This is a genomic window from Actinomycetota bacterium (genome assembly GCA_040881665.1).
Taxonomy (GTDB): Bacteria; Actinomycetota; UBA4738; order UBA4738; family HRBIN12; genus JBBDWR01.
This window is the reverse complement of the sequence record JBBECT010000007.1, coordinates 1-230686: the sequence shown is the minus strand read 5'-3', so window position 1 is coordinate 230686 and position 230686 is coordinate 1. Positions and strand designations below refer to the sequence as shown.

At 68.2% G+C, this 230686-nt stretch carries 212 protein-coding genes, 3 tRNA genes, 1 other RNA gene and 5 pseudogenes (1 of these 221 cut by a window edge); 143 read left to right on the top strand and 78 right to left on the bottom strand.

All coding sequences use genetic code 11. The annotated features are described in order from the left end of the window. The 11 genes from WEF05_11310 to WEF05_11260 all read left to right on the top strand — a co-directional run. Positions 1-545: the 3' end of a glycosyltransferase family 1 protein gene (locus tag WEF05_11310; GenBank protein ID MEX1102467.1), read on the top strand. The gene continues 613 nt to the left of window position 1, outside the view; 545 of the gene's 1158 nt are visible here — the last part of the coding sequence; its start codon lies off the left edge, out of view; the stop codon is at positions 543-545. Positions 546-549: 4 nt separating this feature from the next. Beyond that, a complete protein-coding gene (locus WEF05_11305; GenBank protein ID MEX1102466.1) occupies positions 550-1533 on the top strand; it encodes a dTDP-glucose 4,6-dehydratase in 984 nt (327 codons plus the stop codon). Continuing rightward, the gene (locus WEF05_11300; protein ID MEX1102465.1) at positions 1530-2405 is read left to right on the top strand and encodes an NAD(P)-dependent oxidoreductase; all 876 of its coding nucleotides are present in this window, start codon (positions 1530-1532) and stop codon (positions 2403-2405) included. Before WEF05_11305 ends, WEF05_11300 begins: the two co-directional genes overlap by 4 nt. A gap of 19 nt (positions 2406-2424) precedes the next feature. Beyond that, positions 2425-2814, top strand: a complete 390-nt coding sequence (locus WEF05_11295; protein ID MEX1102464.1) for a hypothetical protein — start codon at positions 2425-2427, stop codon at positions 2812-2814. Next, positions 2814-3863: a glycosyltransferase family 4 protein gene (locus tag WEF05_11290; protein MEX1102463.1), complete on the top strand. Its 1050-nt coding sequence runs from the start codon at positions 2814-2816 to the stop codon at positions 3861-3863. Before WEF05_11295 ends, WEF05_11290 begins: the two co-directional genes overlap by 1 nt. Next, positions 3863-5218 (top strand): glycosyltransferase, encoded by a 1356-nt coding sequence (locus tag WEF05_11285; protein ID MEX1102462.1) that lies wholly within the window; start codon positions 3863-3865, stop codon positions 5216-5218. Before WEF05_11290 ends, WEF05_11285 begins: the two co-directional genes overlap by 1 nt. A 178-nt stretch (positions 5219-5396) precedes the next feature. Then, a complete protein-coding gene (locus WEF05_11280) occupies positions 5397-6242 on the top strand; it encodes an ABC transporter permease (GenBank protein ID MEX1102461.1) in 846 nt (281 codons plus the stop codon). Between the two features lie 4 nt (positions 6243-6246). Continuing rightward, on the top strand, positions 6247-7425 hold the full coding sequence (locus WEF05_11275; GenBank protein MEX1102460.1) for an ABC transporter ATP-binding protein: 1179 nt from the start codon (positions 6247-6249) through the stop codon (positions 7423-7425). 3 nt (positions 7426-7428) lie between these two features. Beyond that, positions 7429-7887, top strand: a complete 459-nt coding sequence (locus WEF05_11270; protein ID MEX1102459.1) for a hypothetical protein — start codon at positions 7429-7431, stop codon at positions 7885-7887. A 12-nt stretch (positions 7888-7899) separates the two neighbouring features. Next, positions 7900-8808, top strand: a complete 909-nt coding sequence (locus WEF05_11265; GenBank protein MEX1102458.1) for a glycosyltransferase family 2 protein — start codon at positions 7900-7902, stop codon at positions 8806-8808. Continuing rightward, positions 8805-9833 carry an NDP-sugar synthase gene (locus WEF05_11260; protein ID MEX1102457.1) on the top strand — a complete coding sequence of 343 codons (1029 nt, stop codon included), beginning with the start codon at positions 8805-8807 and terminating at the stop codon, positions 9831-9833. Before WEF05_11265 ends, WEF05_11260 begins: the two co-directional genes overlap by 4 nt. 10 nt (positions 9834-9843) lie before the next feature. On the opposite strand, the gene WEF05_11255 is transcribed toward WEF05_11260, so the two are convergent. From WEF05_11255 to cofD, 3 genes are all read right to left on the bottom strand, one after another. Continuing rightward, positions 9844-10602, bottom strand: coding sequence for a DUF3105 domain-containing protein (locus WEF05_11255; GenBank protein MEX1102456.1), 759 nt, complete (start codon positions 10600-10602; stop codon positions 9844-9846). 145 nt (positions 10603-10747) lie between these two features. Then, positions 10748-12040, bottom strand: a complete 1293-nt coding sequence (locus WEF05_11250) for a coenzyme F420-0:L-glutamate ligase (protein MEX1102455.1) — start codon at positions 12038-12040, stop codon at positions 10748-10750. Continuing rightward, positions 12037-13044, bottom strand: a complete 1008-nt coding sequence (gene cofD / locus WEF05_11245; protein MEX1102454.1) for a 2-phospho-L-lactate transferase — start codon at positions 13042-13044, stop codon at positions 12037-12039. The genes WEF05_11250 and cofD overlap by 4 nt, the downstream gene beginning before the upstream one ends. Positions 13045-13071: 27 nt before the next feature. Between cofD and WEF05_11240 the strand changes: the two genes are divergently transcribed. From WEF05_11240 to WEF05_11160, 17 genes and pseudogenes are all read left to right on the top strand, one after another. Beyond that, positions 13072-15570 (top strand): bifunctional FO biosynthesis protein CofGH, encoded by a 2499-nt coding sequence (locus tag WEF05_11240; GenBank protein ID MEX1102453.1) that lies wholly within the window; start codon positions 13072-13074, stop codon positions 15568-15570. 224 nt (positions 15571-15794) lie between these two features. Then, positions 15795-16010, top strand: a pseudogene (locus WEF05_11235) (WhiB family transcriptional regulator). 61 nt (positions 16011-16071) lie between these two features. Continuing rightward, positions 16072-16506: a hypothetical protein gene (locus WEF05_11230; GenBank protein MEX1102452.1), complete on the top strand. Its 435-nt coding sequence runs from the start codon at positions 16072-16074 to the stop codon at positions 16504-16506. Positions 16507-16630: 124 nt separating this feature from the next. Next, positions 16631-19741: a glycosyltransferase family 2 protein gene (locus WEF05_11225; GenBank protein MEX1102451.1), complete on the top strand. Its 3111-nt coding sequence runs from the start codon at positions 16631-16633 to the stop codon at positions 19739-19741. Beyond that, on the top strand, positions 19738-21180 hold the full coding sequence (locus WEF05_11220; protein ID MEX1102450.1) for a DUF5719 family protein: 1443 nt from the start codon (positions 19738-19740) through the stop codon (positions 21178-21180). Before WEF05_11225 ends, WEF05_11220 begins: the two co-directional genes overlap by 4 nt. A gap of 124 nt (positions 21181-21304) precedes the next feature. Then, entirely contained in the window at positions 21305-22369 is a 1065-nt protein-coding gene (locus tag WEF05_11215; GenBank protein ID MEX1102449.1) for a L,D-transpeptidase family protein, read from the top strand. A gap of 88 nt (positions 22370-22457) precedes the next feature. Continuing rightward, the gene (locus WEF05_11210; protein MEX1102448.1) at positions 22458-22754 is read left to right on the top strand and encodes a DUF3499 family protein; all 297 of its coding nucleotides are present in this window, start codon (positions 22458-22460) and stop codon (positions 22752-22754) included. A gap of 177 nt (positions 22755-22931) precedes the next feature. Next, positions 22932-23132, top strand: a complete 201-nt coding sequence (locus WEF05_11205; protein MEX1102447.1) for a hypothetical protein — start codon at positions 22932-22934, stop codon at positions 23130-23132. A gap of 132 nt (positions 23133-23264) precedes the next feature. Further along, entirely contained in the window at positions 23265-24605 is a 1341-nt protein-coding gene (gene manB / locus WEF05_11200; GenBank protein MEX1102446.1) for a phosphomannomutase/phosphoglucomutase, read from the top strand. A gap of 72 nt (positions 24606-24677) precedes the next feature. Continuing rightward, positions 24678-24863: a Trm112 family protein gene (locus tag WEF05_11195; GenBank protein MEX1102445.1), complete on the top strand. Its 186-nt coding sequence runs from the start codon at positions 24678-24680 to the stop codon at positions 24861-24863. After that, positions 24860-25954 carry a bifunctional phosphoglucose/phosphomannose isomerase gene (locus tag WEF05_11190; GenBank protein ID MEX1102444.1) on the top strand — a complete coding sequence of 365 codons (1095 nt, stop codon included), beginning with the start codon at positions 24860-24862 and terminating at the stop codon, positions 25952-25954. Before WEF05_11195 ends, WEF05_11190 begins: the two co-directional genes overlap by 4 nt. Positions 25955-25961: 7 nt before the next feature. Then, complete coding sequence (locus WEF05_11185) at positions 25962-26810, top strand: purine-nucleoside phosphorylase (protein MEX1102443.1); 849 nt, start codon at positions 25962-25964, stop codon at positions 26808-26810. 71 nt (positions 26811-26881) lie between these two features. Next, the gene (gene ahcY / locus WEF05_11180; GenBank protein ID MEX1102442.1) at positions 26882-28138 is read left to right on the top strand and encodes an adenosylhomocysteinase; all 1257 of its coding nucleotides are present in this window, start codon (positions 26882-26884) and stop codon (positions 28136-28138) included. Between the two features lie 121 nt (positions 28139-28259). Beyond that, positions 28260-28892, top strand: coding sequence for a hypothetical protein (locus tag WEF05_11175; protein MEX1102441.1), 633 nt, complete (start codon positions 28260-28262; stop codon positions 28890-28892). Positions 28893-29000: 108 nt separating this feature from the next. Beyond that, positions 29001-29768 (top strand): ComF family protein, encoded by a 768-nt coding sequence (locus tag WEF05_11170; protein MEX1102440.1) that lies wholly within the window; start codon positions 29001-29003, stop codon positions 29766-29768. 200 nt (positions 29769-29968) lie between these two features. Further along, the gene (gene raiA, locus WEF05_11165) at positions 29969-30328 is read left to right on the top strand and encodes a ribosome-associated translation inhibitor RaiA (protein ID MEX1102439.1); all 360 of its coding nucleotides are present in this window, start codon (positions 29969-29971) and stop codon (positions 30326-30328) included. Between the two features lie 87 nt (positions 30329-30415). Further along, a complete protein-coding gene (locus tag WEF05_11160) occupies positions 30416-31060 on the top strand; it encodes a response regulator transcription factor (protein MEX1102438.1) in 645 nt (214 codons plus the stop codon). On the opposite strand, the gene WEF05_11155 is transcribed toward WEF05_11160, so the two are convergent. Further along, positions 31053-31676 carry a GNAT family N-acetyltransferase gene (locus tag WEF05_11155; protein MEX1102437.1) on the bottom strand — a complete coding sequence of 208 codons (624 nt, stop codon included), beginning with the start codon at positions 31674-31676 and terminating at the stop codon, positions 31053-31055. The genes WEF05_11160 and WEF05_11155 overlap by 8 nt on opposite strands. Before the next feature lie 60 nt (positions 31677-31736). On the opposite strand from WEF05_11155, the gene WEF05_11150 reads away from it, so the two are divergent. The 5 genes from WEF05_11150 (at position 31737) to WEF05_11130 (ending at position 39849) form a co-directional block, all read left to right on the top strand. Then, positions 31737-32987 (top strand): MFS transporter, encoded by a 1251-nt coding sequence (locus WEF05_11150; GenBank protein ID MEX1102436.1) that lies wholly within the window; start codon positions 31737-31739, stop codon positions 32985-32987. Positions 32988-33150: 163 nt separating this feature from the next. Next, complete coding sequence (locus WEF05_11145) at positions 33151-33783, top strand: hypothetical protein (protein ID MEX1102435.1); 633 nt, start codon at positions 33151-33153, stop codon at positions 33781-33783. Positions 33784-33883: 100 nt separating this feature from the next. Beyond that, a complete protein-coding gene (gene secA, locus WEF05_11140; GenBank protein ID MEX1102434.1) occupies positions 33884-36583 on the top strand; it encodes a preprotein translocase subunit SecA in 2700 nt (899 codons plus the stop codon). Between the two features lie 43 nt (positions 36584-36626). Further along, positions 36627-37740, top strand: a protein-coding gene (gene prfB, locus WEF05_11135; GenBank protein ID MEX1102433.1) for a peptide chain release factor 2 whose coding sequence is annotated in 2 segments (ribosomal slippage) — positions 36627-36692 and positions 36694-37740 — 1113 coding nt in all. Because the reading frame shifts where the segments join, the coding sequence is not laid out codon by codon here. Positions 37741-37791: 51 nt separating this feature from the next. After that, positions 37792-39849: a spermidine synthase gene (locus WEF05_11130; GenBank protein ID MEX1102432.1), complete on the top strand. Its 2058-nt coding sequence runs from the start codon at positions 37792-37794 to the stop codon at positions 39847-39849. Here WEF05_11130 and WEF05_11125 read toward each other — a convergent pair. Beyond that, positions 39846-42281: a YfhO family protein gene (locus WEF05_11125; GenBank protein MEX1102431.1), complete on the bottom strand. Its 2436-nt coding sequence runs from the start codon at positions 42279-42281 to the stop codon at positions 39846-39848. The two genes, WEF05_11130 and WEF05_11125, sit on opposite strands and share 4 nt — an antisense overlap. Positions 42282-42438: 157 nt before the next feature. On the opposite strand from WEF05_11125, the gene ftsE reads away from it, so the two are divergent. The 4 genes from ftsE (at position 42439) to ssrA (ending at position 45010) form a co-directional block, all read left to right on the top strand. After that, a complete protein-coding gene (gene ftsE / locus WEF05_11120) occupies positions 42439-43116 on the top strand; it encodes a cell division ATP-binding protein FtsE (GenBank protein ID MEX1102430.1) in 678 nt (225 codons plus the stop codon). Beyond that, on the top strand, positions 43117-43992 hold the full coding sequence (gene ftsX / locus WEF05_11115; protein MEX1102429.1) for a permease-like cell division protein FtsX: 876 nt from the start codon (positions 43117-43119) through the stop codon (positions 43990-43992). 11 nt (positions 43993-44003) lie between these two features. After that, positions 44004-44480, top strand: coding sequence for an SsrA-binding protein SmpB (smpB, locus tag WEF05_11110; protein ID MEX1102428.1), 477 nt, complete (start codon positions 44004-44006; stop codon positions 44478-44480). Positions 44481-44662: 182 nt separating this feature from the next. Further along, positions 44663-45010, top strand: a transfer-messenger RNA (tmRNA) gene (gene ssrA / locus WEF05_11105). Between the two features lie 6 nt (positions 45011-45016). Here the strand turns inward: ssrA and WEF05_11100 are convergent. Next, a complete protein-coding gene (locus WEF05_11100) occupies positions 45017-45643 on the bottom strand; it encodes a GrpB family protein (protein ID MEX1102427.1) in 627 nt (208 codons plus the stop codon). A gap of 102 nt (positions 45644-45745) precedes the next feature. On the opposite strand from WEF05_11100, the gene WEF05_11095 reads away from it, so the two are divergent. Both WEF05_11095 and WEF05_11090 read left to right on the top strand, forming a co-directional pair. Continuing rightward, the gene (locus tag WEF05_11095; GenBank protein ID MEX1102426.1) at positions 45746-46381 is read left to right on the top strand and encodes a flavodoxin family protein; all 636 of its coding nucleotides are present in this window, start codon (positions 45746-45748) and stop codon (positions 46379-46381) included. A 27-nt stretch (positions 46382-46408) separates the two neighbouring features. Beyond that, complete coding sequence (locus WEF05_11090; protein ID MEX1102425.1) at positions 46409-46939, top strand: hypothetical protein; 531 nt, start codon at positions 46409-46411, stop codon at positions 46937-46939. Here WEF05_11090 and WEF05_11085 read toward each other — a convergent pair. Both WEF05_11085 and WEF05_11080 read right to left on the bottom strand, forming a co-directional pair. Further along, on the bottom strand, positions 46929-48845 hold the full coding sequence (locus WEF05_11085) for an alkaline phosphatase family protein (protein ID MEX1102424.1): 1917 nt from the start codon (positions 48843-48845) through the stop codon (positions 46929-46931). The two genes, WEF05_11090 and WEF05_11085, sit on opposite strands and share 11 nt — an antisense overlap. 160 nt (positions 48846-49005) lie before the next feature. Continuing rightward, positions 49006-50196: an aminomethyltransferase family protein gene (locus tag WEF05_11080; GenBank protein ID MEX1102423.1), complete on the bottom strand. Its 1191-nt coding sequence runs from the start codon at positions 50194-50196 to the stop codon at positions 49006-49008. Between the two features lie 220 nt (positions 50197-50416). Between WEF05_11080 and WEF05_11075 the strand changes: the two genes are divergently transcribed. Beyond that, entirely contained in the window at positions 50417-52033 is a 1617-nt protein-coding gene (locus tag WEF05_11075) for an NAD(P)/FAD-dependent oxidoreductase (GenBank protein MEX1102422.1), read from the top strand. Further along, positions 52033-53631 carry an NAD(P)/FAD-dependent oxidoreductase gene (locus tag WEF05_11070; GenBank protein MEX1102421.1) on the top strand — a complete coding sequence of 533 codons (1599 nt, stop codon included), beginning with the start codon at positions 52033-52035 and terminating at the stop codon, positions 53629-53631. The genes WEF05_11075 and WEF05_11070 overlap by 1 nt, the downstream gene beginning before the upstream one ends. 7 nt (positions 53632-53638) lie before the next feature. On the opposite strand, the gene WEF05_11065 is transcribed toward WEF05_11070, so the two are convergent. Further along, positions 53639-54583, bottom strand: coding sequence for an endonuclease/exonuclease/phosphatase family protein (locus WEF05_11065; protein ID MEX1102420.1), 945 nt, complete (start codon positions 54581-54583; stop codon positions 53639-53641). An 18-nt stretch (positions 54584-54601) separates the two neighbouring features. On the opposite strand from WEF05_11065, the gene WEF05_11060 reads away from it, so the two are divergent. The 10 genes from WEF05_11060 to WEF05_11015 all read left to right on the top strand — a co-directional run bounded on the left by WEF05_11060 (position 54602) and on the right by WEF05_11015 (position 65618). Beyond that, entirely contained in the window at positions 54602-54832 is a 231-nt protein-coding gene (locus WEF05_11060) for a DUF2277 domain-containing protein (protein MEX1102419.1), read from the top strand. A 51-nt stretch (positions 54833-54883) separates the two neighbouring features. Further along, on the top strand, positions 54884-56290 hold the full coding sequence (locus WEF05_11055) for an aminotransferase class I/II-fold pyridoxal phosphate-dependent enzyme (protein MEX1102418.1): 1407 nt from the start codon (positions 54884-54886) through the stop codon (positions 56288-56290). 77 nt (positions 56291-56367) lie between these two features. Continuing rightward, on the top strand, positions 56368-57477 hold the full coding sequence (locus WEF05_11050; protein ID MEX1102417.1) for an ABC transporter ATP-binding protein: 1110 nt from the start codon (positions 56368-56370) through the stop codon (positions 57475-57477). After that, positions 57474-58172 carry an ABC transporter permease gene (locus tag WEF05_11045; protein MEX1102416.1) on the top strand — a complete coding sequence of 233 codons (699 nt, stop codon included), beginning with the start codon at positions 57474-57476 and terminating at the stop codon, positions 58170-58172. Before WEF05_11050 ends, WEF05_11045 begins: the two co-directional genes overlap by 4 nt. Beyond that, positions 58169-58906, top strand: a complete 738-nt coding sequence (locus WEF05_11040) for an ABC transporter permease (GenBank protein ID MEX1102415.1) — start codon at positions 58169-58171, stop codon at positions 58904-58906. Before WEF05_11045 ends, WEF05_11040 begins: the two co-directional genes overlap by 4 nt. Positions 58907-59014: 108 nt before the next feature. Then, positions 59015-59950 (top strand): ABC transporter substrate-binding protein, encoded by a 936-nt coding sequence (locus tag WEF05_11035; GenBank protein MEX1102414.1) that lies wholly within the window; start codon positions 59015-59017, stop codon positions 59948-59950. A 147-nt stretch (positions 59951-60097) separates the two neighbouring features. Further along, positions 60098-61120: an agmatinase gene (speB, locus tag WEF05_11030; protein MEX1102413.1), complete on the top strand. Its 1023-nt coding sequence runs from the start codon at positions 60098-60100 to the stop codon at positions 61118-61120. Positions 61121-61176: 56 nt separating this feature from the next. Next, positions 61177-62136, top strand: a complete 960-nt coding sequence (locus WEF05_11025) for a MoxR family ATPase (GenBank protein MEX1102412.1) — start codon at positions 61177-61179, stop codon at positions 62134-62136. Between the two features lie 3 nt (positions 62137-62139). After that, complete coding sequence (locus WEF05_11020; protein ID MEX1102411.1) at positions 62140-63366, top strand: DUF58 domain-containing protein; 1227 nt, start codon at positions 62140-62142, stop codon at positions 63364-63366. Continuing rightward, complete coding sequence (locus WEF05_11015; GenBank protein MEX1102410.1) at positions 63363-65618, top strand: DUF3488 and transglutaminase-like domain-containing protein; 2256 nt, start codon at positions 63363-63365, stop codon at positions 65616-65618. The genes WEF05_11020 and WEF05_11015 overlap by 4 nt, the downstream gene beginning before the upstream one ends. Here the strand turns inward: WEF05_11015 and WEF05_11010 are convergent. Then, the gene (locus WEF05_11010; GenBank protein MEX1102409.1) at positions 65560-66357 is read right to left on the bottom strand and encodes an SDR family NAD(P)-dependent oxidoreductase; all 798 of its coding nucleotides are present in this window, start codon (positions 66355-66357) and stop codon (positions 65560-65562) included. The two genes, WEF05_11015 and WEF05_11010, sit on opposite strands and share 59 nt — an antisense overlap. Positions 66358-66432: 75 nt before the next feature. On the opposite strand from WEF05_11010, the gene WEF05_11005 reads away from it, so the two are divergent. The 4 genes from WEF05_11005 (at position 66433) to WEF05_10990 (ending at position 72575) form a co-directional block, all read left to right on the top strand. Then, on the top strand, positions 66433-67266 hold the full coding sequence (locus tag WEF05_11005) for a DNA-formamidopyrimidine glycosylase family protein (GenBank protein MEX1102408.1): 834 nt from the start codon (positions 66433-66435) through the stop codon (positions 67264-67266). Positions 67267-67328: 62 nt separating this feature from the next. After that, entirely contained in the window at positions 67329-67796 is a 468-nt protein-coding gene (locus WEF05_11000; GenBank protein MEX1102407.1) for a DUF2269 family protein, read from the top strand. Positions 67797-67881: 85 nt separating this feature from the next. Next, entirely contained in the window at positions 67882-71280 is a 3399-nt protein-coding gene (locus WEF05_10995; GenBank protein ID MEX1102406.1) for an adenylate/guanylate cyclase domain-containing protein, read from the top strand. Between the two features lie 212 nt (positions 71281-71492). Then, on the top strand, positions 71493-72575 hold the full coding sequence (locus WEF05_10990) for a hypothetical protein (protein ID MEX1102405.1): 1083 nt from the start codon (positions 71493-71495) through the stop codon (positions 72573-72575). Positions 72576-72772: 197 nt separating this feature from the next. Here WEF05_10990 and WEF05_10985 read toward each other — a convergent pair whose 3' ends face one another. Together WEF05_10985 and WEF05_10980 are read right to left on the bottom strand one after the other, a co-directional pair. Further along, positions 72773-73675: a PhnD/SsuA/transferrin family substrate-binding protein gene (locus WEF05_10985; protein MEX1102404.1), complete on the bottom strand. Its 903-nt coding sequence runs from the start codon at positions 73673-73675 to the stop codon at positions 72773-72775. Positions 73676-73738: 63 nt separating this feature from the next. After that, positions 73739-74470 carry a hypothetical protein gene (locus tag WEF05_10980; protein ID MEX1102403.1) on the bottom strand — a complete coding sequence of 244 codons (732 nt, stop codon included), beginning with the start codon at positions 74468-74470 and terminating at the stop codon, positions 73739-73741. 181 nt (positions 74471-74651) lie between these two features. Between WEF05_10980 and lon the strand changes: the two genes are divergently transcribed. The 5 genes from lon to WEF05_10955 all read left to right on the top strand — a co-directional run bounded on the left by lon (position 74652) and on the right by WEF05_10955 (position 80743). After that, positions 74652-77030 carry an endopeptidase La gene (lon, locus tag WEF05_10975; protein MEX1102402.1) on the top strand — a complete coding sequence of 793 codons (2379 nt, stop codon included), beginning with the start codon at positions 74652-74654 and terminating at the stop codon, positions 77028-77030. Positions 77031-77078: 48 nt separating this feature from the next. Beyond that, a complete protein-coding gene (locus tag WEF05_10970) occupies positions 77079-77324 on the top strand; it encodes a hypothetical protein (protein ID MEX1102401.1) in 246 nt (81 codons plus the stop codon). 4 nt (positions 77325-77328) lie between these two features. Continuing rightward, entirely contained in the window at positions 77329-77925 is a 597-nt protein-coding gene (locus WEF05_10965) for an NAD(P)H-binding protein (GenBank protein MEX1102400.1), read from the top strand. 55 nt (positions 77926-77980) lie between these two features. Then, the gene (locus WEF05_10960) at positions 77981-79213 is read left to right on the top strand and encodes an MFS transporter (protein MEX1102399.1); all 1233 of its coding nucleotides are present in this window, start codon (positions 77981-77983) and stop codon (positions 79211-79213) included. 90 nt (positions 79214-79303) lie between these two features. After that, entirely contained in the window at positions 79304-80743 is a 1440-nt protein-coding gene (locus WEF05_10955; protein MEX1102398.1) for a multicopper oxidase family protein, read from the top strand. Positions 80744-80748: 5 nt separating this feature from the next. Here the strand turns inward: WEF05_10955 and WEF05_10950 are convergent, their stop codons facing one another. Continuing rightward, positions 80749-82107 carry an aspartate aminotransferase family protein gene (locus WEF05_10950; GenBank protein ID MEX1102397.1) on the bottom strand — a complete coding sequence of 453 codons (1359 nt, stop codon included), beginning with the start codon at positions 82105-82107 and terminating at the stop codon, positions 80749-80751. A gap of 67 nt (positions 82108-82174) precedes the next feature. Between WEF05_10950 and WEF05_10945 the strand changes: the two genes are divergently transcribed. Together WEF05_10945 and WEF05_10940 are read left to right on the top strand one after the other, a co-directional pair. After that, a complete protein-coding gene (locus WEF05_10945; GenBank protein ID MEX1102396.1) occupies positions 82175-83038 on the top strand; it encodes a class I SAM-dependent methyltransferase in 864 nt (287 codons plus the stop codon). 143 nt (positions 83039-83181) lie between these two features. Next, positions 83182-83649, top strand: coding sequence for a CHRD domain-containing protein (locus WEF05_10940; GenBank protein ID MEX1102395.1), 468 nt, complete (start codon positions 83182-83184; stop codon positions 83647-83649). Positions 83650-83679: 30 nt separating this feature from the next. Here WEF05_10940 and WEF05_10935 read toward each other — a convergent pair whose 3' ends face one another. Both WEF05_10935 and WEF05_10930 read right to left on the bottom strand, forming a co-directional pair. After that, complete coding sequence (locus WEF05_10935) at positions 83680-84393, bottom strand: SDR family oxidoreductase (GenBank protein MEX1102394.1); 714 nt, start codon at positions 84391-84393, stop codon at positions 83680-83682. Next, positions 84393-86045, bottom strand: a complete 1653-nt coding sequence (locus WEF05_10930) for a DUF885 domain-containing protein (GenBank protein MEX1102393.1) — start codon at positions 86043-86045, stop codon at positions 84393-84395. The genes WEF05_10935 and WEF05_10930 overlap by 1 nt, the downstream gene beginning before the upstream one ends. An 84-nt stretch (positions 86046-86129) precedes the next feature. Between WEF05_10930 and WEF05_10925 the strand changes: the two genes are divergently transcribed. Further along, positions 86130-87512, top strand: a complete 1383-nt coding sequence (locus WEF05_10925) for a hypothetical protein (GenBank protein MEX1102392.1) — start codon at positions 86130-86132, stop codon at positions 87510-87512. Positions 87513-87605: 93 nt separating this feature from the next. Beyond that, the gene (gene fabI, locus WEF05_10920; GenBank protein MEX1102391.1) at positions 87606-88394 is read left to right on the top strand and encodes an enoyl-ACP reductase FabI; all 789 of its coding nucleotides are present in this window, start codon (positions 87606-87608) and stop codon (positions 88392-88394) included. Here fabI and WEF05_10915 read toward each other — a convergent pair. Next, entirely contained in the window at positions 88391-89236 is an 846-nt protein-coding gene (locus tag WEF05_10915; protein ID MEX1102390.1) for a PfkB family carbohydrate kinase, read from the bottom strand. The two genes, fabI and WEF05_10915, sit on opposite strands and share 4 nt — an antisense overlap. 87 nt (positions 89237-89323) lie before the next feature. Here WEF05_10915 and WEF05_10910 point away from each other — a divergent pair, with 87 nt between their 5' ends. From WEF05_10910 to WEF05_10890, 5 genes are all read left to right on the top strand, one after another. Further along, complete coding sequence (locus tag WEF05_10910; GenBank protein ID MEX1102389.1) at positions 89324-90823, top strand: amidohydrolase family protein; 1500 nt, start codon at positions 89324-89326, stop codon at positions 90821-90823. Positions 90824-90838: 15 nt separating this feature from the next. Then, entirely contained in the window at positions 90839-91891 is a 1053-nt protein-coding gene (gene selD, locus WEF05_10905; GenBank protein MEX1102388.1) for a selenide, water dikinase SelD, read from the top strand. A 112-nt stretch (positions 91892-92003) separates the two neighbouring features. Further along, on the top strand, positions 92004-92399 hold the full coding sequence (locus tag WEF05_10900; protein ID MEX1102387.1) for a M67 family metallopeptidase: 396 nt from the start codon (positions 92004-92006) through the stop codon (positions 92397-92399). Continuing rightward, positions 92396-93217: a molybdopterin-synthase adenylyltransferase MoeB gene (gene moeB / locus WEF05_10895; GenBank protein MEX1102386.1), complete on the top strand. Its 822-nt coding sequence runs from the start codon at positions 92396-92398 to the stop codon at positions 93215-93217. Before WEF05_10900 ends, moeB begins: the two co-directional genes overlap by 4 nt. Positions 93218-93250: 33 nt before the next feature. Beyond that, positions 93251-93532, top strand: coding sequence for a ubiquitin-like small modifier protein 1 (locus WEF05_10890; protein MEX1102385.1), 282 nt, complete (start codon positions 93251-93253; stop codon positions 93530-93532). Positions 93533-93565: 33 nt separating this feature from the next. Here WEF05_10890 and WEF05_10885 read toward each other — a convergent pair whose 3' ends face one another. After that, a complete protein-coding gene (locus WEF05_10885) occupies positions 93566-93874 on the bottom strand; it encodes an SHOCT domain-containing protein (GenBank protein MEX1102384.1) in 309 nt (102 codons plus the stop codon). Between WEF05_10885 and WEF05_10880 the strand changes: the two genes are divergently transcribed. Both WEF05_10880 and WEF05_10875 read left to right on the top strand, forming a co-directional pair. After that, entirely contained in the window at positions 93867-94211 is a 345-nt protein-coding gene (locus WEF05_10880) for a hypothetical protein (protein ID MEX1102383.1), read from the top strand. The two genes, WEF05_10885 and WEF05_10880, sit on opposite strands and share 8 nt — an antisense overlap. A 21-nt stretch (positions 94212-94232) precedes the next feature. After that, the gene (locus tag WEF05_10875) at positions 94233-94451 is read left to right on the top strand and encodes an SHOCT domain-containing protein (protein MEX1102382.1); all 219 of its coding nucleotides are present in this window, start codon (positions 94233-94235) and stop codon (positions 94449-94451) included. Positions 94452-94521: 70 nt separating this feature from the next. Here WEF05_10875 and WEF05_10870 read toward each other — a convergent pair whose 3' ends face one another. Further along, positions 94522-95970 carry an MFS transporter gene (locus tag WEF05_10870; protein ID MEX1102381.1) on the bottom strand — a complete coding sequence of 483 codons (1449 nt, stop codon included), beginning with the start codon at positions 95968-95970 and terminating at the stop codon, positions 94522-94524. A gap of 75 nt (positions 95971-96045) precedes the next feature. Between WEF05_10870 and WEF05_10865 the strand changes: the two genes are divergently transcribed. The 11 genes from WEF05_10865 to WEF05_10815 all read left to right on the top strand — a co-directional run bounded on the left by WEF05_10865 (position 96046) and on the right by WEF05_10815 (position 105781). Further along, on the top strand, positions 96046-96903 hold the full coding sequence (locus tag WEF05_10865) for a nucleotidyltransferase domain-containing protein (protein ID MEX1102380.1): 858 nt from the start codon (positions 96046-96048) through the stop codon (positions 96901-96903). Further along, positions 96896-97237 carry a HepT-like ribonuclease domain-containing protein gene (locus tag WEF05_10860; protein ID MEX1102379.1) on the top strand — a complete coding sequence of 114 codons (342 nt, stop codon included), beginning with the start codon at positions 96896-96898 and terminating at the stop codon, positions 97235-97237. Before WEF05_10865 ends, WEF05_10860 begins: the two co-directional genes overlap by 8 nt. 27 nt (positions 97238-97264) lie before the next feature. Further along, positions 97265-98200 (top strand): cysteine synthase family protein, encoded by a 936-nt coding sequence (locus WEF05_10855; GenBank protein ID MEX1102378.1) that lies wholly within the window; start codon positions 97265-97267, stop codon positions 98198-98200. 23 nt (positions 98201-98223) lie between these two features. Next, complete coding sequence (gene murI / locus WEF05_10850) at positions 98224-99048, top strand: glutamate racemase (protein ID MEX1102377.1); 825 nt, start codon at positions 98224-98226, stop codon at positions 99046-99048. Between the two features lie 25 nt (positions 99049-99073). Beyond that, a complete protein-coding gene (locus WEF05_10845; protein MEX1102376.1) occupies positions 99074-99826 on the top strand; it encodes an MBL fold metallo-hydrolase in 753 nt (250 codons plus the stop codon). Then, positions 99823-100548 carry a ribonuclease PH gene (rph, locus tag WEF05_10840; GenBank protein ID MEX1102375.1) on the top strand — a complete coding sequence of 242 codons (726 nt, stop codon included), beginning with the start codon at positions 99823-99825 and terminating at the stop codon, positions 100546-100548. The genes WEF05_10845 and rph overlap by 4 nt, the downstream gene beginning before the upstream one ends. A gap of 4 nt (positions 100549-100552) precedes the next feature. Next, positions 100553-101161: an RdgB/HAM1 family non-canonical purine NTP pyrophosphatase gene (gene rdgB / locus WEF05_10835; GenBank protein ID MEX1102374.1), complete on the top strand. Its 609-nt coding sequence runs from the start codon at positions 100553-100555 to the stop codon at positions 101159-101161. A gap of 66 nt (positions 101162-101227) precedes the next feature. Next, complete coding sequence (locus tag WEF05_10830) at positions 101228-102769, top strand: PAS domain-containing protein (GenBank protein ID MEX1102373.1); 1542 nt, start codon at positions 101228-101230, stop codon at positions 102767-102769. Further along, positions 102766-103989 carry an ATP-binding protein gene (locus WEF05_10825; GenBank protein ID MEX1102372.1) on the top strand — a complete coding sequence of 408 codons (1224 nt, stop codon included), beginning with the start codon at positions 102766-102768 and terminating at the stop codon, positions 103987-103989. Before WEF05_10830 ends, WEF05_10825 begins: the two co-directional genes overlap by 4 nt. Before the next feature lie 10 nt (positions 103990-103999). Beyond that, on the top strand, positions 104000-104371 hold the full coding sequence (locus WEF05_10820; protein ID MEX1102371.1) for a cupin domain-containing protein: 372 nt from the start codon (positions 104000-104002) through the stop codon (positions 104369-104371). Positions 104372-104374: 3 nt separating this feature from the next. Further along, a complete protein-coding gene (locus tag WEF05_10815; GenBank protein ID MEX1102370.1) occupies positions 104375-105781 on the top strand; it encodes an FAD-dependent oxidoreductase in 1407 nt (468 codons plus the stop codon). Here the strand turns inward: WEF05_10815 and WEF05_10810 are convergent. Then, entirely contained in the window at positions 105778-106755 is a 978-nt protein-coding gene (locus WEF05_10810) for an acyl-ACP desaturase (GenBank protein MEX1102369.1), read from the bottom strand. The genes WEF05_10815 and WEF05_10810 overlap by 4 nt on opposite strands. 268 nt (positions 106756-107023) lie before the next feature. Between WEF05_10810 and WEF05_10805 the strand changes: the two are divergent. The 4 genes and pseudogenes from WEF05_10805 to WEF05_10790 all read left to right on the top strand — a co-directional run bounded on the left by WEF05_10805 (position 107024) and on the right by WEF05_10790 (position 108970). Next, positions 107024-107416, top strand: a pseudogene (locus WEF05_10805) (GH25 family lysozyme). A gap of 88 nt (positions 107417-107504) precedes the next feature. Next, positions 107505-107924 (top strand): hypothetical protein, encoded by a 420-nt coding sequence (locus WEF05_10800; protein ID MEX1102368.1) that lies wholly within the window; start codon positions 107505-107507, stop codon positions 107922-107924. Between the two features lie 6 nt (positions 107925-107930). Next, complete coding sequence (locus WEF05_10795; GenBank protein MEX1102367.1) at positions 107931-108353, top strand: DCC1-like thiol-disulfide oxidoreductase family protein; 423 nt, start codon at positions 107931-107933, stop codon at positions 108351-108353. Then, positions 108350-108970, top strand: coding sequence for a TetR/AcrR family transcriptional regulator (locus WEF05_10790; GenBank protein ID MEX1102366.1), 621 nt, complete (start codon positions 108350-108352; stop codon positions 108968-108970). The genes WEF05_10795 and WEF05_10790 overlap by 4 nt, the downstream gene beginning before the upstream one ends. 15 nt (positions 108971-108985) lie before the next feature. Here the strand turns inward: WEF05_10790 and WEF05_10785 are convergent, their stop codons facing one another. Next, complete coding sequence (locus WEF05_10785) at positions 108986-109390, bottom strand: nuclear transport factor 2 family protein (GenBank protein MEX1102365.1); 405 nt, start codon at positions 109388-109390, stop codon at positions 108986-108988. Positions 109391-109534: 144 nt separating this feature from the next. Further along, positions 109535-110638, bottom strand: a complete 1104-nt coding sequence (locus WEF05_10780) for a hypothetical protein (protein MEX1102364.1) — start codon at positions 110636-110638, stop codon at positions 109535-109537. A 130-nt stretch (positions 110639-110768) separates the two neighbouring features. On the opposite strand from WEF05_10780, the gene WEF05_10775 reads away from it, so the two are divergent. Next, complete coding sequence (locus WEF05_10775) at positions 110769-111971, top strand: DUF222 domain-containing protein (GenBank protein ID MEX1102363.1); 1203 nt, start codon at positions 110769-110771, stop codon at positions 111969-111971. Here the strand turns inward: WEF05_10775 and WEF05_10770 are convergent. From WEF05_10770 to WEF05_10750, 5 genes are read right to left on the bottom strand one after another with little or no spacing between them, the layout of a single operon-like run. Continuing rightward, positions 111886-112611, bottom strand: a complete 726-nt coding sequence (locus WEF05_10770) for a hypothetical protein (GenBank protein MEX1102362.1) — start codon at positions 112609-112611, stop codon at positions 111886-111888. The two genes, WEF05_10775 and WEF05_10770, sit on opposite strands and share 86 nt — an antisense overlap. After that, positions 112611-113405 (bottom strand): hypothetical protein, encoded by a 795-nt coding sequence (locus WEF05_10765; GenBank protein MEX1102361.1) that lies wholly within the window; start codon positions 113403-113405, stop codon positions 112611-112613. The genes WEF05_10770 and WEF05_10765 overlap by 1 nt, the downstream gene beginning before the upstream one ends. Then, positions 113405-114271, bottom strand: coding sequence for an ABC transporter ATP-binding protein (locus WEF05_10760; GenBank protein MEX1102360.1), 867 nt, complete (start codon positions 114269-114271; stop codon positions 113405-113407). The genes WEF05_10765 and WEF05_10760 overlap by 1 nt, the downstream gene beginning before the upstream one ends. Continuing rightward, positions 114268-115101, bottom strand: coding sequence for a zf-HC2 domain-containing protein (locus WEF05_10755; protein ID MEX1102359.1), 834 nt, complete (start codon positions 115099-115101; stop codon positions 114268-114270). Before WEF05_10755 ends, WEF05_10760 begins: the two co-directional genes overlap by 4 nt. After that, positions 115098-115625, bottom strand: coding sequence for an RNA polymerase sigma factor (locus WEF05_10750; protein ID MEX1102358.1), 528 nt, complete (start codon positions 115623-115625; stop codon positions 115098-115100). The genes WEF05_10755 and WEF05_10750 overlap by 4 nt, the downstream gene beginning before the upstream one ends. 73 nt (positions 115626-115698) lie before the next feature. Between WEF05_10750 and WEF05_10745 the strand changes: the two genes are divergently transcribed. Continuing rightward, complete coding sequence (locus WEF05_10745; GenBank protein ID MEX1102357.1) at positions 115699-117033, top strand: adenylate/guanylate cyclase domain-containing protein; 1335 nt, start codon at positions 115699-115701, stop codon at positions 117031-117033. Between the two features lie 48 nt (positions 117034-117081). Beyond that, on the top strand, positions 117082-117420 hold the full coding sequence (locus tag WEF05_10740) for a hypothetical protein (GenBank protein MEX1102356.1): 339 nt from the start codon (positions 117082-117084) through the stop codon (positions 117418-117420). Here the strand turns inward: WEF05_10740 and WEF05_10735 are convergent. Continuing rightward, positions 117408-117614: a DUF2188 domain-containing protein gene (locus tag WEF05_10735; GenBank protein MEX1102355.1), complete on the bottom strand. Its 207-nt coding sequence runs from the start codon at positions 117612-117614 to the stop codon at positions 117408-117410. The two genes, WEF05_10740 and WEF05_10735, sit on opposite strands and share 13 nt — an antisense overlap. Before the next feature lie 187 nt (positions 117615-117801). Between WEF05_10735 and WEF05_10730 the strand changes: the two genes are divergently transcribed. The 5 genes from WEF05_10730 (at position 117802) to WEF05_10710 (ending at position 121683) form a co-directional block, all read left to right on the top strand. Continuing rightward, positions 117802-118569 carry an alpha/beta hydrolase gene (locus tag WEF05_10730; GenBank protein ID MEX1102354.1) on the top strand — a complete coding sequence of 256 codons (768 nt, stop codon included), beginning with the start codon at positions 117802-117804 and terminating at the stop codon, positions 118567-118569. Positions 118570-118608: 39 nt separating this feature from the next. Further along, positions 118609-119715, top strand: coding sequence for an NAD(P)-binding domain-containing protein (locus WEF05_10725; protein MEX1102353.1), 1107 nt, complete (start codon positions 118609-118611; stop codon positions 119713-119715). Positions 119716-119809: 94 nt separating this feature from the next. After that, on the top strand, positions 119810-120136 hold the full coding sequence (locus WEF05_10720; GenBank protein MEX1102352.1) for a GYD domain-containing protein: 327 nt from the start codon (positions 119810-119812) through the stop codon (positions 120134-120136). Positions 120137-120382: 246 nt separating this feature from the next. Then, positions 120383-120910 carry a hypothetical protein gene (locus tag WEF05_10715; GenBank protein ID MEX1102351.1) on the top strand — a complete coding sequence of 176 codons (528 nt, stop codon included), beginning with the start codon at positions 120383-120385 and terminating at the stop codon, positions 120908-120910. Positions 120911-121239: 329 nt separating this feature from the next. After that, positions 121240-121683, top strand: a complete 444-nt coding sequence (locus WEF05_10710) for a hemerythrin domain-containing protein (protein ID MEX1102350.1) — start codon at positions 121240-121242, stop codon at positions 121681-121683. Between the two features lie 90 nt (positions 121684-121773). On the opposite strand, the gene WEF05_10705 is transcribed toward WEF05_10710, so the two are convergent. Further along, positions 121774-126132, bottom strand: coding sequence for a calcium-binding protein (locus WEF05_10705; GenBank protein ID MEX1102349.1), 4359 nt, complete (start codon positions 126130-126132; stop codon positions 121774-121776). Positions 126133-126343: 211 nt separating this feature from the next. Further along, complete coding sequence (locus tag WEF05_10700) at positions 126344-126886, bottom strand: hypothetical protein (GenBank protein ID MEX1102348.1); 543 nt, start codon at positions 126884-126886, stop codon at positions 126344-126346. Here WEF05_10700 and WEF05_10695 point away from each other — a divergent pair. Beyond that, positions 126873-127004, top strand: a complete 132-nt coding sequence (locus tag WEF05_10695) for a hypothetical protein (protein ID MEX1102347.1) — start codon at positions 126873-126875, stop codon at positions 127002-127004. The two genes, WEF05_10700 and WEF05_10695, sit on opposite strands and share 14 nt — an antisense overlap. A gap of 165 nt (positions 127005-127169) precedes the next feature. Here WEF05_10695 and WEF05_10690 read toward each other — a convergent pair. After that, positions 127170-127254, bottom strand: a tRNA-Leu gene (locus WEF05_10690). 30 nt (positions 127255-127284) lie between these two features. Further along, positions 127285-128658: an FAD-binding oxidoreductase gene (locus WEF05_10685; protein MEX1102346.1), complete on the bottom strand. Its 1374-nt coding sequence runs from the start codon at positions 128656-128658 to the stop codon at positions 127285-127287. 422 nt (positions 128659-129080) lie between these two features. On the opposite strand from WEF05_10685, the gene WEF05_10680 reads away from it, so the two are divergent. The 3 genes from WEF05_10680 to WEF05_10670 all read left to right on the top strand — a co-directional run bounded on the left by WEF05_10680 (position 129081) and on the right by WEF05_10670 (position 132679). Beyond that, positions 129081-129890 (top strand): alpha/beta hydrolase, encoded by an 810-nt coding sequence (locus WEF05_10680; protein ID MEX1102345.1) that lies wholly within the window; start codon positions 129081-129083, stop codon positions 129888-129890. A gap of 80 nt (positions 129891-129970) precedes the next feature. Beyond that, on the top strand, positions 129971-131359 hold the full coding sequence (locus WEF05_10675; protein ID MEX1102344.1) for an NAD(P)/FAD-dependent oxidoreductase: 1389 nt from the start codon (positions 129971-129973) through the stop codon (positions 131357-131359). 75 nt (positions 131360-131434) lie between these two features. Next, on the top strand, positions 131435-132679 hold the full coding sequence (locus tag WEF05_10670) for a delta-60 repeat domain-containing protein (GenBank protein MEX1102343.1): 1245 nt from the start codon (positions 131435-131437) through the stop codon (positions 132677-132679). A gap of 19 nt (positions 132680-132698) precedes the next feature. Here WEF05_10670 and WEF05_10665 read toward each other — a convergent pair whose 3' ends face one another. After that, positions 132699-134510 carry a DUF2207 domain-containing protein gene (locus WEF05_10665; protein ID MEX1102342.1) on the bottom strand — a complete coding sequence of 604 codons (1812 nt, stop codon included), beginning with the start codon at positions 134508-134510 and terminating at the stop codon, positions 132699-132701. 44 nt (positions 134511-134554) lie between these two features. Next, positions 134555-135184, bottom strand: coding sequence for a hypothetical protein (locus tag WEF05_10660; protein MEX1102341.1), 630 nt, complete (start codon positions 135182-135184; stop codon positions 134555-134557). Between the two features lie 28 nt (positions 135185-135212). Here WEF05_10660 and WEF05_10655 point away from each other — a divergent pair, with 28 nt between their 5' ends. After that, positions 135213-136169, top strand: coding sequence for a L,D-transpeptidase family protein (locus WEF05_10655; GenBank protein ID MEX1102340.1), 957 nt, complete (start codon positions 135213-135215; stop codon positions 136167-136169). Positions 136170-136175: 6 nt separating this feature from the next. Here WEF05_10655 and WEF05_10650 read toward each other — a convergent pair whose 3' ends face one another. The 4 genes from WEF05_10650 to WEF05_10635 all read right to left on the bottom strand — a co-directional run bounded on the left by WEF05_10650 (position 136176) and on the right by WEF05_10635 (position 139821). Beyond that, on the bottom strand, positions 136176-136955 hold the full coding sequence (locus WEF05_10650; protein ID MEX1102339.1) for a trypsin-like serine protease: 780 nt from the start codon (positions 136953-136955) through the stop codon (positions 136176-136178). A gap of 150 nt (positions 136956-137105) precedes the next feature. Further along, positions 137106-137729 carry a hypothetical protein gene (locus WEF05_10645; protein MEX1102338.1) on the bottom strand — a complete coding sequence of 208 codons (624 nt, stop codon included), beginning with the start codon at positions 137727-137729 and terminating at the stop codon, positions 137106-137108. 129 nt (positions 137730-137858) lie between these two features. Continuing rightward, a complete protein-coding gene (locus tag WEF05_10640; GenBank protein ID MEX1102337.1) occupies positions 137859-138539 on the bottom strand; it encodes a response regulator transcription factor in 681 nt (226 codons plus the stop codon). A gap of 130 nt (positions 138540-138669) precedes the next feature. Next, complete coding sequence (locus WEF05_10635; protein MEX1102336.1) at positions 138670-139821, bottom strand: GAF domain-containing sensor histidine kinase; 1152 nt, start codon at positions 139819-139821, stop codon at positions 138670-138672. A gap of 104 nt (positions 139822-139925) precedes the next feature. Here WEF05_10635 and WEF05_10630 point away from each other — a divergent pair, with 104 nt between their 5' ends. Next, the gene (locus tag WEF05_10630) at positions 139926-140417 is read left to right on the top strand and encodes a flavodoxin domain-containing protein (protein ID MEX1102335.1); all 492 of its coding nucleotides are present in this window, start codon (positions 139926-139928) and stop codon (positions 140415-140417) included. A 17-nt stretch (positions 140418-140434) separates the two neighbouring features. Here WEF05_10630 and WEF05_10625 read toward each other — a convergent pair whose 3' ends face one another. The 4 genes from WEF05_10625 to WEF05_10610 form a co-directional block, all read right to left on the bottom strand. Beyond that, entirely contained in the window at positions 140435-140911 is a 477-nt protein-coding gene (locus WEF05_10625; GenBank protein MEX1102334.1) for a VOC family protein, read from the bottom strand. A 40-nt stretch (positions 140912-140951) separates the two neighbouring features. Continuing rightward, positions 140952-141434, bottom strand: coding sequence for an SRPBCC family protein (locus tag WEF05_10620; GenBank protein MEX1102333.1), 483 nt, complete (start codon positions 141432-141434; stop codon positions 140952-140954). After that, positions 141431-141832: a metalloregulator ArsR/SmtB family transcription factor gene (locus WEF05_10615; protein ID MEX1102332.1), complete on the bottom strand. Its 402-nt coding sequence runs from the start codon at positions 141830-141832 to the stop codon at positions 141431-141433. Before WEF05_10615 ends, WEF05_10620 begins: the two co-directional genes overlap by 4 nt. A gap of 123 nt (positions 141833-141955) precedes the next feature. After that, positions 141956-142960 carry a sigma-70 family RNA polymerase sigma factor gene (locus WEF05_10610; protein MEX1102331.1) on the bottom strand — a complete coding sequence of 335 codons (1005 nt, stop codon included), beginning with the start codon at positions 142958-142960 and terminating at the stop codon, positions 141956-141958. 177 nt (positions 142961-143137) lie between these two features. On the opposite strand from WEF05_10610, the gene WEF05_10605 reads away from it, so the two are divergent. Together WEF05_10605 and WEF05_10600 are read left to right on the top strand one after the other, a co-directional pair. Further along, complete coding sequence (locus WEF05_10605) at positions 143138-143932, top strand: SDR family oxidoreductase (protein ID MEX1102330.1); 795 nt, start codon at positions 143138-143140, stop codon at positions 143930-143932. Between the two features lie 303 nt (positions 143933-144235). Continuing rightward, complete coding sequence (locus tag WEF05_10600) at positions 144236-144850, top strand: dihydrofolate reductase family protein (protein ID MEX1102329.1); 615 nt, start codon at positions 144236-144238, stop codon at positions 144848-144850. A 28-nt stretch (positions 144851-144878) separates the two neighbouring features. Here WEF05_10600 and WEF05_10595 read toward each other — a convergent pair. Further along, positions 144879-145112, bottom strand: a pseudogene (locus WEF05_10595) (IS3 family transposase). A 247-nt stretch (positions 145113-145359) separates the two neighbouring features. Between WEF05_10595 and WEF05_10590 the strand changes: the two are divergent. Beyond that, the gene (locus tag WEF05_10590) at positions 145360-145866 is read left to right on the top strand and encodes an SRPBCC domain-containing protein (protein ID MEX1102328.1); all 507 of its coding nucleotides are present in this window, start codon (positions 145360-145362) and stop codon (positions 145864-145866) included. Positions 145867-146143: 277 nt separating this feature from the next. Then, positions 146144-146806 (top strand): hypothetical protein, encoded by a 663-nt coding sequence (locus WEF05_10585; GenBank protein MEX1102327.1) that lies wholly within the window; start codon positions 146144-146146, stop codon positions 146804-146806. Here WEF05_10585 and WEF05_10580 read toward each other — a convergent pair whose 3' ends face one another. The 3 genes from WEF05_10580 to WEF05_10570 are packed head-to-tail and all read right to left on the bottom strand — an operon-like array spanning position 146807 to position 148647. Continuing rightward, positions 146807-147226 carry a hypothetical protein gene (locus WEF05_10580; GenBank protein ID MEX1102326.1) on the bottom strand — a complete coding sequence of 140 codons (420 nt, stop codon included), beginning with the start codon at positions 147224-147226 and terminating at the stop codon, positions 146807-146809. It abuts the gene before it with no gap. Between the two features lie 47 nt (positions 147227-147273). Continuing rightward, positions 147274-147945, bottom strand: coding sequence for a hypothetical protein (locus WEF05_10575; GenBank protein MEX1102325.1), 672 nt, complete (start codon positions 147943-147945; stop codon positions 147274-147276). Continuing rightward, the gene (locus tag WEF05_10570) at positions 147946-148647 is read right to left on the bottom strand and encodes a Panacea domain-containing protein (GenBank protein MEX1102324.1); all 702 of its coding nucleotides are present in this window, start codon (positions 148645-148647) and stop codon (positions 147946-147948) included. 274 nt (positions 148648-148921) lie between these two features. Between WEF05_10570 and WEF05_10565 the strand changes: the two genes are divergently transcribed. Beyond that, positions 148922-150100, top strand: coding sequence for a PQQ-binding-like beta-propeller repeat protein (locus WEF05_10565; protein MEX1102323.1), 1179 nt, complete (start codon positions 148922-148924; stop codon positions 150098-150100). A gap of 311 nt (positions 150101-150411) precedes the next feature. On the opposite strand, the gene WEF05_10560 is transcribed toward WEF05_10565, so the two are convergent. Then, positions 150412-150624: a hypothetical protein gene (locus WEF05_10560; GenBank protein ID MEX1102322.1), complete on the bottom strand. Its 213-nt coding sequence runs from the start codon at positions 150622-150624 to the stop codon at positions 150412-150414. Positions 150625-151111: 487 nt separating this feature from the next. Here WEF05_10560 and WEF05_10555 point away from each other — a divergent pair, with 487 nt between their 5' ends. Further along, positions 151112-151798, top strand: coding sequence for a DUF6308 family protein (locus WEF05_10555; GenBank protein ID MEX1102321.1), 687 nt, complete (start codon positions 151112-151114; stop codon positions 151796-151798). Positions 151799-152147: 349 nt separating this feature from the next. On the opposite strand, the gene WEF05_10550 is transcribed toward WEF05_10555, so the two are convergent. Further along, complete coding sequence (locus tag WEF05_10550; GenBank protein ID MEX1102320.1) at positions 152148-152822, bottom strand: hypothetical protein; 675 nt, start codon at positions 152820-152822, stop codon at positions 152148-152150. 1157 nt (positions 152823-153979) lie between these two features. Here WEF05_10550 and WEF05_10545 point away from each other — a divergent pair. The 4 genes from WEF05_10545 (at position 153980) to WEF05_10530 (ending at position 159738) form a co-directional block, all read left to right on the top strand. After that, a complete protein-coding gene (locus WEF05_10545; GenBank protein ID MEX1102319.1) occupies positions 153980-154528 on the top strand; it encodes a DUF433 domain-containing protein in 549 nt (182 codons plus the stop codon). A 70-nt stretch (positions 154529-154598) separates the two neighbouring features. Further along, positions 154599-155024, top strand: a complete 426-nt coding sequence (locus WEF05_10540) for a hypothetical protein (protein ID MEX1102318.1) — start codon at positions 154599-154601, stop codon at positions 155022-155024. A 329-nt stretch (positions 155025-155353) separates the two neighbouring features. Further along, complete coding sequence (locus WEF05_10535) at positions 155354-157150, top strand: DNA methyltransferase (protein MEX1102317.1); 1797 nt, start codon at positions 155354-155356, stop codon at positions 157148-157150. A gap of 125 nt (positions 157151-157275) precedes the next feature. After that, entirely contained in the window at positions 157276-159738 is a 2463-nt protein-coding gene (locus tag WEF05_10530) for a DEAD/DEAH box helicase family protein (protein ID MEX1102316.1), read from the top strand. Between the two features lie 57 nt (positions 159739-159795). On the opposite strand, the gene WEF05_10525 is transcribed toward WEF05_10530, so the two are convergent. The 3 genes from WEF05_10525 to WEF05_10515 all read right to left on the bottom strand — a co-directional run bounded on the left by WEF05_10525 (position 159796) and on the right by WEF05_10515 (position 164360). Beyond that, the gene (locus tag WEF05_10525; GenBank protein ID MEX1102315.1) at positions 159796-161421 is read right to left on the bottom strand and encodes a hypothetical protein; all 1626 of its coding nucleotides are present in this window, start codon (positions 161419-161421) and stop codon (positions 159796-159798) included. Beyond that, positions 161414-162178 carry a hypothetical protein gene (locus tag WEF05_10520; GenBank protein ID MEX1102314.1) on the bottom strand — a complete coding sequence of 255 codons (765 nt, stop codon included), beginning with the start codon at positions 162176-162178 and terminating at the stop codon, positions 161414-161416. The genes WEF05_10525 and WEF05_10520 overlap by 8 nt, the downstream gene beginning before the upstream one ends. Positions 162179-162500: 322 nt before the next feature. After that, positions 162501-164360: a phage/plasmid primase, P4 family gene (locus WEF05_10515; protein MEX1102313.1), complete on the bottom strand. Its 1860-nt coding sequence runs from the start codon at positions 164358-164360 to the stop codon at positions 162501-162503. A 1066-nt stretch (positions 164361-165426) separates the two neighbouring features. Between WEF05_10515 and WEF05_10510 the strand changes: the two genes are divergently transcribed. Continuing rightward, positions 165427-166080, top strand: a complete 654-nt coding sequence (locus WEF05_10510; protein ID MEX1102312.1) for a hypothetical protein — start codon at positions 165427-165429, stop codon at positions 166078-166080. Next, positions 166080-167330 (top strand): tyrosine-type recombinase/integrase, encoded by a 1251-nt coding sequence (locus WEF05_10505; GenBank protein MEX1102311.1) that lies wholly within the window; start codon positions 166080-166082, stop codon positions 167328-167330. The genes WEF05_10510 and WEF05_10505 overlap by 1 nt, the downstream gene beginning before the upstream one ends. A gap of 24 nt (positions 167331-167354) precedes the next feature. Here the strand turns inward: WEF05_10505 and WEF05_10500 are convergent, their stop codons facing one another. The 5 genes from WEF05_10500 to WEF05_10480 all read right to left on the bottom strand — a co-directional run bounded on the left by WEF05_10500 (position 167355) and on the right by WEF05_10480 (position 171229). Beyond that, entirely contained in the window at positions 167355-168305 is a 951-nt protein-coding gene (locus WEF05_10500; protein MEX1102310.1) for a hypothetical protein, read from the bottom strand. After that, positions 168289-169404 (bottom strand): Shedu anti-phage system protein SduA domain-containing protein, encoded by a 1116-nt coding sequence (locus WEF05_10495; protein ID MEX1102309.1) that lies wholly within the window; start codon positions 169402-169404, stop codon positions 168289-168291. The genes WEF05_10500 and WEF05_10495 overlap by 17 nt, the downstream gene beginning before the upstream one ends. 962 nt (positions 169405-170366) lie before the next feature. Then, positions 170367-170440, bottom strand: a tRNA-Lys gene (locus tag WEF05_10490). Positions 170441-170490: 50 nt separating this feature from the next. After that, positions 170491-171120, bottom strand: a complete 630-nt coding sequence (locus WEF05_10485; protein ID MEX1102308.1) for a dienelactone hydrolase family protein — start codon at positions 171118-171120, stop codon at positions 170491-170493. Positions 171121-171151: 31 nt separating this feature from the next. Next, a tRNA-His gene (locus WEF05_10480) sits at positions 171152-171229 on the bottom strand. 188 nt (positions 171230-171417) lie between these two features. On the opposite strand from WEF05_10480, the gene WEF05_10475 reads away from it, so the two are divergent. Together WEF05_10475 and WEF05_10470 are read left to right on the top strand one after the other, a co-directional pair. After that, a complete protein-coding gene (locus tag WEF05_10475) occupies positions 171418-172794 on the top strand; it encodes an aspartate aminotransferase family protein (GenBank protein MEX1102307.1) in 1377 nt (458 codons plus the stop codon). 99 nt (positions 172795-172893) lie between these two features. After that, a complete protein-coding gene (locus WEF05_10470) occupies positions 172894-174267 on the top strand; it encodes an aspartate aminotransferase family protein (protein ID MEX1102306.1) in 1374 nt (457 codons plus the stop codon). A gap of 1 nt (position 174268) precedes the next feature. On the opposite strand, the gene WEF05_10465 is transcribed toward WEF05_10470, so the two are convergent. After that, the gene (locus tag WEF05_10465) at positions 174269-175714 is read right to left on the bottom strand and encodes a PAS domain-containing protein (protein MEX1102305.1); all 1446 of its coding nucleotides are present in this window, start codon (positions 175712-175714) and stop codon (positions 174269-174271) included. Between the two features lie 232 nt (positions 175715-175946). Here WEF05_10465 and WEF05_10460 point away from each other — a divergent pair, with 232 nt between their 5' ends. Together WEF05_10460 and WEF05_10455 are read left to right on the top strand one after the other, a co-directional pair. Next, positions 175947-176948 (top strand): homocysteine S-methyltransferase family protein, encoded by a 1002-nt coding sequence (locus WEF05_10460; protein MEX1102304.1) that lies wholly within the window; start codon positions 175947-175949, stop codon positions 176946-176948. 7 nt (positions 176949-176955) lie between these two features. Then, the gene (locus WEF05_10455; GenBank protein MEX1102303.1) at positions 176956-178557 is read left to right on the top strand and encodes an NAD(P)/FAD-dependent oxidoreductase; all 1602 of its coding nucleotides are present in this window, start codon (positions 176956-176958) and stop codon (positions 178555-178557) included. 8 nt (positions 178558-178565) lie between these two features. On the opposite strand, the gene WEF05_10450 is transcribed toward WEF05_10455, so the two are convergent. From WEF05_10450 to WEF05_10435, 4 genes are read right to left on the bottom strand one after another with little or no spacing between them, the layout of a single operon-like run. Next, positions 178566-179348, bottom strand: coding sequence for a class I SAM-dependent methyltransferase (locus WEF05_10450; GenBank protein MEX1102302.1), 783 nt, complete (start codon positions 179346-179348; stop codon positions 178566-178568). Continuing rightward, positions 179348-180484, bottom strand: coding sequence for a citrate/2-methylcitrate synthase (locus tag WEF05_10445; protein ID MEX1102301.1), 1137 nt, complete (start codon positions 180482-180484; stop codon positions 179348-179350). The genes WEF05_10450 and WEF05_10445 overlap by 1 nt, the downstream gene beginning before the upstream one ends. Next, positions 180481-181413 (bottom strand): methylisocitrate lyase, encoded by a 933-nt coding sequence (gene prpB, locus WEF05_10440; protein MEX1102300.1) that lies wholly within the window; start codon positions 181411-181413, stop codon positions 180481-180483. The genes WEF05_10445 and prpB overlap by 4 nt, the downstream gene beginning before the upstream one ends. Then, positions 181410-182795, bottom strand: a complete 1386-nt coding sequence (locus WEF05_10435; GenBank protein MEX1102299.1) for an MmgE/PrpD family protein — start codon at positions 182793-182795, stop codon at positions 181410-181412. The genes prpB and WEF05_10435 overlap by 4 nt, the downstream gene beginning before the upstream one ends. 74 nt (positions 182796-182869) lie before the next feature. Here WEF05_10435 and purE point away from each other — a divergent pair, with 74 nt between their 5' ends. From purE to WEF05_10400, 7 genes and pseudogenes are all read left to right on the top strand, one after another. Continuing rightward, positions 182870-183364, top strand: coding sequence for a 5-(carboxyamino)imidazole ribonucleotide mutase (purE, locus tag WEF05_10430; GenBank protein ID MEX1102298.1), 495 nt, complete (start codon positions 182870-182872; stop codon positions 183362-183364). A 2-nt stretch (positions 183365-183366) separates the two neighbouring features. Next, entirely contained in the window at positions 183367-184473 is a 1107-nt protein-coding gene (locus WEF05_10425) for a 5-(carboxyamino)imidazole ribonucleotide synthase (GenBank protein MEX1102297.1), read from the top strand. A gap of 11 nt (positions 184474-184484) precedes the next feature. Further along, a complete protein-coding gene (locus WEF05_10420) occupies positions 184485-184751 on the top strand; it encodes a hypothetical protein (GenBank protein MEX1102296.1) in 267 nt (88 codons plus the stop codon). Positions 184752-184760: 9 nt separating this feature from the next. Beyond that, positions 184761-185312: a Trp biosynthesis-associated membrane protein gene (locus WEF05_10415; protein MEX1102295.1), complete on the top strand. Its 552-nt coding sequence runs from the start codon at positions 184761-184763 to the stop codon at positions 185310-185312. A 48-nt stretch (positions 185313-185360) separates the two neighbouring features. Next, a complete protein-coding gene (locus WEF05_10410; protein ID MEX1102294.1) occupies positions 185361-186146 on the top strand; it encodes an ATP-binding cassette domain-containing protein in 786 nt (261 codons plus the stop codon). Positions 186147-186224: 78 nt separating this feature from the next. Further along, positions 186225-187196: an agmatinase gene (speB, locus tag WEF05_10405; GenBank protein MEX1102293.1), complete on the top strand. Its 972-nt coding sequence runs from the start codon at positions 186225-186227 to the stop codon at positions 187194-187196. Then, positions 187193-187374 (top strand): annotated as a pseudogene (locus WEF05_10400) (ferredoxin--NADP(+) reductase). Before speB (WEF05_10405) ends, WEF05_10400 begins: the two are co-directional and overlap by 4 nt. A 98-nt stretch (positions 187375-187472) precedes the next feature. On the opposite strand, the gene WEF05_10395 reads toward WEF05_10400, so the two are convergent. Together WEF05_10395 and WEF05_10390 are read right to left on the bottom strand one after the other, a co-directional pair. Further along, positions 187473-188378: a DMT family transporter gene (locus WEF05_10395; GenBank protein ID MEX1102292.1), complete on the bottom strand. Its 906-nt coding sequence runs from the start codon at positions 188376-188378 to the stop codon at positions 187473-187475. Between the two features lie 106 nt (positions 188379-188484). Beyond that, complete coding sequence (locus tag WEF05_10390; protein ID MEX1102291.1) at positions 188485-189705, bottom strand: Xaa-Pro peptidase family protein; 1221 nt, start codon at positions 189703-189705, stop codon at positions 188485-188487. Between the two features lie 194 nt (positions 189706-189899). On the opposite strand from WEF05_10390, the gene WEF05_10385 reads away from it, so the two are divergent. Together WEF05_10385 and WEF05_10380 are read left to right on the top strand one after the other, a co-directional pair. Next, positions 189900-190595, top strand: coding sequence for a GntR family transcriptional regulator (locus WEF05_10385; protein MEX1102290.1), 696 nt, complete (start codon positions 189900-189902; stop codon positions 190593-190595). Positions 190596-190682: 87 nt separating this feature from the next. Continuing rightward, on the top strand, positions 190683-191675 hold the full coding sequence (locus WEF05_10380; GenBank protein MEX1102289.1) for a Gfo/Idh/MocA family oxidoreductase: 993 nt from the start codon (positions 190683-190685) through the stop codon (positions 191673-191675). A 14-nt stretch (positions 191676-191689) separates the two neighbouring features. Here WEF05_10380 and WEF05_10375 read toward each other — a convergent pair whose 3' ends face one another. Further along, positions 191690-192529: a DMT family transporter gene (locus WEF05_10375; GenBank protein MEX1102288.1), complete on the bottom strand. Its 840-nt coding sequence runs from the start codon at positions 192527-192529 to the stop codon at positions 191690-191692. Positions 192530-192665: 136 nt separating this feature from the next. Here WEF05_10375 and WEF05_10370 point away from each other — a divergent pair, with 136 nt between their 5' ends. The 7 genes from WEF05_10370 to WEF05_10340 all read left to right on the top strand — a co-directional run bounded on the left by WEF05_10370 (position 192666) and on the right by WEF05_10340 (position 199115). Further along, the gene (locus tag WEF05_10370) at positions 192666-193745 is read left to right on the top strand and encodes a hypothetical protein (protein MEX1102287.1); all 1080 of its coding nucleotides are present in this window, start codon (positions 192666-192668) and stop codon (positions 193743-193745) included. A gap of 81 nt (positions 193746-193826) precedes the next feature. Next, positions 193827-194672: an ABC transporter permease gene (locus WEF05_10365; GenBank protein MEX1102286.1), complete on the top strand. Its 846-nt coding sequence runs from the start codon at positions 193827-193829 to the stop codon at positions 194670-194672. Continuing rightward, positions 194669-195529, top strand: coding sequence for an ABC transporter permease subunit (locus WEF05_10360; GenBank protein MEX1102285.1), 861 nt, complete (start codon positions 194669-194671; stop codon positions 195527-195529). The genes WEF05_10365 and WEF05_10360 overlap by 4 nt, the downstream gene beginning before the upstream one ends. Before the next feature lie 35 nt (positions 195530-195564). Next, positions 195565-196323, top strand: a complete 759-nt coding sequence (locus WEF05_10355; protein MEX1102284.1) for an ABC transporter ATP-binding protein — start codon at positions 195565-195567, stop codon at positions 196321-196323. Between the two features lie 59 nt (positions 196324-196382). Beyond that, positions 196383-197075, top strand: coding sequence for a hypothetical protein (locus tag WEF05_10350; protein ID MEX1102283.1), 693 nt, complete (start codon positions 196383-196385; stop codon positions 197073-197075). A gap of 37 nt (positions 197076-197112) precedes the next feature. Further along, the gene (locus WEF05_10345) at positions 197113-198081 is read left to right on the top strand and encodes an amidohydrolase family protein (protein ID MEX1102282.1); all 969 of its coding nucleotides are present in this window, start codon (positions 197113-197115) and stop codon (positions 198079-198081) included. A gap of 5 nt (positions 198082-198086) precedes the next feature. Continuing rightward, a complete protein-coding gene (locus tag WEF05_10340; GenBank protein ID MEX1102281.1) occupies positions 198087-199115 on the top strand; it encodes a D-glycerate dehydrogenase in 1029 nt (342 codons plus the stop codon). On the opposite strand, the gene WEF05_10335 is transcribed toward WEF05_10340, so the two are convergent. Next, positions 199116-200096 carry an amidohydrolase family protein gene (locus WEF05_10335; GenBank protein MEX1102280.1) on the bottom strand — a complete coding sequence of 327 codons (981 nt, stop codon included), beginning with the start codon at positions 200094-200096 and terminating at the stop codon, positions 199116-199118. It abuts the gene before it with no gap. A gap of 106 nt (positions 200097-200202) precedes the next feature. On the opposite strand from WEF05_10335, the gene WEF05_10330 reads away from it, so the two are divergent. From WEF05_10330 to WEF05_10310, 5 genes are read left to right on the top strand one after another with little or no spacing between them, the layout of a single operon-like run. After that, complete coding sequence (locus tag WEF05_10330; protein ID MEX1102279.1) at positions 200203-201420, top strand: pyruvate carboxyltransferase; 1218 nt, start codon at positions 200203-200205, stop codon at positions 201418-201420. 53 nt (positions 201421-201473) lie between these two features. Further along, on the top strand, positions 201474-202712 hold the full coding sequence (locus tag WEF05_10325; GenBank protein MEX1102278.1) for a Xaa-Pro peptidase family protein: 1239 nt from the start codon (positions 201474-201476) through the stop codon (positions 202710-202712). A gap of 4 nt (positions 202713-202716) precedes the next feature. Beyond that, positions 202717-204405 (top strand): PEP-utilizing enzyme, encoded by a 1689-nt coding sequence (locus tag WEF05_10320; GenBank protein ID MEX1102277.1) that lies wholly within the window; start codon positions 202717-202719, stop codon positions 204403-204405. After that, positions 204402-205397, top strand: coding sequence for an amidohydrolase family protein (locus WEF05_10315; GenBank protein MEX1102276.1), 996 nt, complete (start codon positions 204402-204404; stop codon positions 205395-205397). The genes WEF05_10320 and WEF05_10315 overlap by 4 nt, the downstream gene beginning before the upstream one ends. A 37-nt stretch (positions 205398-205434) precedes the next feature. Beyond that, positions 205435-206415, top strand: a complete 981-nt coding sequence (locus WEF05_10310) for a C-terminal binding protein (protein MEX1102275.1) — start codon at positions 205435-205437, stop codon at positions 206413-206415. Here WEF05_10310 and WEF05_10305 read toward each other — a convergent pair. The 4 genes from WEF05_10305 to WEF05_10290 form a co-directional block, all read right to left on the bottom strand. Next, on the bottom strand, positions 206412-207440 hold the full coding sequence (locus WEF05_10305) for a zinc-binding dehydrogenase (protein ID MEX1102274.1): 1029 nt from the start codon (positions 207438-207440) through the stop codon (positions 206412-206414). The two genes, WEF05_10310 and WEF05_10305, sit on opposite strands and share 4 nt — an antisense overlap. Before the next feature lie 27 nt (positions 207441-207467). Next, entirely contained in the window at positions 207468-208391 is a 924-nt protein-coding gene (locus WEF05_10300; GenBank protein MEX1102273.1) for an alcohol dehydrogenase catalytic domain-containing protein, read from the bottom strand. A gap of 118 nt (positions 208392-208509) precedes the next feature. Further along, positions 208510-209676 carry an aminotransferase class I/II-fold pyridoxal phosphate-dependent enzyme gene (locus WEF05_10295; GenBank protein MEX1102272.1) on the bottom strand — a complete coding sequence of 389 codons (1167 nt, stop codon included), beginning with the start codon at positions 209674-209676 and terminating at the stop codon, positions 208510-208512. Positions 209677-209733: 57 nt separating this feature from the next. Next, positions 209734-211083: an MFS transporter gene (locus tag WEF05_10290; protein ID MEX1102271.1), complete on the bottom strand. Its 1350-nt coding sequence runs from the start codon at positions 211081-211083 to the stop codon at positions 209734-209736. 173 nt (positions 211084-211256) lie between these two features. Between WEF05_10290 and WEF05_10285 the strand changes: the two genes are divergently transcribed. Beyond that, positions 211257-212870 (top strand): hypothetical protein, encoded by a 1614-nt coding sequence (locus WEF05_10285; protein MEX1102270.1) that lies wholly within the window; start codon positions 211257-211259, stop codon positions 212868-212870. Positions 212871-213763: 893 nt separating this feature from the next. Here WEF05_10285 and WEF05_10280 read toward each other — a convergent pair. After that, positions 213764-214039, bottom strand: coding sequence for a hypothetical protein (locus tag WEF05_10280; GenBank protein ID MEX1102269.1), 276 nt, complete (start codon positions 214037-214039; stop codon positions 213764-213766). Positions 214040-214285: 246 nt separating this feature from the next. On the opposite strand from WEF05_10280, the gene WEF05_10275 reads away from it, so the two are divergent. Beyond that, on the top strand, positions 214286-214537 hold the full coding sequence (locus WEF05_10275) for a hypothetical protein (protein ID MEX1102268.1): 252 nt from the start codon (positions 214286-214288) through the stop codon (positions 214535-214537). A 75-nt stretch (positions 214538-214612) separates the two neighbouring features. On the opposite strand, the gene WEF05_10270 is transcribed toward WEF05_10275, so the two are convergent. Both WEF05_10270 and WEF05_10265 read right to left on the bottom strand, forming a co-directional pair. Further along, on the bottom strand, positions 214613-215356 hold the full coding sequence (locus tag WEF05_10270) for a hypothetical protein (GenBank protein MEX1102267.1): 744 nt from the start codon (positions 215354-215356) through the stop codon (positions 214613-214615). A gap of 11 nt (positions 215357-215367) precedes the next feature. Further along, complete coding sequence (locus WEF05_10265; GenBank protein MEX1102266.1) at positions 215368-215502, bottom strand: GPGG-motif small membrane protein; 135 nt, start codon at positions 215500-215502, stop codon at positions 215368-215370. Between the two features lie 451 nt (positions 215503-215953). Here WEF05_10265 and WEF05_10260 point away from each other — a divergent pair. From WEF05_10260 to WEF05_10250, 3 genes and pseudogenes are all read left to right on the top strand, one after another. Further along, positions 215954-216226 (top strand): annotated as a pseudogene (locus WEF05_10260) (leucine zipper domain-containing protein). Between the two features lie 275 nt (positions 216227-216501). Beyond that, positions 216502-217002 carry an integrase core domain-containing protein gene (locus WEF05_10255; protein MEX1102265.1) on the top strand — a complete coding sequence of 167 codons (501 nt, stop codon included), beginning with the start codon at positions 216502-216504 and terminating at the stop codon, positions 217000-217002. Positions 217003-217098: 96 nt separating this feature from the next. Then, entirely contained in the window at positions 217099-217788 is a 690-nt protein-coding gene (locus tag WEF05_10250) for a hypothetical protein (GenBank protein MEX1102264.1), read from the top strand. Here the strand turns inward: WEF05_10250 and WEF05_10245 are convergent. Then, complete coding sequence (locus WEF05_10245; protein ID MEX1102263.1) at positions 217781-221602, bottom strand: glycosyltransferase; 3822 nt, start codon at positions 221600-221602, stop codon at positions 217781-217783. The two genes, WEF05_10250 and WEF05_10245, sit on opposite strands and share 8 nt — an antisense overlap. 367 nt (positions 221603-221969) lie before the next feature. Between WEF05_10245 and WEF05_10240 the strand changes: the two genes are divergently transcribed. Beyond that, positions 221970-222899: a sensor histidine kinase gene (locus WEF05_10240; GenBank protein MEX1102262.1), complete on the top strand. Its 930-nt coding sequence runs from the start codon at positions 221970-221972 to the stop codon at positions 222897-222899. Positions 222900-223261: 362 nt separating this feature from the next. Here WEF05_10240 and WEF05_10235 read toward each other — a convergent pair whose 3' ends face one another. The 6 genes from WEF05_10235 to WEF05_10210 all read right to left on the bottom strand — a co-directional run bounded on the left by WEF05_10235 (position 223262) and on the right by WEF05_10210 (position 230065). Further along, entirely contained in the window at positions 223262-223741 is a 480-nt protein-coding gene (locus WEF05_10235) for an STAS domain-containing protein (GenBank protein ID MEX1102261.1), read from the bottom strand. Between the two features lie 997 nt (positions 223742-224738). Beyond that, positions 224739-225017 (bottom strand): hypothetical protein, encoded by a 279-nt coding sequence (locus WEF05_10230; GenBank protein ID MEX1102260.1) that lies wholly within the window; start codon positions 225015-225017, stop codon positions 224739-224741. A gap of 865 nt (positions 225018-225882) precedes the next feature. Further along, positions 225883-226347: an adenylate/guanylate cyclase domain-containing protein gene (locus tag WEF05_10225; protein ID MEX1102259.1), complete on the bottom strand. Its 465-nt coding sequence runs from the start codon at positions 226345-226347 to the stop codon at positions 225883-225885. A gap of 211 nt (positions 226348-226558) precedes the next feature. Next, on the bottom strand, positions 226559-227212 hold the full coding sequence (locus WEF05_10220; protein MEX1102258.1) for an alpha/beta fold hydrolase: 654 nt from the start codon (positions 227210-227212) through the stop codon (positions 226559-226561). Then, entirely contained in the window at positions 227212-228558 is a 1347-nt protein-coding gene (locus WEF05_10215) for an adenylate/guanylate cyclase domain-containing protein (protein ID MEX1102257.1), read from the bottom strand. Before WEF05_10215 ends, WEF05_10220 begins: the two co-directional genes overlap by 1 nt. A gap of 349 nt (positions 228559-228907) precedes the next feature. Further along, the gene (locus tag WEF05_10210) at positions 228908-230065 is read right to left on the bottom strand and encodes a PP2C family protein-serine/threonine phosphatase (protein ID MEX1102256.1); all 1158 of its coding nucleotides are present in this window, start codon (positions 230063-230065) and stop codon (positions 228908-228910) included. Between the last annotated feature and the right edge of the window lie 621 nt (positions 230066-230686).

Below are 230686 nucleotides of genomic sequence, written 5' to 3'. Positions count from 1 at the left end.
TCTTCGTCGGCGGTATCGAGCCGCGCAAGAACCTCACGACCCTGGTGCGTTCGTTCGCCGGGCTCGGGGAGGGTCCCTCCCTGGTGATCGCGGGCGGGCCGGTGCGGTGGTTCCCGAAGGCGGCGGCCGACCTCGAGGCCGAGATCGCCGCGCTGCCTCCGGCCGTGCGCGAGAGGATCGTGCGCACGGGCTACGTGAGCGACGCGGACCGTCTCGCCCTGCTCACCGGCGCGACCGTCTTCGCCTACCCGTCGCGGTACGAAGGGTTCGGGATGCCGGTGCTCGAGGCGATGGCGTGCGGCATCCCGGTGCTCACCTCCGAGGTTTCCTCCTTGCCGGAGGTCGCAGGCGATGCGGCCTTGCTCGTCGATCCCGACGACGTCGAAGGTCTGGCGGCGGCGATGCGCCAGTTGCTCGACGACGCCGACCTCGCCGAGCGGCTTTCGGCCTCGGGGCTCGTTCGAGCTGCGGAGTTCACATGGATGCGCACGGCCAAGCAGACGGCGGAGACGTTCCGGCGGGCGGCCCGGACGGCGGGGGTCTGAGGCGATGAGCGAACGGGCCGAACACGTGCTCGTCACCGGCGGGGCCGGCTTCATCGGCTCGCACCTCGTCGATGCGCTGCTCGATCGTCCGGCGGTCCGGGTCACCGTGCTCGACGCTCTGACCTACGCCGGTTCGCGCGCGAACCTGTCCGCGCACGAAGGTGACGAGCGGTTCGTGTTCGTCGAAGGTGACGTGGCCGACACCGGCGTTGCCGACCGACTCGTCGCCGGTGTCGATCGTGTGCTGCATGCGGCCGCGGAGAGTCACGTCGATCGCAGCATCACCGGCCCCGCCGCGTTCGTGCGGACCAATGTGACCGGAACGCAGGTGCTCCTCGACGCGTGTCGGGCGCACGGACGGCCCCTGCTCATGGTCTCGACCGACGAGGTCTACGGGGCGAACGCCGACGACGACAGCCTGTTCGCCGAGGACGCGCCCCTGCGGCCGCGGAGCCCCTACGCGGCGAGCAAGGCCGCGGCCGATCTGCTGTGCGCCGCGTACCACGTCACCTACGGGATGCCGGTGACCGTCGTGCGGGGGACGAACGCGTTCGGGCCGCGTCAGAACCCCGAGAAGGCGATCCCGACCTACGTCACGGCGGCGCTCGATGGGCGGCCGCTTCCGGTCTACGACCGGGGCCGGCAGCGTCGCGAGTGGCTGTTCGTCACCGACTGGGCGGCTGGGTGCCTGGCCGCGATGGATCGGGGCGAGCCCGGCGCGGTCTACAACATCGGGGCGGGCCACGAGTTGTCGAACCTGGATCTCGCGCGAGCGGTGTGCGCCGGGACGGGTGCCGATCCGGCGTCGATCGGGTTCGTGGACGATCGTCCGGGACACGATTTCCGCTATGGGGTCCGTTCGGATCTGCTCCGAGCCCTCGGATGGTCGCCGCGGGTCGCGTTCGACGAGGGCTTGGCGCGCACCGTGGAGTGGTACCGGGAACACCGGTCGTGGGCGGACGAGATGCGGGTCGCGGCGACCCGATGAGGCTGCTCGTCACCGGCGCGGGCGGTGGACTCGGGCGGGCGTTCCTCGATCAGGTTCCCGCTCACCACCGGGCCCACGCCGCGACCCGGGACCAGCTCGATGTCGGCGATCACGTCGCCGTGCGCGCCGCCGTCGCCGAGGTCGCTCCCGACCTGATCCTCAATCTCGCCGCGTTCACGAAGGTCGACGCGTGCGAGTCCGACCCCGACCGCGCGTTCCGCGACAACGCCCTGGGCCCCCAGGCGCTGGCGCAGGCTGCACGCGACGTGGGTGCCGTGCTGCTGCACGTGTCGACCGACTACGTCTTCGACGGAACGAAGGGCGCCCCCTACGACGAGGTCGACACGCCCGCGCCGGCCTCGGTCTACGCGCGGAGCAAGCTGGCCGGGGAACGGTTCGTGCGCCAGGGCCTCGCCGAACACTTCATCGTGCGAACCGGGTTCGTATTCGGCGGTGGGGACGACTTCCTCACGGGTCGGCTCCGCGCGTTGCGGGCGGGGGAGGCCGCGGGCGGTCTCGCCGACAGGATCGGCAGCCCGACCTCGGTGCACGAACTCGCGGCGCGCCTCCTCCCGCTGGTGCTGACCGGACGGTTCGGGACCTATCACCTCGGCGGTCCCGAGCCGACGACGTGGTTCGACGTGCTGTCTCGCGCGGTCGCGATCGGGGAGTTGCCGGGCGAGGTCGTCGCGCAGACCGCGGAGGAGCTCGCGTTGCCCGCTCCGCGGCCGCGGGATTCCTCGCTCATGAGCGTGTTCGTCGGCGCGCTCGGGATCGAGCCGATGCGGCCGCTCGACGATGCGCTCGCGGACCTGCTCGGACGGCTGCAGACACCTCCCCCGAGCCGGAACACCGGGAGCGACCTGCGGTGATGCTACGCTCCTGACGCCGATGCGCAGCGACGACCCGCCCCCCACCGATGCGACCGAGGACGCCCGTGCGGCGCTGCTCCGCGAGCTCTACTGGGCCGAAGAGGCCACCCCGCTCGGACGCCTCGAGACCCAGCAGGTGCGCGACGGCCTGCACGATTTCGCCGCGCTGATGCGCGCGGACGAGCGGGAGGTGATCCCGCGCGGCGAACCGAACCTCGCCTCGATCTCGAGGTGGCGGCGCCAACTCAAGCTCCGCGTGTTCCGCTTCCTGCGCCCGGTCACGTGGCGCTACGACCGGCTGCTCGCCGATCACGCGGAGCTCACGACCCAGCTCGCCGAGCGTCTGCAGGCCGCAGAGGCCGAGATCGCACGCCTGCGCGCGGAACGCGATCAGCGGGAGCGGACCTGATGCGCGTCGCCGTTGTGCATCCTCAGACCGCCTTCGTTCGCGGGGGAGCCGAGACGCACACCGAGGCCCTCGTCCGGGCGCTGATCGAAGCCGGACACGAGGCGGAACAGGTCACGGTCGCGGGCAAGTGGTATCCGGCGAGCGAGCTCGCCCATCACATGGCCGTGTGGCGATCGCTGGACCTGTCCGAGTCCAACGGGCTGAAGGTCGATGCGGTGATCGCGCTGAAGTTTCCCGCCTACCTCGTGAAGCACGAGCGCAAGATCGCGTGGTTGATCCACCAGCACCGATCCGCCTACGAGCTCTGGGACCATCCCGAGTTCGCCGACCTGTCTCGGCAGGCGGAGGGTGCGAAGGTACGCGACATGATCCAGCACGCCGATCGGATCGCGCTGGGTGAGGCCAAGCGCGTCTTCACGAACGCGCAGAACACCGCTGACCGGCTGTGGAACTCGCTCCGGATGGGATCCGAGGCGCTCTACCACCCGTCGCCGATCGCCGAGGTGCTCCTCGCGATGACGCCGGGGGGCTACGGGGACTACCTGCTGTTCCCGAGCCGATTCGAGCCTCTCAAGCGCCAGTCGCTCGTGATCGAGGCGATGCGTCACTCCACGAGCGGCGTCAAGCTCGTCCTCGTCGGCCGCGGTCCGGACGAGCAGGCGCTGCGGGCCCAGGCGGACGAGCTCGGCGTCGCCGATCGCGTGCGGTTCGAGGTCGGACCACCGGACGAGCGGCTGCATGAGCTGTTCGCCGGAGCGCTGGGCGTGTACTTCGGTCCGTTCGACGAGGACTACGGCTACGTGACGATCGAGGGCTTTGCCGCGGAGCGCCCCGTGATCACGCTCACCGATGCCGGCGGCCCGCTCGAGTTCGTCACGGACGGCGAGACCGGGATCGTCGCCGAGCCCGATCCGAAGGCGATAGGTGCGGCGATCGACCGGCTCGCCAACGACCGGGACCTCGCTCCGCGGCTCGGAGCCGCCGGGAACGCCTTGATCCGCGAGAAGGTCCCGACCTGGCCGGAGGTCGTCACCCGGCTCCTGGACTGATGGTGCGGCGAGCCCGGGCGGCCGCGGCTCGTGTGCGGAGGCGGTACCGGCAGCGGCGCGTGTGGGACGCCCAGATGCACCCGAAGCTCGGATTCCTGTCACCTCTGCCGCCGGCTCCCACGGGGATCGCCACCTACTCAGCCGCCGTGCTCGACGGTCTGCGACGGATCGGCTTCACCGATCGGCACGACCTGCAGGTCCCGTGGCCGTTGGAACCCAAGCACGAGGGGATCGTTCCCTGGTACCGACTCGGGATCTATCAGCTCGGCAACAACGTCGAGTTCCATCGCGATATCTACCGGTTCGCCTGTCAGGCACCGGGTCTGGTCGTCCTCCACGACCTCGCACTCGATGACTTCGTCCGCGGGATGGTCGTCGCCGGCGACCCGCTCGGCTTCGTCGCCGAGCGTGAGGCGGCGTTGTTGCGCTCACGCCTGACCTCGCCCGACGTGCTCCGCAACGAATCGCTTCGCGATCCGTGGTGCGGTCACGTGGTGCGGCGGGCACGGGGCGTGATCGTCCACTCAGCGTTCTGCGAGCGGTACCTGCGCGAACTCGGTTGTCGCACGCCGGTGTTCGTCGTTCCGCACCCGGTCGTCGAGTCCGACCGCGACATGGTGCGCGCCGAGTCTCGCGGGAAGGTTCTGCGGGCACCGCTCGAGGCCGCGGGCGCACGCGTCGTGATCGGCGCGCTCGGGGATCTGAACGAGGCGAAGCGGATCGGCGAGGTCGTGGCGGCGGTCGCGACCCTCGGACCGGAGGTCCACCTGGCGCTCGTGGGCAGACGCATCACCGGGTTCGACGTCGATGCGCTCGTCGAGCGCAGCGGTATCGCGGAGCGGATCGAGGTGCACTCGGATGTGAGCGACGACGACTTCCGTGGGTGGCTCAAGGCCAGTGACGTGGTGGTCGATCTGCGCCACCCGCACCGCGGTGAGGTCAGCGGAACGCTCGCGCGGGCGATGCAGGCGGGCCGCCCGACCGTGGTCAGCGGGACCGGAACCTACCTCGATGTGCCCGACCGGTTCGTCGTCCGCGTCGCGCCCGGGGTTCCCGACGTGGACGAGCTGGCCTCGGTCCTCGGCTCCCTCGCGGCCGACGACGAGCGGCGCGTCCGGATGGGCGGCGCCGCGGCAGCTCACATGCGCGCCCTCGCCGAGGGGGACGTCACCGCCCGCGGGTACGCGTCGGCGATCGAGGCGACGCTGGACCTCGTGGGAGATCCCGTCCGTACCTCGATGGCCCGGTGGGCCGGAGCCTTGGCCGACGTGGGTGTCGACGACGAGCTGGTCGTGCGGGAGGGCTACGGCCTCTCCTACGCCGAAGCCTTCGAGGAATTCACGCGAACGCCATGACGCCGGTCGACCGGGCGCCCGACCCCGGTTGCTAGACTCGCCCCCACGCCCGCTCACCAGCGGGTTCCCCCTGGACACACGCACCGGCGGGGGTCACCGGCGGAGGAGGGCACCTGCCATCGGCAGCGCGGATCTGGTCGAACGGACCTCGGAATCGCCCCACCTGCGGCTCGGCCGCGTGCGGGAGCTTGCGGGCTACCGCGAGATCCTCCTGAACCTGATCCGCAAGGAACTCAAGGTCAAGTACACGGCGTCGGTCCTCGGTGCCGTCTGGTCGTTGCTGAACCCCGTCGTGTTCCTCGCGGTGTTCTCGTTCGTCGCCGTGATGCTCGGCACCACGATGCCGAACTTCCCCGTGTACCTGCTCTCGGGTCTGCTCGCGTGGAACGTCCTGTCGAACTCGCTGTCGACCGGCTCGACCTCGGTGATCGACAACGCGAACCTCGTGAAGAAGGTCTACTTCCCTCGAGAGATCCTTCCCCTGTCCGCGATCGGGGTCGCCCTCGTCGACTACGTGCTGCAGACGGTCGTGCTGGTGCTGTTCATGCTCGTGTCGGGGACCGGCTTCTCGTGGCCCGAGATCACGCTGCTGCCGTTGGCGATCGTCACGTTGGTGGTGTTCACCACCGCGATCACCTTCTGGGCCTCCGCGTTGAACGTGCGGTATCGCGACGTCCAGCACCTGATCGGGATCGGACTGCTCGTGTGGTTCTGGCTCACGCCGATCGTGTATTCGAGCGGGTTCGTCCAGGAGAAGCTGCAGGGCTCCGAGGTGCTCGGGGGCCGGGCCTTCGGCGCCTATCTGCTCAACCCGCTGGCCACGGTGATCCAGGGCTTCCAGCGGGCGCTCTACGGCGACCCCGCGCCGGTCGTCGACGGAGTGGCGCAGCAGGTGCTGTTCGACTGGAGCGTCGGTGAGGTCGCGCTCGGGCTGGGGATCGTCCTCGCGGCCTCGCTCGCCCTGCTGTGGGCGACCTGGCGGCTGTTCTTCCGGATGTCGGGCGACTTCGCCGAGGAGCTGTGATCCGGTGACCGCGCCCGCGATCCAGGTCGAAGACGTCAGCAAGCGCTTCCGTCTCTACAAGGAGAAGCCGTCCTCGCTGAAGGCGCGCGTGTTGTCGTCCCACTCCCGAGCCGAGGAGTTCTGGGCGTTGCGCGACGTATCGTTCGAGATCCACGAGGGGGAGTCCCTCGGCCTGATCGGTCACAACGGGTCGGGCAAGACGACGCTGTTGAAGGTGATCGCCGGGATCCTGCGGCCCTCGTCGGGGATCGTGCGCCAGCGTGGCCGGCTCGCCGCCCTGCTCGAGCTCGGAGCCGGCTTCCACCCGGAGCTGACCGGCAAGGACAACGTCTACCTGAACGCCTCGTTCCTCGGACTCACCCGCAAGGACACCGATCGCGTGTATCGCGACATCGTGGAATTCGCCGAGCTGCCGGACTTCATGGAGACGCAGGTGAAGTTCTACTCCTCGGGGATGCTCGTGCGGCTCGGGTTCGCGGTCGCGGTCCACGTCGACCCCGAGGTGCTGCTGATCGACGAGGTCCTCGCGGTCGGGGACGAGGCGTTCCAGCAGCGGTGTCTCGATCGGGTCCGTCGATTCCAGCAGGACGGCCGCACGATCATCCTCGTCACCCACGCGCTCGACACGGTGCGCGCGATCTGTGATCGAGCGGTCATGCTCGATCACGGCAACGTGCACGCGATCGGCACGCCCGACGAGGTCGTCCATGAGATGCGATACGTGCTGCTCTCGCGTGATCCGAACTTCATCCCCGAACACGGATCGCGCGAGGTCGAGGTGTCCTCGGTCGCGCTGGTCCGGCAGGACGGCACCACCGAGGGTGCGTTCGCTCCGGAGGAGGACCTGCTCGTCGAGGTCGAGATCCGGGCGAACGGGGCGGTGGACGACGTCGACGCGTCGATCGCGATCCACGACGGAACGAACCTGATGCGGGCGATCGGTCGCACCTCCGAGGCCGGTATCGATCTCGGCCGGATCGACGGCAAACGACGGCTCCGCTTCCGCGTGCCCGACCTGCCGTTCGAGGCGGGTCGGTACTGGGTCACGGTCGGACTCGAGTCAGCGGCGACGAGACAGGCGTATCACGTGCAGACGCAGCGGTACTGGTTCGAGGTGGTCGAGCCGCAGCAGCGGCGTGAGGAGATGTCCGCACGGGTCGAGATCGAGGCCGAGGAACTGTAGCCCGTGGCGCGCACCAACCATCACGACACCGAGCTTCCGCGCGTCGTCACGACGCCGGAGGCGAACGAGCCGAAAGAGGGGAACCGCCTGATGTTGATCGCGATGATCCTACTCTCCGTCACCCTCGCGGCGGTGGCGCAGCTGACGCTCAAGCATGGGATGGACCAGGTGACCGAGGCGACCGGCGCGTTGAGGTTCGACGCCGGACACGCCAAGCAGGTCGTCACGACCCCCGCGGTCTGGATCGGGCTGTTCCTGTTCGGGATCTCCGCGGTGGTCTGGCTCGCCGTCCTGTCCCGCGCGTCGCTCTCGTTCGCCTACCCGTTCGCCGCGCTCACCTACGTTCTGATCCTCCTGTTCGACCGGTTCGTGCTCGCGCAGGACGTGGCGGCGTTGCGATGGGCCGGCGTGGCCGCGATCGCGCTCGGCATCTTCCTGGTCGCCCAGACCCCGCACGAGTGAGGGAGTTTTCCGATGACGATCGCGTCCGAACGAACGACTCTGAGCAACGAAGGGTCGACCGCGCCCGCCGACGTCGCCGTCGCGATCGTCAACTACAACGCGGGGGACTACCTGCTCGCGTGCATCGAGAGCCTGCTCGCGAACGCGGGCGGAGCCCGGCTGGACGTGCTCGTGATCGACAACGCATCCCAAGACGGGAGCGCCCGCCGCGCGGCGGATGCTTTCCCGCAGGTTCGACTCGTAGAGAACCCGGACAACCGGGGGCTGTCGGTCGCGTGGAACCAGGGGATCCGGGAGACCGACGCGCCCTGGATCTTCCTCCCGAATCCCGACATCGAGCTGTGGGAGGGGTCGGTCGCGGCGCTCGTGGCGGCGGGTGAGGAGGACGAGGACGTCGCCGTCGTCGGTCCGCTCGTGCGGGACCCGGACGGCACGGTGTACGCGAGCGGGCGGAAGATCCCGACCGTGACCGAGGCGGTCGGCCACGCGTTCCTCGGTCCGTTCCTCCCGGACAACCGATTCTCGCGCGCCTACCGGATGGTGGCGTGGGACCGGGGCGGCTCGCGCGAGGTCGACTGGGTCTCCGGCAGCTGCATGCTCGTGCGCCGCTCCGCACTCGAGGAGGTCGGTCTCTTCGACGAATCGTTCTTCCTCTACGCCGAGGAACTCGATCTCACGACACGGCTTCGGCGAGCAGGATGGAAGGTGGTGTTCACCCCCACGGTCGAGGTGCTCCACGTCGGCGCCGTATCGATCGGGCGATCGAGACAGACCCACCTGATGCACTCCGACAGCATCTATCGCTACTACGCGAAGCACCGGGCGGCGGGGTGGCGACGCGCGACGCTGCCGATCGCCTGGGCCGCGCTCCGAGCTCGCGCCGAACTCGTCGCCCTGCGCGATCGGCTGGTGGATCGATGAAGGCGGTCGTTCTCGTCGGGGGAGAGGGGACCCGTTTGCGGCCGCTCACCGAGACGATCCCTAAGCCACTGATCAACATCGTGGACCGGCCCCAGCTCGACCACGTGCTCGATCTGCTTGCCCGGCACGGGGTCGACGAGGTCGTCCTGTCGAGCCCGTACCTGGAGCAGACCTTCCATCCCTTCATCGCCGCGCGCGGTGATCTGCCGCCCTCGGTCCGGTGGATCACCGAGGAGGCGCCCCTGGGCACCGGTGGTGCGATCGTGAACGCGCTCGAGCACCTCGGCGACGAGCCGTTCCTCGCGCTGAACGGCGACATCCTCACCGATCTCGATCTGACGGCGATGCGTGCGTTCCACCGCGAGCGAGGCGCGACCGCCACGATAGGGCTGACCCACGTGGACGACGCCCGGCCCTTCGGGCTCGTGCCGATCGCCGACGACGGGCGGGTGATCGAGTTCCGGGAGAAGCCCCTCGAGCGGGTTCCCGGTGACGTGAACGCGGGCACCTACCTGCTGGATCCCTCCTCGCTCACGGCGTGGCCGGCGGGGGAGAACGTCTCGATCGAGCGCGAGATCTTCCCCGCCCTGATCGCCGACGGGCGTCCGCTCTACGGCTACCTATCCGAGGCGTACTGGCTCGATCTCGGGACCCCGGAGAAGTACCTGCAGGCCCACGCGGACATCCTCGAGGGCGAGGTCGAGGGACTGTCCTACCCCGCGCCGTGGATCGCCGACACCGCCGACGTCGACCTGCGGTCCCATCTCGGTCGCTGGGTCGCCGTCGGCGCGCACGCGTCGATCGCGGCCGAGGCCGCCGTCGACGACTCGGTGCTGCTGCCAGGCGCGATCGTCGAGGCACGGGCGCACGTGACCGGGACGATCCTCGGGCCCGGGGCGCGCGTCGGCGAGGGAGCGATCGTGACCGACGGCGTGCTCGCCGAAGGAGCCGAGGTTCCCGACGACATGGAGATCGAGGGCGCGCGCATCCCGCCCGGACAGATAGCCGCCGAGGACGAGGACTGAGCGCTCGCGATCAGATCGCGGCGCCCGGCTCCGGGGCCTCACCCTGGTAGTCGTCGTTGCTCGCGATCGCGCGATAGTCGTCGACGAAGGCGTACGACGCGGCGAGGCTCAGGTCCGCACACTCCTGGGTGAAGTGCCACGCGGTGACCGCCATCTCGCCCCCGGCCGGAAGGCGTCCCGCCTCCCCCTGTTCGGAGTAGTCGTAGGGGGCGACGATCACGAACTCCTCATCCGCGTAGAAGTCCTTGATCTTCTGCAGTTCCGGACCGCTGGCGGCCGGGTCGTACCAGATCACGACCGCGCCGTGCTCTTGCGAGTGGAGCACCTGGTCGATCGGGGGCGAGCTGTCGTACACGCCGGCACCCTGGGTGACCGGGGCGTGCGGCCCCGAGGTGGGAGGGACCGAGGCGTAGGTCGACAGGGGAGGCATCTCCGGTGGCCCGCTTGGGGTTCCGATGTGCGCGCCATCCGGCCAAGGTCCCTGATACTCGCCCACGTTCTCGGCAGGGGTGCACCCCGCCTGCTCGATCGCCGCGTCGGACTGGGCGAGCAACTCCTCCGAGGAGGGCAGATCCACGGAGTCCGGCTGGAGCAGGACGGCGAGTCCCACGGCGATCGCCAGGGCGGCGGCGACGAGTCCGATGCCGAGCACGCGCATCCGGCTGCGTCGCGCCTCTTTGCGCTGGAGCTCTTCGCGCTCGATCCGCGCCTGCTCCTTGCGCTCGGCCTTGGTCGGCTTGCGCCCCTCCGGGCCCTTCGCGTCGCTCACGTGCCGCCCTTCCTGTCCGTCGTTCGTCGTCACCGCCGGTCGTTTCCCACGAGGCATCGCCGCTCGCGGTTCGGCCAAGGATAGCGGGCGCGAAGCGGGAGGCACCCCCTGGGCCGGTCGCAGCCCGCGTCGTCCCCGACGCGACTCAACGGTGCTGCAGGAACTCCTCCGCCGTGAGATCGGGTCGTGGAGGCGGCATCGCGTCCGGGAACGGACCTGCCGCCACGGTGCCCAGGGGCAGCCACTCCTCGTCGAGGTCGAGTGCGGCGCGCGCCTCCTCCCGGCAGAAGATCGAGGAGGAGATCCACGACGACGCCACCCCTTGTGCGTGCAGCGCGAGCACCAGGTTCTCGATCGCCGCCCCGCCGGCGAGCAGGAACATGTCGCGCTCGGCGCCCGCCCGCTCGTCGTCGGCGTAGTCGTGTGCGCCGCGCAGGCGGATCGCGGGCACGATCAGGACGGGGGCCGCCCCGAGCACCGCGTCGCTCGCGCCGATCCGGCGCTCGATCGTGGCGGGTGGGGTTCGGTCTCGGGCGAGGTCGGTCCTCCACGCCTCGGCCATCGCCGCGAGGTACCGGTGCTTGGCCGCCTCCGACCACAGCGCCACGAACAACCACGGTTTCGTGTGATGGGGCGCGGGAGCCGTACAGGCCGCACGGACCGCCTCCTCGATCGCCGACCGGGCGGGCGCACCCGTCCCGAACGCGCGGATCGTCCGGCGACCACCGATCGAGGTGAGGGGCGACGCGCGGAACAGGTCTTCGTCCGCGGGCCGGACGAGGTCGGCGGCGGCCCCCGCCGGCGCGTCCGACGGCTCGAGGCCACGGACGAGGGCCGCCGGGATCCCGGCCGCCTTCGGCATGACCAGCCCGCTCGCGGCCGCCACCTCGTCAGCGTGTGCGACGACGGTCGCGTCGAGCGTGCGGCCGTGCCGGTCGTCGGACCCGCGGAGATCGATCACGGCGGGGATCCCGGAGCAGCCGATCGCGACGTTCACGACGCCCGTTCGCCAGGGACGCCCGAACGTGTCGGTGATCACCACCCCGAGCGGCCCTCCGAACCGCTCCTCGAGCGTCGCGCGCAGCCGTTGCGCCGACCTGTCCGGGTCCTGCGGCAACAGGGAGAGGAACCCCGGTGGGACGTTCGAGGCGTCGACGCCCGCGTTCGCGCAGACGAACCCGTGGTGGGTCCGCGCGATCAGCAGATCGTCGCGCCTCGCGACCAGGGCCGCGGTTTCGCGTTCCACCCACCCTCGAACGCCCTCGGGTCCCGCGGGCACGACGCGTCCCTCCGCCTTGGAGACGACCTTCTGGGTGACGGCCACGACGTCGCCCACCCTCGGCGCCAGTGGCTCGAGCGCTCCGCCGAGGATCGTGGCCAGATCGTCGCCCTCCTCGATCTCGCCGATCCCCTCGACCGGCAGGATCTCGACCGTCATCCCTGCTCCCGGGCGAGCGAGAGCGCGATGCGCGCGAGCGCCCCGGCGCGGGCGTCGTCGACCATGATCGTGTCGGTGGCCGCCGTGCGCAGACCGAGCTCATGCTCGATCCGTCCGGCGAGCCCGCGGTCGCGCTCGTCGAGGATCCAGCTCCCGAGCAGGCCCTCGTAGGCCTGGGCCGCACCGAGGGCGGAAACCTCGAGCCCGGCGACCGGCATCAGCCGATCGGCCATGCCCGCGAGCGGGGCGCCCGCCACGATCGGGGAGATCCCGACGACGACCTCCCGTCGTGCGGCCAGAGCCTTCCGGTAGCCGGGCACGGCGAGGATCGGAGCGATCGACGCGACCGGGTTCGAGGGGCACACGACGATGGCCTCGGCGCGTTCGAGCGCCTCGATCGCGGCGGGCTGCGCGACCGCGCGCGCCGCTCCCGTGTAGCGGACCTGCTTCACGGGGTCCGCTGCCCGGCGCCGGACCCAGTACTCCTGGAAGTGCAGGTCCCGCGCGCCGCCATCCGCCTCCGGGTCCAGGACGTCGATCCGCGTCGTGACCTCGTCGTCGGTCATCGGCAGCACCCGCGGGACGACGCCGAACGCCGTCGCGATCATGTCGGTCGCCTCGCTCAGCGTCGCGCCCCCGCGGAGCAGCTCGGTGCGTCGCAGGTGGGTACCGAGGTCGCGATCACCGAGCGCGAACCATGCGTCGACACCGGCGTCGCGCATCGCCTCGATCGCGTGGAAGGTCTCGTCGGCCCGGCCCCATCCCCGATCGCGGTCCATCAGTCCCGCGAGCCAGTAGCAGACCGAGTCCAGGTCGGGACACACGCGCAGCCCGTGGATCCGGAGATCGTCACCGGTGTTGACCACGACGGTGATGCGCAACCCGTCGGCGCGCGCGACGCGGTCGAGTCCGCGGAGGAACTTCCCGGCGCCGACCCCGCCGGCGAGCGCGACGATCTCCGGCGAGCGGGAGGTCGGGGGAGGGGCCGGCTCGGGCGAGGACATACACGCAAGGGTAGTAGGCTCGCCGCGATGTCCGGAGGGAACGAACACCAGCTGCGCCGGGCACTCGCCCGCGCCGAGGCCGGCCGTTCGCTGTCCCCGCCCGAGGTGCAAGCCCTGATCGAGGCGCGAGGGGCGGGACTCGAGCGGCTCCTGCAGCTAGCGTCCCGGCTCCGCGAGCTGGGGCACGGAACGACGGTCACCTACTCCCGCAAGGTATTCGTGCCGCTCACGATGCTCTGCCGGGACCGATGCCACTACTGCACCTTCGCCAAGCCTCCGGCCCGGATCGACGCGCCGTTCCTGACGCCGGAGGAGGTCGTGGCGATCGCGGAAGCGGGCAGGACGGCGGGATGCAAGGAGGCGCTGTTCACCCTCGGCGACCGGCCCGAGGATCGGTACCCCGAGGCGCGCGACTGGCTCGCCGAGCGCGGGTACGCGTCGACACTGGACTACGTTCGGGCCGTCGCGATCCGGGTGATCGAGGCGACAGGGCTTCTCCCGCACCTGAACCCCGGTGTGATGGCCTACGAGGAGCTCGCCCGTCTCAAGCACGTCAGCGCATCGATGGGACTGATGCTGGAGACCTCCTCGGACCGCTTGTCGCAGGAGGGCGGTCCTCACCACCGCTCGCCCGACAAGGTGCCGGCCGTCCGGTTGCGAACGATCGAGGACGCCGGGCGGCTTGCGATCCCCTTCACGACGGGCATCCTCGTCGGGATCGGCGAGACGGCCTCCGAGCGGGCGGCCTCGCTGCTTGCGATCCGCGAGCTCCATCGCCGATACGGCCACCTGCAAGAGGTGATCGTCCAGAACTTCCGGGCGAAGCCCGCCACCGCGATGCATGCCGCGGCCGAGCCGGGCGACGAGGAGTTCCTGGCCGTCGTGGCCGCCGCCCGGGTGGTCTTCGGGCCCCGGATGCACGTGCAGGCACCGCCGAACCTGTCCGACGGCGAGCAGCAGGGGCGGCTCCTCGACGCCGGGATCGACGACTGGGGCGGGGTCTCTCCCCTCACACCCGACCACGTCAACCCCGAGCGTCCGTGGCCGGCGACCGATACCCTCGCGGCGACCACCGCCGAACGGGGTCTGGAGCTGCGGGAGCGACTCACGATCTACCCGGGGTTCGCGGCACGGCCCGATCCCTTCCTCGCAGGCACGATGCGTGGTCCGGTCACCGCTCTCCTGGCGGAGGACGGACTCGCCCGGGAGGGACAGGCGCCGGCGCCGATCCCGTGGCAGGACCCCCAGATCCAGTGGAAGCCCCGCACGATCGATCTCACCTTCTCCAAGGGACCCGGTGCCGGCCTCCGGGAGGACGCCGAGGTGGTCTACGGGGACATGGAGGCCGACGGATCGGAACGGCTGGCGCTCACCCGTGCCTGGGAGGGGTCGGCGCCCGCTCCCGAACGGCTTGACCGCCAGATCAAGGAAGCGCTCCGTGCCGCCGAGTCGGGATCCGAGCTGAGCGACGATCAGGCGCTCGCGCTGTTCCGGAGCGAGGGTCCCGCCCTCGACGCGCTCGCAGATGTGGCCGATGAGCTGCGGAAACAGGCTGTCGGGGACGAGATCACCTACGTGGTCAACCGGAACATCAACTTCACCAACGTCTGCTACGTGGGGTGTCGCTTCTGTGCATTCGCCCAGCGGGAGAACGATCCCGAGTCCTACACCCTGACCCTGGACGAGGTCGCCGGCCGTGCACAGGAAGCATGGGAATCCGGCGCGACTGAGGTCTGCATGCAAGGCGGGATCCACCCGGATCTGCCGGCGACGTTCTATTTCGACCTCCTCGACGCGGTGACGTCACGCGTGCCCGACATCCACGTGCACGCGTTCTCGCCGATGGAGATCTTGAACGGTGCGACGAAACTCGGCGTGTCCTTCGAGGAGTTCCTGACCGAGTGTCGATCACGCGGATTGGGGTCGATCCCCGGAACGGCGGCGGAGATCCTCGACGACGACGTGCGATGGGTGCTCACGAAAGGGAAGCTTCCGGCCGACACGTGGGAGGAGATCGTGCGGACCGCGCATCGTGTCGGCCTGCGGTCCTCGTCCACGATCATGTACGGACATGTCGACGCACCGCCGCATTGGGTCGCACACATCCGAAGACTCGCGCGGATCCAGGACGACACGGGCGGATTCACCGAGTTCGTCCCACTCCCGTTCGTTCACCAGAACGCTCCGATCTACCTTGCGGGGAAGGCGAAACCGGGCTCCACGTTCGACGAGGATCGTCGGTTGCACGCGATCGCGCGCGTCCTGCTCGCGGGTCGGATCGACAACGTGCAGGTGTCGTGGGTCAAGCTCGGCATCGACGCGTGCTGCGCGCTATTGCGAGGGGGCGCGAACGACTTCGGTGGCACGTTGATGGAGGAGACGATCAGCCGCATGGCGGGGGCGGAGTGGGGGATCGAGATGGAGGTGCGCGCCTTCCACGACGCGATCCGTTCGATCGGCCGATCTCCCGTCGAACGGACCACGACGTACGGCCGTGTGCACCGATCTGACGCGTCGATCGCGTGAGTCCGTCAAGCTAGCTGACAGATACGGTCAACCACATTTACTGTGCGTTCCTGACGCATTTTTCGCCCGGAAGCCCTTGCAACGGCCGGAACCGCTGTCCACGATGCTTTGGGGAGCGCAGATCGTGGATGGAAAAAAGTCGTCTCAGCACTTGTCAGGAAGGTGGGAATTCGCTCAGAATCACACGCGTGTGATTCTGGGGGGAGAGAGAAGTGCATCACTACATCCCATGGCAAGAGCGCGCACGGTGTCGCGATTACGACCCCGAGGTCTTCTTCCCCGAGAAGGGAGGCTCATCGAGGGAGGCCAAGCGGATCTGTGCTGAGTGCCCCGTTCGGATCGAATGCCTGAACTACGCGTTGCGCCGAGATGAGCGGTACGGCGTCTGGGGCGGGATGAGCGAACGGGAGCGACGGCGCCTGAAGCGGATGGCGTCGTAGAGGCGCCACCGACTCGAGGCGCCGCAGGAGATCGACCGGGAAGAACGGAAGGGGGAACGGGATGGCTGCCAAGAAGCGCACAGCCAGGAAGCCGGCTCGTAGGAAGTCGACTGCGAAACGGAAGACCGCTGCGAAGCGCAAGCCCGCCCGGAAGTCCACCGCGAAGCGGAGGTCCACCGCGAAGCGGAAGACTGCCGCACGGAAGCCGGCGCGTCGCAAGAAGTCGACCGCCAAGCGGAAGACCGCTGCGAAGCGCAAGCCTGGGCGTCGCAAGAAGTCGACCGCCAAGCGCAAGTCGAGCGCCAAGCGGAAGACCGCTGCGAAGCGCAAGCCGGCACGTCGCAAGAAGTCGACCGCCAAGCGGAAGACCGCTGCGAAGCGCAAGCCTGGGCGTCGCAAGAAGTCGACCGCCAAGCGCAAGACGGCCGGGCGCAAGCCGGCGCGGAAGAAGGCGACGCGGCGCAAGAGCTCCGCACGCCGCACGAAGCGCCGCTGATCGGCATCGTCATGCGATCTCGAAGGGGGGCCACCGGCCCCCCTTCGGCGCGTTCGGCGTCCGGTCGCGTGCTAGGCTCCGCGCCGTTCCTCGCGCGGCCCCCCTCGAGCGAACCTGACCCCGCATGATCCGCGCAGACGCCGACCGTGCACCCGCCGATCGCCCCGTCGACGGCCAGGTGCGCACCCCCACCGTTCTCGCGGTGCTGGTGGCGGGCGACGGCGCGCCCTGGCTCCGCGAGTGCCTCCAGGGACTTTCCGGCCAGTCCTATCCCCGGCTGGGTGTCGTCGCGGTCGACAACGGATCGACCGACGGGTCCCGCGAGCTGCTCGAGCGGGCGCTCGGCCCGGGTCGCGTCCTGGAGCTCGGTCGGGACGCGGGGCTCGCCGCCTCGGTCGACCGGGCCCTCGAGCTGCCGGTCGCCTCGGAGTCGGACTACCTGCTCGTGCTCCACGACGACACCGTCCTCGAGCCGGACACCGTCGCCGGGCTCGTCGAGACCGCCGGATCGGTCGAGCGGGCCGGCGTGGTCGGTCCCAAGGTCGTGGACTGGGACGATCCACGGATCCTGCGAGAGGTCGGCCGGTCCACCGATCGGTTCGGTCATCCGACCCAGCCGCTCCAGGACGGCGAGATCGATCACGGGCAGTACGACCGCGTGATCGAAGTCCTCTTCGTCTCCTCGTGCGCGATGCTCGTCTCGCGCGAGGTGTGGCAGACGGTCGGCGCGCTGGACGAGCGTCTGACCTCCCACCATGAGGACCTGGATCTGTGCTGGCGTGCCCGGCTCGCCGGGTTCAAGGTCGTGATGACGCCACTGGCTCGGGTTCGGCACGCTTCGGCCACCTCGCGTGGTGCTCGCGAGGATATCGGTAAGCACCGATCCGAGCGCTACTACGCCGAGCGGGCATCGCTCACGGCCATGTTGAAGAACTACTCGATCGGCTCGCTCCTGGTGCTCCTGCCGTTCTTCGCTCTGATCGGGCTGGGTCGCACCCTCCTGCTCACGGTGACGCGTCGATTCGAGGACGCGTGGGAGCTGCTCTCAGGCTGGGGCTGGAACGTCGTCCACCTGCCGGGAACGCTCGCACGCCGCCGCCGTACCCAGCGCGTGCGCACGGTCCCCGATCGCGAGATCCGTCGCTTCATGGAGTCGGCCACGTTCCGGATCCCGCGCTGGGTGGACGAGGCGAACAAGATCCTGGCCGAACAGCAGCAGATCGACGAGGGCGAGGAGAGCTTCCGGGTCCGAGAGCATGCGGCATCGCTGATCCGGCGCCACCCGGCGCTCGTGGGTGTGGCCGTCGCGGCAGTCGTGGTGTTCCTGGCGGGCGGACGGATCCTGGGGGCGGACGATCTGGGAGGCGGAGCCCTGGCCGCGTTCCCCGCGTCCGCGGGGGGCTTCTTCGCAGAGCTCGTTTCGGGGGTCCGCACGACCGGATTGGGCGGGACGGACGCAGCGAGTCCGTCCCTCGCGGCGCTCGGGTCCGCCTCGTGGCTCACCTTCGGCGATCCCTCTCTCGCCCAGCGGCTGCTGCTGGTCCTCCTCCCCGTGCTCGCCGCCGCCACCGCGTACCGGGCGTTGGTGCGCCTGACGGGAGAGCGCACATCGGCCACGCTCGCCGCCGGCTGCTACGGGGTGTGCGCCGCGACGATGTGGGCCCTGTCCGAGGGTCGGATCGATCTGCTCGTGATGCTGGCTGTCGTGCCCGTCCTGATCGAACGGATCGCCGCCGCCTTCGCGGCCGAACCACCCCAGCGCTGGCAGCGGATCGCCGCCGGCCTCGGGATCGCGCTCGCGATCGGCGTGGCGTTCCAACCGGCCGTGCTGCTCCCCTTCGCGGTCGTCCTGGCGGTCGTCGCGATCACCGCCGGAACGACGATCGCCCGCGGTCTGAGGACCTCGCTCGCCGGTATCGTGATCGGTGCGGCGCTCGTGTTCCCGATCGTCCCGACCCTCCTGAGTGCACCGGATGCGTCCTTCTCCTCCCTGGTCGGTACGACCGACTTCGCAGCGATCATCCGGGTCGTGATCGGACCGGCTCCCGGGGACTGGGCGATCGCGTGGTTCCTTCCCGTCGCGGCGATCTGTTCGCTCGTCGTCGTCGCCCGAGAGCACCGGGCCACCGCGAATCGGGTCGCGATCATCGCGGTCGCCGGCATCCTCCTTTCATGGCTGTCGGCCGCGGGGTGGCTGCCCACGCCGCTCGCGAACGCTCCCGCGTACACGATCCTGGTTGCGGCATGCGAGGCCATGCTGATCGGGTTCGGGGGAGCATCCCTGGTCTCGGGCGGCATCGGCCGCGAGACCTTCGGACCGCGGCAGGTCCTGTCCGCCGTGCTCACCTTCGTCTTGACCCTCGGACTGACCCTGCAGGTGGTGGCCGCGTCGGTCGGCGACTGGCGGATCCGCGACGACGGCCTGCCTCCCGCGTGGTCGGTCGTCTCCGAGCAACGCGGCAGCGCGGAGTTCCGAGTCCTGTGGCTCGGGGGTGCCGGCGGCGGTCAGTTCCTCGCGCCCGGCGGCGAACCGATCGGCGTCGTCGAGGCGGGTCCGGCGTCGGTGCGTTACGGGCTGACCGGGCGTCGCGGCATCGTCGCCCTCGACACCGGGCGGGCGGATCGGGGGCCGGGCTACGACGAGCTCGAGAGCTCCCTCGTCGAACTCGTGTCGGGGGAGAACCGGCACACGGGCGCCCTGCTGGCTCCCTACGGGATCCGTTTCGTCGTTGCCGCCGAGGGCGACCTGCCGGCCGAGACGCTGGTCCGCCTCGAGTCCCAGCTCGACCTGGACAAGGTCACCGAGGGCGAGCTCACCGTGTATCGGAACGCCCGGACGTTCCCCGAGGCCTCGGTCGTGCCGGCCGATGATCGCTTCCTCGAGGCCGCGCGGAGCGCGGACCCGCGGGACGTCGCTGCGCTCCCCGGGCCGCGGGGGTCCGAGCAACTGCACGCGGCTCCCGGCGGCTGGCAGGGACCGGCGCCGCAGCAGCAGCCCGCATATGCCTTCGTCGGCGAGCAGTTCGCGACGGGATGGCGGCTTTCGGACGGTCCGGATGAGGTTGAGGCGGAGCGCGCGTTCGCGTGGGCGTTCGGGTTCGAGGTTCCGGAGGGCGCGGATCGCGTGAGCATCCGGTACACGGACCAATGGGTCCGAACCCTCCAGATACTCCTGCTGGCGGTGCTGTGGCTCGCGGCCCTCTGGGTGACGAGGAAGCCGGTGTCGTCGAGATGAGCGACCCCGTGACGCCCGGACGCCGTGCTCGCACGCGGGAACAGCTCCGCCCGCGTGGCCAGACCCTCGTTGCGCTCGTCCTGGTCGGGATCCTCGTCGCCGGTGCGCTGCTGACCCAAGGCGTCCTCGGAGAACGCGACCGGGGAACCGGCGCCGTAGGTATCGTCGCGTCGGGCGCGTGGTACTGCCCGCATGGTGGCGGCAAGGACTGGGAGGCGGTGATCTCGGTTGCGAATCCGGGGTCCGAACCCGTCGAGGTCCGCGCGCGGCGACTGGGTCCCGAACGCGGGCCGGGGAGTGAGCGCGTCAGGGTGCCGCCGGGAGGCTCCGTCGAGCTCGTCGCGCCGGCGACCGACCGGGGGAGCGCCACGGTGGTCGAGTACTTCGGCGGCCATGTCGCGGCCGGTTGGGTCGCGCGCACCGGGGGTGACGATGTGGGGATCAGCGCGGAACCCTGTCTGTCCGAGGCAGGTCCCGTCTGGACCCTCGGGGACGGCACCGCCGAAGCGAAGGAGGAGCAGACCTTCGTGGTGGTGATGAATCCGTTCTCGGGAGACGCCGTGTTCACACTCGAGGTGCTCCGCGCGTCAGATCCGCCCGGCAACGTCTCGGAGTGGGACGACTACGTCCTGCCGGCGGGCCGCAGCGTCGCGTTCGAGCTGGACGAGTTCGCGGAGGGCGACCGGGTGCTCGGGGCGACGATCACGTCATCGCTCGGGCGGGTCGCGGCGTCGACCCTCGGGATCTCGAAGGATCGCGGGGTTCGCGGGGTTATCGGCTGGCAGGGCCCGACGCCGAGTGGTGCGTACCTGCCGGGAGCGGGACAGGACGGCGACTCCGTCGTCACGGTCATCGCGCCGGAGGACCGCTCGACCGCGTACGCGGCATCGATGCTCGGCTCCCACGGATCGCAGGTCTTCGCCAAGGGGAAGGAGCAGCTGCAACGCGGCGAGACGGCCCAGCGGCTCGACATCGCTGCTCCGGACCCCTCGACGATCTGGCTGCGCGGCGGTCGCGATCGTCCGGGCGTCTTCGCGACGCGGCGCACCTCCGGCCGAACCCAGGATCTCGGCGCGACGGCCGGAGCGCCGGCTCCCGGCGCCCAATGGATCGTGTTCCCCTCGGTGGGGGAGGCTCCTCAGCAGCCGGTGCTCGTCGTCACGAACCCGGGTGCCGACGCCGCCGAGGTCACGCTCACGACCCTGCCGCGCGAGGGCGATCGGGTAACCAGACAGCTGCAGGTGCGGCCGGGACGGACCGTTGAGGCGCCCACGGCCCTCTTCGGGCCCTCACCCCGAGCACCGGTGCTCGTCCGGGTCTCCGACGGCGCGGTCGTCACGGCGACGGCGTCCTATTCGCAGGGCAAGGACGGTGTCGCGGCCTACGCCGTGTCGGCCGGGGCCCCGATCGATCCGGCGTGGGTGGCCGACCCGCCGTGAGCACACCGAGCGGTGATCGAGGAACCACGAGATGGGCACCAGGAACCATGGGCGAGAGTGAAGATCGCCCGGTATCCTGGTCCGGTCGCCCCGCCCCGACCCCCTTCGTCCGAAAGGCCGCATCGTGAGCAAGGGCAAGCACGCCCGTTCCTCCGCTCGTCACCGCCGGCTGCTCGTCGTGCTCGCGGTGATCGGTGTCGCGGGGCTCGTTGCGGGCGGGACCGCGTTCGCAGCCGTCCGCTACGACAACAGCAACGCGAGCCGCCTGATGCCGGGTGTGACGGTTGCGGGCATCGATGTGGGCGAGATGACCCGCTCCGAGGCTGTCAAGGCCGTCAAGCGCGAGGCCAGGCGAACCCTCGAGGGTGAACTGACGGTCGAGGCCGGCGGTGAGTCATGGGTCGTCACGGCGTCGGATCTGGGGCTCAAGGCCAACATCTCCGGCGCGGTGGATCGTGCGATGCGCGCGAACAGCTCGATGGGACTGTTCTCACGGGTCTACCATCGGGTGACGGACGAACCCGTCGAGCGTGAGGTCGACCTCGGGTTCCGTTCGCGCAGGCAATCGATCGAGGTGTTCGTCGACGAGGTCGTCGGCGAGGTCACCGAGGACGCGACCGACGCGGCGGTCACGATGGAGGGCGACGACGTCGTCTTCCAGAAGGCGGTCGCGGGCCGGACAGTCGATGCCAAGCAGGCCGTCGCACAGGTGCGGCGTGCCCTGCTCGATCGAGAGCGCGGCGTTCGCCTGCCGGTCGAGAAGGTGGCACCCGAGGTCACCGAGGACAACCTCGGCTACACGCTCCTGGTGAGCAAGGCGCAGAACAAGCTGTTCGCCTACAAGGGTTTCGACGTGGTGAAGACCTACGGTGTCGCCACCGGCACGGCGGAGTTCCCCACTCCCTCCGGGGCGTTCGAGGTCATCAACAAGGTCGCGAACCCGACGTGGGTCAATCCCGCGCCGGACGGCTGGGGTTCCGGCTTGCCCGCCTCGATCGGTCCGGGACCGGGCAATCCGCTCGGCACGCGCGCGCTCTACCTCAACGCGCCGGGGATCCGGATCCACGGGACCTACTCGGAGAGTTCGATCGGCACCGCGGCGTCCCACGGGTGCATCCGGATGCGGATCGCCGAGTCCGAGCAGCTCTACGAGATCATCCCGATCGGCACGCCGGTCTACGTCTACTGATCTCCTGCCCGGCCCGTCGCATCCCGGCGGATCCCGACTTCTCTCGCACATGCTTGGAAATCACATGCCTGTGATCTAGCCTTCCCGCATGCGTACCTGCGCGAAGATGCGTTGCGAAGCGGGCGCGATCGCGACCGTCGCCCTGCGCTACGGGGAACGGGAGGTGCTGGTCGCCGACCTGACCCCCCAGCCCGATCGGAACCTCCTCGATCTGTGCGAGGAGCACATCCGCACGCTCAAGCCCCCGCTGGGCTGGCGGATCCGCGACGACCGGAACGTCCTAATCCTTCCCGACGTGGCCGCGTCCGAGGCCGGATCCGACCCCGAGCCCGCGGCTCCCTCCCCCGACGTCGGAACCGCGCCTTCCGCCGTCGAGAGCGCCTGACCAGCGGAGACGGCCCACCGGGGGAGACGCCAGGAGCGCCACGGCCGATGACTCGGTCCCCCGACCGGGGCCGCGCGCCATGGGTGCGGCCCATCGGAGAGGGGGCCCGCGGGGCCCCCGAGAAATGGGGCTGCTGAGCTATGGCCGTCGACGCCACGGCACGGAAGGATTGCCCGCATGGAAGAAGCGATCGCCCCCGAGCGGCTCTGCCCCCAGTGTGAACAGGGCGAGCTGATCACGATCGAGATGGCGGTCGGCGACCGGGACCTGTCGTTCACCACCTGCCACTTCTGCGAAGCGAAGTGGTGGCACAAGGACGGGGAGGATGCATCTCTCCAACAGGTGATCGGCACCGTGGTCGGAACCCGCTCAGCCTGAGCTCACGGTTCCCGCTCACCACCCTCGCGTCGTCGCCCTCTCGATCGTTCGTCGGCCCGCGCGTTGCGCGCGGGTCGTTCGTCGTCCCGACCCGATCCGGTCGGTCTGCGCCCGTCGAGTAGGATGCGGCGCGTGCCGGATCTGACCAGCATCTTCAAGGCCTACGACGTCCGCGGCGTCGTCCCCGACGAGCTCGATGAGGACGTCGCTCGCCGGATCGGTGCGGCCTTCGCAGCGTGGAGCGAAGCGCCGCGGATCGCGATCGGCCGCGACTGCCGGATCTCCTCCGCGTCGCTCGGTGCGGCGCTCGCGGAGGGCGCGACCTCCCGCGGAGCCGATGTCGTCGATCTCGGCCTCGCCTCGACGGACCTCCTCTACTTCGCCTCGGGAGCACTCGATGTCCCGGGGCTGATGCTCACCGCCAGCCACAACCCGCCCCGGTACAACGGCATCAAGTTCTGCCTCGCCGGCGCGAAGCCGGTCTCGGCGGACACCGGGCTGGAGCAGGTCCGTGCCCTCGCCGAGCGCGACCCCCAGCCCGCATCGGTCCCTGCGCCCGGATCGGTACAGGAGATGGACATGCTCGGCCGGTACGTGGATCACGTGGTGTCGTTCATCGATCCGGCCGCGATCCGCCCACTGCGCATCGTGGCCGACACGGCCAACGGGATGGGTGGGCTCGTCGTACCCGCCGTCCTCGAGCGGATCCCGGTCGAGCTCGTGCACCTGTTCCCCGAACTCGACGGGACGTTCCCGAACCACCCCGCCGATCCGATCAACCCCGAGAACCAGAAGGATCTGAAGGCGGCGGTGCTCGAGCACGGTGCCGATATCGGGTTGGCGTTCGACGGCGACGCGGATCGCGTGTTCCTGATCGACGAGGCGGCCGGGGACGTGTCGGGCTCGCTGGTCACCGCGCTCGTGGCCGGAGCGATGCTGGAGCAGGAACCCGGAGCGGAGGTCGTCTACAACCTGATCTGCAGCTGGACCGTGCCGGAGGTGATCCGCGAGCACGGGGGGAAGCCGGTCCGTACGCGCGTGGGCCATTCCTACATCAAGGCGGTGATGGCCGAGACGGGAGCGATCTTCGGGGGCGAGCATTCCGGTCACTACTACTTCCGCGACAACTACCGGGCCGATTCGGGGCTGATCGCCGCGGTGGTCGTACTCGCGCGGCTGTCGGCGACCGAGGCCCCGCTCTCCGAACTCCTGCTGCCGCTCCGCCGCTACCACGACTCGGGCGAGATCAACTCCGAGGTGACCGATCAGCAGGGCAAGATCACCGAGATCGCCACGAGATTGTCGGACGGGCGGCAGGACCGACTCGACGGCCTGACGGTAGAGTTCGAGGACTGGTGGTGCAACGTGCGGCCGTCGAACACCGAACCGCTACTGCGGTTGAACGTCGAAGCGAGGACGGAGCCACTTCTCGAGCAGAAGACGGCCGAGGTCCTCGGCGTGATCCGCGGCTGACGTCGCGACCGTTTGCGAGAGACCGCTCGCCGGTCCCCGATCGCGTTTGACCGCGGCGGAAAGGAGCAATCGATGGCGCTCGACCCCAAGCTGATGGAGATCCTCGCCTGCCCCAACTGCCACGGCGAGGTGGAGGAACGCGACGCCGAGCAGGTGATCGTCTGCCTGTCGTGCGGGTACCGATACCCGATCCGCGATCAGATCCCGGTGATGCTGATCGACGAGGCCGAAAAGCCGCCCGAGGGTCGCAAGAAGTGACGGCTCCGGTCCCCGCCCCCGGGGAGCCGGTCGGCGACCTCGACGATCTCGAGGCGCTCCGCGCCGCGGATCCCTCGGGCATGCTCGACCGCGTCACGCAACTGCCCGCCGACGCGCGCGCCGGGTACGCGGCCGGCCGGGCCGTCGAGGGGTTGCCGATGATCGACGACGTGTCGTCGATCGTGGTCTGCGGCATGGGGGGATCCGCCGTGGCGGGCGATCTGGTGCGATCGGTCTTCCGTGACCGGCTCACGGTTCCGTTCGAGGTCGTGCGGGGCCCGCAGCTCCCCGCCTACGTCGGACACCACAGCCTCGTGGTGTGTTCCTCGTACTCGGGGAACACCGCGGAGACGCTGTCGTGCTTCTCCGAGGCCCAGGAACGGGGGGCGCGGGTCCTCGCGATCACCAGCGGAGGACGGCTCGGAGCGGCTGCGGGCAACCTCGGCGTGGCGACCACGGCCCTGCCTCCCGGCTACCAACCTCGCGCGGCGCTCGGCCAGCTGGCGTTCGGCCTGCTCGGGATGCTCGAGGAGGCCGGGTGGCTCCCGTCGACGCTCGAGGCGGACGTGGAGGAGACCGCGCGGGTGCTCGAGGGCCTGGCCGCGCGTCTCGGCCCGACCGCCACCGGGGAGACGAACCTCGCGAAGGACCTCGCCCGGCGGATCGGCCGGCGGACGCCGGTGATCTGGGGAGCGGAGGACATCGGGTCGGTCGCCGCGATGCGGTGGAAGACCCAGATGAACGAGAACGGCAAGACCCCCGCGTTCTCTTCGGCGTTGCCCGAACTGGACCACAACGAGGTCGTCGGGTGGACGGCGGGGACGGGTGACGGGTTCTTCCTGATCGGGTTGCGCGTCGCGGACGAACATCCCGAGGTCGCGCCGCGGTTCCCCTTGTCGATCGACATCGCCGAAGGTGCGGGCCTGGTCACCGAGGAGATCGTTGCGACCGGCGCGACGGCGCTCTCGCAGCTGTGTTCGTTGATCCTCACGGGCGACTTCGCGAGCGTGTACCTCGGCATCCTTCGGGGGTTCGATCCGACCCCGGTCGAGGTGATCGATCGGCTCAAGGCCTCCCTCACGGGCGCGTGAGCGGCCCGTGACGACCCGCGAGGCGCTGCCGGGACCCGGTGACCGGCTCGCGGAGCAGGCCGCAGCCGCGCTCCGCGAGCGGGTCGGACTCGGCGCCGCGTTCTCTCCCCGGGTGGCGATCGTGACGGGGTCCGGACTCGCGTCGGTGCTCGCGAGGGTCGAGCCTGCCGCGGAGGTCGCGTACGCGGACCTGCCCGGGTTCCCCGAGCCGACCGTTCCCGGCCACGACGGGCGGGTCGTCGCCGGCTCCTTCGCGGGGGTCGAGGTCGTCGCGTTCGTCGGTCGGTTCCACCTTTACGAAGGGCATCCTCCGGCGGTGCCGGCGCTGTTGCCGCGTGTCGCCCACGCGCTCGGAGCCGATGTGCTCGTCTTGACGGCGGCGGTGGGCGCCGTGTCCGAGGGGCTCGCGCCCGGGTCGGTGGTCGTGCTGCGCGATCACCTCAACTTCCTCGGTGTCGATCCCCTCGCAGGATGGCGCTCGCCCGAGGGAGGCCCGGCGTTCGTCGAGCTCGCGGGCGTCTACGACCCCGAGCTCGGAGCCTCCGCCCTCGAACATGCGACCTCGCGGGCGGTCGCCGTCAGCTACGGCGTCTACGCTGCCGTCCATGGCCCGAGCTACGAGACGCCCGCGGAGGGCATGTTCCTTCGGGGTGCGGGAGCCGACGTCGTGGGGATGTCGGTGGTCCCGGAGTCGGTTCCGGCGCATGCCTTGGGGATGCGGGTCCTCGGACTCGCGTGCGTGACGAACGCGGCCGGGACAGCCGTGGACCACGCGGATGTGGTACGGGTGTCGGAGGCAACCGGGCACACGATCGCCGAGATCCTCGCCGACGTGCTCCCGCAGCTCGGGGGGTGAGCACCACGACCGTGCCGTAGGTCGTGCGCCGATCCTTCGGCCGCCATGGCCGAGACGACGAAGGGAGCATCATGGACCGAGACATCGCAGACGCCGGGCTCGCCGGTGAGGGACGCCAGCGCATCGAGTGGGCCGCCGGTGAGATGCCGGTCCTCGGACTGATCCGGGAACGCTTCGAGAAGGAGAAGCCTCTCGAGGGCATCCGGATCGCCGCATGCCTGCACGTGACGAGCGAGACCGCCAACCTGATGGAAGCGCTCGCGGCCGGAGGCGCCGACGTCTCCTTGTGCGCGTCGAACCCGCTGTCGACCCAGGACGACGTCGCGGCGGCCCTCGCCGAGCAGGGCGGCATCGCGACCTACGCGGTCAAGGGAGAGGACACGCCGACCTTCTTCCGGCACATCGACGCCGTGCTCGACCGCCGGCCGCAGATCACGATGGACGATGGTGCAGACATGGTGAGCGTTCTGCACAAGCAGCGCGCCGATCAGCTCTCAGAGATCTTGGGTGGCACCGAGGAGACCACGACGGGGGTGATCCGGCTCCGCGCGATGGCCGAGGACGGCGCGTTGAAGTACCCGATCGTCAGCGTCAACGACGCGGATACCAAGCACCTGTTCGACAATCGGTTCGGGACCGGCCAATCGACGATCGACGCGATCATGCGCGCGACGAACCGCTTGCTGGCCGGGAAAACGATCGTCGTGTGCGGCTACGGCATGTGCGGCCGCGGGGTCGCATCCCGCGCGCGCGGGATGGGCGCCAAAGTCGTCGTCACGGAGGTCGAACCCGTCATCGCCCTCGAGGCCGCGATGGAGGGCTACCAGGTGATGCCGCTGCGCGAGGCCGCGCGGATCGGCGACATCTTCGTGACCGTCACCGGTGACACGAGCGTGATCCGCCGAGAGCACGTCGAGCTGATGCGCGATGGTGCGATCCTGGCGAACTCCGGTCACTTCGATGTCGAGATCGACAAGGCGGCGTTGGAGGACCTCGCCACAGCGACCCGGCGGGTCCGCGGCTCGGTCGACGAATACGTGATGGCCGACGGCCGGCGTGTGTACCTGCTCGGGGAGGGCAGGCTCGTGAACCTGTCCGCGGCCGAGGGGCACCCGGCCGCGGTGATGGACATGTCGTTCGCCAACCAGGCCCTGTCGGCCGAATGGGTCGTGCGCAACGCGGAGGGATTGGCCCCTGCGGTCCACCCGGTACCGAAGGAGATCGACCGGGAGGTCGCTCGCCTCAAGCTGCACGCGATGGGCATCGAGATCGACGTGCTCACCGACGAGCAGGAGCGCTATCTCCATAGCTGGGAGCAGGGAACCTGAGCCGGAGGCGCGGCGAGGCGCTGGTCGGTTCGCTCCGAGCGATCTCGTCGGTGCAGTTTCGGCGACCGGGCTATGCTCCGGGCGTGCGAACGGGACGGAGCATCGGACGGGGACGGGACTGATGGATCCCCTGTCTGCCATCTCGATCCGCTCGCACTTCGACCGGTTCCCGGCCACCATCAAGGGGGCGTTCGTGCTCGGCGGGGTCGACGGTGACCCTCACCAGGTCTCGATCGCCGAGGCGCGGCTCGCGCCCGTCGGCGGCCGTGGAAGCTCGATCGACCTCGCGCCCGCGATCGTCGATGTCGCTCCCGGGCTCGATGTATTCGTTCCGTTCGAGTTCCAGATCGCCGACCTCCCACCGGGGTGGTACGGCCTGGAGTGCGAGGCCGCCGTCGACGGGGTGACCGCGACGTTCCCGGGCGGCAAGCGGTTCTGCGTGGCGTGGCCGCGGGCGGCAACCCGGCGCGGAGCCGTCGAGCTCGGAACGGTGCTGGCCGCCTCCGGGGGCAAGATCACGGTCGAGCGTGTCGAACTCGCCGGCGATCACTCCACCGTGCATGCCGCGGTCGATCCGCCGGAGCCCCCGCGCCTCACCGTGCGAGTCGACGGGGCCCCCCTACCCGTGCTCGACACGACGATCGACGAAGAGACCGGCCGCGGGGCCCTCACCGTCTATCCCGTCCTGCGGACGCAGGCCGCGATGCGCATCGAGGTTCCCGGCGGCGACGGGATCGACATCCGCCTGCCCTGACCCGGGGTCTGGGGTCTCAAGCAGTGAGCGAGCGTCAGCGAGCGAACGTAGACCCCAGCGCGGACGGTCGACCCCTCCGCGTCGGTGGCGGGTCCTAGGGTAGGGGCGATGGTCGCGGTGCTCGATGCTCTGTTCCCGCCCCGCTGTGCGGGATGCGGTCGCGGATCCTGGCCGTTCTGCGACTCCTGCCGGGCACGGCTCCGCCCGATCGCGCCGCCCTGGTGCGCGCGCTGCGGCCGCCCGACCGAACGCCCCCTGCAGGCCTGCGCCCTGTGTCCGCCGCCGCCGGTCGATCGCGCCCGCGCTCCGCTGTTGTTCCGCGGGCCGGCTCGCACCGCGATCCACAAGCTGAAGTTTGCCGGATGGCGAACGGTGGCCGAGGCGCTGGCCGCCGCGATGCGGACGATGGTCGACGGCGAGCACGACGCCGTCTGCTGGGTTCCGTCCTCCCGCGCCCGGAGAGCCCGGCGTGGCTACGACCAGGCCGGTGCGCTCGCCGATCGACTCGCCCGGTTGCTCGAGATGCCGACGTGTCCGGCGATCCGGCGGGTCGCCGATCCTGGCCCGCAAGCCCGGCGTGGGGGAGCCGAACGTCGCGCGGCGATGCGGGGGGCGTTCGCGGTCGTCGGAAGCACGCCCGACCGCGTATTGCTCGTCGATGACGTGCTCACGACCGGGGCGACGGCGGGGGCGTGTGCGGAGGTCCTCGCCGCATCCGGCGTACGCGAGATCGTGCTTATCACCGCCGTTCGGGCGATCCCCGGACGGCTACCCGCTCGCTATACTCGGCGAGATGGCGCTCGTCCGGGTCTGTGGTTGCCCGGGGAACAGATCCCCGGTAGTCGATGCCAGCCGCGGGCGAAACGACCCACGTAAGGTGACGATTGGTCGCTGAGCATGGCGCGGTTTAGAAGTAAGTCCTGCCCCGAGCGGCCTCGTGTCGCTCGGGAGAGGGCGGCGAAGGTGTCCGACCGACACCGATCCCCCCGGCAGGCGAGTGTGGGGTCAAAGACCAGGTCAGCCGGACGAGCGCCGCTTCCGATCCCGGCCGAGCACGATCCTCGAGGAGGCGCGCGATGGATCTCCAGCTGAAGGGCCGGGGTCTCCGGCTCACCGACCAGCACCGCCGGGCCGTCGATCGCAAGCGTGAGCGCCTCGAGCGGCTAGAGCCTCGCGCCGTTCGGCTCGAGGTCGAGATCATCGCGGAGAAGAATCCGCGCCTGGACGGGACGAAGCGAGCGGAGGCCAGCTTGGTGATCCCGCGCAAGACCTTCCGGGCACATGCCGATGGGCCCGACGTGCAGACCGCCCTCAGCCGTGCTGAGAGCAAGCTCGAACGGCAGATCCGCGACCATCACACGAAACGCCGGGCTCGTATGTCCCGGACCGCCAATCGTCTAGAATCCGCAGGCAACACCCGCTCGACGCCGGAGTAGGGCGACCCCGAGCAGGTGGGCGACGAGGGGGCTCGCGTGGCGTCGAAGCAACAGGGATCAGGCAAGTCGTCCGAGGCGTTGCGCGTCATGGTCGTCGACGATCACGCGCTGTTCCGGCGGGGTCTGGAGATGGTCCTCGGCGCCGAACCGGACCTCGATCTCGTCGGTGAAGCCTCCGACGGGCAAGAGGCCGTCCAGCGCGCACAAGAGCTGATGCCCGACGTGATCCTGATGGACGTCCGGATGCCGAAGCGTTCCGGGATCGAGGCGACGAGCCAGATCCGTGATGCGCTGCCGCACGCGAAGATCCTGATGCTCACGATCTCCGACGACGAGGCCGACCTGTACGAAGCGATCAAGGCCGGCGCCGCGGGCTACCTGCTGAAGGAGATCCCGATCGAGGAGGTCGCCGAGGCGATCCGTTCCGTCTGGGCGGGTCAGTCCCGCATCTCACCGTCGATGGCGAGCAAGCTCCTCAACGAGTTCGCGGCGATGAGCAAGGCGGCCGACGAGCGCCCCGCGATGCCGACGCCCAAGCTCACCGATCGCGAGATGGAGGTCCTGAAGCTCGTCGCGAAGGGGATGAACAACCGCGACATCGCCAAGGAACTGTTCATCTCGGAGAACACCGTGAAGAACCACATCCGCAACATCCTCGAGAAGCTCCACCTGCACTCCCGGATGGAGGCGGTCGTCTATGCCGTCCGGGAGAAGATGATCGAGATCAACTGAGATCGCCGCCCCGCCGCGGGTCCGCCCGATCCGCGGGACGCCACATCCCCCACAGGGTCGGTCCGTCGGGAACGCTCACCTCGCCCGAGGTCGTGAGCCCGAGACGGGCGTAGATCGGAAGGTTCTCCGCGGTTCCCGTCTCCAGGTACGTCGCCGTGCCGTCCCGATCCGCCGCCGCGAGTCCCGGTTCGATCACCGCTCGGCCCAACCCCGTTCCCCATCGGTCCGGATCCACGCCCACGATCCCGAGGTACCAATGTCGGTCCGGTGGATGCATCGGCGCCGCGCGCTCCTCGAAGCTGTCGAGCCGGGCGAGCTCCTCGGGGGTGAAGTTCGACGTGGCGGCCTCCCATCGGCCGTCAACCCATGCGTCACCGAGCCGGTTCCCGCCGGGCGGATCCCACGACGACACCGCCGAGAGGTCCTCGGTGATCAGGACGAGGCCCCCCTCGAGGCGCACGTCGATCAGGAAGCCGAAGAACGCCCGGCTCCGATCCGGATACGTGGTGTCGTCGGGGAAGAACCACCGCACGACCGGATCCGCGGCGAACGCACGCGTGAGCGTCTCCACGGCTCGCACCCGGTCGGAGACGCTCGCCGGTCGCACGGTCGTCATGACGCCGCATCCTAGCGGGGTGGGTGCGGCGGGCGACCCGGCCGGATAACCTCGCGCTCGATGCGAGCCGAGCAGAGATCGAGCGGAGATCGGGCGCGACTTGTCCGTCGCACCACCGTGCTGTTGGCCGTCGCGCAGGGTCTGCTGTACGCGACGCTCCCGATCCTGCTCGCCGTCGGGTCCCTCGCGGCGGAGGACTTCACGGGCCGAGCGACCGCGGCGGGTGTGTTGGCGGCCACCTACTTCGCGTCGGCGGCCGTGGGTGCCTTCGTGATCGGTCGCTGGATGGACCGGGCCGGCCGCCGCCGCGGCTTGATGCTCGGCTATGCGCTCGTGGCGGTCGGAGGCGTGGTCGCGATCGCCGGATCCGCCGCCGGTTCGTTCGCTGCTCTCGAGGTCTCCGCGATCCCGTTCGGGATCGGCGCCGGCGCGGCCCTGCTGGGCCGCCTGGCCGTCGCCGACATCTACCCTCCCGAGCGGCGGGGGCGAGCGGTGGGCCTGCTGCTCGCCGCGAGCACGGTCGGAGCCGTCGGATCGCCGCCCTTGATCGCCCTCGTACAACGCGTCGGCGAGGACGCCTTCGGGTTCGATCCGCTCGTGACCCCGTGGGGGCTGGTTCCGCTGTTCGCTCTCGGCGGGATGGTCTGTGTGTTCGCGGTGCGACCCGATCCACGCGAGCTCGCGGTCGGTGGCGGGCCCGCCGACGGACCGCGGCGAGGTCCCCGTACGCTGCTCCGGCTGCGGCCGTTCCGGGCCGCGGTGGTCGCGGGCTCGATCGGCCAAGCCGCGATGATCGCGGTGATGAGTGTCGCGGCTCTCGTCGTGCACGACCACGGCGGCGGAGGGTTCGCGATCTCCGGGACGCTCAGCCTGCACTTCGTCGGGATGTTCGCGTTCATGCCGCTCGTCGGGCTCGCGCTGGACCGCTGGGGTCGGCGTCGCGGTCTCCTCGTCGGTGCGGCGCTCTCGATCGTCGGCGCGCCCGTCGGCTCGCTCGCCCCCGAACCCTGGGTCGTCGCCGTCGGGCTGTTCCTGGTGGGCCTGGGCTGGGCGTTCGCCTATCTCGGGGCGACCACGGTCGTCAGCGACATCACCTCACCCGCCGAGCGCGGCGGGGCACTCGGGTTCACCGATCTGCTCGTGTCCGCGGCGTCGGCCGTCGGCGGGCTCGGCGGTGGCGTTCTCCTGGATATCGCCAGCTTCCGCTCGCTCACGATCGTCGTCGCCGTCGCGCTCGTTCCGGTCTTGCTCGTCGTCGCTCCCCTGCGGGAAAGCGCTCCAGGAGAGTTCGCTCCCGCCGGATCCGGCTGAGCGCGGGGGGAACCGATCGGCGTCCGCGAGGCGTCCTTCGATCGTGTTCCCCTGGGTTCTCCGCGTTGCTCTCGTATCGGTCCTCGTCTGGGGGGTCCCCCTGGCGAGCGCGGCCGCGGCCGGCTTCTCCCCAGCGTCTCACCAGCGAGGGGCGCGACGTCTCGTGCCGCTGACGTTCCCCAACGGAACCCATGCGGTCGCCGTGCTTCCCGCAGCCGAGACGGTCGGAACCCTCGCGGAACCGACCGTCTCGTACCTGTACAAGAGGGATCGCTCGCCGCGGTACGTGATCGGATTCACCCCCCACCGACCACGGATCGTCCGCCGTTCCCGTGATGAGGTCGTGGATCGCCTCCGAACCCGCAACGGGCACCTCGCGACCGTCTGGGACGTCGACGACGATCCGGGCGACGCGTGGGACGTCGCGTTCGCCCTGCTGGTCCGGACCCGTGGCTGGACGGTGGAGGTTCAGGTCCGGCCGGGAAACGAGGGGGCCCGTGTGGCCCGGCACCTCGGTGTCTGGACGACGCCACGAGGGTTCCCGCGCGTGCATCTGGGCGGACCCTTCCGGCTGTCGGACGAGTCGGGCGAGGGAGGAGGCTCGGCGATCGGCCTCCACTTCCCCGCTGGCTGGGTCGACCTCTCCGTCGGCGAGAGCTGTGCCGGGCTGCCCGAACGTCGGTGCGACGGGGCGAACGACGAGGCCGTTGCCGCCACGGTGTACGGGTTCGAGCGTTCGGACGCCCAGGTCCTGCGGCTGCGGACGAGCATTCGCCGCGTTCGAGCGCCCCGGTAGCCCCGCTTCGGATCTTCGGGGAGATCGGCGACCGCGGGTAGGATGGGTGGGTGCTCCGTGGGACATCTCCCGCGTGCGGCTATCCGACCAGGAGCGATAGGTGCCAGTTCTCGACAGGTTCACCACGATCGGCGAAGGGCGCAAACGCAAGGGCCTGGAGTCCCAGGCGGCGATCGCCTCGACGTTCGAGCCCGAAGTGGAGGACCTGACCGACGCCGAGCTCGCCCACAAGACCGTGGAGTTCCGAGAGCGGTTCGACAACGGTGAGTCGGTCGACGACCTGCTGCCGGAGGCGTTCGCCGCGGTCCGCGAGGCAGCCAGGCGCACGATCGGACAGCGTCCCTATGACGTGCAGGTGATGGGCGCGGTCGCCTTGCACGAGGGCAACATCGCCGAAATGAAGACCGGTGAGGGCAAGACCCTGACCTCGACGATGCCGGCATACCTCAACGCGCTCACCGGCGAGGGCGTGCACATCGTCACCGTGAACGACTATCTGGCCAAGCGAGACTCCGAATGGATGGGTGGGGTGCACCGTGCGCTCGGCCTGCACGTCGGGCTGATCCAGTCGAGCATGCGCCCCGAGGAGCGCCGTCCGCAGTACGCGGCCGACATCACCTACGGGACGAACAACGAGTTCGGGTTCGACTATCTGCGCGACAACATGGCGATGCGGGCCGAGGAGATGGTCCAGCGTGGTCACCACTACGCGATCGTGGACGAGGTCGACTCGATCCTGATCGACGAGGCGCGAACGCCCCTGATAATCAGCGGCATGGTGCAAGACAGCGCGAAGTGGTACACGACCTTCGCCCGGATCGCCCCCCGGCTCAAGCGCGACGAGGATTACGAGGTCGACGAGGCCAAGCACACCGTCGCCGTGACCGAGTCGGGGGTCGCGAAGGTCGAGGAGATCCTGCAGCTCGACAACCTCTACGAGCACGTCCACACGCCGCTCGTGCACCACATGCAGAACGCGCTCCGCGCGAAGGAGCTCTACAAGCGCGACGTCCAGTACCTCGTCGACAGCGGCGAGGTGAAGATCGTCGACGAGTTCACCGGCCGCGTGCTCGAGGGACGACGCTACTCCGAGGGGCTGCACCAGGCGATCGAGGCGAAGGAGGGCGTCCGGATCAAGGAGGAGAACCAGACGCTGGCCACGATCACGATCCAGAACTACTTCAAGATGTACGACAAGCTCGCCGGTATGACGGGAACGGCGAAGACCCAGATGACCGAGTTCGAGGCGACCTACAAGCTCGGTGTCACCGAGATCCCGACGAACATGCCGATGGTCCGAGACGACCGGCAGGATCTGATCTACAAGAGCGAAGACGCGAAGTGGACCGCGGTCGCCGAGGACATCGCGGTCCGCAACGAGGCGGGACAGCCCGTCCTGGTCGGTACCGTGTCGATCGAGAAGTCCGAGATCCTCGCGCGCTACCTGTCCAAGCGCGGCGTTCCCCACAACGTGTTGAACGCGAAGAACCACGAGCGGGAGGCGACGATCGTTGCCCAGGCGGGCAGGATCGGCGCGGTGACCGTCGCGACCAACATGGCCGGGCGCGGTGTCGACATCCTGCTCGGCGGCAACCCCGAGTACCTCGCGCGCCAGGAGATGGCCGCTCGCGACTGGGACAACGACGCGTACCTGCTGTTCGAGATCGACGAGGAGGAGCGCGCGGCCTACGAGGCCGAGTATCAGCCGATCAACGACAAGCTCAAGGCCCAGACCGACGCGGAGCACGATCAGGTCGTCGAGCTGGGGGGCCTGTACGTGCTCGGGACGGAGCGGCACGAGTCCCGACGGATCGACAACCAGCTGCGTGGGCGGTCGGGACGCCAGGGTGACCCGGGCGAGTCGCTGTTCTACCTCTCGCTCGAAGACGACCTGATGCGGATGTTCGCCTCCGATCGCGTGGCCTCGATCATGGGCCGCCTGAAATGGCCCGACGACGAGCCGATCGTCGCGAAGATGGTCACCCGGGCCGTCGAGAACGCCCAGAAGCAGATCGAGGAGCTCAACTACGAGCGGCGCAAGAACGTCGTGAAGTACGACGACGTGATGAACACCCAACGCACGGTGATCTACGGCGAGCGTCAGAAGATCCTCCAGGGGCACGATCTCGGCGACGAGTCGCGCGAGATGGTGGCCGACGTCGTCGGGACGGTGATCGAGACGTACTGCCCCGCCGACGTGTTCCCCGAGGACTGGGACGTCGACGCGATGCACGCTCAGCTCGCCGAGATCTTCCCGGTGTCCTCGAGCGTCGAGCAGCTCCGTGAGGTCGAAGATCCGGTCGAGATGCAGGAGCGCGTGCTCGGAGAGGCGCTCGAGGCCTACGCGGCGAAGGAGCAGCACGTCGGCACGGACACGATGCGCGAGCTCGAGCGGATGGTGCTGCTCAACATCATCGATACGAAGTGGCGCGAGCACCTCTACGAGATGGACTACCTGCAGGAGGGCATCCATCTGCGCGCGTACGGGCAGAAGGACCCCCTTACCGAGTACCAGCGCGAGGCCTTCGGGATGTTCGAGGAACTCACCGGCGCCCTCCGCGAGGACTTCGTGAAGTACATCTACCGGGTCGAGCTCGTGCGCCAGGACGAGACCGCCCGGGCGCAGCCCAAGCGGGTCCAGGAGAACCGCAGCGAGGACGACGGCTCGTCCTCCGCCGCGGTCGCCGACCCGAACACGGGCGCCGCTCCCCAGGCCAAGAGCGACAAGACGCCTCGCAACGCCCCCTGCCCCTGCGGCTCGGGCAAGAAGTACAAGAAGTGCCACGGCGCCACCGCCTGACCATCGCGAGGACGCTGCCCCCGACGTATAGGATGCTCACTCCATGAGCGAGTCGACCGAACGCATCGCGAAGCTGCGCGAACGTGCCACGGCCGCGAAGGAGTTCCTTTGACGTCGAGGGCAAGCGCGCCCAGGCCGCGGGGCTCGAGTCCGAGGCAGCCGATCCTTCGCTGTGGAGCGACCCCGCGCGCGGCCAGGAGCTGACCTCCCGCCTCGCGCGGCTCAAGCAGATCGTCACGCGCTCGGACGAGCTGACCGCACGGATCGACGACGCGAACGCGATGGCCGAGCTGCTCGATGACGAATCCGACGCCGACCTCGCGGCGGAGCTCGCCTCGGGACTCCGAAAGCTCGAGGCCGATCTCGACAAGCTCGAGCTCGCGGCCCTGCTCGGCGGCGAATACGACGGTCATGACGCGATCGCGACGATCCACGCGGGCGCCGGCGGAACCGAGTCCCAGGACTGGGCGGAGATGCTGCTGCGGATGTACCTGCGGTGGGCCGAGCGCAACGGGTTCACCGCCGAGATCGACGAGCAGAACTACGGCGAGGAAGCCGGCGTGAAGTCCGCGACGTTGACCGTGAAGGGCACGAACGCCTACGGGCTGCTCTCCGCCGAGCGCGGGGTGCACCGCCTCGTCCGGATCTCACCGTTCGACGCGCAGAAACGGCGCCATACGAGCTTCGCGAGCCTCGACGTGATCCCGGCGCTGGAGGCCGGCGACCTCGACGACATCGAGATCGATCCGAAGGACCTCCGGATCGACGTCTATCGCTCGAGCGGACCGGGCGGCCAGTCGGTGAACACGACGGACTCGGCCGTTCGGATCACCCACCTTCCGACCGGGATCGTCGCAGCGTGCCAGAACGAGCGTTCCCAGCTCCAGAACCGCGCGGTGGCGATGCAGATCCTGAAGGCGCGGCTGGCCGACCTGATGCGTCAGGAGCAGGCGGACAAGCTCGACGAGCTCCGCGGCGAGCGACGCGACGTCGACTTCGGTTCGCAGATCCGCTCGTACGTATTGGCCCCGTACCAGATGGTCAAGGATCACCGCACCGAGTTCGAGGTCGGAGATCCTCAACGGGTCCTCGACGGGGACATCGACGGCTTCATCGAGGCCGAGCTGCGCCGGCGAGCCGGCGAGCACACCTCGTAGCGGCCGATCGCAAGCATTGTCGGCGGGGGTTGCTCCGGAGATACTCCCTCCGTGCCCGGGGCGACGGATCGATCCGCGGACCGCAACGCCCTCATCGGGGCCAGCTTCCTTATGCTGTTCGTCGAGCTCGCCCTGATCCGGTGGTCGTCGGCGAACGTCGTCTACCTCGCGTACTTCACGAACTTCGTGCTGCTCGCGAGCTTCCTCGGGATCGGCGTCGGGTTCCTGCGAGCGCGCGAGGATCGGGACGGGTTCCGTGCGGCCCCCGTCGCGCTCGCGGTGCTCGTGTCGTTCCTGCTCCTGCTTCCCGCTCAGGTCGGGCGGGACGAGAGCGGGGAACGCGTCTTCGAGGGGTTGTTCGGGATGTTCGCCCTCCCGATCTGGATCACCCTGCCCCTGATCTTCATCGGCGTGACCGTGGTGCTTGCGTGCGTCGCCGAGGGTGTCGCCCGCCTGTTCGCGCGGTTCGAGCCGCTCGAGGCCTACCGGTTCGACATCCTCGGGAGCCTATGCGGGATCGCGGGGTTCTCGGTCCTGTCGTTCCTGCACGCGCCGCCGCTCGTCTGGGGCGTGTTGATCGCCGCGCTGTTCGCGTGGTTGTTGCGCGGTCGGCTCGGCCGCGCCCAGTGGATCTCGCTCGCGGTCGTGGTCGTGGTGTTCGGGATCGGGTCGCTCCCCGCGTTCGGAACCTGGTCTCCGTACTACCGCGTGACCACGAGCAGCCGGGCCGCGGACGGCGGTGTCGGGATCGAGGTCAACGGCCTGCCGCATCAATCCAGCCTGTCCCTGGAACGGATCGAACGCGATCAGCCGTTCTACTTCCACGCGTACGAGCACCTCGAGGGCAACCCACTCGAGGACGTCCTCGTGATCGGTGCGGGGAACGGCAATGACGTCGCCGTGGCCCTGGAGCAGGGAGCCGGTCACGTCGATGCCGTCGAGATCGATCCGGTCCTGCAGGACATCGGGCGCGAACACCACCCGAACCATCCCTACCAGGACCCGCGCGTCACCCCGCACGTGAACGACGGTCGCGCGTTCCTCGAGCGCACGGACTCCCGCTACGACCTGATCGTGCTCGCCCTGCCCGACTCCCTCACGCTCGTCTCGGGCCAGGGATCGCTGCGGCTCGAGAGCTACCTGTTCACCGAGGAGGCGATCGCGACCGCCCGTGAGCACCTGGAGCCTGGCGGCGCGTTCACGATGTACAACTACTACCGCCCGTTCGTGTTCGAGCGGTTCGCCGGCACGATGGCGAAGGTGTTCGGGCACGAACCGTGCTTCGACGCCGGCGAGGACAGCCTCGGTGTCCGCCGGCAGGCCGTCCTCACCTCGACGGTCGATCCGGCGGACCTCGCGTGCACGACCCGATGGGCGGCGTCCGGCGTCGTCCCCGAGCCGGCGACCGATGATCACCCGTTCCCGTACGTCCAGGGTCGCTCGATCCCGTCCTTCTACGTGATCTCGCTGCTGGCGATCCTCGTCGGCTCGGTCCTCGTCGTTCGGTTCGGCGCCGGCGCACAGCTCGGGCCGATGCGCAGCTACCTCGACCTGTTCTTCATGGGCGTCGCGTTCCTGCTGCTGGAAACGAAGAACGTCGTCCAGTTCGCGCTGCTGTTCGGAACGACATGGTTCGTGAACTCGCTCGTGTTCGCCGGCATCCTGCTCTCGGTCTACCTGGCGATAGAGCTCGCACGGCGCTCGAAGCTCCCGCCGCCCGGGGTGCTGTACGCGGTGCTGCTCGTCTGCCTCGCCGTCGCGTGGACGGTACGGCCCGACGCGCTGCTCGAGCTGTCTGGGGTGCCGCGGTTCCTCGCGGCCTCGGCGCTCGCGTTCGCACCGGTGTTCGTGGCGAACCTGATCTTCTCCCAGCGGTTCCGCAACGTCGGGGCCTCGACCGTCGCGTTCGGCGCCAACCTGCTCGGGGCGATGGCCGGCGGCGTGCTCGAGTACGCCTCGATCATCCTCGGCTACCGCAACCTGCTGTTCGTCGTCGCGGCGCTGTACGGACTGGCGTTCGTGTTCGGGCGTCGTCACCTGGGCGAGCGCCATCTCGCGCCGGAACCGCCGGGCGAGCACGTGCGCGCGGACGCGACCGGTCGCCGCTAGACCTCGAGCGTCGCCCGGCGACGGCGTTCCGCCACGACGGCTCCGAGCCCTGCGGCGAGCAGCGCGAGCCAGACGAGGCCGGAAGTCACGATGCCGCGACCGACCGCCGGGTCGCGATAGGTGAGCCGGATCTCATGCCGGCCGGGCGGAACCGGCACGCCCATCAGGAAGTGATCGGTCCGGAGCACCGCCGCCGCCGCTCCGTCGACGGTCGCGCTCCATCCCTCGTCCCAGTTCGTGCGGACCACGACGAGCGCGTCGGCTCCCGTATCGACGGCGATCCGAACGTCCTCGGGTGTCCGCTCGTCGATCGAGGTGACGGCCCCCCCCGCGGAACCCTCGCCCGGCTCGGGCTCGAACCCGGGATCGGTCTCGACGACCGCCTCCAGGGCGGGATCGAAGCCGCCGGTGAGCACGGCGTCCAGGGATGCGCCGCTCCCGTCGACGACCTGCACGTCGGTGACGACCGAGACCAGCGGCTGCCACCCTTCGATCTCGTAGAGGTCGTAGCCGTCGTCGCGGCGCACGAGCCGCGCCGGGACGCTCGGTCCCTGACCCTCGGCGACGATCAGGTAGCGCGCACCGAGCAACCGAAGGTCCTCGATCGTCGGCTCGTTGAGGACCGACGCGTTGTAGAAGGTCGTCAGCGGGTTCGTCGCACGGATGTAGGTCCAGTAGCCGGCGGGTTGGACCGGGTTGTAGCCCAGCACGTCGCGCGCGCCGAACAGGGTGCCCCGTTCGTTCGCCATCGACGGCCAATCGCGCGGTTCCTGCGCCCAGAGATAGCCCTTCACGTAGTAGGCGGCGGGCCGGACCCAGGTCAGGTAGCGGTCGGGCGAGTCGGCAAGGACGGCGCCGATCTCGCCCGGGTCCAGGAAGTCCCGCTCCGGGACCTCCGGTGCGCGCAGTGGGCCCGGGACGAGGTTCGGGCGGTCGGGGCCCTCCAAGCCGAGGTAGATCGTTCCACCCTCGTAGACCTGCGAATAGGTGGCGCTGCCGATCAGCTCGACCGCGAGGACGAGCGGAACCGCCACGACCGCCCAGCGCTTGCGCTGACCGACCGCCAGCAGCACGGGAACCGCGATCGCGATCCCGACCGCGAGCGATCCGAACCGTACCGGCTCCGCGTGGGCCAGCAGGGGAACGGCGAGCCAGAGGAGGACGCCCGCGGCCAGCCACCGGGCCGCGATGCGCCACGGGAGGGGCCGGTCGATCAGCGCCTGGAGCCCGACGGCGCCGAGGGCGGGGATCACGAGATAGGCGAGGTATCGCAGCCGCCCCGGGTTGTGCAGGTATACGTCGCCGAACGGCAGCTGGAGAACGAAGCTGCGGAACGCGTCCGCGGTCACGAGGACGTTGAGCGTCGCGACGTACGCGACCGCGCCGGCGACGCCGAGACCCCAGACGAGCGCGCGGTGACGCCGTGTCCGCAGGGCGGCCGGCACGCACAGCAGGACGAGTGCTCCGACGTAGGCGCCCGGCGATGCGCCGAGGGCGAACGGCCATCCGCTCCACACGCCGTTCGTCATGATCGGCCGTCCGCCGAGGCGGTCGCGTCCCAGCGGTTCGGCCAGTGCGTTGTACCCGTCCCCGAGGCTCGAGCGCGCGATGTAGTCCAGGCGAGGAAGGAAGATCGCGAGGTTCGCGAGCGGCAGAACGACGAGGAACGCGACCACGACCCCGGCCGCTCGCCAGCCGGTGCGATCGTCGGCCCGCGCGTCCTTCACCGCGTGTGCGATGAGGTAGGCGGTCACGAGGAGGGTGCAGACCGCGAGGCCGTGGCTCATGTGGGCGTTCGCGACCTGGCCCCATCCGAACGCCGCGAGACCCAGCCAGGCGACACGACGCGAGAGCCGGTCGGTGCGCATGTATCCGGCCGCGCCGACCAGGACGACGGTCGTCCACGCGATCGCACCGGCGAACGGCAGCGAGATCGCGACGGCCGAGGCCGCGAGGGCGATCGCGATCGAGGCCCCGCCCACGGTGGCCGCCGGCCGCCCGAGGCGCTCGAGTCGAAGGAACGCGAACATGCCGAGCCCGGCGAGCAACGGGTTCCACACGATGTAGGCGCGCATCGCCGCCCCGGGGGAGAGCATGGAGAACAGCAGCATCGGCGGCAGGTAGAGCCAGCCCGACTGTGGATCGGCGACGTACGGAGCGCCCGCGAAGTGGAAGGGGTTCCACAGCGGCACGTGACCCTCGGCGAGAGACCGGCCCAGGAACGACAGGCGGGGCAGGATGAACGACAAGATGTCGGAGTGCTGGTTCGTCAGCGCCGTGTCGAAGACGAACGCGCGCATCGCGAACACCGTCAGGACGACGATCAGTGCCGGCCCGGCGGCGGCGAGGGCGACGCGGCGCAGGCGATCGCGGGCCTCGGGCGCCACGGGAGCCTGCGCGGGACGCTCGACGGGATCGGCGGTTGCGCGCACGGTCCACCAGCCTACGCGACACCGTCTCGACGGTTCTGGCCTGCGGCGATGGCCTCGTGACGAAGCTGTGGAGCCTCCCCGATGCCCGCAGGACCGCTGGTAGACTCGGTTCCCGCACGCCCCCGCCGTCGACACACTCAGGGACTTCTTCCACGACATGATCAGTCTTCAGCACGTCACGAAGGTCTATAAGGGCAATATCCTCGCGTTGGACGACGTCACCGTCGACATCGACAAGGGTGAGTTCGTCTTCGTCGTCGGGCCGTCCGGTTCGGGCAAGTCGACGATGATGCGGTTGCTGCTCAAAGAAGAGCATCCGTCGAACGGCGCGATCTACGTCGCGGGCAAGAACCTCGACAAGCTGACACCCTGGCGGGTCCCGTACCTGCGCCGCAACATCGGTACGGTGTTCCAGGACTTCAAGCTGCTGCAGGACAAGACGGTGTTCGAGAACGTCTCGTTCGCACTCGATGTGATCGGCAAGCAGAAGACCGTGATCGACCAGCGCGTTCCCGAGATCCTCGACTACGTGGGGCTGGGGGACAAGCTGAACAACTACCCCGACGAGCTGTCCGGCGGCGAGCAGCAGCGCGTGTCGATCGCGCGCGCCTGCGTCAACCGGCCGCTCGTGCTGCTGGCCGACGAGCCCACGGGGAACCTCGATCCCCAGACCTCCGTGGACATCATGCGGCTGCTCGACAAGGTCAACCGGATCGGCACCACCGTCGTGATGGCCACCCACGACCAGGCGATCGTCGACGCGATGCGACGCCGGGTGATCGAGCTCGAGGACGGCCATGTCGTCCGCGACCAGGCGCGCGGGGTCTACAGCTAGATGGCGCGCCTCGACTACTATTTCCGGGAGACCGTTACCGGCCTGCGCCGCAACGGTCTCGTCGTATTCGCCGCGATCTCCACGGCCTTCATCGCCCTGCTGCTGCTCGGCATGGCGCTGCTGATCCGCCAAGAGGTCGACCTCATCATCGCGGACACCACGGGCCGGGTCGAGGTGGTCGTCTACCTGCAGGACGATCTCGGACAGGACGCCCAACAGCGGCTGAACGAGCTGCTGACCGGCCTCTCGGTGGTTTCCGAGGTGGCGTACGAATCGAAGGAGGACGCGTACGAGCGGGCCGTCGCGCTGTTCGGCCAGGAGTCAGCGATCATCGCCAACGTCTCGGAAGATGCGTTCCCCGCGTCGTTCCGGGTCAAGCTCACCGAACCCGAGGACTACAAGGTCGTGGTCGCCGCGGTCGACGGGCAGCCGGGGATCCTCCGTGTCTCCGCGCAGCAGGAGGTGGTCGACCGGTTGTTGGCGGTCACCAGTCTGTTCCGCGACGGCGTGCTGATCCTGGCGTTCGTGATGCTGATCGCCTCGGCGATCCTGATCGCGAACACCGTCCGCATGGGGCTGTTCGCGCGGCGGCGGGAGATCGGGATCATGAAGCTCGTCGGGGCCACGAACTGGCGGATCAGGGTGCCGTTCCTGATCGAGGGAGTGATCGAAGGGCTGGTGGGGGCCGCCCTGGCGATCGGGGTGCTCTTCGTCGCCAAGACGATCTTCATCGATCCCCTCTACGACAGCATCCAGTTCGTGAAGTGGATCCAAACCTCGGACGTGCTCGCGACGATCCCGCTGATGCTTATCGCGGGCGTCGTGGTGTCGCTGGCCGCGAGCGTGCTCGCGATGCGCCGGTTCCTCGACGTCTAGGGGGTTGCCTCGTGTCGCGGGGCAAGACTGCCGCCGCGGGGGAGAAGACCGTCGTCTCCAACCGCAAGGCCGGCCACGACTACGAGATCCTCGAGCGCCTCGAGGCCGGCATGCAGCTCACCGGGCAAGAGGTCAAGTCGCTGCGGGGAGGCCACGGCTCGCTCACCGAGGCCTACGCCCGGGTCCGTGATGGGGAGCTGTGGCTCGAGGGCATGCACATCCCCCCCTACGAACAGGGGGACAAGCGCGCCTACGATCCTGTACGGCCGCGCAAGCTGCTGATCCATCGCGGCGAGATCGAGCGGCTGATCGGCAAACAGGCCGAGAAGGGCCTCTCGCTGGTCCCGATGCGGGTCTACTTCACGCACGGGATCGCGAAGCTCGAGCTGGGGCTCGGCAAGGGGCGGCGAGCTTTCGAGAAACGCGAGGCGATCGCGAAGCGCGAGCACGACCGCGAGATGCAGCAGGAGCTCGGCCGTCGCCGCTGACCCCCCGGGGACAGATACCCAAGGTATCCCTTGGTTCTGGGGATCGACCACCATGCTATTGCTTGGATTCGCGCTGCACGAGCCAGATGCCGACGGTTCAAGGCACTCCTGTGAGTTCGCACGCGGCTGACCGCTCAGGGGGGTGGGGCGGGTAGTCGTATACTGCCCAGACAACTGAATATGGGGGTGTACTGGCTTCGACCTGGGCGGATACCCGCCAGGGGAAGCGGGCCGAGATCCCGGATGTCTCGTTAAACGCCGGACCTTAAGAAGCGCCAACGAAGACTACGCGCTCGCTGCTTAATAACTAAGTAGCCATCCGCCCCGGCATGTCTGCGGCCGGGGATCGGGTGTCGTGAGCAGACTCACGATTGCGGTTCCGCCTGGGGGCCGCGACCGGACATCGCTCCCGGGCTAGCCGAGGGCCCCTCCGCCGGTGGGAGGCCCGAGGTGAAACTCACCACCGGATGCGCCCGGAGAATCCCTGGCAGGTCGTTCAGGCACGCGGGTTCGACTCCCGCCACCTCCAAGAGCGCTCAGTCCTTGCGCCTGAGCGTTGTTGGAGGTGCCGTAGGGACCCGGCGCAGGATCCGTTCGACGACCGCCGACTTCGCGTCCGCGTAGTCCTGGACGTAGGTCCATCGGCGGGCGGCGAGTTCGCGCTTGGCCTGTTCGTACAGCTCCCGGTCGTCGGCGTCGGAGCGAAGGCGATCGCGGAAGCGGAGCATCCGCTCGATCTCTTCGCATCCCTCCGAGAAGACGTGGACGTTGCTGTCCAGGGCCGGGCCCTTGGCCGGGCCCTTGAGGACGCGGTGCTCGTACCAGTCCGGCTCGCGTATCCGCAGGACGTACCCGGCCGCTTCCAGGGGAGGGACGTAGGCCGGTTCGACCGACGAGTCCTCGACGGCCACCAGGACGTCGATGATCGGCTTCGCGGCGAGCCCGGGGACCGACGTCGATCCGACGTGCTCGATCCGGAGGGCTCGCGTCCCGAGCGCCTTGCGCAGATGTCGACCCTCCTCCGCGAAGACGGCCGGCCATCGAGGGTCCGCGGGAGACAGGTGGATCGGTCCGTCGACCCTGGTCGGCTGGCCGACCGTGATGTCGCGGACGCTGTGCAGCCTCGGCGCTCCGATCCCTTCGCGGTCGTGGTCCGGCGTCACGCCCCAACGGTACCGTGCCTGGTCACACTGTCGTCGATCGCGCGCTACCCTGCGCGGCGACCCAACCGGAGGGAGTCCGACGTGGCCGACCTGCGTGCCGTGATGCTGAACTGCACCCTGAAGAAGTCTCCCGAGATCTCGAACACAGAGGCGTTGATGCACAACGTCAAGCACTGGTGGGACGGGATGGGCGTCGAGACCGAGATCGTGCGGGTCGTTGACTTCGACGTGCCCTTCGGCGTCTCCTCCGATGAGGGACACGGCGATGAGTGGCCGCAGCTGCTGGCAAAGGTCAAGGTGGCCGACATCCTCTGCATCGGCACCCCGATCTGGTTCGGGGTCCGGGGGAGCGTCGCCCAGATGGTGATCGAACGGCTCGACGGTACATACAACGAGCGCAACGCCGTGGGCCAATACCCCCTCTACAACAAGGTTGGCTGCGTCGTGGTCACGGGGAACGAGGACGGGGCGCACGCCGCGGCCGAGACCACCCTGTTCAACCTCTCGCATCTAGGTCTGACGATCCCGCCGAACGCGGACACATACTGGGTCGGTGATGCGGGTCCCGGTCCCAGCTACATCGAGGCCGGCGGACCGGACCACGAGTACACGAAGCGCACCACGCGATGGATGGCGCACAACGCGGTCCACATGGCGCGCATCCTGAAAGCGAACCCGATCCCTCCCGAGGGGAACACATTCGACGAGGAGACGCAGCATTCACTCCACAACGGGTAGGTATGCAGTCGCCGCCGGTGGTCGGTCGTGACGACCGATGCCGCTCCGGAGGTGGTGTGGGCGGTCGAGGCCGCGGCCAATCCTTCCGTGCTCCGGCTGCACACGATGCTCGAGCTCACGAAGCGGACGATCGTCGGGTGTCCACCGGGTGACCCCGGGGCGCCGTTGGATCTCTTGTTGGTGATCCCCGGGGTCCGGTCGATCGAACTACACCGTTATCTCGCGCGTCTGAACCTGTATCCCGGCGCGGACATCGGCGGCGTGTGGTCGGCCGTGGTCGGCTCGTTGATGCCGTCGTGGGGCCGCCCGGTCGATCCGCCCGAGATCGAGCACGATCCGCGGTCGTTCCCCGTGGACGACAACGGACCGCGTCGCGTGGCGGAGAGCCTCGAGATGGCGGCCGACGATCCGATCCTCATCGCGATGTTCCGGGTGCACGGCGTCGCCGAGGCGATCCTGGAGCACGGACGCGTCGGCATACGGCCCGGGCGCTTGTTCGATTGGGAGCACCTGAACCCCCGCGTGCTGGCCGCGCTCGCCGAGCCGTCTACCAGCTGACCGGCGGGATCCCCGGATCGGCCTCGGGGTAGGCGGTCTCCCCGAACCTCGACAGGTCGCGGCTCTGGAGCGACTCGAGGTACGACAGCGGGAACACCGCGGCGAAGGGTTTGTCGCCGAGCAGATCGCGTCGAACGAGGTTGCGCGGCACGTACGGACCGATGTTGTCGCGATAGCGGTAGTCGCCCAGCCAGGCGGCGATGTCTTCGGGCCGCCACCCCGCGTCGAGCATCGCGCCGCCGGCGAGGTAGATCTCGTGCGGGACGACGCTCTGGGTCACGCTGAGCAGGCGGCTGCTGAACTCGGCGTCGACGTCGGCGTCGAGCTGGATCGGGTCGACGCGCACGCCGTCCACCTCGTCGATCGGCGGGCACTGACCGTGGTCCGCGGTGAAGATCACCGCGTACTCGCCGGGACGGAAACGCCGCTCGAGGTCGTCGAGCAGCCGTCCGAGCTGGCGGTCGACCTCGGCGAGGACACGGCCGGTGCGCTCGTCGAGGAAGTTGTAGACGTGCCCCGCGTAGTCCGGCGACTTGAAGTTGATGTAGAGCAGATCGGTCACGTCGTCGTGCCCGATCGGCTCGGAGCGGAACGCGGCCTCGATCAGGTCGCCTTGGTAGGCGACGATCGGGGGCGCGCAGCACGCTTCCTTGAGGCCCTGGAGATCGTAGGGCGACGGAGGTGGCGCGATCGTCGCGTAGTCCGCCGCGAGCTGTTCGTATCGCGCGTACGGAGGGACGTCGGCAGGCAGGCGATAGATGTCGGGGTTGAGTGAGGCCCAGGCGTTCGCGCCGGTCTCCGGCCAGTAGGTCGCGATCGGCAGATCGCCGAGGGGCCGGTCGCCGCCGCGGCCCATCATGCCGACGTGCCAGATCTGGTAGCCGATCTCGCCGACCCACGCCCCGTCGCCGGTCTCGGCGCTCCATGCCTCGGCCAGGGTCGGTGCGAGCAGGAACGAGGGGTCCGCCTCGCCCGCAGTTCCGTACGCCTTCACGACCTCTCCGTCGATCCGGACGTTGTGGCCCGAGATCCCGTGGGCATGCGGGAACGCGCCCGTCCCGATCGTCGCGTGCGCGCACGCGGTGACCGCCGGGAACGAGCCGACGATCGCGTTGCGGTACACGGCGCTGCCGCGAAGCATCCGCCTGACGTTCGGCCACGCGTCGGGATGCTCCGCGAGGACGTTCCACCCGCCGCCGTCGATCACGAACGTCACGATCACCTTGGGGGGGGTGGAGGGGGTTTCGATGCCCGGCAGTGGCACGCCGTCGGGAGCGGGGAAATCGAACCCCATCAGGGTCGCGGCCGTCGGCGCGAGATCCGCGAGGCTGACGCGCTCGGTGGAATCGGACGGGGTGACGATCCCCGGTGCGTAGACCGCGATCGGGATGCGTTCGAGGTAGTGCCACACCTGCGAGTGGCTCGTGCGCGGGTCGTTCTCGACGAGCGACTCCGCCTCCTGCGGATAGATCGAGCTCGAGCCCGGTGCCACGATCAGCTGGAGGTCGCCCGACCGCTCGGGGTGGTAGCCGCGGCGGATCAGCTCCATGTACTCCGCGCCGACGTCGGTCGCCATCCCATCGAGGATCGGTCCCGGATCGGGCGCGGTGAACCGCTTCAGCTCGCGCCCTCCGGCGGCGCCGACCACCACGAGCCCCAGGCCGCCGGCCGCGGCGCCCGCCAGCAGGCGTCTGCGTCCCGGATCGGGAGCGGTCGTGGGGTGCGCGGGATCCGCGCGCCGGCGGGCTCGGACGACGAGCGCCACGATGCCCGCGACGACGACGAGGATCCCGACGGCGATCGCGGCGACAGTGCTCGCCGCGAACGCGATCGCCCCGGTCACGACGAGGGCGAGCGCGAGCAGCACGATCGTCGGGACACGATTCGGACGCCGCGCATCGCTCATGGGCACCAGTCTCGCAGAGGGCTCCCGGCCCGGACCCGGTCGGGGGGAGGCGTGATGTGGAGAATCGGCGACACCCGGGTCGCTGCTCTGCAAGGTGTTCGCTGTCGCCGGCCGAAGGGTTCGGCGGGCGAGGGCCCCGTTCGATCGCCGAGGTGCGCGGCTAAGTGCGCTTGCGCTCGAGGTCGAGGAACGGCGTCGGGACGACGGTCGCGGCCACCTTGCCGTGCTCGCCCTCGACGGTCCACTCGATCGAGACGCGTGTACCCGTCGCCGCGAACTCCTTGTCCACCGACGCCAAGGCGATCATCTTCTTGATCGTCGGGCCCCACGTGGTGCTGGTCGCGCGGCCGATCTGCCTGTTGTCCTTGTACAGGGGGATCTCCGAGCGCGTCACCATCGGTGAGACCTCCGGCGCGAGGTCATGTGCGGCGAACATCCGCTCGATGCCGGCCCACTCGATGTCGAGACCGACGAGCCGGCGGGCGGGACCCCCCGAGCGCTGCTCGGCCTGGAGTGCCCGCTTGCCCGTGAAGTCCGCGCCGTTGAAGTCGACGAGGCCGCCGAGCCCCAGTTCGAAGGGCGAGTAGCGTTGCTCGTCGTTCAGGGCGGCCTTCGCGCTCGTGTAGTCCACGTCGACCATGATCAGACCGGCCTCGACCCGTGCGACGTCGAGCGCGCGGACCCCGATCGGACGGATCCCGTAGTCGGCGCCGGCCTCGAACAGCGTGTCCCACACCTGCAGGCCTCCGTCGGCCGGCAGCCACAGCTCGTAGCCACGATCGCCGGTGTAGCCGGTGCGTGTGACGTCGACCTCCACGCCGCCGATCTCGCTGCGCCGACGACCGAAGTACCGCACGTCGGACCAGTCCTGCCGCGTCGCCCCCTCGAGAACCTCGCGGGCGAGTTTGCCCTGGAGCGCGAGGGCGGCCGTCGCCTCGGACACGTCGTCGATCCGGACGTCGAGGCCGGTGGCGTTCATCGAGAACCAGCGGGCGCAGGGGTGGGCGGAGGTGATCCGGTAGGTCGACTCGTCCAGGCGCGCCACCGTTCCGTCGTCGACCACGGCGCCGTCCTCGTCGCACCACGGCGTGTACCAGACGCGGTCGACGGCGAGCTTGCGCGCGTCCCGCGGGATCACCCGGTCGATCAGGCGAAGGGCGTCGACGCCGGACATCTCGTACTTGTACAGGGGTGTGGCGTCGAACAGGGCGGCGGCCTCACGGATCGCGTTGTACTCGATGTCGTGGAAGTCGGCGTAACAGGCCGCCGAGAAGTAGCCGGACCACTCGTTCCAGGCCTGCTTGACGTTCATCTCCGCTTCGCGCGGGTAGAAGGCGGTGCCGACGCTCACGGGGCCCTCCTCACTCACCGGGTGCCGTTGGCTGGTCGGCGTAGTATGCACCGCCGCCCCGGCCCCTGACCTGCCCGGGGAGGACGTCTCGCTGACCTGAAGTCAACGGTCCGCTGGTCGGGGTTCTGACCCCGGTCTAGCATGGGCGACCGGCGCGCCCGGCTGCGGTTGCGTGGGGTCGGTGCGACCCGAAGTCACACGGTCTCAGGAGGGTCGGGAGATGGCGCAGACCTACGACGCGGTCGTCATCGGCGGGGGCCACAACGGGCTCGTCGCGGCCGCCTACCTCGCGAAGGCCGGCAAGAAGGTCGTCGTGCTCGAGCGGCGCCACGTCCTCGGCGGCGCGGCGGTCACCGAGGAGATCTTCCCCGGCTACCGGTTCAGTGTGTACTCCTACGTGGTCTCGTTGCTGCGTCCCGAGATCATCCGCGAGCTGCAGCTTCCCAAGCACGGCCTCGAGATCCTCCCGCTCGACGGGACGATCACCCCGCTCGACGACGACTACCTGTGGCGCGTGAACGATCACGGCAAGACGATCAACGAGCTGCGTCGCTGGTCGAAGAACGACGCCGAGGCCTACGAGGAGTACTCCCAGTTGATGGCCCAGATGGCGCGCTTCATCAAGCCGATCCTGTCGGCCGTGCCGCCGGATCCGGGCAAGATCAACCCCCTCGAGTGGCTGCCGCTCGTGGGCCTCGCGAAGGAGTTCAAGGACCTGCCGCGCCGCCATCAGCAAACCTTCATCGAACTGATGACGATGAGCGCGGTCGACTTCCTCGATCAGTGGTTCGAGACCGACCCGTTGAAGGCCACGATGTCGGCGTCGGGCATCATCGGAACCTTCCAGGGGCCGCGCTCGCCGGGAACGGCCTACGTCCTGCTCCACCACTACATGGGTGAGATCGACGGCGCGTTCCGCGCGTGGGGCATCCCCAAGGGCGGGACCGGCGGCATCTCGAACGCGATCGGCAGCGCCGCGCGCTCGCTCGGGGTGCAGATCCGGACCGAGGCGCCCGTTGCGCGGATCGACACGAAGAACGGGCGCGCCACGGGAGTGACGCTGGAGTCGGGTGAGGAGATCGCGGCGAACGTCGTGCTCTCGAGCGTCGACTCGCACGTCACGTTCCTCAAGCTCGTGGAGGACGGCGTGCTCGACCCCACGTTCACCGACGAGGTCCGCCGCTACAAGTACCGGGGCTCCTCGGGCAAGGTGAACCTCGCCCTCGATGGTCTGCCCGAGCTCGCCTGCAAGCCGGGCACGGGGGAGTGGCTCCGCGGAGCGATCAGCTTCTCGCCGAGCGTCGACTACATGGAACGCGCCTACGACGACGCGAAGTACGGACGATTCTCGCAACGGCCCTATATCGACATGATCTTCCCGACGCTCGTCGATCCGTCGATGGCGCCGCCGGGCAAGCACATCATCAGCTGCTTCGTGCAGTACGCGCCGTACCACCTCGCCGGCGGCAGGCAGTGGGACGATCAGATGCGCTCCGCCTTCGGCGAGAACGTGATCGACACGCTCGAGGAGCGGTTCCCGAAGATCCGCGAACACATCGTCCACAAGATGTTCATCACGCCGAAGGACATCGAGGACGTCACAGGGCTCACCGAGGGGAACATCTTCCAGGGCGAGCTCTCGCTCGAACAACTCTTCTTCAACCGCCCCGTCCCGGGCTGGGCTCGATACGAGACGCCGTTGAAGGATCTGTGGCTCTGTGGCGCGGCGACCCACCCCGGTGGCGGCATCATGGGCGCGTCCGGTCGCATCGCAGCGCTCGAGGTCCTCAAGGCGAGCAAGGGCGGGCGCACCTCCGGCGGGAAGGCGGTGGCGTGATGGCGACCTACGACGCGATCGTCGTCGGCGGCGGCCACAACGGGCTCGTCGCGGCCGCGTACCTCGCGAAGCGGCGCCGGAAGGTGCTCGTGCTCGAGCGTGCCGACCGGGTGGGAGGCATCCTCGCGAACGTCGAGCTCGCCGAGGGGTTCACCGCGCCGGGTGTGGCGCACACGGTTGGACGCCTGCGGAAGTCGGTGATCGCCGACCTCGAGCTCGAACGACACGGGTTCGAGCCGATCGAGCCGGACGTGCGCGTGTTCGCGCCGCAGCCCGACGGTTCGGGCATCACGCTGTGGGCCGACGCCGCCAGGACCGCCGAGGGGCTGCGCGCCTCCGCTCCCGTGGCGGCGGATCGCTACGTGGCCTTCGACAAGCGGGTACGCGCCCTCGCGAGTTTCCTCGCGCACGTGAACGCGGCGACGCCGCCGGACGTGAAGACCCCCTCGATCGCGGATGCGATCAACGGGCTGAAGCTCGGCAAGGCATTCAAGGGCCTGGGCTCCAAGGCCGGACGCGAGGCCACCCGCGCATTGCCGATGGCGATCGCGGACTTCGTCCGGGAAGGGGTCGGCGAGGGAGCCGGCTCCGATCCGGTCGCCGGGGCTCTGGCCGCTCGCGCCGTCCTCTACACCTCGATGGGGTCGTGGTCGGCGGGCTCGGCGGCCGTGTTCCTCAACGACTCGGCGGGCAACGACGGTGGTGTCGCGGGCCAGAGCACGTTCGCGAAGGGGGGTAGCGGCGCGCTGGCCGACGCACTGGCGAACGCGGCCACGGCGTTCGGAGCCGAGATCCGCACGGGCGCGGAGGTCTCCGCGATCGCGTCGAACGCGAACGGCCGGGCCACGGGCGTCGTCCTGGCGTCCGGTGAACAGATCCGCGGCACGGCGATCGTCACCGCGTGCGACCCGAAACGCACGCTCACGAGCCTGATCGATCCGGTGGTCCTCGGCCCGGAGCTCGTCTGGCGCGGCGGCAACATCCGGACCCCCGGTGCGACGGCGAAGGTCGATCTGGCGCTGTCGGGGATGCCGAAGTTCAACGGCGCCGACGAGGAGCGGCTGCGCGGGCGGATCGTCGTCTCCCTCGGGATCGACTATCTCGAGAAGGCCGCCGACGCGTGGAAGTACGGCACGATCTCCGAGGACCCCATGCTGGAGATCACGATCCCCACGTTGAGCGATCCGAGCCTGGCCCCCGAGGGACGGCACGTGATGAGCGTCCTGTTCCAATCCGCTCCGTACGCACTCCGGGAGGGGACCTGGGACACCGAGTCCGAGCGCCTCGCCGACGTCACGGTCAAGGCGCTCGAGCGCTACGCACCGGGGCTCGGCGAGCTCGTCGTCGCCCGGCGGGTCCGCTCGCCGCTCGACCTCGAGCGCGAGGTCGGGCTCTCGGGCGGGCACGTGTATCACGGCGAACCCGGGCTGGACGACTTCTTCGCGTGGCGCCCGTTGCTGGGCCACGCGCGGTACCGGTTCGGGATCCCGGGTGTCTACCTCGCCGGATCGGGGGCACACCCGGGCGGCGGCGTGACCGGAGGACCCGGCGCGAACGCAGCGCGCGAGATCCTGTCGGACCTCAAGCGCAAGCGGTAGGCGAGGTTCACCCCGTCGACGCCTCCGGGCAGGGTCCGATGGAGGTCACCACCCCTTCGTGGTCCGAGCCGGGGACCGAGAACACGCCCGCGTCGGCCGAGCACCATCCCGGCGTGGTGAACACGTAGTCGATCCGCAGGAACAACACCTGCCACGGTCCGCTCGCGTAGGTGGAGCGCGCCCATCCGGTCCGGGTCGCGTCGTGGAGCGCGGACGCGACCGTCCGGTAGGCCTGCCCGCGATCGCTCATGTTGAAGTCCCCGGCGAGCACGACCGGCTGGACTTCACGCTCGACCCGTCCGAGCAGATCGTCGAGGAACCCCAGCTGCGCGTCGAACGCCGCGTTGTAAAGCGGGTTCACCGAATGCACGACGTACAGGACGAACGGCCCGGCCGCCCCCCAGATGCGCACCCGCAGGACGCGTGCGCCGTTCAGGGCGGCACCGGCGGATAGCTCGCGCATCGGGAGATCGGTCCTGACCGACAAGAACCCCTCGTCGACGACGTGGGCGTACGCGTCGCCGATCCCGTCGACGATCGCGGGTGCTCCTTCGATCACCGCGAGCACGTCGGCGTGCTCCTCGACGAGCGAGTCGGCCGACGCCTCGTCACGGTTGCGCTCGTAGGTGTTCGCGACCGCGATGCGCACCGGATCGAGAGGAGGATCTGATCCCAGTGGCATCCGCGGTCCCACGATCACGACGATCGTGAACAGGGCGACCGACCCGGCCGCGACCGTTGCCCAGCCCGAGTGGAGCCACCGGCTCGCCACCGCCAGGGCACATGCGGTGCCGAGGGCCACGAGGGGCAGGAGCACGGCGGCGACATCCATCACCGGAGCGAGGTCGCGCACGGCGAACCACGCCCACGGCACGAGGGCCAGCGCGAGGCAGACGGCCGCGAGCACACGTCGATCGATCCGATCGGGAGTCACGAGCGCCCAGTCTTCCATCTCGTCTACGATCGGCCCATGTGCAGGAGCATCCAACGCTTGCGGAGCCCCGAGGGTCCCGCCGACGACGACGAGGTGCGAGCCGCCGCGCTCCAGTACGTGCGGAAGGTGAGCGGGTTCCGCGAGCCGCCGAAGCGAGATCCGGACGCGTTCGAGGCGGCGGTGGATCGTGTGGCCGCGGCGACACGGGAGTTGCTCGACGACCTCCCGGCGCTCCGCGTTCCCGCAGCGGCTCGCGACGCGGACTAGGCTCGCCGTTCGGCTCCGGGTACCGCGACCCACGACGCTACGATGACGCCCGTGGCCATCCCGCTGGAGCCCTCGGACGAGCAGATGCGCGCGATCGGCGCCGCCGCGCTCGACCACGTGGCATCGTTCATCGACGGTTTGGACGAGACCTCCGCGGCCGGAGGGACCCGCGACGCCCTCGAGATCGCGTCGACGATCGGAGGGGCTCCTCCGGAGACCGGCCGGCCGTTCGACGAGGTTCTCGCGGACTTCGGGCGCGGCGCCGAGCGTGCCCTCGAGCCGGCCGGGCCCGGCTACCTCGCCTACATCCCCGGAGGGGGTCTGTACTCGGCCGCCCTCGCGTCGTTCCTCGCCGCCGGTGTGAACCGGTTCGTGAACCTCGCGGCCACCGCACCGGCGTTCGTCCGGATGGAGGTCGACGTCCTGCACTGGTTCTGCGACCTGTTCGGGCTGCCGGTCACCGCGGGAGGGATCCTCACGACCGGCGGTTCGATGGCGAACCTCTCGGCGATCGTGACGGCACGACGAGCCCGGCTCCCGGAGGACTTCCTCGACGGGACGATCTACGTCTCACAGCAGGCGCACGCCTCGGTCGCCAAGGCCGCGGCGATCGCGGGCTTTCCCGATCGTGGTGTGGTCCGCGTTCCGGTGACGCGGGAGCTTCGCCTGGACGTGGACGCTCTCGCGGATCAGGTCGCCGGCGACCGTTCGGCAGGCCGCAGCCCGTTCTGCGTCGTCGCGAACGCCGGCACGACGAACACCGGCGCCGTCGATCCGCTCGAGCCGATCGCCGATCTCTGCGTCCGGGAGGGGTTGTGGCTGCATGTCGACGCGGCCTACGGCGGGTTCTTCCAACTGACGGAGCGGGGACGGGAGCGGTTCCGCGGCATCGATCGCGCGGACTCGATCACGCTCGACCCGCACAAGGGGATGTTCCTGCCGTACGGCACGGGATCGCTCCTGGTCCGTGACGCCGCCCTCCTGCGGGATGCGCACGCGTCGAGCGGGGCCGCCTACCTCCAGGACCTCGTCGCCGGGGGCCAGATCCTCCCGAGCTTCGCGGAGTACTCCCCGGAGCTCTCGCGCGAGTTCCGGGGGCTCCGCGTGTGGCTCCCGCTCCAGCTCCACGGGGTCGCGGCGTTCCGCGACGCGCTCGAGGAGAAGCTCGATCTCGCCGAACAGGTCCACCGGGAGCTCGCGAGCGATCCGAGGCTCGAGGTGCCCTGGACGCCCGATCTGTCGATCGTGGCGTTCCGGCTCGCCGACCCGGGCTCGGACGAGATCGGCGCGAACCGAGCGTTCCTCGAGCGGATCAACGCGTCGCAGCGCGTGTTCCTGTCGAGCACGATGATCCACGGGCGGTTCATCCTGCGGATCGCGGTCCTGTCGTTCCGCACCCACGCCGACAGGATCCACGAGGCGATCGAGATCGTGCGGCGGGAGGCGAAGGCGCTCTAGACTCCAGCGGACCGGGCGAGGTCCGGCATCGGCACGGCGGGCGCTCGCGGACGCCACGAGCAGGGAGGACCGGCAGCGTGACCGACGACGTCGCGATCTCGATCCGGCACGTCACGAAGCGGTTCCCGAACGCCGAGCGGGATGCGGTCGGTGACCTCTCGCTCGAGCTGCGCGCGGGCGAGATCACGGCGCTGATCGGTCCCTCGGGCTGCGGCAAGACCACCACGCTCAAGATGATCAACCGGCTGATCGAGCCCACGGCCGGCGAGATCTTCCTCGAGGGGACCGACGTCCTGACACAGGACCCGGTCTCGTTGCGGCGGGGCATCGGGTACGTGATCCAAACCGTCGGGCTGCTTCCCCATCGCACGATCGAGCAGAACATCGCCACGGTGCCCGGCCTGCTCGGCTGGGACAAGGCCCGCACGTCCTCCCGGGTCCAGGAACTCACCGAGCTCTTCGAGCTGGATCGGGATCTGCTGTCCCGCTACCCCGGTGAGCTGTCCGGCGGTCAGCGCCAGCGGGTCGGCGTCGCTCGCGCGCTCGCGGCGGACCCGGGGGTGATGCTGATGGACGAGCCGTTCGCCGCGGTCGATCCGATCGTCCGAGGCCGGCTGCAGGACGAGTTCCTCGCGATCCAGCGTCGGCTCCGCAAGACGATCGTGTTCGTGACGCACGACATCGACGAGGCGATCAAGCTGGCGGATCGGGTCGCCCTGTTGAACGTCGGCGGCGTGCTCGAGCAATTCGCGCCCCCCGAGGAGATCCTGCGGACCCCCGCGGATGCGTTCGTCGAGGAGTTCCTCGGGTCGGAGCGAGGATTGAAGCGGCTCGCGCTGATCAAGGTCGCCGACATCAGGGTGGAGGACGGCCCGGTCGTCGCCCCGACGGCGACGGCGGAGCAGGCGCGCGCGGTGATCGCCGCCTCGCCGTTCGATTGGGTCAGCGTCGTGGACGGGGCCGAGCTGCTGGGATGGGTGGAGGGATCCTCACTCGATGGCGTGGCGACGGTCGCGGAGGCGAGGCCCCGACGGTTCAGCGCGTACGTCACCGCGAGCGACTCCCTCCGGACCGCCCTCGATTCGATCGTGACGAGCCGGACGCAGGTGGCCGTCGTGGCGACCGAGGGCCAGCGCTATCGAGGGATCCTCACCCTGGAGCGGATCTCCGAGGAGATCCTCTCGTGACCGTCTTGGCGTGGATCCTCGCGCAATCCGAGGAGCCGTTGATCCGGTGGGACTGGATCGTCGACCATCTCGACGAGATCGGGGCGGATGCGGTCCAGCACGTGCAACTGGTCGTCGCGTCGGTGGGCCTGGCGTTCCTGATCGCGTTCCCCTTGGCTGTGCTCGCCCATCGACACCGGCTGACCTACGCACCGATCACGTGGGTCACCGGGATCCTGTACACGATCCCGAGCCTCGCTGCGATCGCCTTCCTGATCCCGATCACAGGCTTGTCGCTGACCACCGTCGTGTTGCCGCTCGCCGGCTACAACCTCCTGATCCTGATCCGCAACAACGTGGCCGGCCTCGACACCGTGCCCGACGACGTGAAGGAGGCCGCACGCGGGATGGGCTATCGCGATCGTCAGTCGCTGTGGAGGATCGAGGTGCCGCTCGCCGTCCCGGTGATCGTGGCGGGTGTGCGGATCGCTACCGTCAGCACGATCGGACTCGCGACGATCGGCGGATTGATCGGGCGCGGCGGGTTCGGCCAGCTGATCTTCGACGGCCTCGAGACCGACTTCTGGACACCGCTGCTGTTGGGCTCGTTCCTCACGGTCGCGTTCGCCCTTCTCGCAGACCTGGCCCTCCTCGGGCTCCAGCGATGGGTCACCCCCTGGGCGAAGGCGCCGGAACAGAGGACGGCGGCCACGTGAACGAACTCGTCGAAGGCTTCGGCTGGATCGCGGATCCCGCCCACTGGAGCGGACCCGACGGGATCTGGACCCGCCTGGGGCAGCACGTCCAGCTCTCCGTGGCGTCGCTCGTGGTCGCCCCACTGATCGCGATCCCGGTCGGGCTCGCGGTCGGACACACGCGACGCGGACGGTTCGTCGCGGTGCAGATCGCGAACCTTGGGCGGGCGATCCCGTCACTCGCGATCGTGTCGGTGATGTACCTCGTGTTCGTCAGCGCCTGGCCGGAGCTCGCCTTCGGGTTCGCTCCGACGTTCGTCGCCCTGACGCTGCTGGCGATCCCCCCGATCCTCGTGAACACCTACGTCGGCATCCAGCAGGTGGACCTCGACGCCGTGGAGGCCGCCCGCGGGATGGGCATGAGGGGCTCCCAGGTGCTGTGGCGGTTGGAGACCCCGCTCGCGATGCCGCTGATCATGACCGGGATGCGGCTCGCGGCGGTGACAGTTGTGGCCACCGCGACCTTGTCGGCACTGATCGGGGGCGGCACGCTCGGCCGGTACATCGTGGACGGATACGCACAGCAGGACACCCCCAAGCTGGTCGCGGGGGCGATCCTGGTCGCCGCCCTCGCGGTGCTCACCGAGCTCGTCTTCGCCGTGTTCGTCCGCGTCACGACGCCCAGAACGAGTTCGCGCGTGGAGCCGCCGTCCGCCGCACACCCGCCGAACGAGGTCGAGCCCGCGCGATCCTGAGCCCCCGATGCCTTGGGTGGCACCTCTCTCGGGGGTGCTGCTAGGGTTCGCGGGTCCGAGACCGGGTGCGGTGTGCGCCCGGTTGCGACGTATGGAGGGGGAATACCCATGCGGAAGCACCGCATGTTCGTCCTCGGGGCGGCCCTCGTGGCGACGGCGCTGACCGTCGCCGCATGCAGCGACAACGGGTCGGGTGGGGACGGCGACACCGGTGACGGCGGCACCGCCGACAAGGGCGAGATCACCGTCGGCGTCTCAGGCGCCTTCACCGAGAACCAGCTCGTGGCGGAGATGTACGGGCAGGTGCTGGAGAACGACGGCTACACCGTGACGCGCGAGCTCGACATCGAGAGCCGCGACGTCGGCAACACGGCGCTGGAGAACGGCGAGATCGACCTGAAGCCCGAGTACACGGGACCCGATCTGCTCACCTACGACCCGAAGGCGGATGCCAGCGGGACCCCGGACGAGGTCGCGCAGCGTCTGGCCGACGTCGTCGGACAGCAGGGGCTCGTGACCTATGCGATCTCTCCGGCGAACAGCTCGAACGTCTTCGTCACGACGCAGGATGTCGCGGACCAGTACTCGCTGACCGACATCAGCAGTCTGCAACCCTCGGCCGGCGACCTGACCCTGGGCGCTCCCCCCGACTGCCCGACGAACCCGTTCTGCGCCCCCGGGCTGAAGGACGTCTACGGGATCGAGTTCGCCGACATCAAGAAGCTCGACTTCGGCGGACGGAAGACCGTCGCCGCGATCGACAGCGGCGAGGTCCAGGTCGGCGTCCTCTTCTCGCTCACCCCGATCATCAGCGAGAAAGGGTACGTCAGCCTCGAGGACGACGAGCAGATGCTGGCGCTCGGCAACTTCGTGCCGGTGGTCCGGCAGGAGGTCGCTTCGGCGGACCTCGCGAGCGTGCTGGATCCGGTCACGACGTCGCTCACGGACGACGAGATGATCGAGATGATCGCCAGCGTCGACAATGATCGCGAGGACGTCGAAGACGTCGCGCTGGAGTACCTCCAAGGCAAGGGGCTGCTCTAGCCCGGGCGAGGTCCGAGCCGCCCCGCACCGGTGTCGCCGGTGCGGGGCGATGCTCGTGTTCGGCTGCCTCACTTCGGTGCCGGGCACGCGTTCGCGGTAGCCTCACCCGTCACGGCGTCCCGGCAGCGATGTATCAGGAGGACACGGGTGGGGGATCGGGAGTTCCGGATCGACGAGGGTGAGGAACCCTTCGGCGACGACGAGTACACCGAGTTCACCAACGAGGAGCTGCCGAGCTACGTCGGGTCCACGTCGTTCCAGAAGCGGCCCGTGTGCGACTCGGACGAGGCGCTGGCGGCCAGCGGTGCGGAGGTCGCGATCGTCGGCGCCCCGCTCGACGACGGCGCCTCGAACCGTCCCGGAGCCCGGTTCGGCCCGCGGGCGATCCGGCAGGCGACCTACCATTCGGGCGATCTCTGGTCGATCCAGCTCGAGACCGAGGTGTTCTCCAAGGTGAACGTCGTCGACGCGGGCGACGCCCCGGTCGTCGCGTCGAGGCTGAACCGTGGGCTGCGCGTGATCCACGAGAAGGTGTTTCGCGTCGCGTCGACCGGCGCGATCCCGATCGTGTTCGGCGGCGATCACTCGATCACCTACCCGAGCGCCGCGGCGATCGCGCGCGCCTGCGATCCGCGCAAGGTCGGGGTCGTGCACTTCGACGCCCACGCCGACACCGGGCACGAGGTGTGGGGCTCGCTCGTATCGCACGGCACCCCGATGCGCCGTTTGATCGAGGAAGGCTGGATCGCGGGCAAGAACTTCGTCCAGGTCGGTCTCCGCGGCTACTGGCCCGAGGCCGAGACGTTCGCCTGGATGCAGGAACAGGAGATGCGGTGGCACCGGATGGTCGAGATCGAGGAACGCGGCGCCGAGGCCGTGATCGCCGATGCGATCGCCGAGGCGCTCGACGGACCGGACTGCGTCTACCTCTCGATCGACGTCGACGTCGTCGACCCCGGTATGGCGCCGGGCACGGGAACCCCCGAGCCCGGGGGGATGCTCGGCCGCGAGCTGTTACGCGCGGTCCGTCAGATCGTCGGCGCCGTCGACCTCGTCGGCATGGACATCGTCGAGGTGTCCCCGCCGTTCGACAACGCCGAGGTCACGGCCGCGCTCGCGCATCGCTGCGCCCTCGAGGCGATCTCCGCCCTCGCGAAGAAGAAGGCCTGACCGGGGTCGCGTTCAAGTCCCGTCCGTGCCCGGACGATGACCTGTCCGGGAGCCCTATGCAGAGCGAGATCGCGCTGGACGAAACCACCGCCGCCTTCCAGCGCCTGGTCGGCAACATCGAGCGTGTGATCGCGGGGAGCACGCCCGCCGTCCGGGCCGCCGCCGTGTGCCTGTTCGCCGAGGGCAACCTGCTGCTGGAGGGCGTTCCCGGCGTGGGCAAGACGATGCTCGCGAGGGCGATCGCCCGATCGATCGGCGGCAGCTTCAGCCGGATCCAGGCCACCCCTGACCTGCTGCCCTCGGATCTCACCGGGATCTCCGTGTACGACCAGCGCCACGGCGCGTTCCAGTTCGTCGCCGGTCCGGTGTTCGCGAACGTCGTCCTCGTCGACGAGATCAACCGCACGACCCCGCGGACCCAGTCCGCGCTGCTGGAACCGATGGAGGAACGACAGGTGACCGTCGAGGGCACCTCGCATCCGCTCCCGTTGCCGTTCCTGCTCGTCGCGACCGAGAACCCGATCGAGCAACACGGCACCTACCCGCTGCCCGAGGGGCAGTTGGACCGGTTCACGATGACGGTGCAGGTCGGCTACCCGGAGCGCACCCAAGCCCGGGAGATCGTGCGGCGGCAGATGCACTCGCATCCGATCGAGGAGCTGCCGCAGATCCTGACCCCCGGCGAGATCCTCGCGCACCAGGAGGCCGTGCGGTCCGTTCACGTGGACGACTTCGTGATCGAGTACGTGGCCGCGCTCGTCGAGGCGACGCGCACGCATGCCGAGGTCGCGCTCGGGGCATCACCGCGATCGATGCTGATGCTCACCCGCGCCGCGCAGGCGAACGCGATCGGCGAGGGCCGGGCCTACGTGCTCCCCGACGACGTGAAGACGCTGGCGCCCTCCGTGCTCGGGCACCGGATCGTCGCCCAGGCCCAGGGACAGTCCACCGCGGCCGGGCGGGAGCTCGTCCGGCAGCTCCTCGACCAGGTTGCCGTTCCGCTCGGGACGCCCTGAGCGATGCCCCGCCCGACGAGGCGCTTCACCGCGCTCGTGGGAGGGGCCCTGCTGCTGTTCCTGATCGGGACGAACATCCAGTCCGGCTGGCTCTTCGTCCTCTCCGCGCTGTTGCTCGGCGCGGCGATCGGAGGGCTGCTGCTCCCGCGATGGATGGTGCGCGGCATCGAGATCTCACGATCCGCTCCTCTGGAGGCGACACAGGGTGTGGCCACGCAGGTTCGGCTGGAAGTGACGAACGCCTCGCGCGGCGTTGCGTGGCTCCTGGTGGTCGACGACGATCACCTCGCCCGGACGCGATTGCTCGTCGGGTCGGTCGCGCCGAACGAGCGCGTGTTCCTCGACGGGCAGCGGGTCCCTGCTCGCCGGGGAACCTGCACCACCTCCTCGGTCACGGTGACCTCGACCGCGCCCTTCGGGGTCGGGCGGGCTCGGGCCACGATCGAGGTCTCGACCACGACGACCGTGCTGCCCGCGTGGACCGAGCTCCCGGCGCCGGCGTTCGTGGCGCCCGCGCCGGCCCACGATCGAACCCTCCACTCGCGCGCCCGCCGGGGAACGGGTCCCGAGTACCTCGGGATCCGCGAGTACCGGTTCGGGGACAGCATGCGGCACGTCCACTGGCCGTCGACGGCGCGCACCGGGTCGGTCATGGTGCGCGAGTTCGAGCAGGAGCAGCGGCCGGTCCTCGTGCTGGTCGTCGACACGCTCGCCGATCGCGGCCTGCAGAACACACCGCTCGACCGCTGTTGTTCGATCGTGGCTTCGTGGGCCCTCGCGGCGATGCGCGCGGGCGTAACGATTCGGCTCGCGGCGGGTGTCGCCGGCAGGCTCGAGGTTCTCGAGGACGCCGACCCCCACCGCGTGCTGCGCTGGCTCGCCGATCTCCCGCGGTCCGGCGGCCTGGGTCTGGCCGAGGTGCTCGGCGCGCTCGCTCCGCGGCTCGACGCCGAGGGCGGGGTCCTCGTTGCGGCACCGACGTGGCGGGCCAATGACGCCGAACGGTTCCCGCCGGCGCTGCGCGGGCTCGCGCCGCGGGCGCAACGGCTGGCCGTGGCACTCGTGGACGCGGACGCCTACGAGGGCGAGCCGACCGCCCCGATCCTCGGGGCGGCGGACGCGACGCGGCTGACGGAGTCGCTGCTCGTCAGCGGGGTCGACGCCTTCCGCGTGCTGCCGGATGACGAGCTGTCCGACGTGCTCCCGGATCGGTATCGGTGGGGCGGATGAGCGCACCACAGAGCGCACCACAGAGCGCACCACAGGGGTGGCGGGCGTGGTACCGGAAGCGAACGGAGGGAACCCGGGCCGCACCCGAAGACTCGATCGCGATCCGGTCCGTCGCGGCGGCCGTGGTCATGATCTCGGTGGGTGCGGTGCTGGCGCAGGGGGTGGTCGACGCGTTCACGGGCGTCGCGGCGATCGTGCTTCCGCCGCTCGGATTCGTGTTCTCCCACATCCAGCGGCACCGGCCGAACCGCGGTACGAAGGTCGTGCTCGCGGTGGCGCTGCTCGCGGCCTTCGGTGCGTTCCTGCAGAGCGTGCGCTACGCGCCGAGCGTGGACGATGCGCGGACCTCCCTTGCAGCCCTGTTCCTCTGGGTGCAGGTGCTCCACTCCTTCGACGTGCCGCGCCGACGGGACCTCGGGTTCTCGATCGCCGCGAGCGTGATCCTGATGGCCGAGGCGGGTTCGCTCTCGCTCGATGCTTCCTTCGCGCTCTTCCTGATCCCGTGGGTCCTCCTGATGGGGGCGTGGCTCGTGCTGACCGCCGCGCCGCGCCCGGACACGCTCGACCGGGCGCGCGTGGAGCGCCGGCCCGCCGGTCATGCCCGGAGCACGGCGACCGCGGCGTGGGTCCGCACCGGGGCGTTCGGCGTCACCGCGCTCGTCCTGGCTGCCGGGTCGGCCTTCCTGCTCACCCCGCGGCTGCCGGGCGCCGTCGTGGTGACACCGCCCTTCCGTCTGGGTGGAGGTTCCGCCGGCGTCGCCGGCTTCGAGGGTCAGGTCGTGAACCCGGGGCTCCCCCAGTCGACGGGCGACCAAGCACCGAGCTTCTCCGAGAGCGCGTATCCGGGCTTCGGTGAGCAGGTCGATCTGCGGTCGCGGGGCCGGTTGTCCGACGAAGTCGTGCTCAAGGTGCGGGCGCCGCAGGCGGCCCTGTGGCGGGGTGAGGCGTTCGACCTCTTCGACGGCACGGCCTGGTCGATCGCGAACCGGGAGACGACCGGAACGGTGGCCACCGGTGACGGTGCGCAGGAGATCCCGTGGGTGGACGAACCGATCGTACCGACCGAGCGCGTGGTGCAGACCTTCTACGTGCAATCACGCCAGCCGAATGTCGTGTTCGGCGCGTGGCGTCCCTCCGAGGTCTACTTCCCGGCCGGAGGGTTGCGCGTCGACGGGTTCGGATCGGTCCGCGCGCCGATCTTCCTGGACGCAGGGATGATCTACTCGGTGGTCTCACGGTCCCCCCAGGCCTCGCCCGCGTTGCTCCGGTCGCTCCCCGGGGATTGGCCGCCGGAGACCCTGGCCACCTACACGCAGCTTCCTGCGGACTTCTCGCCGCGGGTGCGGGCGCTCGCCGAGGAGATCACCGCGGGGGCCGCGACTCCCTACGACGCCGTGATCGCGGTCGAGCGCTGGCTGCGTACCAACACCGAGTACAACCTGGATGTGCCGGTCGAGCCCGAGGGAGCGGATCCGATCGAGACGTTCCTGTTCGAACGGCGGGAGGGCTATTGCGAGCACATCGCGACGTCCATGGCCGTCCTGCTCCGTGCGGTCGGGATCCCGACACGGCTCGTCACGGGCTTCGGCCCGGGAGAACGCAACACGTTGACGGGGTATTTCGAGGTGAAGGCGTCCGACGCGCACGCCTGGGTCGAGGTGCTGTACCCGGGCGCCGGGTGGGTCGCCTACGACCCGACCTTCGGAGTGCCGCAGGTCGAGACCAGCCTGGGTGACCGAGTCCTGCTGCCGAAAGCACTCGGTGCGCTCGGGCGTTTCCTCGCGTCCCTCGTGCCCGATCCGATCGAGCGCACGGCGGCGGCCGTGGGTCGAACGGCGGCAGCGGGTGTGGCGATCGCCGCCCGCTGGTGGCCGCTGACCCTGCTCGTCGGCGGACTGGCGGCCGCCGGGATCGTGCGCGCGCGACGGAGAACCGCTCGGGCACGTCCCCGGGCGCCGTCTCCGACGCCGGCCACCCGCGCGTTCGAGGAGCTCTCGTCTGCCTTCGGCGTGCGCCGTCGGAGGAGCTCCGAGACGCCGGCGGAGTTCCTGCGGCGCACACGGGCGCAGGGGTCGCCCCCGGAGGTGATCTCGGACGCGGAGCTCGTCGTGAGGGTGTTCGAACGCGATCGGTTCGGCGAACGCTCCGCCGACGATGCGCAGATCGCCGCCGCGCTCGCGGCGGCCGCCCGGGTCAAGGCGCGGGTCGCACCACAGGAGGCTCGTCGCGCGGGTCGTACCACCCGCCGGTAAGGCTCCCGCCGTCGACGACGATCGTCTCGCCGGTCACGTACGAAGCGGCGTCGGAGGCGAGGAACAGCACGACCGACGCGACCTCGTCGGGACGGCCGAATCGACGCATCGGGATCGTCCGCAGGTAGTGATCGACGAAGTCCTCGCGCTCGACCTCCTCGGAGATCATCGGGGTGAGGGTCTCGCCGGGCGCGACGGCGTTCACGCGCACACCGCGATGGCCGAGCTCCAGGGCGAACGACCGGGTCAGCATCACGAGCCCGGCCTTGGAGGTGTTGTAGTCGGCCTGCGGTGCCTCGGCAGAGAAGGAATCCGTCGACGCGATGTTCACGATCGCTCCACCGCCGTGCTCGACCATGTGCCGCGCTGCCACCTGGCTCGCGAGGAACGGCGCGTCGAGGTTGATCGCCATCGTCTGCCGCCATTGCTGCCACGGGAGGTCGAGCACCGGTGCCGACAGCGCGACCCCGGCGTTGTTGACGAGGACGTCGAGCCCACCGAGGGCCTCGATCGCATCGAGCACGATCCGGCGCGCGGTCGTGGTCTCGGTGAGGTCGGCGACCGCTGTCTCGACTCGCTCGGGATGAGCGCTCGCCGCACGGACCGCCTCGAGCCGTTGCCCATCGCGCCCGACCGAGCGGACGCGTGCCCCCGCCGCGGCGAACGCGTGGACGATGGCAGCGCCGATCCCGCTGGAGCCGCCGGTGACGAGGACGCGTCGACCTGAGAAGTCCTGCATCGCTGCGGGCGAGGGTACGCGAGCCTCGATCCGGGCACAACGCGCCAAAGCGTCGCCCGCGGTAGCGTGGACGACGTGCCGGAACTTCCCGAGATGCAGGCGCTCGCGGAGCGACTCGAGGAGGCGCTCGCTGGCGGGGAGCTGCGGGCGATCACCCCATTGCAGTTCTCCGCGCGCAAGACCGCGCTCCCGGCGCCGGAGGACCTCGTCGGGAGAGGACTCGACTCGGTCGGGCGCCGCGGCAAGTACCTCGTCTGGACCTTCGGCGATCTCCGGTTGCTGATCCACCTTTCGCAAGGCGGCCGTGTCGACGTCGAGGATCCTCCCAAGTCGACGAAGCCGAAGGGTGCCGTCCTGCGATTGGAGTTCGTCGGCCGGCCTTCGGTGCTGATCAAGGAGTACGGGAGCAAGCGCAGGGCGGGCTGGTGGCTCCTCGGCCCGGGAGACGAGGGACCGCTCGCGAAGCTCGGGCCGGAGCCCGACACGCCGGCGTTCGCTGTGCTCGCGCGCGACGGCGACGATCGGCGGCGGTTGCATACGTTCCTGCGCGACCAGCGGACGGTCGCGGGGATCGGCCGCGGGTATGCCGACGACATCCTGCACGCCGCTCGCCTCTCACCGTTCCAGAGCCTCGCGAAGCTCGATGTCGCGGAGCGTGATCGACTGCTCGCCGCGATCGACGAGATCCTCGGTACGGCGCTCGCCACCGAACGCGCCCGCTCCGGCGGCCTTCCAGCGAAGCTCAGCGACCGGTTCGCCGTGCACGGGAGGGCCGGGCGGCCGTGCCCCCGGTGCGGCGACGATCTCCGGCGCGTCAGCTACGAGTCCCATGAGATCGCCTACTGCCCGACCTGCCAGACGAACGGGTCGATCCTGGCCGACCGCCGGATGTCCCGATTGCTGCGCTGACCCCCTCGCCCCCGGGTATGCTCGCGCGCGCTACGAACCGACGCCACCGCCGGGAGGAAACGATGTTCACGCTTCGCACCGTCCTGCTCTACATCCACATCGTCTGTGCCGTGGTCTGGGTGGGCGGGGCCGTCTTCGCTCAGGTGCTCGCGATCCGCGCGGAGCGCTCGACCGATCCGTCCGAGATCGTTCGGACGGGCAAGTCGATCGAGTTCGTCGGGCAGCGCCTCTTCATCCCGGCCTCGGTCATCCTGTTCCTCGCCGGCGTGTGGCTCGTGATCGACTCCGCCGGCTACGACTTCGAGCAGCCGTGGATCGCGATCGCGATCGTCCTGTGGCTGACCTCGGCCCTGGTCGGCTCGCTGTACCTGGGCCCGACCTCGAAGAAGATCTCCTTGGCGTTCGAAGCCGAGGGGCCGACCTCGGCCTCGGGCACGGCGATGATGAAACGGGTCTTCCTCGTCTCCCGGATCGAGCTGCTCGGCTTGCTGCTTGTCATCGGCCTGATGGTCTTCAAACCGGGCGTCTGACAGAGCGCTCTCCCGGCATCGTCGGGGCGGCGCCGCGCGCCGGATCGGCGCAGAACGACCGCAGGGCCGGACGTAGACTGCCCGCGTGCGTGCCTGTCCCGTCTGTCACGAACCGAACCCCGACCGAGCTCGGTTCTGTCTCCGGTGCGGTGCCGCGCTCGGAACCTCCGGGCAGGCCGAGGAGCGCAAGGTCGTCACGGTGCTGTTCGCGGAGGCGGTCGGCCTCGCTCCGGACGCCGGAACCGATCCCGAGACCCTGAAGGCGGCGCTCGAGCCGTTCCATGCGCGCTGCATGACCGACGTCGAGAGCTTCGGCGGGACGATCGACAAGTTCATCGGCAACGTCGTGTTCGCGGTGTTCGGAGCTCCGATGCAGCACGAGGACGACCCGCAGCGCGCGGTTCTCGCGGCTCTCAAGCTGCAGCGATCGGCCGCCGAGCTCCAGCAGCAGCGTCCGGATGTGGACCTGCGGCTGCGGATCGGGGTCAACACCGGCGAGGTCGTCGTGGCGTTCGGTGCGGGTCCGCAGGTCGGCGAGCGGGTGACCGGCGACGCGGTGAACATCGCCTCGCGCCTGCAGACCTCTGCCGAACCCGGCGAGATCGTGGTCGGCGAGACGACCTACCGGGCGACGCGCGCGAGGTTCTCCTACGAGGACCGCGACGCCGTCCGGGTCAAGGGGAAGGCCGAACCGCTCGCGCGCTGGCGTCCGGTGATGCCCAGGGCCAGGTTCGGCGTCGACGTCCGTGAGCTCGCGACGACACCGTTCGTGGGACGCGCGGACGAGCGTGCGTTGCTGAACGGCGCGTACCGGCGGGCGTTGCTCGAACCCTCGGCTCAGCTCGTGACGGTGATCGGCGAGCCGGGCGTGGGCAAGAGCCGGTTGATCGACGAGTTGTCGGCCTACCTCGACACCGTTCCCGAACTCGTGCGCTGGCGGCAGGGACGGTGTCTGCCGTACGGCCCGCAGGGGGAGGGCGTCAGCTTCTGGGCGCTCGGGGAGATCGTGAAGTCCGAAGCCGGGATCCTCGATGACGACTCCCCGGCGGAGGCCGTCGTGAGATTGCGCGCCGCCGTCGGCGCGATCGGCGTCGCCGAGCAGGAGGCCGACTGGCTCGTTCCCCGCCTGGCACCGCTCGCGGGCCTCGGAGAGGAACAGCGATCGCTCCCGAGGTCGGAGCTGTTCGCGGCATGGAGGCGCTACCTCGAGGCCCTCGCGATCGACGGTCCGACCGTGCTCGTGATCGAGGACCTGCATTGGGCGGATGCCTCGTTGCTCGAGTTCGTGAACGAACTCGTCGACTGGACGGCCGGCGTCCCGCTGCTCTTGTTGTGCGCGAGCCGGCCGGAGCTGTTCGATCGCCACCCGGGCTGGGGCGGAGGCAAGCGGAACTCGCTCACGATCTCGCTGTCGCCGCTCACGGGGGCGGAGACCTCGCAGCTGCTCTCGGCGCTCCTCGACGAACGGGTGCTCGATCCCGAGACCCATCGCGAGATCCTGCAGCAGTGCGGAGGCAACCCGCTGTACGCGGAGGAGTTCGTTCGGATGCTGTCGGACCGGGGGCTGCTGACTCCCGACACCACCAGCGGCGTGGGAGATGCCGAGGTGGTCGTGCCGCCGACGATCCAGGGACTGATCGCGGCGCGGCTGGATGTGCTCCCGCCGGAGCGGAAGGTGCTGCTCCACGACGCGGCCGTGCTCGGCAAGGTGTTCTGGTCGGGAGCGGTGGCATCGATGGCGGTGGTGCCCGTCGCGTCCGTCGAGGAGGCCTTCGTCGACCTCTCCCGCCGCGAACTGATCCGGCATGCGCGCACCTCGAGCGTCCGGGACGAGTCCGAGTACGCGTTCTGGCACGAGCTCGTGCAGGTCGTGACGTACGGGCAGATCCCGCGGCGGGCGCGGGCCGAGAAGCATCGGGCCGCTGCGGCGTGGCTCGAACAGCTCGCGGACGATCGGCGCTCGGACCTGGCCGAGCAGCTCGCTTACCACTACGGGGAAGCGCTCTCGCTCGCGGACCCCGGACAGGTGGATCCGGGGCTGAACGAACGCGCCGCCCTCGCGTTCCTGCTCGTCGGCCAGCGCTCTCGAGAGCTCGACGCCGCCCGGGCCGAACGTGCGATCTCCCGGGCGCTGGAGCTGCTACCGCCCGGACATCCCTCGCGCGCCGAGGTGCTCGCCGCCGCCGGCCAGGCCGCGACGGCGCTCGGACATCTGGGGGAGGGGGTGGTGCGCTACCGCGAGGCGATCGAGACCTATGCCGAAGCCGGCGACATCCTCGGTCGTGCGGACACGATGGTGGCCCTCGCCCGGACGATGAGCCTGCAGGAGGGTTCCGAACAAGTACTCGCCGTCCTGGACGAGGCGATCTCCCTCCTCGAGGGGCAGCCGCCCGGACGGGAGCTCGTCCGGGCGTACGCCCACTACGCGGGAACGCTGTGGGTGGCCGGCGACGAGCCGGCGACCCGGGCGTGGGCGGACAAGGGGGTCACGCTCGCGCATGATCTGGAGCTCGAGGACGAGGCCGTCCTTCCCCTCCAGTATCGCGGTGCCGCACGCAGCGCCGAGGGAGACGCCGGCGGCCTGGACGACCTCCGCGAGGCGATCCGGCTCGGGCAGGCCCACGGCCTGTCGGAGGAGACCTCGATCGCCCACAACAACTACGCCTACGAGCTCTGGTTCCGAGAGGGACCGCGGCCGGCGCTCGCCGAGTGGACCGAGATGGAGGCCTTCGCGGGTCCGCGAGGGTTCACGACGCGGCGTATCTGGGCCACGGGCGGCCGCGTCGCGGCGCTCTACGACCTGGGGGAGTGGGACGAGGCGCTCGAGCTCGCCGACGACGTCGCCGCCTCGTCGGCGGGACGCGACGCGAACATCGGTGTCCTCGTCGAGCTCTACGCGGCCCGGATCCGGCTGGCCCGCGGGGAGATCGACGACGCCGCCGGTCTGATCGATGACGCCGTGCCGAGGGCTCGTCGCCTCGAGCTCCCCGAATACGAGGCTCCCGCGCACCTCGCGGCGGCGCAGTTGGAGCTCGCGCGGGGAGATCGAACGCACGCGTCCGCGCATCTGCGCGGGTTCGCCGCCGCGACCGAGGCCCAGCCCGGTGTGCGGATGATCTTCCTCCCCGATGCCGTGCGCTCGGCGATCGCGCTGGACCTGCTCGATGCGGTCGAGCCGATGCTCGAAGGAGGGCTCGAGCGACGAGCTTGGCGGGGAGATCTCGTGGTGCGGACCGCCCGCGCCGCCGTGCGCGAGGCCCAGGGCCGGCTGGAGGAGGCGGCCGCCGCGTTCGGTGAGGTCGCCGAGGGGTGGGACGCCTACGGGGTGCCACCGGAGGTCGGCCACGCTCTCCTCGCGCGCGCGCGATGCTTCGGCGCACTCGGCCTGGTCTCCGATCGCCGGATCGCGGTGGACGGGGCGCGTGCGATCGTCGACCGGATCGGCGCCCGGCCGCTGACCGAGGCCCTCGATCGTCTCGGATGAGCCCCGATCCGGAACATCGATCCGAGAACCTCCCCGAACAGGCACGGATCGGTGCCTGTCGCGGGCCGCGAGGCCGTGCCCACCGCCGAGCCGGGCTGTGACCTGGGTCGTTGTTCCTGTCCGATCGTGCGTCTAGTATCCGGCGCGTCCCCGGGAGTTCCGCGTAGCTCGACGCTGCCCTCCGACGCTCCCGGGGAGGGGAGGTTGGAATCATGCCCGACGAGCAGGGGATCACCCGACGTGAAGCGTTCCGCCGTCTCGGCGCGGGCGCAGCCGGTCTGACCGCGGCCCGGCTCCTGACCGATCTCGGCCCCACGGCGGAGATCGCAGATGCATACCCGAGGGACGGCAAGATCATCCTCGGGGCGTACGCCGGTCCGTGGCCCGGCGACAGGCGTTACCCGGTCCACCGGGAGAAGGCGTGGTCCACGTATCGGAACTCGGTCACTACCCTCGAGGACCGCACCGGCCGCAGGCTCGGGATGCATCGGATCTTCTACCAATGGGATCATCCCTGGCCCACCGACTACGACCGGTGGAGCGCATCGCCGACCAACGACGGGCGACGGGGACGAAAGCTGTTCCTGTCGTGGAACGCGGTCGAAAGCTCCGGGGGCCGCACGAGATACATCCCGTGGAGCAGGATCGCCCAGGGCCACCACGACGACCGGATCCGACACCGCGCGCGAGGGGTGCTCGATTTCTACCGGCGGATGGCCGCCAAGGGATCGGACGCGACGAAGCGGATGTACCTGTGCTTCAACCACGAGTGCGAGGGGGCAGTCTCCAAGCAGCACAACGGGAACGCCGAGGAGTTCAAGCGTGCCTGGTGGCGGATCCACAAGATCTTCCGCCAGGAGGGTGCGGCCGACAAGGTGTACTGGAGTTGGACCGTGACCGCCTGGGGCCTGGAGAACGGCCACGCGGCCAAGTACTACCCGGGCAAGGACTTCGTCGACCGGGTCGCCGTCACCGGCTACAACTGGGACAAGTGCGAGGCCGACCGCAAGTGGCGATGGATGGGCGAGATCATCCGTCCGAGCTACGACTGGGCCCGGCGCAGGGGCAAGAAGCTCATCGTCGCCGAGTGGGGAACCACCGAGAGCGTCCCGGGACGTCCTTCGAAGGCGGAATGGATCGCGAACGCTCGGAAGACGTTCAAGAGCGACCGCTGGAAGGGTCTGGAGGCGCTCCTGTATTACAACTCCGACTCGGACTGCAACTGGTGGGTCTACAGCTCCTCGTCCGCGGAGAAGGCCTGGCGGGCGATGGCGACGGACCGCTACTACCGCTGACGGGTGGGAGCGGCGGCGGGACCCGCTCGGTGGAAAGGGTCCCGTCGCCGTCGCCCCCCTCAGCCGGTTCGGAGCGGGCGGTCGCTCCGAGCCCTGCGGCAGTTGGTGCGGTGCTCCCGGATCCGGTACGGGGCGGTACCCGGAACCCGGTATGGATCAGGTATCGGCGGGGAGGGAGCCCGAACTTGAGCTTCTTGTCACCCTTTCTTTCCGGTCCCCCGGCGGCGGGGGATGGGTCCTGCGTCGCCCGGCCCACCCTCTGTGCCCGGGGAAGCGGAAACCGGGTCGAGTCCCGCCGCCTCCACCGCGGCTCGCATCCTGCGGATCGGCGCGTAGTCCTCGGAGGACACAGGCACGAACCGCTCGATAAGACAGGATCGCAGCACGGCCCGGTCGGCGGGATCCCGGCCGAGATCCACGAGGGCGTGCCGGATCCGGGCACGGTCGTCGATCGTGAGTGAGGTCGAGGCGACCACGGGCTGGATCGGTGATGGACCGAGCGCCTCGAGCACGCGGATCCGCGCGCCGAGCTCCGGATCGTTCGCCAACTCCAGCTCGAGCACCTGCGCGTCGATCGCCGCGCTGTCGACCTCACCGGAGGCGACCCGGCGCAGGGACCGAGCGTGCGACCCGGTTCGTTCGATCCGACCGAAGAAGTCCCGGCCCACCCCTCGCTGGGCGAGGGTCGCGAGCATGATCCCGTAACCGGAGTGCGAGGCCTCCTCGTTGAAGGCCCAGCTCCACCCACGCAGATCCGCGAAGGACCGGGCGGGGTCGCCGGCGCGAACGATCAGGTCGGAGTAGTGCACGGGCCGGTCCCCGTACCGCTTGCCCGTCAAGACCGGCGCCGCGAGGATCTCCACGGCTGCGGGATCGCGATCGGCGAGTGCGAGCGCCGGCGGCGAGCACAGGAACGCGGCGTGCTGTACACCGCCGGCCAGGTCCTCCGGATCGGTGCCCACGACGAGCTCCGCCTCGACGCCGATCGCCTCGCCGATCCGTTCGGCCGCGAGCCGATACACCGGGAGGACGTGCGGTGCGAGGTAGGTGGCGACCCGCACGGGGTCGTGGGGATCCCGTTGTTCACCGACCGGGTTCATCCGGCCACCGTACCGCGGGGCGAGACCGGGGAGATCGGCGTGGAAGCTGGTGTAGGCGACGGGTCAACCGACGCCCTGCATCATCTGCACGGTGAACAGGCGCGCGTCCTCGGTCGTCGCGCTCGGCGAGCCGACCATCGACAGGTTGAGGCCGTCCTTCGCGACGCAGGCGGTGGCGAAGGTCTGCCCCTCGACCCGGCCGCATGCGATCTCGATGTCCCCCTCCCGGGAGAACGCGAAGCCGTCGAGATCGGTCTGCGAGACCCCCTCGATGGCGAGGCTGTCGATGTGTTCTCGGAGCGACGGGTTGATCCCCGTGCCGACGATCGCGATGTAGGTGGGAACGGTCCCGCCGGACGCGCCGTAGATCCCGAAGGTCGACCTCGGGGTCCACTCCTCGCGCAGACGTTCCCCGAGCGGTCGGATCAACGGCGACCCTTCCAGGTCGGTCATGCGCACCATCGATCCGACCTGCATCGGTAGTTCCGGCGCCCCGCGGAGGACGTTGATGTAGATCAGCCACGCCCCGAAGGCCACGACGCCGAGCACCAGGAGCCACACCAGCACCCGGCCGACGGAGATCCGGCGCCCGGCGGGCGCGGGCGTCGGGGCCGACGTGGGGTTCTCGAGCATCCGAGGGGTGAGGGCGGGAGCTCCGATCCCGGAGCCTCCGGCGAAGCCGGCCGGCCCCACGGGCGCACGGGCGGGGGCCGCGGTCGGCACGTAGCACTGCCAGCAGAACGTCGCTCCGGGCGGGTTCGTCGCTCCGCAGGAACCGCAGCTCGTGCCGTCCATCACTTCCCTCCGTCACCGTCGTCCCTCGTTCCATCGGAAGGCATCCGGCCTCGCTGAAGTCAGCGGGCAGCTGAGGTGCGTAATCGTCATTACAGGAATACCCACGCCTGAGCGAGCGTTTCGATGGACGTGCGGCCCGACCGGTCGTGCACGTCACCGGAACGCCGAATCGAGGTTCGAGATGACCGAACTCCAGACCACCGATGTCCTTCCCTTGCTCCCGCTGACCACCGGCGTCGTGCTGCCTGGGATGGTCGTGACCCTGACGGTCGAATCCGATGAAGCCCGAACCGCGGTTGCCGCCGCCCAGTCCGGGGACGGGAGGCTCCTGCTCGTGCCGCGGACCGACTCCGGGTACGCCCGCGTCGGCACCGTGGCGACCCTGGAGGACGTTGGCACGCTGAACTCCGGACTCGAGGCGCTCGTGATCCGCGGAACCGCCCGTGCCACCTTGGGCGTCGGCGTTCCCGGAACCGGCGAGGCGACCTGGGTGCAGGTCGACGAGGTCGAGGTGTCCGAGCCCAGCGAGCGCGCCCGAGAACTTGCCCGCGAGTACCGTGCGGTGCTCGAGAACATCGTGGAAGCGCGGGGTGTGCCGCAAGTCGTGGAGTTCCTGCGCCAGATCGCGGACGATCCGGGCGCGATCGCCGACACGAGTGGCTACTCGCCCGATCTGTCGTTCGAGCAGAAGGTTCGCGTGCTCGAGACGATCGACCTCGAGGAGCGCCTCGCGTTCGTCCTCGAGTTGTCCAAGTCGACACTCGCCGACGTCGAGCTGAAGGAGAAGATCCGCACCGACGTCACCGAGGGGATGGAGAAGCGGCAGCGCGAGTTCCTGTTGCGGGAGCAGATGAGCGCGATCCGCAAGGAGCTCGGGGAGGACTCCGAGGAGGACGTCGTCGAAACCTACCGGGGCAAGATCGCCGACTCCGGGATGCCCGAGGAGGCGGCCACGGAGGCCGAACGCGAGCTCTCCCGACTCGAACGCACCTCCGAGCAGTCGCCCGAATACGGCTGGATCCGAACCTGGCTCGACTGGATCACCGAGCTTCCCTGGGATGAGCGTACCGACGACACCCTCGACATCGCCGAGGCGAAGCGGATCCTCGACGAGGATCACACCGGCCTGGACGACGTGAAGGATCGGATCCTGGAGTACCTGGCCGTCCGGAAGCTGCGTGCCGATCGCGGTTTGGGTGCCGCGACCGGGCGAGGCTCCGGGGCGATCCTGACCCTGGTGGGACCTCCCGGCGTGGGGAAGACGAGCCTCGGGGAGTCGGTCGCCCGCGCCCTCGGCCGGAGGTTCGTGCGCGTTGCGCTCGGCGGTATCCACGACGAGGCCGAGATCCGCGGTCACCGTCGCACCTACGTCGGCGCGCTGCCGGGACGGATCGTGCGCGCCCTGAAGGACGCCGGCACGAAGAACCCGGTGATGATGCTCGACGAGATCGACAAGGTGGGTGCCGACTGGCGCGGCGACCCCTCGAGCGCGTTGCTCGAGGTGCTCGACCCCGCTCAGAACCACACATTCCGTGATCACTACCTCGACGTGGATCTCGACCTGTCGGAGGTGCTGTTCATCGCGACCGGCAACGTCGCGGAGACGATCCCCGGTCCGCTGCTGGATCGCATGGAGGTGCTGCGCCTCGACGGCTACACCGAGGAGGAGAAGGTCGGGATCGCCCGCGATCACCTGCTCGAGCGCCAGCTCGAGCGCACCGGCCTGCGGCCCGGAGAGGTCGAGGTCGATGACGAGGCGCTGCGGGTCGTCGTCTCGGACTACACGCGCGAAGCGGGGGTTCGCGGTCTCGAGCGCGAGCTCGGCAAGCTGCTGCGGAAGATCGCGACCAAGCTCGCGGGCGACGACGTGACATCGCCGGTCCGGATCGGCGCGCCCGACGTGCGCACCTACCTCGGGCGGCAACGGTTCTTCTTCGAGGCCGCAGACCGAACGGCGGTTCCCGGCGTGGCGACCGGCCTGGCCGTCACCGGGATCGGCGGCGACGTGCTGTTCATCGAGGCCATGCGGATCGACGACGCGGGCGCCAGCGGTTCCGGCGGCGGGAGCGTTAACGCGCTGACGCTGACGGGGCAGCTTGGCGACGTGATGAAGGAATCGGCCCAGATCGCGCTGTCGTACGTGCGCTCGCACGCCGCGGAACTGGGGATCGACCCGGCGACGCTCGACGGGCGCTACCACCTGCACGTGCCCGCGGGTGCCGTTCCCAAGGACGGCCCATCGGCCGGCGTGACGATGACGACGGCGCTCGTCAGCCTGCTCACCCAGCGCCCCGTGCGTCCGATCGTGGGGATGACCGGTGAGGTCACGCTGCAGGGCCGCGTCCTACCGATCGGTGGGGTCAAGCAGAAGGTGCTCGCGGCACACCGAGCGGGGCTGCGCGAGGTCGTCCTGCCCAAGCGGAACGAAGGCGACATCGAGGACGTCCCCGAGCAGGTCCGTGACGAGATGACCTTCCACATCGCCGAGGACATCCGCGAGGTGCTGAACGTCGCGCTGCGTGTCGAGCAACCGCGTCCGGACGTCATCGACGCTGCCTGACATCGTCGATCGTCCGGATCCGGTTCCGGCCGGTGTAGGCTCTGCCGCATGGGAAGCGGAGGCAAGAAGAGGAAGAGCCGCAAGGGCGGTCCGGTCAAGCACCTCCCGAAGGTCGGATCCGAAGAGGACATCCGACGGTCCCAGCGGGAGGAGCGCCACATGGTGATGCGCGACATCGGGGTTCCCGTCGATCGCATGGAGGGTTCCGGTGCGGGGCGGGTCGCCGTGTTGGTCGTGGGTGGGGTCCTGGTGATCGCCGCGCTCGCAGGTCTCGCGCTGCTGATCTTCCGCTGATGCGATGCGTGTAGCGATCTTCGGTGCGACGGGAAGGACCGGGCGCCTGGTCGTCGACGATGCGCTCGCGCGAGGCTTCGACGTCACCGCGTTCGTCCGCCGAACCCCCGATCCTGCCTTCGATCAGGCGGTCCGCGTCGTGACCGGCGACGCCCGCGATCCCGAGCATGTGCGGGCGGCCCTCGAGGGGGCCGACGCCGTCGTCTCGGTGTTGGCGATCCGGGAGGGGACCGAGCCCACCACGGAGCTGTCCGAGGCCACCCACACGATCATCGAGGCGATGCGTGCTCACGGCCCGCGCCGGTTGGTCCTGACCGTCAACACGAGCGTGTTCCACGACCGTCCGGTCTCGCCGCCGTTCGGGATCGTGGCAGACGAGCATCGGCGCAACGTCGCCCTCCTGCGGGCCACATCGGACCTGGACTGGACCGTCCTCGCGCCGATGTTCCTGACCGACGATCCTCCGTCGGGCCGGGTGCGCACCGAGGTCGACGCGAAGGCGCCGGGCAAGGGTCTCACCCGTGCGGACCTGGCGACCGCGGTCCTCGACGCGATCGCCCACGAGGACTGGATCGGTCACGTGGTCGGCGCCTCGAACTGATCCACCACGCCAGCCCGGAGTGCCGCTCGTACTCCTCGGTGGTGTGATGGGGGACATGTCCCGCGCCCCGCACGCCGCCGCCCCGTCCGGCGCGCCCCGCCCGACGCTCGTCACCCCGGTCTTCGTCCTCGTCACGTTCTCCACGTTCGCCTACTTCGTGGCGATCGGGGTCCTGTTGCCCACGCTGCCGCTGTACGTCCGTGGACCGCTGGGAGGGGGCCCGGCGGCGGTGGGGCTGGCCGTCGGAGCCTTCGCGATCACCTCCCTGGTCCTTCGACCGTTCATGGGACGGATCGGCGACACGCGCGGCCGCCGCGTGCTGCTGCTCGCCGGGGGAGCGCTGGCGGCCGCCTCGTCCGCCGGGTACGTCGTCGCGGGGTCGCTCGCGTTCGTCGTCGCGTTCCGTCTGCTGGCAGGGGTCGCCGAGGCGTGTTTCTTCGTCGGGGCTGCTGCCGCGATCAACGACCTTGCTCCCGACGAACGCCGGGGGGAAGCGGTGAGCCTGTTCTCCCTCGCGCTGTACGGAGCGCTCGCCGTCGGTCCCGTTCTCGGCGAGTTCGTCCTCGACCGGGTGAGCTTCGACGCCGTCTGGCTGGTGTCCGCGACCGCCGGCGCGGTCGCGGTCCTGCTGGCGATCGCGGTGCCCGACACGCGTACGGCGATCGTCGCCGATCCGCCGCGTTCACGGATCGTGAACCCCGCTGCCGTTCGTCCCGGTCTGGTCCTGGTCGCGAGCATCTGGGGGTTCGCGGGGTTCAGCGCGTTCGCGGCCCTGTACGCACGCTCGCTCGGTCTGTCGGGCTCGCAGCTCGTCTTCGTCGAATTCGCGGTGATCGTGCTCCTGATCCGCAGCGTCGGAGCCCGCCTGCCGGACCGGCTCGGCTTCGTCCGGTGCGCCCAGCTCGCACTCGCCGCGAACGCGGTGGGTCTCGCGGTCATGGGTCTGTGGCAGACCCCGGCGGGTCTGTTCACGGGAACGGCGATGTTCGCGGTCGGACAGGGGCTGGCGTTTCCCGCGCTGATGTCGCTGGCCGTCGGGGCCGCGCCCGCATCCGAGCGCGGATCCGTGGTCGGAACGTTCACGGCGTTCTTCGACCTGTCCTACGGGGTCGGCGCCGCGACGCTCGGGGGAGTCGCGGCAGCCCTCGGGTACGGGCAGACCTTGGTCGCCGGCGCGCTCGTCGCGGTGGTGGGCTTCGTGCCCCTCGCCGGGATCCGCGAGCCCGATCGGATGCGCGGCCCGGACGAGGGGCTCGGGGTCGAGGGCGTGGAGGACCCGGCGGGCTGATTCGCAGCGCCCGAGGTCGTTGTACCGGTCCCCCGCGCCGGGCAGACTCCTTCCGACGGGCGGCTCGGGGGGATCGTGACGCGACGAAGGATGCGCTGGTTCGTGGTGGCCTGGGCGATGGTGCTGCTCGCCGCGTCGTGCACGAGTGACGGCGGGGAGGGTGACGACGGCGCCTCACCGTCCTCGCAGGCCCCGTCGCCGGCCGCGACGGCCCCGATCACCGCGACCTCGGAGGGAGAACCGCTCGCGACCCCGCCGGAGCTCGTGAGCGCCGATGGAACGCTGTCGGCCACCCTGACCCTTGAGCAGACCCTGGTCGACGTGGCCGGGGAATCGGTGACCGCTCTCGCAGTGAACGAGAGTTGGACGATGCCGACCCTGCGGTTCGCTCCCGGCGACACGGTGGAGCTCGACCTCGTGAACGACACCGACCAGCGGGTGAACCTACACTTCCACGGCCTCCATGTCTCGCCGAAGGGCGAGTCCGACAACGTGTTCCGTGTCGTCGAGCCGGGAACGACGGCCCACTACCGGCTCGACATCCCCGCGGATCATGAGCCGGGCACCTTCTGGTACCACTCGCACATGCACGGCATCTCGGACGAACAGGTGTATCGGGGGATGTCGGGGATCATGATCGTCGACGGGTTGGCCGAGCTGCTCCCCGAGGTGCTGGCGGACGTTGAGCAGCGTGTGTTCGCGTTCAAGCAGGTCGGTTTCGCGGAAGGTTCCGACGGTATGGAGATCCCCGCCGCCGCGCCCAAGCGACAGCACCTGGTCGTGAACGGTCAGCTTCGGCCCGAGGTCTCGATCCGAGAGGGAGAGACGCAGCTGTGGCGCCTCGCGAACATCTCCGCCGACACCTGGTTCGACGTCAAGCTGAGAGGTCACACGTTGCACGTGATCGCCGAGGACGCCTGGCCGGTCGCCGAAGTCTGGCCTGCGGACTCGCTCGTGCTCCCACCGGGGAAGCGCTTCGACGTCCTCGTGCAGGGTGGCGACACCGGTGTGACCGAGCTGATCACCCGCACCTACGACCAGGGGTTCCAGGTGTTCCCCGAGGAGACGCTCGCGATGGTGGCCGTCAGTGGCGGCGGCGATCCGGCTCCGATCCCGGAGCAGATGGCGCCGTTCGAGGACCTCGAGGGAGCGGAGATCGCCCAGGAGCGGTCGTTCGACTTCACGATCCAACCCAAGCCGCTCGAGTTCCTGATCAACGGCAAGGCCTACAACCACCACCGGATCGATGCCACACCCACGCTGGGAACCGTCGAGGAGTGGACGCTCACGAACAACTCAACCGAGCAGCATCCGTTCCATATACACGTGAACGACTTCCAGGTGATGAGCGTGGACGGGAAGCCCTACGACGCGAAGGGCCGGCAGGACACCGTCGTGTTACCGATCGGGGGAGAGGTCGTGATCCGGATCCCCTTCGAGGACTTCGACGGGAAGTTCGTGTTCCACTGCCACATCCTGTTCCACGAGGACCACGGGATGATGGCGATCGTCGACGTCGAGGCCGCCTAGCGGGTTCACGCGATGAGCTCGGCGGCCATCTCGCCGAACACCTCCGTGTGCAGGTCCACGTCGGCCTCGGTGGTCATCGGCGACATCAAGGCCATGTTGTGGAAGGGCGTCAGCAGGATCCCGCGGTTCAGTGCGTACAGATGCGTGAACGCCGACAGATCCGGGTCGTCGAACGACGCGGCTTCGGCGCCGTCGCGCGGCGGGTTCGGTGCGAACCAATACTCGCTGCGCGCGCCGAGGCGCTGCACGTCCCAGGGCAGGCCGTGGCTGTCGATCACATCGCGGACGCCACGTTCCCAGCGCTCGGCGAGGGGGATCATGCGGGCGAACGCGTCGTCGGTCAGCACGTGCTCGAGCGTGGCGCGGATCGCGGCGAGCGAGAGCGCGTTGCCCGCGAGCGTTCCGCCGAACCCGCCGACGTCGATGTAGTCGGCGTCGGTCCGAGCGAACATCCGGTCGCGGACCTCCTCGGTGATGCCGAACGTTCCCGCGGGGACGCCGCTCCCGATCGGCTTGCCGATCGTGAGCACGTCCGGCTCCAAGCCATGCGCGGCGGTGTAGCCGCCGGGTCCGGTCGAGATCGTGTGGGTCTCGTCGACCACCAGCAGCGCACCGTTCTGCCTCGTGATCGAGCGGAGCGCGTCGTGGAAGCCGGCGTCGGGAAGCACGATGCCGATGTTGGTGAGCGCGGGTTCGGTGAGGACGCAGGCGACGTCCCCGTGTGCGAGTTCGCGTTCCAGAGCATCGAGGTCGTTGAAGGCAACGACGCGGGTCGTCTCCTCGAGCGGCACGGGAGGGCCGACATTGCCGTGGCGGGCGACGACGCGGCCGTCCTCGAGGCTCGCGACCGTCTCGTCGACGCTCCCGTGGTAGCAGTGATCGAAGACCAGGATCCTCGGACGCTCGGTGATCTCGCGGCACAGGCGGATCGTGAACCGGTTCGCGTCGCTCGCCGTCAGGCAGAACTGCCATAGCGGCAACCCGAACCGTCGCGTCAACTCCTCGCCGACCCAGACCGCGTCCTCGGTGGGGAGCATCGTGGTGATCCCGCGGCCGAGCTGTTCGGTGATCGCGGCGGTGGATGCGGCGGGGACGTGGCCGGTCATCGCGCCGGTGTCGCCGAGACACAGGTCGACGTACTCGTGCCCGTCCACATCCGTGATCCGCGCACCGCGCGCGTGGTCCATGAAGAGCGGGAACCCGCCGGGCCAGGCCATCATCCACGTCATCGGGACACCGCCCACGAGCGAGCCGTTCGCACGCTTGGCCAGCGCCGCGCTGCTCGGATGCTCGGCGACGAATCGCTGTTCCTCGCGTTGGTGGAGCGTGCGGAGCCGGGTCCGGTCGATCGATGCGGCGCTCACGTCGGGTCCCCTCTCGTCGGGTGCTCGGTCCGTCGGTGGTTCGATCCGAGGAGGGTACCGTTGGAACGTGCCCACCACCTGGACCCGCGAGAACCTCCGCCACGCCGCGAGCCTGTTCGTACAAGGTCCCCGGCCGGCGGCGACCGTCTACGACAGCATCGGACCGGACTTCTTCCTGGCCCTGGACGCCGGCTGGCTGAACCTCGGGTTGTGGGAGGGAGCGGGGGATCCAGCGGAGGCTCCCGAGGCGGTCCGGCGGCTCGTGCGGACGATCGCCGCCGAGCTGCCGGTCGGCGGCGCCGTGCTGGACGTCGGCAACGGTCTCGCCGCCCAGGATCCGCTGATCGCCGAGGTGGCCGAACCGGAACGGCTCGTCGCCGTGAACATCACCCGCTCCCAGCTCGTCGCCGGGGCAGATGAGCTTCGTCGGGCCGGCGCCGCTCCCGTCAACGCCGATGCCGTTCGCCTGCCGTTCACCGATGCGAGTTTCGACGGGCTGATCAGCATCGAGGCGGCGTTCCACTTCCCGTCGCGCGCGCGGTTCTTCGCCGAGGCCTTCCGGGTGCTGCGTCCGGGCGGGATCCTGACGATGTCGGACATCCCGACGCAGCGGGCTCCGCGCGGTCCCTTCGAGCTCCTGGCCGGCGTGACCCAGCTGCGCGTGTGGGGACTCCGGGCGAGCGAGGTGGCGGCCGCTCCCGAGATCGCGGGGCTGGCCGAGCGAGCGGGTTTCGTGCAGGTTCGGACCCGGCTCGTCGGCGACCGGGTGATCGGTCCTGCGCTCGCCCTTGTCCGGCGACGCCTCGAGCGTGGAGAGATGGACGCGCCCCTCGCCCATGTCCTGGCCGGCCGGGTCCTGCTCGCGCAGGTCGAGCTGCTCTGGCGCCGGGGGATGCTGGACTACCTCCTGCTCAGCGCACGCCGGCCCTGACCCCGAGGAGGCCCGCCGCCGACTTGACCGATCCCCCGGGGACCGGATTGGATGGTGTGAATGCGCGAGAGGACCGAGTTCGCCTCCCGGCCCGCCTCGCTCGACGCGCTCCGTACCCGCCCGAACGGGAAGGAGTGAGGTCCATGCGTCCCCGTACTCGATCGGCGGCGATCCTCGCGTTCGCCGTGCTGCTCGTCATCGTGACCACCGTGCTCGCCCCCGTGGCGTCCGCGGCTCGCGAAGCATCATTCGCCCGGATGAACGGTGCGAAGGAGGTCCCCGGGCCCGGTGACCTCGACGGCCGTGGTCGCGCGAAGGTCGCGGTGTTCCCGGCGCGGGAGCGCCTCTGCTTCGCGATCAAGGTCGCTCGGATCACGCTCCCGGCGGCCGCAGCACACGTGCACGAGGGCCCGAAGACGGTCGCCGGCCCGGTCGTCGTCCCACTTACCCCTCCGGATGCCGAAGGCGTGTCCGCCGGGTGCGTCGAGGTGACCGACACGAGGCTCCTGCGAAGGATCCGTCGCGATCCCGGTGCGTTCTACGTGAACGTCCACACCTCGGACTTCCCGGGCGGTGCGGTGCGCGGCCAGTTGCGACCGTTCCCCGAGTAGCCGGCAACGGGTCCGCGGCGCTTCCGAGGGTCAGAGCAGACCCAGCGTTTCGCCGCCATCGATCGAGACGGCCGAGGCGGTGATGAACCGCGCCTGCTCCGAGCACAGGAACGCGACCGCATCGCCGAAGTCCGCGGGCTCACCCATCGGGCCGGTCAGGCCCAGCTCGACTGCTCGGTCCGTGGCGTGGGTCCCGGGCGCGACGAGGTTCAGCGTGATGCCGTCGGCGAACAGATCCTGGGCAGCGGTCTTCGCCCATGCCCAGAGCCCCGTGCGGGCCGTGTTCGACAGCGCCAGGGAGGGGTTCGGCTGCTTCACCGTGCGCGAGGTGATCAACACGATCCGTCCCCATCCCGTCTCACGCATGTGCGGGACCGCGGCGCGCACCAGGCGGATCGATCCGAGCAGGTTCGCGTTCAACGCGGCCTCGAGGGACGCGTCGTCGACGTCGAGCGCGCGCGCGGCAGGGGGTCCACCGGCGTTCGCGACGAGGACGTTGAGGCCGCCGAAGCGGTCGACGGTGCTCTGCACGAGCCGCTGGGGCTCCTCCGGGTCCGTCACGTCGGCCACGAGGGCGAGGGTCTCACCCTCCAGAGAGGCCTCGGCCTCGCGGAGGGGCTCGGCGTGCCGAGCGCAGATCGCGACACGCGCTCCCTCCCGGGACAGCGATGCGGCACATGCACGGCCCAGACCCTTCGATGACCCGGTGACGAGAGCGATCTTGCCGTCGAGCCCGAGCTCCATCAGGCCCCGGTCGCGAGTTCGCGTTCGATCGCCGGCAGGGGAAGCGAGCCGAGCGAGAGCAACCGGTCGTGGAAGGCCCGCAGCGTGAATCCGTCTCGCGCCGCCGCCTGCCCACGCCAGCGCTCGATCTCGAGCTGGCCGATCTTGTACGACAGGGCCTGCCCCGCAAGGGTGATGTAGCGATCCGTTTCGATCAACGCGTCGGTGCGCGGCACTCCCGCCTCCTCGAGCTTGGCGAGTGCCTCGTCCCGGGTCCACCCAAGCGCGTGGATCCCGGTATCGACCACGAGACGCGCCGAGCGATGCGCCTGCGCGTCGAGCATCCCGAGCCGCTCGTAGTCGTCGACGAACAGTTCCATCTCGTCGGCGAGCCGTTCGGAGTACAGACCCCACCCTTCGATGAACGATGCGCCCGACATCAGACCGCCGAACCGGCGCAGTGCCGGACGCTCGTCGAACTCCTGCTCGATCGCGATCTGGAAGTGGTGGCCCGGGCTCGCCTCGTGGTAGGTGGTCGTCGCGAGGTGGTGGAGGGGCCGGTCGTCGAGCTGGTACGCGTTGACGTAGTACATCCCCGGCCGCGATCCGTCCTGTGAGGGCGGTTGGTACCAGGCGAACGGCATGTCGGCCTCGCGGAACTCCTCCGCGACACGGACCTCGCAGTTGCGCGTGGGAAGGCGTCCGAAGAAGTTCGGGGCCGCATCCCATCCCCGGCGGACCTGCTCCTCGGCCAGGCGCACGAGCTCCTCGCGGTCCGTCGCCCGGTTGCGGCCCGTGGCGTCGTAGGCGGCGATCGCTTCCTCGACGGTGGAGTGGCCCAGACTCGCCGCGATCGCCCGGCGTTCCTCCTGCACCTTCGCCAGGTCCTCCTCGCCGAGGTCGTGGATCTGTTGGGCGGGCAGCCGGACGGTGGTCCAGTTCCAGATCAACGCGTCGTATATCTGTTCGCCGCCGGGCAGCTCGCGCAGGCCGATCGACTCGGTGGCGTGCGGCAGAGCCTCGCGCAGTGCGACGAGGTACATCTCGTAGCCGGGCATCGCCGCGTCGCGCACCGCGTCCACTAGACCCTGACGCAGCTCGGGTGCGGTGTCGGGAGGCAGGCCCATCAACGCGGGTGAGTCCTCCGCGGGGATCGCGAGCAGGCGCTCGACCTGTGCGACGGTGCGCTCGGCGACGACACGCGGCGCGGTCACCCCCGAGGCGACGCCCTCGCGAACGATCTCTGACACGGCGTCCATGTACGCCGGGATCGCGCGCAGCCGGGACTCGTAGCGGGCGATCCGTTCCGGCGTGTCGGTGCGCTGGATCGTTCCGAGGTCCACAAGCAACTGCGCCGGTCCCCACATGTGGCTGGTGACCTGAAGACGGTCCAGCCGAAGCTCGTTCGACTGGAGCTGGGTCCGGCACGAGAACTCGAGCACGTCGAGCGTCGTGCGCAGGAGCTCGTCGAGCTGGGACCGGTCGATCGCTGCGGCATCGTCGAGCGCGGAGCGACAGGTCTGCGCGAGGCGATCGCGTCCTTCGGGTCCCGGGTCGCTGAGCCGGTCGTCGTAGCGCTCGTCGCCGATCTGCGTACCCAGGCCGGGCTCGAGTTCGAGGAGCTGTTCCCAGAAGCGTTCGACCAGCGCTCCGGCCCTGTCCTGATCACGCACGCGAGCCCTCCTCGTCGGTCGTCCCGGGCCCACCGCGTCTGCTGCGGTCCGGCCTTCCTGCCCAGGCCCGGTAGGGTAGGGCGGATGCAGCCCGTGCGTCGAGCGTTCCTGCAGTTCCTCCGTCCCGCCCCCTGGTTCCGCCTCCGGCCGGTCGTTGCCTCGGTGGCCGTAGCGGCCGTGCTCGCGGCCGGGGTCCTCGTCCAGTTCCTCCCGGCGCCGGACGGACGGCGGGCCGCCGCCGAGACCCGGGTGCTCCTGCGGGAGCGGCTTGCCCGCGCACCCGTTCGTGCCGGCGACGTGCAGGACTACCGCGGCCCGGGCAGCTGGATCGATATCTACGACGAGTCGTGGGCGAACCCGACACGCGCCGTGAAACGCATCGCCGAACGCGGGTACCGCACCCTGTACCTGGAGACGTCGAACTACCGCCGACCCACCGCGTTCGCGTACCGGGAGAAGACCGAAGAGTTCCTCGACGCCGCCGAGCGGTTCGGCGTCGCGACCGTCGCGTGGTACCTGCCGGGACTGCGCGACGTCGAGAAGGACTACCGTCGATCGGTCGCCGCGATCCGTCTGGAGACCGTCGAGGGGAACCGCTTCGACTCGTTCGCCCTCGATATCGAGTCCTCGGAGGTGCGCAACCCGGACAAGCGCACGGCGCGGGTGCTGCGACTGTCGGAGAAGCTCCGCGCCTACACCGACACCGAGACGCCGGAGGGTCCGACCTACCCACTGGGCGGGATCATCCCCTCGCCGCGGAACATGGACCTGTCCTCGAGCTACTGGCCACGCTTCCCGTACCGGGAGCTGATGTCGGTCTACGACGTGCTCGTCCCGATGTCGTACTTCAGCTACCAGGCGCACAGTCCCGCGCAGGTCCACGCCTACATGCAGCGGTGCTTCAAGGTGCTGCGGAGCGAGAGCGGCATCGCCACGTTCCCGGTTCACATGATCGGTGGGATCGCCGACGACACGAGCGAGACCGAGACGCGCGCGTACACGCGCTCGGTGCGCGAGTTCGGAGGGATCGGGGGGAGCTACTACACGTTCCCGCTGACGAAGGGAACCCATCATGCCCACCTGCGCTCGATCCCGGTGAATCAGCCGCAGGATCCTGCGCTGCCCGTCGGATTCGGATACGACGCGGCGATCGGCAACGTCCCCGGCGCCGATGAGACCCACCCGAAGGAGGTCTTCTACGCCACCGACGGCAAGCGGGGCCGGTGGCGGCTCGCGTACCGGGCCTTCGACGTGCAGAACACGGAGGTGGCGATCCTCGTGAACTGGCGCAAGATCGGGACCGTCCCCACAGGGCCCGACGACGCGTGGAGCGCGCCGCGGATGGTCGCGATCGGTGGGAAGTACCTGCACGACCGGGGGCGCAACACGATCGCGTTCGTCGCGCAAGGAGCCTTCCCCGAGTGGAACGAGTGGGGCGTGCGCGAGACGTCGCTGCGCAAGATCTGAGCCGTTCCCGTCTCCCACCGCCTGGCGCCCGGCTCGTCACGCGCGCTCGCGGCGTCCTAGCATGTGGCCCTCACGAGACGGGAGAGACCACCGATGCTGCTCGAAGGCAAGAAGCTGCTGATCACCGGCGTCCTCACACCCGGGTCGATCGCGTTCTCGGCCGCGCAGGCCGTCCAGGAACAGGGCGCCGACATCGTCCTGACCTCCTTCGGCAAGGCGATGGGGCTGACCACCAAGAGCGCGCGGCGTCTGACCGAGCCGGTGGACGTCCTCGAGCTCGACGTGAACGATCCCGAGCACCTGCAACGAGCCCACGACGAGCTCGCGGAGCGGTGGGGCCACCTCGACGGCTTCCTGCACGCGATCGCGTTCGCGCCGAAGGACGCCCTCGGCGGGAACTTCCTGAACACCGAGTGGGATTCGGTGGCGACCGCGTTCCGAACGAGCGCGTTCTCGTTGAAGGCGCTCGGTGCTTCGATGCTGCCGCTGATGCGCGAGCGCGGGGGGTCGATCGTCAGCCTCGACTTCGATGCCCAGCAGGCCTGGCCGATCTACGACTGGATGGGCGTGTGCAAGGCGGGACTCGAGTCGGTGAACCGCTACCTCGCGCGCGATCTCGGGCCGCACGGCGTGCGGGTGAACGCGGTATCGGCGGGTCCGCTCAAGACGATCGCCGCGAAGGGGATCCCCGGGTTCGACGCGATCGCCGATGCGTGGGAGGGCCGGGCGCCGCTCGGCTGGGACGTCACCGACCCGACGCCGGTGGGTCGGACGATCGCGTTCCTGCTGTCGGACTGGTCGAAGGGGATCACCGGCGAGATCGTGCACGTCGACGGGGGGTTCCACGCGATCGGCGCTCCGATCTCGGGTGACGGCGTCTAGACCGGGACGTCGCGCACGTCCTCGGCCGTGAGCTGTCGTTCGTAGGGTCCGGATCCCGTCACGCTGGCGGCGCCGCACCGCGCTGCGAGATCGAGCGCCCGCGGCAAGGCCATCCGCTTGCCGAGCGCGTAGGTGAGCCCCCCCATGAAGCTGTCGCCCGCTCCGTAGGTATCGACGACCGGCCCCGGGGCCGGCACGCCCGGGTAGCGGCCCTCGATACCGGCGGCGGTCAGGTATCGGCCTCCCTCGGCTCCCTCGGTGCTCACGACGACGCCGGGAGGATGCGACAGCGCGACCGGATCGTAGCGCTCGGCCGGGTCGCCGGCGCTGCCGACGACGGCGTCCAGGCGAGCGTCCGCCTCGGCGAGGGTATCCATCATCCGCGAGGTCGCCACGAGCACCCGGGCCGCGCGCGCTCGACGCAGCGCATCCGCGTCGCCGGCGGTGAAGAACGCGGCGCTCGCGCGCTCGAGCTCGTTCCACGGGAGCGGATCGGCGGCCACCGGGTGGAGCCGATCGCCGAGGGTGAGGATCGTCCGCTCCCCATCGTCGTCGATCATCGTGACCGCGCGCCGCGTGGGCTCGTCGCGCAGCATCGCCTCGACCCGAACACCCAGCCGGCCCAGCTCCCGGCGCATCCGCCCCCCGACGTCGTCGTCCCCAAGGGCAGTGAACAAGGTGCACCCACCGGCCAGCTTCGCGAGCTGGACCGCCGCAACCGCGCCCGCGCCGCCGGGCTCGTGGCGCACGTCCACGGCGTGCGCGATATCGCCCGGCGCGGGGACCCGGTCGACGCGTCCGAACTCGATCCACTCGACGTGCCCGACGACGGCAACCTCCATCGTCCGAGTCTGGCATCCGCCCCTCACCGAGGGGGGAACCGGAGCCCGGCGACCGTGGTCTGCTGGACAGGAACCGTCGATGGGGGGGTGCTTGTGAACTGGTCCGATGACGACCCCGGGCTTCCGATCACCTTCGGCCCGTGCTCCAACGGCGAGTACCTGCCGCAGCCGCTGTCGCCGGCGGTCCGGGAGACGATCCGGCGAGCGCGCGACGCCTGCGATCGGGGCGCCCGGCGCGCCGGGATGAGCCGGCGCGAGTTCCTGCTGTCGATCTGCGGGGCGGCGACGACATTGGCCGTGCTCAGCGCGTGCACGCGCGAGACCGAGCGGGCCGGGAACGGTCCGTCCGGCTCGCCGACCGACCCCGGCGGCAGCTACGACATCCCTCCCGAGGCGACGGAGGACCCGGAGGCGGCCCACGAGGCGATCGGAGGAGAGGAGTTCGTCTTCGACATCCAGGGACACCTGCTCGAGTACGACCTGAACCCGATCCTGAACGGGCAGGACTTCTGGGAACGCTTTCCCCAGAAGGATTGCGGGGAGGACGACCCACGCGTCTGCTACTCGATCGAGAACTTCCTCGAGCTGATGTTCCTGCGAAGCGATACCACGATGCTCGTGCTCTCCGCGCTGCCGATCTATCCGAAGGGCAGTCCGATGTCCGCGGAGATCATGGACGAGACGCGGCGCCTGGCCGAGGCGCTGTGTCGCGACGAGCGGGTGCTCCTGCACGGTCAGGCGCTGCCGAACGTCGGCAGCCTCGGCGCCAACCTGGACGAGATGGAGGGCGCCGCGAAGCGCTACCCGATCACGGCGTGGAAGACCTTCACCCACTTCCCCGACGTGTTCGAGGGCGGGGAGCAAGGGTATTGGCTCGATGATCACGAGCCCGGGGTCCCGCAGGTGGGGGAGCGGTTCATCGAACGGGCGGTTCGGATCGGGGTGCCGACGATCTGCACGCACAAGGGCTTCAGCGGCGGCAGCCGCTTCGCCTCGCCCGAGGACATCGGCCCCGCCGCCGCCAAGCATCCCGAGGCGAACTTCGTCGTCTACCACTCGGGCTATGAGGCCGGCCAACGCGAGGGGCCCTACACGAGAGCCACCCGCAACGCCGGCGTGAACCGTCTGGTCACCTCGATGCGCCGGGCCGGCATCGGTCCGAACGAGAACGTGTACGCCGAGATCGGCTCGACGTGGTGGAGCGTGATGACCGATCCCACGCAGGCCGCGCACGTGTTGGGCAAGCTGCTCCGGTACGTCGGCGAGAACAACGTGGTGTGGGGCACCGATTGCCTCTTCTACGGCTCGCCACAGGACCAGATCCAGGCGCTGCGATCGTTCCGCATCTCGGAGCGGTTCCAAGAGCGCTACGGCTACCCCGAGCTGACGCGCGCGCGGAAGGAGAAGATCCTCGGGCGCAACGGTGCCCGCCTCTACGGGGTGGAGCCGATCACCGAGGGATGCGAGTTCTCTCGCCGTGAGCTCGAGCGGCTGCGACGTCAACTGCCCGGTTCGAACCGGACGCTCGGTCCGAGCTCCCCGCTGGAGGTCGAGCTCTTCCGCGCCCATCACCAGGGCTGGCCGTAGCCGTATGCTCGGGCCATGCGCGTCGAACGTCGCCTGACGGAGTTCAGCCACGGAGCCGGGTGCGCCTGCAAGCTGGGACCGAGTCAGCTGCAGGAGGTCCTGGGGACGCTGCAGGCCGCTCCCGTCCCGGCCGAGATCCTGGTAGGTGCCGACACGGGCGACGATGCGGCCGTGTACCGCCTGAACGACGAACAGGCGGTGGTGGCGACCCTCGACTTCTTCACGCCGATCGTGGACGACCCCTACGACTGGGGGCGGATCGCCGCGACGAACGCCCTGTCGGACGTCTACGCGATGGGTGGGCGGCCGATCCTGGCGCTCAACATCGTCGCCTGGCCGGTCGATTCTCTCCCGCTCGAGACGCTCGGCCGGGTCCTGCAGGGAGGACAAGACGTCGCGACGGCGGCGGGGATCCCCGTCGTCGGGGGCCACTCGATCACCGACGACGAACCGAAGTACGGCATGGTCGCCCTCGGGCTCGTGCACCCGGACCGCATCCTGACGAACGCGAACGTCCCGGCGGGCGCGGCCCTGTTCCTGACGAAACCGATCGGACTCGGGATGATCTCGACCGCGATCAAGCGGGGCGAGGCGAGTGAGAGCCAGGTGCGCGCGGCGATCGACACGATGACGACACTCAACGCGGGGGCCGCCGAGGCGATGGTGGATGCGGGTGCCGAGGCCGCGACCGACGTCACCGGGTTCGGGTTGGTCGGGCACCTGCAGAAGATGATGCGTGCGTCGCGCGTCGCGGCCGAGCTCGACGCGGGTGCCGTGCCGCTGCTCGAGGGCGTGCTCGACCTGGCGCGGAGCGGATCGGTCGCGGGGGGAACGCGACGCAATCACGAGTACGTCCGCGCCGACACCGACTGGGGCGCGCTGACCGAACCCGAGCAGTGGCTGCTCGCCGATGCGCAGACCTCGGGCGGGCTCCTGATCGCCACGACGGACCCGGTGCGCCTCCGGGAGGCCTTGCGGTCGCGGGGAATAGCGGCGGCGGAGGTCGGCGTTACCCGGGAGGGCGCTCCCGGATCGATCACGGTGACCGGCCGTATCCCAGGCGGCTGAGGATCGAGACGGCCGTCGCGACCGGCTGGCCGCACCCTACTGGTACGATTTCGCACGACTTGCACCTGCAACGGATCATGTGGAACCGCTGGTCAATGGGTAGGGGACGAGGGTGGAGCTCGACGGCGTGATGGTGAAGGAGATGACGGAGCACGGGCTCCGGGAATTTCCGAACGAGGCATGCGGCCTCGTCGCGGCCTCGTCCGGGCGCCCCGTGAAGTTCTTCCCGATGTCGAACCTCGATGCGAGTCCGGTCTCCTATCGTCTCGATCCCACCGAGCAGCTCCGCACGTTCGACGAGATGGACGAACAGGGCTGGGAGCTGATGGCGATCTTCCACACGCACACGCACTCGGAGGCGTATCCGAGCGCGACCGACCGCAAGCTCGCCTTCTACCCGGACGCGAGCTATCTGATCATGTCGCTGTCCGATCGCGAACGACCGGAGCTGAAGGCCTTCGCGATCGTCGACGGAGAGGTCATCGACCAGGAGTTGGCGATCGCATGACCCTCCCGAACTTCACCGAGGAGCAGGTCCAGCGCTACGCGCGACATATCATCCTTCCCGGGATCGGCGGAGAGGGACAGCGCAAGCTGATCGACGCGAAGGTGCTGTGCATCGGGACCGGTGGACTCGGCTCGCCGATCGCGATGTACCTCGCGGCGGCGGGCGTCGGCACGATCGGACTGGTCGACTTCGATCACGTCGACCTGTCGAACCTGCAGCGTCAGATCATCCACGGGACCGACGACATCGGCCGGCCCAAGGTCGAGAGTGCGAAGCAGACCCTGCTCGAGTTGAACCCGACGATCGAGGTCGTGACCTACGACACGATCTTGACCTCGCAGAACGCCTTCGAGATCCTCGAGCCATGGGACGTTGTGATCGACGGCACCGACAACTTCCCCGTGCGCTACCTCGTGAACGACGCCACGCAGATGCTCGGCAAGCCCCTCGTCTACGGGTCGATCTACCAGTTCGACGGCCAAGCGACGGTGTTCATGCCGGGGCAAGAGGCCCCCTGCTACCGATGCTTGTTCCCCCAGCCGCCCCCGCCGGGAACGGTCCCCAGCTGCGCCGAGGGCGGCGTGTTCGGTGTTCTCCCGGGCATCGTCGGCTGCATCCAGGCGACCGAGGCCGTGAAGCTGATCACCGGGATGGGCGAGGCGTTGATCGGGCGGCTGCTGATCTTCGACGCTCTCCAGATGGAGTTCCAGACCGTCAAGGTTCGTTGGGACGCCGATTGCCCGGTGTGCGGCAAGGAGCCGACCGTGACCGAGCTGATCGACTACGAGCAGTTCTGCGGGGTCCCCGGAGCGGGGTAGCCGCAGCGCGACCGACGACCAGGAGATGACGAGATGTCCGTGCAGGTGAAGCTCCCGACGATCCTCCGCAAGCACGCGGGCGGCGAGGCCAAGGTCGACGCCGACGGCGCGACGCTGAGCGAGATCCTCGACGACCTCGAGGCGAAGTACCCGGGGATCACGAAGAACGTCCGCAGCGACGACGGTGGCCTGCATCGCTTCATCAACATCTACGTCAACGACGAGGACGTCCGCTACCTCGGCTCCCTCGAGACCCCCGTCATCGAGGGCGACACGATCTCCCTGCTACCGGCCGTCGCAGGCGGGGGCCGCTGAACCAGCGGCCCCCGGCCCATGACGACGTGACCTTCAGGCGGTCGCCCGGCGCTTGAGGTCGTCGAACTCGGCGGCCGTGATCTCGCCGGCGTCGCGCAGCTTCGCCAGCTTGGCGACCTCGTCGGCGGTCGAGTATCCCTCCGCGCGCCGCTGCTGCTCCTGCATCTTCGTGAGGATCTCGCGGTCCTGCTCGGTCATCTTCGGCCGCACGATCATGTAGATCAGCACACCCAGGAACGGGAGCACGAAGATCAACAGGATCCATCCCGCCTTGGCCCACCCGGACAGATCGTTGCGCCGGAAGATGTCACCGAAGATCGAGATGAAGATGTAGATGGCCATGATCCAGAAGAAGAAGACGGCCATAGAGATCAAGATGTCTCCGAAACTCCAGTCCACAGTGCTGTTCCCCCCTCCACGCGCGTCGGCGCGCGTCATGTGCTTCGTCGCGCGGAGCGTAACCGAACGGGCCGCCCCGTGCCCGACGTATCCGCGGGCCGGTCGCTGTACCGCGGCCGCGCTCGTGCTCCTCGAACATCGATGGGCGATCGGGCTCCGCGACGCCGTCGCGCGGGCGGGAGGCTTCCGCATCAGCGAAGGATTCATCAGCCCGCTCGATCTGGTGGCGGTCGGGCTGGTCGCCGCCGACGAAGCCGCCGCGATGATGGAGGGGGACTGACATGCTCGTACCGATTCGAGGGTGGCGCGCCGCACGGCTCGGCGCACCACGCGCCGCGTCGCGGCCCGTCAGGACCCGATGGCGCCGCAGGAGCCGGTCGCCTCGGTCGCTCCGACCGAGGCGGCGTCGAGCACCGACGAGACGGCGGACGCCTTGAAGCAGCTCGCCGACCTGCATGCTCAGGGCATCCTCACCGACGAGGAGTTCGCCGCGAAGAAGAAGCAGATCCTGGGCATCTGACCCGATGTATGCCGCGTGCTGCGCCCCGGAGGATCGGGATCGAGCGCGCCCGCGGCGCGATCCCGTCGGCTCATCGGCCCTCTAGGCGTGGTGGCGCAGATGCCACCCGTGGTGGCGCGGCCGGTCGCGCCCCGCTCCGACCCTCGTGGATGCGACGACGAAGCCGATCAGCCCGATCCCCGCCACGAGGAGGAACCCCCTGCCGATCGCCTCGGCGAGGTTCGTTGACGAGGCCACCTCCAGGACGAGGGCGGTGGTCAGGCCCAGGCCGATCGCGCCGCCGGCGATCTGGAACATGTAGACGAGGCCACCGGCCAGGCTCGCGCGATCGTCGCCGACCGAGGTGACCGCCGAGGTGGTGACCGCGGAGAAGAACAGTCCGAGTCCCAGCCCGATCACGACCATCCCGGGCACCAGCTGTGCGTAGGTCGTCGTCTCGTCGACGAACGAGAGCAGGAGCGGCCCGAGGACGAAGCACGCGGACCCCGCCGTCACCATGACCCGCGCTCCGAAACGGTCGTAGAGCTTGCCCGACGCGAAGGAGACGCCGGCGAACGCGATCATCATCGGCAGCAATGCCCACACCGGCGCCGATCGGCGAGCGATCGAGCACCTTCTGCAGGAACTGGGGCAGGTACAGCAGCGATGCGAAGAACACCGGCGCGAGCAGTGCGACGGCGATGCACGCCGAGCGGAAGCTGCGGTTGCCCATCACGTCCGACGGCACCAGGGCATCGTCGCCCTGATGCCGTTCGATCCGAACGAAGGCGACGAGAAGGACGACCGACAGGACGAACCCTCCGACGATCCGCGGGTCGGTCAAGCCCCAGTCGCCCGACTGGTCGAGTGAGAACAGGAACGTGAACAGCGCGAGCGACAACGTCACGATGCCGCGAACGTCGAGGTGCCGGCGCTGTCGATCTCCCGGAGGTTCGTGCACGGTGGCGAGCGTCGCTCCGATCGCCACCAGCACGATCGGGACGTTGATCAGCAGGGTCCAGCGCCAGCTCGCGAGTTCGGTGAGCACCCCGCCGAGGATCGGACCGAGACCCTGACCGATCCCCGCGGCCCCGATGATCAGCGCGCCGGCGAGCCCCGCCTTCGCCTTGGGCAGCGCCGCGTAGGTGATCCCGAGCGTCGCGGGCCACAGCAGCGCGCCACCGATACCCATCGCCGAGCGCGCGGCGATCAGCAGGCCGATGTTCGGAGCGAGTCCGCCGAGCAGGGAGAGCACGCCGAAGAGCACCGCCCCGATCAGGTAGATCCTCTTGCGCCCGAACATGTCGGCGAGCCGTCCGCCGGTGACGATCGCCATCGCGAAGACGAGGGCGTAGCCGTTGATCACCCATTGGGTCGTGTCGAGCGAAGCCCCCAGGTCGGCTTCGATCTCGGGGATCGCGACGTTCAGCGCCGAGAAGTCGTTGGCGAGGATCAGCACGCTGATCCCCATCGCGACGAGCGTCAGCGCGGATCCCTTCGACGCCTTCGCGGGCGCAGCACCGTTCGGATGGGTCGCCACGGCCGGAGCGTATCCCGGTGCGTGAGTCCCACTGAGCTGATGCAGCGAACTACGCGAATAGCGTAAGATCACCGTATGAGCAGCCTCGTTCCCGTCCGAAGCCTCGAGATCATCGTCGCCCTTCAGGTCCGTCTCGAGGGTGTGGGTCTCAGCGAGCTCGCGCGGATCCTGGAAGCGCCGATCTCCAGCGTGCAGCGCGCGTTGGAGCCGCTCACGGGTGACGGATATGTGGTGCGTGCCGGTGCGGGCAGGAGTCCGTATCGCCTCGATCGGGACATGCCGGCCGCGAGATCGCTTACCGAGTTCGCCGCGCGGGCACTCCGTCGCGATCGGGCGGTCGAGGTGGCGATCCGAGCAGCCTGCTGTTTGGAGTTTGCCGGGGTCGACACCGACGGCTATCTGCTCGTGCCATCGGCTTCCGCGGATCCCGCGGACGAAACAAGCCTGCGACGGTGCCTGGCGGATGTGATCGGTGAGACTCCCGAGGGTCCGACGATCCGGCGAGTGATCCGCGATGACGCCCGCCGTCGACACGACCTGCGGCGTCGCGCGACCGGGATGCAAGTGTTGACTGGCTCGGTCGACCGCAGCTTCCCCGAAAGGCGTCGGCACGGGCGCGGCAACCCGCTCGGCGGGCTGCATCCGTCACTGACCCGGCCCGCCTTTCGTGCGGTACGCGGGCTGGCGCGTGCCCATGGACTGCGTCGCGTCGTCGTCTTCGGATCTGCCGTCCGGTCCGACTTCACGCCGGGCTCCGACGTCGACGTCCTCGTCGAGCCCGTCCCCGGAACGACCCTCGACCTGGATGCTCGGGCGGCCCTCCGGGACGGGTTCGAGGAGCTATTCGGCCGCGACGTGGATGTCGTCCCCGCGGATATGGCCCGCGATTCCGTGACACGAGAGGCGGAGTCCGGGGTCGTACTCCATGGATGACCGCGATCACGAACTGCTGAAGCTGATCCTCGACAGCGCGCGCGTCGCTCTCGGGTATGCGAACCGGAGCGGAACGGACTGGCACCAGGACGGGATGACCGTCGACGCGATCTGCAAACGGGTGGAGGAGGTTGGCGAGCTGTCGAAGCGATTGAGCCCGGAGATCATCGTTGCCCTCCCGGAGATCGACTGGCGGCGTGCGGCAGGGTTCCGGGACTTCCTCGTGCGCGAGTACGTGGAGGTCGATCTGCGGATCCTCGTCGAGGTGATCGACCGCGACCTCCCGGAGCTCGTCCGGGTGGTCGGATCCCGGCTGTCGGCAGGCGGGTCGTAGCCGAGTGCCCGCTGGGATACTCCTCCCGTGACGCGCTACGACTCCATCCTCGACGCGATCGGGAACACGCCGCTGGTGGGCATGCCCCGGATGTCGCCGAACCCCGACGTCCGGCTGTGGGCCAAGCTCGAGGGCAACAACCCGACCGGTTCCATGAAGGACCGGATCGCGCTGAAGATGGTCGAGACCGCCGAGGAGCAGGGCCTCCTCACGCCCGACAAGACGATCCTGGAGCCGACCTCGGGCAACACCGGGATCGCGCTCGCGATGGTCGCCCGGCGCAAGGGATACGGGCTCACCGTCGTGATCCCCGACAACGCGAGCGAAGAACGGATCCAGCTGCTCGAGCTCTTCGGGGCCGAGATCGTCTACTCGCCCGGTGACAAGGGGACGAACGGATCGATCGAGGTCGCGAACGCGCTGGCCAAGGACGAGCGCTACTACATGCCGTTCCAGTACGGGAACCCGGCGAATCCGCTCGCGCACTACGAGGGCACGGCGGCCGAGATCATCGCGGACTGCCCCCAGATCACGCACTTCGTCGCGGGCCTCGGCACCGGAGGAACGCTGACGGGCAGCGGGCGGCGCCTCCGTGAGCACGATCCGGACGTGCAGATCGTCGCGGCCGAACCCGAGCTCGGCGATCTCGTCTACGGGCTGCGCTCGATGGACGAGGGGTTCATCCCGCCGATCTTCGACGAGAGCGTGCTCACCCGGAAGTTCCTCGTCGACTCGTCGAACTCGCTGCGCGCGACGAGGGAGCTGACCGCGCGCGAGGGCATCTTCTCCGGGATCTCCTCGGGCGCGGTCGTCTACACGGCGGTCCGGATCGCCCAGGAGATCGACGTGGGAGACATCGTGTGCCTGCTCCCGGACGGCGGCTGGAAGTACCTCTCGACGAACGCCTGGGCCACCGAGCTCGATCGTGCCGAGAAGGGTGTGTCCGAGTCACTGTGGTGGTGAGCGGCCCCCGGTAGGCTGCCCCCGTGGGTGACGAGCGGCCGATCGGCATCTTCGACTCCGGTGTGGGGGGCCTCACGGTCGCTCGCGCGATCTTGGACCTGCTCCCGAACGAGCCGCTCCTGTACGTGGGGGACACCGCTCGGTTCCCGTACGGGCCGCGCCCCGTGGAGCAGATCCGTACCTTCGCGGTCGAGATCGCGCGATCGCTCGTCACGCGCGATGTGAAGCTGCTCGTCGTCGCGTGCAACTCGATCGAGGTCTCGGCGATCGACGAGGTCGCCGTCGCCGCGGGAACGCCCGCCGTCGGCGTGATCGACCCCGGTGTGCGGGCGGCCGTCCGCACGACACGCAACGGCCGCATCGGCATGATCGGAACCGAGGCCACCGTCGCCAGCGGAACCTACGAGCGCGCCCTGCGGGGGGCCGACCCCGAGGCGACCTTGTGGTCGGTGGCCTGCCCGGGCTTCGTCGAGCACGTCGAGAGGGGAGACACGTCGGGGGTCGAGCTCCGAGAGCTCGCCCGCGGGTATCTTGGTCCCCTTCGCGACGAGGGGGTGGACACGCTGATCCTGGGATGCACGCACTATCCACTGCTCTCGGGGCTCCTCCAGCTCGAGATGGGTCCCGAGGTGGTGCTCGTTTCGTCTGCCGAGGAGACGGCGAAGGACGTCTACGGCACCCTCGTCGTCAGCGGCCGCGAACGATCGGCCTCTGCTCCTGCACCCGAGCACGAGTGGGCGACCACCGGCGACCCGTCGTCGTTCGGCCGGCTCGCGGAGCGGTTCCTGGGGCCGGAGGTGGCCGCCGTGCGCGCCACCCGCGCCGCCCTCGTGGGCGGTGGCCGGTGAGCGACCGGCCGCACGGAGTTTTCGGATGGAGCTGATCGTCCTCGGCTCATGCGGCACGTGGCCGTCCGCGGGAGGGGCCACGAGCGGGTTCCTCGTTCGGCACGACGGGTTCGACCTGTGGCTCGATGCCGGTTCGGGAACGCTGTCCCGCCTGCAGAGCTACACGCCGCTGTCGTCGATCGATGCGTGTCTGATCACGCACGGCCACCCCGACCACTTCGTCGATCTGTATCCGGCCTACTACGCGCGCCACTATTTCGAGCAGGGCCCGGGCAAGCTGCCGCTCGGCGCGCCCGACGACTTCTTCGGCCGGTTCGAGCAGCTCGTGTCCGAGGAGAGCCGCGACACCGTCCGGGAGACCTACGCCTTCGCCGCTCCCACGCCCGGCGAGCCGTTCGAGCTCGGGCCGTTCCGGATCGAGGCCTTCGAGATGGAGCACATCGGGGTACGCGCCTTCGGCTACCGCATCGCGGTCGACGGGGTGGTGCTCGCCTACACGGGCGACTCGGGTCCGTGCGAGGCTGCGGTCGAGCTCGCCCACGACGCGGATCTGTTCCTGTGCGAAGCGACGTGGCAGCAACACGACCGTCTCGCTCCTTTCCATATGTCGGCGGCGCAGGCCGGAGAGCACGCGACGCTCGCGGGGGCCAAGCGGCTGGTGCTCACCCACATCATGCCGATCCACGATCGGGAACGATCGCGGATCGAGGCGGCCGAGACCTTCGACGGACCGATCGACGTCGCGACCGAGGACGCCCGGCATGAGGTCGGCGGGTGAGCGAGGTCCGTCCCGACGGTCGTGGCCCCGACGAGTTGCGTCCGGTCTCCTACGAGCTCGGGTTCCAGGAGTGGGCCGAGGGATCGGTGCTCTTCGAGATGGGTCGCACCCGAGTGCTCGTCTCGGCGTCGGTCGAGGACCAGGCGCCCCGGTTCCTGTCCGGGACGGGCAAGGGTTGGGTCACCGCCGAGTATTCGATGCTGCCCCGCGCGACGATGGAGCGCACCCGTCGCGAGGTCTCACGCGGGCGGCCGAGTGGCCGGACCCAGGAGATCCAGCGGCTGATCGGCCGGTCCCTGCGCGCGGTCACCGACCTGACGGCGCTCGGCGATCGCACGATCACGATCGACTGCGACGTCCTGCAGGCCGACGCGGGGACGAGGACCGCGTCGATCACCGCCGGCTACCTTGCGCTTGCGCTCGCGCTCCGAGGGCTGCGCGAGCGCGGTGAGCTCACCGCCGACCCGCTGCGCGACGCGGTGGCGGCGGTCAGCGTGGGGATCGTGGGAGAGCGAGCGGTGCTCGATCTCGCCTACGAGGAGGATGCCGACGCGGACGTCGACTTCAACGTCGTGATGACCGGCGCGGGTGCGCTCGTCGAGGTGCAGGGCACGGCCGAAGGCGAGCCGTTCTCCCGCGCGCAGCTGAACGAGTTGGTGGACCTCGCCGAGTCGGGGATCGGACAGCTCGTGCAGCTCCAGCGCGCCGCGCTCGAGGGCTGAGCGCGTGGCGGTTCCCGATCCGCTCGCGATCGCCACGCGGAACACGCACAAGCTCCGCGAGATCGCGCGGATCTGCCCGGGCTGGCCGACGTCCTGGCGGACGATCGCGACGCATCCGGACGATGACTGGCCGGACGTGGAGGAAACCGGGGCCACCTACCTCGACAACGCGCTGCTGAAGGCGCGCGCGACGGCGACGGCCCTCGGGATCGCCGCGATCGCCGACGATTCCGGGATCGAGGTCGACGCCCTCGGCGGGGAGCCCGGACCACGCTCCGCCCGATACGCGGGACAGGACGCCACCGATCCCGACAACCTCCGCCAGCTCTTGCGAGCGATCAAGGGCGTTCCCTCCTCCGGCCGGACGGCCCGGTACCGCTGCGTCGCGGCGGTGGCGTGGCCCGACGGCCGGGAGGTACACGCCGAGGGCACCTGCGAGGGGTTGCTCGCCACGCGGCCGGCCGGAGACGGCGGCTTCGGCTACGACCCGATCTTCGTGCCTGCAGGGTGGGACCGGACGATGGCCGAGCTCACCGACCCCGAGAAGGACCGGATCAGCCACCGCGGCCTGGCCTTCCGAGCACTCAAGGACCTGCTCACAGCCTCCGAATGAACCTCTGAGAGGGAGCGTGCCCGCCGCGGGCGGGTTCGACCGCTCCTGCTCGGACCGGAGGGACGGGTGCTGGGCCAGGACGAGGCCAGGTTCGAGGGACTGCTGGCGGACATCGACGCGGTGATCTGGGAGTACGAGACCGACGCCGAGAACTACGCCTACATGAGTCCGAGCTGTGAACGCATGCTCGGGTACCCGAGGCAGCGCTGGCTGGACGAACCGTTCTTCTGGAGGTCGGTGATCCACGCCGACGACCAGCAGCGGGTGCTCGACTTCTATCACGTGGTGGAACGGGAGCCCGGTCACCATCGCATCGAGTACCGAACCGTGCATGCGCAGGGTCACGAGCTGTGGACGCGTGATGTGGTCCACGTGGTCGATCGCGGTCCCGGGCGCTCGAAACTCGTCCGCGGGATCTGCGTCGACATCACCGAGCAACGCCGGGCCACCGATGCCCTGGCCGACGCCGAAGCCCGGTACCGCTCGCTCGTCGAACAGCTTCCCGGGGTCGTGTACCTCTGGTCGCTCGAGCGGTCGGACTACGGGGAGGGCACCTACATCAGTCCGCAGATCGAGGATCTGTTGGGATTCGAACCCAGCGAGTGGCTGGCCGACACCCGGTTCTGGGAACGACGGATGCACCCCGACGACGTCGACCGCGTGTACCAGGAGGCCGATGCCGCGGAGGCGCGCGGCGAGTCCTATCACCTCGACTACAGGATGATCGCCCGCGACGGGCGCGAGGTCTGGGTGCGCGACGAGTCCTACCCGGTGGGTTGGACGCCCGAGGGCCGCGCGATCCTGTGGCAGGGGGTGCTCTTCGACATCAGCGAAGCCCGCCGTGCCGAGACGGAGCGCCGAACGCTGCTCGTACAGCTCGTCCGGGCCCAGGAAGCGGAGCGCCGGCGACTCGGCGGCGACATCCACGACGACCCGATCCAGAAGATGACCGCGGTCGGTATGCGCGTGCACGCCCTTCGGGGGCGCATCGACGACCCGGATCTCGAGGCGATCCTCGACGAACTCGCGGGGAAGGTCGAGGCGTCGGTGGCGAGCCTGCGCGGTCTCCTGTTCGAGCTGCGGCCACCGGCACTGGAACGTGACGGACTGGCCGAGGCGTTGCGTCAGTACCTCGAGATGTCGAACACGATCGATGATCGGATCGCGACCGACCTCGTCGACGAGCTCGAGGAGGAGCCGCCGATCGAGGTCAGGGCGATCGCCTATCGGATCGCGCAAGAGGCTCTCGTGAACGCGGGCAAGCACGCGAACGCGACGACGCTCCGCGTCGAGCTGCGCTCCCGGGACGGGGGGTTCCTGACCCGGATCGTCGACGACGGCGCGGGGATCACCCCCGACACGGACTCGGCTGCCGGTCACGGCGGCTTGGCGACGATGCGCGAACGCGCCGAGCTGGCGGGCGGGTGGCTCCGGCTGCTCGGCGCTCCGGGCGAGGGGACGCGTGTGGAGTGCTGGCTGCCGCTGTCCGAATCGGACCAGCATCCGACGCTGTCGCTGCCCGCCCACCTCGGACCGCTCGGACCTCCGCCGGTCGCCCAGCCACGGTCGGACCTGCCGCAGGGTCTCGGCGCAGGAGGCTGGCGATGACCGCCTCCGCGGACGGGGCATCGCCCCGGGCAGCCCCCGGGCAGAAGCCGTCCGCGTTGCTGCGGGTCGAGGCGGGCCTCGCCGCGCGCTCTCACCCGTTCGTCGTTCTCGTCGGCCTGCTGCTCTCGGTGCTCGCGGCCGCGATCGACGTCGTCACCGGCCCGGTGGTGTCGATCTCATTCCTCTACCTCGTGCCGATCGGGCTCGTGACCTTCAGCCGGGGCCGCGCCCTCGGCATCCTCACGTGCGCCGTCGCCGCGGGAGCGCGGATGGGGATAGAGCTCTGGGAGGACCCCGACGTCAGCCTGGAGGTCGCGTTCCTGAACGCGACGCTCCGCTTCCTGCTGTTCGTCGCGATCGCGCTCCTGCTCGCCCTCGTGCGCGACGCGTTGCTGCGCGAACGGGCGGTGGCCGGTGCCGAGGCGGAGACCTCCGACCGGTTGCGGACGCTGAACGCCCTGAAGGACACGCTGCTCCACGCCGTGTCCCACGATCTTCGGAGCCCGATCGCCGCGATCCGCGGATCGGTGAACACCCTCTCGCGCTCGGACAAGCTCGGGCTCACCGGCGAGCAGCGCGAGGGGTTGATCGAGGCGATCGCCGTGAGTGCGGGCAAGCTCGATCACATCGTGAACGACCTGCTCGACCTCGAGCGGCTCGACCGAGGGGTGGTGGAGCCCGATCGGGAGCCGGTCGACCTGGCCGAGGTCGTGGATCGTGTCGTCCGGGAGGGCGCGTACCCCGTCGACCACCCGGTTCGGATCGAAGCCGACCCGATCCTCGTGGATGTCGACCGGGGGCAGGTCGAGCGGATCGTCGACAACCTGCTGGGCAACGCGATCAAGCACACTCCGCCCGGTACCACCGTGACCGTCCGCGTGCGGTACGACGACGACGGCGCGCTGTTGTCGGTCGAAGACGAGGGACCGGGGATCCCGACGGACCTCAAGCAGGTGATCTTCGAGCCGTTCCGGCAGGGTGCAGGCGCCTCCGGCCGAGGTGGGATCGGGATCGGCCTGTCACTCGTCCAGCGGTTCGCTTCGCCTGCACGGCGGCGACGCGTGGGTCGAGGATCGTTCGAGCGGAGGGACGGCGTTCCGCGTGTTCCTGCCCGGTGCGGTTCGACCGCTGCCGCGGATCTCCGAGCCACGGGACGAGCGTCCTCCCGCGGCCGCGTCCGCCGAGATCGGTTGAGCGGAGTCGTCACCGATGTCCGATAGGCTGCAGCAGATGACCGACCCGCTGCCCGCGTCCGCCGGTTCGTTCGCGCTGTCGCCCGCCGAGCTCGATCTTGAACCGGCGGAGCTCGACCCGGCCACGATCCTCGAGGGATCGCCCGAGGTGTCCGAGCTGGTCGTGTGGGAGTCGTCGGACGGGCGGCGTTCCCGCGGCGTCTGGCAGATCACCGCCGGCGTCGTCACCGACGTCGAGGCCGACGAGCTGTTCGTCGTGCTCCTCGGCCGGGCGACGATCGAGATCGAAGACGGTCCCACGATCGAGGTTGGTCCCGGGGATCTGTGCGTGCTCGAAGAGGGTGCTCGCACGACCTGGCGGGTCCACGAGACGCTCCGGAAGGTCTTCTCGATCACGAGCGAGCACTGACCCGTGGGCTCCCCCGCCCTTCCCCGAACCCGAGCGTCCGTCGATGCGTCGACGATCCCGTTCTGGCTCGACACCGCCGATCGCCCCGCACCGACCGAGCCGTTCCGGGGCGAGGCCGTCGCCGATCTGGTGATCGTCGGCGGCGGGTTCACCGGGCTGTGGGCGGCGATCCAGGCCAAGGAACGCGACCCGGGTCGCGACGTCCTGCTCCTCGAGGCCGAGGAGATCGCGTTCGGCGCGACCGGTCGCAACGGGGGGTTCCTGGACGCCTCGCTCACCCACGGCCAGGAGAACGGCGCAGCGCGGTTCCCCGATGAGCTGGAGACCCTCGAGCGGCTCGGGCGCGAGAACTTCGGCCAGCTCTTCGCGAGCCTCGATCGGTACGGGGTGGACGCCCATGCCGAGCACACGGGTGAGATGACCGTCGGGCGCCGACCGCACGAGGTCCAGTACCTGCGCGAGATGCACGAGCTCCTCGTCGGGTTGGGCTACGACGCCCAGTTGTTCGAGGGGGACGCGCTGCAGGCGCAGGTGCGCTCGCCCGCGCTGCTCGCGGGCCTGTGGGAACGGGACGGCCTCGCACTGGTCGATCCGGCGCGACTCGCGTGGGGTTTGCGCGACGCGGCGTTGGAGCTCGGCGTGCGGATCCACGAGGGGACGCGCGTCCGGGGCATGGAACGCGACGGTCCCGGGATGGTGGTGGGGGCGGGACCCGGCCGCGTTCGGGCCCGACGGGTGCTGCTCGCCACGAACGGATTCCGGGGAACGCTTCGCGCGATCGATCGGCGGATCGTGCCGGTCTACGACTACATCCTGGTCACCGAGCCCTTGACGACCGCACAGCGCGACAGCCTCGGCTGGGCGAACCGGCAGGGATTGGCCGACGCGTCCAACCGGTTCCACTATTTCCGGCTCACCTCCGACGATCGGATCCTGTGGGGTGGGTTCGACGCGATCTATCACTTCGGCAACGGCGTCCGTCCGGAGTTCGACCAGCGTCCGGAGACCTTCGACGTGCTCGAACGCAACTTCTTCGAGACCTTCCCGCAGCTGGAGGGGATCCGGTTCACCCACCGATGGGGCGGTGTGATCGACACGTGCACGCGGTTCTGCGTCACGTTCGGCTCCTCGCACGGTGGGCGGGTCGCCTACGCGGTCGGTTACACGGGACTGGGGGTAGGCGCGTCCCGGTTCGGCGCGGCGACGGCGCTCGACCTGCTGGACGACCTGCAGACGGAGCGCACCGAGCTCGCCCTCGTTCGGAAGAGGGCGATCCCGTTCCCGCCCGAGCCGTTCCGGTGGCTCGGCGTCCAGCTCACGCGGCGGGCCCTCGCGCGCGCGGACGAGCGTGGCACGAGAGGTCCCTGGCTCCGGGTCCTCGACGCGTTCGGGCTCGGGTTCGACAGCTAACGTCGGGCGGTGGCCGGGGGGGCGCGTTCGGCCTCGGGTTCGGCCTCGGCCTCCACGCCGAGCACGGGAGCACCAAGCTCGTCGAGACGGGACGCGACACGGTCGAGCTTGTCCAGGTGGGCGAAGACGTCCTCACGCGCCTGCTTCGCCTCGTCGGTCAGCCCGTCGAGGTGCTCGATCCGCCAGTGGTTCGTCAGCACGGGCAGCAGCACCTGGTCGTGGTGGATCCGGAAGTTGTACACGCCGGCCGCCGCCATCGCCTTCGCCTTCGCGCGGAACTCGGGCATGTCAGCGCCCGGCATCGCGAAATCGCGCACCTGCCGGCGGATCGCGAGCACCATCGACGACGGATCGAGCTCGCACGCCGCCGCGGCCATGTCGCGATAGAAGACGTAGTGGAGGTTCTCGTCGGTGGCGATCCGCTGTGTGATACGGCGCGCGATCGGGTCCCGCGTGAGCTCGCCCGTGTTGCGGTGTGAGATGCGCGTCGCGAGCTCCTGGAACGTGGTGAACACGACGGTGTCGAGGGGACCGAGGCGGCTCCACTCGGGGTCGTAGCCGAGCTGCACCATCTGCATCCGGCCGCGCTCGACCTCGCGCGGATCGGCGCCCCGCGTCACGGTGAGGTAGTCGCGAAGGACGATCGAGTGCCGTCCCTCCTCGGCAGTCCATCGGCGCAGCCACTCGCCCCACGCCTCGTTCCTGCGGAACGCATCCCACAGGTTCAGGTGGTAGTAGGGGAGGTTGTCCTCGGTGAGCAGGTTGACCTCGAGCGCCACCCGCCCGATGTCGGAGAGTCCGCTGTCCTGCGGCTTCCACGGCTCGAGCTCGAAGTTGCGTCCCAGCTCATACGGCACGTACTCGTGCGGGAACCATTCACCGGTCGAGGCCAGGTGTCGGTCGAAGTTCCGGGCGAGCACGGGCTCGAGTTCGCCGAGCAGGTCGATCGGGGAGAGCGGGCGTACGTCCGTCAACGGGGAGTCCTCTCGTCGGTGGTGAGACCGGCATCGAGGCCGGTCCCGCATGGGGCTTCGCCGCACCGACGCGGAGTCGATCACCCGGTGGTCGGGCTTCCTTTCGGCGGACACCGAGGAGCCTAACAGCGGTCCACGCATATCCGGACGCATCGGATCGTGACGATCTCGCCGCTTCCGGTCAGGTTCCTGTCACGCTTGCCTCGCACGGCTATCGTCCCCGCATGACGCTCGACATGAGCCGGTCACGCCGTCGCTTGCTCGCGGCGCGTTCCACTTCTTCACCTTGTGCACGCCGGGAACCGAGCAGGCCCGGAACTTCCTGCGGGTCGTGCCCGAGGATCCGGGCGCGCTCCCGCCCGCGATCGACCTCGAGTTCGCCGGGAACTGCGCCGCCCGCCCCGAGCCGGCGTCCGTGGCGCGCGAGGTCGACGCCTTCATGGCTGCTGTCGAGGAGCCGACCGGCGAGCGGGCCGTCCTCTATGTGGAGGGCGCCTGGGAGGAGCGCTATCCGGTGAAGGAACGAACCGGCCGGCTCTTGTGGATCGCCCGCCTGCTGCAGCGTCCGACGGACGACTGGTGGATCTGGCAGGTCGGAGCCCACTTCGAGGTGGACGGCGTGTCCACCCGCGTGGATCTCGACGTGATGCGGTCCGGTTGACACCCTTTCCGTCTCAGCGTATGGTTTGAGCGTAAGCTCAAAGTGAGCGCTCAAGAGAGATCGAGAGCGCTCGGGAGGGAGGGGACGAATGAGGACCGACGGCAACGCGATCGTGGTCTCGGTGCTCTATGTGGTCGTCGCGATCGGACTCACGGTATGGCTCGCCCGGACATTGTTCCGCAGCGGCACCGCGTTCCTGCACGACGTGTTCGTGGACAAGCCCGAGCTCGCGGATGCGGTCAACCGGCTGCTCGTGGTCGGGTTCTACATGTTCAACCTGGGGTACGCGCTGTTCATCCTCCGTGCGTCGCGGGAGCTCGATCCCTTCGAGGCCATGACGTTCCTGGTGAACCGGATGGCCCTGCTGCTCGTGACGCTCGCGGCGGTGCACTTCATCAACGTGTTCGTGTTCTGGCGGATCCGGGCGCGGCGCGAGCAGCGGCACCTGCCGCTTCCCGTTCCTCCCGCGGTGACCGTTCCTCCGGTTCCCGCGGCCGACGAGGAGTGAGCGACGATGCGCGGCGCCGATACGAGTACCCGGCTTACGGTCGTGTACGACGAACGGTGTGGGTTCTGCGTGCGATGCCGGGACTGGCTCGCGGGGCAGCGGTGTCTCGTGCCGGTGGAGCTGCTCCCGGCGGGATCCGGAACGGCGCGGCGCCGGTTCGGCGCGCTGCCGTGGCTCGGCGACGAGCTCGTCGTCGTGGACGAGCGCGGCCGGGTGTGGGTCGGGCCCGGAGCGTTCCTGATGTGTCTGTGGGCCACCGCGCGGTTCCGCTCGCAGGCGTTCCGCCTGTCCCGTCCGGGGTGGGCTCGGTCGGCCGAGCGCTTCTTCCTCTACGTGTCGAAGCGACGCAGCCGGTGGGGAGCGCTGCTGGACACGAAGGATCCGCGCGTGTCGTGGTGCGACGAGGCCAAGATGCGGTGGGATCCGTGAGCGCGGCGTCCCGCCGGGGGAGCGAAACGAAGGACCGCATCATCGACGCGGCGATCGAGACCGTGCGGGATGAGGGGTTCGCCGACACCACCGCCCGGGAGATCGCTCGCCGCGGCGGGTTCAATCAGGCGCTGATCTTCTACCACTTCGGCTCGGTGGACGAGCTGCTGATGGAGGCGTTCGGCCGGGTGTCGAGCCAGCAGGTCGCCGCCTACCGGGAGGCCGTGTCCCGGGTCTCGTCCCTGTCGGATCTGGTCGATGTCGCGCGGCGCCTGCACCATGAGGATCTTGCGAGCGGGTCGGTTACCGCGGTCACACAGTTGATGGCTGCGGCGACCGACCCCGAACAGGGCGGCGTCCTGCTCGACCGCTTCGACGAGTGGATCGTGCTCGTGGAAGAGGCGCTCAGCCGGGCGGCGGGGAACTACCCGATCGCGTCGGCGGTGCCACCGCGTCAGGCGGCATACGCGATCGCGGCGATGTTCCTCGGGATCGAACTGATGTCGCGGCTCGACCCCGAACGCTCGGAGGCGGACGCAGTCTTCGACGTGATGGAGACGATGGCCCGGCTGATCGAGCAGCTCGCACCGACGCTGCCGAACCCGTCGCCGGGTTGACGATCGGGTCTCGTGTCAGGCGGGCGGCGCGAACTCGTCCCAGATGGGGTCGGTGATCGCGTCGTTCTCGGCCATCCCCCAGGCCTCGGTGAGCTTGCCGTCGGCGATGTGGAACACGTTCACGTAGTTGTAGGTTGCCGAGGCGCCGCTGGGCGCGGTGACCGTCGCCGTCCCCATCACCACCGCGTGATCATCGTTCGCGAGGATCTCGTGCACGTCGGCCTTCATCGTGGACGGGTCCATCGCCGACATCATCTGGGCGACCGCGTCCTTGCCTCGCGTCTCGCCGGCGGCCTTGCTGTTCCCTCCGGTGTGCCACACGACGTCGTCAGCCATGTGCTGATCGAACCATTGCATGTCGCTGCGTTCCATCGCGCCGAAACTCTCACGGATCAGAGTGGCATTGGGGTGTTCGGCCATGCAGATCGCCTCCTCGCGGTTGGGGCCGACGGGACAACGGGCACCGACCCAGCCAGCGTGGCACGGGTGCCGTTGATGCGCAAACGCAGCGGCGCTGCCGCCCACGGGTCGGGCGAACACCGTGCAAGCGGTGTCGGGAGCGGCCTAGCGCCGGTTCCGTGGGGCCCCGACTGCGAGGAGTCGGAGGTAGTCGTTGCGCGCGGCGAACGTGTCCCGCATCTGGTCGGTCACGCGATCGATGAACTGGTCGCGATAGGCAGCGTCGACGAGCATCTGGACCGCGTAGTACAGGCCGACGAACGCGGCGACCCCGGTGGCCACCCGGAGGAGCTGCCCGGTGACGGCAACGCCCCCGTCGCCGATGAAGGGCACCAGGAGCACGACGTCATCCTCGACGAGGAGCCACCCTTCACGCACGTCGGCCGTGACCAGCAGCGCGCCGAGGATCACGAAGAACAGCCACACGGCCGCGATCACGAAGAGGATCTGCAGGCACTGGCTCACGAGGATCACGACCGCGACGTTGATCCGCGCACGAGGGCGCAGCGGGCGGTCGCCGAGGCCCACCTCGCGCTCGAGATCGCGGACCGATGCGGGGATCCGCACCCAGAGGAACCCGAGGCCGAGCAGGACGAAGAGCGCGATCGCGGTCCAGTAGCGCGCGGCGGCGGCGGAGGTGAAGACCTGCCAGATCTCGGTCGTGAAGAACATCACCAGCGCGAAGAACAGCAACAGCGGAACCGCCTTGACCAGCAGCTGCAGCGACGCCTCCAACTGCTCGACGAACCGAGCCCCCGCCCAGCGCACGATCGAGAACAGCCCGAGTCCGATCACCGCGTAGGTGATGCCGACGATGCAGATCTGGGCCGCCAACGTGACGAGCGCACTCCGCCACTGCCAGCCGAACACCAGCGGCAATAACGCGGGAACGACCACGAACACCGTGAGCTCCGGGACGCCCACCCGCTCCGGCCGGCTGAGGAACGCGCGGCCGCGCGCCCGGTTGGCCATCCCGAGCGCGACCACGGCGATCGCAACCGCGCCTGCGAAGAACAGGACGTTCGCCCACACCGCGTACTCGGAGTTGAGCGCGTTGAGGAGCTCGAGCACGAACACGAGACCGAAGAACGGGAGAGCGCGGGTGAAGATGTCCTCGCTCGGGGAATAGTCCTCGATCAGGTTCGGCAATCCCGCACGGCGGAACTGCCGTTCGTAGTTCTCGATCCTCCTCGCGCGCTCGTCCGCCACGTCGGGTATCGAACCACGCTCCGGTCCCTGTTCAGCGGTACACGAGGGTGTCGGCGGGGTGGTCTACGCTATCGAACGTACGTTCGGGACAGTGAACACGCGGCCGGGCACGCGGCCGGGGAGGAGTGTGATGAGCGAGCTTGGATCGGCGGTCGAGGCGTTGCGGGCGGAGACGCTCGCGGAGATGCCGGACGCGCTGATCGAGGAGAACTTCACCGAGATGCAGCGCGCCAGCGAGCAGATCGAGCTCGAGCGGCTCCGTCGTATCGCCGAGATCGATCGACGGGGGATCCACCGACGCGACGGGCACCTCTCGGTTGTGGTGTGGCTGGTCGACCGGTTCCGGGTCTCGTGGGGATCCGCGCGAGAGGCCGTGCGCACGGCGCGGTCTCTGGGCGACATGGGAACCACGCGTCGCGCGCTCGAGGAGGGCGGGCTCTCGATGCCCGCCGCGCGGGCCCTCGTCGCTGCGCGCGAGGTCGACCCGCCGGCGTTCGCTCAGGTCGAGGACGTGCTCGTCGAAGCCGCTCGCACGCAGCCACTTGCTCAGCTCAAACGTGCCATCGCGCACTGGCGTGAACGTGTCGAACGCGAACGCCCGATCGATCGGGAGCAGTCCCTCCGTCGGCGACGGCACTTTCACGCATCGGTGACGTTCGAGGGCATGGTGCGCGTCGACGGCGACCTCGATCCCGAGACGGGGGAGTCGCTGCTCACCGCCCTTCGCGCCGCAACGGATGCCGAAGTCCGTTCCGGCGACGGCGGGTCGCGAACGCCGGCACGGCGCCGGGCGGATGCGCTCGGCGAGATCTGTCGTGGGTTCCTCGACCGGTGCGATCGCCCGCAGATCGCCGGTGAACGCCCACACATCACGCTGACGGTCGACGCGTCGGCACTCGCCACGTTGGCCGACGCGACGGCGCCCGCCGGGGAGTTCGACCACGTGGGTCCGGCCTCTCCACCCACGGCGCGGCGTCTCGCCTGCGACGCGTCCGTGATGCGGGTCGTCACCGCCGGTCGCTCCGAGCCCTTGGACGTCGGCCGTCGCACCCCGATCGTGCCGCCGTCGATGCGGCGCGCGGTGGTCGTTCGCGACGTGCAGTGCCGGTTCCCCGGCTGCGATCGCCCGCACACATGGTGTGACGCCCACCACGTCCAGCACTGGGCGGACGGCGGATCGACGGCGACGAGCAACCTGCTCCTGCTCTGCCGGCCCCACCACCGGCTGGTCCATCGACCGGGCGGGTTCAGGCTCGAGCTCGTCGACGGCCAGCCGGTGTTTCGACGACCGGACGGATCGGCGCTCTCGGCCGATGGTCGGGCCCCGCCGTAGGGTGGCGATGCTTTCGGATCCCCCAACGGTGCGCAGGGTCGCGATGTGCGACGAGCCCGATCGCGATCGCGGATGCGATCAACGCCGACCAATACACGATCGGCTCGCCGACGGGCACGTTCGATGGATCGATCGTCGGCGGGCGGTCGCCGATCACGGCCAGCCCGATCGGCAGACCGAACAGCAGCGTCGCCATCCCGGTGGCCGCGACCATCCCCGAGCGTTCGGAAGGAACGATGCGCGTCGCCGTGGCTGCCGCCGCGAGGGAGAGCACGACCACTGCCGCGAGCCAGGTGACGGTCGCTGCCGTTGGCCCACTCAACGGTCCGATCCACGAGTAGACGAACCACACCGCCAGCGTCGGCGGGATCGCGATAGCGGCGCGGATCGCTCGGCGCAGGGGGAGAGAGACCGGGGCCGAGGAGGTCACCTCCTCGGCGGGGTCCTCGAACACGAGGCAGAGCCACACGCCGAGCAGCGCGACGGCGACCGGCAGGGCCACGGCGTCGGGGTTGCCGGAATCACGAGCTCCCGCCTGCACGATCCATGCTCCGAGCGGCGCGATCAGCGAGAGAGGGAGCCATCGGATCGTTCGGATGTTCGGACCGACCAGCGCGCGGATCATCCGTCCGCGCTGCATCAGTACCCGTCCGCGGGGGTCTGCAGGACCGCGGCGAGGACCGCGAGGGCGAACATCGAGCCCGCGACGGCGAACCGGATCGCGGTTCGGCGATCGCGAGCGAACGCCAGCGCCGACCAGAAGATCGGAACGGCCAGCAGGTACACCAGGTGCCAACCGACATCGATCCCGGTCGTGGTCGGAACGATCCACGGCACGATCCAGATCACGCCGGTGAACACATGCGCGGCGATCACGAGTGGACCGCCGAGCAGGCTGGGAACCCAGCGAGCGAGCGCCACCCCCACCGTCCCGAGTGCGACCACCGACAGGACGAACTGCGCCGCCATGAACGTGTCGATGTATTCCTCGAGGTTTGCCACGGAGCCCAGCGTCGCGTAGGCGAGCCCGCCGACGAGGACCGCCAGGACCCCCGGGCCGAGGAGCATCCCGCCCAACACCCCCGCCGTTCGTGCTTCGGTCGGCGCGGGGAGCGAGCCGTAGAGCTCGTCGACCCGGTCTCGGCGCGGCCGGAGCGCGGCCACGTTCGCCGTCAGAACGACCCCGATCAGCAGGCCGAGCGCGACCGCCGCCACCAGCCACGCGGCGATGCCGGTGTCCGGTCCGGCACCGATCAACGCTCTGAGCATCAGCGTCGAGAAGGCGAACGTCAGCAGGAGCACCGGATGCAGGAGCATGCGTCGCGCCTCGATGCGCCCGAGCGCGACGACCACTCGCCACGCCGGGAACGCGTCGGACGAAGGGATCGCGGACGCCCGGGCATCGTCGATCGCGGAACGCAGCGAGACGGCCATCAGGCAGCCACCTGTCCGTGGCCACGATCGCCGACGAGCAGCAGGTAGCCGTCCTCCAACGTGGGCGGCACGAGGTGGGCCCCCGCGGGTGCCTCCCCGATGTTGCGATGCGCGCCCTCGGGCGTTCGCCACGACAGGCGAGGATCGTCACCGCGATCGGCGGCCAGCCACACGCGCCCTTCGGCCACGGCCGCCAGCTCGCCGGGTGTGCCCTCGAACAGAGCGCCGCCATCGAGCATCACGACGACGCGCTGGCACAGGGCGGCCACGTCCTCGGTCTGATGGGTCGACAGGATCACCGTCGTGTCGGACGCCAGGTCCGAGACGAGCTCGCGGAACCGCAGGCGCTGCTCCGGGTCGAGCCCCGCGGTCGGCTCGTCGAGGACGAGCAGCTCGGGACCGCGCAACAGGGCCTGAGCCAGCCCCACGCGGCGCCGCATGCCGCCGGAGAGCGCCTTGATCTTCCGATCCGCCACCCCCGAGAGTCCGACGATCTCGAGCACCCGGCGCACCTCGTCGTGTCGCGCCCGCCGGTCGGTCATCTCCTTGAGGATCGCGACGTAGTCGACGAACTCGAAGGCCGTGAACGATCGATGGAACCCGGGTTCCTGCGGCAAATACCCGAGTCGCCGGCGGATCGCGAGACGATCACCGGCGACCGACGGGTCACGCCCTAGGAGGCTGAGACGCCCGTCGTCGGGCGCGAGCACGGTCGCGATCATGCGTAGCAGGGTCGTCTTGCCCGCCCCGTTGGGCCCGAGAAGACCGGTGATCCCGCCCGCCGCCGCGAAGCTCATCCCGTCCAGAGCCGCCGTGCGGCCGAACCGCTTGCGGATGTCGTCGATCTCAACCGTCGGTGCGCTCATCGAGCGATCCTTTCGTAGGCGAAGCGTCGGCGGACCAGCAGCGTGGCCGAAGCGACGATGACGACGACGGACACCCACTGTCCGACGGAGCGGAACGCGATCATCCGATCACCGGCCCCGGCCGCCGCGACCGCCGCCGTCACGAGCCACGTGCAGGTGACGCCGAGGGCGGAGGTCAGTGGCGCGAATCGGGTGCCGAGGGCGAGCACGGCGAGGGACAGCCCGAGGGAGGGCAGCAACCATGCGGCGGCGATGCCCGCGTCGAGAGCGGGGAGCAGCGCCGCGCCGCACCCGGTGATCGCGATCGAGGTCACGAGCACCGCGGCCGCGCGCAGCAACAGCAGCCGATCGGCGCGGATCGGAGCGGCCACGCCGATCTCGTAGGTCGGATCCATGCCGGGCCCGAAGGCGACGGCGATCCCGGCGACGGGCAGCAACGCTCCGATCACGAGGAACACGAACAGGGCGAGCTCCTCGTTCGGGCCGCTCGCCGTGTTCGCGGTGATCACCGCGAACACGAGCACGAAGACCTCGGCTGCGAGCCAGGACAGGCGCAGCGAGGGAGTGGCGGCGAGCAGGCGGGCGACATGATCGGGTACCCGGAGCCGCACCAATGCCCGTTCGACCACGCCGCGTCGAGGGGTGTCGAGCGTGTCGACCACGCCCGCCCAGATCCGATCGAGGCGTTGCGGAGGGACGATCGTCGCCACCGCTTCGCGACAGCCTTCACACCCCATCAGGTGGCTCTCGATCGAAGATGCGCGCGCGTCGTCCAGCTCCGCCTCGACGTAGCGAGCGAGCAGCGCTTCGTCCGCGTGCCATGTGCTCATGCCAGCGACCTCCGCAACTCCTGCCGCGCGCGCGAGGCGCGGGTCTTGACCGTTCCCTGCGGGATCCCGAGCAAGGTCGCCGCCTCCTTCGTGGTGAGTCCATCCAAAACCGTGGCCTGCAGCACGGCGCGCAACTCGGGCGACAGCCGCCCGAGCGCGACGCCGAGGTCGCCGTGTTCGATGCCCTGGAGCACTTCGTCCTCCGCGGACACGACCGCGTCATCGGCGGCCGGAACGGCCAGCGGGGCGGGAGCCCGTCGGAGCCGGTCGATCAGGCGCCGGATCCCGATGCCCCAGATCCACGCCGCGACCTCTCCCGTTCCCTTGTAGCGGCCCGCGCCGCGCCATACCGCGACGAACGTGTCCTGCACGACTTCCTCCACCACGCCGGGGTCCGCGTACCGCCGGGACAGGCGCACGAGCAGCCACGGCGCGTGCCGCCGGTACAGCGCATCGAGCGCTGCGCGATCTCCGCCGGCCACCGCCTGCAGGAGCGCGTCGTCGCCGTCTGCGCGGACCGTCATCACCCTCCCTGTCGCTGTCGGGCATCGGATCGGTTCGCTCCGCCCACCACGACGCCTGCCATGATGACCCCCTATGGAGCGCGATACGGGCTACGCGCGCCTCGGTTCGGATCGGATCGCCTACGAGGTGTTCGGCTCGGGTTCGGTCGATCTGGTCGTGACGGCCGGGAGCTTCAGCGCGTTCGACAGCGACTGGGACGATCCGATGGCCGAGATGTTCCTCCGGCGCCTCGCCTCGTTCGTCCGCGTGATCCGGTTCGATCGTCGCGGAACGGGTGCGTCAGATCCGTTGCCGCTGGATGCGCTCCCACCGTGGGAGTCGTTCATCGAGGAACTCGACTGCGTGATGGAGGACGTCGGGTCCCAGCGGGCGGCGATCATGGCGATCTACGACGCCGGGCCGATGGCGATGCTGTTCGCGTCGACCAAGCCCGAGTGCACGACCGCCCTGGTCCTGGTGAATACGGGCGCGAAGTACATCGCCGACGAGGACTATCCGATGGGCGTGCCGTCCGAGGTCGCAGAGGAACTGAACCGCACGATGGCGGACCGCTGGGGTGGGGAGGAGCACGTCGTGCTCCAGGTCCCGAGCCGGGCCGACGACCCCGCGTTCCGCGCCTGGTACGCGAGGAAGACGCGCTCGATCTCCGGGCCCGCCGCGGCCGCCGCGTACTTCAAGGCGATGTTCAAGGCCGACGCGCGGGCGATCCTCCCCGCGATCCACACTCCGACCCTCGTGCTGCATCGCTCGTCGTACCGCTTCATGCCGGTCGAGCACGGGCGCTACCTCGCCGACCACATCGAGGGTGCGACCTTGGCCGAGCTTCCCGGGTCGGACGGTCCCTTGTTCTGGGAACGACCGGACGACGCACTGGACGCGATCGAGCGGTTCCTCACCGGCGTCACGCCGCCCGCCTCGACCGACCGCGTCCTGTCGACCGTGCTCTACACCGACATCGTGGACTCCACGGAACGGCTCGAACAGATGGGGGACACGCGCTGGCGCAGCGTGCTCGACATGCACGACGACATCGCGGGGCGACTGGTCGCCGCGAACGGTGGACACCTCGTGAAGACCACGGGAGACGGCGTCCTCGCGACCTTCGACGGCCCGGGGAGGGGGATCCGGTTCGCGACCTCGTTCCGTGAACGGCTGCAGCCGCTGGGCCTGACGATCCGAACGGGCATCCACACCGGGGAGGTGGAGCTGCGCGGGAACGACGTCGGCGGTATGGCCGTGCACCTGGCCGCGCGGATCATGGCCGACGCCGCGGACGGAGAGGTCCTCGTGTCGAGGACGGTCAAGGATCTCGTCGTCGGCTCGGATCTGTCGTTCGAGGATCGAGGGATGCATCAGCTGAAGGGGATCGATGGCGAGTGGCAGCTGTTGTCGGTCCTGCCCGCGTAGGGGGCTGCACCAGATCACCCGTCGCGCGGCTGAGGGAGGCACGGAGCGATGGTGGAATGGAGCGGCGAGGTGGTCCTCACCACGCCACGCCTGCTGCTGCGGACGTTCCTCCGCGACGATCTCGCACCGTACGCGGCGCTCAACGCCCACCCCGAGGTGGCGCGCTACCTCGGCGGCGCCCTCACCGCGGAGCACTCCGTCTCGATCACCGACCGGCCCAACGTGCGGAGCCTCGCCGTGATGCGTCGTCTCGGGATGACCTTTGACCACGAAGCCGAGGTAGAGGACGACGGCATCGTGTTCCAGGCCGTCGTGTACTCGATCACCGACGATCGCTGGCGCAGGCGCCACCCGATCGAGGACGATCCTCGCGCCTACCGCGGGTAGGTGCGCTCCTCCTGGATGCGACCGTCGCGGCCCTTGATGACGACCTGCGACGCGTCGTCCTTCTTCGCGGTCGCGATCGTCTTCTTGACCACATCCGCCTTGGTCGCGCCAGAGACCACGACGTCGCTACCCCGCTTCCCCTGCCACCTGCCGTTCGTGTCCTGGTCCACCGTGTACCGCGTGCGCCTCGGCATCCGTCCGCTCCCTCCGTCGGTTCCCGTCGAACAGTAGTCCGATCACGCGGATCCGGGCGCTGACTGACCGGTTCCACTGATCGAGGAACCGGTTCGTTCGCGTGATGGCATGCTGCTCGGCAGCGGACACTTACGAGCAATCCGAGCGAGGCGGTGGGAGACATTGGAGCGGATCGACGTTGAGGGATTGACGATCTCCTACGACCGAGCGGGGACCGGTCCCCTCGTCGTGTTGCTGCACGGAGGCATTTCGGACCGCCGAGAGTGGCGGGGCCAGCTCGGCCCACTTTCCGACGGATACACGACCGTCGCGTGGGATGCACCGGGCTGCGGCGCATCGTCCGATGTGCCGGCATCATTCCGGATGCCGGACTTCGCCGACATTCTCGCAGGCTTCGTCGCGGCGCTGGATCTCGGCCAACCTCATCTCGTCGGGCTGTCGTGGGGCTCGACCGTTGCCCTGGAGCTGACCCGTCGTCATCCGACCGTTCCGAACAGCCTCGTGCTCGTGTCTGCGTACGCGGGCTGGGCCGGGTCCCTCGCGCCTGAGCAGGTCGCGGAGCGGATCCAGGGGGTGCACCGCGGACTCCGTAGGCCTCCCGAGGAGTGGGTGCGAGAGGAGTGGATCCCGACGCTGTTCACCGACCGCGCTCCCGACGACACGATCGAGGAAGCGGTAGCGATGATGTCGGCCTTCCGTCCGGATGCGGTGATGACGATGCTCCTGTCGATGGCCGAAGCGGATCTGCGTGAGGTGCTCCCACGGATCGGGGTGCCTACGTTGCTGCTGTACGGGGAAGAAGACGCGCGCTCACCGCTACCGGTTGCCAAGGAGCTGCACCGCAAGATCCCCGGCTCCCAGTTGGTCGTGCTTCCGGAGGTCGGGCACATGTGCAACATGGAAGCAGCCGATCGCTTCAACGCCGCGTTGCGCGCCTTCCTGCGCGCCCACTAAGCTGCCAGCACGCAGGGAGTACCCGCAGCGAGGGGAAAGATGAGCGAAGGGCGCATCGAGACGACGGGCGAGGATGTCGCTCGGTTCGAGACCGTCATCATCGGCGGAGGACAGGCAGGTCTGGCCGTCGGGCACTATCTGCGAGACCGCGGTGGGTCATTCGTGATCCTCGAGGCCAACGGGCACGTCGGCGACTCCTGGAGGAACCGGTGGGATTCCCTGCTGCTGTTCACGCCCGCACGGATCAATGGGCTTCCCGGCATGCGCTTCCCGGCCCCAGGCGGCGAGTTCGTCGGGAAGGACGCGATGGCCGACTTCCTCGAGACGTACGCGGAACGGTTCCGGTTGCCGGTCCGCGCGGGCGTCCGGGTCGACCGCCTCTCGCGGGATCAGAACGGATTCGTCGTCTCCGCCGGCGACCAGCGGTTCGAAGCGGAGAACGTTGTCGTCGCGATGGCGAACTACCAGGATGCCCAGCCACCGGTGTTCGTGGGTGAGCTCGATCCCGGGATCGTGCAGATGCATTCCTTCGAATACCGGAACCCGTCGCAGCTGCAGGACGGGGGGGTGCTGATCGTTGGCGCCGGCAACTCCGGAGCGGACATCGGCATCGAGGTATCGCGGGATCATCGGACATGGATGGCCGGGAAGGAGTCTGCTCACATTCCTTTCCGCATCGAGACGGCGATCGCCCGGTTCGTCCTGCTGCGGATCGTGCGGTTCGTCGGCCAGCACGTGCTCACCGTTCGCACTCCGATGGGCAGGAAGCTCCGTCCCAAGTTCCTTGCCAGCGCCGCGCCGCTCGTGCGGGTGAAACCCAAGGATCTCGTCGCGGCGGGCATCGAACGTGTGGGCAGGGTTGAGGGCGTCAAGGACGGTCTTCCGCAGCTGGACGACGGAAGGACCCTCGACGTCTCGAACGTTATCTGGTGCACGGGGTTCCGTCCGGGTTTCTCGTGGATCGACCTGCCGGTGTTCGATGAGCGAGGAGACCCGGAGCACGAGCGTGGAGTCGTCGGGAGCCAGCCGGGCCTCTACTTCGTGGGTCTCAAATTCCTCTACGCGGCGACCTCGGACACGATCACCGGCGTCGGCCGGGACGCGAAGCGCGTGGCGAACCATATCGCGGGAAACGGGCAGCGATGACCGCACCGAGCCGGGCGGCTCGTCGTGCGAAGGCGGGCTAGACTGCGAGGCGCAACGGTGACTCGCGCGGATCGGCGAACGAGAGGCAGGGACGATGCCGCTCTATCTATCGAGGTTCAACTACACACCGGAGACATGGGCTCGGCTGATCGGCAACCCAGAGGACCGGCGTAAAGCGGCTCAGTCCTACATCGAGTCGGTCGGCGGGAGACTTCATGGATTCTGGTACGCCTTCGGTACGCACGACGGCTACACGCTGTGGGAGGCCCCCGACAACGTCTCAATGGCCGCGGTTGCGCTGGCGATCGGTAGCGGCGGTGCGATGAGCTCGTTCGATACGACCGTCCTCTTGACCATCGACGAAACGATGGACGCGCTGCGCAAGGCCGAGCACGTGAAGTACCGAGCGCCCGGCGCCTAGTAGCCCAGCGTCCGGATCCTCGTCGAGGATGAGTGCTGCCGGGCAACCTCGAGATGTTCCACGCGGGGACAGTTCGTCCTCGTGGTTGCGTCGGGTCGGGAGGTGCGTTCCTCTTCGAGCAGCATGGCAGTGTCCACGGGTAGGGGTGTTTTCCGCTCGCCGATCTGCGTTCCCCTAAGGCTGTTGACACGCGGGACAACGAAGGACGACTGTTGCGGAACGAAGCCCCGTCGAGAGGAGCATCAGATGGTTCCGGCGAAGGTCTTTCTGGCAGCGGTCGTCGGCGGGCTGATCGTGATCGGTGCGAACGCGGCGATCGGGGGTGATCCCGGATCCACAACGGTTGCGGGGTCGCCGACGCGGGTCAAGCTCGTGCGGAATACGTCGGGACTGCTGGGGACCACGTCGCAGGATTGGATCGACCCGCAGGGAGCCACAACCACGATACGAGTTCCACCTGGGCAGGAAGCTGCGATCCTCGCTCGATTCACTGCGGAGTCCTCGTGCCGCAGATTGCCCGGCGGAACTCTCCAATACTGCAGGGTCCGGGTCCTGATCGACGGCGTCGAGGCGGAGCCCTCGACCTCCGAAGACTTCGCGTTCGACACGGCGATGAACGAGCAGTTCGAATACGAGAGCCTGTCCGTAGAGAGGTCTCTTGGGGGACTCGCCCCAGGGGTCCATAGGGTCAAGGTGCAAGCCTCCGTGTCCGGACCTGACACGCTCTTCACGCTCGATGACTGGCATCTCACCGTGGAGCGCCTGCGCGCCTGACGCGGGCGTTGACCGAAACTGGGCGCCGGGCGACCGTGGTCTGAAGGTCACACACGAGGGCGACGTTCGCAGGGCCCTGGTGCTAGCCGCCTGTCGGCGATCGACCAGGGATCGACGGGGTGAGCTCACCAGTCCCCGCTGCACGCGGGCTCCTAGCATGGCTCTCCTACCGCAGGTACTTGCGGTGCAACCGTCTCGATTTAGGGCTCGACGGTTCGCCTCGGGCTCCATCGCCACTGCTCTCACGATCTAGCGAGTGATGGTGGGTTTGGTGACCCGTTGCCGGGGAACTCCTTGTGTTCGAAGCGAAAGCGAGAACGGAGAGTGGCATGGACGCAATCAAGCTCCTGAAGGATGACCACCGAGCATTGAAGAAGTTGCTGGAGAAGATCGACGGCACGACCGAGCGTGGGGTGAAGACCAGGCAGGAGCTTCTTGCGCGAATCAAGAACGACCTCTCGGTGCACGAAACCATCGAAGAGGAGATCTTCTATCCCGCACTCAAGGAGCACGCGAAGACCAAGGAGATCACACTGGAAGCCTACGAGGAGCACCACGTCGTCGACGAAATCATGGACGAGATCGAGCAGACACCGCCTGATGATGAGCGCTGGGGAGCCAAGTTCACCGTCATGAAGGAGAACATCGAGCACCACATCGAGGAAGAAGAAGATGAGATGTTTAAGCAGGCCGAGCAGGTACTCGATGCTGACGAGATCGAGCGGCTCGGCGACCGCATGGCAACGCGGAAGGAGGCTCTCCTCACCGGATAGGGGTCGCCCAAGTCAGGCTCGACCGCTGCCCGATTCATGCGCGCCGGGTACAGGGTTTCCCCACCTTCCCCCCGTCCCTTCGCTGCCTCGTCAGGTCACGGTTTCGCAGTCGCCGGCGACGACGTCCGTCGGGTCGGCGCTGACCCTGTCGGTGCCGAGACCGCATGCCACGCTGTCCTTGAAGCCGTCCTCGGCGTCGATCGTGTCCCTTCCTCCGCCTCCCGACACCTTGTCTTTGCCGAGCCCTCCCGTGATGAGGTCGTTCCCGCTTCCCCCCGTGAGCGTGTTGGCCTTGCCGTTGCCCACGAGCACGTCCGCGCCCGAACCGGAGGTGACCCGCTCCATGTTGGATCCGATCAAATCGCCCTCGCCCGATTCACCGTCGTTCGCGAGCCCGTCGATCGTCGCGGACACCGCCGCGGTCCGAGCCGCGTACGAAGCGAGATCCTTCCCGAGCCCGCCCGAGAACACGTCGGCATCGGCTCCTCCGTCCAGCGTGTCGGCGCCGCCGCCCCCCTGGAGCAGGTCGGCACCTCCGAGCCCCGCCAGCTGATCGTTACCGGCACCGCCGACGAGCGTCTCGGCGCCGGACCCTCCGGTGATCGAGTCGGCACCCGCGCCACCGATCACCGACTCGACGTCGATCCCCACGTTGTCGCCTTCAGCCCCATCCCCCTCCCCGTCGTTGAGCATGCCGTCGATCGAAACGGCCACCGGGCCGGAACGGTCCGAGTAGTCGACGGCGTCCAAACCGACACCTCCGACGAACGTGTCGCCGCCGACGCCACCGTCCAACCGATCGTCTCCCGCCAGACCGTTGAGGGAGTCACCGCCGATGCCGCCGAGCAACTCGTCGGCGCCCGCACCTCCGGTGAGCACGTCTGCCCCGCTGCCTCCGACGATCCCTTCAACATCGGATGAGATCAAGTCGCTCTCGTTCGCGGTGCCGTCGTTGCGAACGCTGTCCAGCGATGCGGTGACCGGCTCGGTGCGATCGGCGTAGTCGGCGAAGTCGACGTCGGTGCCACCCACGAGACGATCCGCATCGAGCCCTCCGTCGAGTGTGTCGACGCCCTCGGAGCCGAGCAGGTCGTCCACACCCGGCCCACCATCCAGCCGATCGTCACCGGCTTGGCCGATGAGGCCGTCGTTGCCCGACCCCCCTGCGATCTGATCCGCGCCGAGACCTCCGGAGAGCGTCTCCGGTCTCACGGACCCGGAGATGAAGTCGTCACCGGATCCCCCGACCACCGATTCGATGTCCGTGCCGATCGTGTCCAGCTCGCCGATCTCTCCTCCGACCTGCGTCGCGAGGTCTACGTGCACGGGAGCCGTTCGTTCCGCGTAGTCGGCCGTGTCGATGCCGGCGCCACCGGACAACACGTCGGGTCCCGCGAGGCCCTCCAGACTGTCGGCACCCGCGTCGCCGACCAAGGTCTGCGGTCCCGGTCCGCCGCGAAGGTTGTCGGCGAACCGTGTGCCGACGATCGTCTCGACATCCCCCGTGACGTCGTCTCCTTCACCCGCGTTCCCGTCGTTCGCGAGTCCGTCGATGCGAACGGTGACTGCCGCAGTGCGGGTGGTCTCGGAGTAGTCGGCCGTATCGCCACCCGCGCCGCCGACCAGCACGTCGCCCTGCGTGCCACCCACGAGCAGGTCGTCCTCCCCGGCACCGTCCAATCGATCTGCGCCCGCCAGGCCCAAGAGCGTGTCCGGTCCGGAACCTCCGGTCATGACATCGGGACCCGAACCACCGCGGATCGTCTCGACGTCGCCGAGGATCTGATCGCCCTCAGCTCCCGCGGACTCGCCATCGTTGGCCAAGCCGTCCAGGCTGACGGTCACGCCGGTGACCCGCCCCGAGTAGTCCGCGGTGTCGATGCCTGTGCCGCCTCCGAACACGTCGGGACCGAGGTCGCCGCGCAACGAATCGTCCCCGCCGCTGCCGTCCAACTGGTCGGCGCCCGGACCGCCGGCGAGCGAATCCGGCCCGGCACTGCCGACGAGCACGTCGCCCCCCGATCCGCCGAGCACGTTCTCGACGTCGAGACCGACGTTGTCCTGTTCCCCCGCGCCCGTCTGCCCGTCGTCGGCCAGCCCGTTGATCGCGACAGTGACCCCGGCGGCTCTCGCCGAGTAGTTCGCCGTATCGGTGCCGTCGCCACCGACGAAGCCGTCAGCTCCTCCGGCTCCGTCGAGGAGGTCGTTTCCCGCTGCCCCGTTCAGCACGTTGGGTCCCGCGGATCCGGTGAGATCGTCGTCCTGATCGGAACCGACGACGTTCTCCACGTCCGTTCCGACATCGTCGCCCTCGGTGCCGAGGTCTTCACCGTCGTTGGCGAGGCCGTCGATCGTTACGGTCACCGGGCTTGAGCGTCCGCCGTAGGTGGCCGTGTCGATCCCTCCAAGTCCGTCGATCGTGTCGGCGCCCCTGCCTGGATTGATCACGTTGTCAGCGGCGTTGCCGACCAGGACATCCGCGCGGCTGGTCCCGACGAGGTTTTCGATGTCCGATGGTGCGTTCTCCTGCTCGCCAGGGAACCCGTCGTTCGCAACCCCGTCGAGGGAGAGTTCGACTCCCACGTTGCTCCCCACCACGCCGTAGAAGAGCGTGTCGACACCGCTGCCGCCCGTGTACACGTCGGGATCGAACGACGGGGCGATGAGGTCGTTGCCGCTGCCACCCGCCAGGGTGTCGGACCCGACATCGCCCAGCAGTGTGTCGTCGCCGCCCCCACCGTCGAGATCGTCGTCGCCAACCATCGCCTCGAGGCGGTCGTCTCCCGCTCCTCCGATCAGGATGTCGTCGTCGCCCGGACCGGTCGGGTCTCCGTAGAGGTTGTCGTTGCCCGGGCCCCCGTCCAGCACGTTCGACGATCCGGTACCCGCCAGGGTGTCCCCACCGGCTCCTCCCGTGGCGTTCTCGAAATCAGTCAGCCGGTCCGCGTCGGCCCCCGCGCCGACGACAACGCCGTCACCCTCCGCAGCGCCGAGAGAGACGCTGACGCGGTCGGCACGCGAGGAGTAGTCGATCGTGTCGGTGCCGCCGTTGCCGGCCACCTCGTCCTCCCCGAACCCGTCCACGATCACGTTGTCGTCGCCGTCGGCGGAGATGACGTCGTCTCCCGATCCCGAGGTGAGGTTCTCGATATCCAAGCGGATGAGATCACGCTCGCAATCCGGACCTCCGAAGCAGTTCTCGCCGCTGATCGACGTGCCGGTGAGATAGAGCACCAGGTCTTCGCTTCGAGATCCGTAGTCGACGGTATCGGCACCGCTCCCACCCTCGAGGTCGTCTTCACCGAAGCGGGCAAACAGATGATCGTTTCCAGAGCCTCCATCGAGGTGATCGTCCCCGATCCCATCGTCCAACAGGTCGATGCCGCCGCCGCCGACCAGCTGGTCGTTGCCCGGTCCGGTCTCGAACAGGTTGTTCACGTCGGAGCCGCTCAGCCCCTGGACGATGTCGTTGCCCGGGCCGGTCAGGATGTGCTCGACGTCGCTGCCGATGTTGTCGCCTTCCGCGCCGGACCCCTCGCCGTCGGCTGCAGTGCCATCGAGGATCACCGTGACGTTCCCGGTTCTGGCTGAGTAGTCGACCGTATCGCCGACGAAGCCGCAGATGGAGACGAAGCAGGGGGGGTCGAGCGAGTGGGACCCACCGTTGACCTTGTCCGCCCCTGCGCCACCGTCCAGAGAGTCGGGCTGGTCTCCACCGTTCAGGGTGTCGTTGCCGATGTTGCCCAGCAGTCTGTCCGCGCCGCCGAGCCCGTTCAGCACGTCGTTGCCCGACGCCCCGTTGAGCTCGTTCGCGTCGGCGTCTCCGGTGATCACGTCGGCTGCGTCACCTCCGAACACGTTCTCGACGTCGCTGCCGACATTGTCGCCTTCGCCGACCGCCCCGTCGTTCGCCACGTCGTCCAGGGTCACTACGATCCCGACCGTGTGGTTGGCGTAGCGAGCCGTATCGGTGCCGGTCCCACCACTGATTGCGTCGGCTCCGAGGCGTCCGTTGAGTGTGTCGTCGCCGTCCCCTCCCGTGAGCGTCCCGCCGGCCCCCCCGGTGATGAGGGTGTCGTTGCCGGTTCCGCCGTCGGCCGTCGTGGTCTTGGCTGGTTCGCTCTGCAGGAAGTCGTTCCCGTCCCCGAGCGTCACGCTGATCCGCGAGATCGTCGCGGTGCACTGCGCCGTGAAAGCGTCCACCTGCACACATCCGCTCGCGGCCGTGATCCCTGCCGTGTCGATGATCTGGTAGGTGCTGCCGCTGAGCGTGATCACCACGCCGTTCTCTTCCCCGGCAGCGGCGACGTACCTGAGGTCGCTGCCGCGTCCGCTCGACACCACGGAGGCGCTGCTCGCGCTCGCCGAGGTGGCGGCGACCACGCCAGCCAACAGGCACGCGCCGAGGAGAGCCGCAGCGAGGACAGCCCGGCGAACGATCGGACGCATGGCTCCTTCCCGCACTGCGGCCCTGGAGACCCGGCCTGAGACCAGACTCGGGGAGGTACGCAGAACGTATAACGCATCTACCGTAGGAAACCAATGGACCTTCGGCCCCGATCGATCGATCTTCTTGCGCGCCCTCGACCGCGGAGTAGTCGTGCTTGACCCAGACACGGGGGAGAGCCACCTGCGGAGCCCCGCAGCTTCGGTGTTCGATCTAGGACACACCGAAGGAGCCGACGATCACATCACAGCCGGTGAAGGTGCCATTTGGATCATCGATGGGCGCAGCGCATACGACTTCGTAGATGTCGGGTTTGCCCGGATCGGATCCTCGCGCTGAATCGGCCGCTCGGTAGAGCCGGATATCGGCAGGACCGGAGATCCCGAACTGTTGGGCATCGGTCGGATCCAACGAGACTCCAGCGTGGACACCCGGCAAGCCATCGGCGCCTCGGGTGGCGGCTCGTTCGGCATCTACGTGTGGGACTCGGCGGTCGCGTTTTCGGACTCGTCGAGCGTTATCGCCGGCAGCGGTGGGGAAGGCGGCGATGGCGGGGCCGGTCAGCTCGGAGGAAGCGGCGGAACCGGTGGCCACAACTTGGTCGTAGCAGGCGCCGGGAACCTTTACGGTGGTGCGGGCGAGCAGGACGACGGCTCCAACGGCGGCCGGGGCGGCGCCGGAGGCGATGGCGGCCGGGGAGGTCACGGCGGCGGGGGGGGGCGGCGGTCCGAGCATCGGCATCGTGTCGGACAGCACCTCCACCCTCACGGTCGACCCGTCCACGACGATCACGCCCGGCAGCGGAGGCGCGGGCGGATCGAGCCCGGGCAACGCCGGTCTCGCAGGTTTCTCCGCAGCCACCTACGTGGCGTGACGAGGGCCGGCCCCAAGAACTGGCAAGCATCTGATCCTCGACCTGGGCATGCTGCGAATAGTCGCGGACGGCGACGACACGTCAGCCGTGATCAAGCGTGGGCAAAGGAGCCCTTCCGGCGGCCGATCGTCACTCGCCGATAATAGACTCGCAGGTCACACGCGGTGCGAGAGGGGGGATTCGAACCCCCACGGGCGATAGCCCACCGGATCCTAAGTCCGACGCGTCTGCCAGGTTCCGCCACTCTCGCGCAGGACCAGGGTAGCGGGACCGGGACCGCTCATGTGCCGGCCGGCGGGATGTTCTGGTTCAGCCGGAACAGGTTCGACGGGTCGTAGCGTGCCTTGATCGACCGGAGACGGTCCCATGTCGCGCCCGGATAGGCCTCGCGGATCCGTTCCTCCCCGTCCTCGGCGAGGAAGTTGACGTACGCGCCGGTGTCGCTCTGGCGCAGCGCCGCGGCGAAGTCCGTGGTCCAGGCCTGGTGTGTGGCCCTCTCCTCGGGATGTTCGTACATGGCCGCGACGTTCACCATGATCCGGCTGTCGCGGTGCGCGAAGGCGGTCGCGTCTGCGGGGACCCGGGCCATCGCGCCGCCCAGCACGCGGAGCTGAGCCACGCGCATCGGCGCGTCCGACGCCTCGAGGTGCTCGACGATCGTCTCGGCGACCGACCGATCGATCGCGTCGACGAACATCGTGCGCGCGACCGCCGTCGGGTGATAGTCCTCCTCGTCGGGGAGATACATCTCGGGATAGGACATCGGCCGGACCATGTCCGCGATCGGGGTCGCGATCGCGCGGAACGGCGCCAGGGCACGTTCGCCGCGATCGGCGCCTCCCGCGAACACGATCATCGCCAGGATGATCATCCTGCCGTGCGCCTCCTCCGGGATGAACGGCATCGGAGGAGCGGGCATCACGTTCGCGATCGTCGACAGCTCCTCAGGGGCCGCCTCCGCTTCGGCGATGAACGATTCGATCGTCGCAGGGGTCGCCGGCAGGAACAGCATCCCCCCGACGATCGAATCGAGCGGGTGGAGCCGGAAGCGGAAGCGCGTCGCGACACCGAAATTGCCGCCGCCCCCGCGGATCGCCCAGAACATGTCCGGATGGCTGTCGGTGTCGGTCTGCAGGATTCTCCCGTCCGCGGTCACGACCTCGGCGGCGAGGAGGTCGTCGATCGTGAGGCCGTGCTTGCGGACGAGGAACCCGACCCCGCCGCCCAGCGTGATCCCCCCGAGCCCGACCGAGCCCGCGTCGCCGAACCCGGTCGCCAACCCATGGCCCGCAGCCGCCCCCGTGTACTCGGCCGCAGTCAGCCCGGATCCCGCCCACGCGGTCCGGCTGCCGGGGTCGATGTCCAGCGAGTTCATGTCGGAGAGGTCGAGCACGATCCCCCCCTCGGTCGTCCCGTGACCGACCCCGCTGTGCCCGCCGCTGCGGACGGCCAGCTCGAGCCCCGTGTCACGGGCGACCGACACGACATGCGCGGCGTCCCTCGCGTTCGCGACGCGGACGATGACCGCGGGACGGCGATCGAACCCTCCGTAGAAGACCGTACGTGCGTCGTCGTATCCGTCGTCCTCAGGGGCGATCACCCGCCCGGTTACGGCGTTGCGGATGTCCGGGATCGATATCGCGGTTGCACGCATGGGTTTTGGTCCTCCTCGTGGGTTTCCAACAGGCGGGAACGGTCGATCCTTCCGTTCCGACGCAGATCGGATCCGGAAATCATCGGCCACGGCCGGTCGAGGAGCGTTGCCGGGAACGACGATGCTCAAGGACGAGCCTCGAACACGAGGTTGAAGTCGGCGTCGAGCGGCCGGCGGCGGGTGAACCCCGCCCGTTCGAGGATCGATCGGTATGCCGACTCGCCCGCCTGGGCTCCGAGCACGCCGTCGCCTCCTTGGCTGAGCGTGTTCGGCGTGCAGACGAAGGTCGGCGCGGAGTAACGGACGACCGACCGGAGTGAAGTTCGGTCCGACGGGTGTACGGGGGACTCTCGAGAGCGCCGCAGCAGCACGTGGGACGGCCGGGGTAGGATCGGCCCGGCACGGAGTGTTCTCAGGGCATCGTGCCGCCGCGGGTACTCGTGGAACGGATCAAGATCAACGGCACCGGCTTGACGATCACCTACGAGCGATCGGGAAGTGGACCGCTCGTCGTGTTGCTGCACGGGGGTCTGTCGGATCACCGCGAGTGGCGGCGTCAGCTCGACGGGTTGTCGGACGCGTTCACGGTCGTCGCGTGGGATGCACCTGGCTGCGGCGGATCGTCCGACCCACCCGTGTCGTTCCGGATGTCCGACTACGCCGATGTGTTGGCCGGGTTCGTCGCCACGCTGGATCTCGGCCGACCCAGCGTGGTCGGGTTGTCCTGGGGATCGACGCTTGCGCTCGAGCTCTACCGTCGCCACCCGACGGTGCTCACGAGTCTGGTCCTCACCGCGGCGTACGCGGGCTGGGCCGGTTCGTTGCCACCGGAGGTGGTCGCCGAGCGTATCCAGGGCGTGCGACGAGGACTGGAGCTTCCGCCGGAGGAGTGGGTTCGGGAATGGATCCCGACGCTGTTCACCGATCGCGCTCCCGATGCCATGGTGGAAGAGGCGGTGGCCATGATGTGCGACTTCCATCCCGGTGGCGTCAAGCCGATGCTCGAGGCGCTCGCCGATGCGGATCTACGCGGGATGCTCGGCTCGATCGACGTTCCGACGCTGCTGCTCTACGGCGAGGAGGACGTCCGGTCCCCTCTGACGGTCGCGGAAGAGCTCCACCGCGGGATCCGTGGGTCCGAACTCGTCGTGCTCCCGGAGGTCGGTCACCAGTGCAACATCGAGGCGGCGGATCGATTCAACACGGCCGTCCGCGGGTTCCTGACCCGGTGACGGATGGGCGAGAGTGGAACGTGTCACGCTCGGCCGCACGGGAACGCTCCAGCAGGAGAGAACGAAGAGGGAGGCCACGGATGGGTGAGGACTTCGACGTGATCGTGATCGGGGCGGGACCGCCCGGGGAGAACGCCGCCGGGAGGGCGGTCGCTCGCGGGTTCTCGGTCGCGATCGTCGAGGAGCGACTCGTGGGCGGGGAGTGCTCCTTCTACGGGTGCATCCCCAGCAAGGCCTTGGTGCGGCCCGGGGACGTCCTGGCTGCTGCGAAGCGTGCTCCGGGCGTGGCCGAGGCGATCACCGGCGAGATCGACGTGGCGGCCGCGCTCGCCCAGCGCGACTACATGACCAACGACTGGAACGATTCGACCCAGACCCCCTGGCTCGACTCCGAGGGGATCGAGCTCGTGCGCGGACGCGGCCGTCTGGCGGGGGAGCGTCGCGTCGCGGTGGAAACCGACACGGGAACCCGAACGCTCACGGCGACCAAGGCGGTCGTGCTCGCCGCCGGAACCACCCCCGCGATGCCCCCGATCGACGGCCTCGCGGACGCGCGCGCCTGGACCAACCGCGACGCCACGGCCGTCAAGCAGATCCCCCGCCGGTTCGTCGTGCTCGGCGGGGGTCCGATCGGCGCGGAACTGGCCCAGGCGTTCCGCCGCCTCGGTTCGGAGCAGGTCACGATCATCGAGGGCGGTCCCCGGCTGCTGAGTCGCGAGGAACCGTTCGCCGGCGATCAGGTCGCGGAGGCATTCGAGGCCGAGGGCATCGCGGCGATCACCGGCGCTCGTGTGCAGCGCGTCCGGCGCGCTCCCGACGGCGCCGTGACCGTGACGTTCGAGGACGGACGCGAGATCGGCGGCGACGAGCTGCTGGTCGCGGTCGGCCGGCGTCCGAACACCACCGACGTGGGCCTGGACACGGTCGGCCTCGTGCCCGGCGAGCCCGTGCAGGTCGACGAGCGACTCCGGATCGCGGGCGTCGACGGAGAGTGGTTGTACGGGGTCGGCGACATCACCGGCCTCGCGTTGTTGACGCACATGGGCAAGTATCAGGGCCGGATCGTGGGCGACGTGCTCGGCGGACGTGAGGCGACCGACATCGCCGATCACCGAGCGATCCCCCGCGTGACCTTCACCGACCCTCAGGTCGCGGCCGTCGGGCCGACGGAGGCCGAGGCCCGTGACCGGGGCATCGGCGTGCGGACCGTGCAGGTCGGAACCGGAGACGTCGCGGGCGCCTACCTCCGCGGCAACGACATCAAGGGAACCTCCCACCTGGTGATCGACGAGAACCGGCGCGTCATCATCGGCGCCACCTTCACGGGCCCCGAGGTCCAGGAGCTCGTCCATGCGGCTACGATCGCCGTCGTCGCGGAGGTTCCGCTCGAGACCCTCTGGCACGCGGTGCCCTCGTTCCCCACGGTGAGCGAGGTGTGGTTGCGCTTGCTCGAGGCCTACGGTCTGTAGCCCGGGTCCGGCAGGCCGAACGGCCCTTCCGCGGGGCCGATCCCGGGCGCACACTGCGAGGGGAGGAGGCGAGCGGTGGAGACCCGGATCGGTGCGGCAAGGGTGATGGTGGCGATCGCTGCCGCCGCGGCGTTGATGACCGCGCAGATGCTCCCCGCGTGGGCGGCCGACGGGGACCTCGACCCCTCCTTCGACGGCGACGGGAAGGTGACCACGGCCTTCGCGGGCGGAGCGGCCGCGCGAGCGGTCGCGGTGCAGTCCGATGGGGGCATCGTCGCGGCCGGCGTCGCGGGCTCCGACTTCGGGTTGGCACGCTACGGGACCGAGGGGGCCCTCGACCCTGCGTTCGGTTCCGGGGGAAAGGTCACGACGTCGATCATCGGGGCGGGGGAGGCACGCGCGGTTGCGCTCCAGCCCGACGGCATGATCGTGGCGGCCGGCACCGCCGACGATCGCAACCGATTCGCCGTCGTGCGCTACGACACCGGCGGTACGCCGGACCCGGGGTTCGGGACGGGCGGAGTGGTGACGACCGACCTCACGCCGGGCTTCGACATCGCGAACGGCGTCGCGATCCAACCCGACGGGAAGATCCTTGTTGCCGGGTCGGCGGGGACGAACCGGCCGAAGTTCGCCCTCGTGCGGTACGGGACCGACGGCACACCGGACCCCACGTTCGGCGACGGTGGTCTGGTGATCACCCCCTACGGGATCTGGGGAGTGGCGCGGGCACTCGCGCTCCAGTCGAACGGGAAGATCGTGCTCGCGGGCGGGAACGGCGGGAGTTGGGCCCTGGCGCGCTACACACCCGAGGGCGAGCTCGACCCGGTGTTCGGCGGCGACGGCAAGGTGACCTCACCCTTGTTCGGCGATGCGTTCGCCGTGGCGGTGCAGTCCGACGGTCGGATCGTGGCCGCCGGCGCGTTCGACTTCTTCCGCTTCGCGGCGGCGCGGTTCACGAAGGCCGGGAGGCCAGATCGCACCTTCAGCGGGGACGGGAGAGTGACCACCGACGTCCGGCACGGCTCGGAGCAGGTCGCCGAGGCCGTCGCGATCCAACACGACGGGAGGATCGTGGTGGCCGGCGGCGCCGGACCGCACGAGGTCGTCGAGCCGATCGAGTGGCGCTTCGCGATCGTCCGCTACCGGGCGAACGGGGTGCTCGACCACGGGTTCGGCGGTGACGGGCGAGCGACCACGCGGTTCGTCGGTGGCGCCTACGCGCACGGTGCGTCGCTCTCGGGCGGTCGCCTGCTGGTCGTCGGCGGCGCGGGTCCCGGGAACGCGGGTCGATTCGCGCTGGCCCGCTACCGGGTGTGACGCGCGACCCCTCGATCGCTCACCACGAGCCTCCGCCTCCGCCGCCTCCGCCACCGCCCGACGATCCACCGCCGGAGAACCCGCTGCCACCCGACGACGCCGGCCGGGAGCCGACCACGCCCGAGGACAGTGTCGTGAACCCGTCGACCGATCCGGCGAAGGCCGCGTAGGCGAACGGTCGCGACGAGACGTACCAGCTGGAGGTGTCGGGCATCGCGCCGAGCTGCTCGAAGGTCTTCGCCCACTTCTCGGTGATCCCGAACACCACGGCGTAGGGGAGCAGCTTCGTGAAGATGTTCTCCGCCTCGGCGAACCGCGACAGCTCGACCTCGGAGACCTCCATCACCATCTTCAGTCCCTCGGTGCGCTTCTTCATGGCCGTTCCCTTCGCGGTGCGCCGGGGCATCGCCTTCGCGCCGAAGAAGACCAGCAGACCGAACAGCGGCGCGGGCAGCGCGACCAAGCCGAGCGTCGTGTAGCGCGCGGCGAGGAACACCACCCCGCAGCCCACGAGGAACAGCGCCATCCCGATCAGCCGCCACCGATCGCGGATCGAGTCGGGGTTGGCCGGGAACCATCCGTTGCGGACCGCGTCCCGGTACATCGCGTTCTGGACCTGTTCGAACTCCTGGTAGAAGGTCGCTTTGAGTTCCGAGAGCTGCACGACCTCACCACTGCGGAACAGGCCGGTGAGCAGGATCCGCTCGTACTCGAGCAGATCGCCGTCGGGTTCGGAGATCCGGACGAGCCGGAAGTCCGGCTTGCCGAACATCCAGGTCTTCTCCAGTTCCTCGATCCGTAGGTACCCGCGCACGGCGAGGTCGACGATCGTCGCCGACACGTCGAGGGCGTTCGCCGACTCGTCGATCAGTGTCCCCAGCTGGCCGGGGCGGATGTCGTCCGGCGGAGCGAACTCGGCGAGCGTCGGCGTGCGGTCGAGCACGGGAACGGCCTCGACGGGTGCTCCCGGCTGCCCGTGCAGCACATCGACCGGTGACCCGGCGTAGCGCTCGTCCCGTCCCCGGAGGAAGACAAGGCCCACGAACCCGACGATCGCCAGCGCGAGCACGCCGATCCCACCGCCGACCCGTGCCGGCGTCGCGGTGAAGGCTCGCGGGAAGCTCCACCGTTCCTCGAGCAGGGGCGGCGGTACCTCCACCGCCTCCTCCGGAAGGGAAACCGCAACCGTCATCCCCTGGAACGGCGGCAACAGCGACGCTCCGAACCGTGCGGTGCGCCCCTCCAGACGCTCGACGGTGCACGGCGCGTTCGACCCGTACGGACCGCTCGAGCAGTTGATCCGCTCGATCGGTACCGGTGCATGCACCGTGACGATCGCCTGCTCGATACCGACGGTCCATTCGAGGCCGATCGCGTCCCAGACGAGCTCGTCGTGGTCGGGGAAGGCCTGCATCGCGCGCTCGACCCGGTAGCGGATCCGGTAGGTGTGCTTGCCGCTGATCGTGCGATCGGCGTCGCCGATCCGCAGGCGCGTCCCGGAACCCTCCTGCGTGGTGACGTCCTCCAGCTCGTAGTTCGCCGGTGTGCCGCTCGACGCCTCGACAGAGAGGATCTCGAGCGGGTAGACCCGATCGTAGGTGTCGTCGTACCAGATCCGCGTCGGGATATCGCGGAGGATGCCGTGGCGAGGCTCGTCGAAGAAGTAGTCGATCGTCTCGACGACCACGATCGACCCGTCCCGCTCGATCGTGATGTCGACCTCGTACCGGTCGATCCGTTCCCCCGGGAACACCTGCGCGCCCGCGGGGGCGGTTCCGAGGACGACGAGCCCCACAACCAGGCCGACGAGCGACGGTAGACGTTTCGCCACGAGCGAAGCCTACCCCGGCTCTCCGGGCGATCGACCGAGCCGGCTCAGGAGGCCGTCTCCGTGATCGCGGCGTCGTGCATCCCGGCGAGCATCGCGTCGGCGGTGGCCGGCGGGACCGAGCCCTGGGTCTGCACGAGCACGACGATCTCCCCGGCGACGCTGCCGGTCGCGGTCACCGGCTGACCGCCGCGCGCTCCCGCGAGCGCGAACCCTCCGGGAACCGGTTCGAGGCCGCGCAGCGGATCGCGCATCCCGTCGGTCGCCTCCTCCTCGAACGTGGCGAGCGCCGAGGTCGCGCCGTCCGCGTCGGCGAACAGCACCGCCGAGGCCGTGACGAGGCGCGCGTCCTCGGGCGGGTCGGTGTTGGGTTCGCTGAGCGTGAAGAACGCCAACAGGTCCGGGCTCGCGAACAGGGAGGTCCACGCCGATCGGAAGCCGGCTGCCCGCATCGCCTCCCGTCCCTCGGGGTCGCCGCGGAACGCCTCGAGATCCGCCGGACCGGACAGCCTCCCGGCGTAGCGCAGATCATCGGGGGCGTCGTCGCTCATCGGGACGATCGCGCGCAGATCGGTGACCTGTGCGACCGGATCGCCTGTGCACGCGACGACCAGGCACGCGATCAGCGCGAGCGCGGGCACCGAACGCGCGAGGGCCGTGACCGGGTGGGTACGCATCGCGGGCATCCTCTCGGATAATGAGCCGATGCGCCCCATCCCAACGCGTCGCGTTCGCCCGACGGCCACGCTCGCCGTCGTGTTCTGCCTGTCGGCCCTGCTCGCCGCGTGCACGGACGACGATCCGGCCCCTCCGACGCGCGTTCCCGCGGTCGCCGACGACGCATCCGGCGGCGCGCTGCCGGGTCCCGCCGAAGTCGAGCCTCCGGGATCGCCCGGGGAGGGATCGCCGTTCCCGCGCCAGCCGCTCGCCGTCGCCCCGGCGCCCTTGCCGGACGAGGCTGATCCTCCGGCGGCGAACGATCCGCCGGCCGACGATGGTTCCGGGGGACAGGCCTCGACCCAGTCGGGGGAGGAACCCGAGGGCGGTGAGCCGGTCGTGCATGCATATGCGGCGATCCCGCGCCGCGTTATCGTCGACATCTACCGGCGGCCGGGAGCGATCGAACCGCGCTACGCGTTCGACGTCGAGAACCCGTGGGGTCAGCGGGCGCCGCTGCTCGTCGAGAAGGGGCGGCACGACGACCAGGGACGGGCGTGGGTCCGCGTCCAGCTCCCGATCGCTCCGAACGGGACGACCGGATGGGTCCGCGTCGAGTCGGTGCGGCTCGTAGCCCGCGACGAGCTGATCGTCGTCGACCTGTCCGAGCGCACGCTGCGCCACTACGTGGGCGGACGACAGGTTTCCTCGTTCAGCGTCGGCGTGGGCCGCCCGGGAGCACCCAGTGCCCGCGGGCTATTCTCCGTGTGGGCTCGAGTTCCGCAGGCCGACGGTGGGGGACCGTACGGCACGTTCGTCCTCGGACTGTCGGGGCTCGCACCGATCTCCGAGTGGGTCGGCGAGGGACGGATGGCGATCCACGGCACGGCTTCGTCCGGCGACCGCGGACGCCGCGTGTCGGCCGGGTGCATCCGGGTGTTCAACCCGCAGATGGAACGGCTGACCGGGATCCCGCTGGGGACCCCGGTCGTGATCCGTTCCTGAAGGTCGCTACGGCAGCGCGACGAAGTCGTCGAGGAACGCGCGCGCCGAGGCGGTGTCGACCCGGTAGGTCGTGTCGGTCGCCCGGCACACCGAGTCGCCGGTGATCGTGATCGACACCAGGATCCCCCTGTGGAAGTGCGGACCGCCCGAGTCGCCGAAGCAGGTGCCGCCGCTGCCGGTGGATGGGTTCATGCTCAAGGTGAGCCACGACTTCTGCAGCGAGAGGAACCCCTGCGTGGTGAACCGTCTGATGCCGCCGCCCGGGAACAGGCTGTTCGGGCCGCCCGTCTTCGTGTCGCGGACCTGGCCGTAGCCGACCGTCGTGAACCGCTGCGACTTCAGCGTCGACTTGCGCGCTTGCAGGTACCCGGCGTCTGCGAGCTCCGCGGGCTCGATGCCTTCGACGGCCTCGTCGAGCACGACCACCCCGATGTCGTGGAGGTCGGCCATGTCGTGGTTGTAGTCGGGATGGCCGAACGCGGTTCCCGGCAGGTGCGCCGCCGAGTCGGTCGGACTGAACTGCGGCGCGAACGATACGTACGTCTGCGTCGAACCGTTGGCCTCGAGCGCGACGACGCAGTGCGTCGCGGTCAGGAACACGTCCTCGGAGATCAGCGTGCCCGAGCAAATCACCCGGCGGCCGACCCCCGGGAAGTCGCCGACGAGCGCGCCGACGTTGTCGAAGCGGTTGTTCTCGTCGACGGTCCCGAACGTGATCGCCTGAGCGGATCCGGCCGCCAGGACGAGCGCGAGCATGACCGCGGAGATCGCGAGCGATCGTCGCATGGGTGTGCTCCTTCCCCTCGGCACCCACGGGGGTGCGACGTTCCCGTGCAAAGGGAACCCTAGGTCCGGATGCGCGATCGGTCAATGCAGGAACGGAGCCCCGATCGGAGCTCCGTTCCGTGCGCTCGCCCGAAGGTCGCGCCCGTGCGATCAGGCGAGGATCGGATGGCGCTTCACGAGCTCGGTGCGCTGCCACACCTTGCCGAGTCCGTAGTAGCGGCCCGCGTTCGCGAGGAAGAGCCCGGCCAGCACGATCACCTCGATCACGTGGTCGTCGAGGAACGGATTGTTCTCCGGCCAGATCGCCGCGGTGTAGAAGATCGCCAGCCAGACGATGCCGCCGAGGCTCGCGAGCTTCACGCCGACCCCGAGGACCAGGGCGAGCCCGATCGCGAGCATCGACACCATGTAGATCCAGTCGACCCACGCGGCCGAAGTGGGGCCGGCCTCGGTCATCTGGAACCCGGTGATCGTCTGGTACATGTCGGCGAACGGCCCCCGCATCCCGAAGCCGAGGAATCCGGCGGTCGGCGAGGCACCGTTGATCCAGGCCGCGTCACCGAAGAAGTCGATCCCAGTCGTCGCCCCGGCCTCGTCCACCACGCGACCGGTGGAGAATCCGAGCGCGAAGGCCTTGTCGAGGAACGCCCACAGGAAGGTCCAGCCCATCCCCAGCCGAAGGAGCGCGAACACGCGCTGGAGGCCCCTGGTGTGGATCGGTTCGAGCCGCTCCGCCGGGGGCATGTCGACGGGGTTCCTGGTCGTTGTCTCCATCTGTCCCACCTCCTGGCTTCCGTCTGTCAGGGCAAGTGTGCTTCGGGAGGAGGAGGCAGACCCGGGTCGAAAGGCCCTATTCGGTCGGGACGTCTGGACGGCCCGCGACCCGCGGCCCGCGGGCGGCGATCACTCGACCTCGATCGAACCGGGAGTTGCGGTGTGCCTGGCCAGGTAGGCGGCTGCCTCGGCCCGGCGGGCGACCTCGAGCTTGGACAGGATGCTCGAAACGTAGTTCTTCACGGTTTTCTCCGCGAGCTGGAGCTCCTCGCCGATCTGCCTGTTCGTGCTGCCGTCGGCGACGAGCGCAAGGATCCGCTCCTCCTGAGGGGACAGACGCGCGAGCTTCTCGTCTTTCAACAGGTGCTTGCCCTTGCGCAACCGGTCGAGCACAGCGGTCGTGACCTCCGGATCCAGCAAGCTCTCGCCGCCGCCGACCGAGCGGATCGCGCGGACGAGTTCACCCGACCGGACCTGCTTGAGGACGTAGCCGGATGCCCCGGCCATGATCGACGCGAACAGAGCCTCGTCGTCGGCGAACGAGGTGAGCATGAGCACGCGCGTGGCAGGATGTGCGGCCAGGATCTCCCGAGTCGCTTCGATCCCGCTCCCGTCGGCGAGCTGGACATCCATCACGACGACGTCCGGCTTCGTGCGATCGGCCTCGTCGACGGCTTCCCGGACCGTGCCCGCCTCGGCCGTGACGATGATGTCGTCCTCGGCCTGCAGCATGGCGCGGACCCCGTCGCGAACCACCTCATGGTCGTCCACGAGCATCACGCGCAACGGAGGATGTCTCGTCTCGGTCATGCCGTCGATCGCCTCCCAGGCCGGGCTCCTGTCACCCATGGAATCATGCTCGTCCACCCGAACGACCGACCGAAGGGCCGAGGGTCCCGGCCCCAGCGGGACTTCCCGAGGGGAGCTGCATCGACGAGCTTCATGTCGGCAGTGTCATCCGGACCGTCGTTCCCTCACCCGGGATGCTCTCGATCTCGATCGTTCCTCCGAGCGCCGCGACCCGTTCGCGGAGGTTCGCCAGGCCCATGCCGGTCGGCGGCAGAGCGGGATCGAAGCCGGCCCCGTCGTCGTCGATCTCGAGTACCGCATGGTCGACGCCCTGCCGGCGAAGCGAGACCCGGCACGTCGACGCGGTCGCATGCCGCTCGACGTTCGAAAGCGTCTCCCGCGTCAGTTGCACGACGTCGGCCGCGAGGGGTGCGAGGTCGGCGGCGACCGCCGGCTCGACCTCGACGACGACCACGACGTCCGAGCGCGATCTGAGGCCCTTGACGAGCTCGGTGAGGGCCTGGTCGAGCTGCCGATCCGCCAGGATGCCGGGTCGCAACCCGAAGATGTAGTTCCGCAGGTCTCGGATCGAACGGTCGATCTGATCCACCATCTCCTCGAGCCGGCCGGCTTCGCCGGCGTCCGAGGACGCGGCCGCCAAGCCTTGCAGCCGCATCCCGACTGCGAACAAGGACTGGATCACGCCGTCGTGCAGTTCCTTCGCGATCCGTTCTCGCTCTTCGAGCATCTCGAGGCGCCGGAGCTCCCGCGCGGTTCGGTCGGCCTCGTCGAGCAGCCGGGCGTTCTCGACCGCGACCGCCGCCTGCGTGGCAAGGACGACGAGGACCCGCTCGTCCTCTTCATCGAACGCCGATCGATCGCGCTTCTCGGTGAGGTAGATGTTCCCGAACACGCGTCCACGACCCGTGACCGGAGCACCGAGCAACGAATGCATCGGGGGGTGGTTGGCGGGGAATCCGACAGATCTCGGGTCTGTGGTGATGTCGGGTATCCGAAGAGGTTCCGCGTCGGTGATCAGCGCCCCGAGCAAACCGTGACCGGTGGGCGGATCCCCGATCGCGGCGCGCTGCTCCGGGGAGACGCCCACCGTGACGAACTCCTCGATCCTGCGCCCGTCCGCGGTCAGCACGCCGAGCGCTCCGTAACGGGCGTCGGTCAGGTCCACGGCCAACTCGACGATGCGCCGCAGCACGGTGTCCAAGGAGAGCTCCGACGCGAGCTCCATACCGGCTTCGATCAGACGTCGATCGCGGCCGTCGTCTGGGATGGGTCGCTGGGTCACCGTCGGAGCCTAGCCCGGAGGTCCCACGGGCGCAGGGCCATTGGACCTCCTTGGCAACGGCTCGCAGGCAAGACGATAGGCATGCAACGACGAGGAGGTTCGACATGAAGGTGTTGGTCGCCTACGCGAGCAAACACGGTTCCACGGAGGGGATAGCTAAGAGCATCGCCGACCGGCTCCGCGAGAACGGACACGAGGCGACACCGGTCCGGGCAGAAGAAGTCGACGACATCGGCGACATCGACGCGGCGGTGATCGGGAGCGCGATCTACGCCGGTTCGTGGATGAAGGAGGCGACCTCGCTGGTCGAGCGTCAGACCGCGGCGCTTCAGCGGGTGCCGGTGTGGCTGTTCAGCAGCGGCCCGCTGGGCAGTGAGGTCAAGGACGAGCAGGAGCAGCCCCGTCAGCTGGGGAGGCTTACCGATCTGCTCCAGCCGAGGGGGCACGAGGTCTTCTTCGGTGCGCTGGATCGCGAGAAGCTCGGGTTCGGCGAACGCATGCTCGTGAAGGCCGTTAAGGCGCCCGAGGGCGACTTCCGAGACTGGGACGCCATCTGGGCCTGGACGGACGTGATCTCGAGGGAGTTGAACGACTGAGCGAGCCGGCGCTCGCCTCAGGCCGCGTTCGCCGCGTCCTCCAGTGCCTTGATCTCGATCTTCTGCATCTGCAGCATCGCCTGCATCGCCGCTTGCGAGCGTGCGGGGTTCGGGTCGGTCAGCAGCTCGCCCAGCCGGTCGGGGTTGATCTGCCAACTCAGGCCGAACCGGTCCTTGAGCCAGCCGCACTGACCCTCCTCGCCACCGTCGGTTAGCTGCGCCCAGAAGCGGTCGACCTCGTCCTGGTCCTTGCAGCTGACGGACAGCGAGATCGCCTCGGTGAACGGGAACTGCGGTCCGCCGTTCAGAGCGATGAATTCCTGACCCGCGAGCGTGAAGTTCACGGTCATCGCTTGACCGGCGGTGGCACCCGGGCTTCCCTCCGGGTAGCGCGAGACGTCGGTGATCTCCGAGTCTCCGAAGAGGGAGACGTAGAAGTTCGCGGCCTCCTCGGCTTGATTGTCGAACCACAGAAACGGGGTGACCTTCTGCATCGACTGTCCTCCTCGTGATCGGGTGTTCGTTCTCGGTCGTTCAGTTGTTCGCAGCCAACTTGGCCAGCAGGTCGTCCAGGCGCTCGAATCCTTCCCGCATGCCGTCGGCCATGCCCGACTCGTACATCGCATCACGGGCCTCGACCGACTGGAACACGGAGTTCACGTGAAGGACGGTCGTGCGATCCCGAGCCTCGAACGTGGCGGTATCCAGTTGGACGTGACCGGGCGCGCCCTCGAACTCGAACGTCTGGACCATGCCATCCGGCGACGGCATGCCGTGGAAGACGCCGTGGAAGCCGAACTCGTTGCCGTCGGCGTCGGTGTGGGTGTATCGCCACGTGCCGCCGTCGCGGACCTCGTACCGGTCGACCTTCATCGTGTACTTGCGCGGTCCGAGCCACTCCACGAGCAGGTCCGGTTCGGTGAACGCCCGGAAGACCAACTCGCGCGGGGCGTCGAACTCCCTGCTGGCAAGGATCTGCGGAACCCCGGGCTCCGCGGTGACCTGCATCTCGGTCATGAGCTGCCCCTTCCTTCCGGATCGCTCCTCGCTTCGGAGGTCTGCGATCGATCGGTCTGTTGGTGCTGCAACGCCGCGAGGAGTGCGTCGAGCCGCTCGAAGCTCTCTTCCCAATACTCGCGGTAGCGAAGCAACCATGCGGTCGCTTCGCGGAGCGGCTCGGCCTCGAGGTGGCTGAGGCGGGCGGTTGCCTTGCGAGTCCGCGAGATCAGGCCCGCCCGCTCGAGCACCTTGAGGTGACGGGAGATCGCGGGCTGCGACACGCTGAACGGCGCGGTCAGCTCGGCAACGCTCGCCTCTCCCTTGGCCAGCCGCACGAGGATCTCGCGGCGAGTGGGATCGGCAAGCGCTCCGAAGACGTGATCGAGCTCGATCTGAGCGACGGACATATATAACATGCTCCTTCTAGAAGGGGCAGGTTATAGAAGTGCTGTCCATCCTGTCAACCCCGTTCCGGGGTTTCACCCCTGGGATCATCCTGGGGCCGAACGCCCGAAACATCGCGGTCGTGCTGCTGACTATCAGCTGGAGAGCGATCGCGGCAGCCCGAACCATGGGAGCACGCTGTTGTCGAAGCGCGTGATGGAGCAGATCCGCTCGCCGGTGAGAGTGAGGACGAGGAGCCCGGTCCCGTGGCGGATGCCGGTAGGGGCGCGCAGGTAGGCCCCGAAAGCCGGTTGACCATTGGCTCGCGTCGGCACGAGGTCGAACCTCCGTCCCGAGTGGATGATGGCGGCGTAGAAGCGGGCCACGGCGTCGCGGCCCTGGTATTCGAGCGGGATCGGTGGCATGGAGATGAAGACATCGTCGGTCAGCAAGGCGACCACCGCGTCGAGATCGCCGGACTCGTACGCGCGGACGAACTCTTCTACTAGCGCCTGCTCGGAGGTTGAGTCGGGGGCGGGTGCCGGTTCGCGCCGTTCGGTCGGCGGCTGCCGGCGCAGCAGGTTGGCGCGGGCCCGTTTGAGCGCGCTGTTGACCGATTCGACGGTCGACTCGAGCATGTCTGCCACCTCGTTCGCGTGGAATCCGAGTACGTCGCGCAAGATGAGCACGGCGAGCTGGCGCGGTGGCAGGACCTGAAGAGCGCTCACGAAGGCCAGGGAGATGGACTCGGTCTGTTCGTAGCGGGCCTCCGGGCCGAGCGGCAGGTCGATCGCACTCTCGAGTAGAGCGTCGGGAAATGGCTCGAGCCACGCGACTTCGCCGAGCCGGGTCGGCTCGGGGGGTTCAACCTCAGGCACGTCCCACTCCTTGGCCGGGCGTCGGCTGGCCGAGCGAAGCGCGTTGAGGCACCGGTTGGTGGCGATCCGGTAGAGCCATGTGCGGATCGAGGCGCGTCCCTCGAACCCTTCGAGGCCTTGCCAGGCGGCCAGCAGCGTGTCCTGGAGGGCGTCCTCGGCGTCCTGGAAGGATCCGAGCATCCGGTAGCAGTGCACCTGCCGCTCTCGACGGTACGGCTCGGTCAGCTCTTGGAACGCCTTGCCGTCCCCGCCCCGTGCCCTGGTGATCAGGTCGGTTGTCACCTCTCCACCCTAGCGTCACGTCTCTCGCTCTCCTCGTCCACCTCTCGTATCGACACCGGCCGAGCCGCGGACTGGGCGGAAGGTGCGCGCCCATTCTCTCGACGTCGTGGTGTCTGCATGTTCGACGGCCCTGACGACGCGTTGGTGTGACCATCCGGGCACAGAGAGGAACCAGAGATGATGCTGAAGGACAAGGTTGCGGTGATCTACGGAGCCGGAGGCGCGGTCGGCAGTGCTGTTGCACGCGCCTTTGCGGCCGAGGGTGCCGATCTCTATCTCACCGGGCGCCACGTGGCACCCGTCGAAGGTGTCGCCCAGGAGGTGGTCTCCGCCGGCGGATCCGCCGGCGCGGCGGAGGTCGACGCTCTCGATGAGCAGGCTGTGGACAAGCACCTACGGTCCGTGATCGATAAGGCGGGCCGCGTCGATATCTCGTTCAACGCGGTCGGAAGTCCAGACGCGAACATCCTGGGTGTGCCTCTGGTCGAGCTGGATGTCGAGCGCTTCTCCCTGCCGATCACGACCTACACCAGGTCGTACTTCCTGACCGCGCGCCTGGCGGCCCGGCGGATGGTTCCGAACAGATCGGGCGTGATCATGACGGTCACAACACTCCACTCACGGACGGGCCTGCAATTGGCGGGAGGCTACGGTCCGGCGCAGGCCGCCAAGGAGGCACTCACTCGAGAGCTATCCGCCGAGCTCGCACCTCAGGGCATCCGCGTGGTCGGTCTGCGGCCACAGGCGATGCCGGAATCGGTCGGATCAAGGAGACGGTTCTTCGAGTCTCGCGCCGAGTCATCGGGGATGACCTGGGAACAGTTCCAAGAGCTGCTCGCAAGCAGGACCCACCCGCGACGGCTCATGACACTCGCGGAGATGGCTGACGTGGCGGTCTTCGTAGCCTCTGATAAGGCGAGCGGGCTCACTGGAACAATTGTGAACTTGACCATGGGGAGCCTGGACGACTAGCGGCTTTGCCGCTCACTTCTTGGCCCCCACGACAGCCGCGGGAGCGAACGCTTCGACGTCACCCGCTCGCCTCTTCCACTGACCGGACCCCGTGAACCGATCCGTCTCGTGTGAGAGTCGGTCATTGGTGGGTGCAGGCTCACGGTGTCCGCTCAGGAGTACGGTATCGCCGACGTGCGGGCCGTGTTCGGGGAGGGTGCGGAATGAATCGGCCGGACGGACTCTGCTGCAATGGATGAGATCGGCGCCGCGGCCCGAGTGGAATCGAACGAAGACAAGCTCAGCGAGAGGGGAGCTGCGACCATGAAACTGACGACCATCACCATGGTCACCGTCGACGGAGTGATGCAGGGACTCGGCGGGGCGGACGAGGATCGCAGCGGCGGATTCGAGCGCGGCGGATGGGTCACGCCGTACGCCGACAACGAGTCCATGGCGTTCCTGAACGAGGTCTATTCGCGGGCCGACGCGTTCCTGTTCGGCCGGCGCACCTACGAGATCTTCGCCGGCTCCTGGGGAACGTGGCCAGATCCGGGTGACCACCCGATCTGGAAGGCGTTGAACACGCGGCCCAAGTACGTGGCATCGACCACGCTCACCGAACCGCGCTGGGCGAACACGACCGTTCTCTCCGGTGATGTTGCGGCCGCCGTCGGCGAGCTGAAGGCCAAGCCGGGAGGCGAGCTGCAGGTGCATGGCAGCGGTGCCCTAATCCGGTCGCTGCTCGACAACCAGCTTGTCGACGAGCTCACCGTGCTCACCGTCCCGATGGTCGTCGGCCAGGGCACGCGGCTATTCCCCGACACCGGCCCGGACATAGCGCTTGACGTGGTCGACTCGCGAGCCACCCCGAAGGGGGTAGCGATCCAGGTCTACCGGCCCACCGGGCGCCCGCAGTATGCGACCGCCACCCCCTGAAGCACGTGACATAGGTGCCGCAGTCAGCGTTCGGTGCGTCTGCGGTCGGCGGGTTCGGTGTCGTTGAGGCGCCCAGGCGTTTGCGTCGGCGCCGTTGCGGCACGCGGAGGCCCTCTCCGCGCCACAGCTGGATCTTCTTGTGGTTGACGTTCCAACCCTCGGCGCGGGCGTCGTGGTAGGCAGGACGAAACCCACGCCGCGGATGATCCTTGGCCCACGCCCGCAGCCAGGCGCGTAGTCCGGCGTCCGGGTCAGCCGGCGTGATCGCGGCTGGAGGCCGCCGCTGGGTGGATCTGGGCGGAAGGTGAGCGCCCATTTTCTCGGCGTCGTGGTGTCTGCATGGAGGTGACCGATGCGCCGCGAACCCAGGGAGCCATCGGAAGCGCCAAGACCAACCTGGGGACCAGATCAACGACAGCCGTTCGTCGTACGGACAGTCGCAGTCGAGAGCAGGTCCGGCTCAGGCGGATGTACCAACAGGTCCAAGAACACGAAGGGGGAGCGTCATCATGGAGAGGACTGCGGAACAGGGAGTCTCGGTGGCCGGAGGCAACCGCGACGGTGCCGTGAAGAGCGCGGATTTCACCATCGCCTTCACGGTGGACCAAACCCCAGAGGAAGCCTTCAAGGCCATCAACGATGTCCGTGGGTGGTGGTCGGCGAACATCGAAGGCCCGACCTACGAGCTGAACAGCGAGTTCATCTTCCACAACGAACCCGTGCACTATTCCAGGATCGAGGTCACGGAGCTCGTTGCCGGCAAACGAGTCGCCTGGCGCATCCTGGAGAACTACATGAGTTTCGTGGAAGACAAGCGCGAGTGGATCGGCAACGAGATCGCCTTCGACATCGCCCGGAAGGGCGACAAGACCGAGGTGGTCTTCACGCAGATCGGCCTGGTCCCCGACTATGAGTGCTACGACGTCTGCTCCAGCGCGTGGAGCGGCTACATCAAGGGAAGCCTGCGGGCCCTGATCGTCACGGGGATGGGGGCACCCATCCCGGAGGCCTCGTAGTCGCAGGCGCAACTATCACCCGCAGAAGAGAGCCGTGGTGGGCCCCCGGGGATTCGAACCCCGAACCTGCGGATTAAGAGTTGGGCGCCACTCGTGACGGCTCGTGACGCCTCCTGACGTTCGATAGCGTTCGCGCAGCTCAGCCGCCCTGCCGCGATCATCGTCCTGACGGTGTGTGACCTTTCGTGACAGCTCCTGACGTTGGGGGCGTTGACACGGCGTTGACATGAGGCGACGGTCTCATCAGCTCCCGAAGGAGGTCAGCGCGGTGTCCGGGATGACGAACTACGCTCTCGATCGGTTCCTCGCTCCCGATGTGTCGAAGTTCACATCGGCTGAGATCCCAGACATGTCCGACCACGACACGCAATCGGGCCACTGGCTCGTCAACTACGTTCTCAGCTCAATTCTCAGAGGGAGCTTTCGGCCCCCGCAGAACGCGATCGTGTACAACTTCCTTCGACGGGCGGAGGGTGCGTTCAGCGAACACGCGAACGCCCGCGAACAGACCCTCCAGTTCTTGGACTCGGGCCGCCAGTCCGTGTCCCTGTACTCCACCGCCCTACGGCATTGGGAGTTCTTTCTCAGTCAGGCGTGGCAAGGCATCGAGCTCCTCAGGCGCTTTCCCGAGGAGAACTTCACCGCTCCCTACCCTGTCTTCCAGCAGCGTGATGGGTCGGTCGAACAGCGACTCAACGCTCTATACAATTCCATGAAGCACGTCGAGAGCCGAATTGTGGCTGGACAGATTCCCGAGGGAGCCACGACTCCTGTCTGGCTCGCGAACGAGGGGATCAGGACAACAGATGAGATCCTCACCTTCGAGGACACGGGCGTGATCCTCCGTGACCTTGCCGAGTACTCGGACCTCGTTGTCGATCCGAGAACCATGGGGGACAAGGCTCGAGCTAGGGAGGAGGACCAGAGCCCAAGCCGTTGATCAATTCGCAGCGAGTTTGTAGCTGTGAAGGATGTAGGTGGCGTTCTCGGCGAGCTCTCGACCGACCCGGAACCGGAGGATCCCTTCTCCAGAGGTGTGGAGAGTGAGGAGTTTCATCCTGCCTCCAGATGCGAGGCGGGAGAACCAGCCCAACTCCTTCAGGTCGAAGCTTGAGACTTCATCGTACGTCCACCGCGCTATCAGGTCCCCGTGGTTGGTAACGAATCGGATTTCCGACTGAGCGAAGCACAGGATGGCTGCCTTACCGAGAGAACCGATGTCGTCGCAGAGCGCGTTGCCGGCGTCGATGACATCCGGGGACGGTTCGAGAACGGGAGTCCCTGGGCTTCCATACACGTAGGGACGCTCAACTGGGTTCGGGAGCTCGGTGCCGACCGGGGGGAATTGCCTCGTACCCATGCGAGAACGATCGACGCGCTACCGGGTCGCCTTGAATAGCGTCGAGGTCATGTGGATGACCCGCTAGTCGGGTCGAGTTTCTCTAGTTCCTCCTCCCGGTACTCGGCGACCAGGGAGTCGGCCGGCAAACGCCCTGTCAGGTAGTGAAAGAGCCACTCCTCCAGCGCATCGAGCGCGTCGTCCGCTAGGCGTGCGGATCGGCGTCGCCGGAGATCCGAGCGTCGAATCGCCTGCATGTGGTCGAACCGGACCAGCCCCTCGTCAAAGAGAGGGTTCGTCGATTGTGGAAGGTAGAACATGTTGGGGTACTCGTAGGCTCGAACGCGTCTCCGGATCTCCTCAGAGAATTGCTCACCGCCGTAGACCGGAGCGCAGAGGAAGGTGTTCGCGGGCTTCACGACCCCCGGCCCCGCGAAGAGGTCGACTCCCTCCCCAGCGAGGACGATGACAGGTCGAGCCCACTTCGCCTGTCCGACAATTAGCGCTTCGCCGCTCGGAAGCTTGGGGCGGGTGATTGGAGGATGTCGGAAGATGTCTTCGGTGCGGCCTGTGATCTCGAGGTCGAGACGATTGTCATCCATCGGATCCACCTTGGTGATCTTGAGGCCGTGGCGCGCTGGGAGGTAGATCGGTTGGTCTTCGTAGATTTCCCCCCGCTCGATCGCATCCGGATGACCGGTCTTGGAGGGCTCGTAGAATGGCTCGATGAAGCCGTGCACTTACGCCTCGTCGAATCCTGAGTCCACAACGAGGCGGCCTCTGACGGGCGTGTCGTTGAGATCGCTCTCAGGCTGATCAACGGTGGCGTTCGCCCGCTCATGCTCCTCATCGCGTCTCGGAGCGCGGGAGAGCGTTGCCATCGGGAACGCCTCGTCAAACTGTCGGTGCCAGTCCGCGCGGCGGCCAGTCCAGCGCTCGTCAAGCTCCGGCGGTTGGAGGGGCTTGTACCAGGGAGGCCACTCCACCGATCGAACGCGATTGAGGTCTAGTGACTCACCTCGAACAGCACCGACCATAGGAGGGGTTTCGAAGTAGACGTACGACAGGAGATCGTTGAGGTCTTCCACTGCCCATTGCTGGCAGACAAGGTCGCAGTAGCGACGGATGCGATCCTCGAGGAGGGTGTCCGGAGGCCAGGACTGGACGCGGTACACAAACATGCGTTCCCCGAAGAAGTCACGAGATCCAGTCGTGTCGATCGTGTTCCCGATCTGCCGACCGATTACATCCTCGATCTCTGGCGCCCACGGCCCGTAGTGATAGAAGATCCAGCGTAACGACGTCACCTGCTCCCCCTGGTCCCGAACGTTCATCAAGTCGACCAGGTAGATCAGCTTGACCAGTCGCGTCTTGGCTGGAACCCCCTCTTCATGACTGACTCGCCAAGTCAGATACCAGAGGAGGTCATCCTCAATGGGCATAAACGAAGGGGGCAAGTCGTCGCATCACGGTCTCTCCGATTGTATTCGGCAACGACGCCTGCCCGCCTGAGTCGGCCCATCTCGGCATCCTGACCTGCGGGTTCGGGTGAGGCAGATCCCCAGGCTGTTAGGGAGGAGTGGACGGCCGGCCACAAAGGCGCGGCGGGGAGAAGCGACCCGCCGCTCGGGGACGAATCCCGGATCGAGTTCCTGCCGTCCCACGGAAGCCGCTCACGGTTGACCCACGCGGCACCCTCAGCCTAGCCTCGACTTCATGGGGAACGGGGTCGGAGTCGGCAAGAGGTGGGTTGTCGTCGCCGTGATCGCTGCGATCTCCCTGGGAGTCGCGCCGAGGCTCTGGGCGGGAGCACCGATCGCGTCTGACTGGCCACAACCCGGGTTCGATGCGGGTCAGACCCACGGGAACGCTAACGAACAGGAGCTTGGCGCTGCCGAGGCCGAAGCCTTGGAGCTCGTTGGGAGCCGCAGGTTCCGAGAGGAACTCTGGGGTCCTCCCGCAATCGTGGGCGGGAGCGCCTATCTGTACATGCTTCGTGACGGCCGAGGGGATCCGGATGAGGATCCCGTTCTCTTGCGGGTCGATCTGTCCACGGGGAGGGTCCTGTGGAGGACCGCGGGCGAGGGATGCCCCTACGTCAAGCCCCACGTGACGAGCTCGCATGTCCTCACCGGAGCTTCGTGCTCGCAGAGCGATCCCGGTGGGGTGCACGCGCGCCGGCTGACGGACGGTCGCCCGGTGTGGGGCTCTGGATACGCAAGCGGAGGGCTCGCGCTGCATCGCGATCGCCTGGTCTCCGCACACGGGCCCTACGGCGCATACGGGGAAGAGCCCTGGAAACTCGTGGCGCGAGATGCCTCGACCGGACAGGTCAAGTGGGATCGCACCCCGCTGGGTGACATGCCTTTCCGCTTCAGCGGTACCCAGCCCGGCGGAGTCCTTGCGGTCGGCTCGACCGTCTACACGATCGAAGGCGGACGCCTCGTCGCGCGGAAGCTCTCGGGTGGGAAGATTCGCTGGCGCTGGCGGCTTCCCTCGGCTCTTTCGCTGGACGCCGCAACTTTCTACGCGCTGTTCTTGAACGGATCGCAGGGAGTGGTTGCTCTCAACCCCATGGATCGTTCGATCCGATGGTCCTCTCCTGAGACTCGAGTGGCTGCCGTACTCGACGGGACGGTCTTCCTGCAGGCGGCGGACGGGTTCGTCGCACGGGATGTGGGCACCGGCGAGGAGCTGTGGCGGATAGGTAGCACGTTCACTGAGGCGATAGCAGCCAACGGCGTAGTGTACGGGCTCGATCCTGAGACAGACCGAGTCGTCGCGATCTCGGCGGAGACGGGCGCTGTTCTAGACGCTGTTCCGGGTGAGTCCATGGCCATCGCAGCAGGACGCCTGTTCGTCACTGAGGGACGCTGGCTTCGATCCTATTCGTGAGACGACTGCTTGCTGAGGTCACGGTCGATGAAGGTTCGCAAGGGGAGTGGATCCGGAAGCTCCGTGACCGGGGATGAAGGTCTGATTTCCTCGGACGAGGTAGACGTCGTACGGACCGTCCTCCGGAGCCCTGCTGCTCCCACCTGCACGCGGGCTCGTCCGATCGCCAAGTCGCCGCGAACGTAGGAGGTCGCGGAGAAGTGGAGCGCGGAGCCCTCGCCGAGACTGTCGTCGCCGGGACTTGAGCTGGGTCAGCCTCAGACTGCCCCTCGAGAGCCGCCTACGGGAGAGAAGAAGCAGTCGTCGTCTGCTCAGCCGGTGATGGTGGCTTTGGTCTTGCAGTTGCTTGAGCGACCGTAATTGGGATGGGCTTGGAAGACCGATACGCTGTTCAGGTTTGCCGGAGCTGTGAAGAACACGATCTTGCTGGCCCCCGCGTTTACCGTCACGTCCTTTGGCTCAGCGGCCATCTTCGTTCCATCTCCCATCAGCCACGAGAAAGTTACGTCGGCGTGCAGTTCCACGTCGCCGTTGTTGGTTACCTTGGTTGATCCTACGAAGCCTCGTTGACCGTAGTTGCCGGCCCAGTCACAGCTTGAGAGCTGATACCTGCCCTCCGGCTCGGTATCGGCGTCTGGCGAGGGAGATGACGGTTCCGTCAGTGTGGGGGGCACAGTGACGACCGCGTCAGATCCCGGCGACGATGCTGAAACAGTCTCAGGCGACTCGGGAGTCGGTTGGGTCAAGGCGCCAGCTGCGTACCCGATTCCCCCACCGACTAGAAGGGCCGCAACTGCGACCCAAGCCGGCGTGTGTGGCCCGCCCGTCCTCGGAGTTGGCGAAGGATATTGGGGGGCCGGCATAGGAGGCAAGTCGCTCATGCCATCACGCTATCTCGGCCGTTGCATTCGACGCAACGCGTCTCAAACCGGGGAGGAACCACCTACGCGCATCGAAGGAGCTCCCGGCCGCTGTCGCGAACGCTCGCCGAGTCGGACTATGGTCGCGAGGATGAATCCTGCGTGGGAGGTAGCGGAAGAGGCGGTCGTGAACGTCGCCGATCAGCTTGAGCACACCCTGGCAAGGACAGACGCTGAGAACCTCGTGCGTAAGTACTTCAACCCCTCGGGCGCGTTTTCCGGACCCTGGTTTGACTACCTTGATCGAACCGCTCACCCGGCCAACGAGATTGGCTGCCATGATCTCGTCGCTGTCACGATGCTCGGTGAAGTGATTCCTGGTCTGCTCGCACGGGATCTCCTTCACAACGATGCCCTAAGAGATCGGCTGCAGGCCCTGCTCGCCGCCACGCCTAACCTTGAGCTGTGGGTAGCAGGTGACAATGTGCTCGACACGGCCAATGCTGCCTGGGAGTTGATCCGCACCTGGGCGCACGAGCTAGGTGTCGGGATGGCCGATACGAGGACGAGCAAGCTGCTTGCCCGCAAGCGACCGAACCTTGTACCCGTGACAGACGATGTGGTGAAGAAGTGCGTGGTGTTGCCGCCGGGCACCAACTACTGGTCTGCATATCGTGCGGCGATGCAGCTGAGGCCACAACTAGTGACCAGGCTGAGTGAGTTACACCACCTCCTGCCGGCTCGCTTAGAGGGGTCGGTATCGCTCCTCCGGGTCCTCGATGCGCTTGTCTGGATGTCGGGCAGTAGGGGCTCGCCCGCGGAAGCTGCGCGCGCATGACGCTTGGTGGGTGAGCGAGCGCGAGACGGTCTCGGTTGCAATTGGAACTTTCACGAACTTGACGTAGGAAATGATTCTGGCAGCCAGCCTGAAGGACGGCGAACCTTCCTGGGGCTGGATTCCTCCTGGGAACACGTGCACGTACGAGGTCTCGGTCGGGCGGGATGTTCCTCCTGACGGTCGAGATTCCGCCGCCCGCCTCGAGGTTCGTGATCATCGTCCTGTTCGCGCTCTGGGGCGCCACACTCGCTGTCCTGAGATCACGCGGAGCCTCGCGGCGCTCGAAGACGTGGCGAAGATGGTTCACGAGCTTCGGCTCGCGCATTAGTCCGCGATGTCGTCAGACACCTCAGCGGCACGGGGAAGTCTGGGCGGCACCGCACCGCTCTCGGTCGACGAACGCCTGGAAGTGCTCGGGAGACACGAGCACCTGGATCACTGCTACCTCCGGCTTGGGCGGACATCCGTACGGCTGGCTCGGCTCGCACGCCGCCCAGGGAGCCTCCGCGAGGAGCTTCACCTCCTCGTCGGTGCGATGTTCGTACCACGTCGCGGTCACGTAGAGCACCGCGCAGTCTTGTGTGTAGGGATCACATCGCGGCATCCCCGGAAGCTCGTAGGAGGTTGCGATCAGGCTCGTCGCGAAGAACGAACCTACCTCGGGCGGCTCATCGATCCCGGAGGAGGCACAGGGAATCATCTGGCCGATGAACCATGTCCCCCCGTAGCGGAGCAGCTCGAAGGACGCCACGAGTTCGCCGCCCCGGACCACGTTGCCGGTTCCGTAATCGGATGGGGCAGTCGAGAGCCCCTCGATCCGATCGGTCTGTTCGATCCCGGGGATCGCCCGGTAGATGGCGTCGGGAATCGGGTTCTCCCTCGCCGAGAACGGGCGCGCCCAGCGGGAGCCCATGTCCGCGTCCCGAGCGAGCTCACAGTCGAGGTCGAGCATCGGGCGTGGCGGGCTCGCCACGAACAACGGGACGGCCGCATCCGTCGGTTGCTGGCGGTCCCCGCACTCCACCAGGCCCTTGTCCCACGCAACGCCACCTGAGCCTGGGCGATTCCGTCGTCCTGCTCCATGAGGGAGACGACGACGTCGGGTCCCACCTCGGGGAAGAACGAGACCCGGTCTCCGTCGCTTGCCCCGCTCACGGCCAGCACGAGCCCTTGCGGCTGGACTTCGACCCGCGAGGCCTCGACCGAGGTCTCGCCGCCTCCGCAGGACATGAGTAGGCGAGGGGCCGACGGATCGAAGCGGGACGCTGGATCCGTGGCGGCGTCACTCCACAGGAGGACCGCGACAAGCACAGCGACCGCGAACACCGCCAACGCGGCGGCACGCAGGATGGATCTTCGCTCGCGCTGGCCGGGGGTCTCGGAGACGTTCAACTCTCCCATCGTTCTTCCTCCGGCCGACGGTCACATAGTCACGGGAGCGAGAGCAAGGGCGGCGCGTCAGCGCGCACAGAATGGCCACATGTAGACCCCTCTCGTGGTGTTCGCCCCCGGCAATTTCATGGGAGCCAGTCGTGCGGAAGCTCAGTCTGGGCAACCGGTGCTCGCAGATGGCCTGCGCTTCGCCCTCACGCTGAGCCAGCGAACGTCGTGTCGTGGAAGCGCGTCTAGCGATCTCACAGGATTCGCGTCAACGTGCCAATACACTTCCTCGTGCTTCTTGTTGACCATGTAGACCGCTAGAGCTCTTACTACCGAATCCCCGGACGTGTCGTCGAGGAACGCAAGTACCGTTCCGACGCTGGCAGGTAGTGCGCTCGCACCTCTAGAACTGCACCAGCTTTCGAATGCGCTCCACGCATCTCGGTACTCCTTCGGAACTCGACCGAAGTCGAGGGGATCTGTCCGTCGCCATTCAGGTGGAGGGCGTCCTCCAAGTATCCCCAATCCTCGCCCTCCATCATCCCTCCCGCATGGCGCGGATCTATCCGATACCTACGCCGTCCTTGACGGGAACGTGGCCAGTTGTGGATCGAGGAACCGGCAACACCTGCCGCCCCCGCGGGGCTGCACCCTGTAGCATGCGGTCGGATGGTCATTGCTTCCTTGACAGCGGCTTATCCGGCGGACCGAGCTGCCTCGCTCGCTGGTGTGCCCCAGAGGACGGTCTACCACTGGGCTCATACCAAGCTCATCGTTCCATCCGTGTCTCATAGCCGCGTCATGCGTTGGTCCTTCGCGGACTTGCTCGTGCTTCGCCTCGTCGACTGGCTTCGCCACGAACAGGACGCTGAGTCGGTGCGGATTCCGAAGACATCCATAAGCAGGATCCGAGCGGAACTGTCTCGCGCCGAGCACCTCGGCGAGCACCTAATGAGTGACGGAGTCGAGGTGCTCGTGGAGCCAGGCGGGAAGCTCGTCTTCGTGGGCGATGACCGGATGTGGATCAACCTGGGGAAGGGGCTGACGCAGGAGAGAGTCAACAGCCGAGTCAACTTGGTCCGGCCGTTCGAGAGCGAAGACGGACAAGACCGTCCCGATCTCGTCGAGCCGCGGCCCACTCTGCGGATCGTCCCAGGAAAGCTCTCCGGGGAGCCGCACGTGAGGGGGACCCGGGTCCCAACGCAAGATCTGGCCTCCCTGAAGTCGCGCGGCCTTGAGGTCGGTGACGTATTGCAGCTCTATCCGTTCCTGAGTGAGCAGAACGTCGGCGATGCGGTCGATCTGGAGGATCAGCTCAGGGCGAATCTTGATGCGGCGACCGCGGCCTGAAGACGGGCCATTCGTCCTTGACCAGAACTTCCCAGAGCCACTTCTCCGCGAGACGCTTGCCCTAGGGCTCGTGGATCTGACCATCGTTCCTCTCCGCGAGTTCGCGGCGGATCTCACCGCCGACGTGGAGGACTGGCAAGTTATCCTCGGGCTGGCGCAACGCGGCGCAGCCGGATTGATCACGAACGATCCCTCGATGCTCGCCAACCCAAAGGTGGTCGCCGTAGTCGAGCAGACGAAGTTCTCAGTAGTCGCATGCGAGCGGACAGGACACGACCCCGTAGTGGCGACGGGCCTGCTACTTACACAGCTTCCCCACGTCGCGAAGCGGCACTACCCGGGCCGTCCGCAGATCTGGCGGCTCTCCTCTCGTGAACAACGTGAGAAGAAGATCGGAGCGATCAAGCAGGAGATCAAGAACAACAGCGGCAGGGACGTCGACGACTTCCGCTGCGACGAGGCAGAGCTACAAAGGCGTGTTGGCGATCCGCGTTGACCAGCGACGGCTCACCACGCGGTGATCGTCCTCGCAATCTGGAGACCCACCCGGATCCACTCGCGAGGTGAGCGTCCGCGCCCGTGCCGAAACGGTGCGGCCTCGAGGCCGTTGGCTGCCACAGCACCGAGGGTGAGCGCGATCGCCACGGTGCCGAGGGGGCGTGAGTCGAAGCGGGTGAAGGCTAGGCGCTACCCAGTCGAGGGTCACATCGACGCGTTCGCAAGTATGCAATCCTGGCGGCCGAGGTTGAGGGGTAGGTCAGGCATGCCGGATCGCATCCAGCCTGGCACAAGGCCTGAGGCACGGTTGAGGAGAGGCGGCGGAAATTGGCAGAACTGGTGTGGGAGGGCAAATACGATGCTGGTGGACACCGAAGAGCGCCTCTGAAGGCCGCTCTCCCGTTCCAGACCGTCGAAACAGTGAACGAGTCGGCGCAGCAACGGCAGCACGCTCTCGATCTCTACTCCGCCAGCAAGGACCCAGAGTGGCGGAACCGCCTCATCTGGGGTGACAAGAAGTACGTGCTTCCCTCGTTGCTACCGGAGTTCGCAGGGCGCGTCGACCTTGTCTATATCGATCCGCCTTTCGCGAGCGGACAGGACTTCTCTCTTCCTGTTCGACTGAACGGAGATGATTTCGTTAAGGAGCCCTCTCTCATCGAGGTCAAGGCATACCGAGACACATGGGGGAAGGGGCTCGACAGCTACTTGATCTGGTTCGCTGATTCAGTCCAGTACTTGTACGAGCTGCTCTCTCACAACGGGTCCATCTACGTTCATCTGGATTGGCACGTCGGGCATTATGCGAAGGCCATTCTGGATGAGGTGTTTGGGCAGGACAACTTTCGGAACGAGATCGTCTGGCACTACTACAACAAGTTTCAAGGGAATGTGAATAGGTTCGCATCGAACCACGACGTGATCTTCTGGTACTCGAAGTCCGATGAGTACTCGTTCACGCCCCAGAAGGAAAAGCGTCCAGAGGGAAAGGTCAAGCAGCTTCGGAGAGAGTGGGACTCGAAGGAGGGAAAGCTCGTCAACACCAAGGATGAGCAAGGGCACGTCGTATATCAAGAGACCGACGAGCGGACGGCGGACGATGTGTGGCGCGTGCCCATGCTGCAACCAGCCGACCGGACCGAGAATCTTGGCTTCCCGACGCAGAAGCGCCGATCCATCGTGGAACGGATCATCCGAGCCTCGTCAAGAGAGGACGATTTGGTTCTCGATTGCTTTGTGGGCAGCGGGACTACTGCCGAAGCGGCCGAGTTGTTGGGGCGACGCTGGATAGCCTGCGACCTAAGCCGATTCTCTGTCCACACGACGAGGAAGCGATTACTACGCGTTGAAAATGTCACGCCGTTCGAAGTGCAGAACCTCGGAAAGTACGAACGTCAGCTCTGGCAGGAGTCGGAGTTCGGCTCGGATGCCGAGGCACGAACGGTCGCCTATAGGAAGCTCATACTGGATCTATACAAGGCGACGTCTTTGGAAGGCTCCGCATGGATTCACGGGGTGAAATCGGGTGCGATGGTTCATGTCGGCTCGGTTGACGCGCCCGTAACGATGAGCGACGTGACCAACATCATCGTTGAAGCGAGTAGGGCAGTCGGTCCAGCCAAAGGGAACCCCGCTGCAATCGATGTGTTGGGATGGGACTTCGCATTCGAGGTCCATGAGGTCGCCTCGCAAAAGGCGGCCGAAGCGAACATTTCGCTTCACTTCGTCAGGATCCCGCGGGAGGTTCTCGACAAGCGCGCGGTTGAGCAAGGTGATGTGCTCTTCTTTGAACTGGCCGCGTTGGCCGTTAATGCGAGTGTCAAGAAGCAGACGGTAACCTTGAAGCTCACCAACTTTGTCATACCGGTGGACGACGTGCCGGAGGACGTCCAAAACAGGATCAAGAAATGGTCCGAGTGGATCGACTACTGGGCCGTGGACTGGGACAACAAGGGCGACGCATTCCACAATGAGTGGCAGGCTTTCCGCTCCCGCCACAACGAGAAGCTAGATGTCCAGACTAGCCATGCGTATTCGGCTCCTGGCACCTATCGGATTGTCGTGAAGGTTATCGACATTCTCGGCAACGACACGACGAAGACGATCGTGATCGAGGTGAACTGACTCTGTCTACCGAAAGGAAGTCGCGGGGTCAGGAGAGCCTGCTCGAGGCCAAGGTTTCGACCGCGCCGTGTGTGCCAGCCATCAGATTGGCAGTCGAAGAGTGGCGATCTTCTGGCTACAAGGGAGTGACTGACACAACGCGGACGCTCCTCAATCACTGGTTCGGAACTGATCACCGACTCCAGTCCGGCTCAATGTTCCGATATCACCACTTTCAGCGCGAGGCAATCGAGACGCTCATATATCTCTACGAGGTCGTCAAGGTTCGTCGCCATAAGGAACTGCTCGAAACCTTCGTCACGGGCCAGCCGGACATCGCTCTCCTCAACCGTGACGACTTCGCTAGGTACAGCATCAAGATGGCGACCGGAAGTGGCAAGACGAAGGTGATGGCGCTCGCGGTCGCCTGGCACTACTTCAACGCCGTCGCGGAAGGAAGGGATGACTTTGCTAAGACGTTCCTAGTCATAGCGCCCAACGTGATCGTATTCGAGCGCCTCAGACTTGACTTCGAAGGCGGACGCGTCTTCCGAACGGACCCCATCATCCCGCCCCCGCTGTCGGTGTTCTGGGACATGAGCTTCTTCATGCGCGGGGATGCAGAAGGTCCTTCTTCGCAGGGCTCCATGTTCCTTACGAATATCGACCAACTGTATGGGGGGAGGGGCTCCAAGGAGGACACGAACGAGCCTGCCGATCTCACAGCTGTACTCGGCCCGAAGCCACCGACGCAACTCACGGATAGCGAGGACTTCTGTGGTCGCATCCTCGCCCGCGACGCGCCGTGCCTAGTCGTCAACGATGAGGCACACCACACCCACGACGAAGAGAACGAATGGAACAAGGTGATCCGGACCCTAAACGCCGACCTCGGTCCCGGCATCACTTCACAACTGGACTTCTCCGCGACACCGAGGTACGCGAAGGGCGGCCTGTTCACCTGGACGGTCTTCGACTACCCCCTGAAGCAGGCGATCCTGGACAGTGTTGTGAAGCGCCCCATGAAGGGCGTAGCGGCTGGAATGAAGGATCAGCCTTCAGATGTCGCAAGCGTGCGGTACAGGGCGTACTTGACCGCTGGCGTGGAACGGTGGCGCGAGTACCGCGACCAACTCAAGCAAGTCAAGAAGAAACCCATCATGTTCGTGATGATGAACACTACTGCGGACGCCGAGGACGTGGGCGAGTACCTGCGGACCAAGTACCCGGAAGAGTTCGGGGACGAGAAGCTGCTCATCATTCACACGAACAATCAGGGGCAAGTCTCGAAGAAGGACCTCGACCGAGCTAGGGCCGTCGCGCGGCAGGTTGACGAGGGGGAGAGTCCGGTCAACGCGATCGTTAGCGTCCTCATGCTCCGCGAGGGCTGGGATGTTCAGAGCGTCACCGTCGTGGTGGGGCTCAGGCCTTTCACAGCCTCGGCCAACATCCTTCCGGAGCAGGCCATCGGTCGTGGGCTGCGGCTGATGTTCAGAGGGGTTGCGTCCACCTACGTCGAGCGGGTCGATGTCATTGGCAACGGCCCTTTCCTGAAGTTCATCGACCAGCTTGAGAAGGACGAAGACATCGCGGTTCAGGAGTTCGATCTTAAGAAAGACAAGCTCGTCATCACGACCATCTTCCCCGCTGAAGAGAGGATGGAGCACGACATCGCCGTCCCAGTGCTGAGTCCGATTCTGTCTCGCAAGAAGACGCTGACTGAGGAAATCGCCGGTCTCGATGTCTCGCAGTTCCAGAGCCCTGTGTTTCCTGAGAGCGACGGTGATGCGGCTGCCCAGAGGTTCAAGTACGAGGGCTACGACATCATCAGCCTCCAGAAGCTCGTGGAACGCGACTACACGATTCCTCAGCCACAGACGGCAGAGGAAGTCATCAGCTACTACTCCAGGCGGATCGCGAATGACGTAAAGCTGCCTTCACAGTTCTCGGCGCTGGCACCAAAGGTACGCGAGTTCCTGGAGACGAAAGCCTTCGGTAACACAGTGGAGCTCGGCACCCCGGTGATGATCCGCGCCATCTCAACTCCCGTGGCCCAGTACGTAACCATCAAGGCGTTTTCTCAAGCCCTGCGCGGGTTGGTTATCGAAGAACTCGCTCCTGAGCTGCTAAGCGAAGGGAGGAAGCTATCCGAGACACCACCCTTCCCGTACTCGCGCCCGACCTTCGACGCCAAGAAGTGCGTGTTCAACCTGGTGCCTTGCGACAACCAGTTCGAGCGTGACTTCGCAGAGTTCCTGGAGAACGCGAAGGACGTTGTCTCCTTCGCAAAGCTTCCGAGCCAGTTTGGATTCTTCATCGAGTACACGGACTCGGTTGGCAACCTTCGCTTCTACGAACCGGACTTCGTTTGCCGAAAGCCTGGGGATCAGCATCTCCTAGTCGAGACCAAGGGCCGTGAGGATGTAGATGTTGCACACAAGGATCGAGCGGCGGCAATTTGGTGTGAGAACGCCACCCTGTTGACAGGAACGCCGTGGACTTACTTCAAGGTGCCACAGACGGAGTACAGGAAGCTGAGCGCAACGGATGTCGGTGAGCTTGAGTTGGTCTTCGCTCCGCAGGACTTGAGTGAAGGCGCCGGGGGATAATGACCCCTCCGATATGAAGAAGTGCGACGGTTGACGCGCGTAGGGATGGCGTCCGCCTCATTGGATGCGCCTTCCGATCGCATCACGAGTTGGATCGGTGGGCCAAGGACCGACACTGGCGACTCGCGGCAGCGAGTAGCGTCTGCGAGCTCCTACCCGTGTTGGTCGCGCCGAAGACGCGATGCGGAACTGTGGGCGCCGAGCCCCCTGGCCCCAGAAGGCCATCACGACCGCGTCGCCGTCGTCGGTGGACCTCCCGAGCCGTTTGCGAATCTCAGTCTTCGACTCGACTTGGATTTTGCCTGCGGATGTGACCCGCCAGCGGGGCGCGGAGAGGTCCCCGATGAGGCTGTCGTCGGGCGGAAGCGCTATCTCGCGATCACCTGTCGGGTCAAGCAGCTCTCGCAGGCGCCACCATGCGGCCGCGCGGAGGTTCACGAACCGGAGCTCGCCACTGTGGTCGCGCACGCTGGTACCGGCAGAGGCATTGAACGGATGGATCCGAGGCCGCAGCTTCGCGTTCTCTCGGAGACGATCGACAACGCCCGCGCCGATGCCGATCACGTCGATGACCGCTTGGCCCCCGTAGGCGTCTAGCACGCCCCGCACACGCCCCACAGTGTGCATCAGATCGGCACTTGACGATCGGCGCAGCTCGTCGATCGAGTCTCCCTGGCGCAGCGCCAACACGCTCCGATCGCCACCCCGACCGACATCGACTCCCACGACCACCTTGCCCGCCGGAGCGGACCGACAGCCGCTGTGTTCGCCCTCGTTCCAGCCGCAATCCGGGTGCGCCGTGGGCCACCGTTCAGTCGCTGCCTCCACCCACGCGAGGGGAATGATCGTGTCCTCCGCGCTCGAGGCGAACTCCCCGAGGACACGGTTCTGGAACACCGCAGATGTGGACCCCCACTGAACGCGGCGCTGTTCCGCCCAGCTGCGCGAGATACGACCTGCCTCGACCGCCTGATCGAGCTTGACGTGGTAGGCGCTCCAATCTTCAAGCCCCGGTTCGCGCCGGGAGATCGCGTAGAAGCGACCCGAGGGTTCACCGGGAGTCGATGTCACGAGGGCGAACGCCTGCGACTCCGTGTCGTCACCGGCTCCCGCGAACGCACCTTCGGTGGCGTCGTAGGTTGCCGCGGGGATCGCCTTGGCCTCGTCGAGGACGTAGAGCAGTTGTGTGGCGTGCGCACCTTCGATCGCAGCCGGATCGTCCGACGCCAGCGCGAACGCTTCACCGTGTCGGAGCCTCAATGTCAGGACGCCAAGCTCGTGACGAGTGAACGGGTCGCGTCCAATCTGCCGCCAGTTGAGCCGTCCTGCCCATCGATGTATCTCCGGCCAGGCGAACTTCTCGAGTTGCCGCCACACGCCCGCGGTTGTCGGACACTTCCAGTCCGTTCCAGCAGCGTCACGTGTTAGGGCAAACCAGAGCACCGCGATTGCCTCGGTCGCGGTCTTTCCCAACCCGTGCGGTCCCCGGACCGCGAGTCGGCGGTGTTTCACGAGCCTCGTCAGGATCTCGCCCTGGAAGTCGGCAAGCACGGTTCCATCGGGCCAGGAGATGCACTCGCGAGCGAAGGCGGCGGGGTCGGACCAGTAGCGGTCGGCGAACGGATCCGGCTGCGGCGAGATCAACCCGGCTGCGATCTCGAACGGGTGTGGTCTATCAGCCATCGGATCCGACCTTCACGTCCGTGCGTTCCTCGTAGGAGCGGGACACTTGCGACGAACGGTCGCCAGTGTTGTCTGCGGGTCGCCCGGGTGCGGTTGCCCCGTGCTCGCGCTGCCGCTCCTTCGCCCGCTCGCCTTCGGCCGAACCGGACGGACGGGGATGGCCCGAGGGAAGTGCCAGGAGGAGCTTTCCCCGCATGATCGCCGGGGCCTCCTCGCGTTCGATCTGTTCGAGGCGTTCTGGCGTGAAGGTGCCGGCGGCAAGGGACTCGCGGACCAGGACCAGGACTGCGGCCATCGACGCACGCAACACGTCGGCTACCAGTTCCCCCTGCCGCTCGGCGAGGCGCACACGGCGTTCGTCCAGGCCCAGGGCCGCGAGATCGCGCAGGAAGCGCTCGCTTCGATCGAGAGCCGCGAGGTAGAGATCCAACTCGGCCTGCACCTGCGGCGGTTGGCTCAGGCTGGCCAGGAGCCGCCCCTGGTCGCGGAGCTGGGAGAGAATGCGATCGGACGCGCCGAGCACGGCGTCGAGATCCTGCCTCGCCCGGGCATCGCGCATGACCGTCACTGCTGCAGCGTTGATCGTCTTCAGCTGGGCGAGGGTGTCGAGCCCCACGCGATCCTCCGCCGAGGAGGTGCGCTCGATGGCTGCCACCCGGTCGGCGAAGAACGACTTCAAGGCCAATGCCTCGCCGGCCAACGCCTGGAGCTCGATGATTGGATCGTCGACCGGCTGGACCTGCACATCGGCCAGCATCCGAGCCGCGTCTTGCCCGGCCAAGCGGCGACGCGCGGCCAGCCGGACTTGAGGAGCCTTGCCCCCGTGGGCAGCACAGACGGTCGTGCCAGCCATCGCATACGCCTTGCACGGGTCGCCTGAGCGGGAACTGTGGGCCCTGCACCGGGCGCTCATGCTGCGGCACCTGGGTCGTTGACCCGCCGTTGACACGGGGCAATTCCGACCCCCGCGACCTGCGGCGATGGAATGCCCGACGAATTCGTAGTTCGCTGCTCCGATGGGTCGCGGGGCAAGGTGGGGTGCCGAGGGGTCGCGGCCGGGCCCGGACGGGCCGCCGCGATCATGAGATTGGCTCCGCAATCCTGGTTCGACCGCCATCCGTGGCGTCGAATGAGAGCGGGCCAAGGTATCGCTCAAGGGTCTCGTAGGCTTCGGAATCATCGCCGGTGAGCCTCCACGGTGGGGTGACCTCGAGGGTCCCGGAGGGCCTCGAGTCGGGCTCTTGGTACTGGACGAGGTCCTGCTCACCAGGAACGACGACGTGTGGGTCGTTGGAGGCAGGGTCGACCCGGACCCGTGCCTCGTCGGACGGATACAGTGCGTCCGACCCCCGACCACCCCTGACCACCCCCTCTGAGCTTGGAGTTTGCATCGTCTCGATCGGGTCCGGACCCCTGACCGCGGTTCTATGCGGGACAACGGGCTCCCGCTGTTCATGGCCCTGGTCAGGGGTGGTCAGAGGTTCACTTCCTTGTTGTGCCCACTCTTCGTCTGGATCATCGGGACCACGGAGTCCGATCCCCGAGTACACGTGGACGCGGGAACTCGCCTCGCGTCTCCGGTGTGCCCGAATACCCGGGTATGCGGCGGCGAGGTCCCGGAAGAACACTGCCTTGGTCCCCGGTCGATCCCGCCCCTGATCCGCGCACCAGTCCTTCCAGGCCGACCACAGCGCGTCCTTCGTGACCTCTTGGGCCGAGTCGACCACGCAGCAATCCCGGACGAACGCACCGACCGGCGACGCTAGGTCTTCGAGGCGCTCGAGGGCCGACGCGGCCGAAGCAGGCTGCTCGAAGTAGCCGCGGCCCTGCAGTCGCTCAAGACCGTCGAGGGCCCAGTTGAGGATGCCCGGCGACTCGGCCAGGAGCCGGTCCGTCAACATCGGGTCCTCACAACCGAGAAACGACTTGGACATGGTCAGGATGACGAACCGGGAGGCGAGGGCACCGGAGGAGTCTGTGAACCTCGGGATCTCGTTCGTCATCACCAGGAACCTGCTCGGTAGTCGGCCTGTCCAAGGGTCGCGGTACTTGCGGTCGATAGTGATCGAGTCTTCGCCCGACACCGATAGGAGCCGCTCGACCGCAACCGACGCGTCGGCTCGCGTTCCGAGTCGCGCGTCGCTAACGAGGGCCAGGGGTCGTCCGATCAGCGGCTGGAGGCCGAAGTTCGTGGTCATGCCCGACAGGGTGGGAGCGGCGACGTTGTGCGAGCCCAGCAACCCGGTCAGTACGCGGCCGATCGTGCCCTTGCCGGAGCGCTTCGGCCCGACCACGAGAAAGATCTTCTGCAGCGCCGTTCCACCCCCGAGGATGTAGCCGACGATCTCCGCGAGCGTCTCGCGCGAATTCGGCTCATCGGGCCATAGCTCCTCAAGGAATGCGAGCCACCGGGACGGATTCGGCTCATTCGGTTTGTAGTCAAAGGGCAGCACGTAGGGTGAGAAGTAGTCAGGCGTATGCGGCAGGAGCTCGCGCGTCCCGACGCTCAGTAGCCCATTCGCCATCGGCACGACGTCGACGTCGGTGGTGCCGTCAAGCCATGCCGGCGGTGCAACGTGACCGTCGAGGTGACAGTGTGCCTTGATCGCCTCGATCAAGTCGCGAATCTTTCGCTGAGTGGGTTCGAATTCCACGAGCTCGGGCAGCTTCGAGGTGGTCTTCCAGTACTTCGCTGGAGCGAGCCACTGATACACGTCAGCCCGAAGGCGTGCTTCTTCGATTTCCGGCCAGCTCACCCCGTCGTAGCCGTGGAAGGTGTTCCGGTGGTGGCGGAGGAGCACCGTACCGTTCTTGGTGTAGTCGTTCTCAAGGAACATGCTGGCGACAGCCATCGGGTTGGACGGAGGCGGGACGACCAGCTCCTCCGCCACGGCCGCCGGAGAGTAGGCCTCGATCGCGATCTCGGATATGTCACGCATCGCGCACCGCCCTCTCCCGCGCTGAGGTCTCCTGTGCCCAGCGCACCCACGAGACGCTGAGACGGCGCAGTTCCTCGTCGGTTGCGATCCTTGCCGCGCACCTCGGGCAGGTAGAGAACCCCTCCGCGCGGATCGCTCGTTGCTTCCGTGCCCAAGGATCGCTAGGACCGCCAGCGGGCTCCGGATCCCCGAGCCCCAGGAACGCCCGCGACTCCTCCCATATCGCCTGGCGGCACCATTCACGCGTAGCTTCGTCGTCTTCATCCGCGAGCGCTGCGACAAGTTCGAGCAGAACCTGGCAGCGCTTCTTCAACGATGACGGTGCCGACACGATCCTGCGACTCGTCGTTCGGTATTCCGCGACTCGCTCCAGGATTGTTGTTCTCACCTGGCCGCCTCGCTATCTCTCTCGAGCGCGCGAATGAGAGCTGGCACCGATACCCTCCAGCGGCGACCAAGGCGAATTGCGCCGGGCAATTGTCCACTGCGCGCCAACCTGTAGCCGAGGCCGCGCGAAAGGTGCAGAAGGCCCGGCTCCACGGCCTGCTCGATGGAAATCGTTGCAAGACCGCTCTCGCGGAGTTCTGCGAGGTTCATGGCAGGCGCTCCCACCCGAGAACGCGCAACGCCGCCGCATAACGCTTCGCATTTGCCGGGCGTGGCATCGTTCGGCCTGTTTCCCAACGGCTGATCTGCGAGGCGTCGGTTCCGATGCTGCGTCCGAGCTCACCGAGCGACCTTCCGGCACGGACGCGAAGCGCGCGGGCGCCACCGCTTCGGATCAAGTCGTGGATTGCCTGCAATTCGGCAAGGTCGTCTATCGAAGTAACCATGCGGAGAGAGTGGATCCCTCGCCGGGGGCTTTCAACAGTAGAGGGCCGCGTTATGGTGTACCTTACACCATAGTACCTACTCAGAGGCTTGTAGCGTGGTCTAATCTTGCGCCGCCCTTGCATAGTGAATGGTGAAACACTACGGTCATGGGGTGACGGATCTCGGGGAGGTGCCAATCGAGTGGGAGGACCGTCGAGGCCGAAAATGGCTTGTCGCAGTTCGCCTCGGACTTGTGCGAGGCGCGGTTGTCGCGATTGGCTTCGATGTGCGGGGCTACCTTCGCGGGTCCTTCGATGTCGGGTTCCGCAACTTTCCGGGTCCGGACGACGTCCAGCGAGGCGTCACCGCATCGGTGATCAAAGAGGTGCCCGCTGGCAAGTTGATCGAGGAGGCAAAGCGTCTTGTCGCGGATGAGGTCGATCTCGCCCTAAGAATGTGGCGGCGCGAGCAGGTCCGGCGAAATCTGGACATCCCCGAACGTGAGGACGTCGGTGACTTCTTTGTCGACTACGCCAGTCGGGGACAGGCGTTCAAGGACGCTGGGATCGACAGATTGATCGAACCCGTCGTCTCTGAGCCTCGACGTGGTCGGCCCCCCATCTACTCGATGGAGCACTATGAAGCGATCGCGAAGGCGTGGAGGTTCGCTCACAACAGCGGGTTGTCCACGAGCAAGCACATCGCAGAGCTGTTCGGTCTTTCGACTCAGCAGGCCACTGAACACGTGCGCCGTGCACGCCGCAAGGGACTGCTCGAGGAGGTGGGGGAGGATCCGTGGCAGGACCCGCGCCGCGATGAGCGTGGTCGTCGATACCCACTGACATTCCGAGGGACCGTGGCGGGGAAGCGCGACGCTGCGCAACCTGAAGAAGGAGAGGAGCCGTAGTGAAGAACTTCATCCGGCATCGCTCGACTTGGGAGTACTACCTGGATCTCGGCGATCAGCTCGCCCAGCGCTGCAACGAGTGCGCCCGGCGGACATGGGTGGAGCGTCGCCCGGCTGAACTCTGCCCTCGGTGCGGGGGAACGCTCACAGAGCCGCGGCCCGAACGGCGCCAGCGGTGGCAGGCGGGGTTCGCGTTGAAGAAGGATGCGGAGGCGGCACGCGAGGCGGAGCTCCGCAGGCTCGACCAGGGTGGGGATCCGATCCCGAGCGACGAGACGATCAGTGACTACCTACGTCGGTGGCTCGCGGATCGGATCGCGCGAAAGGAACTTCGGCCGCGGACCGCCCAACGGTACGAACAGCTCATCGCGAACGACATCGTGCCAGCGATCGGGGGTGTGCGGCTGGTGAAGGTCCGAGCCGCCGAGATCAACAGCGTCATGGACGCAATGGCTGCACGCGGGCTCTCAGCGTCGAGTCAGAAGCAGGCTCGCGCGCTCATGGGTCGAGCGCTACAGGACGCGGCCGGAGCCGGGCTCATCAGCATCAACGTGGCGCGCGTCTCGCGATCTCCCGTTGGCTCGCGCCGCAAGGTGACACCCCCGACGGCCGAACAGGTGCGTACTCTTCTCCAGCGCGCCGAGGGAACCCCGTGGGTCGCACCGTTGACGATCGCGGCGTTCACGGGTGCACGTCGCGGTGAGGTGCTGGGCCTGGCATGGTCGGACTTCGATCTCCCGTCCGAGGGACGTGGATCTCTGGCGATCTCGCGAGCGCTGCAGCGTCCTGCATCGGGTCAACCGCTCGAGCTCGTCGAGCCGAAAACCGAGAACGCCCACCGCCGACTCTCGATCCCGCCGGCGCTGGTTGCGTTCCTGCGTCGTCACCGGGCCGAGCAGCGCCGCCGTTTGCTCCTCATCGGGAGTGACCGCGAATGGGCCACAGCCGATCTGGTGTGCGATCGGGGTGACGGGGGACCGCTCGATCCCGACGGGTTCACCCACGCCTTCAAGCGGATCGCCAAGAACGCCGGACTGCCCAGCAGCCTGAGTCTCCACGGACTCCGACACGCGGCCGCGACTCAGCTCCTCGAGGCGGGTGTCGAGGTGAAGGTTGCGAGCGCGATGTTGGGACACTCAAGTTCGAGCTTCACGGCGGACCAGTATCAACACGTGCTGCAGAAGATGACCGAAGCGGGAGCCGACGCTCTCGGCGCGGCGTACGGAGGGAATGGGAGTGGCCATCCGTGACAGGGGTTTCGGGCCGCTATCGGCTTAGTAGTCCACGTCAGCCCACCGCGCTTCCCACGCATTGAGCTGGTCGAGGTTGGGGTCGGGGAGTTCCCAGTTTGAAGGCACTTCTGCGCCATCGATCTGCTGTGGGCCGTCCAGGTGCAGTCCGCAGACCCTGCACTGGAGCCTCTGGGGGTAGAAGAAGAGCGCTTTCAAGTCCGCGTGGACCACGAACTGACCGTCGTCTACTTCCTCGTCGAATTCATAGTCAGGCTCGATATGACCTTCAGCGAGGGCGTCACTACCGCAGGCTGGACACTCATAGAGCTGCCGCTCGAGTCTGTCGAGGTCATACCCTGACACGGTGATCGTGACCACTTCTTCCTTCCATGAAGGGTCGGAGCCTTTGAACCGACGAGTGAACGCAGCCCTGCTGTCGCTCAATAGCCGCTCGACCTGCTCCCTGTTGGATTCCACCGCCTCCGAAAGCGTCGCCGTAACGAATGGATGGGAGTCTCCCCAATAGTCGGCCTTGTTTCCCTGAGCCAGCTCAGCGAGAAGGATGTCCGTGGCCTGGAGGTAGGGAAGGAGCACCTCTGACGATGATTCAGCAGACCGACCTAGGTGCACTAGCCCGTTGCGGACCTCCCGGAGTGTGCTCAGCTCCCGGTCCATTCGCATCAGCGCCGGTGCGAATAGGGAGCACCTCTGCAAGGCGGTCTCCATGCCTACTGTTCTCATTCTTGACGGAGGGCGCTTTGCCGCCTGCGGCAAGCCCACAACATGCAAGAGGGCGTCGAAGTCCTTGTCGATGAGCAAGCTAGGGTGCTGGGATGCTAGGAACGCTTTGGCGAGTTGCTCGAGAGCTGTGGCGGCGTGCAGGAGGAAGACGCTGTCTTGATCGTCTTCGTAGGCTGTTATCGAAGTCCGGGCGAACGTTCTCGACGTGGTGTATAGCTCGTCCGTCAGCTTCCCTCTATCCCCTCGACTCATCGGTCCTTCCTCCATCAGACGAGGGCAAGTCATGAATCAGATGCGGGTTGGCCCCAGGCGGTCCTACGTAGCTCAAGGCCCCCCTGAGGCTCTCGATCAGCCAGTCGTATGTGTGAATTGTCACGCGGCTCTCCTCAGCCTGTTGACGCCGGAGGGAGCGAGCGTCAGTCCCTAGCCTGTGTCTTCGGCCGACGAGCAACAGTCCGTCAGCCTGCGGCCTCATGTCGAACAGACCCAACCCATCCTCCGAGCGCGGTCGCTTAGCTTGGTCGAGATTGTTCTGCAACCATTCCCGCCATTCGCGGATCTGACCTAGCCCGTCTCTCGCGTGTTTGTCGAGGCGTCTGCTCTTCGCCAACGTGGTGTCGCTTTTCGGTGTTTCGAGCTCCAGCAGAATCCATCTGATACCAGAGGAATCAACATTCGCAAGGAAGAAGTCGCCCACATAATCTCTGCCGAGCCTCACCTGCGGAACTACGAAGCGATCGGGTCCACGCATCAACATTCCCAGCACGTGGGGATGGGCCCCGAGGTAGGCCTGGATTGGCCCCTCGTCGGTAGCAGCATCGACAACGCGCTCGAGTTCGTCGATCTCGACGGCGGTTGGCGTGTCCGGGCACGCGAAGTTCTGGAGCTGACGAAGCATCTCCAGAGAGGGGGCACGTCGGCGTGCTCGGGCGGCCGCATTGTTCCGGGCTTGTTGACGATAGGCGGCTGCGTGGTCGGACTGGTCGTTGGGACGTGCCAACACAGTTAGGGTGTCTGGCCACGCCTGCCGATGACCTCTCAAGTACACAGTCCCGTCCCTTCCTATCGAAGAAACTTCCTCAGCAGACATCGGGTCGTTCTCCACAGCCACGATGTCGCCACTTTTCAACTTCAGGGCGCGGAGTGATGCGCGTCGTTGTTTCGCGCGAAGTGCTTGAACCCAAGCCCTTACTTCGCCGCGCGTTGAGCAGCTGGGAACGGGGACACCCAGCGAGTTGGCTAGCGCGGCAAGGTAGGCGAGTTCGCCGTCCGAAGGCTCGTACTCGCGGGTAAGCTCAAGGTCGATTCTAAGTGCGGCGCGAAGTCGCGCGGCGGCGACAGGCTGCGGCAAACGAGCCGGAATCGTGACCCCCGCGGCCCGAGCAATCCGCTGCTGCTGTTGGGTGGGGCCGGACAGGATCGCTCGCAGGTGGGCTACCGGATCCCGCCAGTCGCTGTGAGACACGAGACGGATCTTATCCGCAGGGGTCTTGGACTAGCGCGCGGCGTTTTCCGCAGCATTGCTTGCTCGGACGGCTGAGAGATGACTAACGAGACTCCTCGGTGTACACGCCGAAGGCCCCGGTCGATGGCTCCTTCGGTCGGCTGTTCCTCGGATCCTGCCGGCGCGAATCGCGAACCGATGCCGCCGGATCGGTGCCGGGGCCACGTCTCCCACCGACCACCATTCGACGCGGTAGCTCCCACTCGGCAAGGGCCGGGGAGCTCCGAGGAATGACTTTGGAAACAGAGTGGCGAAGTGCCCGGCCTCGGGCCGATCCTTCCAACGCTGCACGAGGATCAGGTCGGAGCTCGTGCGATCACCATTCGGATCTGTGACCTGGCACTGGACTGTTCCGATGTCAACAGCGAGCGTTCGATGCTGGAGCCAGAGCGATGTCGTGTCGGGCGGCAGCTCCTTGAGCCGGACGTGCCCGACCCTCCATCCCCGCGGTCGCCAGGCCCGCAAGTCGCTCAGGATCTCCCAAGCCACCCGGATCCCAAGGACTGCGAAGATCAACAGCCCGACGCTGAGCATCGTAAAGGTACCCATCCACCACCAGCGCTGGACATGCTCCACGGCGAAAGCTAGGACGGGCAGGATCGCCAGCGCGGCAGTGGTGAGGACGACCGCGAAGGGAACGAGGATCGCGGGTCGGTTCTTCGTCGTTCACACCTCTCGAGCGGCCGGCGTTGATCATCGCATCGCCCCCCGACACACTCTCAGCTTCTTCCCGTTGACACGTCGTTGACAACTGGGCGGTTTTCGGGAATGGGTAGGAGGCGGGGCCGGTGAAGTTGCAGGTCACTCGGTGGGCCCCCGGGGATTCGAACCCCGAACCTGCGGATTAAGAGTCCGTTGCTCTGCCAGATTGAGCTAGAGGCCCGGCAGGATGCTACCAAGGGCGCCGGGACGACCCGCAGCGTTGAAGCTCGTTCAGCCCCCGCCCGACGTCGCGTGGCGGCGAAGGAACGAGACGACGCTCTCGAACATGCGCTCGGCCGCCTCCGCGTCGTACTGAGGAACGTCCTGGTTCGCGAACGAATGGACGGTTCCCGGGTAGGTGGTCACGGTCGCCTCGATCTCGCGGGCGCTCAGGGAGGCCGCGAACCGCTCGGCGGCGTCGGGGGGGTCGAAATCGTCCTCGGCGGCCATGTGGAGCGCGACCGGGTTCGAGATCGCGTCGCGACTGGACTCGCCGGGAACCGCATACACGGCGGCGACCGGACCGGCGAGCCCCGCTGCGGCCGCGTGGAAGGCCATCCAGCCGCCCGCCGAGAAGCCGAAGGTCGTGGGCAGCGGGCCGGCGTCGGTCAGACGCTCGCTGGCTTGCTTCACCACCGCCAGAGCCGGCGGCTGTTCGAAGCGGTCGATCAAGACCTCGGCCTCGGCCGGGTCCGTGGTCGTCTGACCCTCGTAGATGTCGGGAAGCGCCGTACGGAAGCCGGCATCGCCGAGTCGCTCGGCGTAGGAGACGATCCCGGGCAGCAGACCGAACCAGTCGTGGATCACGATGACCCCGGGCCCGGTGTCGGGGCCGAAGAACCTCACTGGCTCGTTCGTCAACGTGTCGCCTCCGTGGGATGGCGTTGCGGTGTGGGGTGACCGAGGGGATTTGAACCCCCAACCCCCAGGATCACAACCTGGTGCTCTAACCTGATTGAGCTACGGCCACCACGTGCGAGGTCGATTGTACCGCCGTGGACCCGGGCGCCAGACTCCCCTTCGCGCCACGGAACCGAACCGCGTTCAGCCGGGGAGAGACCTCCGACCAGAGGTCGGGCTTGCATCTCTGGGGTACCATGGGCGGGTCGACTGAACGGCCGTTCAACCCCGGTCGTTCCTGGTAGGGAGGCGAAAGGCATGGCAGTGAGGGAGACCGTCGAGATCGATCTCCAGAAGGTGGACCACCTGATCGCGGCGGAGGAGGCCACCCTCGAGCCGAAGCACCGGCGTTCGATCGAGTACAAGGAGATCGCCGCCGAGACCGTGACCGGGGGGGTCGCCTCGAGCTGGCAGGACTCGCCTCCGCACACGATCTTCGCCGACCACGCCAAGGGCTCCCGACTCTGGGACATCGACGGCAACGAGTACATCGACTTCCACCTGGGCTACGGGGCGATGGTCGCCGGCCACGCGCACCCGAAGATCGTCGCCGCGATCCAGCGGCAGGCCGAGCGCGGCACCCACTTCGCGCAGCCGACCCAGGACCTGCACGAGATCGGGGAGAACCTGCGCGATCGGTTCAAGCTCCCGCTGTGGCGCTTCTGCAACTCGGGCACCGAGGCGACGCTCGAAGCCGCGCGGCTGATGCGCGCGACCACCGGCCGGGACCTGATCCTCAAGATCGAGGGTACCTATCACGGGCACCACGACTCCTTGATGTTCTCGGTGATCCCCGACCCCGAGCTGATCGGCCCGCGTGAGCATCCGGTCACGCTCGCCCAGGTCCCGGGGATCCCGCAGGCATTCGCCGATCTCGTGCGCGTCGTTCCCTTCAACGATCTCGCCGAGGTCGAGCGCGCGCTGAACGAGAACGAGGGCAAGGTCGCCGGGATGATCGTCGAGCCCGCGATGATGAACTGCGGCGTGATCCTGCCCGATGACGGCTACCTCGCCGGGGTGCGGGACCTGCTTCACAAGCACGGCGCGTACCTCGCGTTCGACGAGGTGAAGACCGGTGCGACGATCTCTTACGGGGGAGCGGTCGAGGCCTTCGGTGTGGTTCCCGACATCATCTGTCTCGCGAAGGCGATCGGCGGCGGGATCCCGTGCGGCGCGATCGGCGCGACGCAGGAGCTGTACCAGATGGTCCTCGACGACGAGATGGACATGGCCGGGACCTTCAACGGGAACCCGCTCACGATGGCGGCCTCGAAGGCGACCCTCACCGAGGTGCTCACCAAGCAGTCCTACGATCACCTGAACACCCTCGACCGGGCGATGAAGGAAGGCACGGGGGCCGCGATCGAGTCCTACAAGCTGCCTGCCTACGTGACGGGTATCGGCGCGAAGGGCTCGGTGATCTACTCCCCGACACCGGTCCGCGAGTACCGCGACGCGATCGGGATCGACGAGCGGATCACCTACCTGGCCTGGCTCGTCCAGCAGAACCGCGGCATCTTCAAGTCGCCGTGGTCCAAGCAGGAGACCTGGACGCTCTCGGTGCAGCACACGATCGAGGACGTGCAGCGGTACGTGGCGAACTTCGAGGAGCTCGCCGCGATGCTCGCGAGCTGACGGTCCGGCGCCTGCCCGAACGGGCGTCCGCGGGTACGCTGGACGGGTGCTTGTGCCGACACGCCCGGGCCGCCCACATCGACGAGGAGCCGATACCCCTTGGCAACGACCGAAACCGTGCAGATCGACCTCGATCTCGTCGAGGAGCTCACGAAAGAGGAAACAGCCGCGCTGGACGCGAAGCACGCGCGCAGCCTGAGCTATCGCGGCGAGGCGGCGGCGCACCTGCCCGGCGGGGTGTCGTCGAGCTGGCAGTCGTGGCCGCCGCACCCGATCTACGTCACCCACGGCATGGGTTCGAAGGTCTGGGACATCGACGGGAACGAGTACGTCGACTACCACAACGGCTACGGCGCGATGGTGATGGGCCACGCGCACCCGAAGATCGTCGAAGCGGTGCAGAAGCGCGTCGAGCTCGGGACGCACTTCGCCCAGCCGACCGAGGACGCGCTGATCGTCGCCGAGAACCTCGTCGAACGGACCGGCTTGGAGTTCTGGCGGTTCGGCAACTCGGGCACCGAGGCGACGCTGGACGCCGTGCGCATCATGCGCGCAAGCACCGGCCGCGACCTGATCGTGAAGGTCGAGGGCACCTATCACGGGCACCACGACTCCCTGATGGTGTCGGTGTTCCCCGCCCCGGAGGACGCCGGCCCCGTCCAGCATCCCGTGTCCGTCCCGCAGTCCAAGGGGATCCCGCAGGCGTTCATCGACTTGGTGATCAACGTTCCGTTCAACGACGCCGAGGCGCTCGAGAAGGCGTTCGCCGAACATCCCGGACAGATCGCGGGCATGATCGTCGAGCCGGTGATGACCAACTGCGGCGTGGTGCTCCCGGACGAGGGCTACCTGCAGCGCCTGAAGGACATCTGTCGCGCGAACGGCGCGATGCTCGCCTACGACGAGGTGAAGACCGGCTTCACGACCGCGTGGGGCGGTGCGGTCGAGGCGTTCGGTGTGCAGCCCGACCTCCTGGCCTACGCGAAGTCGCTCGGTGCCGGGGTGCCGTGCGGAGCGATCGGCGGGACGCGCGAGGCGATGCGGATGGTGATCGACGGTGACCTCGATCAGGTCGGCACGTTCAACGGGAACCCGCTCACGATGGCCGCGGCGAAGGTGAACCTGACCGAGGTGCTCACGAAGGACGCCTACACGCGCCTCGACGAGATCAACGCGATCCTCGACGGTTGCAACGGCGTGATCGAGCGCCACCGCCTGCCGGCGAGCATGAAGATGCTGTCGGCCAAGGGCTCGATCGACTGGCGAAGCGAACCGATCCACTCGTACCGCGACCTGTGGGAGATCGACGATCGGATCCCGCAGCTCGCGTGGCTCTGGCAGCTGAACCGGGGAGTGTTCAAGAGCCCGGGTTCGAAGTGGGAGAGCTGGACGACCTCGATCGTGATGAGCGACGAGGACGCCCGGCTCTACGTCGACAACTTCGAGAGCCTCGCCCAGGCGATCACGCGCTAGGTCAGGTCGCGGGGAGCCAGAACTCGACGGAGGTTCCCTCGCCAGGTCCGCTTTCCACCCGGATCCAGCCCTTGGCCATCTCGGCCCGCTCACGCATCGTGGCGATCCCCAGGTGCGCGGCGTCGGCGGCGAGCGCCCCGGCCGCGTCGACAGTGAACCCCGATCCGTCGTCGATCACCCGGCCGCGGACCCCGCCCTCGTGATCGTCGAGCTCGACGGCGATCCTCGTGGCCCCCGCGTGGCGCCGGGCGTTGGAGAGCGCCTCCTGCACGATCCGGTAGGCGATCGTGCGTGTGGCCATCGGCGGGTCGATCGTCAGCAGGCTCTCGACCGTCACCCGTGGGTCGCCTTCCCGGGCGGTCGTGTCGGCGTACTGGCGCAGCGCGCTCGCGAGACCGTCGCGTTCCAGCGCCGGAGGACGCAGCTCGAACAGCAGGCCGCGCATGCGCGTGATCGCCTCGTTGACCGAGCTCTCGAGCTGGTCCAGCACCGCCCCGGTTCCCTCGCCGCGAACATGGGATCGCAGCGTGAACAGCCGGAGCCCGACCGCGGTCATCTTCTGGATCGGCTCGTCGTGGATCGATGAGGCGATCCGCGCCCGCTCTTCCTCCTGGGCGGTGACGAGGCGTCCCAACAGCTCGGCACGCTCACGCTCGGCGACGTGGCGCTCGGTCACGTCGATCACGAGCCCCTGCCGGAACAGCGGCACGCCGTCCTCGACGATCTGGTGGGACTCGTCGCGGACCCACACGACCGTCCCGTCGGGACGCACCGTCCGGTACTCCATCAAGAACGCCTCGCCCGAGACCCCCGCGTCGTGGTCGGCCTCCATGTACCGGGCCCGATCGTCCGGGTGCACGATGTCGTGCCACATGTCCGCGGTGCGGACGAACGCGGCGTCGGGGTACCCGGTGATCTCCTCGATCTGCGGGCTCATGTAGATTAGGCGACTCGTCTCGAGCTCCTCGATGTACACGCACCCGGGGATCCGCTCGACCAGTGCCCGGTACTGCGCCTCGGTTCGCCGGAGCGTGTCCTCCACGAGCTTGCGGTCGGTGATGTCGACCATCGACCCACGCCAGAAGATAGGGGTGTCGCCGTCGCGGACGATCACGGCCTCGTCGTGGATCCAGCGCGTGCGACCGTCCCTCGTCAGGATGCGGTAGTCGGTCGAGAAGTAGCCGGTCGTCTCCGACTCGTCGTTCTCCCGCAGGACGCGTTCGAGATCGTCCGGGTGGATCATCTTCTCCCATAGATCCGGGTCGTCGAGCCAGTCCTGCTCGGAGAAGCCGAGCAGCTCCTCCGTCTGGGGGCTCACGTACAGGGAGGTGCTCGCGCCGTCGAGGTCGTCGATGTAGGTGATGACCGGGGCGAGGTCGATCGCAGGTCGGAACGAATCACGCACGGCTTCGGCCAGGTTGTCGTGCCGGTCGCTGGTTTCCTGCATCCCTCGTCCGTTCCATCCGTCCTGGCCAGGGGGGCACGCCGGCGTAGCGGCATGCTGCCCGTTCAAGGTGTCGACCCGTCGGGGGGACCCCTTGACCAGGAGCACGGCGGGCGCCGGGGTCGGAACGGCGACCCGTGGTCACGGGGGCACATGGAGGGCTGCCGCGCGGCCAGCCTAGACTCGGCCGAGAACCCGGCGGGCCGACCGGGGGAGCGACGGAGGGGGAAGGCACATGCCCGGAGGGATCCTGGAACGACTGGCTGCGGGGCCGGTGCTCGGCGACGGTGGCTACCTGCTCGAGCTCGAGAAGCGCGGCTACGTGCAGGCCGGACCCTTCACGCCCGAGGTCGTCCTCGACCACCCCGACGCCCTGACCCAGCTGCACCGCGAGTTCCTGCGGTCGGGGGTCGATGTGCTCCAGACGATGACCTTCTACGCGAGCGACGACAAGCTCGCGACGGTCGGGCTCGAGGGGAAGGTCGACGAGATCAACCGCGACGCCGTGCGGATCGCCCGGCAGGTCGCCGACGAGTCCGACGCGCTCGTCGCGGGCAACCTCTCGGTCACGTGGGCCTACGAGCCCGCCGATCCGGCCAGCGCCGATCACGTCCGCGCGCTCTTCGACCGCCAGCTCCAGGCGCAGCTCGATGCGGGACCCCCCGACTTCTGGATCGGGGAGACGTTCAGCTACGTCGGAGAGGCCCTCCTGTTCGTCGAACGCGCGAAGACCACCGGGCTCCCGGTGATGGCGACGATGTCCTACGAGCAGTCCGATCCCAAGGCCTATGAGGGCGACACCCCGGAAGAGGCGGCGGTCAAGCTCCAGGACGCCGGCGCGGACATCGTCGGGGTGAACTGCCTCAACGGCCCGGTCCAGCAGCTGCGGATCGCGAAGCGGATCCGGGCGGCGGTCTCCGGACCGGTCGCGACCCAGCCCGTGGCGTACGCGACGACCGACGACAAGCCCGACTTCACCTCGTTCGAGAACTTCCCCTACGCGCTCGATCCGATGCAGGTCTCGCGCCACGACATGGCCGAGTTCACCAGCGAGGCGAACGAGGCCGGCATCGGGTTCATCGGCTCGTGCTGCGGCTCGGTCGCGGGACACATCCGTGCGATGGCCAAGGTGCTCGGCAAGCTGCCCGACGCGGAGCGCCCGTGGCGCTCGACGTCGGGTAAGGCGATGTCGGCCTACGAGTACTACGACCACACCGAGACCGAGACCGGCGCGTGAGGTTGCGATGAGTTCGAACGGCTACGACGCGATCGTCGTGGGCGGGGGCCACAACGGCCTGACCGCCTCGGCCTACCTCGCACGCGCCGGACTGCGGACGCTCGTGCTCGAACGCCGCGATCTCGTGGGCGGAGCGTGTGTCACCGAGGAGATCGCGCCGGGGGTTCGGGCGTCGACCACCTCCTACATCGCGTCGATGCTGCGACCCGAGGTGATCCGTGACCTGCAGCTGGAGCAGCGGGGGCTGCGTATGGTCCCGTGCGAACCGGGTCTGCAGTCGGTGTTCGAGGACGGCACGGTGATCCCGTACTGGACCGATCACGAGCGCACGGTCCGGGAATGGTCCAAGATCTCCGCCGCCGACGCGAAGACCTTCGACACGGTGGACAAGCGGCTCAAGCACCTCGCGCGCTACCTGCAGGGGTTCTTCCTGGAGGAGCCGCCGGACGTGCACGCACGCGGCTGGAAGAAGCTGTCCGAGGGGCGCAGGCTGCTGAAGCGGTTCCGGACAATCAAGGGGGACGAGATCACCGACCTCGTCTCGTTCCTCACCGGTTCGCTGGGGGAGTTCCTCGACCGGCACTTCGAGTCGGAGTACATCAAGCGGATGTACCTGGCGAACAACGTCTACGGGATGCACTCGCCCCCCTACCGGCCGGGAACGGCGATCGGACTGCTGTTCCACCTGCTGTCGGGCGGCGACGACGACGTCCAGGGCTTCTACGGTCACGTGATCGGCGGCATGGGTTCGATCACCCAGGCGATCGCCTCCGCCGCGACCGACGCCGGCGTCGAGATCCGCACCGACGCTCCCGTCGCCAGGATCCTCACGCAGGACGGACGCGCGACCGGTGTCGTGCTCGAGGACGGCACCGAACTGCACGCCAAGACCATCGTGTCGAACGCCGACCCGAAACGCACGTTCCTCGGCCTGCTCGAGAAGGGCGACCTGTCGGAGGAGTTCCGCCTGTCGGTCGAGGGCATCAAGATGGACGGTCCGTGCGCGAAGGTGAACATGGCGCTGTCCGAGGAGCCTCGCTGGACCGGCATGCCCGACGACGCCGATCCGATCCGCCGCTCGCTCGCGACGCTCGTGCCGACGCTGGAGGCCGCGGAGCGGATGTACGACGTCGCCAAGTGGGGTGAGATCCCCGAGGACCTGTGGGTCGACTGCGTCGTCGCGTCCAACGTCGACGACTCCCTCGCGCCCCCGGGGACCCACGTGATGACGTGCTTCGTGCAGTACGTGCCCTACGAGCTCCGAGAAGGAACGTGGGACGACAAGCGCGACCTGCTGGGCCGCCGCGTCGTGCAGAAGATCGCGCACTACGCGCCGAACGTGCCCAACGCGATCCAGGCGATGCAGGTCGTCACCCCGTTGGATCTGGAACGAACGTACGGCTTGACCGAGGGGAACATCTTCCACGGTGACCTCAACATCGAGCAGCTGTTCTTCATGCGTCCCGTCCCCGGATATGCCGACTACCGCACGCCGGTGGACGGTCTCTACCTGTGCGGCGCCGGCGTGCACCCCGGCGGCGGCGTCACCGGCGCCCCAGGCTACGCCGCGAGCCACAAGGTGCTGCGCGACCTGAAGAAGCGCCGCTGAAGGGGGATCTATCCGGTTCGGCGGAGCACGAGCTGGCGGAGCTGCCAGGTGATCGTGGTGGTCCTCGTTCCCTCGGCCAGCTCCGCCAAGCCACGATCGATCCGATCGACGCGCTCCGGGCCGACCTCGTCAAGGACATAGGGGTCGTTGCGAACGTTTTGGAGGTTCAGATGGAAGGAGCGCCCCGCGAGCGACGCAGGCACGTCGAAGGTCGCGACCCGATCGAGCTCCGTCGTCATATCCTCTGGACGTTCGGCCTCGGCTAGGACAGGCCCCACCGAGAAGACGCCTCCTTGCGATCGAAGGAGTCCGTCGAGCATCGCGAGGTAGTCGGTGAACACAGCGTCCGGTGAGTTCACGCGTTCAACCTCGACGAGTATCAGGCGACCGCCAAGAGCCAGAGCTCGGCTCCACGTCCCTAGGTGGGAGGTCGGTCGGGGCAGGTGTGAAAGGAGGAAGCGGGTGAACACCACGTCGGCGTCGGACACGGGCAGTTCACCCTCCAGCAGGTCGTGACGTCGGTACTCGAGCCCTTCGTGCGGGGATTGCCGAGCGACTTCGAGGAACGACTCCGCGACGTCGAGCCCGACGGTCCGATCCGGTCGCAAGGTCTCGGCCAGCAGGCGCGTCGTGTAGCCGGGGCCACAGCCAAGGTCCACGACGAGCGCGGGCGGCTCGTCGATCGTCAGGTTCTCGAGCAGAAAGCGGGTCTGTTCGTCCGCGATCGCGGCGACGTAGCGGAGGCGTTCGGCGGAGGCCGGCGTGTGCCCGAGCGTGTAGCGGGAGGCCATCAGGGATGCTTCTCGCGAGGACCCGTGTACAGCACGCGTGGACGGTAGAGGCGATTGTCGTCGTGTTGTTCGAGAACGTGCGCCGCGAGTCCCGCGATCCGGGCACACAGGAACACCGGGGTGTACAGGTCGATCGGGATGTCGAGCAGGTACAGCAGCAGGCCGATCGGCAGGTCGGTGTTGGGGTACAGGCCTTTCTCCCGCTCCATCGTCGCGACACAGATCTCGTAGCTGCGAACGAGATCCTCGCCACCGGGTCGGCGAGCGGCGAGCGTCGTCAGATCCTCGGCGAGGAGTGTGGCCCGGGGATCGGGGCGATGCATGTAGACGCGGTGGCCGAAGCCCATGATGCGTTCCTTGCGCTCGAGCTTGTCGAGCACGTAGGTCTCGGCGGTCGACGAGCCTCCGTTCGCGGCGATCTCGGCGAACATCCTCGCGCCGGCCTCGTTCGCTCCGCCGTGCAGCGGTCCCTTCAGCGAGGCGGTGGCGGCAACGATCGCGCCGTAGATGTCGGCGAGCGTGCTCGCCACGACGCGTGCCGTCAGTGTCGAGTTCGCGAGCTCGTGCTCGGAATAACAGGTGAGCACGCGGTCGAACACCTCGATCGCCTCCTCGTCGACGTCCGGCCCCGGGAGCAGGTGCAGGAAGTTCGCGACGAACCCGAGCTCGGGATCGGACGTGACGAGCTCGAGCGAGTGGGTGGCGCGGTAGGCGTTGGCCGCGACCGCCGGGGCCTTCGCGAGGATCCGCGTCGCCTTCGCGAGGTTCGCCGCGTGCGAGGTGTCGGCGAGCACGTCCGGGTCCTCGAACCCGGCGAGCGCCGACAGGGCGGTGCGCAGCGCGTCCATCGCGTCCATCTCCGGGGGCAGCGACCGAAGAACGGCCTCCATCCCCGGCGGCAACGCGGCGGCGTCGCGCAGGTCGGTGTCGAACCCGGCCTGCTGGTCGGTGGTCGGGAGCTCCCCGTACAGGAGCAGGTACGCGACATCCGGGTACCGGGCGGTGCGCGCCAGCTCGATCAGGTCGTAGCCACGCACGATGATCTGCTCGGTCTCCAGGTCGAGGAACGACACCTGCGTGTCGGTGGCGATCACGCCTTCCAGACCCGGGCGGTACTCGTGGGTCGGATCGGTCATGCGGGATCCCTCCCAGGCGGATCGCCCGCCCGCGCGATGTCCCGCGTCGAGCGCGCCAGCGTCGAATCGAGCGCAGCGTAGTCGTCGTAGCCGATCAGCTCGTACAGCTGCTCGCGCGTGAACATCCGATCGACCCAGGCCTCCTGCGTTCCCGTCGTGAGCAGTTCGTCGTAGAACTCGCCGGCGAGCTGAGAGAAGATCCGCGCAGCCGACACGGGGAAGATCACGATCCGGAACCCGAGCTCGCCGAGCCGAGCCGCGGGCAGCAGGGGGCTCTTGCCGAACTCCGTCATGTTCGCGAGGAGCGGCCCGGGGACCGCCTTCGCGTACGACGCGAACTCCTCCTCGGTCTCGAGCGCTTCGGGGAAGATCACGTCGGCGCCCGCCTCGCGGTAGGCGATACCGCGACGGATCGCTTCGTCCAGACCATGGGTCGAACGTGTGTCGGTGCGAGCGACGACGACGAGGTGCTGGGCGGCCTCGCGGGCGGCCGCCACCTTCTCGACCATCACCTCGGCCGGCACGACCTCCTTGCCGTCGAGGTGGCCGCAGCGCTTCGGATCCAGCTGATCCTCGATCTGGATCGCCGCGCACCGGGCCCCTTCCAGTTCCCGCACGGTCCGCATCACCATCAGCGCGGATCCGAAGCCCGTATCAGCGTCGACGATGAGTGGCATGCGGGTAACCCGAACGATCTGTCGTGCGTTGCGGGCCAGCTCGTCGAGCGTCACGAGGCCGATGTCCGGAAGGCCCATCGAGGCCGAGTACCCCGCCCCCGACAGGTAGACGGCCTGCGCACCGGCACGGCGGGCCAGAAGCGCCGAGAGGCCGTGGAACACGCCGGGAACCACGAGCGTCTCGTCCGAGCGGAGCAGCTCGCGGAGCTTCTTCGCCGGGTGCTCACCGGGATCGGGTGTCAGCCAGGTCATGTGTTCGCCTCCTCGGTTCGGAGCTGTGCGAGCAGGTACTCGAGGGTGGTCGACTCGTCGAGGTTCCACACGTGCTCGGCCACGAGGCCCACTCGTTCGTCGGACCAGCGTCCGGAGACGTTCGCCCGGTACTTGCGCGTGACCTCCTCGTCGGTCATCGGGTTCTTCGCGTGCCCGCGCGGGTAGCGCACCTCACGGACGTGTTCGACTCCGTCGGCGGTCGTGACGGTGATCCGGTTCGGAACCCCGTCGGGGTAGCCGTCCGTGAGCGCGTCGTCCGACTCGACGGTCGTGCGCTGCTGGAGCAGCCCCAACGTCGACGGCCGGCGGATCCGGTCGAGGTCGAACGTCGCCATCGTGACCTCGCCGTCCTCGAGCGCGGCGCACACGATGTACTGGATCGAGTGGTCGGCGGTCTCCCGCGTCTTCGGGTCCCACTTCTCCGGATCCTTCGCGATGATCTCGTAGCTCGTGCGGAACGTGTCGATCCGGATCGCCGCGATCTCGACGGATCCGATCTCGCTCCGGAGCCGCAGCGCGGCGTCGACCGCGCTCTGCGCGTGGTACTCGACCGGCCAGAACTTGATGTAGGTGTCGAGGATCCGGCTCGGAGCGCCTCCGGCCGCGATCCCGGCGAGGGTCGTGTCGTCGAACCCCGATCCATCGAGGAGCTGCGCGAACAGCCCCATCTCCCCCGTGAACGGCTCGTTCGGTCCGGTCATCCCCGCCTCGGCGAGCAGCGCCCCGAAAATGCCGTTGCGCGCGGCGTTCGCGGCGGCGGCGCCCTTCCACATCGACAGCTCGCCGGCCCGCGTCTGCCGCATCGCCGCGTGGGGGACGGTCGCGATCGATACCGCGTGTTCGAGATGCTGCTCATCCAGGTCGACGAGCATGCCGGCACCCAGCGCGGCCCCGATCGCGATGTAGTTCACGTGGTCCCAGCCGTGCGCGCGCAGACTCGCCGCGTCGCACAGCGTCACCGGGATCTCATAGGCCACCGCGATCGCCTCGAGCAGCTCACGCGGTGAGCGGTTGCGAACCTCGGCGATCGCGACCAGCGCGGGGATCACGTCGCTCGGATGCAGGGGTTCCTTCGATAGGTACGTGTCGTTGAAGTCGAGATAGCGCACGGCCACGGCGTTCGCGAAGCTCGTGATCTCCGGGTTCGCGCGCCGGGACGTGTTCCAGATCGAGGCGCCGGCCGCATCGGGGAAGGCGTTCGCGTACGCACGTGCGGCGGTCGGGGAGTCCGCATCGAACGCGGCGGTCGCGACACCGATCGAGTCGAGGATCCGTCGCTTGACCTCGTGGGCGGTCGAGTCCGGGATCGTGGTGACGCCCGCCGCGTATCCGGCGAGCATCCTGCTGTAGCGGTCGGACATAGCTCGGGAGCCTATCGGCTGGGCCCGCTGCCCGGTGGGCCCTGCGGCGCATGCCCGCCGGGTAGCATGGAGCGATGGCCGAACCGGTGGTGGGCGTGATCATGGGATCCCGGTCCGACTGGGAGACGATGCGGCATACGGCCGAGACCCTCGAGGAGCTCGGCGTGCCGTTCGAAACTCGCGTGGTCTCCGCGCATCGCACCCCGGACCTGTTGTTCGAGTACGCGGCGGCCGCGGAACAGCGAGGCTTGCGGTCGATCGTCGCGGGGGCGGGCGGCGCCGCCCATCTGCCCGGGATGACCGCCTCGAAGACCACGATCCCCGTCTTCGGCGTGCCGATCGAGTCGAAGGCGCTCAAGGGGATCGACTCGCTCCTGTCGATCGTCCAGATGCCGTCGGGCGTTCCCGTCGGCACGGTCGCGATCGGCCGGGCCGGCGCCGTGAACGCGGCGCTGCTGGCGGCGGGCGTGGTCGCGCTCGGCGACGGCGCGGTGCGCGAACGGCTGAAGGCGTTCCGCGAGCGACAGACGAACGACGTGCTCGCGCATCCCGACCCCTCCGAGGAGTAGCGATGCTCGTCGCCGTGGTCGGAGGCGGGCAGCTCGGGCGGATGCTCGCACTGGCGGGGATCCCGCTGGGCCTGCGCTTCCGGTTCCTTGATCCGAACCCGGATGCGCCCGTCGGCGGTCTCGGGGAGCTGATCGTCGCGGACTACGACGACGAAGAGGCGCTGCAGCGGCTCGCCGACGGCGCCTCCGTGGTCACCTACGAGTTCGAGAACGTTCCCGTCGACGCCGCACGCACCCTCGAGCGATGGGCACCGGTGTTCCCGCCCCCGCGTGCGCTCGAGGTCGCGCAGGACCGTGTCGCGGAGAAGACGCTGTTCGGTGTGGTGGACATCCCGTTCCATGCCTACCGGCCGGTCGACTCGCTCGAGGAGCTCCAGGAAGCGATCGACGAGGTCGGGACCCCGTCGCTGCTGAAGACGCGCCGGCTCGGCTACGACGGCAAAGGTCAGGCGGTGATCGCCGAGCTCGGCGACGCGGCGGCCGCGTGGGAGAGGGTCGGGGGCACATCGAGCATCCTCGAATCGCTCGTCGAGTTCGACCGGGAGCTGTCGGTGATCGCGGTGCGAGATCACGAGGGCCGCACGCTGTGCTACCCGCTGGTGGAGAACCGCCACGAGGAGGGGATCCTGCGGCGCTCCGTCGCCCCGGCACCGAACGTCACGCTCGATCTGCAAGCCCAGGCGGAGGTGCACGCGAACCGGATCATGGACGAGATCGGCTACGTCGGGGTGCTCGCGCTCGAGCTGTTCCAGGTGGGGGAGCGGGTGCTCGCGAACGAGCTGGCACCCCGCGTCCACAACTCCGGGCACTGGAGCATCGAGGGTTCCGAGACGAGTCAGTTCGAGAACCACCTGCGGGCGGTGCTCGGCCTCCCGCTGGGATCGACCGCTCCGCGGGGCGCCAGTGGGATGCTGAACCTGATCGGCTCCGAGCCCGAGGCAGCGGGGATCCTCGCGGTCCCGGGAGCGCACCTGCATCGGTACGGGAAGGAGCCGCGTCCCGGGCGCAAGCTCGGGCACGTGACGGTCGTCGCCGAGGACGCCTGGTCGCGCGACGCACGCCTCGCGCAGGTCGCGCGGATCGTCGACCCGCCCCCCGACCAGGAGTAGGCTCGCCAGCGATGGCCTACGTGGAGTGCCCCGACTGCCGTGTTCCGCAGCAGGTGGCCGACGAGTCGACCGACTACACGTGCTTCAGCTGTTTCATCGAGCACCGGTTCTTCCGCTGTCCGAACTGCGAGACGGCGCAGACGATCGCGAAACGCTGGACGAGCTTCACGTGCGGCAAGTGCCAGCGGAAGGTGGACGTTCCTACGAGGATCTCGTTCACCGAGGCGACCAAGGCCCGCGAATCCACGGGCGTCGGCTACCCGTACCCGAAGCTGTAGGAGGAGACGATGCGCCAGCCAGTGACGAGTCGAGGTCCCGGACCGATCGTGATGCTCGTGGGAGCCGTCGTGCTCGCGGCCGGATCGGTCCTCCCGTGGGCGAAGGTGAGCGCTCCCTTCGCCGTGGAGCGATCGATCGGAGGTCTCGAGGGTGACGGCGTGTTGACGGTCGTCGGAGCGGTCCTGATCGCGGGCGCTGCGCTGATGTGGATGACCGGCCGTAGATGGGGGCGCGTCGTGGGCGTGATCGTCGCCGTCCTGGCGGCGGGGATCGCGATCTACGACCTGATCAACATCAACGACGCGATCGATGACATCGCGATCCAGACGGGCGGTCTGGCCGAGGCGGCGGCCGGGATCGGCATCTACGTCGCGGTGGCCGGAGCGATCGTCGCGCTGATCGGCGGAGTGCTGTCGGGACCGGTCTCGACAGCACCCGATCGGGCATCGGGTGTCACTTCGACCGCTGGCGCCACGCGCCCCCCCTCCACGACCGCAGCCCCGCCGCTCCCGCCTTCCCCCGGGAACGTTCCACCGCCACCACCACCTCCGCCGTCCTAGAAGCGTTGTTCGAAGCCGCATCGCGTTTCGGTGCGTATCCTGCACGGCATGGGTGATGCCTTGACCCTGCGTGGCGTCCAGATCGATATCGCTCGTGGGCGCACGATCCTCGGGCCGATCGATCTCGAGGTCGCCGTCGGGGAGCACTGGGTGGTCCTCGGTCCGAACGGCGGTGGAAAGACGACCCTGCTCACACTCGCCGGCACGATGCGTCATCCGTCGCGCGGCGAGGCGTGGGTGTTGGGGGAGCAGCTCGGTCGCACCGACATCCGACGGCTGCGCGAGCGGATCGGCCACGTCAGCCACGCGATCGCCGATCGGATCCGGCCGTCGATAGAGGTGTTGGACGTCGTGCTGACGGGTCGGGGATCGATGCTGGAGACCTGGTTCCACGACTTCACGGAGGCCGATCACGGGTACGCCCGCGCTCTGCTCGATGAGTTCGGGTGCGGGGGGCTCGCCGGTCAGGCCTTCGCGGCGTGTTCGCAGGGGGAGCGCCAACGGGTGCTCCTTGCGCGCGCTCGGTTCGCTCGTCACGAGCTGCTGCTGCTCGACGAACCGGCGGCGGGGCTCGATCTGCCGGGGCGGGAATCGCTGCTCCGCGCGATCGAGGGATACGCGAGCGTCGAGGACGGCCCGACGACGATCCTGGTCACCCACCACCTCGAGGAGATCCCCGCCTCGACGACCCACGCTGCGCTGCTTCGTCAAGGGCAGATCGTGGCCTCGGGTCCGATCGAGGAGGCATTGACCGACGCAACGCTGTCGGCAACCTTCGACATGGGATTGCGCGTCGGGAGAACCGGCGCCCGATGGTCGGCGATCGCTGCATGATCTCTGCAGGTCGCTAGGCCACGGCCTCCACGCTCGGGACCCCGCGCGAGAGCCGGCCTTCCGGTAAAATCCTGCATCATGGATTATCCACGAGTTGGCGCGGGCGATGGCGGGCCGGTTGGCCCCGTCGACCCTCTCCAGATCCCTCGGTTCGCCGGGCCTTCGACGTTCGCGCGCCTCCCCCGGCTCGACGAGGTGGACAGATGTGATGTCGCGATCGTGGGTGTGCCGTTCGACAGCGGAGTGAGCTACCGGCCCGGGGCTCGTTTCGGTCCGAACGCCGTGCGCAACGCGACCCGCTTGCTCCGCTCGTACCATCCGGGTCTGGACGTGGAGCCGTTCGCGGCACAACAGGTTGCGGACGCCGGCGACGTGGGATGCAACCCTTTCGACATCGCCGAGGCGATCACACAGGTCGAGGCCGCCGCGGAGTCGGTCCTGGCCGATGCCGGTAGCCTGCTCACGATCGGTGGCGATCACACGATCTCCCTTCCCCTCTTGCGGGCGATGGCTCGGCGGCACGGGCCGATCGCGCTGCTGCACTTCGATGCCCACTTGGACACCTGGGACTCCTACTTCGGAGCCTCCTACACGCACGGGACACCGTTCCGCAGGGCGTGGGAGGAAGGCCTTCTCACGAAGGACCGCTCCATGCACGTTGGGACGCGCGGACCTGTGTTCACGCCGCAGGATCTCGTCGACGACGCGAGCTTCGGCTTCGCGATCGTGCACGCGATGGACCTGCAGTCGACGAGCGTGACAGAGGTCGTGACACGGGTCCGCGAGCGCGTCGGAGATGCGCCGCTGTACGTCTCGATCGACATCGACGTGCTCGATCCGGCGCATGCGCCCGGGACCGGGACCCCCGAAGCCGCGGGTCTCACGAGTCGTGAGCTGATCGGGATCTTGCGCGGGCTCTCGGGGTTGAACCTGGTCGGCGCAGACGTGGTCGAGGTGGCCCCCGCCTACGACCATGCCGAACTGACGAGCATTGCCGCCTCGCACGCCGCGTACGAGCTCCTCGGCCTGTTCGCCCTTCGAAGTCGATGACGAGCGGCAACGGCCGCGCCACGCTGGACCTGCTGATCGTCGGCGTCGGTCCCGTTGGTCCTACGCGGGCTACGACGCCGGTTTCGGGAAGTTCTCCGTCGGCTTGATGGATTCGGTGGCCGAGCCGGGCGGTCAGATCACCGCCCTGTACCCGGAGAAGACGATCTACGACGTGGCGCCTCGGTGAGCGCGCCGAGGAGATGGAGATCGACGAGGGAGGGGTCACGATCTCGACGGCGGCCGCGACCCCAGGACACTCGACCGACCCGGGATAGATCAAGCGGACGGGATCACCGGCTCACCGGTCTCCTGATCCGACCACAGACCGAGCCCAACGCCTCCGAGGACCAAGAGCAGACTCAGTACGAGCGCGGCCGTCAGCGGCTCGTCAACGAATACGACCGAGGAGGCCAGACCGACGACGGGAACTGCCATGAGGGTGAGGTTCGTTGTGATCGAAGGCAGGCTTCGGCTGATCGTGATGAGCCCCCACAACCCGAAGGCCGAACCCAGGAAGACCTGATAGGCGACGATCGCGACCGTCTCCGCGTTCCACCGTATGCTCGGTGCGCCGTCGAAGATGACCGCCAGCGCAGTGATCGGCACCGCCGCGAGGGCGAGCTGCCAGGGCATGAGCTCGAACGGAGTGCCGGTCCATCGGTGCCCGCGGATGTGGACCGTGGTCACCGCGTTCGCGATCGCGGCAGCGAGGAGCATCCCGACGCCGACGAGCAGCTGCGTGTCGCTCCAGTCCAGCCCCCATGGCTCGAGCAGCAGGACGATGCCCGCACACCCGAGGGCGAGTCCGGCGATCCGCTGTGCCGTCAGGCGTTCGTGCAGCAATGCCACGGCGAACGGAACGGTCCACAGGCTGGCCGTGTACACGAGGATCGACGAGCGCCCCGGGGGGACGAACCGCAGGGCGCTGAACACCAGGGCAGTCACCAACGCGAGTCTGATCAGCCCCACGCTGAACAGGATCGGTCGGTCCGAGCGCAGCGGCCGACGGAGACCGCCTCTCGATGCCATGACGGCGCCGACAACCGCCGCGGCCCCGGCCATCCGGAATGCCGCGAGCCACAGCGGCGGGACGAGCTCGACCCCCGCCGACATGATCGGCCAGTTCACTCCCAGCACGACGATCGTGGCAGCGGCGAGCACGAAGACGGCGGGACGACGCATGACAGGTGGCTCCGACGTTCGCCGCGACGGCGTCCAGACGCGATGCTTCAGGGCGACGTTCGGTCGACGCCGTCTGCGGGTGCGATCCGACAAGTCGCCGATGCCGCTAATCGAGCAGTCGGTCTTCGTATTCGACGCGTGACAGGATCCGCGGGTCACCCTCGGTGATCAGCACCATGTCCTCGATGCGGACCCCTCCTCCTCCCGGGACGTCGGGGACCCACACGAGCGGCTCGACCGCGAACACCATGCCGGCCTTGAGCTCGAACGCCGTCGATCCGGGGAGCGTCTCGCCGATGTAGGGGGGTTCGTTCGCCCCCATGCCGATCCCATGACCGATGAACAGGCTGAAAAGGTTGTCCGCGAATCCATGTTGCCCGACCTTGTCGATGATCGCGTCGGCGATGTCCTGATTCGTGTTCCCGGGACGCATCTTCTCGACGCCGGCCATCAGACCCTCGTACACGCTGCGGTACACACGCTTCTGCATGGCGGACGGCTTCCCGACTATGGTCGTGCGTCCGATATCGGCGAAGTATCCGTTCCACATCGCGCCGATGTCGATGAAACAGAGGTCCTGGTTCCGGATGATCTTGTCCGTGCAGATGCGATGCGGGGGCGACATGTGTTCACCGGAAGCGACGAACGGCGTGATGACGTGCGCCATCTCGCCGCCCATGTAGTAGAGGGTCTGCATCGCGTCGCCGGCAACCTCGTTCTCTCGCCTTCCGGCTCGCGTTGCGTCGAGTGCGCGCTGGGTCACGGCATCACCGATCGCGCACGACTCCTCGATGATCGCGATCTCGTCCTCGGACTTGATCAGGCGAGCCTGTTGCATCAGCGAATCGCCATCGGTCAGCTGGACGTCGGGCACATGCGACTGCATCGCCTCGACGAGGGAGTAGTTGACCTGGTCGACGCCGAGCCGCCCGGCGTCGACCCCCAGGTCGGCCAGCAGCGGAACCAGCGTGGACTTGACGAAGCCGTCGACCAGTTCTCGCTGCTCCATGATCGGGATCGGATGGGCCGCGGTCAGCCACGACATCCCCATCGAGACCTTGTCGATCTCCCCTCCGGAGCACAGCAGGATCGGGTCCGAGTCCTGCGAGATCAGCACGCCGTTCAAGGAGGTCGTCTTGCCGGCGATCAGCTGTGCTCGCAGGGAGGTCAGGTACCGGACGTTTTCGTCCTTCCACAACAACATCGCGTCGATGTCGGAGGCGCGAAGCGTGTCCCTGACCTGCCGGATGCGGTTCCGTCGGAGTCGATCGAAATCGATCCGGTCCTCCCAATCGACTCCGAATGGACCTCGTGCGTACTTGCTCATCGGAGTGCTCCTCACCGGACGCTGCGGGCTGAACACCTGGTCCGCTCACGTCCCGACGGTTCCGTACGGTGGTGCTCGAGCGATAGGATGTCCCGAGAAGAGATGTATCATACATCTTGTCGGAAGCACCCCCGGAACTGTTCTGCTCGGCCTCGAGAGACGTTCGGTGGGGAACGAGACCGAGGAGGGACCTGATGGCGAGCGCGAAAACGGTCGACGACGGTATGTGGGCCAACCTCGCCAATGATCAGGGTCGACGAACGGCACACGAATTCGTCAAGGAATCCCTCCGGCGAGCGATCCTTCGCGGAGACCTTCCCGGAGGTGCCCGCCTGATCCAGGCCGACCTCGCCGCGACGTTGCACGTCAGCACGACCCCCGTGCGCGAAGCGTTGCGCGATCTGGCGACCGAGGGCTTGATCACCCTCGACCGCCACCGTGGGGGCATCGTGCGCGAGCTCAACTGGACCGAGATGGAGGACATCCGCCAGATCCGCCATCAGCTGGAGCCCCTGGCGGTCAGGCTCGTCGTCGAACGCATCACCGAACCCGAGTTGCGCGAGGCCGACCGCCTGCGCCAGGAGATGGCGAAGGAGAAGGATCTCGGGAACTGGGTCGAGCTGAACACGCGGTTCCACCTGGTCTTCCACGAGTCGACGGGTGTGCCGCGCCTGGCGTCGATCCTGGAGGGATTCGAGGAGACATCCGCCGTCTACGTCGCGCAGGCGCAGCGATGGCACCCCGAGATCCGTCGGCGCGCGGACGACGAGCACCGGGCACTGGTGGATGCGTTCCGGGGGCGGGACGCGGAGCAAGCGGGACAGGTCATGACGGGCCACTCGGCGATGCCGATCGACATGACCCGCCCCGAGGAGCGCGGCGAGGCGTAGCGGCTCGTCGGTCGATGCCCGCCGAGGGTGGCATACGACCCGGACATCTGGGCGATCTCGGCAACCAGCGAACGGGAGGCACGAAGTATGGACACGGTACGTCTCGGAGTCGTAGGGATCGGCTGGTGGGGTGGCGTCCTGACCGAGAGCGCACGAGAGTCGGGGCTCGCGGAGGTCGTGGCGTGTTTCGCTCGGTCGGTGGACACGCGCGAAGCGTTCGCGAAGGAGCACGGGTGCCGTGCAGCGTCGAGCTTGGAGGACATCCTGGACGATCCCGAGATCGACGGGCTTCTCGTCGCGACGCCACACTCGACCCATCTCGAGATGGTCGAGCGGGCCGCAGCCGCGGGTAAGCACGTCTTCGTCGAGAAGCCACTCACACTGACCGTGGCCGAGGCGAAGCGTTCGATCGCCGCAACCGAGGCGGCCGGCGTGATCCTGCAGGTGGGACACAACCGTCGTCGGCAGCCCGCCAACCGCCTGCTGAAGGAACTGATCGGGTCCGGCGAGCTGGGGACGGTCCTTCAGCTCGAGGGGAACCAGTCCGGCCCCGGCGGTCACAAGCCGGCGCTGCCCGGCTGGCGCCGCACCGCCGAGGAATGTCCCGCCGGGGGGATGACCGGGCTCGGCGTGCATATCGTCGACACCTTCAACTACTTCGTGGGGCCCGCGAAGCGTGTCACGGCGTTCAGCAAGCGGATCCACGGCTTCCTGCCACTCGATGAGGCCACTACCGTGATCCTGGAATACGAGAGCGGTCCGTTGGGCTACATCGGTACCTCCTATTTCGTGCCGGCCGTGAACGTGCTGTCGGTGTACGGCAGTGACGGCAACGCATGGAACGAAGAGGACGGAACTCGGCTCTTCACCCAGGAGCGGAAGGACCCCGCGCGGATCGAGCGGGAGGTCGACACCGTGAACACGATCGTCGACGAGCTCGCCGAGTTCGCCCGGTGTATCCGCGACGGCACCACGCCCGAAACGGGTGCAGCGCAGGGACTCGAGGTTGCCGCCGTGCTGGAGGCCATCGATCGCAGCGTCGCTTCGGGGTGCGCGGTGGAGTTGGCCGACCTGCGGTGAGGTGATCGTCGACCTCAGGTGGTCCGCGCCTGGTGCCGTTCGGCGCGGAGCGCGCTCAGGGAGTGAAGAGATGCGGCGACGACGATCAGGAGCCCACCCACGACGACCTCCACCGCGGGGATCTCTCCCACAGCGAGCCACACCCAGAACGGACCGAGCAACGTCTCGATCCTGGAGACGAGACTGACCTCCGGGGCCGGCAGGTCTCGGGCCGCACGTGTCGTGAGGGTGAGCGACACCGGCAGGATCACGAGCCCGAGGATGAGGAGCAGGGGCACGTCGCTGGGTGGTGGACGGAGGCCCGCACCGGCGACGACCGCAACGCAGGCAGTGATCAAGCCTGCGATCGCGAGCGCCGGAAGCATGCTCGCCTCACCAGCTCGTCGCACCGTCGTCAGGAACGCAGCGAAGCAGAGGGATCCGGCCACGGCGATGAGGTCACCCACCAAGGAGCCGTGCTGGAGGCTCCCCGCGAGGATCACCGCGAGGCCCACGACCACCGACAGACTCGCGACCCACGTCCGGCGTGGGATGTCCTCCCGGAGGAACACACGACTGAGGATCGCCGCGAACAGGGGGCCGGCGCCGACGATCACGAGCACGTTCGCGACGTCGGTGCGACGCAACGAGGTCACGAACGCGACCGTTGCACCGGAGAAGAAGACCGCGCCCAACAGCGTCACCTGCACGGCCGGACCCGTGAACGGACGAGGACCACGGCGCACGATGACCCAGGCCAGTGCCACGATCCCGGTGGCCGTCAGCACACCCCGCCACAGCAGGACCGTCCAGGGATCGGCGTGCAGGCTCCGGATGATCAGCGCGTCGGGGGAAAGGATGAGCACGGCTGCCACGCACAGGGCGGTCGCTCGCCCGCGCCTTCCGAGAAGTCCCTGCGCTGCAACGATGTCCACTCCCTAGACAGCGTTTCCAACACTTTATATAGTACGCGACCAAGGTCCACCCGCGACGAGGGGAAGGTGGGGGTCCATGGTTCAGAGGAAGGTGTTGTTCCGAACGCTGGCGCTGCTCGCGGCGTTGTTGTTCGTGGCGGCTGCATGCGGGAACGACGGGGACGGCGAAGGCGACGAGAGCGGTGAATCCGGTGAGAAGTCCGACATCATCCGCTTCACGTTCGCGCCCGACCCGGCGTGGGATTGGATCAAAGACAACGGCATGCTGGAGGCGATGGAGCAGGAGTCCGGCTTCCGCATCATCCAGCTAGCGACGTGGGACGAGTTCGCGACGTTCGCGGGTGGGCACGCCGATGTGATCTCGACCGGCACGTACGAGACCCCGTTGCTCGAAGATCAGGGGATCGAAACGGTCACGTTCGCTCAGTTCAACATGAACAAGGACGTGCTCGTGACGGCGAACCCTGAATACAAGACGGTCGCGGACATGCCCGAAGGTTGCAAGATCGCTTCCGAGTCCGTCACCGGCAACACGATCATCTGGGCGTCGCTGATCAACGAAGTCGACGGGCGCGAGGTCGCGGAGGGATCCGACGACATCGGCATCGTCACGGCGGACTACCAGATCATCCCGACCCTCCTGCGGGAAGGTGAGGCGTGCGCTGGCATCCTCGACCCGACCCAGGTGATCGGGGACATGGCCTCCGGCGACCTGACCGTCATGTACGACGGGAAGTCGGCCTCGCAGCTCTACGGCGAGGAGATCGTGCCCGGCCACGAGGGCGTGCTGAGCAACGCGTTCGTCTCGCGGAAGGAATGGTTCGACGCGAACCCCGAAGCGGTCGCGTTCTTCCTCGACGTCTGGGACTGCGCGATGCAGGAGTGGGACGCCAACTACGAGGAGATCATCGACACCTACCCGCAGCACTTCGCGGTGGAGGATCCGTCCGAGGCCGACTTCATGAAGGACTACTTCGCCAATACCTTCGACTGGTTCGTCGAGAGCCCGTACCTGACGGACGAGTGGATCGAGGGTGAGCGGCCCGTCTTCGACCTGGTGCAGGACGCGGGGATCGTCCCCGAGGACGCGGAGTTCCCGGAGCACGCGGCGATCGAGCCGCCCCCGGAGGCCGAGCGCGCCTGCCCCAAGGTGTAACGAGCAGGCGATAGCAGTTCCGGCGTCGGCGTCGACCGCTGCCCGCGCGGTCGATGTCGGCGCCCCAACCCCCTTGGAGCCATGGCGACGATAGAGAAATCTCTCGAGGATCTCGAAGAAGAGGCACTCGACGCGTTCACCAAAGGTGGGCGCTCCCGCGCGAAGGTCATGTATTCGCTGCTCGGCGGCTTGGCCTTCATCGGTGTGTGGGCGTACTTCGCCGCCTTCGTGTTCGAGCCCTACGTGCTTCCATCACCCGGCCGCGTCGTGGCGAGGATGTGGGAGCTGCTCACCACCGGCCTGGTCGTCGAGAACTTCTGGAGCAGCTTCGTCAAGACGATGGTCGGGTGGGCGATCGCACTGGCGGTCGGTATCCCGATCGGCCTGATCATGGGCCGGTATCGCTACGGCAAGGCCTTCTTCCACGACTTCGTGTACATCTTCGCCAACGTCCCCCTGCTGGTGTACGCCGTCGTGGCACTGATCGTGTTCGGGATCAGTCCCTGGGGGCCGGCCTTCGTGGTCGCCCTGGAGGCGTTCACCGGGATCGCGATCAACGTGGCGGCCGGCGTCGAGTCGGTGGACCGTGGGTTGCTCTCGATGAGCCGTTCGTTCCGTCGGAACAGCCGGCAGACCGCGAAGGCGGTCGTGGTCCCCTCGGTGGTGCCGTTCCTGTTCGCGAGCGGACGCACCTCATTCGCGAACTCCTGGAAGCTCGCCGCGCTGGCGGAGACCTTCGGGGGCTACGTCGGCGTCGGCTTCCAGCTCGAGAAGGCCTTCCAAGCCTTCTCGGTCGAGAGCCTGCTGGCCTGGATGTTCTACTTCGTGATCTTCGTCGTGCTCGTCGAACGGGTGTTGATCACCCCCCTGGAGAAGCGTGTTTTCGCCTGGCGAGATCCGTCCCGCGCACGGAGGGCCGACGCATGAGCACGGTCAGCGACAAAGGAGTGCGGGGCGGCGGACCGGTCGTGGGCGATCTGCCCGAGGTGAGCCTGCCCCCGGCCCCGAAGCCCTGGTACCGGTGGATCGTGTCGGACCGCGCCGCACGGTATACGGCTCGCGTGCTGTTCGTCTTGATCTGGCAGTGGGCGGGCACGACCTTCGAAGACATCCCCGCTCCGACCGAGACGATCGAGTTCCTGATCGAGGAGTTCCAGAGCGGAGAGGTCTGGCCCAACATCGCGATCAGTCTGGTCAGGGCGGTGATCGGTCTGTCGATCGTGCTCGTCCTCGGCGTCGTGATCGGGATCGCGATGGCGCGCTGGTGGCGCGTGCGCTACTTCATGACCGATCTGATCCTCGTCGGGATCACGCTGCCGGCCTTCATCTGGGCGTTGCTCGTCGTGATGTGGTGGGGCTTCAGCAACATCGGTCCGATCGCGGTCTGCGTGCTGTCGGCGACGCCGCAGCTGGTGATCAGTACGTTCCAGGGAGCGACGGCGACGCCCGGCAAGCTGCGGGCGATGTCGGAGGCGTATCGGGTGCCCGCGAAACGCCAGTTCCGCTCGCTCGTGATCCCTTCGATGATGGAGTACATCGCGGCCGGCTTCCGCTCGGCGGTGCTCGCCGGGTGGGGGGCGATCCTGCTCGTGGAGTGGTTCGGCAACGACAAAGGTGTCGGGTTCAGGGCGCACTACTGGTACGACGCCGGGTCCTTCGCCGGCATGATGGCGTGGGGGCTCGTGATGATGGTGATCATCCTGGCCTTCGATCGGATCGTGATGGACCGCGTCGTGCGGCACTTCCGCCGCTGGCGCATCGGCGGGCAGCAGTGGTCCGGGTAGGCGACGGAGCGACGACGAACAGGAGCTGAGACGACGTGGCGCGACTGGTAGCAGATGACGTCAAGAAGGTCTTCGCACCCACACGTGCGGGGCAGGATCCGGTCGTCGCGCTGCGCGACGTCAGCTTCGAGGCTGAAGGCCACACGTTCGTCGCACTGGTCGGCCCGTCCGGATGCGGGAAGAGCACGTTCCTGAACATGGTCTCGGGTATCGAAGATCCCAGCGGCGGCACCTTGGAGGTGACGGGGGACGAGGGCCCGGCCCGCATCGGGTACGTCTTTCAGGATCCCCGGCTCCTGCCGTGGAAGACGGTGCTCGACAACATGGTCTACGTGCTCGACGAAAAGGACTCGGAAGCGCGCGTCGCGCGCGGTCGGGAGTTCCTCGACATGGTCAACCTCGGCGCCACCGCGGAGATGTTCCCGGGGCAGCTGTCCGGTGGGATGCAGCAGCGCGTCGGGATCGCTCGCGCCTTGTCGATCCGCCCCGACCTGCTGCTGATGGACGAGCCCTTCAGCCACCTCGACGCGATCACGGCTCGGGACCTGCGCGTGGAGCTCCAGAAGCTGTGGCTCGATACCCACTCGACCGTGCTCTTCGTGACCCACGACGTGCTCGAAGCCGTCCAGTTGTCGAACCGCGTCATCATGATGAGCAGCCGCGGCATGGTGTTCCGCGATCTCATGATCGACCTCCCGTTCCCGCGTCGGCAGACCGATCGGGAGGTCGCGATCCAGCAGGCGGAGATCCTCGAGCTGTTCGAGGAGATGGAACGTCCGCTGGTCGAAGCGTGACGGTGCCCCGCCACGTGTAGCTTTCTTCGAGCGCCCGACGACGACACGAGGAGGACCACATGTTGCGACACACCGCTTTCTTCATGCTGAAGGAGGGCAACGGAGAGGAGGAGATGCGCTGGATGCAGAAGGGATCCGCGTTCATGCGCTTCACCGCCGCCGGGCCGTCGGCGATCGACTTCGGCCAGGATCTGTTCGGTGGCTCCCTCCACCTGAAGGACACGAAGCCGTGGGATCGGACGCCACGCTGGCAAGGCCAGACGGAGGGACCGCCGTGCGACTACGACGTCGCGCTGCATCTGGACTTCGAGGACGAAGCCGCCCTCGAGGCATACAACAAGGACGACGTGCACCACGAGATCGCGGTCTACAACGCCGCCAAGTGCCAGGGTGAACTGACCGCTCGGATCGACTTCTGGTACGACGGCGACCCGATCATCGAGCCGGGCCACGTCCGGCACGCGGCGCTGTTCCTCTGGAAGGACGACGTCGACGACGCGACGAAGGAACGCACCCTGGCCGAGATCAAGCGCCTGGGTGACGAACCGGGTGTCGAGCGGGTCACGATCGGCACGAGTGTGGGCAAGCTGCGGACCGACTACGACTGGATCATCGACGTCGGGTTGACCGATCGGGACGCTGCGGATGCGTTCGTGAAAGGTGACGCGTACACGAAGGCGATGCGAGAGGTCGCCGACGTGACGAGGTACGAGTGGACCGCCCGCATGACCCACACGATGTACGGCCACTGACCACCCTTAACGCGACTCGACGAGAGGACCCACCCGCATGGCACAGGGCAAGGTCATCGACGTGCATTGCCACTGCACGCTCGAGCGATTCAAGAAGGCCGTCCTCGAAGACGGCACCGACTGGCACGGCATGACGTCCGCCGACGGCGAGCTCGGCAACGAGAAGAACCGATGGAGCGTCCAGAAGCGGATCGAGACGATGGACGAGCTGAGGATCGACATCCAGCTCGTCTCGCCTACCGACGTGTTCTATCAGTACGACCAGGCTCCGGAGGTTACCGAGCGGATCTCGCAGGAGGCGAATGAGGAGATCGCGGGCATGGTGCGCGATCACCCGGATCGGTTCACGGGGCTCGGCACACTCCCGATGCAGGATGTCGAACGGGCCAAGAAGGAGATGGCCCGTGGGATGGGGGAGCTGGGTCTCACGGGATTCATGATCGACGACCATGTGAACAACCGCACCTACGACGACGCTGTGTTCGACAGCTTCTTCGAGGTCGCCGAGGAGCTCGGCGTGTTCCTGCTCGTGCACCAGTTTAAGCACACCACGGTCGCGGCGCGTACCGAGGACTTCTTCCTGCTGAACTCGATCGGCAACCTCGTCGATCGGACGATCACGTTCGCCTCGTTGATCTACGGCGGCGTGATGGACAAGTACCCGAACCTCACCGTGTGTCTGTGTCACGGGGGCGGCTACGTACCGTACGCGCTCGACCGCTTGGACAAGGGATGGGACGTGTGGCCGTCGATGCGCGGCAAGGCGAAAGACCGTCCCAGCACCTACGTACGCCGCTTCTACTACGACACGGTGGTGTACACGCCTCGGAACCTGCGGTTCCTGATCGACGTCGTCGGGGCGGACCGCGTGGTGTTCGGCACCGACTGGCCGGCCCCGATGACGTTCGACGACCCGGTCGGACGACTCGAAGCGATGGATGAGTTGTCCACGGACGAGCGCGAGGCGCTCCTACGCGGCACCGCCGCGACGATCTTCGGAGGGTGATCTCGATGGCCAAGCCCAAAGTGTTCGTCTGTCAGCCGATCATGGACATCGGCCGGACCGAACTCGCCACGTTCGCCGACGTCGAGGTGTTCGAGTCCGAGCGGATGATCAGCAAGCCCGAATTGATGCACGGCGTTCGGGACGCGGAGTACCTATGGATGCTCGGGGACACCCCGGTCGACGAAGAGGTGATGGAGGCCGCTCCCAAGCTGAAGGGGATCGCGACGATGGCGCTGTTCCCCAATGTCGTCGACGTCGAGGCGGCCACCCGCCGTCAGCTGCCGGTGACCGTGATCCCGCACCTGATCACCAAGACCACGTGTGACCTCACGTGTGCGCTTCTGATCTCCCTAGCGTGGCGGATCCCCGAGGCGGACGCGTTCGTCCGGGCGGGTCGGTTCCATCAGGAGCAGTCGACCACGTTCCTCACGACCGAGCTCAGCGGCAAGACCGTCGGGATGATCGGGCTCGGAGACATCGGTCAGCAGATCGCGAAACGCCTGCGAGCGTTCGAGATGGACGTGATCTACACCAAGCGCAATCGCCTCGGCTCCGAGCTGGAGGCCGAGCTCGGGGTCTCGTGGGAGCCCGAGCGCGACGACCTGCTGCGACGCGCGGACTTCGTCGTGCTGATGACGACCTACAACGCTACGACGCACAAGATGATCGGCGCCCGGGAGTTCGACCTGATGAAGCCGACCGCGTTCTTCGTGAACGCGGCTCGAGGGCGGATCGTGGACGAGCCCGCGATGATCGAGGCGCTGCGCGAGGCGAAGATCGCGGGGGCGGCCCTCGATGTCTACTGGAACGAACCGCCGATCAGCGAACCGTCGCCGAGTCCGGAGCTGTTCACCTTCCCCAACGTCGTCCTGACCCCGCATATCGGGAGCGCGACCGTGGAGGCGCGGACGAACATGGCGCTCGCGGTCGTGGAGAACCTCTCCGCGATGATCCGGGGTGATCGTCCGCCGAACGTGATGAATCCCGAGGTGTACGGCGAAGCGCCGATCGAGCAACCGGACCGGCTGGGGTAGTTACATCCCCAGCAGCCGGGTCGCGTTCTCGGACAGGATCGCGTCCTTCTCGGCGTCGGTGAGACCCTCGAGCGATCGGATCCACCTGACCGCGTCTTCGAGGAGCATCGGAGCCGGATAGTCGGTGCCGAGCACGACACGGTCGATCCCCACCGCGTCGATCAGGAACCGGAGGGTCGCCTCCGTATAGGTGCAGCAGTCGTAGTAGAACCTGCTGAGGTACTCGCTCGGCGGCGTGCGCAGCACGGTGCGTGAGTCGTCGAACTCCGGCATGTTCTCGAGCGCACCGGCCTGCCAGCCGCGGTCCATCCTCGCGGCGCCGAAGGCCGCGTAGCCTCCGGCGTGGCCGAGACAGATCTTCAGGTCGGGGAACTCGTCCATCACCCCGCCGTAGACCAGGGAGCCGTACGTCACCGCGCGATCCGCGAGGTTGCCGACGACGTTGGGCAGTCCGTAGCGGTCCGTTCGATACTCCACAACCGTTGCGCTGCACTGGTGAAAGAAAATCACCGCTCCGAGTTCCTCGACGGCCTTCCAGAAGGGGCGGAACTGTGGCTCGTCCAGCTCCTGACCGTTCACGTGGTCGCCGAGCGTGACCCCCTTGAAGCCCTTCTCGTCCATCGCCCAGGCCATCTCGTCGATCGCGGCGGGGACATCCTGCATCGGCAGCGACGCGAGGGCCGTGAACCGATCGGGGAACGCGGTCATCATCTCGGCGAGTTCCTCGTTGCATTCGCGGGCGATGACCTTCGTGACCTCCGGATCGAGGTCGTACTTGAAGAATCCCGTGTTGATCGTCAGGGCGTGGATGTCCACGCCCATCTCGTCCATCTCCGCGACCCGCTCGGCGGGGTCGATCGAGAACTTGGGGATGTGGAGCTCTCCGACGTCGGGCCCCAAGGTGTTCCAGACTCCGTCCCGCTCGATCGCGTCCCGGAACCGTCGTGGGGTGACGTGATTGTGGATATCGATGATCGGCATCGTTCACTCCTGTGTCCGTGAGTCCCCAGGCACGGGACCGGGCCCGCTTCGTGAGCGCATCGTATATGATGCACCATCCGGATCCGGGTGTTCTGAGGGGAGCGATATGGCCGAGCAGCCGTGGAAGACCGATCGTTGGTTCACCAGTCCGTGGAACTTCATGCCGGAGATCCGCGACACGATGGACCTTCCTGCCACGGTGCAGGTCCACGACGTCACCCTCCGCGACGGCGAGCAACAGGCCGGAGTCGTCTTCACGAAAGACGAGAAGCTGCGGATCGCCGAGGCGCTGGCCGAGGCCGGGGTCCCGCGGATCGAAGCCGGCCTGCCGGCCGTGTCTCCGGCCGACGACGCCGCGGTGCGCGAGATGGTGAAGATGGGCCTGCCGTCGAAGGTCTACGCGTTCTCCCGCTGCATGGTCGACGACGTGAAGCGTGCAGCGGACTGCGGGGTCGACGGGGTCGTGATGGAGATCCCCTCGAGCCACCACCTGATCGAGATGGCCTACCGCTGGCCGGTCGAGCGCGCGATCGACGCGTCGATCGAGGCGACGAGCCTCGCACACGAACTCGGACTGACCGTGTCCTTCTTCCCGATCGACGCGACGCGCGCGGGACTGGTCGAGTACCTCGACCTCCTGGAGCGGGTGGCCACCGACGGGCACGTCGATGCGGTCGGACTCGTGGACACGTTCGGCGTGTTGTCCCCGCACGGCGTCCAACTCTTCGTGCGCAAGACGCGCGATCGTCTCGGGGTCCCGCTGGAGACCCACTTCCACATGGACTTCGGACTCGGGGTCGCGAACACCCTGATCGCGGTGGCCGAAGGCGTGGAGGTGATCCAGACGACGGTCACGGGGATCGGCGAACGCGCCGGGAACACCCCGATGGAGGAGACCGTGCTCGCGCTGCTGACGATGTACGGGATGGAGACCGGGATCTCCACGGAACGGTTCTTCGACCTGTCGAAGCTCGTGATGGAGATCGCGGGCGTTTCGCAGCCCTCGAATCGGCCCGTGGTCGGGGAGCGCCTCTACAACGTCGAGTCGGGGATCATCACGACATGGGTCCGCAACGTCGGCGACGAACTCACCGAGTCGTTCCCGTATCGGCCCGAGCTGGTCGGTCAGCCCGACCCGGTGCTCGTGCTCGGCAAAGGTTCGGGTCTGGACTCGGTCGCGGCCGGACTTGACCGTCTCGGCCTCAAGGCGACGGACGAGCAGATGCAGGAGATCCTGGACGAGGTCAAGGCACGTTCGCTCGAGACCAAGGGGCTCGTCGACGACGATGCCTTCACCGCGATCGTCGACGGGGTCACCTCCTGACCGGTCCGCACGAGAACCGCGCACACCGAGACCGAGAAGAAGGAGCCACACAGATGAAGGAAGCGTTCGGCTACGCGAACATCGAATGGAAACGGGGCATCAACTGGGATGCGGTGCGTGCGTACCGTCTGGAGCGCGCACGCGACGCGATGAAGCGTCATGGGCTGGGCGCGATGCTGATGATGTACGACGAGAACATCCGCTACGTCACGTCCACGTTGACGCCGGGATGGAACAAGCTCAAGCCCGGCCTGCGCTACGCGGTGCTCGTCGACGGCCGAGAGCCGATCCTGTACGAGCAGGGTGACATCGGCATCCACATCAAGGAGCACTCGCCCTGGATCCCACCTCAGAACGTGCGGCACTCGTTCGCATGGATCAAGGGTGCGGCCGGACCCGCCTCGATGATGCAGGTGGAGAAGTTCACCGAGGCGCTGGCGGGAGACCTAGAGGACGCGGGTGTGAAAGACCGGCCGCTCGGGGTCGACTTCATCGACCTCACGATGATGAAGACGTTCGAGCGCGCGGGCATCACCTGGACCGACGGGATGACGCCGATGATGGAGGCTCGCGCGATCAAGAGTCCGGACGAACAGAACTGCTCGCGGATCGTGGGCTCGATGTGCGACGCGCTCCACTACGAGATGACCCAGTTCATCCGTCCGGGCCTCACCGAGAACCAGGTGGCCGCTCACGGGTTCGAGTTCCTCTACAACTACCCGGGAGTCGAAGATGTCGAGGACATCATCGTGTCGTCGGGTCCGAACGCCTGGCCGAACTGGCGGAACTTCTCCGACCGCATCATCCGGCCCGGGGAGCTGGTGATCATCGACGTCGCGGCGCTGACCTGGAACGGTTTCAAGTCGTGCGTCTACCGGACCTACTGCGTCGGCGGCAAGCCCACCGACGAGATGCGCTCCTACTACGACACGGCTCTGAAGTGGCTCCGCGACTCGATCGATGCCGTCGCGCCCGGAGTCAGCACGCGCGACATCGCCTCGAAGTGGCCGTCGGCCATGGAGACCTGGGGGTACGCGGACGAGGACGAAGCCGCCGCGAACCTGTGGGGTCACGGTCTCGGACTCGCGCAGTACGACCAGCCGGTGATCTCGCGGATCTGGTCGCTCGATCACCCGATCGAGATCAAGCCGGGGATGGTCTTCGCACTGGAGACCCAGCACGGCAAGGTGCACGAGTTCGGCGTCCGGCTCGAGGAGATGCTCGTCGTCACCGAGACCGGTCACGAGCTCATCACCTCGTTCCCGATCGACGAGATCACGGTGGTCGACTAGCTTCGTGGAGCGGCTCATCTCGCTCGCCGAGGAGCCGGCTCGTCAACCCGGGTCCGTCGGAGCCAAGGCCGCGGGGCTGGCGCGTGCCCTCGAGGCCGGGTTCCCGGTGCTCGGGGGGTGGGTGGTTCCGTGCGCCGAGTCGGCGGTTGCGATCCGCGCCGGCGTGGAGGCCCTCGACCGTTCGGGACCGTCGGCCGCGACCCTGGCGATCTCCGACGGACGGCTCGATCCGGCGCTCGATCGCGACCTCGGTCGCGTCGGTTCCCTCCTCGAGGGGACCCTCGTGGTGCGATCGTCCACGCCGCTGGACGAGGACGGCCGGTGGTCGGGGGCTTTCGCGACCTACCACGACGTCGACCCCGAGCATCTTCCGGTGGGTGTGCGAGGGTGCTGGGCCTCGGCGTTCACCAAGGATGTGATCGAGCGCTCGGTCGCGGCGGGCGTGGCTCCGGATGCTCTTCGGATCGGTGTGCTCCTGCAGCCCTGGGTGCGATTCGACGCGGGCGGTACCGCTCGGTTGGAACCCGACGGCCGGGTGTCGATCGCCGCGACCGCCGCGGGTCCGGACACGCTCGTGAGCGGGCGGCGATCCGGGGTCCTGGCGGAGGTGTCGGCGGACGGCACGGTCCACATGGGTGCCGGCCTGGACGGACTGACGCCGCGTTGGGCGATCGAGGCCGGGCGGCTCGTACGAGATCTGGCGTCGACGATCGACGCCGACGCGATCGAGTGGGGGTGGGCGGATGACGGGATCCTTCTGTTGCAAGCCCGGCGGCTGCCCGTGCCGTCGGCTTCGCCCGCCCCCTCGATCACGACCATCACGTCCCGTGCGATGCCGCAGGGCGCCGAGCGACTGGCTGCGACGGTCCGGCGCTATCCCGCGCCGTTAGGCGACGAGCTCGTGATCCCGTGGGTGTACGCGGCACTCGATGTGCCCGAGGCGAGGGCGATCCCTACGCCCGATCCGGTCGCCGCGCTCGCCGAGGCGCGATCGCTCGCCGATGGCCTGACGGGGCAGGTCTGGCGATCGCCACCTCATGTCGCCTTCCGCGCCGCCGAGGCGCGGGCTCGGTCTCTGCTCGGGGCGGAGCCGGAGGCGTGGCCTGCGTCGCTCTCGGAGCGATGTGATCCTCCACATCCCGGAACCGTTCGCCGCATCCTGGGACTGGTGGAAGGGATCGGGGAGGCGCTGGAGCAGACGGGTGTGCTGCCCGACGCCCGACTGGTCTGGCGCCTCTCGGTCCGAGAGCTCGAGCGGGCGGCGCGCGAGGGGTCGCGACCACCGATCCGGCGCGGGCCCGACCGCTGGGAACCCTTCGTGGTTGATGTCGTGCGCTGGGCCGGCGCCGCTTCCGAGGGCACGGCAGTGTGTCCCGGGATCGGTGCGGGCATCGTGTCGGTGGTCGACGGAAGCGTTTCGGCAACCCCGGGTCCGCGGGCGGTGCTCGCCGTGTCGCAGCCCCTGCCGCAGCTCGCGCCGCTGCTGTGGAACAGCGCGGGATTGGTGGCGGCCTCGGGGAGCCCTGGAGCGCACCTGTTCGAAGTCGCTCGATCGCTCGGCGTGCCCGCGGTGGTCGGCGTTCATCTAGCCGGCCTCGATGGCGCTCTCGCGACGGTCGACGGATGCAACGGTATCGTCACCGTGACTGATCCGGCTCGCTCCTCGACACGGATCGGGGGAGTCGGAGCGTGACGACGATCGATATCCACTGCCACGTGCTGACCCCCGAGTGTGAGGAGCTGGTGGCCCCGTTCTTCTCGCCCGAGGTGGACCCGTTCTTCCGCTATTCGGGTGCGGCGAGTGATGCCGTCAACCGGAGTCAGGTCGAACGCCTGCGACCCAAGTTCGTCGATCCGCAAGAGCGCCTGCGGGACATGGATCGCATGGGTGTCGATGTGCAGGCGATCGCGATCGCCCCTCCCCAGTACTTCTATTGGACCGAGCCCGAGCTGGGGGAGCGACTGTCCCGGCTGCACAACGACAATCTCGCCGGTATCGTCCAGCGGCATCCGGATCGGTTCCGCGCGCTGGGAACGCTGCCGCTGCAAGACGTCGACCGCGCGATCATCGAGCTCGACCGTCTGGCCGGCGATCTCGGATTCACGGGGGTCGAGATCTGCACGAACGTGAATGGCATCGACTTCGACGACGCCCGCTTCGTGCCCTTCTTCCAGCGTGTTCAAGAGCTCGATCTGCTGCTCGTCGTCCACCCACACGGCTTCACGCAGGGGGAGCGGTTCACGGAGCACTACATGATCAACACGGTGGGCATGCCGCTGGACTCGACGGTCTTCCTCGCCCACATGATCTTCGGGGGAGTGTTGGAGCGCTTCGGTGAGCTGAAGATCTGCGTCGTCCATGGGGGTGGGTACCTTCCGTTCTACCCGGCTCGGTTCGATCACGCCTACGAAGTGCGACCGGAGACCCGCGAACACATCTCCCGCACTCCGAGCACGTATCTGCGACAGCTGCACTTCGACACGATGGTTTACGACCCGGTGCAGCTGGGGCGGCTGATCGAGGACTTCGGGGCCGATCACGTCCTCATGGGCACCGACTATCCGTTCGACATGGGCGAGGAGGATCCGGTTGGGCTCGTCGGGCAGGTCGACGGGTTGACCGACGAACAGCGCGTCCTCGTGACCGGGGGGAACGCCGCCCGGCTGCTGCGCCTCGAACGATGAACATCCGACCCGCACGCACCGAAGGAGCTGGACCGCTATGGCAGTAGTCGCCGTCACCGATCACGTCTTCACCGATCTCGACCGCGAGCGTGCGCTCTTGGAGGCGGCCGGCCACGAACTGCGATTCGAACGGAACGCCACGACGCCCGACGAGGTCCGAGCTGCCGTCGCGGGGGCAGATGCGATCCTGAACTGCTACACGGTGATCCCGGCCGAGGTGATCCGGGAGCTCGAGGCGTGCCGGGTGATCGCGCGCTACGGGATCGGCCTGGACACGATCGACCTCGACGCGGCGACTGCCAGAGGGATCGTCGTCACGAACGTCCCCGACTACTGTGTCGACGAGGTCTCGGACCATGCGCTCGCGCTGATGCTCGCGCTCGCCCGAGGGGTCGCGCGCCTCGATCGAAGCGTGCGCGGCGGTTCGTGGACACCCTCGGACGCGCGTCCGCTCCATCGGTTGCGGGGTCGGACGCTGGGGCTGATCGGGTTCGGGAAGATCGCCACGACGCTGGCTGCGAAGTGCGGTTCGCTCGGGTTAGCGGTCGCCGTGTACGACCCCTTCGTGCCCGACGATGTGGTACGGGCCGCAGGCGGCGAACCCCTGCCCCTCGAGGCGTTGCTGGCGGACGCCGACATCGTCTCGCTCCATGCACCTCTCACGGAACAGACGCGACATCTGATCGGGGACACGGAACTGGCGATCATGAAGCCCGGGGCGTTCCTGATCAACACTTCACGTGGTCCATTGATCGACCACGATGCCCTAGATGCCGCGCTCGAGACGGGGCGGCTGGGTGGCGTGGGGTTGGATGTGCTCGAAACCGAACCCCCGGCGGCCGACGACCCCCTTCTCCGCAGGGACAACGTGATCGTGACCCCACACGCAGCGTTCTACAGCGAGGAATCCGTGGCCGAGCTCCAGCGCAAGGCGGCGGAACAGGTCGTGGCGGTGCTGGCGGGTCAGGCGCCCCCGTACGCCGTGAACGCGGCGGCCCTCGCAGAGCGACGAGGCTAGGACCCACTCGAGACGTCGAGAACCGCCCTCCCGACGACCTCGCCGGACTCAAGGGCTTCGAGGACCTCGTTGACCTCTTCGAGGGGCCGGACGAGGCCGACCACGGGACGGACCCTGCCGTCGGCGACGAGCGCGACCGCCCGGTGCATCTCGTCGAGGGATGCGTAGCGGGAACCCACGATCTCGACCTCGTCGAGGACGAGACGGACCGTTGGGAGGGTGAGTGCTGTCGTGGGCGCGTGTCCGACGGCGACGATCCGTCCCCCCTTCCGGACGAGGGCGTTCGCGAGCGACAGCGTAGCCTCATGGGCGACGGTCTCGATCACCACGTCGACCCCCTCGCCTCCCGTTTCGTCGATCGTCGCCGCGATGGCCTCCGCATCGTCGCTGCGTCGGGCGTCGATGCCGAGCTCACCTGCCCGCGTGAGCGTGGGGTCGTGGACGTCGAATCCCACGACGTGGGCCCCTGACGCGATCGCCACCTGCGCGGCGTGGATCCCGACACCTCCGAGGCCGATGACCGCGACACGGTTCGCCGCACGCACCCCGCCACGGGTGACGACCGATCGGTAGGCGGTCCCGAGCGCGCACGACATCGGGGCAGCGTGGATCGGGTCGACCGACGTCGGCACCGGGATCAGCCGATCGACGGGGGCGATCAGGCGCTCCTCGAACCCGCCCGGGTCGCGGAACCCCATCCACCCCTCGAGCGACGAGCACATCGCGTCGTGTCCGCGTCGGCAGGCCGGGCACCGCCCGCACGACCAGTACTGGTACACGATCGCGCGCGTCCCGGTCGCGAGCACGCCCGGTGGGTTGGTTCCGACGACGGCTGCGCACACCTCGTGTCCGGGAACGTGGGGGAGTGCGAGGTCGGCGCTGGACGGCATGCGTCCCCGCGCGATCTTCACGTCCGTGAAGCAGACACCGGATGCGAGCACGTCGAGCAGCGCGAAGCCGGGAGGGAGGTCGGGCTCGGGCAGATCGAGCAAGGTGAGCGGATCCCCGTACGCGGTAACGGCCATGGCACGCATCGATCGGTCTCCGTCCCCTCAGACCTCGATCAGGACCTTGAGCGATCCGCCTTCGCCCCCGACGCGGATCGCCTCCTCGACCTCGTCGAGCTCGAACCTGTGGGAGACGAGAGGAGCGAGCTGGACGTGCCGCTCGGCAACCGCGGTGATCGCGGCGGGGAAGTCCGCCGCGAGCGCGGACCGGGCGTTCGTGATCGCGAGCTCCTTGTAGTACAGGTCGTAGAAGGGAAGTGCGCCCTCCACCTCCGAGATCGTCCCGTAGGAGAGGATCCGTCCACCGATCCGGGCGACCTCGATCGCGCTCGCCAGCGTCGCGACGGTGCCGGCGCACTCGATCACCAGATCTGCGCCCCCACCGGTCGCGCCGGCGACCCGATCCGATCCGCCGCTCTCGCCGGCACGCACGGTGACGTCGGCTCCCAGCCGGCGGGCGAGCTCGAGTTTGGCTTCGTTCCGCGTGACACAGACGACCGGCGAGGCACCTCGGTGCTTCGCGAGCTGGAGGTGCAGCAGCCCCGTGACGCCCAGTCCCACGATCACGACGGACTCTCCGGCAGCCACCGGTGAGCGTTGCTGTGCGTGCACGCAGGTCGCCAGCACCTGCAACAGAGGGGCGACGTCGTGATCGAGGGACGGGGGAAGCGTGTGCAGATTGGTCGCGGGAACGTCGAGCACCTCGCGGAGCCCTCCATCGCGGTCCCGGCCGATGAGCCATCCGCGGGTGCAGATGTTGCCACGACCCTCGCGACACTGGCGGCAGGTTCCACACGTGATCCCCGGGTCGACCAGCACTCGCGAACCGACGGACACACCGGATCCCGGAGGGGCGACCGCCACTTCTCCCGAGAGCTCGTGGCCCATGACGCGGGGGTAGCCCACGGGGATCGCGCCGTGGAAGATCTTCTGGTCGGTGCCACAGATGCCGACCGAGCGGATCCGCACGAGCGGGTCCCTGGACGCCGGTGGTGGAACCGTTCGGACCTCGATCCGTTCCGGTCCCGTCAGGATCGCGGCGCGCAGGACGCGCTCCTCTCCGCTCGCCCGGGTCGTCCCCGATCGATCACGTCGATCCCTGCAGCATGCGCCGCCCGGCCTCATGCAATGTCTCGAGCTTCTTGGGGAACGCGAATCGCACGAGGTCGACGGCCGCCGCCGGATCGGAGAAGAACGACGAACCGGGTACGACGGCAACACCGAGCTCCTTGACGAAGTGCATCGCCGCCGTGACGTCGTCACCGAACCCCAGCGTGGAGACGTCGGCCATCACGTAGTACGCCCCCCGTGGGGGAGCAGCCACGAACCCACATCGGTCGAGGATCGCCATCATCACGTCCCGACGCTCCTGGTAGGACGCCGCCTCCTCTCGGTAGTACGACTCCGGGAGGGCGAGTGCGGCGACCCCGGCCTCCTGGAGAGGTGCCGCGGCCGCGACCGTTAGGAAGTCGTGCACCGTGCGGATCCCGTTCGCGATCGCGTCCGGTGCGATCACCCAGCCGACCCGCCAGCCGGTGACGGCGTAGGTCTTCGACATCGCACTGATCGTGACGGTGCGGTCCTCCAGCCCCGGAACGGTTGCGGGAGGGATGTGCCGGTAACCGTCGTAGACGATGTGCTCGTAGATCTCGTCGGTGAACACGACCACGTCCCACCGCTGGCAGAGTTCCGAGACGACCCGGAGCTCCTCGATCGAGAAGACCTTGCCGGTCGGGTTGTTCGGGGAATTGATGACGATCCCGCGCGTCCGATCGTTGAAGGCCGCTCGCAGGGCGGGCTCGTCGAACGTCCAGTCCGGGCGATGCAGCGACACTAGGCGCGGGATGGCGCCCGACAGGATCGTATCCGGCCCGTAGTTCTCGTAGAAAGGTTCGAAGACGATCACCTCGTCCCCGGGGTCGAGCACCCCGAGCATCGACGCGATCATCGCCTCCGTCGCGCCGCAGGTGACGGTGATGTGTCGCTCGGGATCGACCCACGTCATGCCGTAGCGCTCGTGGTAGGTCGTGGCGAGGGCCTCGCGGAACGACTCCGATCCCCAGGTGATCGGGTACTGGTTCACGTCGTCCTCGATCGCCTGCTGGGCGGCCCGCTTCAGTTCGGCCGGGGAGGGGAAATCGGGGAATCCCTGGGCGAGGTTGATCGCATCGAAATCGGCCGCGAACCGTGTCATCTCCCGGATCACCGATTCGGTGAAGGAGGACGCCCGGGCGGAGGGTCGAACCTTCGTCATCCCTCAATCCTATAGATTGCAGCGTTCGCCCGGGGGGGTGAAGAGGGTGCCGGAAAGTCAGCCGACCGCGTCGGTCCGCTCGGCAAGGCCGTCGGGTCCCCCTGTCCGATACCGGCGGAACCCCGGCACGAAGATCGCGATGATCGCCGCTCCTGCGATGCAGAGCAGGCCGCCCGATACGATCGAGACCTGGGCGGTGAAGGCTTGCGCGACCAACCCCGCCTCGAGATCGCCGAGTCGGGGGCCGCCGGACACAACGAGAACGTGGATCGAGGACATGCGTCCCCGGAGGGAGTCGGGCACCGACAACTGCAGGATCGTGTTGCGGAACAGCGCGGAGATCATGTCTGCCCATCCGGCGAGCGCCAAGAACACCAGCGCGAGCCACAGTTGACCCACGAGGCCGAACAGCGCGATGCAGGCGCCCCACGCAACCACCGCCCAGATCACGGCGAGCCCCTGGCGGCGGACCGATCCGACCCACCCGGCGGTGAGGGAACCGGCGAGTGCTCCCGCCGCGGGGGCTGCGAGCAACAGACCCACGATCTCCGCCCCGCCGCCGAACTGCGTGACCGCGATCACCGGGAACAGTGCGCGCGGCATCCCGAAGATCATCGCGATCAGGTCGAACGTGAAGGTCGATTGGATCACGCGTCGGCCCTTCAGGTACGTGAGACCCTCGCGGACCGCAGCCAGCCCGACGGCGGGTTGACGACCGTCCTCGTGTTCCGGCGGCACGGGCCGCATCAGGGCCGCCACGCCGAGCGTCGCTCCGTAGCTGATCAGGTCGATCCCATACGCCCAGTCGAGACCGAACTGCGCGATCACGATCCCGCCGATCGCGGGACCTACGATCGTCGTGCCGTTCCACATCACCTGGTTCAGCGCGAGCGCCGCGGGCAGCTCCTCGCGGCCGACGAGCCGGGGGACCATCGCGATCCTCGTGGGCGAGTCGATCGCGGAGAACACCGCTCCGAAACCGACGGCGCCGTAGATCAGCGCCAAGGGAGGTCGGTCCATCACGGCGCCCAACAGGAGCAGCCCCGCGGCGATCGACATCCCCACCTGCGAGTAGACGAGCAGCTTGCGGCGGTCGACGGCGTCGACGATCGCGCTGACGAGCACCGCACCGATCAGCTGGGGGACAAGGGAAACGAGACCGATCAAGCCGACAGCGGCCGGTGATCCGGTCAGCTCGTACACCTGGACGTAGACGGCGACGAGCGCGATCTGGTAGCCCGTCTCAGAGATCAGTTCACCGGACCAGAGCAATCGGAAGTCGCGCGAGGTGCGCAGCGGGCTCAGGTCGAGGGCGATCCTGGAAAGAACGTGCCGAGCGCGGGACCGTTCCGGTCGGGAGGGCGTGCGGCCCTCCGGCCGCTCACCTCCGGATCCTTCGTCTCCCACGGGCGCTCTCTCCTCCCGGGCAGGAGCCTAGCGGGAGCCGTCCCCCTTCAGGTGCTTTCCGGGGCAAGGTACCCCTAGCAACCAACGTGACGAGTCGATAGGGTTGGCGGGACGCGGTTCCTGAGCATCCAACGGGCGGCTCGCCCTGGGGCCCGTCGGGGAGCTGAGACGCAATGCGGCGTCGCATCTGGGTCACGGTCACGGCTTTCGTTGCCGCTCTGACCGTGCTGCCGTCTCCCATGGGCTTGCTGGCCGAGGCTGCACCGTCTCCAGAGCGCCGGGGAGACTTCAACGGCGATGGCTACCATGACCTGGCGATCGGAGTGGAGTTCGAGGACGTCGGCTCCGACGACGACGCCGGTGGGGTCGAGGTCATCTACGGGACGCAGAACGGCCTGAACGGCGACGCGCCGATCGACGATCAGTTCCTGACGCAAGGCACACTCTCGGGCTCGGTCGAGCCGGGTGATCGATTCGGCCACGCGCTGGCCTGGGGAGACTTCGATGCCGACGGGTTCGACGACCTCGCCATCGGGGCGCCGTTCGAGGACGTGCAGATCTCCACCGGAAACATGGCGGATGCAGGGGTGGTCCACGTGGCGTACGGATCGCCGTCCGGCCTCACCGCGTTCGGCGACGTCGTTCTGACGCAGAACTCTCAGGGCATCCTCGGCGTGGTTCAAACCGGAGACCGGTTCGGCTTCGCTCTCGCCGCGGGCAACCTCGGGGCGGGGGCCGGTGACGAGCTGGCCATCGGGACGCCGCGCGACAGGGTCGGCTCGGTAAGCAGGGCTGGTGCAGTGAACGTGTTGTACGGCGGGTTCGGTGTCGGCTCGGGCGGGAACCAGCTCTGGCACCAGGACAGCGCCGGGATCTCGGGCGTCGCGGAGATCTCCGATGAGTTCGGGTCCGCGCTCGCGATCGGGGACGTGGGAACGAGCGCACGAGCAGACCTCGCCGTCGGTGTTCCCCTCGAGGACCTGAATACCTCGACGGAGGCGGATGCGGGATCGGTGAACGTGATCTACGGTGGGAGGAACGGGCTCACCTCTCAAGGGAACCAGCTGTGGCATCAGAACAGCGCGGGGGTGGGCGGTGGCGCGGAGCCGGCGGATCACTTCGGAGCGGCGCTGACCACAGGAGAGTTCGGAAGGGAGTCCACCGGCGATCTCGCGATCGGTGTCCCGGGCGAAGATGCCGGGGGAGCGGTCGATGCCGGCGTGGCGCAGGTCCTGTACGGAACCGCGACCGGCCTGGCCCCGGCTGGAAACCAGATCTGGTACCTGAACAGTTCGGGGGTTCCCGGCGCTGCCGCAGACGGGGACGCCTTCGGATCCGCTCTGGCCGCCGGCGATCTCGGAAGGGACGCTCGGGACGACCTCGCCGTCGGGATCCCGTTCGACGATCCAGATGAATCCAACGCCGGATCGGCGATCGTCGTGTACGGATCCGCAACGGGGCTAAGCACTTCAAGCGTTCAGGCTTGGACCCAGGGAAGCTCGGGGATCGCGGGTGCCCCCGAGAAGTCGGATGCCTTCGGGCAGGCGCTCGCGATCGCAGACTTCGGCCGGGGCCCGGAGTCCGACCTGGCCGTCGGCGTGCCAGGCGAAGGGTACGAAGACACCTTCCCGGTACTCGAGGTGATCTCGCTCATCGGCGCGGTCAACGTGATCTACGGAGCGGATGACGGACTGAACTCGTCCGGCAGTCAGTTCTGGTGGCAACGGAGTGGCACCTTGAAGGATTCCGGCGAGGCGTCCGACCGGTTCGGCTCGGCGTTGGCGTAGGTCCATCCTCCTCAGCACGTTGTCCCAGGTCGCTCTTCGGCGAGACGAGCCAGGTTCTCGACCTGTTTCGTATCTCCACGACGGATCGCGATGCGCGTGAACGGGCGCATCCATATGCGCAACCAATAGGGGATGTAGTTCATGTGTCGCGCCGTGTCGGTGTAGACGATGCGAGAGCCCGCCCCGTCCGGTTGGATATCGTAGCGGTGCAGGAACTAAACCTTCCACGGTCTCCCTCGATCGCGGTCGAGACGTGCCTCGGTTTGGATCGCGAAGCGGCTCGGACGCGATACTTCGACGACGGTCGAGCGATCGTGGAAGGTGCCATTGAAGTTGGCACCGGTCGAATCGAACATGGTCCCAACCGTCACGGGGCCCTCGGGAGCGTGCAGCGTCAGCAGCTTGAACTTCTGGTCGCTTGCCCGTTCCCCTGACCAGAGCAAGTGAGCCGGCAGATCGGCTACGACCTCGAAGACCTCGGGCGGAGCCTTCGATCCAACCGACACCGAGGTCTCAAAGGTGAAGGTCTCGGGACCGCGTCTCACCAAGACACCCTAGCTGTCTTCGCGCGCCGCGGCCGCGAACGCGGCCGTGATCACCTCGCTAGCGCCGAGCGGCTGGATCCGCTCTCTCCGCCCATGCGTCTCCTGCATTGGTGTTCGCGAGCCAACACACGTCGCCGAGACTGACGCTTCCCAGCGCCTGCCATTCTTGCTCGATCCGCCGCAACGTCTCATCGGGTGACGTCTGCCATTCGAAGAACGCGCCCTCGCTCAGGTCCGGCGGGCACCATCCTAGGAAGTCGCAACTGCCTGCCTGGCCGATTAGAGCGATCACGGGCTTGCTGCGCCGTCCGCGGCGAGTTCCGGCGAACCCGTCGCTCATAGACGCCCCTAGTCGCTCTCGTACCAGCTCTCACACGTCTTCGCGAAGTCGTTGATCAATTCGAGTGCGCGTCCGGGGCGATCGTTCCGGTATACGGCCTTCGCGTACTCAGCCACACGGTCCCCGAACTGGCCGTCTACCTCAGCGGACCCCGACTCCATGAACTGGGTCATTGCCGCCTCGAGCTTTCCCTGGCTGCATGCGTAGTGAGTCACGTCCCCGTCGCTGCAGCCACTCAACAGCAGCACGAGGACCGCCGCACCAGCCAGACGGCCCGCTCGCATGGCCTGATTCTGCTTCCGTGAATCCGCCGGCACAAGAGGCTCCTCCCGCTTGTGACGCGATCGTCAAGCCGAAGCGCGAGCAGATGCGAGGGAAGAGATCGTCGACGGGCTGGGCGAGGAGCAGGCCAACGAGTTCTGCGCCGCGTACCTTGTGGTGGATGACTACGATCTCGCGTTGGCCGAGTTCGAGAGGGTCTACACGGTCGAGGGCGGCCGGTCGTCCAGGGGCGTCCACCAGAGTCCAGGATGCGGGTAGGAGTCCTGCGATTCCACGGACGTCCACAGGTGTCGACCGGAACCGTGATCCTGAGGAACCGCTCGAATGAGAACGCTGGGGACGGCATCCGGATCCTCGACCCCGCGACCACGGTCACACAGAACCGCGCGGATCTGAACGGTGATCTCGGGATCGAGGCCGTCGAGGGCGTGATCGACGGCGGCAAGAACAAGGCGCGAAGGAATGGCGATCCCGCCCAGTGTCTGAACGCGGCCTGTTGACTGGGCGGTTGGGGTGATCGGGTTGGGGGAAGTGGGGGAGGTTGAGCACCCCCCCCAACCCATAGCATGCTCTCTTTAGAGTGTTCCCTCTCCGGGGATCGGCGTTGTCGGGTCGTCATTGCCGGTCTTGGTTTGAACCTCGGACTTGACGTCGCGGGCCGTTGCCTCAATCGGGCCACTCCATCGTTCGAGATAGCGACGAGCGATCGGGATCCCGCCAACCCCGAAGGACACCACAACGGAACCGACGACCATGACGAGCAGCGCGTAAAACAGTCCCCGCACGATTGCCGGTGCCACCTGCAGTGAATCTAGGGCAGCGAACACGCCGACCAGCAATACGGCGAAGCCAGCGCCCTTGGCGATGATCGTCCCGCCTCGCACGGACCCGATCATTGGCTGAAGGATGTCGGTCAGTACCCTCGCCAGTACCGACGCGATCACGAGAATCACGACGGCCACTATGACGTGCGGCAGGTAGGCGATGAGACCTTCCAGTAGGTCACTGATCGGGTTCGGGCCCCAGATGCCGAAGGCCAGCTGCAACGCGACGAGGAACACAAGCCAGAAGACGATCACGCCGATCACGTCAGAAGGATCGGTCTTGCTGCGCTCGAAGGCCTGTCGCATCGTGCCGCGCTCGACGAGTCCGTCGAACCCAACCCGCTCAAGCAGTGAATCGGCGACCTTGGACAAGGCCTTTGCGATGAAGTAGCCGATCAGCAGGATCAAAAAGAAGCCCAGCAGCTTCGGAGCGAACGTGGCAACGTCAGCCCACGCCTCTTCAAGGCCCTGTTGCACATCGATGTCTGCAAGCATGACGCCTCCCATCAGTCCAATAGGCTGACGCCACCGGGCCCTACGAGCAGACCTCCGATGATCAGCACGATTCCCCAGAGCAGCGCCCCACGGACGATGCTCACGATGCCAGCGACGACCAACACGGCCGCGATGATCCACAAGATGGTGTCCGTAGCCCCTTCGTTCCCGCCGTTCTGTGCGGCGAGTGCGAGCCCCGTCTGTAACATCGTTCCCCCTTCCACGCGCAAGCTTCCACAACAGCGTCGAATGGATGTCCACGAGAGCCCCGCTCCAAACGCTCGAAGGACAACTCTTTTTCAGCGCCGTCGCCAGCGAATCGACCGGACCACCCTTCGGGAGAGGGCGAGGCTCCCCGCCGCCTCGTCGATCCCGACCGACCGGTGTTCCGCGATCGTGGGTCCTTGGCCTGCAGGTGATGGAGCGGGACCAAGGGCGTTCTTGACGGGCCCGGGTCAGGTGGACCTCCCCTGGACTGCGCCTCCCACTCACGATCAGAATTACCGTCCGTTTCCCCCTGCGCGCAGTGTGTGGTTTCAGGACATGGTTCCGGCCTGTCTCGGGACATGGTGAACACCTCAGCTGCGGAGGTGTCGGATGTCCTTGGCTCGATTGGTCGTCACGGCGGTACGCGTCGAAGGTCGGAGCAAAGCGGAGGTGGCTCGTGACTACGGCGTGAGCCGCCGATGGGTCCACGAACTCGTCCGACGCTTCGACGCCGAAGGCGAAGCCGGCCTGGAGCCTCGATCGCGCCGACCGTCTGGGAGCCCGAGGCGCACACGGGTGCAGATCGAAGACGAGATCGTCGCGCTGCGCAAGGAGCTGTTGGACCTGGGGGTGGACGCCGGTGCTCACACGATCGCGGTGCACCTGAGCCGTCGCCACGAACATGCATCGGTTCCTTCGGTCTCCACGATCTGGCGGATCTTGGTGCGCCGGGGCTTCGTTACGCCCCAGCCGCACAAACGCCCACGGAGCTCGTTCGTGCGCTTCGAGGCCCAGATGCCCAACGAACGCTGGCAGGCCGACATCACCCACGTCCGCTTGGCCGGCGGGGATGAGGTCGAGATCTTGAACATCATCGACGATCACTCCAGGTTGCTCGTGGCCTCCGATGCACGAGTGATCTTCAAGCTGCCGACATCGTGGACAGCTTTCATGCAGCCGCTGCGGTCCACGGGTTCCCGGCGTCGCTGCTCACCGACAACGGAGCGGTGTTCACCGCGGCACCTCGAGGCGGACGGTGCGCGATCGAGCTCGAGTGCGCGGCCCTGGGGATCCGCTCGGTGCACTCTCGGCCCTACCACCCGCAGACCTGCGGCAAGGTCGAGCGGGTGCATCAAACGCTCAAGCGGTTCCTCGCCAAGCAGGACTCGGCACACACGATCGCTCAGCTGCAAGCCCAGGTGGATCGGTTCTGTGAGTACTACAACACGGTCAGGCCGTCCAGGAGCGCAGGTGGAAGCCCGGTGCGAGTCCGGGGACGTCCGCCAGCGTCCGTGGACATCCATCCGCTTGGCTGTCAGTTGGCTGTCAAGAAGAAGCCCCTCGCCATCGACCACGCTTGCGGGTCGGACCCGTCTGCCTCCCCCATAGGTTGCTGCGAGCCAAGCATGCAGCCTACCGGCTTGGTCGGAGCCCCGTGACGGGAGCCGGGCTGCAACCTTCGACCGTTGTGTTCCGGGCAGGGATATGACTACCCTTGCCCGGACCGAGCCGGAGACGGTCGAAGGGGGCCGAGGATGTCACGGGACGAGCTGGTACGGAGCTACCTCGACGGGCAGGTCAGCAGGCGCGTGTTCGTTCGTCGCCTTGTGGCCACCGGTGTGTCCGCGATGGCCGCCCTCGCCTACGTCGATATCCTCCGCCGCAACCCTGCCTCCGCCGGCACGGTCGGTGACTTCTACATCCTGGTTCGCGACTACTCGTTCACGCCGGATCCCGCGAAGCTGAAGCGGGGGCAGCGTGCTCGCTTCGGCTTCTCTCAGTTCAGCCAGCACACCCACTCGGCGACCGATACCTCGCCCCTCGCACTGTTCGACACGGGGCTGTCGGCCGCGGGATCGGTGAAGTTCGTCGATCGGTTCGTCGCGGCCGGGACGTATGCCTATGCGTGTAAGCAGGCCTCCCACGTCGGGTTCATGACCGGCACGATCAAGGTGCCGATCACGGTGAAGCCGAAGCAGGGTCCGCTCGGGAACGCCTTCAAGATCACGTGGGCTTCGGGGACGCTCAGTGGCTATGTGTTCGACGTCCAGCGAAAAGGACCGAACGACACGACCTACAAGGCGTTCAAGACGAGTGTGACCACGCGAAGCACGATGTTCACGCCGGGCCGCCGAGGGACGTTCCGGTTCCGGGCTCGCCTGCGCCGGACGTCGAACGGCGCGACGTCCGGTTGGTCCGCCCCGAAGGCACTCGAAGTCACCTGACGGCCCCCCGGGGGACGCCCCCGGACTCGCGGCCGTCCGCGCCTGCGCCGTCGACCCATCGCCGGCGCGCGAAGTCCCTAATCTCCCCCGCGTCGCCGCGGTGGACCCACTTGCCCCGCTCCGTCTTCACCGACCGCACCACGGGGGGAGCCAGTTGGACGGCCTCGATCGAGCGGGCTCGAGCGAGTCCCGCGATCACCTTGATGCCCGCGTAGACGCTGAGATCGACGCGGATCGAGCGCAGCCCCGTCCCCGCGACCCGGAGAGCTCGGGACGGCGAGCGGATCGTGCGGAGTGCGCGGAAGGCGGCGCGGATCAGATCGACGTGCCGCTCGCGGCGCCACGCGTCGCCGTCGGCCTTACGCGTCCGCGCGTAAGTGAGTGCCGCATCGCCGTCGAGGATCTGGCGACCGCTCCGGAAGTGCGCGGAGAAGTGCTCGCCATCCTCCGCGACGAACTCGTCGTCGATCGGGTGTGGCACGTCGACGTCCAGTCCGCCGAGCGTGTCGACCAGCCCCTGGAACCCCTCGAAGTCCACGATCACGCTGCCGTCGATCCGCGCGCCGAGGGTTCGCTCGAGCGCTCGCGCGAGCAGCCGCATACCCGCCCGCGCGTCGACCCTGGTCTCGGTGTCTGGCGACCGCGCTGCGCCGCCGCTCGCTGTTGCGGCCTCCGGCCCGATCGCCCCGACGAAGTACGCCTCGTTCAGGCGGGCCTCGCGCCGGCCGGGAAGGCCGACGAGCAGATCGCGCGGGAGGCTGAGCAACCGCACCGTTCCGTGCAGCGGCTCGATCCTCGCGACGAGGAGGACGTCGGTGCGGCCGATCGGATGGGTCGCCCGGGCGTCGAGGCCGCCGATCGCGACGTGCACCGAGGGGATCCCGATCAGCGTGCGGAGCTTGCCTGGCCCGGGTTTGAGCACCTCCGCCCAGGTCCCGGCCAATGCGGCGACGGAGCCGAGCGCGACCAGGGGACGCACGGCTCGGTGTCGCTCGCGCAGGTCCGGGTCGGCCCAGCGCCGGACGTTGCGCTCGATGCCCCTGAGGCGGCGGGGGAGGTACCCGACGAGGTGGATCTTGAGGGTCTGACGCGTCAGCACGCGGCCGTGCCGGATCCCCCCCTCGAGCAGGATCCTTCCGAGGCCCCGGCCGCGACGGAAGTGGTGCATCACGAGTTTGGCCGGTGTATCGGCGGGGGAGCGGTGGCCGAACCGCACGTCCTCGGCGCGATAGGCGCGACAGCCCCGCGAGGCGAGGCGGAGGTTCACGACCGTGTCCTCCCCGGCGCGCAGGTGTTCGGGGAACCCGCCGACCTCCTCGAGGAAACCTCGGTCGTAGGAGCAATGGGACGGTGCCGAGGCGAGCTCCTGGGACGGCCGGCCGGGCAGCACCCCGGAATGGTCGAGGAAGTAGGAAGCCCAGCCGGCAGGCGTGTCGGTCAGGTTGAGCGTCGTCCCGGTAACCATCGGGTAGCCGAGCCGGTGCGCCGCGATCCGGGCAGCCAGGCTTCCGGGCTCCAGCACGACGTGGGATCCGGGGAACGACACGTAGTCGCCACGGGCCGCCGCCAGCCCGGCGTTGCGTGCCTCCCCGGGAAGCGCCGGGCGGTCGAGCTCCACCACCACCACGTCAGGGAATCGATCGCGCACGACCTGCGCGGTCCGGTCGGTGCCGCTCGTCACGACGATCACCTCGAACGGCTCGGGAACCTCTTGCTCGACCACGGCCCGCACCGAGCGTTCGATCACATCCTCGTCGTCTCGCGAGATCACGATCGCGGACAGGGCAGGCGCCTCCGGATCGATTTCGGCGAGCGCGCGGGCCAGTTCGTCGTCGTCCTCGCCCGCGAACGGCACGACGGCCATGTCGTCCGCTCGCCCGTCCCACGGGCGAAGCGTCTCCGGCTCGGCGAGCAGGTCGCCGTAGTCCGGCTGGAACGCGCCGTCCGGGTCGGCCTGACGGTACTTCGCGAAACGCCTGCGGCGGCGTTCCGGGGTCAAGCTCGCGAGGTGCATGATCCGCAAGGTCGTCGGGACGTACCTGGCCTGCGGGATCGAGACCGGCACCGGCGGGGCGTGCAGCCGGTCGTCGTCGAGCCTGAGCCCCTTCTCCCACGCGAAGAGCCGGTACGCCACCAGGTCCGCCCGATCCCAGTGCTGCAGATCGCCGATCATCCGGTGCACCGTGAGCCCGTAGGCGTCCCCCGGCACCGCGTCGGTCTCGAGGAAGTCACTCAGCGCGGCGGCGTCGTCGGCATCCAGGCGCTCGTCGGCGTCCAGGAACAGGATCCACTGTGGACGCAGCTCGTCGGCGGCACGCAGCAGTGCGTTCCGGTTCCCGGCGTCGTCCCACTCGACGTAGTCGGGACGTCGGGGCATCGTGAGCAAGCGGTGGACGAGTGGCTCGCCCTCCAGCAGCCTCCGCGTTCCGTCGGTGCTGCCGTCGTCGAGCGCGACGATCGCGTCGGCGAACGCGCGCACCGAGTTGAACCACGCGGGCAGATCCTCCTCGCCGTTGCGCACGGGAAGCAATACGGCGAGGAGCGGTCGTTCGCTCTCGGCAGCTGCGTCCCCCGCGGCGTCCGGATCGAACATCGGCCGCAGCCCGAACTGGTCCTCGAGCGGCGCGATCACCGATGGCGACGGTTCGAGGTCGGCCAGCGGCACGGTATGGGCGGGGCTCTCGTCCAGGCCGCCGAACGAGGTCGGGTACTCGCCGTCGGGGTCGGCTTCCGCATACCGGCGGCGTCGTTGGGCGACACGGATCTCGTCCTGCGATCCGAGGTGCAGCACGCGCAACGTCGTTCGGACCCATGCACCGCGTTCGATCGCGGTGGGGACGGGATTGAAGTGCAGACGCTCGTTCGGGAACCGGTACGTGGGATCGAACGCGAACACACGGTAGACCCACATCGGCGTGGGATCGCCGCGATCCTCGCCCCAGAGGCGAACGTGCCGCAAGCCGTACGCCACCGCCGGCAAAGCGTCGGAGTCTAGGAACGTTCGGAGCGCGGCGGCGTCCGCCGGCGGGATCCGCTCATCGGCGTCGACCGAGACGATCCACGAAGGGGCGAGCCCGGCCGCGGCCTCCAGCAGGCGGTTCCGGTTCTTCCCGTCGTGCCAGCCGGCGGCCGTCGCCCGAGGTGGGTTCTCGAGCACCCGACGCACGTGGGGATGCTCGTCGAGGAGCATGCGTGTGTCGTCGGTGCTGCCGTCGTCCAGGGCGACGATCGCATCGCACCACGATGCTGCCGCGTCGAGGTAGCCCGGGAGGTCCAGCACCCCGTTGCGGACCGGGAGCAGACAAACGATGCCGCCGGCCCTGCCCTGGGCCGCCTCCTTGAGCAGGCGGTCGATGTCCAGATTCCCGGGACAAGATCGATCCTCGCGGATCTCGTGGTGGCCAACGACGTGGTCGCGGTCGAGCGCGACGTCCCACCGCCCGGCGATCTCCCGCAGCAGCCGCGCACCGGCCGCGTACTGCGCGTCGGTTCGGATCGCACCGTCCGGGTCGCCGCCGTCCTCGAACTCGATCCCGATCGTGATCAGGTTCGGGTTGCGAACGCCCCGTACGAGCGGGCTTGAGGCATGAACCTTGCTCCCGGCGTGGCGCGCCGTGTCCGTCTCGTCGGCGAATGAGGCAATACGCCCGTCGAGGGCCACGAGATAGTGCGCGCTGACGCGGCTCGAGGTGCGTGCGAACCAGCGGAGCGTGCTCTCGAACGAACCCTCGTTCGTGTGCAGCACGATCCCCCGGACCGTCTCACCGGATCGTCCGCGATCCACGTTCGGCGCGGGGTGGCGCTCGACCTGCATGCCGCCCAGGGTAGACGCGAAGGTCGCTCCGACGCGCCGGGGTCACTGGCTGTAGGCAGGCACGGGGTTTTTGGACGAGCCCTGGCCGTGATCCGGAGAGAAGCCTCAGCGCTCGCAGAAGGTCTAGATCTCCCCGATGCGGAGGTCGGATGCCAGCCTGCCCGTGTGCCGCATCCACGCCCATCCCGCCGCGCAGCACGTCATCGCCGGATCTCCCGAACAGGCTGTTGCTCGACGCGTCCTCGACGGGGTCATTGGGGTTTGGGGAAGCACGGGAGGGGGTAGACAAGGTCCCAGGCGCCGCGCAGCGCGGTTTCGAGCATGCCCGATGGAGCGCCCGTGTGTCTTCTGATATTAGCGATTGCCAATGACTGAATCCTTCCGCCACGAGGCGCTCTTCTACACAGGCACGGACGACTTCGTGGCGCGCACCGGCCCGTTCATCCGCGACGGGGTGCATGCGGACGAGCCGGTGCTCGTGGTCGTCGGTGCACCGAAGATCGACATGCTGCGTTCCGACCTGGGGCCGGACGCCGACGACGTCTACTTCGAGGACATGGCTGGGGTCGGACAGAATCCGGCGCGGATCATCCCCGCCTGGCGAGAGTTCGTTGATCGGCACGCGGGGTTGGGTCGCCGCCTGCGAGGGATCGGAGAGCCCATCTGGGCTGGCCGCTCGGCGGCCGAGCTGACCGAGTGCGCTCGCCACGAGGCGTTGCTCAATCTAGCGTTCGCCGACGGGGCTGCGTTGTGGCTCGCGTGCCCGTACGATACCGCGACGCTCGAGCTCTCCGTGCTCGACGAGGCGCGCCGGAACCACCCGTTCGAGTGGGATCGGGCAGGTAGACGGCCCAGCTCGACCGCTCGTGAGCTGGCCGAGATCGCACGACCCTTCGATGAACCTCTCCCAGATCCGGTCGTCACGCCTTATGGGTTGCGGTTCGGGGAGGCCGATCTGCATGACTTGCGGGCGTTCATCCATCGGCGAGCCGCCGCGGCAGGACTGGATGGATCTCGCCGAAGCGACCTCGTTCTCGCGGCGAACGAGATCGCGACGAACAGCGTTCGGTACGGCGGTGGGGGCGGCACCCTCACGGTTTGGGAGCAGGCTGACGCGTTGTACTGCGAGATCCAGGACCGCGGACGGATCGACGATCCGCTGGCCGGCCGACACCGCCCTGGATCCGAGAGCGTGTCGGGCTACGGGATATGGATCGCGAACCAGGTCTGCGATCTCGTGCAGGTTCGCTCGTTCGAGACCGGAACTGTTGTGCGCCTGCAGATGCGTTACCGATAGTCGCGGGAACGCTCTTGCAAGTCGTGGTCAGTTGGCGTCTCGTGGGTCCCAGCGGCGTGCGATTTCGGTCGGAGTCCCGGGGAGCGTGGTTACCACCGAGTAGCGGACCCGTTCCGAGGTGAGGATGTCGAACTCTGGATCCTCGTGATCGGGCTTCAGTGCGAACGTCCGGCCATCAGAGCGGACGGCGTCGTACTCCCTGCGAGTGAGTCGCACGGTGCTAGCGCAGAGAGGGTCACTGCATTCACAGAGGTACAGGTCACTGTCGTGAACCTCGCCGAGGCTGTCATTCAATTCTCGGATCCGCTCGTTCCGATCGCGAGATCGAACCCCATTGAGGACCCCGGCCCGTTGCCAATCACTCACGGTGCTTGCTCAGCTCCTTCGACCTGACGATTGCCATTACTTGCGTCCCCTGCGTGTGCGAGGACCTGCGCCAGGAGGTCCGTATCCAACAACTCCTCCTGCTCGGTCAGCTGGAACACGCGGCGGGCCTGCGGGGGGCAGTTGGCGATGGCGAAGACACCTCCGGACGCGCGCACATCGCTGGCAAGTTCCAAGATCGAAAGCAGACCCGTGCAGTCCATGAACGACATTCCGTCAACGTCCAATAGGACCCAGCCTCCGCATCCAGCACCGCGAGGCAACGCCTCCTTGATCAGCGGAGCCGATGCCAGGTCCAACTCGCCGTGGAAGCTGACGCGGATCGCGCCGCTGCGCGATTCGACCTGAACGCGGGAAGCTGGAACTCTGTAGGAGTCGGAGAGTTCGGCAGGCGCACCGCCGGGTTTCCGTAAGGACGTGAGAGTGGGCGATCCGCCCGGGTCCTGAAGTCTTTTCATGAAACCCTCCGATAGCAATAGCGCGGGATAACGGGACTCCGGGAGCACGGGCGCTTCCAAGTGGCGGCGCCGAGGGAGGATTTCAGACTCGGCTTCAGGCGCGGGCGGTCCGCCGTTCCAGGAATCGCTTCACCAGACGCGCGACGATAGCGGTGAGGAACAGGCGTCCGATCCAGCGGAGCAGCATGCAAGGAATATAGCCAGCCGCGTGGGCGGCGAAACATCCCACATCCCTCACCGGGTAGGAATCTCGCCCCCCGACAGGAGGTGGGTCGGGAAGCAGCCCACAGCACGTGCCTCAACGAGCCCAGCCCACGATTGGGTAGCCCCACGCCATCCCTTAGGAGCACCTGGAAGCGAAATCGCGGTGGAAGGCAGCGGATGTCCTCCGTTGTAAGGACGCGCGATTGAACACTCGACCACGGGGAGGTTGCGCATCCAGGGAGTGGGGGGTAGGAACGTGGATGTGCGTCCTGCCCTCCGGCGTTCTTTCCCTGATTCGAGACCTAGCGGAAGGTGGAGAGGCGACGCTCACCTTGAATCTCGGTGAGGAAGCCTGTCGATGGTTGCCGGAGACCGGCTAGCGCCCGCTTGCTGCAGCTAGGTAGTCCTACTCGTGGACGACGGCCGGGTAACGCCAGACTCGTTCAGCTAGCTCTGAGGTGTTCGGTGCTAACGGAGGGATCTTATGCCGCGGCCTCGCCGAGGATCAGCGCTTCTGGGCCGTACTCAGATCCGCTGAGTCCGGTGGCCTCCAAGAGCTTGTACATGCGACAGACAGCTGCTACCTGCGCCGATGGGCTGTCCGCGATCTCCACCTCTGCCTCGAGCACCATAGGGTGGTCGCAGCTCCAGCAGATCGCTCGGTCTGATCGCAGGGCGACCCACTCGCCGGGCGCCAACTCGCGGCTCACATGGAATCGTACTCGCAGCCGCACTCCGCCGTCCATGTTGGGCTGATTCCCTATCGAACGGTGAGCGAAACTCCTGCGGACTCCTACAGCCTTTCGACCGAGAGACTGTCCATCCGATAGGTATCGGTCATGAGCTCAGCTTGATCGAAGGCTTGGTAGATTCGGGTAAGACCCTCCGATGTGGCACCGTCGCGATCCGGTGCCCTGATGTCACAGCGGATCGTCATGGTGGAGGCTGAGAGAGTCAAGCTGTCACCGAACTCCGCTTCGAGCTGCGCGACGCACTCCTCCCTGAGTGCACGCACAAGCGTGAACACCGCAACGAGCCGGTGTGTGGTCGCCGAGACGACGTGTCCGATCATCACTCGCTCCCTCGGGGGGCGAAGGCCCGAGTATGGGGGGACTGATGGCCTTCGCCCTCCACAGGTCAACTGCCCTCCCGATCGAGCATGCACTACCCACCACGATGAGCGACCAAACATCCGGAAAGGCGTACGGTGCTGCACGTTTGGGCACGCACGCGATCGGGCACTCTGGGCTCCAAATGAGCGAGGATCGGCGACGGTGCAGGGCAATGTGTCGTTCCCGATCTGATGCCAACGCCTGGCATCAGTGCCACGTCCTAGTGTCTCGAAACGAGCACCCTGCCGTAGACCTATGTGCGCAGCACCGCCTTGAGGAGAGCAGGGGTAAGAGGGTTCCGCGATGGGGTCAACCCTGGGTCAAGGAGGAACCTCACCGACACGGTCTCGAGGTGCACACCGACCCCTTGACCGGGGATCCTTCGTTCGTCCGGTGTAGCGGCTGCGGAACGGTATGGCCCATCGGTGAGGAGAGCTAGCGTCCCTGGGTTGCGCTAGTTTCGCGCTCCCTCTCGTGCGTTCTTGCGAGCGTGGCCGCCCGCATAGCCGGAACACAGGGGCTGCAGATTCCCAGTCGTCAGTGCCTCCATCGGCTCGAGGGATGATGTGGTCAACAGAGTTGGCTGGGACGTCCGTTGCTCGTCACCTCGGTCATGCTGCAAAGAGTCCTTCTCAGGTGTGTTACCCAGACGTCATCCGGGACGACGCCAGGTCTGCGGAGCACTAGTAGCTTATGGACCCGGCGACGGTCGGACTTAGGGAGAGAGAGCGACCAGGATCCGCTCGGCCTGCCGTCATGGCCCTTCACCCGATACAGCCGCCACGTCTCCGGGGCACGGTTCGGCACGGCTGGGCTCCTGCCCCGTCATGTGATCACTCGATACAGCCGCCACGTGTCAGGCACGCCCTTCAGCTCGTGCACGCCCGCATCGGCGAACGTGAGGCCGCTCCCTGCAACGAGATCCTTCACGGTCGAGGAAACGAGCACCTCGGATGGTCCCGCGGCCGCGCCGATCCGCGCGCCGATCGCCACCGCGATCCCCGAGACGTCGGACCCCTCGAACGTGATCTCGCCCGTGTGCAGCCCGGCGCGGATCTGCAGCCCGAGATCGCGCACCGACGTCGCGATCTCCAGCGCGGCCCGGACTCCGCGCGCCGGTCCCGAGAACGTCGCGAGGAACCCGTCGCCCATCGTCTTGATCTCCTCCCCCCGGTGCCGCGCGAGCGCGGCCCGCACCACGGCGTCGTGCCTCGAACGGGTCGCCTGCCACGCGGCGTCGCCGAGACCTGCCGCGTGCGACGTCGAGTCCACGATGTCTGTGAAGAGCACCGTCGCGAGGACCCGGTCCGTGTCGTCGGGCGCCGATCGGGTCCCGGTGAAGAATTCCTCGATCTCGGCTACGAACGCTCCCGCCTCGCCGATCCAGTACGGCAGGTCGCGGCCGGGCAGCTCGACCAGGGTCGTGTCGGGGATCGCCCCACGGAGCGTTTCGATGAACCCGGCGGCGAGCTCGACGTGCGCCGCGCCGGGCGGGTGAGGATCAGGGTGGGGGACCGCACGTCGGCAGGACCCCGCGGACGTCCGTCTCCCACCATTGTTCGTGCATCGCGAACGCGGAACCCGGGCTCGCGGCCGCGCGGAGATACGAGGCCCACGACCGGATCGCGGCCGGATCCCCCGCCACGGTCGGCGCGGCCGCCTCCAGATCCCTGCGAGCGAACGCCTCGCTGCCCCACGCAACCATCTCCTCGCGGGGATCGATCCCGAGCGCGACGAGTGGGCTGCTCGGGATCGGGGTGTAGAGGGCAAGGCCGCGCACCCGATCCGGGTGCGCGGCGGCGAAGAGCAAGGCGAGGATCGGCGCTCCGGACTCGCTGCTGACGATGCAGACGTCGCGAGCGCCAACGGCGTCGAGCACCGCGACCACGTCGTCCACGTGGGTCTCGAGCGGCGTCCCGTCGTCGGGCGACATGCGGTCGGACAGACCCATGCCGCGACGATCCATTGCGATCACCCGGGCGAAGGATCCGATGCGCCGGTGCGTGTCGGCGATTTCGGGGATTCGCCAGTTCTCGTCGAGGTTCGTGAAGAGCCCCGGAATCAGCAGCACGTCGATCGCGCCGGAGCCGAACACCTGGAACGCGATGAAGGCTCCGTCAGGCGCCCGGGTGTACCGGGTCTCGGGGATATCCATCACGCGACTACCCGGTAAAGGTGCCAGCGATCGGGAACGCCCTTCAGCTCGTGCTCGCCGGCGTCCTCGAACACGAGTCCGGAACCGGCCGTGAGGTCTTTCACGGTCGATGACACGAACACTTCTGATGGACCCGCGAGCGCGCCGATCCGCGCGCCGATGGCCACCCCGATGCCGCCGATCTTCCCGTCGATCAGATCGCATTCCCCCGTGTGGACTCCGGCCCGGATCTCGAGGTCGAGCCGGCTGCTGGACGACGCGATGCTCAGCGCGCAGCGCACGGCGCGAGCCGGGCCGTCGAAGGTCGCGAAGAAGCCGTCTCCGGCGGTGCCGATCTCAACGCCGCGGTGTCGAGCGAGCTCCGTTCTCACGAGCGCGTAGTGATCTTCGAGGACGTTCCGCCATCGTGCGTCGCCAAGCTCTGCCGCGCGGGCGGTTGAACCGACGATGTCGGTGAAGAGCACCGTCGCCAGCGCTCGATCGGGATCCGGTCCTCGTCGGGTTCCCGTCAGGAACTCCTCTACCTCGTCGAGCAGGGCATCCTGATCACCTGCCCACGGAAGGTGATCATCGCCGCTGAGCTCCACGAACGACGCACCCGGGATCCGCGTGCTCAGGCTTCGTCCGGCGTCGACAGATTCGATCGCGTCGCCTGTGCGGTGCAGCACCAGGGTGGGGACGGCGATGGAGGGCAGCACCGCGCGCATGTCGATGTCACGCCAGATCGACTCGATCGCCACGACCGCGGAAGGACTCGCGGCGAGCCGTTGGTAGGTCACGAACCATTCCCGGACATGCGGGTCGTCGTAAGCGCTCGGGGCGGCCCATCGCAGTACCGATTCGATGTAGTCCCGGTGCCCCCAGCTCTCGCCCAGCTCGTGAAGGTATCGCTGCCAATCGTCCGAGCTCCATGCCCACGGTTCATCGGGGGTACGGGTGCCCACAGCCGAGGCTCCGTAGAGGATCAGCGCCGACGCCCGATCGGGATGCGACGCGGCGAACAAGGCGCAGAGGTCGGCGCCGTCGGCGAAGCCGAAGAGCGCCGCTCGCTCGATGCCCGCGTCGTCGAGGACCGCGCGGAGGTCGGCGACGAGCACCTCGATCGGGGGTAGTTCGCTCGCGGAGAGGCGATCCGAGAGCCCAGTTCCGCGCCGGTCGACGACGACGAGCCGCGAGAACGAGGCGAGCCGGCTCAGGAACCGCGCGTACCGTGGGTTCCCCCAGTTCAGCTCCAGGTTCGAAGCGAAGCCGGGAACGTAGGCGAGCACCGACTCGCCCCGTCCGACGAGCTGATACGCGAGCGCGACCCCGTCGTTCTTCGCGTATCGCGTCTCAGGACGCTCCATCTCGGCCCACCATCCGGTAGAGAGGCCAACGGTCGGGGACACCCTTCAGCTCGTGCTCACCGGCGTTCCAAGCTCGCCGCACGCGGAGGTTCTTCACATGGCTAGTCTCGTTCGCACTCGACGCCGGTCGCAAGCCATGTCCGTGTGCACGACCCGCTCTCCTGTCCTCACGTGTGCTCACGAAGAGCGGCTCACCCGGAGCTGACCGCGGTCTCGATTGAGTCCTTGACATCTGCCTACCTTCGGCGGTTGCGCCGGTCAGCGTCAGAGGGCGATACTGGCCCGCTCGGGAGGAGGACTCGTTGTCGAACGGAGCGGCACGCTGTCGGCACTCCCTTGGCTCCTCGCCTCACCCTTCCCAGCGGAGATAGAGCATGGTCGAGTCGTCGCGGAGGTCGCCCTGGGAGTGTTCGATGGCGGTGCGAGTGAGTCGTCGAACCACTTCGTGTGGTGAGGCGCCAGCGGCGTGCTCGCGCGCGAAGAGGTCTCGTAGCCGATCCTCGCCGAAGAACGTGCCGTCCGGCATGCGGCACTCCGTGACGCCATCGGTGTACAGCAGTACGCCGTCTCCAGGCTGAAGGTTGACTCGAGTGATGTCCCCGACGACGGGACCAAGGGCACCCATCCCGAGGGGCAGTCCCGGACTCACACTCGGCTCGGACACGATCGCGCCATCGCGTATAAGGATGGGCAGCGGATGCCCGCAGCTCATCCAGTCGAACGTGCCGAGCGTGGTGTCAAGTCGACCGAGGATCGCGGTCGCGAATGCAGGCTGAGCCGGGAAGATGGCGGCCGCCGCATCTATCTGCGTGGCCAGGTTTGCGAGGTCGTCTCCTGCACGACGGCTATGGCGGTACGCACCGACCAGGAGGGCGGCCAGAACGGCGCTGTTCAGGCCGTGCCCGACCGTGTCGAGAATAGCGAGGTCGAGGATGCCCGCGTTGAAGGCGTAGTCGAAACAGTCGCCGCCGACGTTATAGGCGGGTTCGAGCAGCCCAGCGATGGTCATCCCTGCGGCCGCGAAGGACAACGGCGGTAGCAGCGACCACTGCATCTCGGCTGCCAAGTCCATGTCGCGGCGGCGGCGCAACAGGTGCGTCAGATCGGTGTACTGGGCGCTGGCCAACAACAACGGAGCGGCCGCCAAGCCTAACTCGGTGACCAGGAACTCGATCTGGTCGTCCCATCGCGGCAGGGTCATGGCTAGCACGCCGAGTCGGTTCGATTGCTCGGTGACTGGCACCCAAACGTGCCACCCGTCCTCGTACTCGGCGGCCACCACCGTCGAGGACGTGAAGGCACGGCCAGCCATCGACCCATCGAGCGAAACCACCTCCGACTCGCTCCCAGGCCTCGGGACGGCGAGATGTGGCGCCATGGAGACGTGCCCGTAGTCAATGAGAAACAGCGCAACGTCGCGACCGCCCATCCCGACGACTGCCGCAGCGAGAGTTTCGACAAGCGCATCCGGCTGCGCGGTCTGATGCGCGAGCAACAGTCGCGTCACGGGCCGATCCCGGGAATGCATAGCACCACCCCTCTCATCTCAGGCCCTACTCCAGCGATACTACGAAACCCCACCCGCGTGGCGGGGGCATCGGGTCGTGAGCTCCTCGACCTCGGGATCGAGTCCGCGCCTGCGTGCACACGGGCGACTGCGAGCTGATCGATGGCAAGATCGGGGGCATCACAGTGTTGATCGGAGCTCGGGTCGCCGCGACCGGCGCATCCGAGGTGCGCGTCTCGCAGAGAGTGAAGGACTTGGTGGCCGGCTCCGGTCTGACCTTCGCCGACGCACGAACTGAAGGGAGTCCCCGACCCCTGGCGCCTCTACCGGGTGGTTGAAGTAGGTCACTTGGTTTGATGCCCGATACGACGGACACGCGAAGCGTGCGATTGGCGACGCCCAACGTCGTCGTGCCGACCTTGTCCGTAACACCACCACGGTCTGCGCACACCGCACCCTTCACTTGCGGGAGCGACCTGGTGGCTAAGACATTGTCGGGCCCGCTCAACCTGCTCCCTCAATGGGCGGTGGCCTAGAACCACAAGCGGGTTCGGAGCCTTCGCCCCGCAGTCCGCCGACTCGCGCGGGACGGGGGCGCCTCGCTCGGGTCCGGACCGTGCC

Bases quoted from the DNA above. Each gene is read 5' to 3' on its own strand.
- WEF05_11305 (MEX1102466.1), top strand. From the start codon at position 550: ATGAGCGAACGGGCCGAACACGTGCTCGTCACCGGCGGGGCCGGCTTC.
- WEF05_11300 (MEX1102465.1), top strand. From the start codon at position 1,530: ATGAGGCTGCTCGTCACCGGCGCGGGCGGTGGACTCGGGCGGGCGTTC.
- WEF05_11295 (MEX1102464.1), top strand. From the start codon at position 2,425: ATGCGCAGCGACGACCCGCCCCCCACCGATGCGACCGAGGACGCCCGT.
- WEF05_11290 (MEX1102463.1), top strand. From the start codon at position 2,814: ATGCGCGTCGCCGTTGTGCATCCTCAGACCGCCTTCGTTCGCGGGGGA.
- WEF05_11285 (MEX1102462.1), top strand. From the start codon at position 3,863: ATGGTGCGGCGAGCCCGGGCGGCCGCGGCTCGTGTGCGGAGGCGGTAC.
- WEF05_11265 (MEX1102458.1), top strand. From the start codon at position 7,900: ATGACGATCGCGTCCGAACGAACGACTCTGAGCAACGAAGGGTCGACC.
- WEF05_11260 (MEX1102457.1), top strand. From the start codon at position 8,805: ATGAAGGCGGTCGTTCTCGTCGGGGGAGAGGGGACCCGTTTGCGGCCG.
- WEF05_11250 (MEX1102455.1), bottom strand. From the start codon at position 12,040: ATGACGGTCGAGATCCTGCCGGTCGAGGGGATCGGCGAGATCGAGGAG.
- cofD (MEX1102454.1), bottom strand. From the start codon at position 13,044: ATGTCCTCGCCCGAGCCGGCCCCTCCCCCGACCTCCCGCTCGCCGGAG.
- WEF05_11240 (MEX1102453.1), top strand. From the start codon at position 13,072: ATGTCCGGAGGGAACGAACACCAGCTGCGCCGGGCACTCGCCCGCGCC.
- WEF05_11230 (MEX1102452.1), top strand. From the start codon at position 16,072: ATGGCTGCCAAGAAGCGCACAGCCAGGAAGCCGGCTCGTAGGAAGTCG.
- WEF05_11225 (MEX1102451.1), top strand. From the start codon at position 16,631: ATGATCCGCGCAGACGCCGACCGTGCACCCGCCGATCGCCCCGTCGAC.
- WEF05_11220 (MEX1102450.1), top strand. From the start codon at position 19,738: ATGAGCGACCCCGTGACGCCCGGACGCCGTGCTCGCACGCGGGAACAG.
- WEF05_11210 (MEX1102448.1), top strand. From the start codon at position 22,458: ATGCGTACCTGCGCGAAGATGCGTTGCGAAGCGGGCGCGATCGCGACC.
- WEF05_11205 (MEX1102447.1), top strand. From the start codon at position 22,932: ATGGAAGAAGCGATCGCCCCCGAGCGGCTCTGCCCCCAGTGTGAACAG.
- WEF05_11195 (MEX1102445.1), top strand. From the start codon at position 24,678: ATGGCGCTCGACCCCAAGCTGATGGAGATCCTCGCCTGCCCCAACTGC.
- ahcY (MEX1102442.1), top strand. From the start codon at position 26,882: ATGGACCGAGACATCGCAGACGCCGGGCTCGCCGGTGAGGGACGCCAG.
- WEF05_11175 (MEX1102441.1), top strand. From the start codon at position 28,260: ATGGATCCCCTGTCTGCCATCTCGATCCGCTCGCACTTCGACCGGTTC.
- WEF05_11170 (MEX1102440.1), top strand. From the start codon at position 29,001: ATGGTCGCGGTGCTCGATGCTCTGTTCCCGCCCCGCTGTGCGGGATGC.
- raiA (MEX1102439.1), top strand. From the start codon at position 29,969: ATGGATCTCCAGCTGAAGGGCCGGGGTCTCCGGCTCACCGACCAGCAC.
- WEF05_11160 (MEX1102438.1), top strand. From the start codon at position 30,416: ATGGTCGTCGACGATCACGCGCTGTTCCGGCGGGGTCTGGAGATGGTC.
- WEF05_11155 (MEX1102437.1), bottom strand. From the start codon at position 31,676: ATGACGACCGTGCGACCGGCGAGCGTCTCCGACCGGGTGCGAGCCGTG.
- WEF05_11150 (MEX1102436.1), top strand. From the start codon at position 31,737: ATGCGAGCCGAGCAGAGATCGAGCGGAGATCGGGCGCGACTTGTCCGT.
- ftsE (MEX1102430.1), top strand. From the start codon at position 42,439: ATGATCAGTCTTCAGCACGTCACGAAGGTCTATAAGGGCAATATCCTC.
- ftsX (MEX1102429.1), top strand. From the start codon at position 43,117: ATGGCGCGCCTCGACTACTATTTCCGGGAGACCGTTACCGGCCTGCGC.
- WEF05_11095 (MEX1102426.1), top strand. From the start codon at position 45,746: ATGCTGAACTGCACCCTGAAGAAGTCTCCCGAGATCTCGAACACAGAG.
- WEF05_11085 (MEX1102424.1), bottom strand. From the start codon at position 48,845: ATGAGCGATGCGCGGCGTCCGAATCGTGTCCCGACGATCGTGCTGCTC.
- WEF05_11075 (MEX1102422.1), top strand. From the start codon at position 50,417: ATGGCGCAGACCTACGACGCGGTCGTCATCGGCGGGGGCCACAACGGG.
- WEF05_11070 (MEX1102421.1), top strand. From the start codon at position 52,033: ATGGCGACCTACGACGCGATCGTCGTCGGCGGCGGCCACAACGGGCTC.
- WEF05_11065 (MEX1102420.1), bottom strand. From the start codon at position 54,583: ATGGAAGACTGGGCGCTCGTGACTCCCGATCGGATCGATCGACGTGTG.
- WEF05_11060 (MEX1102419.1), top strand. From the start codon at position 54,602: ATGTGCAGGAGCATCCAACGCTTGCGGAGCCCCGAGGGTCCCGCCGAC.
- WEF05_11035 (MEX1102414.1), top strand. From the start codon at position 59,015: ATGCGGAAGCACCGCATGTTCGTCCTCGGGGCGGCCCTCGTGGCGACG.
- WEF05_11025 (MEX1102412.1), top strand. From the start codon at position 61,177: ATGCAGAGCGAGATCGCGCTGGACGAAACCACCGCCGCCTTCCAGCGC.
- WEF05_11020 (MEX1102411.1), top strand. From the start codon at position 62,140: ATGCCCCGCCCGACGAGGCGCTTCACCGCGCTCGTGGGAGGGGCCCTG.
- WEF05_11015 (MEX1102410.1), top strand. From the start codon at position 63,363: ATGAGCGCACCACAGAGCGCACCACAGAGCGCACCACAGGGGTGGCGG.
- WEF05_11010 (MEX1102409.1), bottom strand. From the start codon at position 66,357: ATGCAGGACTTCTCAGGTCGACGCGTCCTCGTCACCGGCGGCTCCAGC.
- WEF05_11000 (MEX1102407.1), top strand. From the start codon at position 67,329: ATGTTCACGCTTCGCACCGTCCTGCTCTACATCCACATCGTCTGTGCC.
- WEF05_10990 (MEX1102405.1), top strand. From the start codon at position 71,493: ATGCCCGACGAGCAGGGGATCACCCGACGTGAAGCGTTCCGCCGTCTC.
- WEF05_10985 (MEX1102404.1), bottom strand. From the start codon at position 73,675: ATGAACCCGGTCGGTGAACAACGGGATCCCCACGACCCCGTGCGGGTC.
- WEF05_10980 (MEX1102403.1), bottom strand. From the start codon at position 74,470: ATGGACGGCACGAGCTGCGGTTCCTGCGGAGCGACGAACCCGCCCGGA.
- lon (MEX1102402.1), top strand. From the start codon at position 74,652: ATGACCGAACTCCAGACCACCGATGTCCTTCCCTTGCTCCCGCTGACC.
- WEF05_10970 (MEX1102401.1), top strand. From the start codon at position 77,079: ATGGGAAGCGGAGGCAAGAAGAGGAAGAGCCGCAAGGGCGGTCCGGTC.
- WEF05_10965 (MEX1102400.1), top strand. From the start codon at position 77,329: ATGCGTGTAGCGATCTTCGGTGCGACGGGAAGGACCGGGCGCCTGGTC.
- WEF05_10960 (MEX1102399.1), top strand. From the start codon at position 77,981: ATGTCCCGCGCCCCGCACGCCGCCGCCCCGTCCGGCGCGCCCCGCCCG.
- WEF05_10955 (MEX1102398.1), top strand. From the start codon at position 79,304: ATGCGCTGGTTCGTGGTGGCCTGGGCGATGGTGCTGCTCGCCGCGTCG.
- WEF05_10940 (MEX1102395.1), top strand. From the start codon at position 83,182: ATGCGTCCCCGTACTCGATCGGCGGCGATCCTCGCGTTCGCCGTGCTG.
- WEF05_10935 (MEX1102394.1), bottom strand. From the start codon at position 84,393: ATGGAGCTCGGGCTCGACGGCAAGATCGCTCTCGTCACCGGGTCATCG.
- WEF05_10925 (MEX1102392.1), top strand. From the start codon at position 86,130: ATGCAGCCCGTGCGTCGAGCGTTCCTGCAGTTCCTCCGTCCCGCCCCC.
- fabI (MEX1102391.1), top strand. From the start codon at position 87,606: ATGCTGCTCGAAGGCAAGAAGCTGCTGATCACCGGCGTCCTCACACCC.
- WEF05_10915 (MEX1102390.1), bottom strand. From the start codon at position 89,236: ATGGAGGTTGCCGTCGTCGGGCACGTCGAGTGGATCGAGTTCGGACGC.
- selD (MEX1102388.1), top strand. From the start codon at position 90,839: ATGCGCGTCGAACGTCGCCTGACGGAGTTCAGCCACGGAGCCGGGTGC.
- moeB (MEX1102386.1), top strand. From the start codon at position 92,396: ATGACCCTCCCGAACTTCACCGAGGAGCAGGTCCAGCGCTACGCGCGA.
- WEF05_10890 (MEX1102385.1), top strand. From the start codon at position 93,251: ATGTCCGTGCAGGTGAAGCTCCCGACGATCCTCCGCAAGCACGCGGGC.
- WEF05_10880 (MEX1102383.1), top strand. From the start codon at position 93,867: ATGGCCATGATCCAGAAGAAGAAGACGGCCATAGAGATCAAGATGTCT.
- WEF05_10885 (MEX1102384.1), bottom strand. From the start codon at position 93,874: ATGGCCATCTACATCTTCATCTCGATCTTCGGTGACATCTTCCGGCGC.
- WEF05_10865 (MEX1102380.1), top strand. From the start codon at position 96,046: ATGAGCAGCCTCGTTCCCGTCCGAAGCCTCGAGATCATCGTCGCCCTT.
- WEF05_10860 (MEX1102379.1), top strand. From the start codon at position 96,896: ATGGATGACCGCGATCACGAACTGCTGAAGCTGATCCTCGACAGCGCG.
- WEF05_10845 (MEX1102376.1), top strand. From the start codon at position 99,074: ATGGAGCTGATCGTCCTCGGCTCATGCGGCACGTGGCCGTCCGCGGGA.
- WEF05_10825 (MEX1102372.1), top strand. From the start codon at position 102,766: ATGACCGCCTCCGCGGACGGGGCATCGCCCCGGGCAGCCCCCGGGCAG.
- WEF05_10820 (MEX1102371.1), top strand. From the start codon at position 104,000: ATGACCGACCCGCTGCCCGCGTCCGCCGGTTCGTTCGCGCTGTCGCCC.
- WEF05_10800 (MEX1102368.1), top strand. From the start codon at position 107,505: ATGAGGACCGACGGCAACGCGATCGTGGTCTCGGTGCTCTATGTGGTC.
- WEF05_10795 (MEX1102367.1), top strand. From the start codon at position 107,931: ATGCGCGGCGCCGATACGAGTACCCGGCTTACGGTCGTGTACGACGAA.
- WEF05_10785 (MEX1102365.1), bottom strand. From the start codon at position 109,390: ATGGCCGAACACCCCAATGCCACTCTGATCCGTGAGAGTTTCGGCGCG.
- WEF05_10775 (MEX1102363.1), top strand. From the start codon at position 110,769: ATGAGCGAGCTTGGATCGGCGGTCGAGGCGTTGCGGGCGGAGACGCTC.
- WEF05_10770 (MEX1102362.1), bottom strand. From the start codon at position 112,611: ATGCAGCGCGGACGGATGATCCGCGCGCTGGTCGGTCCGAACATCCGA.
- WEF05_10765 (MEX1102361.1), bottom strand. From the start codon at position 113,405: ATGGCCGTCTCGCTGCGTTCCGCGATCGACGATGCCCGGGCGTCCGCG.
- WEF05_10760 (MEX1102360.1), bottom strand. From the start codon at position 114,271: ATGAGCGCACCGACGGTTGAGATCGACGACATCCGCAAGCGGTTCGGC.
- WEF05_10755 (MEX1102359.1), bottom strand. From the start codon at position 115,101: ATGAGCACATGGCACGCGGACGAAGCGCTGCTCGCTCGCTACGTCGAG.
- WEF05_10750 (MEX1102358.1), bottom strand. From the start codon at position 115,625: ATGACGGTCCGCGCAGACGGCGACGACGCGCTCCTGCAGGCGGTGGCC.
- WEF05_10745 (MEX1102357.1), top strand. From the start codon at position 115,699: ATGGAGCGCGATACGGGCTACGCGCGCCTCGGTTCGGATCGGATCGCC.
- WEF05_10740 (MEX1102356.1), top strand. From the start codon at position 117,082: ATGGTGGAATGGAGCGGCGAGGTGGTCCTCACCACGCCACGCCTGCTG.
- WEF05_10735 (MEX1102355.1), bottom strand. From the start codon at position 117,614: ATGCCGAGGCGCACGCGGTACACGGTGGACCAGGACACGAACGGCAGG.
- WEF05_10725 (MEX1102353.1), top strand. From the start codon at position 118,609: ATGAGCGAAGGGCGCATCGAGACGACGGGCGAGGATGTCGCTCGGTTC.
- WEF05_10720 (MEX1102352.1), top strand. From the start codon at position 119,810: ATGCCGCTCTATCTATCGAGGTTCAACTACACACCGGAGACATGGGCT.
- WEF05_10715 (MEX1102351.1), top strand. From the start codon at position 120,383: ATGGTTCCGGCGAAGGTCTTTCTGGCAGCGGTCGTCGGCGGGCTGATC.
- WEF05_10710 (MEX1102350.1), top strand. From the start codon at position 121,240: ATGGACGCAATCAAGCTCCTGAAGGATGACCACCGAGCATTGAAGAAG.
- WEF05_10705 (MEX1102349.1), bottom strand. From the start codon at position 126,132: ATGCGTCCGATCGTTCGCCGGGCTGTCCTCGCTGCGGCTCTCCTCGGC.
- WEF05_10685 (MEX1102346.1), bottom strand. From the start codon at position 128,658: ATGCGTGCAACCGCGATATCGATCCCGGACATCCGCAACGCCGTAACC.
- WEF05_10675 (MEX1102344.1), top strand. From the start codon at position 129,971: ATGGGTGAGGACTTCGACGTGATCGTGATCGGGGCGGGACCGCCCGGG.
- WEF05_10660 (MEX1102341.1), bottom strand. From the start codon at position 135,184: ATGCGTACCCACCCGGTCACGGCCCTCGCGCGTTCGGTGCCCGCGCTC.
- WEF05_10655 (MEX1102340.1), top strand. From the start codon at position 135,213: ATGCGCCCCATCCCAACGCGTCGCGTTCGCCCGACGGCCACGCTCGCC.
- WEF05_10650 (MEX1102339.1), bottom strand. From the start codon at position 136,955: ATGCGACGATCGCTCGCGATCTCCGCGGTCATGCTCGCGCTCGTCCTG.
- WEF05_10645 (MEX1102338.1), bottom strand. From the start codon at position 137,729: ATGGAGACAACGACCAGGAACCCCGTCGACATGCCCCCGGCGGAGCGG.
- WEF05_10640 (MEX1102337.1), bottom strand. From the start codon at position 138,539: ATGACCGAGACGAGACATCCTCCGTTGCGCGTGATGCTCGTGGACGAC.
- WEF05_10630 (MEX1102335.1), top strand. From the start codon at position 139,926: ATGAAGGTGTTGGTCGCCTACGCGAGCAAACACGGTTCCACGGAGGGG.
- WEF05_10625 (MEX1102334.1), bottom strand. From the start codon at position 140,911: ATGCAGAAGGTCACCCCGTTTCTGTGGTTCGACAATCAAGCCGAGGAG.
- WEF05_10620 (MEX1102333.1), bottom strand. From the start codon at position 141,434: ATGACCGAGATGCAGGTCACCGCGGAGCCCGGGGTTCCGCAGATCCTT.
- WEF05_10615 (MEX1102332.1), bottom strand. From the start codon at position 141,832: ATGTTATATATGTCCGTCGCTCAGATCGAGCTCGATCACGTCTTCGGA.
- WEF05_10605 (MEX1102330.1), top strand. From the start codon at position 143,138: ATGATGCTGAAGGACAAGGTTGCGGTGATCTACGGAGCCGGAGGCGCG.
- WEF05_10600 (MEX1102329.1), top strand. From the start codon at position 144,236: ATGAAACTGACGACCATCACCATGGTCACCGTCGACGGAGTGATGCAG.
- WEF05_10590 (MEX1102328.1), top strand. From the start codon at position 145,360: ATGGAGAGGACTGCGGAACAGGGAGTCTCGGTGGCCGGAGGCAACCGC.
- WEF05_10585 (MEX1102327.1), top strand. From the start codon at position 146,144: ATGACGAACTACGCTCTCGATCGGTTCCTCGCTCCCGATGTGTCGAAG.
- WEF05_10580 (MEX1102326.1), bottom strand. From the start codon at position 147,226: ATGGGTACGAGGCAATTCCCCCCGGTCGGCACCGAGCTCCCGAACCCA.
- WEF05_10570 (MEX1102324.1), bottom strand. From the start codon at position 148,647: ATGCCCATTGAGGATGACCTCCTCTGGTATCTGACTTGGCGAGTCAGT.
- WEF05_10565 (MEX1102323.1), top strand. From the start codon at position 148,922: ATGGGGAACGGGGTCGGAGTCGGCAAGAGGTGGGTTGTCGTCGCCGTG.
- WEF05_10555 (MEX1102321.1), top strand. From the start codon at position 151,112: ATGAATCCTGCGTGGGAGGTAGCGGAAGAGGCGGTCGTGAACGTCGCC.
- WEF05_10545 (MEX1102319.1), top strand. From the start codon at position 153,980: ATGCGTTGGTCCTTCGCGGACTTGCTCGTGCTTCGCCTCGTCGACTGG.
- WEF05_10525 (MEX1102315.1), bottom strand. From the start codon at position 161,421: ATGGCTGATAGACCACACCCGTTCGAGATCGCAGCCGGGTTGATCTCG.
- WEF05_10520 (MEX1102314.1), bottom strand. From the start codon at position 162,178: ATGCTGGCCGATGTGCAGGTCCAGCCGGTCGACGATCCAATCATCGAG.
- WEF05_10515 (MEX1102313.1), bottom strand. From the start codon at position 164,360: ATGCGTGACATATCCGAGATCGCGATCGAGGCCTACTCTCCGGCGGCC.
- WEF05_10500 (MEX1102310.1), bottom strand. From the start codon at position 168,305: ATGAGTCGAGGGGATAGAGGGAAGCTGACGGACGAGCTATACACCACG.
- WEF05_10475 (MEX1102307.1), top strand. From the start codon at position 171,418: ATGGCAGTGAGGGAGACCGTCGAGATCGATCTCCAGAAGGTGGACCAC.
- WEF05_10465 (MEX1102305.1), bottom strand. From the start codon at position 175,714: ATGCAGGAAACCAGCGACCGGCACGACAACCTGGCCGAAGCCGTGCGT.
- WEF05_10460 (MEX1102304.1), top strand. From the start codon at position 175,947: ATGCCCGGAGGGATCCTGGAACGACTGGCTGCGGGGCCGGTGCTCGGC.
- WEF05_10455 (MEX1102303.1), top strand. From the start codon at position 176,956: ATGAGTTCGAACGGCTACGACGCGATCGTCGTGGGCGGGGGCCACAAC.
- WEF05_10450 (MEX1102302.1), bottom strand. From the start codon at position 179,348: ATGGCCTCCCGCTACACGCTCGGGCACACGCCGGCCTCCGCCGAACGC.
- WEF05_10445 (MEX1102301.1), bottom strand. From the start codon at position 180,484: ATGACCGATCCGACCCACGAGTACCGCCCGGGTCTGGAAGGCGTGATC.
- prpB (MEX1102300.1), bottom strand. From the start codon at position 181,413: ATGACCTGGCTGACACCCGATCCCGGTGAGCACCCGGCGAAGAAGCTC.
- WEF05_10435 (MEX1102299.1), bottom strand. From the start codon at position 182,795: ATGTCCGACCGCTACAGCAGGATGCTCGCCGGATACGCGGCGGGCGTC.
- purE (MEX1102298.1), top strand. From the start codon at position 182,870: ATGGCCGAACCGGTGGTGGGCGTGATCATGGGATCCCGGTCCGACTGG.
- WEF05_10425 (MEX1102297.1), top strand. From the start codon at position 183,367: ATGCTCGTCGCCGTGGTCGGAGGCGGGCAGCTCGGGCGGATGCTCGCA.
- WEF05_10420 (MEX1102296.1), top strand. From the start codon at position 184,485: ATGGCCTACGTGGAGTGCCCCGACTGCCGTGTTCCGCAGCAGGTGGCC.
- WEF05_10415 (MEX1102295.1), top strand. From the start codon at position 184,761: ATGCGCCAGCCAGTGACGAGTCGAGGTCCCGGACCGATCGTGATGCTC.
- WEF05_10410 (MEX1102294.1), top strand. From the start codon at position 185,361: ATGGGTGATGCCTTGACCCTGCGTGGCGTCCAGATCGATATCGCTCGT.
- speB (MEX1102293.1), top strand. From the start codon at position 186,225: ATGGATTATCCACGAGTTGGCGCGGGCGATGGCGGGCCGGTTGGCCCC.
- WEF05_10395 (MEX1102292.1), bottom strand. From the start codon at position 188,378: ATGCGTCGTCCCGCCGTCTTCGTGCTCGCCGCTGCCACGATCGTCGTG.
- WEF05_10390 (MEX1102291.1), bottom strand. From the start codon at position 189,705: ATGAGCAAGTACGCACGAGGTCCATTCGGAGTCGATTGGGAGGACCGG.
- WEF05_10385 (MEX1102290.1), top strand. From the start codon at position 189,900: ATGGCGAGCGCGAAAACGGTCGACGACGGTATGTGGGCCAACCTCGCC.
- WEF05_10380 (MEX1102289.1), top strand. From the start codon at position 190,683: ATGGACACGGTACGTCTCGGAGTCGTAGGGATCGGCTGGTGGGGTGGC.
- WEF05_10370 (MEX1102287.1), top strand. From the start codon at position 192,666: ATGGTTCAGAGGAAGGTGTTGTTCCGAACGCTGGCGCTGCTCGCGGCG.
- WEF05_10365 (MEX1102286.1), top strand. From the start codon at position 193,827: ATGGCGACGATAGAGAAATCTCTCGAGGATCTCGAAGAAGAGGCACTC.
- WEF05_10360 (MEX1102285.1), top strand. From the start codon at position 194,669: ATGAGCACGGTCAGCGACAAAGGAGTGCGGGGCGGCGGACCGGTCGTG.
- WEF05_10350 (MEX1102283.1), top strand. From the start codon at position 196,383: ATGTTGCGACACACCGCTTTCTTCATGCTGAAGGAGGGCAACGGAGAG.
- WEF05_10345 (MEX1102282.1), top strand. From the start codon at position 197,113: ATGGCACAGGGCAAGGTCATCGACGTGCATTGCCACTGCACGCTCGAG.
- WEF05_10340 (MEX1102281.1), top strand. From the start codon at position 198,087: ATGGCCAAGCCCAAAGTGTTCGTCTGTCAGCCGATCATGGACATCGGC.
- WEF05_10335 (MEX1102280.1), bottom strand. From the start codon at position 200,096: ATGCCGATCATCGATATCCACAATCACGTCACCCCACGACGGTTCCGG.
- WEF05_10330 (MEX1102279.1), top strand. From the start codon at position 200,203: ATGGCCGAGCAGCCGTGGAAGACCGATCGTTGGTTCACCAGTCCGTGG.
- WEF05_10325 (MEX1102278.1), top strand. From the start codon at position 201,474: ATGAAGGAAGCGTTCGGCTACGCGAACATCGAATGGAAACGGGGCATC.
- WEF05_10310 (MEX1102275.1), top strand. From the start codon at position 205,435: ATGGCAGTAGTCGCCGTCACCGATCACGTCTTCACCGATCTCGACCGC.
- WEF05_10305 (MEX1102274.1), bottom strand. From the start codon at position 207,440: ATGGCCGTTACCGCGTACGGGGATCCGCTCACCTTGCTCGATCTGCCC.
- WEF05_10295 (MEX1102272.1), bottom strand. From the start codon at position 209,676: ATGACGAAGGTTCGACCCTCCGCCCGGGCGTCCTCCTTCACCGAATCG.
- WEF05_10285 (MEX1102270.1), top strand. From the start codon at position 211,257: ATGCGGCGTCGCATCTGGGTCACGGTCACGGCTTTCGTTGCCGCTCTG.
- WEF05_10280 (MEX1102269.1), bottom strand. From the start codon at position 214,039: ATGCGAGCGGGCCGTCTGGCTGGTGCGGCGGTCCTCGTGCTGCTGTTG.
- WEF05_10275 (MEX1102268.1), top strand. From the start codon at position 214,286: ATGCGGGTAGGAGTCCTGCGATTCCACGGACGTCCACAGGTGTCGACC.
- WEF05_10270 (MEX1102267.1), bottom strand. From the start codon at position 215,356: ATGCTTGCAGACATCGATGTGCAACAGGGCCTTGAAGAGGCGTGGGCT.
- WEF05_10250 (MEX1102264.1), top strand. From the start codon at position 217,099: ATGTCACGGGACGAGCTGGTACGGAGCTACCTCGACGGGCAGGTCAGC.
- WEF05_10245 (MEX1102263.1), bottom strand. From the start codon at position 221,602: ATGCAGGTCGAGCGCCACCCCGCGCCGAACGTGGATCGCGGACGATCC.
- WEF05_10240 (MEX1102262.1), top strand. From the start codon at position 221,970: ATGACTGAATCCTTCCGCCACGAGGCGCTCTTCTACACAGGCACGGAC.
- WEF05_10235 (MEX1102261.1), bottom strand. From the start codon at position 223,741: ATGAAAAGACTTCAGGACCCGGGCGGATCGCCCACTCTCACGTCCTTA.
- WEF05_10230 (MEX1102260.1), bottom strand. From the start codon at position 225,017: ATGATCGGACACGTCGTCTCGGCGACCACACACCGGCTCGTTGCGGTG.
- WEF05_10220 (MEX1102258.1), bottom strand. From the start codon at position 227,212: ATGGATATCCCCGAGACCCGGTACACCCGGGCGCCTGACGGAGCCTTC.
- WEF05_10215 (MEX1102257.1), bottom strand. From the start codon at position 228,558: ATGGAGCGTCCTGAGACGCGATACGCGAAGAACGACGGGGTCGCGCTC.